This is a genomic window from Pseudomonas sp. MDT1-16, assembly GCF_054898115.1.
In genome coordinates, this window is record NZ_CM142717.1 from 56,929 (window position 1) to 287,614 (window position 230,686).

At 59.2% G+C, this 230,686-nt stretch carries 196 protein-coding genes and 6 pseudogenes (2 of these 202 running past the window's edge); 95 read left to right on the forward strand and 107 right to left on the reverse strand.

The window, feature by feature from the left end:
• From tssJ (ACYZT3_RS00270) to tssA (ACYZT3_RS00320), 11 genes are all read right to left on the reverse strand, one after another.
• A protein-coding gene (tssJ, locus tag ACYZT3_RS00270; protein WP_282376246.1) for a type VI secretion system lipoprotein TssJ crosses the window boundary here: on the reverse strand, window positions 1–227 show its 5' end (the start). Its footprint begins 274 nt before the window's first position; the window shows 227 of its 501 coding nt (coding positions 1–227); it begins with the start codon at window positions 225–227; its stop codon lies beyond the left edge, outside the window.
• 5 nt (window positions 228–232) lie between these two features.
• Entirely contained in the window at window positions 233–1,429 is a 1,197-nt protein-coding gene (tagH, locus tag ACYZT3_RS00275; protein WP_462031260.1) for a type VI secretion system-associated FHA domain protein TagH, read from the reverse strand.
• Between the two features lie 17 nt (window positions 1,430–1,446).
• A complete protein-coding gene (locus tag ACYZT3_RS00280) occupies window positions 1,447–1,587 on the reverse strand; it encodes a type VI secretion protein (protein ID WP_092276060.1) in 141 nt (46 codons plus the stop codon).
• 93 nt (window positions 1,588–1,680) lie between these two features.
• Complete coding sequence (locus ACYZT3_RS00285; protein WP_462031261.1) at window positions 1,681–3,201, reverse strand: sigma-54 interaction domain-containing protein; 1,521 nt, start codon at window positions 3,199–3,201, stop codon at window positions 1,681–1,683.
• 10 nt (window positions 3,202–3,211) lie between these two features.
• Window positions 3,212–5,866 carry a type VI secretion system ATPase TssH gene (tssH, locus tag ACYZT3_RS00290; protein ID WP_462031262.1) on the reverse strand — a complete coding sequence of 885 codons (2,655 nt, stop codon included), beginning with the start codon at window positions 5,864–5,866 and terminating at the stop codon, window positions 3,212–3,214.
• A gap of 13 nt (window positions 5,867–5,879) precedes the next feature.
• A complete protein-coding gene (gene tssG, locus ACYZT3_RS00295) occupies window positions 5,880–6,887 on the reverse strand; it encodes a type VI secretion system baseplate subunit TssG (RefSeq protein ID WP_462031263.1) in 1,008 nt (335 codons plus the stop codon).
• Window positions 6,851–8,638, reverse strand: a complete 1,788-nt coding sequence (tssF, locus tag ACYZT3_RS00300) for a type VI secretion system baseplate subunit TssF (protein ID WP_462031264.1) — start codon at window positions 8,636–8,638, stop codon at window positions 6,851–6,853. Before tssF (ACYZT3_RS00300) ends, tssG (ACYZT3_RS00295) begins: the two co-directional genes overlap by 37 nt.
• A 19-nt stretch (window positions 8,639–8,657) precedes the next feature.
• Window positions 8,658–9,065, reverse strand: a complete 408-nt coding sequence (tssE, locus tag ACYZT3_RS00305) for a type VI secretion system baseplate subunit TssE (protein WP_282376252.1) — start codon at window positions 9,063–9,065, stop codon at window positions 8,658–8,660.
• Window positions 9,066–9,077: 12 nt separating this feature from the next.
• Complete coding sequence (tssC, locus tag ACYZT3_RS00310) at window positions 9,078–10,553, reverse strand: type VI secretion system contractile sheath large subunit (RefSeq protein ID WP_462031265.1); 1,476 nt, start codon at window positions 10,551–10,553, stop codon at window positions 9,078–9,080.
• Window positions 10,554–10,581: 28 nt separating this feature from the next.
• Window positions 10,582–11,085, reverse strand: a complete 504-nt coding sequence (tssB, locus tag ACYZT3_RS00315; RefSeq protein ID WP_282376254.1) for a type VI secretion system contractile sheath small subunit — start codon at window positions 11,083–11,085, stop codon at window positions 10,582–10,584.
• Between the two features lie 32 nt (window positions 11,086–11,117).
• Window positions 11,118–12,674, reverse strand: coding sequence for a type VI secretion system protein TssA (tssA, locus tag ACYZT3_RS00320; RefSeq protein ID WP_282376255.1), 1,557 nt, complete (start codon window positions 12,672–12,674; stop codon window positions 11,118–11,120).
• Window positions 12,675–13,123: 449 nt separating this feature from the next.
• Here tssA (ACYZT3_RS00320) and ACYZT3_RS00325 point away from each other — a divergent pair, with 449 nt between their 5' ends.
• From ACYZT3_RS00325 to ACYZT3_RS00350, 6 genes are all read left to right on the forward strand, one after another.
• Window positions 13,124–15,151, forward strand: coding sequence for a type VI secretion system Vgr family protein (locus ACYZT3_RS00325; RefSeq protein WP_462031266.1), 2,028 nt, complete (start codon window positions 13,124–13,126; stop codon window positions 15,149–15,151).
• Window positions 15,148–15,996: a DUF4123 domain-containing protein gene (locus ACYZT3_RS00330; RefSeq protein WP_462031267.1), complete on the forward strand. Its 849-nt coding sequence runs from the start codon at window positions 15,148–15,150 to the stop codon at window positions 15,994–15,996. The genes ACYZT3_RS00325 and ACYZT3_RS00330 overlap by 4 nt, the downstream gene beginning before the upstream one ends.
• Window positions 15,993–16,784, forward strand: coding sequence for a hypothetical protein (locus tag ACYZT3_RS00335; protein WP_282376259.1), 792 nt, complete (start codon window positions 15,993–15,995; stop codon window positions 16,782–16,784). The genes ACYZT3_RS00330 and ACYZT3_RS00335 overlap by 4 nt, the downstream gene beginning before the upstream one ends.
• A gap of 41 nt (window positions 16,785–16,825) precedes the next feature.
• Complete coding sequence (locus tag ACYZT3_RS00340) at window positions 16,826–17,623, forward strand: hypothetical protein (protein ID WP_282376371.1); 798 nt, start codon at window positions 16,826–16,828, stop codon at window positions 17,621–17,623.
• Window positions 17,620–19,956, forward strand: coding sequence for a lipase family protein (locus ACYZT3_RS00345; protein ID WP_462031268.1), 2,337 nt, complete (start codon window positions 17,620–17,622; stop codon window positions 19,954–19,956). The genes ACYZT3_RS00340 and ACYZT3_RS00345 overlap by 4 nt, the downstream gene beginning before the upstream one ends.
• A gap of 400 nt (window positions 19,957–20,356) precedes the next feature.
• Window positions 20,357–20,752, forward strand: coding sequence for a DUF6124 family protein (locus tag ACYZT3_RS00350; protein WP_462031269.1), 396 nt, complete (start codon window positions 20,357–20,359; stop codon window positions 20,750–20,752).
• Window positions 20,753–20,866: 114 nt separating this feature from the next.
• Here ACYZT3_RS00350 and tagQ read toward each other — a convergent pair whose 3' ends face one another.
• The 12 genes from tagQ to tagH (ACYZT3_RS00410) all read right to left on the reverse strand — a co-directional run bounded on the left by tagQ (window position 20,867) and on the right by tagH (ACYZT3_RS00410) (window position 38,099).
• On the reverse strand, window positions 20,867–21,802 hold the full coding sequence (gene tagQ / locus ACYZT3_RS00355; RefSeq protein WP_282376263.1) for a type VI secretion system-associated lipoprotein TagQ: 936 nt from the start codon (window positions 21,800–21,802) through the stop codon (window positions 20,867–20,869).
• Window positions 21,803–21,886: 84 nt separating this feature from the next.
• On the reverse strand, window positions 21,887–23,614 hold the full coding sequence (locus ACYZT3_RS00360) for a formylglycine-generating enzyme family protein (protein ID WP_462031270.1): 1,728 nt from the start codon (window positions 23,612–23,614) through the stop codon (window positions 21,887–21,889).
• On the reverse strand, window positions 23,607–24,803 hold the full coding sequence (locus tag ACYZT3_RS00365; protein ID WP_462031271.1) for an ABC transporter permease: 1,197 nt from the start codon (window positions 24,801–24,803) through the stop codon (window positions 23,607–23,609). Before ACYZT3_RS00365 ends, ACYZT3_RS00360 begins: the two co-directional genes overlap by 8 nt.
• Window positions 24,803–25,519 (reverse strand): ABC transporter ATP-binding protein, encoded by a 717-nt coding sequence (locus ACYZT3_RS00370; RefSeq protein ID WP_282376266.1) that lies wholly within the window; start codon window positions 25,517–25,519, stop codon window positions 24,803–24,805. The genes ACYZT3_RS00365 and ACYZT3_RS00370 overlap by 1 nt, the downstream gene beginning before the upstream one ends.
• A complete protein-coding gene (locus ACYZT3_RS00375) occupies window positions 25,519–28,569 on the reverse strand; it encodes a serine/threonine-protein kinase (protein ID WP_462031272.1) in 3,051 nt (1,016 codons plus the stop codon). Before ACYZT3_RS00375 ends, ACYZT3_RS00370 begins: the two co-directional genes overlap by 1 nt.
• Window positions 28,566–29,297: a PP2C family protein-serine/threonine phosphatase gene (locus ACYZT3_RS00380; protein ID WP_282376268.1), complete on the reverse strand. Its 732-nt coding sequence runs from the start codon at window positions 29,295–29,297 to the stop codon at window positions 28,566–28,568. The genes ACYZT3_RS00375 and ACYZT3_RS00380 overlap by 4 nt, the downstream gene beginning before the upstream one ends.
• Window positions 29,298–29,951, reverse strand: a complete 654-nt coding sequence (tagF, locus tag ACYZT3_RS00385) for a type VI secretion system-associated protein TagF (RefSeq protein WP_282376270.1) — start codon at window positions 29,949–29,951, stop codon at window positions 29,298–29,300. It abuts the gene before it with no gap.
• Complete coding sequence (gene tssM / locus ACYZT3_RS00390) at window positions 29,948–33,448, reverse strand: type VI secretion system membrane subunit TssM (RefSeq protein ID WP_462031273.1); 3,501 nt, start codon at window positions 33,446–33,448, stop codon at window positions 29,948–29,950. Before tssM ends, tagF begins: the two co-directional genes overlap by 4 nt.
• Window positions 33,445–34,743 carry a DotU family type VI secretion system protein gene (locus ACYZT3_RS00395; protein WP_282376272.1) on the reverse strand — a complete coding sequence of 433 codons (1,299 nt, stop codon included), beginning with the start codon at window positions 34,741–34,743 and terminating at the stop codon, window positions 33,445–33,447. Before ACYZT3_RS00395 ends, tssM begins: the two co-directional genes overlap by 4 nt.
• 6 nt (window positions 34,744–34,749) lie before the next feature.
• On the reverse strand, window positions 34,750–36,084 hold the full coding sequence (gene tssK, locus ACYZT3_RS00400) for a type VI secretion system baseplate subunit TssK (protein ID WP_462031274.1): 1,335 nt from the start codon (window positions 36,082–36,084) through the stop codon (window positions 34,750–34,752).
• A 15-nt stretch (window positions 36,085–36,099) separates the two neighbouring features.
• Window positions 36,100–36,606 carry a type VI secretion system lipoprotein TssJ gene (gene tssJ / locus ACYZT3_RS00405; protein WP_462031275.1) on the reverse strand — a complete coding sequence of 169 codons (507 nt, stop codon included), beginning with the start codon at window positions 36,604–36,606 and terminating at the stop codon, window positions 36,100–36,102.
• A gap of 71 nt (window positions 36,607–36,677) precedes the next feature.
• A complete protein-coding gene (gene tagH, locus ACYZT3_RS00410; RefSeq protein ID WP_462031276.1) occupies window positions 36,678–38,099 on the reverse strand; it encodes a type VI secretion system-associated FHA domain protein TagH in 1,422 nt (473 codons plus the stop codon).
• Between the two features lie 405 nt (window positions 38,100–38,504).
• Here tagH (ACYZT3_RS00410) and tssA (ACYZT3_RS00415) point away from each other — a divergent pair, with 405 nt between their 5' ends.
• From tssA (ACYZT3_RS00415) to ACYZT3_RS00465, 11 genes are all read left to right on the forward strand, one after another.
• The gene (gene tssA, locus ACYZT3_RS00415; protein ID WP_282376277.1) at window positions 38,505–39,530 is read left to right on the forward strand and encodes a type VI secretion system protein TssA; all 1,026 of its coding nucleotides are present in this window, start codon (window positions 38,505–38,507) and stop codon (window positions 39,528–39,530) included.
• Window positions 39,531–39,610: 80 nt separating this feature from the next.
• The gene (gene tssB, locus ACYZT3_RS00420) at window positions 39,611–40,120 is read left to right on the forward strand and encodes a type VI secretion system contractile sheath small subunit (protein ID WP_007894500.1); all 510 of its coding nucleotides are present in this window, start codon (window positions 39,611–39,613) and stop codon (window positions 40,118–40,120) included.
• A gap of 15 nt (window positions 40,121–40,135) precedes the next feature.
• Window positions 40,136–41,629, forward strand: coding sequence for a type VI secretion system contractile sheath large subunit (gene tssC / locus ACYZT3_RS00425; protein ID WP_282376283.1), 1,494 nt, complete (start codon window positions 40,136–40,138; stop codon window positions 41,627–41,629).
• A 107-nt stretch (window positions 41,630–41,736) separates the two neighbouring features.
• A complete protein-coding gene (locus ACYZT3_RS00430; protein ID WP_282376284.1) occupies window positions 41,737–42,225 on the forward strand; it encodes an Hcp family type VI secretion system effector in 489 nt (162 codons plus the stop codon).
• Between the two features lie 65 nt (window positions 42,226–42,290).
• Window positions 42,291–42,749, forward strand: coding sequence for a T6SS effector amidase Tae4 family protein (locus tag ACYZT3_RS00435; RefSeq protein WP_282376285.1), 459 nt, complete (start codon window positions 42,291–42,293; stop codon window positions 42,747–42,749).
• Between the two features lie 439 nt (window positions 42,750–43,188).
• Window positions 43,189–43,701 (forward strand): type VI secretion system baseplate subunit TssE, encoded by a 513-nt coding sequence (tssE, locus tag ACYZT3_RS00440; RefSeq protein WP_282376286.1) that lies wholly within the window; start codon window positions 43,189–43,191, stop codon window positions 43,699–43,701.
• Window positions 43,698–45,557 carry a type VI secretion system baseplate subunit TssF gene (gene tssF, locus ACYZT3_RS00445; RefSeq protein WP_282376287.1) on the forward strand — a complete coding sequence of 620 codons (1,860 nt, stop codon included), beginning with the start codon at window positions 43,698–43,700 and terminating at the stop codon, window positions 45,555–45,557. Before tssE (ACYZT3_RS00440) ends, tssF (ACYZT3_RS00445) begins: the two co-directional genes overlap by 4 nt.
• Window positions 45,521–46,573, forward strand: a complete 1,053-nt coding sequence (tssG, locus tag ACYZT3_RS00450; protein WP_282376288.1) for a type VI secretion system baseplate subunit TssG — start codon at window positions 45,521–45,523, stop codon at window positions 46,571–46,573. Before tssF (ACYZT3_RS00445) ends, tssG (ACYZT3_RS00450) begins: the two co-directional genes overlap by 37 nt.
• Window positions 46,566–49,244, forward strand: coding sequence for a type VI secretion system ATPase TssH (tssH, locus tag ACYZT3_RS00455; RefSeq protein ID WP_462031277.1), 2,679 nt, complete (start codon window positions 46,566–46,568; stop codon window positions 49,242–49,244). Before tssG (ACYZT3_RS00450) ends, tssH (ACYZT3_RS00455) begins: the two co-directional genes overlap by 8 nt.
• A gap of 119 nt (window positions 49,245–49,363) precedes the next feature.
• Window positions 49,364–51,301, forward strand: a complete 1,938-nt coding sequence (locus ACYZT3_RS00460) for a type VI secretion system Vgr family protein (protein ID WP_282376292.1) — start codon at window positions 49,364–49,366, stop codon at window positions 51,299–51,301.
• 18 nt (window positions 51,302–51,319) lie between these two features.
• Window positions 51,320–51,754 carry a DcrB-related protein gene (locus ACYZT3_RS00465; protein WP_282376294.1) on the forward strand — a complete coding sequence of 145 codons (435 nt, stop codon included), beginning with the start codon at window positions 51,320–51,322 and terminating at the stop codon, window positions 51,752–51,754.
• A 97-nt stretch (window positions 51,755–51,851) separates the two neighbouring features.
• Here ACYZT3_RS00465 and ACYZT3_RS00470 read toward each other — a convergent pair whose 3' ends face one another.
• The 3 genes from ACYZT3_RS00470 to ACYZT3_RS00480 are packed head-to-tail and all read right to left on the reverse strand — an operon-like array spanning window position 51,852 to window position 54,139.
• Window positions 51,852–52,385 (reverse strand): hypothetical protein, encoded by a 534-nt coding sequence (locus tag ACYZT3_RS00470; protein WP_282376296.1) that lies wholly within the window; start codon window positions 52,383–52,385, stop codon window positions 51,852–51,854.
• The gene (locus ACYZT3_RS00475; protein ID WP_462031278.1) at window positions 52,382–53,677 is read right to left on the reverse strand and encodes a PAAR domain-containing protein; all 1,296 of its coding nucleotides are present in this window, start codon (window positions 53,675–53,677) and stop codon (window positions 52,382–52,384) included. The genes ACYZT3_RS00470 and ACYZT3_RS00475 overlap by 4 nt, the downstream gene beginning before the upstream one ends.
• 27 nt (window positions 53,678–53,704) lie before the next feature.
• On the reverse strand, window positions 53,705–54,139 hold the full coding sequence (locus ACYZT3_RS00480) for a DcrB-related protein (RefSeq protein ID WP_282376300.1): 435 nt from the start codon (window positions 54,137–54,139) through the stop codon (window positions 53,705–53,707).
• A 312-nt stretch (window positions 54,140–54,451) separates the two neighbouring features.
• Between ACYZT3_RS00480 and ACYZT3_RS00485 the strand changes: the two genes are divergently transcribed.
• From ACYZT3_RS00485 to ACYZT3_RS00495, 3 genes and pseudogenes are all read left to right on the forward strand, one after another.
• Window positions 54,452–58,792, forward strand: coding sequence for an RHS repeat-associated core domain-containing protein (locus ACYZT3_RS00485; protein WP_462031279.1), 4,341 nt, complete (start codon window positions 54,452–54,454; stop codon window positions 58,790–58,792).
• Between the two features lie 15 nt (window positions 58,793–58,807).
• Complete coding sequence (locus ACYZT3_RS00490) at window positions 58,808–59,122, forward strand: hypothetical protein (RefSeq protein ID WP_282376305.1); 315 nt, start codon at window positions 58,808–58,810, stop codon at window positions 59,120–59,122.
• 46 nt (window positions 59,123–59,168) lie between these two features.
• Window positions 59,169–59,349, forward strand: a pseudogene (locus tag ACYZT3_RS00495) (hypothetical protein); the annotation flags it as partial.
• A 123-nt stretch (window positions 59,350–59,472) separates the two neighbouring features.
• On the opposite strand, the gene ACYZT3_RS00500 reads toward ACYZT3_RS00495, so the two are convergent.
• From ACYZT3_RS00500 to ACYZT3_RS00510, 3 genes are all read right to left on the reverse strand, one after another.
• Window positions 59,473–59,748, reverse strand: a complete 276-nt coding sequence (locus ACYZT3_RS00500; protein WP_003213368.1) for an HU family DNA-binding protein — start codon at window positions 59,746–59,748, stop codon at window positions 59,473–59,475.
• Window positions 59,749–59,942: 194 nt separating this feature from the next.
• A complete protein-coding gene (locus ACYZT3_RS00505) occupies window positions 59,943–61,091 on the reverse strand; it encodes an NAD(P)/FAD-dependent oxidoreductase (RefSeq protein WP_462031280.1) in 1,149 nt (382 codons plus the stop codon).
• 20 nt (window positions 61,092–61,111) lie between these two features.
• Window positions 61,112–61,279 (reverse strand): rubredoxin, encoded by a 168-nt coding sequence (locus ACYZT3_RS00510; RefSeq protein ID WP_282376312.1) that lies wholly within the window; start codon window positions 61,277–61,279, stop codon window positions 61,112–61,114.
• Between the two features lie 225 nt (window positions 61,280–61,504).
• On the opposite strand from ACYZT3_RS00510, the gene ACYZT3_RS00515 reads away from it, so the two are divergent.
• Both ACYZT3_RS00515 and ubiA read left to right on the forward strand, forming a co-directional pair.
• Entirely contained in the window at window positions 61,505–62,044 is a 540-nt protein-coding gene (locus ACYZT3_RS00515; protein WP_462031281.1) for a chorismate--pyruvate lyase family protein, read from the forward strand.
• Complete coding sequence (gene ubiA / locus ACYZT3_RS00520; RefSeq protein ID WP_282376316.1) at window positions 62,044–62,934, forward strand: 4-hydroxybenzoate octaprenyltransferase; 891 nt, start codon at window positions 62,044–62,046, stop codon at window positions 62,932–62,934. The genes ACYZT3_RS00515 and ubiA overlap by 1 nt, the downstream gene beginning before the upstream one ends.
• 49 nt (window positions 62,935–62,983) lie before the next feature.
• Here the strand turns inward: ubiA and ACYZT3_RS00525 are convergent, their stop codons facing one another.
• Window positions 62,984–63,376: a COG4315 family predicted lipoprotein gene (locus ACYZT3_RS00525; protein ID WP_282376318.1), complete on the reverse strand. Its 393-nt coding sequence runs from the start codon at window positions 63,374–63,376 to the stop codon at window positions 62,984–62,986.
• A gap of 153 nt (window positions 63,377–63,529) precedes the next feature.
• Between ACYZT3_RS00525 and phoB the strand changes: the two genes are divergently transcribed.
• From phoB to ACYZT3_RS00540, 3 genes are all read left to right on the forward strand, one after another.
• Window positions 63,530–64,219, forward strand: a complete 690-nt coding sequence (phoB, locus tag ACYZT3_RS00530) for a phosphate regulon transcriptional regulator PhoB (protein ID WP_008150066.1) — start codon at window positions 63,530–63,532, stop codon at window positions 64,217–64,219.
• 75 nt (window positions 64,220–64,294) lie between these two features.
• The gene (gene phoR, locus ACYZT3_RS00535) at window positions 64,295–65,581 is read left to right on the forward strand and encodes a phosphate regulon sensor histidine kinase PhoR (protein WP_462032437.1); all 1,287 of its coding nucleotides are present in this window, start codon (window positions 64,295–64,297) and stop codon (window positions 65,579–65,581) included.
• Window positions 65,582–65,704: 123 nt separating this feature from the next.
• Window positions 65,705–67,045, forward strand: a complete 1,341-nt coding sequence (locus tag ACYZT3_RS00540) for a hemolysin family protein (RefSeq protein WP_462031282.1) — start codon at window positions 65,705–65,707, stop codon at window positions 67,043–67,045.
• Window positions 67,046–67,060: 15 nt separating this feature from the next.
• Here the strand turns inward: ACYZT3_RS00540 and ACYZT3_RS00545 are convergent, their stop codons facing one another.
• From ACYZT3_RS00545 to ACYZT3_RS00575, 7 genes are all read right to left on the reverse strand, one after another.
• Window positions 67,061–67,957: a peptidoglycan DD-metalloendopeptidase family protein gene (locus ACYZT3_RS00545; protein WP_282376322.1), complete on the reverse strand. Its 897-nt coding sequence runs from the start codon at window positions 67,955–67,957 to the stop codon at window positions 67,061–67,063.
• 122 nt (window positions 67,958–68,079) lie between these two features.
• On the reverse strand, window positions 68,080–69,030 hold the full coding sequence (locus tag ACYZT3_RS00550; protein ID WP_282376324.1) for a response regulator: 951 nt from the start codon (window positions 69,028–69,030) through the stop codon (window positions 68,080–68,082).
• Window positions 69,031–69,196: 166 nt separating this feature from the next.
• Window positions 69,197–69,958 carry a phosphate signaling complex protein PhoU gene (gene phoU / locus ACYZT3_RS00555; protein ID WP_008150055.1) on the reverse strand — a complete coding sequence of 254 codons (762 nt, stop codon included), beginning with the start codon at window positions 69,956–69,958 and terminating at the stop codon, window positions 69,197–69,199.
• Between the two features lie 71 nt (window positions 69,959–70,029).
• Window positions 70,030–70,863 carry a phosphate ABC transporter ATP-binding protein PstB gene (pstB, locus tag ACYZT3_RS00560; RefSeq protein WP_282376328.1) on the reverse strand — a complete coding sequence of 278 codons (834 nt, stop codon included), beginning with the start codon at window positions 70,861–70,863 and terminating at the stop codon, window positions 70,030–70,032.
• A 159-nt stretch (window positions 70,864–71,022) separates the two neighbouring features.
• Complete coding sequence (gene pstA / locus ACYZT3_RS00565; RefSeq protein ID WP_282376330.1) at window positions 71,023–72,693, reverse strand: phosphate ABC transporter permease PstA; 1,671 nt, start codon at window positions 72,691–72,693, stop codon at window positions 71,023–71,025.
• Between the two features lie 15 nt (window positions 72,694–72,708).
• A complete protein-coding gene (locus tag ACYZT3_RS00570; RefSeq protein WP_462032438.1) occupies window positions 72,709–74,742 on the reverse strand; it encodes an ABC transporter permease subunit in 2,034 nt (677 codons plus the stop codon).
• 408 nt (window positions 74,743–75,150) lie between these two features.
• Window positions 75,151–76,149 carry a phosphate ABC transporter substrate-binding protein PstS gene (locus ACYZT3_RS00575; RefSeq protein WP_131062509.1) on the reverse strand — a complete coding sequence of 333 codons (999 nt, stop codon included), beginning with the start codon at window positions 76,147–76,149 and terminating at the stop codon, window positions 75,151–75,153.
• A gap of 187 nt (window positions 76,150–76,336) precedes the next feature.
• Between ACYZT3_RS00575 and ACYZT3_RS00580 the strand changes: the two genes are divergently transcribed.
• Window positions 76,337–77,395, forward strand: a complete 1,059-nt coding sequence (locus ACYZT3_RS00580) for a helix-turn-helix domain-containing protein (protein ID WP_462031283.1) — start codon at window positions 76,337–76,339, stop codon at window positions 77,393–77,395.
• On the forward strand, window positions 77,392–77,607 hold the full coding sequence (locus ACYZT3_RS00585; RefSeq protein WP_282376334.1) for a PIN domain-containing protein: 216 nt from the start codon (window positions 77,392–77,394) through the stop codon (window positions 77,605–77,607). Before ACYZT3_RS00580 ends, ACYZT3_RS00585 begins: the two co-directional genes overlap by 4 nt.
• A gap of 292 nt (window positions 77,608–77,899) precedes the next feature.
• Here ACYZT3_RS00585 and ACYZT3_RS00590 read toward each other — a convergent pair whose 3' ends face one another.
• Window positions 77,900–79,198, reverse strand: a complete 1,299-nt coding sequence (locus ACYZT3_RS00590; RefSeq protein ID WP_462031284.1) for an MFS transporter — start codon at window positions 79,196–79,198, stop codon at window positions 77,900–77,902.
• A gap of 507 nt (window positions 79,199–79,705) precedes the next feature.
• Between ACYZT3_RS00590 and ACYZT3_RS00595 the strand changes: the two genes are divergently transcribed.
• Both ACYZT3_RS00595 and ACYZT3_RS00600 read left to right on the forward strand, forming a co-directional pair.
• Window positions 79,706–80,110 carry an acyl-CoA thioesterase gene (locus tag ACYZT3_RS00595; protein WP_010566936.1) on the forward strand — a complete coding sequence of 135 codons (405 nt, stop codon included), beginning with the start codon at window positions 79,706–79,708 and terminating at the stop codon, window positions 80,108–80,110.
• A 57-nt stretch (window positions 80,111–80,167) separates the two neighbouring features.
• Window positions 80,168–81,067 carry a D-hexose-6-phosphate mutarotase gene (locus tag ACYZT3_RS00600; RefSeq protein ID WP_462031285.1) on the forward strand — a complete coding sequence of 300 codons (900 nt, stop codon included), beginning with the start codon at window positions 80,168–80,170 and terminating at the stop codon, window positions 81,065–81,067.
• Window positions 81,068–81,119: 52 nt separating this feature from the next.
• Here the strand turns inward: ACYZT3_RS00600 and ACYZT3_RS00605 are convergent, their stop codons facing one another.
• The 4 genes from ACYZT3_RS00605 to purE form a co-directional block, all read right to left on the reverse strand.
• Window positions 81,120–81,656: a DUF3299 domain-containing protein gene (locus ACYZT3_RS00605; protein WP_282376337.1), complete on the reverse strand. Its 537-nt coding sequence runs from the start codon at window positions 81,654–81,656 to the stop codon at window positions 81,120–81,122.
• 89 nt (window positions 81,657–81,745) lie between these two features.
• A complete protein-coding gene (locus tag ACYZT3_RS00610) occupies window positions 81,746–81,991 on the reverse strand; it encodes a GlsB/YeaQ/YmgE family stress response membrane protein (protein WP_462031286.1) in 246 nt (81 codons plus the stop codon).
• 105 nt (window positions 81,992–82,096) lie between these two features.
• Window positions 82,097–83,179 carry a 5-(carboxyamino)imidazole ribonucleotide synthase gene (locus tag ACYZT3_RS00615; RefSeq protein WP_282376339.1) on the reverse strand — a complete coding sequence of 361 codons (1,083 nt, stop codon included), beginning with the start codon at window positions 83,177–83,179 and terminating at the stop codon, window positions 82,097–82,099.
• Between the two features lie 11 nt (window positions 83,180–83,190).
• Window positions 83,191–83,682: a 5-(carboxyamino)imidazole ribonucleotide mutase gene (gene purE / locus ACYZT3_RS00620; protein ID WP_282376340.1), complete on the reverse strand. Its 492-nt coding sequence runs from the start codon at window positions 83,680–83,682 to the stop codon at window positions 83,191–83,193.
• 396 nt (window positions 83,683–84,078) lie between these two features.
• Between purE and ACYZT3_RS00625 the strand changes: the two genes are divergently transcribed.
• Window positions 84,079–84,777 carry a hypothetical protein gene (locus tag ACYZT3_RS00625; RefSeq protein ID WP_282376341.1) on the forward strand — a complete coding sequence of 233 codons (699 nt, stop codon included), beginning with the start codon at window positions 84,079–84,081 and terminating at the stop codon, window positions 84,775–84,777.
• 20 nt (window positions 84,778–84,797) lie between these two features.
• On the opposite strand, the gene ACYZT3_RS00630 is transcribed toward ACYZT3_RS00625, so the two are convergent.
• Window positions 84,798–85,706 carry a LysR substrate-binding domain-containing protein gene (locus ACYZT3_RS00630; protein WP_282376342.1) on the reverse strand — a complete coding sequence of 303 codons (909 nt, stop codon included), beginning with the start codon at window positions 85,704–85,706 and terminating at the stop codon, window positions 84,798–84,800.
• Window positions 85,707–85,886: 180 nt separating this feature from the next.
• Here ACYZT3_RS00630 and aspA point away from each other — a divergent pair, with 180 nt between their 5' ends.
• The 8 genes from aspA (at window position 85,887) to ACYZT3_RS00670 (ending at window position 103,311) form a co-directional block, all read left to right on the forward strand.
• Window positions 85,887–87,311 (forward strand): aspartate ammonia-lyase, encoded by a 1,425-nt coding sequence (gene aspA, locus ACYZT3_RS00635; RefSeq protein WP_282376343.1) that lies wholly within the window; start codon window positions 85,887–85,889, stop codon window positions 87,309–87,311.
• Between the two features lie 468 nt (window positions 87,312–87,779).
• On the forward strand, window positions 87,780–89,231 hold the full coding sequence (locus ACYZT3_RS00640) for an alanine/glycine:cation symporter family protein (protein ID WP_462031287.1): 1,452 nt from the start codon (window positions 87,780–87,782) through the stop codon (window positions 89,229–89,231).
• 99 nt (window positions 89,232–89,330) lie between these two features.
• A complete protein-coding gene (locus tag ACYZT3_RS00645; RefSeq protein WP_462031288.1) occupies window positions 89,331–90,335 on the forward strand; it encodes an asparaginase in 1,005 nt (334 codons plus the stop codon).
• 164 nt (window positions 90,336–90,499) lie between these two features.
• A complete protein-coding gene (locus ACYZT3_RS00650; RefSeq protein ID WP_462031289.1) occupies window positions 90,500–91,492 on the forward strand; it encodes an AraC family transcriptional regulator in 993 nt (330 codons plus the stop codon).
• 193 nt (window positions 91,493–91,685) lie between these two features.
• Window positions 91,686–92,717, forward strand: coding sequence for a histone deacetylase family protein (locus ACYZT3_RS00655; protein WP_282376347.1), 1,032 nt, complete (start codon window positions 91,686–91,688; stop codon window positions 92,715–92,717).
• A gap of 12 nt (window positions 92,718–92,729) precedes the next feature.
• The gene (locus ACYZT3_RS00660) at window positions 92,730–93,845 is read left to right on the forward strand and encodes a polyamine ABC transporter substrate-binding protein (protein WP_462031290.1); all 1,116 of its coding nucleotides are present in this window, start codon (window positions 92,730–92,732) and stop codon (window positions 93,843–93,845) included.
• A gap of 151 nt (window positions 93,846–93,996) precedes the next feature.
• Window positions 93,997–98,565, forward strand: a complete 4,569-nt coding sequence (locus ACYZT3_RS00665) for a dermonecrotic toxin domain-containing protein (RefSeq protein WP_462031291.1) — start codon at window positions 93,997–93,999, stop codon at window positions 98,563–98,565.
• Window positions 98,566–98,709: 144 nt separating this feature from the next.
• The gene (locus ACYZT3_RS00670) at window positions 98,710–103,311 is read left to right on the forward strand and encodes a dermonecrotic toxin domain-containing protein (RefSeq protein ID WP_462031292.1); all 4,602 of its coding nucleotides are present in this window, start codon (window positions 98,710–98,712) and stop codon (window positions 103,309–103,311) included.
• A 161-nt stretch (window positions 103,312–103,472) separates the two neighbouring features.
• Here the strand turns inward: ACYZT3_RS00670 and ACYZT3_RS00675 are convergent, their stop codons facing one another.
• Both ACYZT3_RS00675 and ACYZT3_RS00680 read right to left on the reverse strand, forming a co-directional pair.
• Window positions 103,473–103,619, reverse strand: coding sequence for a transposase (locus tag ACYZT3_RS00675; protein WP_461966233.1), 147 nt, complete (start codon window positions 103,617–103,619; stop codon window positions 103,473–103,475).
• Window positions 103,620–103,855: 236 nt separating this feature from the next.
• Window positions 103,856–104,596, reverse strand: coding sequence for an NAD-dependent epimerase/dehydratase family protein (locus tag ACYZT3_RS00680; RefSeq protein ID WP_449644515.1), 741 nt, complete (start codon window positions 104,594–104,596; stop codon window positions 103,856–103,858).
• 106 nt (window positions 104,597–104,702) lie between these two features.
• On the opposite strand from ACYZT3_RS00680, the gene ACYZT3_RS00685 reads away from it, so the two are divergent.
• The gene (locus tag ACYZT3_RS00685; protein ID WP_462031293.1) at window positions 104,703–105,602 is read left to right on the forward strand and encodes an alpha/beta fold hydrolase; all 900 of its coding nucleotides are present in this window, start codon (window positions 104,703–104,705) and stop codon (window positions 105,600–105,602) included.
• A gap of 258 nt (window positions 105,603–105,860) precedes the next feature.
• Here ACYZT3_RS00685 and pdxR read toward each other — a convergent pair whose 3' ends face one another.
• Window positions 105,861–107,411, reverse strand: a complete 1,551-nt coding sequence (gene pdxR / locus ACYZT3_RS00690) for a MocR-like pyridoxine biosynthesis transcription factor PdxR (RefSeq protein WP_282376352.1) — start codon at window positions 107,409–107,411, stop codon at window positions 105,861–105,863.
• Between the two features lie 90 nt (window positions 107,412–107,501).
• On the opposite strand from pdxR, the gene ACYZT3_RS00695 reads away from it, so the two are divergent.
• The 5 genes and pseudogenes from ACYZT3_RS00695 to ACYZT3_RS00715 form a co-directional block, all read left to right on the forward strand.
• The gene (locus tag ACYZT3_RS00695) at window positions 107,502–108,125 is read left to right on the forward strand and encodes an FMN-binding negative transcriptional regulator (protein ID WP_282376353.1); all 624 of its coding nucleotides are present in this window, start codon (window positions 107,502–107,504) and stop codon (window positions 108,123–108,125) included.
• 9 nt (window positions 108,126–108,134) lie between these two features.
• Window positions 108,135–108,581 carry a GNAT family N-acetyltransferase gene (locus ACYZT3_RS00700; RefSeq protein WP_282376354.1) on the forward strand — a complete coding sequence of 149 codons (447 nt, stop codon included), beginning with the start codon at window positions 108,135–108,137 and terminating at the stop codon, window positions 108,579–108,581.
• Window positions 108,582–108,598: 17 nt separating this feature from the next.
• On the forward strand, window positions 108,599–109,270 hold the full coding sequence (locus ACYZT3_RS00705; RefSeq protein WP_462031294.1) for a GNAT family N-acetyltransferase: 672 nt from the start codon (window positions 108,599–108,601) through the stop codon (window positions 109,268–109,270).
• 52 nt (window positions 109,271–109,322) lie between these two features.
• Window positions 109,323–109,740 (forward strand): annotated as a pseudogene (locus tag ACYZT3_RS00710) (transporter substrate-binding domain-containing protein); the annotation flags it as partial.
• Window positions 109,691–110,200 (forward strand): annotated as a pseudogene (locus ACYZT3_RS00715) (amino acid ABC transporter permease); the annotation flags it as partial. The pseudogenes ACYZT3_RS00710 and ACYZT3_RS00715, both read left to right, overlap by 50 nt.
• A 58-nt stretch (window positions 110,201–110,258) precedes the next feature.
• Here the strand turns inward: ACYZT3_RS00715 and ACYZT3_RS00720 are convergent.
• Window positions 110,259–110,537 (reverse strand): helix-turn-helix domain-containing protein, encoded by a 279-nt coding sequence (locus ACYZT3_RS00720; protein ID WP_462031295.1) that lies wholly within the window; start codon window positions 110,535–110,537, stop codon window positions 110,259–110,261.
• Window positions 110,534–111,886 carry a HipA domain-containing protein gene (locus tag ACYZT3_RS00725; protein WP_462031296.1) on the reverse strand — a complete coding sequence of 451 codons (1,353 nt, stop codon included), beginning with the start codon at window positions 111,884–111,886 and terminating at the stop codon, window positions 110,534–110,536. Before ACYZT3_RS00725 ends, ACYZT3_RS00720 begins: the two co-directional genes overlap by 4 nt.
• Before the next feature lie 133 nt (window positions 111,887–112,019).
• Between ACYZT3_RS00725 and ACYZT3_RS00730 the strand changes: the two are divergent.
• Window positions 112,020–112,338: pseudogene (locus tag ACYZT3_RS00730) on the forward strand (autotransporter outer membrane beta-barrel domain-containing protein); the annotation flags it as partial.
• 200 nt (window positions 112,339–112,538) lie between these two features.
• Window positions 112,539–114,821 carry an autotransporter outer membrane beta-barrel domain-containing protein gene (locus ACYZT3_RS00735; protein ID WP_462031297.1) on the forward strand — a complete coding sequence of 761 codons (2,283 nt, stop codon included), beginning with the start codon at window positions 112,539–112,541 and terminating at the stop codon, window positions 114,819–114,821.
• Between the two features lie 135 nt (window positions 114,822–114,956).
• Here ACYZT3_RS00735 and oadA read toward each other — a convergent pair whose 3' ends face one another.
• Together oadA and ACYZT3_RS00745 are read right to left on the reverse strand one after the other, a co-directional pair.
• Window positions 114,957–116,780, reverse strand: a complete 1,824-nt coding sequence (gene oadA / locus ACYZT3_RS00740) for a sodium-extruding oxaloacetate decarboxylase subunit alpha (RefSeq protein ID WP_282376358.1) — start codon at window positions 116,778–116,780, stop codon at window positions 114,957–114,959.
• Between the two features lie 11 nt (window positions 116,781–116,791).
• Window positions 116,792–118,207, reverse strand: coding sequence for an acetyl-CoA carboxylase biotin carboxylase subunit (locus tag ACYZT3_RS00745; protein WP_282376359.1), 1,416 nt, complete (start codon window positions 118,205–118,207; stop codon window positions 116,792–116,794).
• Between the two features lie 189 nt (window positions 118,208–118,396).
• On the opposite strand from ACYZT3_RS00745, the gene ACYZT3_RS00750 reads away from it, so the two are divergent.
• Complete coding sequence (locus tag ACYZT3_RS00750) at window positions 118,397–119,359, forward strand: LysR family transcriptional regulator (protein WP_282376360.1); 963 nt, start codon at window positions 118,397–118,399, stop codon at window positions 119,357–119,359.
• Here the strand turns inward: ACYZT3_RS00750 and ACYZT3_RS00755 are convergent.
• The 3 genes from ACYZT3_RS00755 to ACYZT3_RS00765 all read right to left on the reverse strand — a co-directional run bounded on the left by ACYZT3_RS00755 (window position 119,301) and on the right by ACYZT3_RS00765 (window position 123,585).
• Window positions 119,301–119,513 (reverse strand): PA3496 family putative envelope integrity protein, encoded by a 213-nt coding sequence (locus tag ACYZT3_RS00755; RefSeq protein WP_282376361.1) that lies wholly within the window; start codon window positions 119,511–119,513, stop codon window positions 119,301–119,303. The two genes, ACYZT3_RS00750 and ACYZT3_RS00755, sit on opposite strands and share 59 nt — an antisense overlap.
• Window positions 119,514–119,709: 196 nt before the next feature.
• Entirely contained in the window at window positions 119,710–120,576 is an 867-nt protein-coding gene (gene hexR / locus ACYZT3_RS00760; RefSeq protein ID WP_008156648.1) for a transcriptional regulator HexR, read from the reverse strand.
• Window positions 120,577–120,711: 135 nt separating this feature from the next.
• A complete protein-coding gene (locus tag ACYZT3_RS00765) occupies window positions 120,712–123,585 on the reverse strand; it encodes an EAL domain-containing protein (RefSeq protein WP_462031298.1) in 2,874 nt (957 codons plus the stop codon).
• A gap of 258 nt (window positions 123,586–123,843) precedes the next feature.
• Between ACYZT3_RS00765 and uvrD the strand changes: the two genes are divergently transcribed.
• From uvrD to ACYZT3_RS00780, 3 genes are all read left to right on the forward strand, one after another.
• Entirely contained in the window at window positions 123,844–126,027 is a 2,184-nt protein-coding gene (gene uvrD / locus ACYZT3_RS00770; protein ID WP_462031299.1) for a DNA helicase II, read from the forward strand.
• A gap of 315 nt (window positions 126,028–126,342) precedes the next feature.
• A complete protein-coding gene (locus tag ACYZT3_RS00775) occupies window positions 126,343–127,215 on the forward strand; it encodes a Tim44 domain-containing protein (protein ID WP_462031300.1) in 873 nt (290 codons plus the stop codon).
• Between the two features lie 136 nt (window positions 127,216–127,351).
• On the forward strand, window positions 127,352–127,759 hold the full coding sequence (locus ACYZT3_RS00780) for an SMI1/KNR4 family protein (RefSeq protein WP_008156656.1): 408 nt from the start codon (window positions 127,352–127,354) through the stop codon (window positions 127,757–127,759).
• A gap of 155 nt (window positions 127,760–127,914) precedes the next feature.
• Here the strand turns inward: ACYZT3_RS00780 and ACYZT3_RS00785 are convergent, their stop codons facing one another.
• Window positions 127,915–129,678 carry a cation:proton antiporter gene (locus ACYZT3_RS00785; RefSeq protein WP_462031301.1) on the reverse strand — a complete coding sequence of 588 codons (1,764 nt, stop codon included), beginning with the start codon at window positions 129,676–129,678 and terminating at the stop codon, window positions 127,915–127,917.
• A 287-nt stretch (window positions 129,679–129,965) separates the two neighbouring features.
• Between ACYZT3_RS00785 and ACYZT3_RS00790 the strand changes: the two genes are divergently transcribed.
• Entirely contained in the window at window positions 129,966–130,448 is a 483-nt protein-coding gene (locus ACYZT3_RS00790) for an acyl-CoA thioesterase (protein WP_074872148.1), read from the forward strand.
• Window positions 130,449–130,504: 56 nt separating this feature from the next.
• Here the strand turns inward: ACYZT3_RS00790 and pdxY are convergent, their stop codons facing one another.
• Complete coding sequence (gene pdxY / locus ACYZT3_RS00795) at window positions 130,505–131,377, reverse strand: pyridoxal kinase PdxY (protein ID WP_282382853.1); 873 nt, start codon at window positions 131,375–131,377, stop codon at window positions 130,505–130,507.
• A 120-nt stretch (window positions 131,378–131,497) separates the two neighbouring features.
• On the opposite strand from pdxY, the gene ACYZT3_RS00800 reads away from it, so the two are divergent.
• Window positions 131,498–131,911: a DUF3301 domain-containing protein gene (locus ACYZT3_RS00800; protein WP_462031302.1), complete on the forward strand. Its 414-nt coding sequence runs from the start codon at window positions 131,498–131,500 to the stop codon at window positions 131,909–131,911.
• On the opposite strand, the gene ACYZT3_RS00805 is transcribed toward ACYZT3_RS00800, so the two are convergent.
• Window positions 131,895–132,884: a CobW family GTP-binding protein gene (locus ACYZT3_RS00805; RefSeq protein ID WP_462031303.1), complete on the reverse strand. Its 990-nt coding sequence runs from the start codon at window positions 132,882–132,884 to the stop codon at window positions 131,895–131,897. The two genes, ACYZT3_RS00800 and ACYZT3_RS00805, sit on opposite strands and share 17 nt — an antisense overlap.
• A gap of 27 nt (window positions 132,885–132,911) precedes the next feature.
• On the opposite strand from ACYZT3_RS00805, the gene ACYZT3_RS00810 reads away from it, so the two are divergent.
• A complete protein-coding gene (locus tag ACYZT3_RS00810; RefSeq protein ID WP_282382844.1) occupies window positions 132,912–133,268 on the forward strand; it encodes an NADH:ubiquinone oxidoreductase in 357 nt (118 codons plus the stop codon).
• A 4-nt stretch (window positions 133,269–133,272) separates the two neighbouring features.
• Here the strand turns inward: ACYZT3_RS00810 and ACYZT3_RS00815 are convergent, their stop codons facing one another.
• Both ACYZT3_RS00815 and zigA read right to left on the reverse strand, forming a co-directional pair.
• Entirely contained in the window at window positions 133,273–133,923 is a 651-nt protein-coding gene (locus tag ACYZT3_RS00815) for a DUF1826 domain-containing protein (RefSeq protein WP_282382842.1), read from the reverse strand.
• Complete coding sequence (gene zigA, locus ACYZT3_RS00820; RefSeq protein WP_282382840.1) at window positions 133,923–135,131, reverse strand: zinc metallochaperone GTPase ZigA; 1,209 nt, start codon at window positions 135,129–135,131, stop codon at window positions 133,923–133,925. The genes ACYZT3_RS00815 and zigA overlap by 1 nt, the downstream gene beginning before the upstream one ends.
• A gap of 143 nt (window positions 135,132–135,274) precedes the next feature.
• Here zigA and ACYZT3_RS00825 point away from each other — a divergent pair, with 143 nt between their 5' ends.
• A complete protein-coding gene (locus ACYZT3_RS00825; protein WP_282382837.1) occupies window positions 135,275–135,652 on the forward strand; it encodes a glutamine synthetase in 378 nt (125 codons plus the stop codon).
• Here ACYZT3_RS00825 and ACYZT3_RS00830 read toward each other — a convergent pair.
• Window positions 135,649–136,124, reverse strand: a pseudogene (locus ACYZT3_RS00830) (AMIN domain-containing protein); the annotation flags it as partial. The gene ACYZT3_RS00825 and the pseudogene ACYZT3_RS00830 sit on opposite strands and share 4 nt — an antisense overlap.
• Window positions 136,125–136,206: 82 nt before the next feature.
• Between ACYZT3_RS00830 and folE2 the strand changes: the two are divergent.
• From folE2 to ACYZT3_RS00865, 7 genes are read left to right on the forward strand one after another with little or no spacing between them, the layout of a single operon-like run.
• Window positions 136,207–137,103 (forward strand): GTP cyclohydrolase FolE2, encoded by an 897-nt coding sequence (gene folE2 / locus ACYZT3_RS00835; RefSeq protein ID WP_282382835.1) that lies wholly within the window; start codon window positions 136,207–136,209, stop codon window positions 137,101–137,103.
• Window positions 137,100–137,768: a metal ABC transporter ATP-binding protein gene (locus ACYZT3_RS00840; RefSeq protein WP_462031304.1), complete on the forward strand. Its 669-nt coding sequence runs from the start codon at window positions 137,100–137,102 to the stop codon at window positions 137,766–137,768. Before folE2 ends, ACYZT3_RS00840 begins: the two co-directional genes overlap by 4 nt.
• Window positions 137,768–138,634 (forward strand): metal ABC transporter permease, encoded by an 867-nt coding sequence (locus tag ACYZT3_RS00845; protein WP_462031305.1) that lies wholly within the window; start codon window positions 137,768–137,770, stop codon window positions 138,632–138,634. Before ACYZT3_RS00840 ends, ACYZT3_RS00845 begins: the two co-directional genes overlap by 1 nt.
• Window positions 138,635–138,645: 11 nt before the next feature.
• Complete coding sequence (locus ACYZT3_RS00850; RefSeq protein ID WP_462031306.1) at window positions 138,646–139,521, forward strand: metal ABC transporter substrate-binding protein; 876 nt, start codon at window positions 138,646–138,648, stop codon at window positions 139,519–139,521.
• Window positions 139,518–140,078, forward strand: coding sequence for a gamma carbonic anhydrase family protein (locus ACYZT3_RS00855; RefSeq protein ID WP_462031307.1), 561 nt, complete (start codon window positions 139,518–139,520; stop codon window positions 140,076–140,078). Before ACYZT3_RS00850 ends, ACYZT3_RS00855 begins: the two co-directional genes overlap by 4 nt.
• A gap of 2 nt (window positions 140,079–140,080) precedes the next feature.
• Window positions 140,081–141,418, forward strand: a complete 1,338-nt coding sequence (locus ACYZT3_RS00860) for a dihydroorotase (protein ID WP_462031308.1) — start codon at window positions 140,081–140,083, stop codon at window positions 141,416–141,418.
• A gap of 17 nt (window positions 141,419–141,435) precedes the next feature.
• Entirely contained in the window at window positions 141,436–142,317 is an 882-nt protein-coding gene (locus ACYZT3_RS00865; protein ID WP_462031309.1) for a His/Gly/Thr/Pro-type tRNA ligase C-terminal domain-containing protein, read from the forward strand.
• A 39-nt stretch (window positions 142,318–142,356) separates the two neighbouring features.
• Here the strand turns inward: ACYZT3_RS00865 and ACYZT3_RS00870 are convergent, their stop codons facing one another.
• Window positions 142,357–142,878 carry a DUF3617 domain-containing protein gene (locus ACYZT3_RS00870; protein ID WP_282382819.1) on the reverse strand — a complete coding sequence of 174 codons (522 nt, stop codon included), beginning with the start codon at window positions 142,876–142,878 and terminating at the stop codon, window positions 142,357–142,359.
• 132 nt (window positions 142,879–143,010) lie between these two features.
• On the opposite strand from ACYZT3_RS00870, the gene cls reads away from it, so the two are divergent.
• Window positions 143,011–144,450 (forward strand): cardiolipin synthase, encoded by a 1,440-nt coding sequence (gene cls / locus ACYZT3_RS00875; protein WP_282382817.1) that lies wholly within the window; start codon window positions 143,011–143,013, stop codon window positions 144,448–144,450.
• Here the strand turns inward: cls and cfaB are convergent.
• The 5 genes from cfaB to hflK (ACYZT3_RS00900) all read right to left on the reverse strand — a co-directional run bounded on the left by cfaB (window position 144,447) and on the right by hflK (ACYZT3_RS00900) (window position 151,808).
• Window positions 144,447–145,631 carry a C17 cyclopropane fatty acid synthase CfaB gene (gene cfaB / locus ACYZT3_RS00880; RefSeq protein WP_282382814.1) on the reverse strand — a complete coding sequence of 395 codons (1,185 nt, stop codon included), beginning with the start codon at window positions 145,629–145,631 and terminating at the stop codon, window positions 144,447–144,449. The genes cls and cfaB overlap by 4 nt on opposite strands.
• Window positions 145,632–145,853: 222 nt before the next feature.
• Window positions 145,854–147,764 carry a heavy metal translocating P-type ATPase gene (locus ACYZT3_RS00885; RefSeq protein WP_282382813.1) on the reverse strand — a complete coding sequence of 637 codons (1,911 nt, stop codon included), beginning with the start codon at window positions 147,762–147,764 and terminating at the stop codon, window positions 145,854–145,856.
• The gene (gene hflK, locus ACYZT3_RS00890; RefSeq protein ID WP_462031310.1) at window positions 147,761–148,819 is read right to left on the reverse strand and encodes a protease modulator HflK; all 1,059 of its coding nucleotides are present in this window, start codon (window positions 148,817–148,819) and stop codon (window positions 147,761–147,763) included. The genes ACYZT3_RS00885 and hflK (ACYZT3_RS00890) overlap by 4 nt, the downstream gene beginning before the upstream one ends.
• Entirely contained in the window at window positions 148,816–149,856 is a 1,041-nt protein-coding gene (hflC, locus tag ACYZT3_RS00895; RefSeq protein WP_462031311.1) for a protease modulator HflC, read from the reverse strand. Before hflC ends, hflK (ACYZT3_RS00890) begins: the two co-directional genes overlap by 4 nt.
• Window positions 149,853–151,808: a protease modulator HflK gene (gene hflK, locus ACYZT3_RS00900; RefSeq protein WP_462032439.1), complete on the reverse strand. Its 1,956-nt coding sequence runs from the start codon at window positions 151,806–151,808 to the stop codon at window positions 149,853–149,855. Before hflK (ACYZT3_RS00900) ends, hflC begins: the two co-directional genes overlap by 4 nt.
• Window positions 151,809–152,056: 248 nt before the next feature.
• On the opposite strand from hflK (ACYZT3_RS00900), the gene ACYZT3_RS00905 reads away from it, so the two are divergent.
• The gene (locus ACYZT3_RS00905) at window positions 152,057–152,557 is read left to right on the forward strand and encodes an Hcp family type VI secretion system effector (protein WP_461967408.1); all 501 of its coding nucleotides are present in this window, start codon (window positions 152,057–152,059) and stop codon (window positions 152,555–152,557) included.
• Window positions 152,550–153,236, forward strand: a complete 687-nt coding sequence (locus ACYZT3_RS00910) for a DUF4225 domain-containing protein (protein ID WP_462031312.1) — start codon at window positions 152,550–152,552, stop codon at window positions 153,234–153,236. The genes ACYZT3_RS00905 and ACYZT3_RS00910 overlap by 8 nt, the downstream gene beginning before the upstream one ends.
• A 350-nt stretch (window positions 153,237–153,586) precedes the next feature.
• On the opposite strand, the gene ACYZT3_RS00915 is transcribed toward ACYZT3_RS00910, so the two are convergent.
• A complete protein-coding gene (locus tag ACYZT3_RS00915) occupies window positions 153,587–154,060 on the reverse strand; it encodes an Lrp/AsnC family transcriptional regulator (RefSeq protein WP_462031313.1) in 474 nt (157 codons plus the stop codon).
• Window positions 154,061–154,205: 145 nt separating this feature from the next.
• On the opposite strand from ACYZT3_RS00915, the gene ACYZT3_RS00920 reads away from it, so the two are divergent.
• The gene (locus ACYZT3_RS00920) at window positions 154,206–154,835 is read left to right on the forward strand and encodes a LysE family translocator (protein ID WP_282382801.1); all 630 of its coding nucleotides are present in this window, start codon (window positions 154,206–154,208) and stop codon (window positions 154,833–154,835) included.
• A gap of 3 nt (window positions 154,836–154,838) precedes the next feature.
• Here ACYZT3_RS00920 and ACYZT3_RS00925 read toward each other — a convergent pair whose 3' ends face one another.
• The 5 genes from ACYZT3_RS00925 to ACYZT3_RS00945 all read right to left on the reverse strand — a co-directional run bounded on the left by ACYZT3_RS00925 (window position 154,839) and on the right by ACYZT3_RS00945 (window position 162,091).
• The gene (locus ACYZT3_RS00925; RefSeq protein WP_462031314.1) at window positions 154,839–156,956 is read right to left on the reverse strand and encodes a hypothetical protein; all 2,118 of its coding nucleotides are present in this window, start codon (window positions 156,954–156,956) and stop codon (window positions 154,839–154,841) included.
• A complete protein-coding gene (locus tag ACYZT3_RS00930) occupies window positions 156,943–158,136 on the reverse strand; it encodes a DUF3142 domain-containing protein (RefSeq protein ID WP_462031315.1) in 1,194 nt (397 codons plus the stop codon). The genes ACYZT3_RS00925 and ACYZT3_RS00930 overlap by 14 nt, the downstream gene beginning before the upstream one ends.
• 199 nt (window positions 158,137–158,335) lie before the next feature.
• A complete protein-coding gene (locus ACYZT3_RS00935) occupies window positions 158,336–160,366 on the reverse strand; it encodes a 2Fe-2S iron-sulfur cluster-binding protein (protein WP_462031316.1) in 2,031 nt (676 codons plus the stop codon).
• Window positions 160,367–160,429: 63 nt separating this feature from the next.
• Entirely contained in the window at window positions 160,430–161,056 is a 627-nt protein-coding gene (locus tag ACYZT3_RS00940) for a glutathione S-transferase family protein (protein WP_462031317.1), read from the reverse strand.
• A gap of 132 nt (window positions 161,057–161,188) precedes the next feature.
• Window positions 161,189–162,091: a LysR family transcriptional regulator gene (locus ACYZT3_RS00945; protein WP_462031318.1), complete on the reverse strand. Its 903-nt coding sequence runs from the start codon at window positions 162,089–162,091 to the stop codon at window positions 161,189–161,191.
• 741 nt (window positions 162,092–162,832) lie between these two features.
• On the opposite strand from ACYZT3_RS00945, the gene ACYZT3_RS00950 reads away from it, so the two are divergent.
• The 8 genes from ACYZT3_RS00950 (at window position 162,833) to ACYZT3_RS00985 (ending at window position 169,728) form a co-directional block, all read left to right on the forward strand.
• A complete protein-coding gene (locus ACYZT3_RS00950; protein ID WP_462031319.1) occupies window positions 162,833–163,009 on the forward strand; it encodes a hypothetical protein in 177 nt (58 codons plus the stop codon).
• Window positions 163,010–163,099: 90 nt separating this feature from the next.
• Complete coding sequence (locus tag ACYZT3_RS00955; protein WP_462031320.1) at window positions 163,100–164,317, forward strand: YcaO-like family protein; 1,218 nt, start codon at window positions 163,100–163,102, stop codon at window positions 164,315–164,317.
• Window positions 164,298–164,966: a TfuA-like protein gene (locus tag ACYZT3_RS00960; RefSeq protein WP_462031321.1), complete on the forward strand. Its 669-nt coding sequence runs from the start codon at window positions 164,298–164,300 to the stop codon at window positions 164,964–164,966. Before ACYZT3_RS00955 ends, ACYZT3_RS00960 begins: the two co-directional genes overlap by 20 nt.
• A gap of 6 nt (window positions 164,967–164,972) precedes the next feature.
• Window positions 164,973–165,743, forward strand: a complete 771-nt coding sequence (locus tag ACYZT3_RS00965) for a hypothetical protein (RefSeq protein ID WP_462031322.1) — start codon at window positions 164,973–164,975, stop codon at window positions 165,741–165,743.
• Between the two features lie 3 nt (window positions 165,744–165,746).
• Window positions 165,747–166,019: a MoaD/ThiS family protein gene (locus tag ACYZT3_RS00970; RefSeq protein ID WP_462031323.1), complete on the forward strand. Its 273-nt coding sequence runs from the start codon at window positions 165,747–165,749 to the stop codon at window positions 166,017–166,019.
• A gap of 1 nt (window position 166,020) precedes the next feature.
• A complete protein-coding gene (gene moeB / locus ACYZT3_RS00975; RefSeq protein WP_462031324.1) occupies window positions 166,021–167,148 on the forward strand; it encodes a molybdopterin-synthase adenylyltransferase MoeB in 1,128 nt (375 codons plus the stop codon).
• A gap of 132 nt (window positions 167,149–167,280) precedes the next feature.
• Window positions 167,281–168,501, forward strand: a complete 1,221-nt coding sequence (locus ACYZT3_RS00980; RefSeq protein ID WP_462032440.1) for an MFS transporter — start codon at window positions 167,281–167,283, stop codon at window positions 168,499–168,501.
• A gap of 48 nt (window positions 168,502–168,549) precedes the next feature.
• On the forward strand, window positions 168,550–169,728 hold the full coding sequence (locus ACYZT3_RS00985) for a spermidine synthase (RefSeq protein WP_462031325.1): 1,179 nt from the start codon (window positions 168,550–168,552) through the stop codon (window positions 169,726–169,728).
• A gap of 122 nt (window positions 169,729–169,850) precedes the next feature.
• Here ACYZT3_RS00985 and glmS read toward each other — a convergent pair whose 3' ends face one another.
• The 21 genes from glmS to rpmH all read right to left on the reverse strand — a co-directional run bounded on the left by glmS (window position 169,851) and on the right by rpmH (window position 190,017).
• A complete protein-coding gene (gene glmS / locus ACYZT3_RS00990) occupies window positions 169,851–171,683 on the reverse strand; it encodes a glutamine--fructose-6-phosphate transaminase (isomerizing) (RefSeq protein ID WP_282379790.1) in 1,833 nt (610 codons plus the stop codon).
• A gap of 1 nt (window position 171,684) precedes the next feature.
• A complete protein-coding gene (locus tag ACYZT3_RS00995; RefSeq protein ID WP_282379789.1) occupies window positions 171,685–172,461 on the reverse strand; it encodes a DeoR/GlpR family DNA-binding transcription regulator in 777 nt (258 codons plus the stop codon).
• A 97-nt stretch (window positions 172,462–172,558) separates the two neighbouring features.
• The gene (gene glmU / locus ACYZT3_RS01000; protein WP_462031326.1) at window positions 172,559–173,926 is read right to left on the reverse strand and encodes a bifunctional UDP-N-acetylglucosamine diphosphorylase/glucosamine-1-phosphate N-acetyltransferase GlmU; all 1,368 of its coding nucleotides are present in this window, start codon (window positions 173,924–173,926) and stop codon (window positions 172,559–172,561) included.
• A gap of 115 nt (window positions 173,927–174,041) precedes the next feature.
• Window positions 174,042–174,467 carry a F0F1 ATP synthase subunit epsilon gene (locus ACYZT3_RS01005; protein ID WP_008155716.1) on the reverse strand — a complete coding sequence of 142 codons (426 nt, stop codon included), beginning with the start codon at window positions 174,465–174,467 and terminating at the stop codon, window positions 174,042–174,044.
• A 45-nt stretch (window positions 174,468–174,512) separates the two neighbouring features.
• Window positions 174,513–175,892 (reverse strand): F0F1 ATP synthase subunit beta, encoded by a 1,380-nt coding sequence (gene atpD / locus ACYZT3_RS01010; RefSeq protein WP_282379787.1) that lies wholly within the window; start codon window positions 175,890–175,892, stop codon window positions 174,513–174,515.
• A 27-nt stretch (window positions 175,893–175,919) separates the two neighbouring features.
• Window positions 175,920–176,780 (reverse strand): F0F1 ATP synthase subunit gamma, encoded by an 861-nt coding sequence (gene atpG / locus ACYZT3_RS01015; protein WP_282379786.1) that lies wholly within the window; start codon window positions 176,778–176,780, stop codon window positions 175,920–175,922.
• Window positions 176,781–176,830: 50 nt separating this feature from the next.
• Entirely contained in the window at window positions 176,831–178,375 is a 1,545-nt protein-coding gene (gene atpA / locus ACYZT3_RS01020; protein ID WP_282379785.1) for a F0F1 ATP synthase subunit alpha, read from the reverse strand.
• A 21-nt stretch (window positions 178,376–178,396) separates the two neighbouring features.
• Entirely contained in the window at window positions 178,397–178,933 is a 537-nt protein-coding gene (locus ACYZT3_RS01025) for a F0F1 ATP synthase subunit delta (protein WP_282379784.1), read from the reverse strand.
• A 12-nt stretch (window positions 178,934–178,945) separates the two neighbouring features.
• Window positions 178,946–179,416, reverse strand: coding sequence for a F0F1 ATP synthase subunit B (locus ACYZT3_RS01030; protein WP_008027535.1), 471 nt, complete (start codon window positions 179,414–179,416; stop codon window positions 178,946–178,948).
• 56 nt (window positions 179,417–179,472) lie between these two features.
• Window positions 179,473–179,730, reverse strand: coding sequence for a F0F1 ATP synthase subunit C (gene atpE / locus ACYZT3_RS01035; protein ID WP_002555987.1), 258 nt, complete (start codon window positions 179,728–179,730; stop codon window positions 179,473–179,475).
• A gap of 134 nt (window positions 179,731–179,864) precedes the next feature.
• On the reverse strand, window positions 179,865–180,734 hold the full coding sequence (gene atpB, locus ACYZT3_RS01040) for a F0F1 ATP synthase subunit A (RefSeq protein ID WP_282379783.1): 870 nt from the start codon (window positions 180,732–180,734) through the stop codon (window positions 179,865–179,867).
• A gap of 16 nt (window positions 180,735–180,750) precedes the next feature.
• The gene (locus ACYZT3_RS01045; RefSeq protein ID WP_007948092.1) at window positions 180,751–181,158 is read right to left on the reverse strand and encodes a F0F1 ATP synthase subunit I; all 408 of its coding nucleotides are present in this window, start codon (window positions 181,156–181,158) and stop codon (window positions 180,751–180,753) included.
• Window positions 181,159–181,306: 148 nt separating this feature from the next.
• Complete coding sequence (locus ACYZT3_RS01050; RefSeq protein ID WP_077748853.1) at window positions 181,307–182,179, reverse strand: ParB/RepB/Spo0J family partition protein; 873 nt, start codon at window positions 182,177–182,179, stop codon at window positions 181,307–181,309.
• Between the two features lie 9 nt (window positions 182,180–182,188).
• Window positions 182,189–182,986, reverse strand: a complete 798-nt coding sequence (locus tag ACYZT3_RS01055; protein WP_282379780.1) for a ParA family protein — start codon at window positions 182,984–182,986, stop codon at window positions 182,189–182,191.
• 18 nt (window positions 182,987–183,004) lie between these two features.
• Window positions 183,005–183,649, reverse strand: coding sequence for a 16S rRNA (guanine(527)-N(7))-methyltransferase RsmG (rsmG, locus tag ACYZT3_RS01060; protein ID WP_282379779.1), 645 nt, complete (start codon window positions 183,647–183,649; stop codon window positions 183,005–183,007).
• Window positions 183,646–185,538 (reverse strand): tRNA uridine-5-carboxymethylaminomethyl(34) synthesis enzyme MnmG, encoded by a 1,893-nt coding sequence (gene mnmG, locus ACYZT3_RS01065; protein ID WP_462031327.1) that lies wholly within the window; start codon window positions 185,536–185,538, stop codon window positions 183,646–183,648. Before mnmG ends, rsmG begins: the two co-directional genes overlap by 4 nt.
• 550 nt (window positions 185,539–186,088) lie before the next feature.
• Window positions 186,089–187,459 carry a tRNA uridine-5-carboxymethylaminomethyl(34) synthesis GTPase MnmE gene (gene mnmE, locus ACYZT3_RS01070; protein ID WP_282379777.1) on the reverse strand — a complete coding sequence of 457 codons (1,371 nt, stop codon included), beginning with the start codon at window positions 187,457–187,459 and terminating at the stop codon, window positions 186,089–186,091.
• A 79-nt stretch (window positions 187,460–187,538) separates the two neighbouring features.
• On the reverse strand, window positions 187,539–189,224 hold the full coding sequence (gene yidC / locus ACYZT3_RS01075) for a membrane protein insertase YidC (RefSeq protein WP_462031328.1): 1,686 nt from the start codon (window positions 189,222–189,224) through the stop codon (window positions 187,539–187,541).
• A 2-nt stretch (window positions 189,225–189,226) separates the two neighbouring features.
• Window positions 189,227–189,472 carry a membrane protein insertion efficiency factor YidD gene (yidD, locus tag ACYZT3_RS01080; protein WP_074872215.1) on the reverse strand — a complete coding sequence of 82 codons (246 nt, stop codon included), beginning with the start codon at window positions 189,470–189,472 and terminating at the stop codon, window positions 189,227–189,229.
• The gene (gene rnpA, locus ACYZT3_RS01085; RefSeq protein ID WP_027926203.1) at window positions 189,465–189,866 is read right to left on the reverse strand and encodes a ribonuclease P protein component; all 402 of its coding nucleotides are present in this window, start codon (window positions 189,864–189,866) and stop codon (window positions 189,465–189,467) included. The genes yidD and rnpA overlap by 8 nt, the downstream gene beginning before the upstream one ends.
• A gap of 16 nt (window positions 189,867–189,882) precedes the next feature.
• Window positions 189,883–190,017: a 50S ribosomal protein L34 gene (rpmH, locus tag ACYZT3_RS01090; RefSeq protein ID WP_003213577.1), complete on the reverse strand. Its 135-nt coding sequence runs from the start codon at window positions 190,015–190,017 to the stop codon at window positions 189,883–189,885.
• Between the two features lie 567 nt (window positions 190,018–190,584).
• Here rpmH and dnaA point away from each other — a divergent pair.
• Genes dnaA through gyrB form a run of 4 tightly spaced genes read left to right on the forward strand, consistent with a single transcriptional unit; the run spans window position 190,585 to window position 196,795 of the window.
• A complete protein-coding gene (gene dnaA, locus ACYZT3_RS01095; RefSeq protein ID WP_282379766.1) occupies window positions 190,585–192,105 on the forward strand; it encodes a chromosomal replication initiator protein DnaA in 1,521 nt (506 codons plus the stop codon).
• Window positions 192,106–192,144: 39 nt separating this feature from the next.
• Window positions 192,145–193,248 carry a DNA polymerase III subunit beta gene (gene dnaN, locus ACYZT3_RS01100; protein ID WP_017341709.1) on the forward strand — a complete coding sequence of 368 codons (1,104 nt, stop codon included), beginning with the start codon at window positions 192,145–192,147 and terminating at the stop codon, window positions 193,246–193,248.
• A 20-nt stretch (window positions 193,249–193,268) separates the two neighbouring features.
• Entirely contained in the window at window positions 193,269–194,372 is a 1,104-nt protein-coding gene (recF, locus tag ACYZT3_RS01105) for a DNA replication/repair protein RecF (RefSeq protein ID WP_008007898.1), read from the forward strand.
• 5 nt (window positions 194,373–194,377) lie between these two features.
• Window positions 194,378–196,795, forward strand: a complete 2,418-nt coding sequence (gene gyrB, locus ACYZT3_RS01110; protein ID WP_282379763.1) for a DNA topoisomerase (ATP-hydrolyzing) subunit B — start codon at window positions 194,378–194,380, stop codon at window positions 196,793–196,795.
• 261 nt (window positions 196,796–197,056) lie between these two features.
• Here gyrB and ACYZT3_RS01115 read toward each other — a convergent pair whose 3' ends face one another.
• The 4 genes from ACYZT3_RS01115 to glyQ all read right to left on the reverse strand — a co-directional run bounded on the left by ACYZT3_RS01115 (window position 197,057) and on the right by glyQ (window position 201,464).
• Window positions 197,057–197,833 (reverse strand): lysophospholipid acyltransferase family protein, encoded by a 777-nt coding sequence (locus ACYZT3_RS01115; protein ID WP_462031329.1) that lies wholly within the window; start codon window positions 197,831–197,833, stop codon window positions 197,057–197,059.
• An 82-nt stretch (window positions 197,834–197,915) separates the two neighbouring features.
• The gene (gene gmhB, locus ACYZT3_RS01120) at window positions 197,916–198,449 is read right to left on the reverse strand and encodes a D-glycero-beta-D-manno-heptose 1,7-bisphosphate 7-phosphatase (RefSeq protein ID WP_462031330.1); all 534 of its coding nucleotides are present in this window, start codon (window positions 198,447–198,449) and stop codon (window positions 197,916–197,918) included.
• A gap of 10 nt (window positions 198,450–198,459) precedes the next feature.
• Window positions 198,460–200,514 (reverse strand): glycine--tRNA ligase subunit beta, encoded by a 2,055-nt coding sequence (glyS, locus tag ACYZT3_RS01125; RefSeq protein ID WP_282379715.1) that lies wholly within the window; start codon window positions 200,512–200,514, stop codon window positions 198,460–198,462.
• Entirely contained in the window at window positions 200,511–201,464 is a 954-nt protein-coding gene (gene glyQ / locus ACYZT3_RS01130) for a glycine--tRNA ligase subunit alpha (RefSeq protein ID WP_008155694.1), read from the reverse strand. The genes glyS and glyQ overlap by 4 nt, the downstream gene beginning before the upstream one ends.
• A gap of 81 nt (window positions 201,465–201,545) precedes the next feature.
• Between glyQ and tag the strand changes: the two genes are divergently transcribed.
• Entirely contained in the window at window positions 201,546–202,103 is a 558-nt protein-coding gene (gene tag / locus ACYZT3_RS01135) for a DNA-3-methyladenine glycosylase I (RefSeq protein WP_282379713.1), read from the forward strand.
• A 40-nt stretch (window positions 202,104–202,143) separates the two neighbouring features.
• A complete protein-coding gene (locus ACYZT3_RS01140; RefSeq protein WP_282379710.1) occupies window positions 202,144–203,031 on the forward strand; it encodes a lysophospholipid acyltransferase in 888 nt (295 codons plus the stop codon).
• A gap of 69 nt (window positions 203,032–203,100) precedes the next feature.
• Here ACYZT3_RS01140 and ACYZT3_RS01145 read toward each other — a convergent pair whose 3' ends face one another.
• Genes ACYZT3_RS01145 through def form a run of 5 tightly spaced genes read right to left on the reverse strand, consistent with a single transcriptional unit; the run spans window position 203,101 to window position 207,698 of the window.
• The gene (locus tag ACYZT3_RS01145) at window positions 203,101–203,415 is read right to left on the reverse strand and encodes a tetratricopeptide repeat protein (RefSeq protein WP_282379708.1); all 315 of its coding nucleotides are present in this window, start codon (window positions 203,413–203,415) and stop codon (window positions 203,101–203,103) included.
• A 56-nt stretch (window positions 203,416–203,471) separates the two neighbouring features.
• The gene (gene trkA, locus ACYZT3_RS01150; protein WP_282379706.1) at window positions 203,472–204,845 is read right to left on the reverse strand and encodes a Trk system potassium transporter TrkA; all 1,374 of its coding nucleotides are present in this window, start codon (window positions 204,843–204,845) and stop codon (window positions 203,472–203,474) included.
• 22 nt (window positions 204,846–204,867) lie between these two features.
• On the reverse strand, window positions 204,868–206,178 hold the full coding sequence (rsmB, locus tag ACYZT3_RS01155) for a 16S rRNA (cytosine(967)-C(5))-methyltransferase RsmB (protein ID WP_282379704.1): 1,311 nt from the start codon (window positions 206,176–206,178) through the stop codon (window positions 204,868–204,870).
• Complete coding sequence (gene fmt / locus ACYZT3_RS01160; protein ID WP_462031331.1) at window positions 206,175–207,134, reverse strand: methionyl-tRNA formyltransferase; 960 nt, start codon at window positions 207,132–207,134, stop codon at window positions 206,175–206,177. Before fmt ends, rsmB begins: the two co-directional genes overlap by 4 nt.
• A gap of 57 nt (window positions 207,135–207,191) precedes the next feature.
• The gene (gene def / locus ACYZT3_RS01165) at window positions 207,192–207,698 is read right to left on the reverse strand and encodes a peptide deformylase (protein WP_282379700.1); all 507 of its coding nucleotides are present in this window, start codon (window positions 207,696–207,698) and stop codon (window positions 207,192–207,194) included.
• Between the two features lie 169 nt (window positions 207,699–207,867).
• Between def and ACYZT3_RS01170 the strand changes: the two genes are divergently transcribed.
• The 3 genes from ACYZT3_RS01170 to ACYZT3_RS01180 all read left to right on the forward strand — a co-directional run bounded on the left by ACYZT3_RS01170 (window position 207,868) and on the right by ACYZT3_RS01180 (window position 210,695).
• Entirely contained in the window at window positions 207,868–208,893 is a 1,026-nt protein-coding gene (locus ACYZT3_RS01170; RefSeq protein ID WP_282379698.1) for a LysM peptidoglycan-binding domain-containing protein, read from the forward strand.
• Between the two features lie 81 nt (window positions 208,894–208,974).
• Window positions 208,975–210,081, forward strand: a complete 1,107-nt coding sequence (gene dprA, locus ACYZT3_RS01175; RefSeq protein ID WP_462031332.1) for a DNA-processing protein DprA — start codon at window positions 208,975–208,977, stop codon at window positions 210,079–210,081.
• Between the two features lie 56 nt (window positions 210,082–210,137).
• A complete protein-coding gene (locus ACYZT3_RS01180) occupies window positions 210,138–210,695 on the forward strand; it encodes an L-threonylcarbamoyladenylate synthase type 1 TsaC (protein ID WP_046056609.1) in 558 nt (185 codons plus the stop codon).
• A gap of 89 nt (window positions 210,696–210,784) precedes the next feature.
• On the opposite strand, the gene ACYZT3_RS01185 is transcribed toward ACYZT3_RS01180, so the two are convergent.
• Window positions 210,785–211,762, reverse strand: coding sequence for an NADPH:quinone reductase (locus ACYZT3_RS01185; RefSeq protein ID WP_462031333.1), 978 nt, complete (start codon window positions 211,760–211,762; stop codon window positions 210,785–210,787).
• A gap of 171 nt (window positions 211,763–211,933) precedes the next feature.
• Between ACYZT3_RS01185 and hemF the strand changes: the two genes are divergently transcribed.
• Together hemF and aroE are read left to right on the forward strand one after the other, a co-directional pair.
• Window positions 211,934–212,848 (forward strand): oxygen-dependent coproporphyrinogen oxidase, encoded by a 915-nt coding sequence (gene hemF, locus ACYZT3_RS01190; RefSeq protein WP_462031334.1) that lies wholly within the window; start codon window positions 211,934–211,936, stop codon window positions 212,846–212,848.
• A gap of 13 nt (window positions 212,849–212,861) precedes the next feature.
• Window positions 212,862–213,683, forward strand: a complete 822-nt coding sequence (aroE, locus tag ACYZT3_RS01195) for a shikimate dehydrogenase (protein WP_282379688.1) — start codon at window positions 212,862–212,864, stop codon at window positions 213,681–213,683.
• A gap of 90 nt (window positions 213,684–213,773) precedes the next feature.
• Here aroE and ACYZT3_RS01200 read toward each other — a convergent pair whose 3' ends face one another.
• From ACYZT3_RS01200 to betC, 3 genes are all read right to left on the reverse strand, one after another.
• Window positions 213,774–215,342: a SulP family inorganic anion transporter gene (locus ACYZT3_RS01200; protein ID WP_462031335.1), complete on the reverse strand. Its 1,569-nt coding sequence runs from the start codon at window positions 215,340–215,342 to the stop codon at window positions 213,774–213,776.
• A 176-nt stretch (window positions 215,343–215,518) separates the two neighbouring features.
• Window positions 215,519–216,439: a choline ABC transporter substrate-binding protein gene (gene choX / locus ACYZT3_RS01205; protein ID WP_462031336.1), complete on the reverse strand. Its 921-nt coding sequence runs from the start codon at window positions 216,437–216,439 to the stop codon at window positions 215,519–215,521.
• A 16-nt stretch (window positions 216,440–216,455) separates the two neighbouring features.
• Complete coding sequence (gene betC, locus ACYZT3_RS01210) at window positions 216,456–217,970, reverse strand: choline-sulfatase (protein ID WP_282379682.1); 1,515 nt, start codon at window positions 217,968–217,970, stop codon at window positions 216,456–216,458.
• Window positions 217,971–218,084: 114 nt separating this feature from the next.
• On the opposite strand from betC, the gene ACYZT3_RS01215 reads away from it, so the two are divergent.
• Window positions 218,085–219,035 (forward strand): choline sulfate utilization transcriptional regulator, encoded by a 951-nt coding sequence (locus ACYZT3_RS01215; protein ID WP_462031337.1) that lies wholly within the window; start codon window positions 218,085–218,087, stop codon window positions 219,033–219,035.
• Here ACYZT3_RS01215 and ACYZT3_RS01220 read toward each other — a convergent pair.
• Window positions 219,022–219,693, reverse strand: a complete 672-nt coding sequence (locus tag ACYZT3_RS01220; RefSeq protein ID WP_462031338.1) for an NAD(P)-dependent oxidoreductase — start codon at window positions 219,691–219,693, stop codon at window positions 219,022–219,024. The two genes, ACYZT3_RS01215 and ACYZT3_RS01220, sit on opposite strands and share 14 nt — an antisense overlap.
• An 83-nt stretch (window positions 219,694–219,776) precedes the next feature.
• On the opposite strand from ACYZT3_RS01220, the pseudogene ACYZT3_RS01225 reads away from it, so the two are divergent.
• Window positions 219,777–220,102 (forward strand): annotated as a pseudogene (locus tag ACYZT3_RS01225) (DOPA 4,5-dioxygenase family protein).
• Window positions 220,103–220,107: 5 nt separating this feature from the next.
• Here ACYZT3_RS01225 and ACYZT3_RS01230 read toward each other — a convergent pair.
• The gene (locus ACYZT3_RS01230; protein WP_462031339.1) at window positions 220,108–220,509 is read right to left on the reverse strand and encodes a GFA family protein; all 402 of its coding nucleotides are present in this window, start codon (window positions 220,507–220,509) and stop codon (window positions 220,108–220,110) included.
• Window positions 220,510–220,827: 318 nt separating this feature from the next.
• Here ACYZT3_RS01230 and ACYZT3_RS01235 point away from each other — a divergent pair, with 318 nt between their 5' ends.
• From ACYZT3_RS01235 to ACYZT3_RS01275, 9 genes are all read left to right on the forward strand, one after another.
• Window positions 220,828–222,135, forward strand: coding sequence for a CitMHS family transporter (locus ACYZT3_RS01235; RefSeq protein ID WP_282379672.1), 1,308 nt, complete (start codon window positions 220,828–220,830; stop codon window positions 222,133–222,135).
• An 85-nt stretch (window positions 222,136–222,220) separates the two neighbouring features.
• A complete protein-coding gene (locus ACYZT3_RS01240) occupies window positions 222,221–222,988 on the forward strand; it encodes a TerC family protein (protein WP_282379670.1) in 768 nt (255 codons plus the stop codon).
• Window positions 222,989–223,201: 213 nt separating this feature from the next.
• Complete coding sequence (locus tag ACYZT3_RS01245; RefSeq protein ID WP_282379668.1) at window positions 223,202–224,860, forward strand: Na/Pi cotransporter family protein; 1,659 nt, start codon at window positions 223,202–223,204, stop codon at window positions 224,858–224,860.
• A gap of 56 nt (window positions 224,861–224,916) precedes the next feature.
• Window positions 224,917–226,305: a M16 family metallopeptidase gene (locus ACYZT3_RS01250; protein ID WP_282379666.1), complete on the forward strand. Its 1,389-nt coding sequence runs from the start codon at window positions 224,917–224,919 to the stop codon at window positions 226,303–226,305.
• A 223-nt stretch (window positions 226,306–226,528) separates the two neighbouring features.
• A complete protein-coding gene (locus tag ACYZT3_RS01255; RefSeq protein WP_282379664.1) occupies window positions 226,529–227,560 on the forward strand; it encodes a DUF5924 family protein in 1,032 nt (343 codons plus the stop codon).
• Window positions 227,561–227,613: 53 nt separating this feature from the next.
• Window positions 227,614–228,762, forward strand: a complete 1,149-nt coding sequence (locus tag ACYZT3_RS01260; RefSeq protein ID WP_462031340.1) for an ABC transporter permease — start codon at window positions 227,614–227,616, stop codon at window positions 228,760–228,762.
• On the forward strand, window positions 228,759–229,562 hold the full coding sequence (locus ACYZT3_RS01265; protein ID WP_462031341.1) for an ABC transporter ATP-binding protein: 804 nt from the start codon (window positions 228,759–228,761) through the stop codon (window positions 229,560–229,562). The genes ACYZT3_RS01260 and ACYZT3_RS01265 overlap by 4 nt, the downstream gene beginning before the upstream one ends.
• Before the next feature lies 1 nt (window position 229,563).
• The gene (locus ACYZT3_RS01270; RefSeq protein ID WP_282379658.1) at window positions 229,564–230,502 is read left to right on the forward strand and encodes an MlaD family protein; all 939 of its coding nucleotides are present in this window, start codon (window positions 229,564–229,566) and stop codon (window positions 230,500–230,502) included.
• A protein-coding gene (locus ACYZT3_RS01275) for an ABC-type transport auxiliary lipoprotein family protein (RefSeq protein ID WP_282379656.1) crosses the window boundary here: on the forward strand, window positions 230,499–230,686 show its beginning. Its footprint extends 439 nt past the window's final position; only the first 188 of its 627 coding nucleotides appear in the window; its start codon is at window positions 230,499–230,501; its stop codon lies off the right edge, out of view. The genes ACYZT3_RS01270 and ACYZT3_RS01275 overlap by 4 nt, the downstream gene beginning before the upstream one ends.

Sequence of the window (230,686 nt, forward strand, 5' to 3'; positions counted from 1 at the left end):
AAGAAGTCAGCGTTCTCGAACGTCACCGGATGCTTAAGCTCGAACAGACGCACAACGATTGGCGACGGACGCCCGTTGAGGTCCGGGTTCAGCTGATCGCTGGCAGTCAGCTTCAGGTTGAGCTTGGTGACGTTGGAATACGGCGACAGTGACGAGCAACCGGCCAGCAGCACGAGGGCCGCGAACGCCGTCAGCGTCTTGAAAAAAGCGGTCGAGCAGCGAGACATGCGCATCATCCTTGGTGGTCGGTGTGAAGGGTGGAAATCAGGCGGATCTGTTCTTCGTAGGCCTGGGCGAAGTCGCGGGCCAGCAGGCGCTCGCTCCAGTCATCGTCCTGACGCAAGGCCTGGTGATAACGACCGTAAGCTCTCCAGCGGCTGCCGGACGTGGCGAGCAACGGCTTGTTGTCGCGCTCGAATCTCAGGGTCAATTGCTGTGGCGAGAAGTGCTCCAGCGTGCCGCGAACGGCAGCGCGGCTAGCGGTCAACAGGGCGACCTGATGCGCCTGCAAATCGCGGAACGCACGGGAGATCGCCTGCTCGGCCGGCAACTGACCCGGCTTGTTCGGCTGCAACAGAATGTCCAGTGCTTCACCGGCATCGACGGCAAATTTGAGCGGGTTTTTGTGGGTGCCTTGCACGGTAGTCTGGGCCAGACGCAGTTCGTTTTTCAGCTCGCTGCGGGTGCGCAGGCTCTGCTGCAAACCGCCGACGCTTTGCTTGAGCAGGCGTGCAGCGTTCAGCGCCAGGGCTTCACGGGCGTCGTGGTCGAGGTCTTTGAGGTCTACTCCCAGCGCCGCGCCGAAGTGTTCCCAGAAACCTTCACTCTGACGCTCGACCGCTTTTGGCGGCGGGGCCGGTGCTGGCTCTGCCGGGGCGTTGATCAGCTCCGGGACCATCAGGCTTTCCATGTCGATACGTGCGTAGTCGGCCCGCTGACGGGTGTCCTCGAGGGTGGTGCTCGGGGAGATCAGTTCGTCGATTTCCGAATACACGCGCTCTTGCTGATCGAGGGCATTCAGCGGATCAAGGTCCAGAAACGCATCGTCCGGAATGATGCTGCCTGCCGCTTGCGGACGGCCGACTTCTACGTCGAAGGCCGCCGGGTCGCGAACCAGCCGCGCACGGATCTCGAAGTCACCCAGCACGTAGACGCTGCCGTGCTCGATGCGCATCGCTTCGCCCTTGCGCAGGCGCGCGCCGCTTTCGCTGTCCTGGATACCGTTGCTGCTGGTGTCGGTCAGAAAAAACGTGCCTTCGCGGTAGCTGATCAACGCGTGGTGGTTGGACAGGTGACGCTTGCGGTCGGGAATGATCCAGTCGCAATCCTCGCCCCGGCCGATCAAGCCGCCGGCCTGTTTGAAGGTCTTCTGGCAAAAATCCGTGGGCACGAACTGCTTGGTGTTCAGCATTTCGAAAACCAGTTCCATGGTGATACTCCTTGCGGTCACTTGCCGCGATTGACCGCCTGCGGATCACCCAATGGGCGATAGGTGTTGTCGTTGAATTTGTAATTGCCGCTACAGCCGCCGAGGCCGCAGAGAACGACGAGGGTCAGCAGGACGGCTTGCCAGTGACGAACAGGCATCAGAGGGTCTCCAGGGGTAGACAAAGTACAAAGCACCGACCCGTTTGGGCGGTGCTATTAAAAGCGGATGCGGTGAAGTCGACGGTCTTTTGCCTAGCCATCGAAATCACCGAGGTTGATATTCAGGCGCCCGAGGCGGTACAGCAGCGTGCGGCGTGGCAGCCCGAGTTCGCGGGCCGCGAGGGTCTGGTTGCCGTCGTTTTTGCGCAGGCAATCGAGCAACAGACTGCGCTCGACCTGCTCCAGGCGTTCGCGCAGGTTCAGGCCGCTGCTGTCTTCCGGCATGGCGTCCATGCGCAGAGAGAAATGCTCGGCCAATAATTCGCCGCCCTCGCACAGCAATACCGCGCGTTCGACCAGGCCTTTGAGCTCACGCACGTTGCCGGGGAAGGCATAACCGGACAGGTGATCCAGCGCCGCATCGGACCAGCGCACCGCATCGCGCTGCAAGAACGAGCAAGCCTTGTCGGCGAAGTGCCGTGCGAGGTCGAGGATGTCGCCTTCGCGCTGGCGCAACGCCGGCAATTCGATCGGGAATTGCGCGAGGCGGTAGTACAAGTCCTCGCGGAATCTGCCTTCACTGACCAGCACCGACAAATCCCGGTGAGTCGCGGCGATGATGCGCACGTCGATCTTGTGGGTGTCGTTGGAACCCAGCGGGCGGATCTCGCCTTCCTGCAGAACCCGCAACAGCTTGGCTTGCAGGGACAGTGGCATGTCGCCGATTTCATCCAGCAGCAAGGTGCCGCCGTTGGCCGCGTCGAACAGGCCGGCGCGATCTCGGTCGGCGCCGGTGAACGCACCTTTACGGTAGCCGAACAGTTCGCTTTCCAACAGGTTCTCGGGGAACGCCGCGCAGTTTTGCACGATGAACGCCTGGGAGTGTCGCGGGCCGCAATCGTGTATCGCCCGCGCGACCACTTCCTTGCCGGTGCCGGTTTCACCGCGCAGCAGCACGGTATAAGGGCTGTGCAGGACTTTGCTGATCAGCGAACAGGTCTGGCGCATGGCTGAACTCTTGCCGATCAAGCCGTAACCGCTGGCGCTCGGGACGCTGACCTTCGCCGGTCGTGCATCACCGGTCGGTTGACGCAAACGTTGCAGCAAATGCAGTTGGCCAAGGACGAACGAGCCCAGTTGACCGAGGGAATCAGCGAAGCCTTGCAGGTCGATGTGCCGGCGACTGGCACACAGCAACAAGCCTTCGACGGCCTTCCGCTGATTGACCAGCGGCACGCACAACAGCGACTGCCAAGGCGTGGCCTGAGGCGGCAGAAAACTGGTTTCGTGCAGGCTGCCGCTCAGCTCGCTGAGGCACACCGCACGGTTCTGGCACAGGGCGAATTGCAACAGTTGCTCACCGTTGTAATCCGCCGGCAGGCTCGCCGCTTCCCGGGGCTGCAGGATGCCGTTCAGGCACTCGGCGTTCATTCCCAGGCACGTGTGGGTCGCGTCCAGCAGGTACAACTGCGTCAGCTCACAACCGCTGAGCGCGGCCAACCCGCGCACCAAGTCACCCAGCAGTGCCGCCCCGTCCGCCGCCCGCGACAAACTGGCGAACTGCGCCAGCAAGGCTTCGGCATAGACCAGCGGTTGCGGCACTTGAGTGAACATCACACCCACCTCAGGCGAACTCGCAGGTCACGCTGGCGTTGCCGTCGAGCGTCGCGTGGACACGCTTGAGGCTTTCGCCTGTGGCCATCGCATCGAGCAAGCGGTCGGCCACCAGCGGCAGCACGTGCAGGTCGAGTAAATGGTCGATCAGGCGCGCGCCGCTGTCGCTCTGGGTGCAGCGTTCGGCCAAGTGATCGACGAGGTCCTGCGAGTAGGTGAAATCCAGCTGACGGCGGTTCAGGCGCTCGCCCAAACGATCGAGTTTGATTTCGATCAGCTCGCGCAGCACCGGGCCGCCCACCGGGTAGTAAGGCACCACGCGCATACGCGCCAGCAGCGCCGGTTTGAAGTGCTTGCTGAGGACCGGACGAATGGTTTCTTCGAGGACTTCGGCCGATGGGCGTGCGCCGTTTTCGCAGAGTTCGCTGATGCGGTCGCTGCCCAGGTTCGAGGTCATCAGGATCAGCGTGTTGCGGAAGTCGATCTCGCGCCCTTCCCCGTCGTTGGCCACGCCTTTGTCGAAGATTTGGTAGAACAGGTTGAGCACGTCCGGGTCGGCTTTCTCGACTTCATCGAGCAGGATGACGGAGTAAGGCTTCTGGCGCACGGCTTCGGTGAGCATGCCGCCTTCGCCGTAACCAACGTAACCCGGCGGTGCACCGATCAGGCGCGAGACGGTGTGTTTTTCCTGGAACTCGGACATGTTGATGGTGGTGATGAAGCGATCACCGCCGTACAGCAAATCCGCCAGGGCCAATGCGGTTTCGGTCTTGCCGACGCCGCTCGGGCCGACCAGCAGGAACACGCCGACCGGTGCATCAGGTTTGTTCAGACCGGCAGCGGTGGCGCGCATCGAGCGATCCAGTGCGTGAACCGCTTGTTCCTGACCACGGATGCGCGTGCGCAAATCAGTCGCGAAGCTCGCGACCTTGGCATTGTGCTCGCGGGCCAGTTGCGCCAGCGGCACGCCGGTCCAGGCGCTGATCACTTCAGCCACCAGACGCGGGCAGACTTCGAAGCTCACCAGACGCTCTTTGACCTGAGCCTCGGTCAGGGCGTGGTGGGTTTCGTTCAACGCAGCCTCCAGGGACGCGACGCTTTGCGCTTCGTCCCCTGACACTTCGAGGGTTTCGATCACGGTGCCTTCGGCGTCTTCTTCAACCGTGACGGTTGGCTCGACGGAGGCGACTTCACGGGCCTTGGCCAGTTGCTGACGCAGGTCCAGCAGGCGCTCGGCCAGTTCTTTCTGTTCGCTCCAGAGGGTTTCCAGCGCGACCCTCTCATCTTCGGCTTCGGCCAGACGATCTTCCAAAGCGTCCAGTGCTTCGTTATCGATCAACAGACCGGCCTCGGCATCGCGACGCAGGGCCTGACGCTGACGGCCACCTTCAGCCAGTTCGCCACGCAGACGCTCCAGGCTTTCCGGTGCGGCGGCAAGGCTGATGCGTACGCGGGCGCAGGCAGTGTCGAGCACATCGACGGCTTTGTCCGGCAGCTGACGGCCCGCGAGGTAGCGAGCGGACAACTCGGCCGCCGCAACCACCGCGTCATCGCGCAGGTAGATGCCGTGGCTCTTCTCGTAAACCTGAGCCAGGCCACGGAGGATGGTCACCGCTTCGCTGACGGTCGGTTCGTGCAGTTGCACCGGCTGGAAACGACGGGCCAGGGCCGGGTCTTTTTCGAAGTATTTTTTGTACTCCGCCCAGGTGGTGGCGGCGATGGTGCGCAACTCCCCACGGGCCAGGGCTGGCTTGAGCAGGTTAGCCGCGTCGGAACCGCCGGCATTACCGCCCGCACCGATCAGCGTGTGGGCTTCGTCGATGAACAGGATGATCGGTTTCGGCGAGGCTTTGACTTCGTCGATCACGCCTTTGAGGCGACGTTCGAACTCACCTTTGACGCTGGCGCCCGCCTGCAACAGGCCCATGTCCAGCGACAGCAGCTCGACGCCTTTCAAGACTTGCGGCACTTCACCGGCCGCAATGCGCGAAGCCAGGCCTTCGACGATGGCGGTTTTACCGACGCCGGCTTCACCGACCACGATCGGGTTGTTTTTGCGGCGACGGGCAAGGATGTCGACCATCTGACGGATCGCGCCATCGCGGCACAACACCGGGTCAAGTTTGCCGTCGCGGGCCTGTTGGGTCAGGTTGTGGGTGAAGCGCTCCAGCAGCGATTCGCCGGGCACGGCCGTTTTACCCGTGGCCGGTTGCTCTTTTTGCGACAGGGTGAATTCTTTCAGGCGCTCGATATTTAGTTTGGCCAGCAACGGCTGGTAGCGGCTGCCGGCGTAGCGCATCGGATTGCGCAGCAACGCGAGGATCAACGCGGCTTGCTCGACTTGGCTTTGGCCCAGTTCAAGGTTGGCCACCAGCAACGCGTCTTGCAGCCACTGCACCAGTTCCGGGGCGAACACCGGGTTACGCGAGGCGCTGTGCTCGACCCGCGATTGCAGCGCGGCGCTCAGTTCACCGGCATCGACGTCGGCGTCTTGCAGCGCGCGTGCGAGCAGGCCTTGCGGGCGCTCCAGCAGGCCCAGCAGCAAGTCTTCGACGAGGATTTTGCTGCCGCCACGGGCGACGCAGCGCTCGGCCGAACTTTCCAGATCTCGGCGGGTTTCGGCGTCCAGCGCCTGGATAAGTTGTTGCAGGTCTACGTTGATCATAGGTCTCACGTCCTTAATGAATTTTGCTGCCCAGGGTCACCACGCCGTCCGCTTTTTCGCGGCCGAGCCAGCTGGTCCATCCCAGGCGACAAGCGTTCTGCTCACCGATGCGCAGTTCGCGGATTTCTTCCTGGCGCAGGACCAGGCGAATGTCGTAATCGAGCGGGTCACGCAGGGTGAACCGCACCAGCGCGCACAGCGGCTGGTAGCCGAAACCGATCGGCAGGAATTCGTGAAAGCGTTGCCAGTCGAGCTCACGGATGTGAATGCGGAATTTGCCGCTGCGGTCGCGCACGTGTTCGCCCAGCACCAGGTCTTCGCCAAGCACGCTGTTGGCGCGGCCCAGACGATTGCGCTGCTCATCGAGAATTTCGACGCGACGCTCGATGCACTGCTCGATGGTCAGTTCGGCGTGTTTGAAGTAGTAACGCAGCACCGCTTCGATCAGCGCCGCCGAGTGCGCCCGCAAGCTGAGCAAACCGAGGTACGGCAGCAGGCGTTTCCAGTTCAGCTCCTGGGCCTTGCGGATCTCTTCGCCACCGAGGCCGATCAACGCAAACAGTTGCGAAGAAAACGGGTCAAGGGCGCCGCTTTGGAAGCTCGCGCGGTAGCGGTACTTGCGCCAGATCGGCAGCATCAGCCGTTGCAGGCGATGGTGGAACAGGTCGAGAAAGTTGCGGGTCGGGTTGCCGTCTTCGCTATCGCCCAAGGCCTGTTCGCCGTAGAACGCCGGCAACGGCGAACCGGAACCGACCAGGCCGATCAGGTTGAAACGCAAACGCGCACGCATCTGCCCGTGCTCTTCGAAAAACTCCACGCGATCGACATCACTGCCGGGGAAACCCAGGCTCGGATTGGCCTGGAATTCCAGCTGGTCGTACAGATCGTCTTCGCTCAGGTACGGGTGCGCCTCGCGCAACCGGTCAACCACCAGCAGCACGGCCTGAAACAGCGAGTACTCGCGTATTACCCGGGTCAGCCCGCTTAAAGCAGGGGTTGCAGACCCATACGTGGTGTCCATTGGTACACCTCTCCCTGTGTGCTTTTTACCCGCAGCTCGTGGTACGAATTGAGACTGGCGTAAAGCGCGAAAAACTCGTTAAGAACCGAAGCGAACACGAACAGGTCGCCCTCTCCGATATACCCTTGCGGGTCGATGGTCAGCTCGGTGCGCAACCCGCGTACCGGCAACCCTCGGTGCAATCGGTCGACGTGTTGGTGCTTGATCGACTTGAGCCCGCCCAGCAGGCGTTTACTGACTTTTTCCGCGTGTTGGTCGTAGTAGCGCGGCAGGTCGTAGGTTTCGAGAATCACCTTCAACGCATTGACGTCGGCCAGCGACAGATAGTTAAGCGACATGTTGCTGATCAGCTTCCAGAGGAAGTCACGGTTCAGCGGCGGCGCATAACTGGGAGTGGCCGGGGTGATGTTGCGAAAACTGAGAAACTCCGGCGTCTCTTCGCACGCCTGGCTGATGTCGCCGAGCTTGAGCTTGCGCGGCAGGTTCTGGTTGGTGCACATCAGCTCGATCGACAGGGTTTCATAGGCTTCGGTGTGGCGAATGCCGAAGCTCAAGTAAGTGTCGAGGCCGTCGTGCAACGGGGACGAACGCTGGCGGATGCTGTAGTGCGGGCGGCTGTTGGGCACGTCGAAACTCGGGTCGTGCTCGAACGATTCGAACGGCACGTACTCTTGATAACCAAGGCCGCCGGGCTTCCAGCCGGTGACGGTTTCCACGGAAAACACGCCGCAGTTTTCCAGGCCAAATTCGGCCGGCAGCAGCAGGTATTCGTCCTGTTTGCCGTCGAGACGGATCGGCAACGCATCGTGTTTGAACAGATTGACGATCGGCGTGCAGTAGAGCTTCACGTTGTCCAGGGTCGGACGCAGACGCTGGATACCGCTCTTGCGAATGTCGAAGCGTAATTCCAGACCGCGCACCTGTTTGAGGGTGTCTTCCGGCAGTGCCTTGAGCAGGTCCAGACCGTTGATATCGACGAACAGGAATTTGTCTTGGAAGGCGAAGTATTCTTGGAGGTAGCGATAGCCGCGGAAGGTGTTCAGCGGATACGGGATCAATGCTTCTTCTTCGGCAAAACCCACCGGCTGCACGCGGTCGCCAGGCATCTTGAACGCCATTGGTGTGCCGTTGACGCCGTTGATCGGTTTACCGGCGCCGTCCAACGGAACCAGTTCGATGCCTTCCAGGTTGCGCAGCAGGCTCAGGTAAAGCATCTGACTGATGTAACGCTCACCGGCAAAGTGCAGACGCAGACGGCTCAGTTCCAGCTCACCAAGGTGACCGTCAGCGCTCATCTCCAGACGCAGGCTCAACAGCGAACCGTCGCCCTTCACCGAGTAATTCAGCGCAGCCAGATCCAGCGGCAAGACTTCGGTCGGGTAGCAGGTGCGGAACCGGCAACGTACGTCATCGATCGGCACACTCTCCACCGGCGTATCGCGCGCCACCATCAGCGCAGGACCCGATCGCTTCAACGGGTCGAACTGCAGAATGCTGAATGCCGGCAGCGGCCGCATGTAGTTGGGCCACAGCAGGTGCATCAGCGAGTGGCTGAGCTCCGGCAGTTCATCGTCGAGCTTCTGGCGCAGGCGCCCGGTCAGGAAGGCAAAACCTTCCAGCAACCGCTCCACATCCGGATCCCGCCCGGCCTGACCCAGAAAAGGCGCCAACGCCGGGCTACGCTCGGCGAATCGACGACCCAACTGGCGAAGTGCGGTGAGTTCGCTTTGGTAGTAGTGGTTAAAGGACACGGGGGTTACCTGTAAGTCGTTAGCTGACGCTGACCTGACCGCTACCATCCAGGCGTGCGGCGAAACTGACCTGGCGTTTGAAACCATCAACTTCCAGCAAGCCTTCGATGCTGAAGGACAGGCGAAGCTGATCGTGGTCACGCGGCAGGGAAATGACACGCACATTGCTCAGGCGTGGCTCGTAGGCTTCGATGAAATTTTCGATGGCCAAGCGGGCCTGACTCAGGGAGTCGTGCAGGCTCAGACGCATGTCATTGAGATCGGGTAGCCCGTAGTCGGACAGCGTTTGCACGCTGCCCGCACGGGTGCTGAGCATCTTGGCCAGATGGGCAGCCACGGACGCCATGGCGCAAACCTCGCGGCTCCAGCCGACGCGTTTGTCCGCGTCGCCACCCAGACGTTCGAAAAGGCTGCCGTATCCAGTCATGAGTCGCTCCGCTTACTCTTTGTCCAGCTTGCCAACCAGCGACAGGGTGAAATCGGCACCCATGTACTTGAAGTGCGGGCGCACGTTCAGGCTGACGCGGTACCAGCCAGGCTCGCCTTCAACATCGCTGACGATGATCTGGGCAGCGCGCAGTGGACGACGGCCACGCACTTCGGCACTCGGGTTTTCCTGGTCGGCCACGTACTGGCGGATCCACTTGTTGAGTTCCAGCTCGAGGTCGGTACGTTCTTTCCACGAACCGAGCTGCTCGCGCTGCAGCACTTTCAAGTAGTGAGCCAGGCGGTTGACGATCATCATGTACGGCAGTTGGGTGCCGAGCTTGTAGTTCAGCTCTGCCGCTTTACCTTCAGCGCTGATGCCGAAGAATTTCGCCTTCTGCACCGAGCTGGCGGAGAAGAACGCCGCGTTGTCGCTGCCTTTGCGCATGGTCAGGGAGATGAAGCCTTCCTCGGCCAGTTCGTATTCACGACGGTCGCTAACCAGTACTTCGGTCGGAATCTTGGTTTCGATTTCGCCCATGCTTTCGAAGTGGTGCAACGGCAGGTCTTCAACCGCGCCACCGCTCTGCGGGCCGATGATGTTCGGGCACCAGCGGAATTTGGCGAAACTGTCGGTCAGCTTGGTGCCGAACGCGTAGGCGGTGTTGCCCCACAGGTAATGCTCGTGGCTGTTGGCGACGGTTTCTTTGTACACGAACGATTTGACCGGGTTTTCTTCCGGGTCGTACGGGTTACGCAGCAGGAAACGCGGCACGGTCAGACCAACGTAACGAGAGTCTTCCGACTGGCGGAAGCTCTGCCATTTGGCGAATTGCGGGCCTTCGAAGTGATCTTTCAGATCCTTCAGGTCCGGCAGACCGGTGAAGCTTTCCAGGCCGAAGAATTTCGGGCCGGCCGCTGCGATGAACGGCGCGTGAGACATGCAGGCAACGCTGGAGACGTACTGCATCAGTTTCACGTCCGGCGAGCTTGGGGACATGAAGTAGTTGGCGATAATTGCGCCAACCGGCTGACCACCGAACTGGCCGTATTCAGCGGTGTAGATGTGCTTGTACAGGCCAGACTGCATCACTTCCGGTGAATCGTCGAAATCGTCCAGCAGGTCTTCTTTGGAGACGTTGAGGATTTCGATCTTGATGTTTTCACGGAAGTTGGTGCGATCAACCAGCAACTGCAGACCACGCCACGACGACTCCAGGGACTGGAAAGTCGGGTGGTGCAGGATTTCGTCCATCTGGCGGCTGAGCTTGGCATCGATCTCGGCGATCATGCGGTCAACCATGGCTTTTTTGACCGGCTCACCGTTGTTCTGCGGCTTGAGCAGCTCTTCGATGAACGCCGACACTCCGCGTTTGGCGACGTCATAGGCTTCGTCGTCCGGCGTCAGGCGGGTCTCGGCGATGATGCTGTCGAGAATGCTGTATTCGCCGTTCTCTTTGCTCTTTTGCAGTGCTGCGCTAATGCTCATTGTGTTGGCTTCCTTGGCTGATGGAGACTCAGGCGTCCTGGGCTGCGGCGTTCAGGCCCAGCTCACCCAGTACGCGACCGCGGGATTCGTCGTCGGCGAGAACGCCTTCGATGGCTTTGCGGAACGCAGGCGCGTTACCCAGCGGGCCTTTGAGGGCCACCAGCGCGTCGCGCAGTTCCATCAGTTTTTTCAACTCAGGCACTTGCTCGACCAGGCTGGCCGGGTTGAAGTCCTTCATCGAGTTGACGCGCAGTTGCACGCCCAGCTCTTCAGTGCTGCCTTCTTCCTGAAGACGGTTCGGCACGTTCAACGTCAGGCTCAGCTCTTGCTTGGCCAGCACTTCGTCGAACGTCATTTTGTCGATGCTGATCGGCTTGCGATCTTCGACTTTGCGTTCGTCCTTGCGGTGGGTGTAGTCACCGATTGCCAGTAGCTTCAACGGCAGTTCAATCTCTTCCTGTGCACCACCAGTGGCAGGTTTGAAAGTGACGTTGATGCGTTCCTTGGGGGCTACCGAGCCTTCTTTGGCCATGGCTTTTCTCCTTGCGGTTGTGGCCCTGGGGCCTATTCGAGTACCACTTCGAGATCGAGGTGGCACAGCCTGCGATAAATCTCTTCCTTGCGTTCACGTACGGCATGGTTCTGCGGTAACAACTCGCAACAGCTATGCAGTAAATGCAGCACTTCCAGCGCAAGATCGGGCTCCCAGGCGTGCAGGTCTGAGTCCTGTAATGTTTGGTCCAGGGTTTCGAGCTGGGTCTTGGCCAGTTCGTATTTCTTGGCCATGAAGCACAGCCGCGCGAGGGCGAACTGCCAGAAGAATCGGACGCGTCCGCCGTGGGCGCTTTGCAGGCCTTGCTTGAGGATCTGCACGGCGGCCTTGAGGCCGTCCTTGCGCAGGGTCGGCAGGACTTCTTCCAGAGCCACTTCCCAGGCCGGCTGGCTGTCAGCGACTTCGACCTTGCGCGGCGCACTGGCGCTTTGCAGGTGCGGCATGACGTGGGCGCTGACCCAGGCGCGGGTGGCGGGATCAGCAAACGGCGCACCGTCGTGGAAACGCAATTCGATGATGCCGGGCAGGCGCTGAATCAAAAGCGCGAAGTGGATTTCCACTTCGCGCATAGCCATCTCGGCGTTGAGCCCCTGAAGGCATTCCCAGACCATTCGCTGGCCATCGAACCAGAACGGCGCCTTCGCCAGGCTCGCCTCCAGCTCCACCAGCAGGTCAGCGTATTTGGCCTGGTCGTAACGGTCCTGGCAGGCCTTTAGCTTGTCGGCTGGCAAGCCGCGCAGAGCAGTGATTTGCTCGGCATTGCGCTCGGGCACCGCGTCGATGGGCAACCACAACAGTGTGCGATTAAGGCGCAAGGCGCGCAGGTCGGTGGCTTTCTGCTTGAGCCACCAGGCACACAGCGGACGGGCGTTTTCTTGCTGGGCGCGCAGGGCCTTTTGGGCTTCTTTCTCGTTGTCGATCGGCGCGCCGGGCGTGAACAGCTGCGTGGCGGCCTGCTTGACCTGGGCCACGGCGGCCCCTACCACACCGGGCTCTGGCTGGTTGTCAGCGGCGCGCTGGAGCATGTTTTTCAGGCGACGGGAGATCGGCAGCAGTAACGGCGCATCGTCGCCCAGGTGTTCGGTGCAGGCGCCATCGAGGCCCTCCAGATGTTCCATCAGACGGCGGAACAGCGGCAGCTGCTCTTTGATCGCAATGTTTTCGTTCAGCACCTGCTCAAGACGCGGCACCAACCAACTGATGGCCGCCGAGCGGGTGCGGGACTTGTTGGGATGAACCTCGGCCCAGTGGTTCTCGCACAGGTGGTGCAGAAGTCCGAGGCCGGCCAGCAGCCCCTGGAAGGATTCGCGCTGGTACAGCGCCCAGGTCAACCACGCGCCAACACGCAAATCCTTGGATTGAGTGCGGAGCAGGTTTTCGCTGTTTTCGCGGATTTTCAGCCAGTCGGTCTGACCGCTTTCGTGCATGGACTGGGCTTTGCCCAACTCGCTTTCCAGTGCTTCATATTCGCTCGAAAAGCGAACATCCTCGCCCGCGAAATTCTCTTTGGAAACAGAGGCTTTTGCGAGTTCAAGGTAATGGGCGGAAAGTTTGTTTGAGTAGGACATCCGTGTTCTTTAATTAGGTTTACTTTCATACAGTCATTGGGATTTCAACAGCATCAAAGATGCTGCGATGAGACTCATTTAATTGAGTTCGTTCTCTATAAAGAGCTCGCGGTTCGTAAAGCCGCGAATCATCACTGAGAATTCATACCCTGACGCTGGCGCCAAGCATGCCAAAAATAAAAAGTGATTAATGTAGGAACATTCCGAAACATTACCGGCATCGATAAATAAATCGTTGAGCGCAAACGGCCAAGTAAAAAAATGTATCGAACACTCTGAATGGGGAAATTTCAGACCTGGCTTCCGGACCCTTCCTACATCTTTCTCTAAATTGCCTTGTTAGCGTGCTCTGCAACTTACATTTGCCCAGGCCAAGTATGGTTTGAGCGTTGCAATTTGTTACTTCTTTCAGCTTAAGGACAAGCTGCTAATAGCAAAAGGATAAGCGTATGTTCGCACCGGCCAATGTTGCCCAGTTCACGCTTTTGATCCCAACGGTTCGCAATGATTTTAAGGTGCTGGCCTTTGAAGGCACTGAAGTCATCAGCACTTTGTATTCGATCCAGGTAGAACTGGTCAGCGAGTACCCCGATTTCAATCTGGAAAGTCTGCTCAACCAACCGGCCTTTCTCCAATTCGGCCTTTACGGCGAAGGGATTCATGGCTTTATCGCAGGGGTGTCCGCGGGTGATATCGGTAAGCGCCTGACCCGTTATCGCCTGACCCTGGTACCGGCGCTGCACTTCTTGCAGTTCAGCCACGATCAGCGGATTTTCCAGCGCCAGACGGTGCCGCAAATCATCGCTCAGGTACTCAAGGGGCATGGCATCCAGGCCGATGCTTTCAGCTTCAACGTCAGAACAAATCCCGAGCGCGAATACTGCACCCAATATCGGGAAAACGATTTCGAGTTCGTCCAGCGGTTGTGCGCCGAGGACGGCATCGCCTGGCATCACCAGCACTCCCGGAAAGGCCATGTGCTGGTGTTCACCGACGACCAAACCTTCTTCCCCACGCTGGGCGAAACCCCTTATCAGCAAAACTCCGGCAGGGTGGCGGAGTATTCGGTCGTCAGCCAGTTTTCCCTGGGTTTCAGCACCCGCCCCAGCAAGGTCATCCGCCGGCACTATGACCTGGAACGCCCGAATCTGTTGCTGGAAAGCCATTTCGCCGCCGAGTTCAGCCCTGAGCTAGAAGACTATCGCTACCCGCTGTTTTTCAAGAGCGAAAAACGCGGTAAACAGCTCGCCCGACAGGCGCTGGAACGGCACCGTACCGATTACCAGTTGGCGGAGGGCGACAGTGACCAGCCGACCCTGCGCAGCGGCCACTTTTTCAGCCTGACGGAACACCCACGCGAAACGTACAACGAGCTATGGCTGTTGCTCAGTGTCACCCACGCTGGAAAACAACCCCAGGTGCTGGAAGAGACAGTCACTAGCGCTGCTGAACCTGAGAATGGTTTTACCCAGGGCTACCGCAACCGCTTCAGCGCGATTCCATGGGACGTGTTTTACCGGCCACCGATGCCCACCCTAAGACCGGCCCTGGTCTGCCAGACCGCCCGTGTCACCGGCCCCGTCGGCGAAGAGATCTACTGCGATGAATATGGTCGCGTCAAAGTCGAGTTCCACTGGGACCGGGCTGAGCGCAATAGCGAACAAAGCAGTTGCTGGCTGAGGGTGTCCTCCGGCTGGGCGGGGGATCATTTCGGCGCGGTGACCATTCCGCGTATCGGTATGGAAGTCGTTGTCACCTACCTGGAAGGCAATCCCGATGATCCGTTGATAACCGGTTGCGTGCCGAACAAGGTCACGTCCGTACCTTATGCCTTGCCCGAAAACAAAACCAAAACCGTACTGCGCAGCCATAGCTCCCCCAGCACGGGCGGTTACAACGAACTGTCGATTGAAGATCGCGCAGGGCAGGAACTGATCTACCTGCGGGCACAACGCGACATCGAGCAACTGATCCTCAACGACAGCCACAGTCTGATCAACAACGACCGCTTCGAGCAGGTGGACAACCACAGCACCAGCCTGATCAAGGGCAAGGAGTTGCACACCACCCAAGGCATGCGAAGCACGGTGATCGGCGGTGATGAGTTGATCACTATCAGTGGCAACAGCAGCACGACGTCCGCTGGCTCGCTGGTGATTCACGCCGGTCAACAGGCGCATATCACCGCCACCAGCGTGGTGATCGATGCGGGTATGAGCCTGACGCTCCAGGCGGGTGGTCATCACATCGTCATCAATGCCGGCGGGATCTTCAGCAGCGTGCCCATCGTCGAGGGTGGCGCGCCACTGGCGGGCATTCAGCCGCTACAGGCGCTACAAGCTCCGACGCGCACTGCCAATGCCGTCATCGCCAACCCAATGTCCATCGTCGCCGGCGCCCGACAGCAGGCGGCGGACTACTGCCCGCTTTGTGAGGCCTGTCTTGCTGGCCAATGCAACATTGGAGACGTCGCATGAGTACGCTTGAACAATGGCTGTTCGATCAATCCCGGTCCGAGCGGGAGCTCTATCTGGTGCTCGACTCGGACGGTCATCTTGACGAGCGCAATGCGTTAACCAAGGAACTGGGCGCCGATCAGTACCGCAATTTGTATGTGGGCACGGCAGCTAATTCAATGGCGCAAGCAGGCCCTGTTCTTTTTCAACTCGGAACCGTCAACCATCCGGTCATCCAGTCGCTGCTCGCCACGCCCGAGCGTCATTGGGGCTGGCTGGCCAGCGCCGCCCTCACGGACCTTGATACCTTGGTCACACATTGGCGCGACCGGTTGGTAGTCGGCGAGCGCCCGAATCTGGCGCTGTATCGTTTCCACGATAATCGCGTACTGGGGCGCGCCCTGAGCCATCTGCAACCTGAGCAGCACGCCGATTATCTGGGGCCGATCGCCAGCGTTTGTTACTGGCACGCCGAGCAATGGACGGTCACGGACAACCCTGACCCCGGCAAACATTCGCTGCCGCTCGATCCTGCCTGGTTGAAAACCCCGACGCCGGAGATTGTCTACGCGAACGTGCTGTTCGATAACACCCGGCGCTACCTCATCCGTGAGCACACCGAAGCCCTGGCCGCCCTCGCCGCAGAGCGCGATGTCGATGACTGGTTGTGGGGCTTGATTCAATGGGTACGTTTGTGGGGCTGGCAGCAACCTGAGCAGGTGCATTTTTTGCTGACTCAATGCTTGAAGGCGCCGGGTTACCTGCCGCTTAAGACATGGCAACCGAAGCCGGAAGAGGACCCAGCGGCGCATTTTGAGCGGGTGTATGAGCAGGTGCTGTATTGGCAGCGGAATGCGCCTGTATGAAAAGGATCTTTCAACGTTTGATCCTCGGCAGTTGCCTTTCCTTGACCTTGGGTTGTTCCGCGCTGGTGAAGTCGGAGAGCTTCACCTTTGTTCCCGATTTTCCACCTGACTTCAAGTACGAACTGACGGCCGACTACGTGCCCGCCAAAGGGCAAACGTGCACCGTGCCGGGCGGGAAAGGTACTCAGCTTGGATTCAACAAGGTCTACATGGAATACGAAGCGACTTCCGAGATCCCGCTTTACAGAACCGTGAGCGGCTGTCCGCTGGCGTTGAACCGTGTGGAGGTCGAGGTGACGGGCATCTTTGGCCCGGAACGAAGTGATAGAAGCACTGACTATGCCGTAATTGCCGTGCGTCCAGAGTTGTTAGAGCGACAAATGGGCACTTTCAACACTGACGGCGTAGGTGAGTTCTTTGGTGAATGCCAGTGGGCATTTCGCACAGTCGGCCCCAAGCGCTACCTGATAAAACTGCTTACTTGCAAAAAAACGGATGAACAGGGAAATGTCGCCCGAGGTCGTCCTTTCACGGCCTACACACTGACTCAGCTACCGGGGAAAACTGTAAGGCTGAAAATCAAGTTGGCCAAAGAGGAAAAACCAGCCATTGGTGATACCTGGAGCAAAGTACCCGGCGGATGGAAACGCTGCAGGGGCGACAGCGTCGAAGACCAGTACGCGTTTTGCTACGGCAATCACGAGGATTTCAGCACCTTCAAGATGTTGGATGAGCGTACTTGCACCATTTACCCGGGCTGCACGGAAAGCAAGGACGAAACCCCATGATGCATCAGAAAGCTTGGTATTGGCGAGGAGCTGTCCCGCCTTTGAAACGAGTCATTCAAAGCCTGACTTTCGGCATTTGCCTTTCCCTGACCGTGGGTTGTTCCGCGCTCGGCAAGTCTGAGAGCTTCACCTTCATTCCAGACTTCCCGCCTGATTTCACGTATGAACTTAAGGCCGTTTACCTTCCCGCCAAAGGGCAAACATGCACCCTCGCGGGAGGGAGAAATGCTCAGCTCGGCTTCAACAAACTCGACATGAAATACGAAACGACTTCTGAGATCGAGCTGTACAGGACAGTTGAAAACTGCCCGGTTGCGTTGAACCTTTTAGAAGTCAAAATCATTGGAGTCATCGGCAGAGATAGCAAGCGCAGTTACACCACCTACGAATTTATCTCAATCGCAGTGCGCCATGAGTTGCTTGAGAAATACAAAGGCGACTTCAACTCTGAAGGCGAAGGCAGTTTTTCCGGACAGTGCCAATGGTTGTTCCGAACAGTTGGCCCCAATCGCTACATCACAAAAATCCTCGACTGCAGAAAAACCGATGCACAAGGCAATGTCGTAAGGGGTCGTCCTTTTACGGCTTACACGCTGGATCAGCTACCGGGAAAAACCGTGAAGCTAAAGATCACCTTGGCCCAAGAGGAGGAGCCTTATATGGGTGACACATGGGTGAAGGTGCCTGACGGCTGGAAGCGCTGCATGGGGAAGGGTTTCGATGACCAGCATGCGTTTTGCTACGGCAATCACAAGGATTTCAGCACCTTCAGAATGTTGGATGAGCGTACTTGCACCATTTACCCAAACTGCACGGAAAACAAAGAGGAAACCCCATGAACGTCGTAGCTTTGGCTGCAAGTGATATTCCATTTATGAAGGGCAATATCCACGCTTGCCCGTTGCGCGGGCATTCGACAAGTTTTCAGCTGGTAGACGAGTTCGGTGATGGCAAGCCTTTCGCCGGTTTGACGTACGAAGTGACGGACTACGAAGACTCCGTTTACACCGGAAAACTGGACTCCACCGGCTCTGCCAAAGTGGAAAACCACTTCTGCGGCCCGGTGTTACTCAAACTGAGCGAGAAGTATCAAGGAGTTAATGATGATTACAGCGAATTAGTTCGCAGGAAGCATTACCCGCTCCCTATTACCGAACTACAAGTACGCGCCGAAAAAACCCGCTTTTCTGACAAATCAGGTATGCGCACTCTGGCAAATCCTGCGAAAGGTCTCGCTGATCCCAATGCCTACTACCAAGTCGAAGTGAGCGAACTGGTAAAGCACATAGCGCATCTGCCGCCCCTGACCTCGCGTAGCAACCCACCCAATATGGCGGTGCACTCGCTGTTCCGTCAGCCTGGCAAAACCAGAGCGCTCACAAAACAAAATGCCAGTGCCCCAGAGGATGGCATGAACGCGGTCATCTCTCAGCTGGACATGGCGAGGGTCGAGTTGGGATTTGAACCGCCTTCATCCAAGTCAAAAGGCATTGCCTTATTGCCGAACAAGCATCATGTGCTGGAAGTACGGCCGATGAGGGCGCTGCGGCCGATGTTGTCGACCAGCAACGAGTTTTGCGCACTCAACCTCTATCAACTGGCACTGATGTCGACGCTGAGTTACACCGATTTTGGTCAAGAGCCGAACACCCAACCCGTAACCACCGACAGCGTGTCATTTCCATCACGGCCGAGCAGCGGCAACTGGTTCGGTCATGCCTTGCCGCAATTTGAAGAGCTGTGGCAAGTCGATGACTCACAGACTGCGAAGTTCTACCCCCTGTATGAAGAGGTGCCTTACTCCAAACGTCTGGAAGTGGTGCCGTTCGATCCGCAGTTGTATCCAGAGGTCAACGACCCTGAACTAGGCGATGCGCAGGAAAACCCGGCGAGGCTGCACTTCCTTGATGATCGCAACCAAGAAAACGAGACCGACACTCAGGCCTTCATCAGCCATCACGACGAGTTGATATTGGTCAGTGTCAGAGGAACCAGTGAAAAATTGCCCGACGCCTGGCTTGATGCGGATGCCCACCAAGTACCCTTCGAGGAAGGGGATGGCAAAGTGCACAACGGTTTTTATCGGGCCGCGAAAGTAGCCTACCCGTTTGTTGTGAAATACCTGGATAAGTTCTTTAGCGGACAAAAAGTGGTGGTTACCGGGCATAGTCTGGGCGGAGCGGTGGCGCTGATCTTGTCTGAGATGTTGCGACGCGACAAACGATTTACGCCAGACATCGTGCTTTACACCTACGGCGCCCCCCGCGCCGCCGACTCAACCTTTATCGAAGCTGCAGAACCGCTGCACCACCACCGCATCGTCTTCCACAACGACCCCGTACCGAGCGTTCCTTCCACCTGGATGAACACGCCGTCCAACCGCGTTCCGGTATATGCCACCCATGGAGCGGTACTTGCCCTCCAGCCGGTCGGTGGTTTGGCTTTCTTCATCGGCGGGATCATCAACTTCACGGGTGACCCCTATGGGCATCACGGCAAATTACGACACTTCATGCCGGTGGACTTCGACGATGGACGTAAATCCTCCATTCTCTGGGAACCGGGTTGTAGCACGATCAACGACCATGGCTGCGCCGAGGCGCTGCGACAGATCAATGGCTTGCCCAAGCGTGATTCGTTCCTGCGTCAGATAATAGACAGCGGCCATCACTCGATGGTCGGCAGTTACATTCCCGGCTGCTGGGCCAGCCTGCGCCGCTGGCAGGAAGCGCAGGAGAAAAGACGTTCGCGGGTGACGTTGACGGAATTCGACCGGGTCAGCGCCAACCTGAAAAACGTCAAAGGCCAATTAGAAGCACTGAGCACGAAAATCGAAAGGCAGTCTCGCGCTTATGCCAATCCTCAGAGAGATGCCCAAGACATCAGGGATCTTGAAAAAGAAGTCGAAAATCTCCGGATGACCCAGGCTCGCCTGGAAGCGCCGCACAAGCAGACAGTCACCGTGGCCGATGTTTATGGTAGCCATGCCGACCAGCCCGAGTGGGTGCAAGAAAGCCTGTTACGTTGGAGAGCCCACCCGAAAAATATTGCCCACGATCCACTGGCGATGATCCCGTCCCCCCCCGAAGACAATGACGCAGCTATTGCGGCAATTACGGGCGGTCATGCGGTGGGCAAACCGTTCCATTTGGATATTGATTCGATTGTATAGCGCTCGCCCGAATCAAAAAAAGTGGCAGTGTCGCTGCCACTTAAACACCGCTTGACGGAGCTTGTTTAAAAGCCTTGTAAGTTACTTCCTGAAAGCTACAACACCTTGCGTCGTTGCCTACGGCTACGCCAGAATCCGCCGGCTTGTGCGCCTTGGGGGCGGTCGGTAACTTGGTTTCTGTCACTGCCCATCAGTGATCGGGTTTAGCAGCCCGTGGTAGTTAGTGAGGTGCATAGCGTTTCCTCAGTCAGGTATTCAAATCCCTGCACTTGATGGTGGCTGTGCGTGGGGCGCCCTCGGGCGCGCCGGTTTGCTAACTCCCCGGTCTGCTAACCCGCGCACAGCCGCCACCCTTCGTTTAGCAGCGACGTGTGATCGGCTCCAGATTTGGAGTTAGTCAATGTTCAAAGTCACCCCAAACCCACCAGACACCGACCCAATCTCCCCATACGAAAGCCCCGACTCAAACAAACTCAACGAAGCCGCCGAACGCGCCCTCGACCATCACTTCCCGCCGGCCGAATCAAAACCACCAAAACCCAATGGCCAACTCTTCAGCGTTTGCCGAAACATCAACACCGAAACTCTGCTCGCTAATGCCTCGGAGGATTTGCTATCCATCAGCGCCATCGCCGCTGGCCTTGCCAACGATGTGGACGGCTCACGCCGCTCCGTAGCCCTGGCACTCAGCCGCATGGCCGACGGGGTGCAGTTGTTGGTAGAGCGCGCGCTGGATCATCTGGATGAGCCGGAGATGGCGGCGATTTTCGCCAAGCAAGAAAGCCAAGTGGGCTAACTCACTCCAGAATCTGACGGTGGCGCAAATCAAGGAGAGAAAATACGATGGCGGCGCATAGCGCCAATCACTCCCACGCAACGCGTGGGAGCGATCAAAGACCTACAAACTCAATCAAACATTCGGACAAGGCACCGGTGCCCAGTCGCCCAGGTCCGGGTTTTTGCACATGCTGTTGACCTGAGTGGTGCCGGCGCTGGCGACCTGCTTGCTTTCAGCCTGTTTGGCTTGTGCGGTCTGCAGGGTTTTCTCGGTGGTGACTGCTTCTTTCGGCACGGCTGGCAGCACTGGTTTTTTCGCCGGTTTCACCGCTTTTTTGCTCTTGGTCGGGGTCGGGGTCACGACCGGCGTGGTTTCGGCGGTCGCCACGGTGACCACGTCGGTGCGCTGCACGCCTACTTGCTGCAGGTCTTTTTCATAGGCCTGGGTGTAGTTGTTCAGGTCTTCGTTGGCTTTGCCGTTAACCGCGACGATCAGGTCGTTGGACTCTTTGAGGCCCGCGACGATTTCTACCAGGCGCTTGCGGCCCTCGGTGTCGTTGACGGTCTTGGCCTTGCGGTCGGCGACCAGTTTGGTGAACGCGGTCTGGTAGCACTGCTGCGAAGTCTTGGCGTACGCAGTGCTGCGATCGATGTCGGCGGCGCTTTTGTTGACGTCGGTGGCGTAGGACGCGATGCGCTGGTTGTCATCGGCAATCTGCTTCTGACGCTCGGTGTAGTAACCGGCCGCGCCGCCCGCCAGGGCACCGCCCGCTGCACCGATGGCAGCGTTGCGGCCACGGTTCTCGGAATCGGTCAGGGCGCCCAGCAGTGCACCGCCGACAGCGCCGACGGCCGCGCCGGTGACGACCGACTTGGTCATGTTCGAATCGGTGGCACGCAGGTGCTGCACCGGCTCGTAGCAGTTGGGGTAGTACTCGACCTTGGTGCTCGAGGCGACCTTGGAGGTCGGCGACGTGGCGCAACCGGTCAGTACGGTGCTGAAGCCGACGGCGATCAGCAGCAGGTGACGCTTGGAAAGCGAAGCAAAAGGTTTACGGGAGGAAAGCATAGTTGTGTTCTCTTTTAAGTTTGACCAGCTCAGCACGGCCCACCGCCGCCTGAGTCCCTTCCAAGCTCGCTGTACAACGAACAATCAAGACCGCTGAGCGTTCGATGCGAGCAATTCCTTCAATATCGCCGCCGGGTCGGCTCGTCGTTGCTGACGATAATCACCGACATGGCGAACGAATAACGTCGCGCGCGTGACCAGGCTCTTGCCCAGTACCGGCTTGCGATCCAACTCTTCCTTGATGCGTTGAAACTGCGCCTGGATCACGGCATCGGTGTAGCGCGTGCCGGTTGCCAGGTTGTCGATGTAGATCGCCACCGCGCCGTCCAGCGCGCTGCGGCCGTTGTCGATGGCCGTGGCGAACAGCTTGGCGCTGGCCTCGTCCTTGACGTCCACGGCCTGCTGGCGACTCTTCTGCAAATTGGTCAGGCGAATGTTGTAGTTGTTGATGGTCTCGGCCACCAGGGCCGCTGACTGGATCAGGTTGCCGGCCGCTTCCTCGCGCTGCTGGGCGATGAGCGAGACGTTGCGCTTGAGCTCTTCGTTGACCAGCCCCAACTCGGCTTGCAGGCGTGGGTCGACACTGGCGGCGATGATGCTGTCCAGGCGTTTGGTCGGGTCCTGGGCGTCGTCGATAGCATCGGTCAGCGAAGCCAGCCGACCTTCTTTCTGCCATTGGGCGAACAGTTCCTTGTAGCGCGAACGTGGCGCCGACAACGCGCCAATCGCGACCCGGAACCCGGTGGTTTCGTTGCTTTGTTCGGTGCCGTCGGCGGCGAACAGCGGGTACTCGCGGCGCATCCCGGTGAACAAGGTGCCCTCGCCTTCCAGGTAGTTGCCGCCCTTGACCACGAAGCCGCCGTAGGTGCCTTGGCGGCGTCCGGCGTGCACGAGTTGGAAGGACTCCTGGACCATCTCGGCGGCGTTGCCGATCACGTCGAACAGGCCAATGGGGTTTGGCAGTTTGGTACCGATCGGCATCAGCCGCGCGGCCTGGCCGGTGCCGCCGGCGACCTGGTTGAAGACCGCCCAGTCCGCCAATGGGCCGTCGCTTTCGCTGCCTTCCAGACGACGGGGAAACAGGCGCCCTTCCAGGTCCTGACGGCTAATGGCCTGCCCGCCACGGGCAGCAAATTCCCATTCAACCTCGGTCGGCAAGCGCACAAACCCCAGCCCGCCCTCTTCAGCCGAGGTGCCGCGACCGCTCACCGGTAGAAGGTCCTTGTGGTATTTCATCAGCCAGGCGCTGTACACCGCCGAGAAGCGTTCGGCCTCGAATCGCGATAATTTCACCTTGGGCAAACGCCCGGCCATGCCTTGCGGCGCTTCGGCTTGCAATGCCTCGCAGGCCGGCGCCGGCTCGCCGCTGGCCAACGATTGCGCCTGGGCCATGACCTGGGCGTATTGGCGGGCGGTGACTTCGTATTTGCCGATGAAATAGAGCATCGGTTTAAGCGGGGTCTTGGTGTCTGTCTTGGGCATCAACGGGGAGAGGGTCTTGCCCCAATCCTTGGGCAGATCCTTGAGGGTGAACTGGCCGTTGATAAAGTCCCGGCGGTAACCGGAGATGAACGACTGTTGATAACCGGCCTCGTCCTCACTGAATGGATAGCCGAGGCTGATCTCGCGGTCGTCCAGAGTGCCCTGGGCCAGGATGTAGACGTAACGGAACACCATCTGCCCTTCGCACGGCAGCGGCAGGCTGACGTCATCGGGCAACGGCTTGGGGTTGTCCAGTTTGTCTGTGCTTTCATCAGCCCAGACCATGCTGGCCAGGCTCAGCGCCACAGCGGCGCCCAGTAACTTATACATCTCGGATTCCTTCAAACGCCTGGATACGCGCCACTCGCCAGCCACCACAGGCCGCTGCCACGGCGCTGACGCCAAGCACGGCCATCAGGGCCAACGCGTAGTGACGCGCCAGCAGATGGCTGGCGTACTCGCCTGGCATCTGCACAAATAAATGGTTCAGGCCCGATTGCGCCAGGCCATACAGCCCGGCACTCAACAGGGCGGCAAGGCCGGCGCTGTACAGCGCCTGCAACACCACAAAAAAAAGCAACGCCGCCGTGGAAAACCCCAGCAGGCGCAACACCGACAACTCTCGGCGCTTGCGCTCGACCGCCGCCAACGCGCCGGAAAAAATCGCCGCGAACGCTCCCGCTAAAGCCAATCCGGCGATGATCCAGAACACGATCGACAGATTACGGCTCAGCGATTGCACCTGGGCGATGGTCTGGGCCTGGGTCGAGACCAGCAGGTTCTGCGCAGCGAAGTACTGGCGCAGCGGCTCGACATCCTTGAGGCTGCGGGCGTACAGGCGAAACGCCGGATACACCCGCTGCTCCGTTACGCCCACCGCATCACCTGGCCAACCTAACGCTGGCACAGCGCGGCCGTCCCGGTAATCTTCAGCCGCTTCCAGTAACGTCAATGGCGCGAATAATCCGTCCCGGGCGAAGGCTTCCAGCGGCAGTACGTGCAGCACCTGCACGCGAGTGCGCTGCGCCTCGCCACGACCGGACACCTGCCGGCCGAAACCGGCCTGCAGCCAATCACCGGCCTTGGCCCCGAGCTTTTCGGCGGCGGTCTGGCTGAGCAGTACCTGATCCAGCCCTTGGGGCACCGGAAGACTGCCGAGCAAGGGGTCGTTGACGGCGGTGGGGATCATTTCGACGGTCACCGTCGCAGCGTCAACGGTCAGGTCCGCCGTCGCGGCAATCTGCCGGGTGCGCGGCAAGGCGAAAGCCACGTCGCTGCGCTGGCTCAATTGTTCGATAAACGCGGCACTGAACCGGCCGCCGCCCAGGGGGATGACTTCCCGGGTGGCCGGGTCGTTTTCCAAGCGTTCGGTCAAACTGCTGACCAGGCCGAATTTCAAGCCGAACAGCACCAGCAGCGGCGCGACCACCGCCACCAGCGCCAGCACCGAACAGGCCGACAGCCACGCATCGTTGCGGTAATCCTGCCAGGCCAGGGAAGCCACCAACGCGTTGCGCATCAGCAGGCCTCCCCGAGGGTGGCGGTGACACCGCCATCGACGTCGCGACGACAACTGATGCGCCGCACCTGCAAACCGCTGGCGCGGGCCAGCGACTCGTCGTGGGTGGCGACAACGCAGCACACGCCGTGTTCGCGGGCCTGGGTCACCAGCAACTGCATCACTCGTTCCGCATTCAGCGGATCGAGGGCGGCGGTCGGTTCATCGGCCAGCAGCAGGCGCGGCCCATGGGCCAGGGCGCGGGCGCAACTCACCCGTTGCCGTTGGCCGACGGACAAGTCGCCCGGCTTTTTGCCCAGTTGATCGGCGATATCCAACGCCCCGGCCAGGCGATCCACGCTGCCGTCGTCTTTCAAGCCGAGCAGTTTGCGCGACAGGTCGATGTTGCCGCGCACGTCCAGAAAACCCAGCAGGCCGCCGGTTTGCAGCACGTAGCCCAAGTGCCGGCGACGCAGGTCCGCCAAGGCACTTTGAGCATCTGCGCGCCACAGCCCGGTAATGTCCGTCCTGGTTTGGTCGGGCGCAAAATCAAACTGCCCGGCCTGATCCGGAGCCAGCACCAGCGCCAGCAAATCCAGCAACGTGCTTTTGCCGCAACCACTGGGACCGACCACCGCCAGTTGTTCACCGGCACGCAGTTGCAGCCGTGGAATCACCAGGCTGTAGCGCTGGCTGCCGGCGCCCCGGCTTTTGTGCACCGCGCTCATGTTCAGCATCACGGCAGCGTCGACAACGGAACGCGGTACAAGGCATCACCCGGTTCGGCATCGCCGAAACGCACCCAGTTGGCCAAGTCGTTGTGGAAGGTTTCGTAGAGGCGGATTTTCGAATCCAGCTCGTCGATAAAGTCTTCCTGCTCCGCCACGCTCAGGGAAAGCCACAAGTCCTGAGTCATGTTCAACGACTTGCTGCGGTATGGCAGCCCTTCCAGGTACTCACCCAGAACCCCGCCATCGGCCAGGTTGCCACCCTTGCGCAAGGCCGAAGGATCGCGGCTCATGTAGGCACTGGCGCTGGCGATTTCCTGGAAGAAATTCTTCGGCGAGGTCTGGGTCTTGCGAGCGGCATCGACGATCAGTTTCAGCGATTGCTGCAAGTCGTTGAGCTGCAATTTGGTCAGCATCACGCACACCTGGAACGCCGGCAGTGCCGAGTTGGTCAGGTCGCGGTCGGCGGTCCAGGCGCTGACCAGTTGCGGTGCGTGGCTGGCGGCTTTACGCCCCAAAAAGTCCATGTGCATCGCATAGCCGACGGCCGCCGATTTGTCGGTCAGGCTCGGCGCTGCGCTCAGCAGTGGCACGGTTTGCGGCGTGTTGCTGCGCACCTGATGCACCAGGTCTGCAAACACCGAACCGATCTCGTCCACCCGCTGACCAAACTTGCGCACATCGGCGCCCGGTACCGGAATGTACAGGTCGCCGATCTGCGGGTTGGCGTCGGCGGTCAGGGTGCGGTATTGGCTTTGCGCACCGCCGTGGGTTTTCTTGCCGGCGTCGCTGAGCAGGTGCAAGGCGTAGATCTTGATCTGCTTGCCCAGCGCAGCTTGACGCACTTCAGCCTCGTTCATTTGCGTGGCGGCGTACGGGTCGTTCTTGCGCAGGGCGCCAGCATCGGTGACCAACAGAATCAAGCGCCCGCCATAACCGGACCAATCCATGCCCTCGACCGCTTCCATCACACCAGCAAACGCATCTTCGTTGAACGTATGGCTCGAGACCGTGGACGCCTTGACCTGCCGCGCCAGGTCCATGAAGCGCTGTGGGTCGCGTCCCTGTTCCAGGGTGATCAAGGTTTTGGCGACGTATTCCAGGCCAGGGGTTTTCTGGGTGCTGCTGCGAAACCCCACCAGGCCGAAGCTGACGCTATCCTGCTCGCCGCGCTCGGCGATGCGGGTTTGCAGCTCGTGTACGACGTCGCGCACCTGATCGATGTAGGGCTGCATGGACACGGTGGTATCGACCACCAGCACCACGGCGGTGCGGAACGCGTCGGCATTGGCGGTGCTGATTGGCGTGTTGTTGGCAGCGACCTTCGGAGTATTACCGGGGTCGATGGACGCCACGTTCAGCAACTGCACCGGCAGGCCGTTTTCATCGAAGCTCTCGCGCGAATCGAAGATCGGCAACAGGTAAAACTGGTTCTGCGGCACCGCGCTGGCGGCCGGTTCCAGGGCCAACACTTGTTGATTGTCTTCGTGGTTCTGCTGGGTCTTGAGCAGCAGGTTTTTTGCCGCCGACGGATCGGCCAGCAGCTTCTCCACGTCGCCGGGATGACGCAGAAACATCACCGGCGCGCGGCCGGAGCGTTCAGTGAACTTGAGCACCAGGCTTTGCTTCCAGTCGCTGACCTGCGCGGCCGGCAACCAGCCGTCACTGCGCCCGTCGGTGGCGGCGCCGACACGCAGCCACGGGCTGCCATTAACCTCTTTGCGCTGATAGACGTAAAGCACGGAAAACGCCGGCAAGACCTTGCCAGGCGCGGCCCCCGCTTCGCTGGCGAGCTTCGCACCCGGCTTGCTGAGCACCCGCTGGAACAAGGTTTTTTTGCCGGCCATCAGCAGCGGACGCTGACCGCCATCGACCTCCGTCGCCGCCACGGCGGGCAGCGTATTGACCGGGGGTGTAGGGGTCGGCGGTGCTGAAACCACCGGCAGCTTCACGTCGGCATCGACTTCAGCATCACTGCCCAGCCACCAGTAACCCAAGCCGCCCAAGGCCAGCGCCACGGCCACCGCGACGGCAGCGAGTGCGAACACGGGGCCCTTTCGCTGCTCCGAGATCGAGGACTGCGGCGTCGGCTTGACGGTCGGCGGAACTGGCGTGGATCGGGGTTGTGGCTGCACGGGGCCGCTGGGTATGTCGATAGACACTGGCGTCAATCCCGCCAGGTCATCGCCGGTCGATTTCGGCGACACCGGAATCGGCAACGGCTGGATCAAGGTCGCTTCAACTTCAGCCGATTCCTTGGGCAAATTATCCAACGCCTGCAACAACGCCGCTGCATCCGGAAAACGCTCCGCCGGATCCTTGGCCAATAGCTTGCGCAGCACGTCCTGATAACGACCGTGGTGCACCGGCAGCTCCGGCAACGGTTCGGTCAAATGCGCCAGGGCCGTGGAGAGCGCGTCGTTGCCGGTGTACGGCAGCTTGCCGACAAGGATTTCGTAAAGCACCACGCCCAGGGCATAAAGGTCGGCCCGGCCGTCAATGTCCTGGCCGCGCGCCTGCTCCGGGCTCATGTAGCTGGGCGTGCCGACGGCGAAACCGGCCTGGGTGAACTGGGTGCGGTCGTCCAGGGACTTGGCGATGCCGAAGTCCGAGAGCACCGCCGTGCCATCAGCACGGAACAGAATGTTCGCCGGTTTGACGTCGCGATGAACCAGCCCCAGCCCATGGGCATAGCCCAGAGCCGAGGCGATCTGGCGGATGTAGATCAGGCCCTGCTCCGGCGTCAGGCCGGCGGCGATGCGCTCCTTGAGCGTGCCATTGGGCAGGTATTCCATGGCCATGTAATACAGCTCACCGACATTGCCGATGTCATGGATGGTGACCGTATGCGGGTGAGACAGGCGCGCCAGGGTTTTGCCTTCGCGCAGGAAGCGCTCGCAGAAGCTCGGGTCGGCCGCCAGCGCGGCGGCCATGATCTTCAATGCCACCTTGCGCTCCAGCGAGCGCTGGGTCGCCAGGTAAACGCTGGCCATGGCGCCTTTGCCGATCTCACCGCCGATGTCGTAACCCGGGATCAGAATGTTCGCGGTGAGGTTCATGAAGGCACCTTCACGACGATGACGGTGATGTTGTCCGGAGCGCCGCGCATCAGGCCCAGGGACACCAGGCTGCTGGCGATTTCCCCGGGCTCGTCGTGGCCCAGTACCTCGGCGATTTCATGGTCCTCGACGGTCTTGTTCAGCCCGTCGCTGCACAACAGGTAACTGTCGCCGGGCATCAACAGCAGCTCGACCATCGTCAGCTCCAGTTGCGCCTCGACCCCGATGGCGCGGGTGACAATATTGGCCCGTGGATGCACCCGGGCTTCGGCTTCGCTGAGCAGGCCGTTGTCCTGCAAATCCTGAACGTAACTGTGGTCCCGGGAGATGCCTTCGAGCAGGCCGTCACGCAGGCGATACAAGCGACTGTCTCCCGCCCACAGGCACATCCCGCGCAGGTCACGCGTCGCCAGCACCACCACAGTGCTGCCCATCATGGTCACGCCACGGTTGGCGGTTTCTTCGCGCACGGCGGCGTTGACCCGCAGCAGATCGTTTTTCAGCGCCGCGGCGTATTCATCCAGCGAGCGGCCCACGGTAATGCTACGCAGACTGTCGACAATCAGACTGCTGACGTAGTCGCCCGCCGCGTGCCCGCCCATGCCATCGGCGACCACCCACAGGCCGTTTTCCGGCAGGTCCAGGCAAGCGTCTTCATTAACCTGGCGGACCATACCGACATGGCTCTTGCTTGCAGACTTGAACGTCTTTCCAGCGCTTGGACGCATCTACACAACACCTTCTTGGCCGAGCAAAAATTGCGCAAAATCGGCGGCGACAGGCAGGCCCTGACACCGCAATAAAGCGGGGGCGATACGCTCCGAACCCTGGCCCCACCACAGGCTTGCGCCTTCGCAGGCCAGTTCGGCAAGCGCGGTCATTCGCGCCTTCGGGTCGGTGGCATCAAAGCGATGCAGGCCGGCAAAACGGCTGCTTGGCGTGCGTGGCTGGCACGCCGGGCTGCCCAGTGTCTCCAGTCCTGCACCGAAGGCTTCAAAGTTCGCCTCCACGCTCAACGTGCTCAACAGCAATTGCTCAACCTGTTCAAACCAGACATCCGAACCGCCCACCACCGACGCCGGATCAGCGTCGTGATCCAGCAGCACCGCGACGGTCAGCGGAAAATACCGGCCAACTCGATCGATGCTCGGCATCACCACCCCAACGGCGGCCTGCGGCCCACATACACCGGGCCCGACCATAAAGCGCCACAGCGGACTGACCAGATAGGCGTCCAGCCAACGGTCCCCGAGGCTGGTCTGGCTGGCGAGCAGGCCGGCCGCCAGCCACGAATCCCAGGGGCCGATAAAACTCTGCGGCAAGTCACGGCTGACAAAGTCCCCGCGACTGGCCAACTTTCCATAGAAGCCCGGCGTGTTCATAACCGCTCCGGCAAGCTGAAACCGCCGAGCACACGGCCCTTGAACGGGTTGAAGGCGCTGTTGGCCCGCAGCTCATAAGAGGCGCTGGCGCCGTCGACCCGCAGCCGCAGGTTGAAGCGGTCCGGCGCATTGCCGGCCGTCAGATCCGATTGCTCCAGCAGGCGGAACCAGGCCCAGGGCCCGTCCAGGGTGATGCCGGAACGACCGCTGGCCGAAGGCGGCATGATCGAGATCCGCACCACGCCGATGCTGCCGGGGTTGGGCCATTGCATGGCGGTCGGGCGGCTCGGGCCGTGGTCATAGCTCAATTGCTGGCCATCGAGGTCGAGCAAAAACTGGGTGATGGTGGCGTCCATCGCCACTGGCTTGAGTTCGAAGCGCACCATCGGCTGGGTGCCGCCGGAACGGAAAAACGCATCCCGGATGGCCGCTGCCCGCTGGAAGGTTTGCAGCACGCCTGGGGCGATGCCGAGCTTCTGTGCGGCGCCCGGTTGCCAGCGCCAGGCCTGGGTCGAGGTATCCACGTACGGCTGCAGGTATTTACGGAAGTAGTTGTCCATCACCCCGCCCACGCCGAAGAACTGGCCGAAGTCGTCCAGGGTCGCGTCCCGCGCACTGCCCGGCGACATCGGATAACGCCCGGCCAGGGACTGGCGATAGATGTTCACCACTTCGCTGGTCCAGGCCGCGTTCAGTTGATTGCGTACCCCGCCCATCATGCTGTTGGTGGTGGAGTTGACCACCGACTTGACCAGGCCCTGCACCAACGCCGGTTGACGCTCGGCGTTGAGGCTGACCCGTGTCGCGGCCGCTGCGGCCTGGTTCTTGGCTTCGCCGAGCAAGGCGTCGCCGCTGGCACCGACCATGGCGCTGACCTGCACATACAGGGCATTCATGTCGGCCAGCAGGCCGTCGATGACCGCCGGTTCGCCTTCGTTTTTGCTGACGATGCTGTTGAGTTCAGCAAAATGCGCGGTGATTGGATCTTCACTCGCCTCAGGTGTGTTTTGCGTCGCCTGCTCCTGGCCGAGCAAGGTGCCCAGGCGCTCCTTGAGCTTGTCGACCCCACCTTCCACCGGCGCGCCCTTGGCGGCCAGCAGGCGTTCTTCCTGTTGCAGGTCGGTTTCCTTCGCCACCGCCACCAGCAGTTTTTTCAACGGCGAGGTCGGGCCGGAAATCACCCGCAACACATCGGCGGCCTGGGCCACGCTGGTGATCGGCACGAAGTCGATATCAGCCAGCAAGGCGTCCCACTGGCGCTGGTAATCCTGGAAATACAGGCGACGCACGTCGGCGGCCAGGCTGGCGACGTTCTGCTGTTCCGCCTGGTCGTGACCGAGCACCCACTGCTCCTCGGCCAGGGTGCCGGTCTGGTTCAGGCTGGTGAGCAAAAACCCTTGGCGATAACCCTTGGCGGTGAAGAAGCCGCTCAAGGGTTCGCCCAGCGGCTTGCCGCTCTTGCGGCTGAACACCAGCGCGGCGTCGCGCCCGGCCGCTTCGTTGATACGAAAGTCCGGAATGCCGTCCGGCAGTTTCTGCCGCTTGACCCGGTCATAGACACGCTGGGCCACCGGCAGTTGTTGCAACTGTCGGCGCAGGTCGTCGATCAGGCGTGGGTCCAGACGTGCAGTGGGCGGATGGCGCTCGAACAACGCCTGCAAGTGCTCCGCCAGGGCCATACGCTGCTCGGCCGGCAAGTCGCGCGGCAGGCTGCGGTCCCAGTCCAGGGCGATCCACGCCTTGATGAAGTCGGCATCGTAATGCTCGCTGTCGGCGAGCATCAGGTAGGCCTTCAAACCTTCATAAAGGAAGTCCGAATTGCCGCCGCCGTGCAGTTGCTCTTCGATGCGCGTGAGCAAGCGTGGCGCGAAGACCGCGATCAACAGCTTGCGATAGACGCTGCCGGACTCGGCCTCAAGCATGTCGCCCTGATACAGACCCAGGCCTTCGGCCCAGCTCGGCGCGTCGCCGGCCAGGTGCTTCACCGCGTTAAGCAGCGGCAATACAGCGAGCACGTCCCGCTGGGCCGGGCTGAGGTTTTGCACGGTCTGGCCCAGGGGCGCGACTTTCTGATCAACTTGCGCGATATACGCCTGGTTGGCGCGGTAGCTGACCCACCACAAGGTCCCGACCACCAGCACCAGAACCACAGTCGAGGCCAGCACACCCCGGGCGATCCACTTGCGCCGACGTTCGACTTTCGGGTTGACCCCCACCAGCCCACGCTCGGCAAAGGCCACGGCGCTGAAGAGTTTTTCGATGAAGTAACTGCGCCCGGTACCGTTCTGGCGCGCCAAGTGCTGGCGGTCCAGGTTCATGCTCTGGGCCATGGAGCCGATCAGCCGGTCAATCGGGCTGCCTTCCTGGGTGCCGCTGGTGAAATACACCCCGCGCAACAGCACCCGCTCTTCAAAGGCGTTGGGTTTGAATACGCCCTCAAGGAAGCTTTGCAGGCAATCCTTCAACGCGCCGAACTGCTGCGGGAAGCCGTAGATCAGATCGCGCCGCGCCGGGTCGCGTTCCTGCTGCAAACGCTCCACCAAACGATCGTTGAGGCGCTGTTCCAGGCCGGCGAACTCGCTTTGCAGATGGGCCAGCGGGCTGTCATTGCTTTTACCGTCATCCAGGGCAAAGGTCATGCCCCAGACCTGGGTCCGCTCTTCCTTGCTCAGGGTATCGAAATACTCCATGAACCCCGGCACCAGATCGAGCTTGGTCAGCATCAGGTAGATTGGAAAACGCACGCCCAGTTGGGTGTACAACTCCTGGATACGCAGGCGGATCGCGGCGGCATGGACGGCGCGCTCGGCGTCGCTGCCCAGCAGCAGGTCGGAGAGGCTGATGGCGATGAACGCACCGTCAATCGGGCGTCGGGCCCGCTGTTTTTTCAACAGGCCGAGAAAGCCCAGCCACGCGGCTTTATCCACCGTCGCATCGCTGTCCTGGGTGGTGTAGCGCCCGGCGGTGTCGAGCAGCACGGCCTGATCGGTAAACCACCAATCGCAATTGCGCGTGCCACCGACGCCGCGTACCGCCCCGGCGCCCAACTGCGCCGCCAACGGAAAATGCAGCCCGGAATTGACCAGCGCGGTGGTCTTGCCCGAACCCGGCGGGCCGATGATCACGTACCACGGGAGTTCGTAGAGATTGCGGCGCTCGTCACCGCCCAGCCTGGCTTTCTTCAACAGCGCCAAGGCTTCGTCCATGCGCTGGCGCAGGGTTTCGAGCTCTTCGGTCGTGGCGATGCTGGTCGGGTCCGGCGGGGTTTGCGCCGCCAGGCTGCGCATCACTTCGGCGGCCTGACGGCGGGCCTGGATGATGCGAAACACCCGGTAGGCAATCCACACCGCGAACACCAGAACGATCAGCGCCCAGCGCCGACCTTCGGGCACCAGGATTTCGAGCAGCGGCCCGACAAACCAGATGATCAGGCTCAGGGCGATCAGCCCCAGCAGCGGGATGACCCAGCGGATGATAAAACTGAAAAACGCCTTCACTCGACCCCCTCCGCCAATACTGTGATTTCGACCCGACGATTGCGTGCGCGGCCCTCTGTTGTAGCGTTCGAGGCCAGCGGCTCGGTGTCGCTGCGGCCTTCGGCGCTGAAGCGCTCAGACTGGCCGGTCTTGACCGAGAGGATTTGCAGCACCGAATTGGCCCGCGCCTCGGACAAGGCCCAGTTCGATGGAAACCGCAGGGTGGCAATCGGGCGATTGTCGCTGTGGCCGGTCACCCGGACCTGGCCCTTGACCTTGCGAATGGCATCGGCGATGCGCAGCATCAGCGGCTGGAAATTGTCGATGATGCTGGCGCTGCCCGAGGCGAACAGCTCATCGCCACGGATGGTCACCACTGAACGGTCAACGGCGTCTTCCACCGAGATTCGACCGGCCTTGATTTCATCGGCAAGGAAGCCCGCTAGGCGCGGGCGCTCGATCAGTTTCGGTTGCACCACCGGACGGTCGATGGCCTGCACCGGAATTTCGCCCAGGGCATGGATATTTTTGAACACCGGTTCGGCATCGGAAGCCAGTTTCAAGCGCAGGCCGAACAGCAGTGCCAACAGCAACGCCACGCCGATGGCCACGGCGATCCATGGCGGCATGAATTGCGCCAGCCGGTCGCGGGCCACGGTGACGCCGCGCCAATGGGGTGACAGTTCACGCTCATAATCGCCACGGGCGCTGCGGATGACCGCACTGGTGCGTTCACGCAAGGCTTCCAGTTGGCTGCGACCGTCGTTCATGACCCGATAGCGCCCTTCGAAACCCAGGCACATGCACAGGTACAACAGCTCCAGCAGATACAAACGTTCGCGGGGGCTTTGCAGGCAATGTTCCAAGAGCTGGAACACCTTTTCGCCGCCCCAGGCTTCGTTGTGCACGGTGATCAGCAGGCTCTGTTTACCCCAGTCGCTGGTGCCGCCCCACGGCGTACTCAACACCGCTTCATCCAGGGCGGTGCACAAGGCGTAACGGGCCAGCAACACATCGTTGCGCACCACGCCGGCGGCCTCGGCGCGCTCTTCGAACTGGCGCAGGTAGGCCAACAATTGCGCCCGCAGGCTCGCCGGCGCCGGGTGGGCAATGGTGTTGCGCAAGCGGGTCAGCAAAGCCAGCAGCGGGCCAGCGGCGCTCTCCAGGGGATTGAGACCTTCGGCTTTACCGGTCAAAACCGGCGCGGCCGGCATCGAAAGCGGCGCGGGCTGGCCGCGGCCAGCATCCGGGTGGGCCGGAGCGGCGCCACGGCCACCGGGGGTCGGCATGAACTGGGTACGATCGTCATTGCTCATCGCGGTTTATCCTCGGATCGCCCAGAAAGCCAGGTTCAACCCCGGGAACTGCCCCGCGATGTGGAACGCAAAACCGCCGGAGTTGGCCAGTTGCTGCCAATGCTCGCTGCCCCGGTCCAGTTCGTAATAGGTGCAGCCGGCGTGGTAAGGAAGCTGCCGTGGTGCCACCGGCAGCGGCAGGAGGCCGATGCCCGGCAATTGCAGGTTGACCAGGTTGCGGATGTGCTCCACCGAGCCGACCTTGCTCTGCTGGCCGAAGTGGCCGCGCAGGGTCTCGGCGGGCACGTCGGCGCGCACCACCAGGATGAAACTGGCGCTGTCGAGCAGGGTCCTGTCGGCCAGCATCGCTACATGGACGCCGTAGGCTTTTTCGACAATCGGAATCGGCGTGGCCTTGCTGTCGATCAGCATCGACAGCGCCTCGCGCAGGGCTTGCATCACCGGCGCAAAACTCAGCGCCAGGTTATCGTGCTGGTACTGCGGGTATTCCTGCGGTCGCCGCCCGGAAGCGGTAAAGGTCGAGAACTCACCGGCCAGGCTTACCAGCTCACTGTAGAACCGCTCGGGGTGCAACGGGCTCAACTGGCTCAAGTGCTGGATCAACGGCTGAGCGCGGTTGACCAGTTGCAGCAGCATGAAGTCGGCAATTTCCGAGGCACCGCCGGCACCGGAAGCGACCACCCGCCCGGCGAGGGCTTCGCCACGTTGGTGCAGGAGGCCCAGCAGTTCGCTGCGAAACGCGGCCAGCGGTTTGGAGGCGGACACATCCAGCAGCGGCGGGATGTAAGCGTCGTCGAGCACCAGGGCGCGGTCGGCGCGTTTCTCCTTGATTCGCACCAGGCCGATGGCGGCGTAGTCGCTGATGCCATCCTCGGCTATCAACAATCGCAGCGCCCTGGAACCCACGGCCACCGGCGCACGGTTTTCGAACGGCGCGTTGTCGTCCCGTACTTCGCGCACCTGGCTCACGTAGCGCGCAGCGCCCAGGGTTTCGCCGTCATCAACGGTGTCCCGCGCACCGGCGCGCTTGAGTGGCAAGGCCAGGTACACCAAACCATCGCGCAGGTTGTCATCGACATTCAGCGGGCTCGGCGCCAGGTCATCCTGGGGAATGTTGAATGGCGTGCCGTCCGGCAACAGGCCTCGCGCCGAGATGATTGCCAGTTTGCCCTGGGCCAACAGGCCCTGATCAATCAACAATTCGGAAAAACCCCAGGCGCCGGCCGACAACGGGCGGCTTCGGGCGTCGATGAGGTGTTCCAGGTAACGGTCATGCTGTTGGAAGTGCTGCGTTCCAATGAACATGCCTTCCGACCAGACCACGCGATTGTTCCAGGACATGGGGGCTCCGATTGCTTATTGGGCAGGGCTGGATGGGGGAACAACGACGGCGCTGCGCACGGCGCGCACATCGAGGCTGATCTGGTATTCGGTGTATTGGCGCGGCGCAACATTCATCACCGTGCGCCACTGCGCCTGATCCAGTTCGCGATACCCCACCAGCACACCGATGTGGCGGGTGGCCGGGTCGAGGTCGCGTTGCAAGCTCAATTGCTGGCCGGGCTGGACCAGCACTTCGTCCTGGTCGATCAGATCCGCGCCGAGCGTCGCCTGGGCCCGTTCGGCCAAGGCGAAATAATCCGAACGGCCGAAGGTGGCGGCATTTTTCAATTCGAAAATGCGCACCCGGACCGGGGCCGGCTGGGCGGTGGCGCCGGGGTTGAGGCCGGCGATGGCGTGGAAGTGCAACTCGACGGCGGCGGTGTCGGCCTCGGCCTCTTCGGGCTGGGGTTTGGCCGTATCCTTCGCACACGCGGTCAGCAGAAGCGCGGTGGCAACTGCGAGTAAAAACCTGGGAATCATCCTGCGTCCTCAATGACGTTCAGCTATCCGTTGTTCCGTTCGTTGCTATGAATGGCGTTATGAGGCGGCGCTCAGCCGCGGCACTGCCTTGTACTGTGCTCTTCGTAGGCGCGGCTGAACTCCCGACCGAACAGGTCCTGGAAATCCTCTTGGGCCTCACGGGAAATATTGCTGTAGAGCTCGGTGAACTGCTGCCAGTACTGGGCCTGTCGCGAGCCATTGAAAATGCTCGACAGGCCACCGGGCTTGCCCATGCGCTCTTCCAGTTGTGCCGGCTCGAAGCGCGCCAGCAGGTGCTTGATCGCCGCTTCCACACCGGCCATCACTGCCAATTGGTGGGCACGCAAGTCATCGAAGCTGTCGCGCACCGCCAGGTCCGGCGCCATGAACGCCTGATTGCTGTGGCGCAACAGCAACAGCAAGGCTTCATCGACGTTGGGAGCGAATTTCAGCGGGTTGTTTTCCACCGGTTGAATCATCGTCTGCTGAATGCGGAACTCGCCCTTGAGGCTGCTGCGGGCGCGCAAGACATCGATCAAGCCTTCGACCATCAGCCGATAACTGCGGCCGATGCTTTCCATTTGCGCTTCGGCCTGGGCCTTGTCCAGGCGCAACTGATCAAGCCCGGCGCCGCGCAGGAAGGCTTGCAACAGGTCGGGTTGAGCACTGTCGGCCGGGCTGACCGGATTGACCGGGCGTTCGACGATCGCCACGGGCGGCTCGCAAAGGGGTGCCGGCTCGATCGGTACGCTGATGTGAGGCACGGGTGGCTGCGTAACCTCTGCAACAGGCAAGGGGGCGACAGGCCGCGGGGCAACCGCCACCGGCGCAGGCTTGTCGCTGAACAGGTCCCAATCTTCCGGAATCACCGGGGCCGACGCTAACGGTACAGGCACAGCCATGGGCGTTGGGTCGGGGATCGGGGTCGGTGGGCGGAAGTCGTGCTGCTCGGCCGGGACATGGTCGGGCTGGGTGGCCGAAGGGACGCTGGCCGGTGCCAGAAAGTCGAACAGGTCCGGCAGAGTGTCCATGGCCGACACGCCCTGGAAATGTGCAGGGGGTGTCATGGGCAACGACGTCGGCGTACTCGCCACGGCGCCCTGGCGCCCCATCAGGGCCTCGAAGCTGTTGGACGAATCGGCGAAAGGGTTGCTGTCAGTCACCGGCAGACTGAAATCGATGCGCACCTGGATTTCATAATCACCGATGCGGATAACTTCGCCATCCTGCAACGGCTCGCTGTTTCCCTTGCGCAGACGAATGCCGGCCTTGACCAATTCCACACCATTAGTGCTGTTATCGGTTAAGTAGTAGCGGCCATCTTTGTATTGAATAACGCAATGTTTGCCGGAAATAAGGCGCTCAGGGTCGGGCAATACCCAGTCGTTATCAGAATTGCGGCCAATTGCCATCACGCCCTGATCCATGGATTTTTCAGAGCACTGACCTGGGGTAATCTTGTGATAACTAGTGATAGTCAAACACAGCGACATCTTGCCTCCTTGCTGAACACTTTGCGCGCGGGCGAGTGAGGGGGCCTACGCCCGAGCGACTCGCCAACAAACCTTGCAAACAACCTCTAAAACGGCTTTTTACTAGCATGATTGCTGATCTTAACCGGCTTTCGTGACAAAAAACCTGCACCAGTGCCTGCCTCGACCCACCGGTCGCGCGGGTTGTTAAGCACCTCACATCTGTCACACAGAGGAAATAGCTTACCTTGACAAGCCACAAGTACTACACCAAAAATGCACAACTTCTTGAATATGGGCGATGGCACTTCAAGATCACTGCGCCTCAAAAGAGCAATGACCGTCAAGGAAACATGTGAAGTTCCATCCGGAACTAGTGTGTGAAATGCCCGACTCTGTCAGCGGGCGATAGGGAGATCAAATTCAGTGGAAGTAACTTCGCTGCTCGCCGCCGTTTCCGAGACTTCGCCTTGCGGTGAAGATCTGGAATATGACCAGGCTTTTTTGCGCCTGGAACGCGATTCCCGCGGCCAGCCCGAGCGCAGCATGGGCGATTCGATATTGCCTGCCGAACCCCCTGAATGGCGCAGCATTCAGCAGCAAAGCCTGGATTTGTTGCAACGCAGCAAAGACCTGCGCATCACCCATTTCCTTTTGCAAAGTTCCCTTGCCCTTGAAGGCGTCACGGGCCTGGCCCGCGCCCTGACGCTGATCAGCGAATTGCTCAAGCAATACTGGACCGACCTGCATCCGCGCCTGGATGCCGATGACGACAACGATCCTACCGTGCGCATCAATGCCCTCGCCGGCCTGACGTCGGACACCACCGTTCGCCTGCTGCGCGAAAGCATCCTGGCCCGCTCGCGGACCTTTGGCCCTGTCAGCCTGCGCGCCGCCGCCAATGCCAGCGGCCTGCAAAGCTTCCCTGACGAAAACCTCGGCGCCGAGCAGCTCGCCGGGGCGTTCCTCGACAGCGATCCCGAGCAACTGGAAATCACCCGCGCAGCCTTGCACGAGGCCCGCAGCGCCGCCGAGGCCATCGAGCAACAGGTCAGCGAACACGTCGGCTCCGCCCAGGGCGTTGACCTTGGCCCGTTAAAGCAGCCGCTCAAAATGGCCCTGCAGATCCTCGGTCAGTTCGCCCCGCAGAGCGGCGACAGCCCCCTGCCCGATGCCATCAGCGACGACAGCGCCACGCCGGTTGAATACGCCACCGCACCGAGCGCACCGCGCAGTACCGGCACTGGCGAAATCAACAACCGCGACGACGTGCTACGCAGCCTGGACCGGATTCTTGCGTTCTACGCCCGTCAAGAGCCTTCCAGCCCGCTGCCGGTGCTGTTGAACCGGGCAAAGAATCTGGTGCACGCCGACTTTGCGGCCATCGTGCGCAACCTGATTCCCGATGGCATGAGCCAATTTGAAAACCTGCGCGGACCAGACAGCGAATAAAAGCGAACGGATCACGCAGTCACGTCACCGGTACCACCGATGACGCCAACACCGTCGCTTGAGCGACCAGGAGCAGCAACGTGGCGAAGCAAAGTTCTCAGAAATTCATCGCGCGCAACCGCGCGCCTCGAGTGCAGATCGAGTACGACGTCGAGCTCTACGGCGCCGAGAAAAAGGTCCAGTTGCCCTTCGTAATGGGGGTTATGGCTGACCTCGCCGGCAAGCCGGCCGAGCCTCTGGCCCCTGTGGCCGATCGCAAGTTCCTTGAAGTGGACGTCGACAACTTCGACTCGCGCCTCAAGGCCATGCAGCCACGCGTCGCGTTCCACGTGCCCAACGAGCTGACCGGCGAAGGCAACCTGAGCCTGGACATCACCTTTGAAAGCATGGACGACTTCAGCCCCGCCGCCGTGGCGCGCAAGGTCGACTCGCTGAACAAGCTGCTCGAAGCGCGCACCCAACTGGCCAACCTGCTGACCTACATGGACGGCAAGACCGGCGCCGAAGAAATCATCATGAAGGCCATCAAGGACCCGGCGCTGCTCCAGGCGCTTGCCAGTGCGCCGAAGCCAGCCGAGCCTCAGGCTTAATCAGGACGAATGATCATGACCGATTCAGTACGTGCAGACGCTCAGACACTGGGCACCACCGAAGAAGCCAGCGAGTTCGCCTCCCTGCTGCTACAGGAATTCAAACCCAAGACCGACCGCGCTCGCGAAGCCGTCGAGACCGCCGTGCGCACCCTGGCCGAACAGGCCCTGGCGCAGACCGACCTGGTGTCCAACGACGCGATCAAGTCGATCGAGTCGATCATTGCCGCCATCGACGCCAAACTCACCGCTCAGGTCAATCAGGTCATCCATCACCCGGACTTCCAACAACTGGAAAGCGCCTGGCGTGGCCTGCACTACTTGGTCAACAACACCGAGAGCGACGAGCAGCTCAAGATCCGCGTGCTCAACATCTCCAAGACCGACCTGCACAAGACCCTGAAGAAATTCAAGGGCACCGCGTGGGACCAGAGCCCGATCTTCAAGAAGATGTACGAGGAAGAATACGGCCAGTTCGGCGGCGAACCTTACGGTTGCCTCGTGGGCGATTACTACTTCGACCAGTCGCCGCCGGATGTTGAGTTGCTGGGCGAGTTGTCGAAAGTCTGCGCCGCCATGCACTCGCCGTTCATCGCCGCCGCCTCGCCGACCGTGATGGGCATGGGCTCGTGGCAGGAACTGTCGAACCCGCGCGACCTGACCAAGATCTTCACCACCCCGGAATACGCCGGCTGGCGCTCGCTGCGTGAATCGGAAGACTCGCGCTATATCGGCCTGACCATGCCGCGCTTCCTGGCGCGCCTGCCCTACGGCGCCAAGACCGACCCGGTGGAAGCCTTCGCCTTCGAAGAAAACACCGACGGCGCCGACAGCTCCAAGTACACCTGGGCCAACGCCGCTTACGCGATGGCGGTGAACATCAACCGCTCGTTCAAACACTTCGGCTGGTGCTCGCGCATTCGTGGCGTGGAATCTGGCGGCGAAGTGGAAAACCTGCCGGCTCACACCTTCCCGACCGATGACGGCGGCGTAGACATGAAGTGCCCTACCGAAATCGCCATTTCGGACCGCCGTGAAGCGGAACTGGCGAAGAACGGTTTCATGCCGCTGCTGCACAAGAAAAACACTGACTTCGCCGCCTTCATCGGTGCTCAATCGTTGCAGAAACCGGCCGAGTACGACGACCCGGATGCTACCGCCAACGCCAACCTGGCCGCGCGCCTGCCGTACCTGTTCGCCACTTGCCGTTTCGCCCATTACTTGAAGTGCATCGTGCGCGACAAGATCGGCTCTTTCAAAGAGAAGGACGAGATGCAGCGCTGGTTGCAGGACTGGATCCTCAACTACGTCGACGGTGACCCGGCGCACTCCACCGAAACCACCAAGGCCCAGCACCCATTGGCTGCGGCCGAAGTGATCGTCGAGGACGTGGAAGGCAACCCGGGGTACTACAACTCCAAGTTCTACCTGCGCCCGCACTATCAGCTCGAAGGTCTGACCGTGTCGCTGCGCCTGGTATCCAAGCTGCCTTCGGCCAAGGGCGCGTAAGACTGTCCTTGATCATTCCCATGCTCTGCGTGGGAACGATCAACGTAGAAATTTCGCAAGGTCGGCGTTAACAAAACAATGTGGTAGAGACCACACAGGGAGAAAACATGGCTGTTGATATTTTCATCAAGATCGGCGACATCAAGGGCGAGTCGATGGACAAGGCCCACAAGGATGAAATCGACGTCTTGAACTGGAGCTGGGGCATGTCCCAGTCCGGCAATATGCACGTTGGTGGTGGCGGTGGCGCGGGCAAGGTGAATGTCCAGGACCTGTCACTGACCAAGTATGTCGACAAGGCCTCGCCGAACCTGATGATGCACTGCGCCGCCGGCAAGCACGTCGACAAGGTCAAACTGACCGTGCGCAAGGCCGGCGGCGAAAGCCAGGTCGAGTACATGATCATCAACCTGGAAGAAGTTCTGATCACCTCCCTGAGCACCGGTGGCTCGGGTAGCGATGATCGCCTGACCGAAAACGTCACCCTGAACTTCGCCAAGGTGCTGGTGGACTACCAGCCGCAGAAAGCCGACGGCACCAAGGACGGCGGGCCGATCAAGTTTGGCTGGAACATCCGTCAGAACGTCAAGGCGTAATCGAAGATGCCCCCGGCGTTATGCGTCGGGGGGGTTTCCAATCCTTTCCCTTCGGTGTCTGAATCATGGCCAAGCCTTCGTTTATCAACTTGTGGAAAGCGTATTCCGATCTGCTGGTTACCCATCCTGACGCAAAGCCCTGTGGCGGCCCCTGGGCAAACCAGTGCGCTATCCGTATGAGCATCACGCTCAACGCAGAGCTGACCATCAAGGTCAACAAGTCCACCTACACCGAACCCAAGTGTGCTCATGAGCACGCGCGGGGTGCTGAATCACTGGCAAATTGGCTGTGGAAACATCACTTGGGCCGTCCAACTATTCTCGGGGGTGGCGCAGAAGAACGCCGCAAGCTGATGGACAAAAAAGGCCTTATCTTCTTCAAGGATTGCTTCCAACAACTGGGAGAGTCTTCAGACGGTCGCACCGGCGATCATATCGATCTTTGGAACCGTGGCCTTACCGCTAGCCGGTATGACGACCCTGCCTATCGATCAAGGGCGATCTGGTTCTGGGAGCTCTTATGATCAAGGCTCACTGCGCTGTATTTATTGGCTGCCTGTTATCAAGTCTGACTGCCTGTGCCGGGCAACGAGCCTCATCGGCAACACCCTCCGCAGCTGTGGATCAAGTGGTCTCAATGGGCGGGCAACAGCTAACGCTGGAGAACGACCAACAGCGCTGTGTGTTACGCAAACCAGACCAGACCCTATTGCCACTCGACTTGCCGTGGCCCTGCCAATTCACTGTCGACCGACAAGGCAAATCGTACGTCGAGACCTTCGGCAAGGTCCCCATTGTCATCGTTATTCATCTGGCAACAGACCCTGAGAATAGTCACGAATGTCGCTCCGAGTACCGCGCCATACGTCAGATCAATGGACTGCTCGAGCCTTCAATAATCGCTCGGAATGCCAGTTGCATGCGCGGCGCAGGTGACCAGAAGAATTACACGGGTCTATTTACTTGGTAACCGAAATCGCCACCCGCGATCGCCTGCAACCGTCCCTGCTGGATCGGTTGACCGACGACGACCCGGGCAACCTCAAGGAAAGCGCCGACAAGCGCGTGCTGTCCCTGACCCAATTGAAAGCCTCGGTGCTGCGTGACCTGGCGTGGCTGCTCAACACCACTTCATTGCTCAGCGCCGATGCGACGTTGCACACCCCGGCCGGTACTTCGGTGGTCAACTTCGGGCTGCCAGCCCTGGCTGGCAACAGCGCGTCGAACGTCGATATCGCGGCGCTTGAAGCACTGATCCACCAGGCCATCGCCACGTTCGAACCGCGGATTCTGCGCAATACCCTGCGCGTGCGAGCTCGGGCATCCGCCGAAATGAACCACAACGCCCTGAGTTTCGAGATTGAAGGCGATCTTTGGGCGCAGCCGGTGCCGCTGCGCCTGATGCTGCAAACCGACCTGGACCTGGAATCCGGCCATGTGCGGGTGATCAACGCCGACCAGCGGAGACGCTCATGAACCCGCGCCTGCTGGAGCTGTACAACCAGGAATTGCTCCACGTGCGCGAAAGCGCGGCGGAGTTCGCCCTGGAATACCCGAAAATCGCCAGTCGGCTGACGTTGTCCGGCATGGACTGCGCCGACCCGTACGTCGAGCGCTTGCTGGAAGGGTTCGCCTACCTGACGGCGCGGGTACAGCTCAAGCTCGACGCCGAATACCCGACCTTCACCCACAACTTGCTGGAAATCGCTTACCCCCATTACCTGGCGCCGACACCGTCGATGACCGTGGTGCAACTGCAGGCCGACCCCGATGAAGGCTCGCTGAGCAGCGGCTTCCCGCTGCCCCGGGACACGGTCCTGCGCGCTGCCCTGGGTCGCGAAACCCAAACCTGCTGCGAGTACCGCACCGCCCACGCGGTGACGTTGTGGCCGCTGCAGGTCAGCCAGGCCGAGTACTTCGGCAACCCGTCCGCCGTGCTCGGGCGCCTGGCCGCCAGTGAACCCAAGGCCAAGGCCGGCCTGCGCCTGACCCTGCGCACCGGTGCCGAACTGCCATTCAACAGCCTGACCCTGGACAACCTGCCGCTGTACCTCAGCGGCGCAGACGAGCAGCCCTTCCGCCTTTACGAACAACTGCTGGGCAACGCCTGCGCCGTGTTCGCTCGTCAACCCGGCAGCGATTGGGTGGAACGCCTGCCGCAGGACGCACTGCGTTCCCTGGGATTCGACGATACCGACGCCGCGCTGCCAGTGGTCTCGCGAGCCTTCCAGGGCTATCGCTTGTTGCAGGAATACTTCGCCCTGCCCCACCGTTTTCTGTTTGTCGACTTCACCCAGTTGAACCGTGCGGTCAAACGCTGCGACGGCCAGGAACTGGAATTGATCGTGCTGTTCGACCGTCACGATCCGAGCCTGGAAGGCAGTGTCGGTGCCGCGCAGTTCCTGCCGTTCTGCACCCCGGCAATCAACTTGTTTCCCAAGCGCCTGGATCGCATCCACTTGTCCGAACGGGTCCATGAACACCATGTGATCGCCGACCGCACCCGGCCGATGGATTTCGAGATTCATTCCCTGACCACCCTCACCGGCCATGGTACCGGGTCAGAGCAGCCTTTTTTGCCGTTCTATGCGGTTCGCGATCCGTCTCGCTACGGCCGCGATCAGGCCTGGTACACGGTGCGGCGCGAACCCCGTGTGCTGTCCAGCGGCCAGCGGCGCAACGGCCCGCGCTCGACTTACATCGGCAGCGAAACCTTCGTCAGCCTGGTGGACAGCCAGCAGGCACCCTATCGCCACGACCTGCGCCAACTGGGCGTAACGGCGTTGTGCACCAACCGCGACCTGCCGCTGTTCATGAGCGTGGGCAATAGCAAGACCGACTTCACCCTGGCCGACAGCGCCCCGGTAGCGGCGGTGCGTTGCGTGGCAGGCCCGAGCCGCCCACGCGCCAGCCATGCCCATGACGCCAAGGCCTGGCGGTTGATCAGCCAGCTTTCGCTGAACTACCTGTCCCTCAGCGAGCAAGGCCAGGGCGCCGCCGCCCTGCGCGAACTGCTGCGCCTGTACGGCGACAGCAACGATACGGCGCTGCAATTGCAGATCGAAGGCCTGCGCGAAGTCAGCAGCAAGGCCTGCACCCGACGTTTGCCAATGCCGGGCCCGATCGTGTTTGGTCGTGGCCTGGAGATCACTCTGGAATTCGATGAAAACGCGTTTCGCGGCACCGGGGTGTTCTTGCTCGGCGCAGTGTTCGAGCGCTTCCTGGCACGCTACGTGTCGATCAACAGTTTTACCGAGACGGTGATCCGTACCACCGAACGCGGCGAGATCATGCGATGGAAAGCCAAGCCCGGACGCCGTCCGACCCTGTGAGTACCCTGGACGCGATGCACCGGGAGCCTTGGGAATACGACTTCTTCCAGGCGTTGCGGCGCATTGAGTGCGAATCGCCTGAGCTGCCGCGCCTGGGCCATTCGTTGCGCCTGGCCGATGATCCCCTGCGCCTTGGGCAACAGGCCGATTGCACCTTCGCCCCGGCGACCCTGGCCTCGGTACAGCCAGGCATCGACGGTTCGCCGGCGCGCCTGGAGCAGTTCTTTTTCGGCCTCGGCGGCCCTAACGGCCCGTTACCGCTGCACATCACTGAGTATGTACGCGAACGCCAGCGCAACAACGCCGACAGCACCAGCAAACGCTTCCTGGATGTGTTCCACCATCGCCTGCTGAGCCTGTTTTACCGGGCCTGGGCCGAAGCGCGGCCGACGGTCAGCCATGATCGCCCGGACGATGACTACTGGTCGGCACGCCTGGCAGCACTGAGCGGCCGGGGCATGCCGAGCCTGCTCAAACAAGGGCTGATTCCCGACACGGCGAAGCTGCATTACAGCGGTCATCTGTCGGCACAAACCCGCTACCCGGACGGTTTGAAGGCCATTCTCAGCGAATACTTCGGCCTGCCGGTGGAGATCGAAGAGTACGTCGGCCAATGGCTGGAGCTGCCGGAACGCAGCCGCGTGGGCGTCAGCGCCCATCAATTGGGCATGGATTTTTGCCTGGGTCGTTACGTCTGGGATCGGCAGCACAAATTCCGCATTCGCCTGGGGCCACTCAAGCTGGATGACTACATGGGCATGCTGCCCGGCAGACAACCCTTCAATGAGCTGGTGGCCTGGGTGGCCGAATACCTGGGCCATGAACTGGACTGGGACTTGAACCTGATCCTGGAACAGCCCGAAGTACCGGCGCTGCAACTCAATGGCCGCTTCCGCCTGGGGTTCAATACCTGGCTGGGCCGGCCAGAAACAGATGCCAAGGATTTAATACTGGCCAGGCATTACGCCGAGCAGGCCAACACCTCACAGACCTCAAGGAGCCATGAGCATGGGTGAAATCAGTCGCGCCGCGTTGTTCGGCAAACTCAACAGCGTGGCCTACAAAGCCATCGAAGCCGCCACCGTGTTTTGCAAGTTGCGCGGTAACCCTTATGTGGAACTGGCCCACTGGTTTCATCAGTTGCTGCAATTGCAGGACTCGGACCTGCATCGCATCATCCGCCAGTTCAATATCGAACCGGCACGCCTGGCCCGGGACCTGACCGAAGCCCTGGACCGTTTGCCACGGGGCTCGACTTCAATCACTGACTTGTCCTCCCATGTGGAAGAAGCCGTGGAACGTGGCTGGGTCTACGGCAGCCTGATGTTCGGCGAAAGCCAGGTGCGAACCGGTTACCTGGTGCTGGGCATCCTCAAGACGCCGAGCCTGCGCCACGGGCTACTCGGGCTGTCGGCAGAGTTTGACAAGATCAAGGTCGAGGCCCTGAGCGAGCGGTTCGACGAATACGTCGGCGACTCGCCGGAAAATGCGCTCAGCGCCAGCGATGGTTTCAACGCAGGCAGCGTGCCCGGTGAAGCCAGCGGCGCCATGGCCCCAAGCGCCATGGGCAAGCAGGAAGCGCTCAAGCGTTTTACCGTCGACCTCACCGAGCAGGCCCGCAGCGGCAAGCTTGACCCGATTGTCGGCCGTGACGAAGAAATCCGCCAACTGGTGGACATCCTCATGCGTCGTCGGCAGAACAACCCGATTCTGACCGGTGAAGCCGGCGTCGGTAAAACCGCCGTGGTCGAAGGTTTTGCCCTGCGCATCGTCGCCGGTGACGTGCCGCCAGCGCTCAAGGATGTGGAACTGCGTAGCCTCGATGTCGGCCTGTTGCAGGCCGGCGCAAGCATGAAAGGTGAATTCGAACAGCGCCTGCGCCAGGTCATCGAAGACGTCCAGGCCTCGCCAAAACCGATCATCCTGTTTATCGACGAAGCCCACACGCTGGTAGGTGCCGGTGGCGCCGCCGGTACCGGGGACGCGGCCAACCTGCTCAAGCCGGCCCTGGCCCGGGGCACCCTGCGCACCGTGGCCGCCACCACTTGGGCCGAGTACAAGAAGCATATCGAAAAAGACCCGGCCCTGACCCGCCGCTTCCAGGTGGTGCAAGTGGCCGAGCCGTCGGAAGACAAGGCGTTGCTGATGATGCGCGGCGTGGCCTCGACGATGGAAAAACACCATCAGGTGCGGATCCTCGACGAAGCCCTGGAAGCGTCGGTCAAGCTGTCTCACCGCTACATCCCGGCGCGCCAGTTGCCGGACAAATCCGTGAGCCTGCTGGACACCGCCTGCGCCCGGGTCGCCATCAGCCTGCACGCCGTGCCGGCCGAAGTGGACGACAGCCGTCGCCGCATTGAGGCGTTGGAAACCGAGCTGCAAATCATCGCCCGCGAGCACGCCATCGGCATCGTCATCGGCGCCCGCCAGAGCAACAGCGAAAACCTGCTGGCCGCCGAGCGCGAACGCCTGGCCGAACTCGAAAGCCGCTGGGCCGAAGAGAAAACCCTGGTGGACGAACTGCTCGCCACCCGCGCCATCCTGCGTGAAAGCGTCGGTGTCGTGGACAGCGATGTCGGCAGCGAAGACAGCCACGCCCTGCGCGAGAAACTGGTGGACCTGCAACAGCGCCTCAGCGCCCTGCAAGGCGAAACCCCGTTGATCCTGCCGACCGTGGATTACCAGGCCGTGGCCTCGGTGGTCGCCGACTGGACCGGCATTCCGGTGGGCCGCATGGCCCGTAACGAACTGGAAACCGTGCTCAACCTCGACCAGCACCTGAAGAAACGCATCATCGGCCAGGACCACGCCTTGCAGATGATCGCCAAGCGCATCCAGACCTCCCGCGCCGGCCTCGACAACCCGAGCAAACCGATTGGCGTGTTCATGCTCGCCGGTACCTCCGGCGTGGGCAAGACCGAAACCGCCCTGGCGCTGGCCGAAGCCCTGTATGGCGGCGAGCAGAACGTCATCACCATCAACATGAGCGAATTCCAGGAAGCCCACACCGTGTCCACGCTCAAGGGCGCGCCACCGGGCTACATCGGCTATGGCGAAGGCGGCGTGCTGACCGAAGCCGTGCGGCGAAAACCCTACAGCGTGGTGCTGCTGGACGAGGTGGAAAAAGCCCACCCGGACGTGCACGAGATCTTCTTCCAGGTCTTCGACAAAGGCGTGATGGAGGACGGCGAAGGCCGGGTGATCGACTTCAAGAACACCTTGATTCTGCTGACCACCAACGCGGGCACCGAGCTGATTGCCCGGGTCTGCAAAGACCCGCAAAACGTGCCCGAGCCCGAAGAAATTGCCAAGGCCCTGCGCCAGCCGCTGCTGGAGATTTTCCCGCCGGCATTGCTGGGCCGCCTGGTGACCATTCCGTACTACCCGCTCAGCGACGAGATGCTCAAGGCCATTACCCGCCTGCAACTCAACCGCATCAAGAAGCGCGTGGAGAACACCCACAAAGTGGCGTTCGATTACGACGACGCGGTGATCGACCTGATCGTCTCCCGTTGCACCGAAACCGAAAGTGGTGGGCGGATGATCGACACCCTCCTGACCAACAGCCTGCTGCCGGACATGAGCCGCGAGTTCCTCACCCGCATGCTCGAAGGCAAAGCGCTGGCAGGTGTGCGGATCAGCGCCCGGGATAACGAATTGCACTACGACTTCAGCGACGCCGCCTAAGCGGCGAACCCCTCTGTAGGAACTGCCGAAGGCTGCGATCTCTTGATCTTTTAAAATCAAAAGATCGCAGCCTTCGGCAGCTCCTACGGAAGGAATCCAGCAGTAACAAGGGATACCTGATGCTATTCAAGCAACTCTCACGCCTGGCAAAAATCACCAGCCCCCTAGGGCCGGATGTGCTGTTGCTCCAGGACATGGGCGGCGGCGAAGAGCTGGGGCGGCTGTTCAACTATGAGTTGCAGCTGCACTCGCTGGACAACGCCATCGACCTCAACCAGTTGCTCGGCAAACCCATGTGCCTGAGCCTGCAGCTGGACGGTGGTGGCGAGCGTCATTTCCATGGCATCGTTGCCCGTTGCAGCCAGAACGTCGACCAGGGCCAGTTCGCCAGCTACCAGGCCACGCTACGGCCCTGGCTATGGCTGTTGACCCGCACCTCCGATTGCCGGATTTTCCAGAACCAGACCATCCCGCAGATCATCAAGCAGGTTTTTCGCGACCTGGGTTTTTCCGATTTCGAAGATGCCCTGAGCCGGCCCTATCGCGAGTGGGAATACTGCGTGCAGTATCGCGAAACCAGCTTCGATTTCGTCAGCCGCCTGATGGAGCAGGAAGGGATCTACTACTTCTTCCGCCATGAACAGGGGCGTCATGTGCTGGTGCTGGCCGATGCCTACGGCGCCCACACCAGCGCGCCCGGCTATACCTCGGTGCCCTACTACCCCAAGAATGAGCAGCAGCGCGAACGCGATCACATCCACGACTGGCACCTGGCCCAGCAAGTCCAGCCGGGCTCGCTGGAACTCAACGACTATGACTTCCAGCGCCCCAGCGCGCGCATCGACGTGCGCTCGGCCATGCCCCGTCCGCACACCGCCGGCGATTATCCGCTGTACGACTACCCCGGCACTTATGTGCAAAGCGAAGACGGCGAACACTATGCCCGCACCCGCATCGAAGCCTTGCAGACCCTGCACGAACAGGTCGAGTTCGCCGGCAACGCCCGGGGCCTGGGCTCGGGTCATTTGTTCAGCCTCACCGGCTTCAGCCGCCAGGACCAGAACCGCGAATACCTGATCGTCGGCGCCCGCTACCACATCGCCCAGGAAAGCCTGGAAACCAGCGGTGGCGCGCCTTCAGCGCAGTTCGAAAGCAGCCTGACCTGCATCGACGCCCAACAAAGCTACCGCCCGCTGCCCAACACCCACCGCCCCATCGTCAAAGGCCCGCAGACCGCACTGGTGGTTGGCCCCAAGGGCGAGGAAATCTGGACCGATCAGTTTGGCCGGGTGAAGGTGCATTTCTATTGGGACCGCCACGACCAGTCCAACGAAAACAGTTCGTGCTGGATTCGCGTGTCGCAATCCTGGGCCGGTAAAAACTGGGGCTCGATGCAGATCCCACGGATCGGCCAGGAAGTGATCGTCAGCTTCCTCGAAGGCGACCCGGACCGGCCGATCATCACCGGCCGCGTCTACAACGCCGAACAGACCGTGCCCTACGACTTGCCCGAAAACGCCACCCAGAGCGGCATGAAAAGCCGATCAAGCAAGGGCGGCACGCCGGCAAATTTCAATGAAATTCGCATGGAAGACAAAAAAGGCGTCGAGCAGCTGTACATCCATGCCGAGCGCAATCAGGACATCGTGGTCGAGGTGGATGAAAGCCACTCGGTGGGCCACGACCGCAACAAGAGCATCGGGCATGACGAGACGGTCACCATCGGCAACAACCGCCTGCGCATCGTCAAACAAGAAGACATTCTTTCGGTGGGCCAGCGCAAGACCGACAGCATCAGCCAGAGCTACGTCATTGAAGTGGGTGAGAACCTGCGGCTGGTCTGTGGTGAAAGCATCCTGGAGCTCAATGCCAGCGGCCAGATCAACCTGACCGGTGTGCAAATCAGCTTCTATGCCAGCGGTGATGCCGAGTTCAACACCGGCGGCGTGCTGCACCTGAACAACGGCGGCGGCGCTGGCGCCACGCCTGACGGCCAGGGCGTCAAGGCCAGCATCGACGCCAACATCAATGCCGCGTTTCCCAAGCCCAAGGGCTAATCACGAGGTCTGTGTTCCATGACTTACCGAATCAATGAATTCCAGTTCCAGCTGCCGGCAAGCGAGTTGCTGGACGCGACGATCAACATCCTCAAATTCCCCGAACTGGGCACTTCGCTGATTGTCAGCCGCAGCTTGCTGGCCGAGGGCGAAACCCTGCAAAGCAACTTCGACGACCAGCTCAAGCGCCTGGAAAAACAAGTGCAAGACTTGCGTTTTCAACCGGGCGTCGCCGTGCGCCTGGGCGCCAGTCAGGAAGTCGAAGGCATCGAGTTATGCAGCCAGTTCAACAAGGGCAACGACAAAGTCTTCCAATACCAGTTGGCACTGGTGTTGCCCGGCACCCGCAAAATGCTCGCCCTGAGCTACGTGAAGGCCGAAAAACTCGGCGATGCCGAAGCCGCGCATTGGGCGACCATCAAGCGTTCGCTGTTGTTCGACGTTCCGGCCTGACAGCCACCGCCAATCTCTGTGGGAGCGAGCTTGCTCCGGGCGGCGATCCGACGATGGCGGTGGGTCAGCTTTCTCGATGTCGAAGGAGTTCGCCCCATCAGATATTGGCAGGCACAAAATCCGGCCCACCCAATGTGTCCCGCACCATCACCGCCGAGCGCATCAACGGCGTCCACATACCATCCGGGCTGTTCCACGCCGCGCCTGCCCAACGGGTGTCGGCGACCAACTTGGCCTTGTGGCTTTCCAACTGGCGCTTGAGCGCCACGGCGACACTGCCCATATCCACGTCAAACAAATCGCCATAGGGTCCTTGCGGCTGCTTGCGCTGTTTGTCCTGGCAAAAGCGGTAATACCAAACCCAGTCGTGAGCGATGTAGATCGCTCGCGTGCGGTCTGGATAAGTCGCCAGCATCGTCAGCAAGGCCGACACGAAACGCATGGGGAAACTCGCGTCGTGGGTCTGGCGCCAATACGGCATGATCAACTGGTCGAACGCCGCCACTACGTTCTGTGGTTCGTCGTTTTCGTTCTTGGCTTCGAGAAAGTAGAACGGCTCACCCACCAGAAATTTGTCCAGTTCATCATTGGCCAGTGCCAACAGCAGCACGTTGTCTTGCGGGTTGCTCATTGGATTCTCACTACGTCTCGGGTCGTCATCAGCGCATTGATGTCGTTACCGTGGGAGATGGGTACGTTGTCCAGCACCGCTTCGCGCATGCCGCCGGGATGGGTCAGGCCGCCCGGTCGCCAGAGCGAGTTCACACCACCTTCGTTACCGGTAGGCATCAGCACCTTGGGGTTGTCCAGGTTCATCATGTAGATGTCCTTGCCAACCAGCGATCCCGGATCGTACCCCAAGGCCGACTCCAGTACCGAAACGTCGCCGGTTTTCTTGTACTCGCCGACCACAGTGTTCAGGTCGGATTTTGCCATGACGAACTTGTTCGGATTGAACGAGCCATACTTGGGGTTTGCGATGTCGTCGGAGGTGAAGAGGAAACTGCCGCCCTCGTCTTCGAAAGTCTTGAGGTGTTTGTCAACATACGGGCCTTCGAGATAGTCGCTCGGCGGCGGCCGACTGCCCTTGGGAATCGCCATGATATCGGCTTCGGTCATACCCGGTTTGTAGGCCGCCACACGGGGTTTCGGTGCTGCACCGAGACGAGCCATTTTCGGCCCCAGCCCCAACAGCGCCATACCGGCGATACCTTGAAGCAGGTCGCGATAGCCCGGTCCAAGACGGTCGCCCAACTCGCCCAACAGCGCCATGCCGCCCATCATCGCGCCGCCAATCACCACGAACCCGGCTAAAGCCGCCGCGCCTGCCATTGCGGCCAGTACGGCTGCGGCGCCCATGGCGACCAGCCCCAGTGCTTCGAGACCGGTGTGCAGCCAACCTTCGATATCGAGGACAAACGCAACGGAGATCGTTGGCCCGCCGATAAACGTATTGGGGCTGCCGCTCTTGATGTGCGCGCCGCAGACCATCTTGCTCTGCAACCGCGCCGCCGGTTTACCGTTGATGTAGACGCAGGCGCTGCCTTCGGCAATCAGCACCGGAAACGGCCAGACCGGATGATTCAGGGGCAGGCCCGAGCATTCGGCAGCGACGTCGATCCCTGCGCGCATCGCGTTGCGCCGATTAATGTGGACGTTAACGCTGCCCATGATCAACGCCCCCGTGGTCGGTTCGGGCAGGTTGAAAAGGGTGTTCAGGCCCTTGATGATCTGGAACATCGACAGGCCGCCCGCCGCAATCGAACCGGCCATGATCGCCAGCGCCACGCCGCCGGTCGCCACGGTGGCCGCAACCACCGCCGCCCCGATCAACGCACCGGCGACGGCGCCCGCCACCATCGCGGCGACACCAAAACCATGGGCTATTTCATCGCCAAGGCGCGCGGCGGCTAGCATATCCATTGCGTTTATTGTCTTCCTGGAAGGTAATCAGGCGATCTGAGGCAGGAGCTTGAGGGTATGCATGGCAACTTTCCATGCCGGCTCGTGATACACGAGATCGTTCGGCGTGGTAGTCAGCGTCGTAATCAACCCCACAGGCTGACGGTCGATGAAAACCTGGCGCAGCATCAGCTCACGCCCTTCGCGCTGCCAGCTGTAATCGAGCAGCACGGCAGCATGGTCGTGGAGAAGGAAGTTCCACCGTTGGATCAGGCTGAATCCGGGCAATTGCTGTTCGGCGCTTGCCAGTTGCCCGTCAACGTAGTCACTGAACAGCGTGTCACCCCGGCTCGGATCGCGACTGATGACGAAACTGGCTTCCTTGGCACCGCCGACGGCGGGCAGCTTGAAGATGTTGATGCTCTGGTCCTGCCAACTGTCAGGTATATCGAGATCAGCTTCTTGAAGGCGATAGAGCGTCATGATACGGATCGTTTTCCAGGCTAGAGGGATGGCTCAATGAGCGGCTGATCTTCAAGCAATAAATGGCAACAATCAAGGCACCTGGACACGCCGTTTTCGAGGCCATGACGCCAGTCTCACTTTTGATGCCCGTACCAGGCTCTGCGGTGTAGTACGCTAACAACCGGGCCGAAGCTGATCAAACGCTTGAGGACTGCGCTAACGCGCATGCTGTAACCGACAAGGAGAAAGGTGCAATGGAAGGCATCGAGTTACGCAACAAATGCAACGATTGCGCGGCGGCTAGACCCTTGTGTCAGATGAGCACCGCGCATGTCTGACGCACTCTGGGCCGCCCGGCTGGGCGATGCCCTCAACCACACCTCAATGATGGCCGACATCCTCGGCGGCGTGCTGGAGGTGGCGGCCAACATCGCGATTACCGCACTGGCCACCGCCGCCGTGGTGGCGGCCACCGGCATCACCGTCGTCACTGGCGGATTAGGTTGCTTCGTGCTCGGCTTGGTGGTGGGCACGATTGTCGGCCTTGCCATGAGCAAGACCGGGGCCGACAAGGGCCTGAGCAATTTATGCGAAAGCTTTAGTAACGCACTGTTTCCGCCCACGGTGCAGGCGACGATTCTCACCGGCTCCACTAATACCCTCACCAACAACATCCCTGCTGCCCGGGCCGCTGGGGCGATTCCGTCCCATGTCGCGCCGGCCGGTACCGAGCTGGAAATACCCGAGCCGGAAGCCGAAGCCAGCTACCTGGACATGGCCGAGAGCTTCTTCTCCCAGATGTGGCGACCCACCGTCGCCCCCCCCGCGCCGGGCGCCGTGCCCAAGCCGCTGGACCTGCTCATCTGCATGAAGCATCCGCCGATGCCGCCGCAGTTTCTGGCCGAAGGTTCGGACAAGGTCACCATCAACGGCCAGCCTGCCGTGCGCAGCGGCGATCGCAGCACCTGCGATGCCACGGTGGTGTCGTCCGGGCTGATCTCCCCCAACGTGACCATCGGTGGCGGTTCGGTGGTGGTACGCGAGATCCGCAGCGGCAAGACCCCGGGCGTGGGGCTGGCGGTCACGGCGTTGCTGATGCTCAAGGGCGGCAAGGGCAAATTCCTCAGTAACCTGCCGTGCATGCTGATCGGCGGCGCGACGTCGATGGCCGTCAGCAGCGCGATGGGTGCGATGGCCAACGCCGCCATGGGCTCGGCGAACCCGGTGCACGCCGCGACCGGGGCCAAGGTGCTGGGTGGCGGCGAAGAGCTGGATTTCGTACTGCCCGGCGTCTTGCCGATGGATTGGCAACGCTTCTACAACAGCCGTGACGAGCGCCACGACGGGTTGTTCGGCGCCGGTTGGAGTGTGTCCTACGAGGTGCAGGTCGAGATCCTGCCACATCCAGAAGGCGGCGAAACGCTGGTCTATACCGATGAACAGGGCCGGCGTATCGACATGGGCTCGATCCCTCTGGGCGGCGCCGTGTTCAGTGCCGGTGAAGGGCTCAGCGTTCGGCGTCATCGCAATGGGCAGTTGTTGATTGAAAGCGATGACGGGCGGTACCGGCTGTTCGACGTCGCACCCGTTAACCCGTCTTTGTTGCGTCTGAATCAGCTCGGTGATCGCAACGACAACCGCATTTACCTCGACTACGACGGCGCCGGACGGTTGGTGCGGCTGCGCGACACCTTCGATCTGGTGCAGGTGGAGCTGATTCAAGAGCGCGGTCGTGTGGCTCGGGTGGAACGCCTGTATCCCGACCAGCATCACGAAGTGCTCGTCAGTTATGGCTATGACGCGGTGGGCAACCTGACCGAAGTGCGCGACACAACCGGCCAGGTGCAACGGCGCTTCAGCTACGACGCCGGACAGCGGATGGTCGAGCATCAGTTACCCACGGGGCTGCGTTGTTTCTATGAATGGGCGTTGATTGAAGACCTTGAATGGCGCGTGGTCCGGCACTGGACCGACGAGGGCGACGCTTACCAGTTCGACTATGACCTCGTCGCCGGCGTCACGCGCATCACCGATGGCTTGCAGCGCGTCAGTACGCGGCGCTGGAACACCCAGCACCAGATCACCGAGTACACCGACAACCTCGGCCACACCTGGCAGTTCGAGTGGGACGATGAACGCCAACTGCTCAGCGCCACCGACCCACAGGGCGGACGCTACGAATACAGCTACGACGACGCCGGCAACCTGATTGGCGAAACCGACCCGCTGGGCCGCAGTGACTCGACCTTATGGCTGGAGCATTGGCCTTTGCCGCTGGTGGAAACCGACGACGCCGGCAACAGCTGGCAGTATCGCTACGATCAGCGCGGTAATTGCATCGCCGAGACCGATCCGCTGGGCCACATCACCCGCTACCGCTACGACGCCCACGGCCAGGTCGTGGAAATCATCGACGCCACCGGCAAAAGCAAAAAGCTGCGCTGGAACCCGTTCGGTCAACTGGTCGAGCACATCGATTGCTCGGGTTATCCGACGCGCTTCAGCTATGACAACCGGGGCTATCTGCAAGTCATCACCGACGCCCTCGGTGAACGCACCCAATTCAGCTACGACGCCCATGGCCGGCTGCTCAGCAGCCAATTGCCGGACGGGCGCACCGAGCACTATCAGCGCGACGTCAGCGGCCAGTTGACCGGCTATACCGACCCGGCCGGGCACACCACGCTCTATCAACACAACCGTCGCGGCCAGGTACGCCAGCGCACCGACGCCCAGGGTCGGCAGGTGCAATTCGCGTATGACGACTACGGGCGGCTGCAAGCGTTGACCAACGAAAATGGCGAAAGTTATCGGTTTGCCTGGGACGCCGCCGATCGACTGACCGAACAACAGGATCTGGATGGCAGCGCCAAGCGCTACGCCTATGACCTGTTGGATAACGTCGCGGCGGTCACGGCTGTTCCGGCGCCTTACGGCAACGGCCTGGCCGTGGTCCCCGAAGCGCCTTTGGCCCCCATCGTTCATCGGTTAGAACGCGACGCCGTCGGCCGGCTGATCGCCAAAATCACCGACGATGGCCGCACCGACTACACCTACGACCTGCTGGACCAGCTCACCGCTGTCACCTTCACCAACCACCAGGGCAACGCACACACCCTGAGCTTCGCCTACGACGCCCTCGGCCAGTTGCTCGAAGAACAAAGCGCGGCTGGCAGCCTGCACCACCACTACGACGAACTCGGCAACCTGATCCAGACCCAACTGCCCGACGACCGCTGGATCAATCGCCTGTACTACGGCAGCGGCCACCTGCACCAGATCAACCTCGACGGCCAGGTCATCAGCGACTTCGAACGTGATCGTCTGCATCGCGAAGTGCTGCGCACCCAAGGCCAGATCAGCACCCGCAGCGAATACGACCGCAGCGGCCGCTTGCGCGCACGCCAACGCCAACACACCCGCCAGCCATCGCTGATGCCGGCAGCCGTGCAGAAACATTTCGAGTACGACCCCGCCGACAACCTGATCGGCAAACTCGACCAGCAACCCAACGCGCAACACCGCCTACTGCTGCACTACGACGCCACCGGCCGCATCATCGCCAGCCAGGACAGCCTGCACGGTCAGCGCGAAACCTTCGCCTACGACGCCGCCGCCAACCTGCTGGATGGCCCGCAACCTGGCGCCGGGCTGGTGGTGCACAACAAACTGCTGACCTATCAGGACAAGCGTTACCGCTACGACGCGTTCGGCCGGATGATCGAAAAACGCAGCGCTAAACGGAGCCTGCAACGCTTCGGTTACGACGCCGAAAGCCGCTTGATTGAAGTGCGCAATGAAAACGGCAGCGTGGTCCGGATGACCTACGACCCGCTGGGCCGGCGCATCGAAAAAACCGAGCACGACACCCACGGCTACCCACTCGGCGAAACCCGCTTCACCTGGGACGGCCTGCGCCTGTTGCAGGAACATCGCCATCAGCAGACCAGCCTTTACCTCTACGAAGACGAAGGCTACGAACCCCTGGCTCGCGTCGACGGCACCGGCCCGCTGCAAAAAATCCGCTATTACCACAACGACCTCAACGGCCTGCCGGAACAGCTCACCGAAGCGGACGGCCACAACGTCTGGCAGGCAACTTATCGGGTGTGGGGCAACACGCTAGAAGAGGTGCGCGAGCCGTACTACATTGAAGAGCAGAACCTGCGGTTTCAGGGGCAGTACCTGGACCGGGAGACAGGGCTGCATTTCAATACGTTCAGGTTTTATGATCCGGATATGGGGCGGTTTACGACGCCGGATCCGATTGGGTTGGCCGGTGGAATCAATCTATATCAATATGTAATCAATCCATTTGGGTGGATAGATCCGCTTGGACTCAAGTCTTGTGGCAGCGGACCGAAATGGACAAAAAAAGGTTGGAAACATGTTTACGAGCGTCACTTTAGAACTCCGGGCTCACGCTGGTCGCATAAGAGCAAGTTTACTGTCGGCAACGAGCAGAAATTGAAAGTCATGGTGAACAAAACAGTTAAACGAGGCACCGCGACTTATCAGAAAGATAAGCAGGGCAATACAAAATACGAATATGAATTTGGACAGCCCGTTGGATCTCGGACCAACAAGCAAACCGGCATCGTTGAGCATCAAAATAAGATGACTGTTATCCTCAATAAACACGGCGAAGTGGTTACAGCCTTCCCGTCCTGAAAATTAGGTACCCCTATGCCGCTCGACTTTATGGCTTCAGAAAGTCAAAAAAATATCAATGAAAAAACCCCCATATTTTCTCTGAGTGAAAACGCACACGATATTCTGCTGAGCATCGCAAAACCCAAAAAAGACTTCCCCAAAATACATAAATTTTCCGATTACTACTCCGACACCTGCATTCTTTTTGGGGAAATAAAACCTCTAATAATTGAAATTGAAAAAGCAATGAAAACCGGCAAAACAAATTCAAGCGAACTGAATGACTTAATCAAATTCCTAAACAATACCTACGATGAAAATTTTAACTTATACATTTATTGCGATTAAACCAGCTGCACCTATGACGCGCAGATAACGTCGGTGACTGCTGTCCCATCGCCTGTATTACGGCAGTGGCCACCTCCACCAAATCAACCTCGACGGCCAGGTCATCAGCGACTTCGAACGTGATCGTCTGCACCGCGAAGTGCTGCGCACCCAAGGCCAGATCAGCACCCGCAGCGAATACGACAGCGACGGGCGCTTACGTTCACCCCAACGCCGATACACCAGCCATCCAGCCATTGCTGATGCCGGCAGCCGTGGAAAAAGGCAAAAAAAACGGGCACCCGATTCAATCGGCGTGCCCATTCTTTTCATTACCGTTTTCCCCTCAGTATTCGAGGTACTTGCAGCAATTATGGATTGACGCTGTCTTTCAACGACTTGCCTGGCTTGAAGGCGACGGTGTTGCTGGCCTTGATTTTGACCGGCTCACCGGTTTGCGGGTTTTTGCCGGTGCGGGCACCGCGATGGCGTTGCAGGAAGGTACCGAAGCCCACCAGCGTGACGCTGTCCTTGCGGTGCAGAGCGCCGGTGATTTCTTCGAGAACGGCGTTGAGAACGCGGTTGGCCTGCTCTTTGGTGAGGTCTGCTTTTTCAGCAATTGCAGCGGCGAGTTCTGGTTTACGCATGTTAGTGAAGCCCCTTTGACGGTTTTTTGTTGTTATGTCCGTGCTGTCCTCGTTGGAACAGCGCCCAAAGCGCCGCAGGTGCTCTACTCTGCGGCAGACGGGAGTGAGAATGGCATGCACGGAAGACCCGCGCCAGTCTCGGCGCGACCTTTGTAGTGGCAAAAGAGGGGTGATTCCGACAGAACGACCGGTATTTACGCCAGCAGTGCCGGAAGCTCTTTGTTCAGGGCCAGTTTTTCCATCACCGCCGCGCCTGTCAGGGCATATCCCAGCAGTTTGCCGCTGGCATCGCGGCACAATACCTTGATGTCCGCGCCCTGCCCTTCGACCGTCCAGACGCCTTCGAAACCCCGTGGCGGTGGTGAAACCACCAATGGGCAAACCGGGGTTTTCACGGTGATGGGCATCGGGCCATAACTCACCGCCGTCGGGTTTCCGGCGAGGGTCTGAGCCAGCGCTCTCGCACAGCTCATGAGGGGCATCACGTACAACAGATTCAGCCCATCGACCTCGGCGCAGTCGCCCAGAGCGTAGATGTTGGCGTGGGAGGTTTTCAGGTGACGATCGACCACCACCCCGCGATTGACCTGCACACCGGCAGCGGCCGCCAGGTCGATGCGCGGACGCAGACCAATGGCCGAAACAACCACGTCACAAGGAATCACCTGACCGTCAGAGAGATGCGCTTCCAGGCCGCCAGCCACGCGCTGCAAGCGATTGAGCACCGGCCCGAGGTGGAAGCGTGCGCCGAGGCTTTCCAGCCCGGCCTGGACCGCAGCGGCCGCCGCCGGGTGCAGCAAGGTCGGCATGACTTGCTCGCACGGTGCAACCAGTTGCACCTCGTAGCCGCCGAGGATCAGGTCGTTGGCGAACTCGCAGCCGATCAGACCGGCGCCGAGCAACAACACCCGACGTTTGCCGGCCGCCGCTGCGCGAAAGCGTGCGTAATCTTCCAGGTCGTTGATCGGGAAAACGGCGTCAGTCGCATCGCCTTCGATCGGCACCCGCACGGTTTCCGCGCCCCAAGCGAGGATCAGGTCACGGTAAATCACCGATTCCTCACCGATCCACAAGCGCTTGTGGCCCGGGTCAATGCCGCTGATGCGTGTGTGCGTGCGCACCTCGGCCTTCAATTGCTCGGCCATGGCGCCCGGTTCGGCCATGCTCAGGCCATCGGCGTCTTTGTTCTTGCCAAAACCAGTGGAAAGCATCGGCTTGGAGTAGGAGCGTCCGTCATCGGCAGTAATCAGCAGCAGCGGGGTTTCGCCATCGAGTTTGCGAAACTCCCGGGCCAGGTTGTAGCCAGCCAGCCCGGTGCCGACGATCACGACAGGTGCGTTCATTCCCTACTCCTCTAAATGTCTTAGTTGATTTCAATCATTTCGAAATCCATCTTGCCCACGCCGCAGTCCGGGCACAGCCAGTCTTCCGGCACGTCCTGCCACAGGGTGCCCGGCGAAATGCCGTCATCCGGCCAGCCGTCGGCTTCGTTATAAATCAGGCCGCAGACCACACATTGCCACTTTTTCATTCACATACATCCTCAGAATTCAGGCTTTTGCCGGCGCGAACGGTCAATGGTTGGAGCGCTGCCGTCCGGCTCAGGGGCGTTTTGTACTGATCGGGCCCGGCAGATGCAAGCCTGTTCGACGCGACGGCTGGCCGGATCAATCAAAATCGCCGGCTGACATGGTAAGCTCGCCACCTCATTTGCTGCCAATAATGACTCACTGTGCCGCACTCAAAATCCCCCACCATGACCCCGCTCTGGCTCCCTGAAAGCCAACTGACGCCCCTCCCCGACACGTCCACCCTCGACTGGCTGTTCGACGAAGGCTCTCTGACCCGACGGCTGATCCGTTTGTCGAATGACGGCTTCAGCGTCACGCCACTCTTCGAAGGCTGGCAGCCCCTGCGCGCCGACGAATGTGCCGCACTGGATCTGGCCGAAGGCAGCGAGGGCTGGGTTCGCGAGGTGTATCTGCGCGGCCACGGCGAGGCCTGGGTGTTTGCACGCAGTGTGGCGGCGCGCAGCGCGTTGCAGGGCGACGGTTTGCACATGGACGAATTGGGCAGCCGCTCTCTGGGCGAATTGCTGTTTTGTGATCAAGCGTTTCAGCGCCGTGCTATCGAGGTTTGTCACTATCCTCAACAGTGGCTGCCGATGGAGTCTCGGGCACCTGAACTCTGGGGCCGGCGCTCGCGTTTCGACCGCGGCGCCTTGAGCGTGCTGGTGTCCGAAATTTTCTTGCCGACCCTGTGGAACGCTACCCGCGCCCATCCGGAGAATTGCTGATGTACCAGAGCCTGCTCAAGTCCCTGAATCGCTTGAATCCACGGGCCTGGGATTTCGTTCAGCTGACCCGCATGGACAAGCCGATCGGCATTTATCTGCTGCTGTGGCCAACCCTGTGGGCATTGTGGATTGCCGGTAAAGGCTCGCCATCATTGGCCAACATCGTCATTTTCGTCCTTGGCGTGGTGCTGACCCGTGCCGGCGGCTGCGTAATCAATGACTGGGCGGACCGCAAAGTCGACGGCCACGTGAAGCGCACTGAACAGCGGCCATTAGTGAGCGGCAAGATCAGTTCCAAAGAAGCCCTGGTGTTCTTCGCGCTGCTGATGGGCGTGAGCTTTTTGCTGGTGCTGTGCACCAATGCCACGACGGTCTGGCTGTCGTTCGGTGGTTTGGCTCTGGCCTTCACTTACCCGTTCATGAAGCGCTACACCTATTACCCGCAAGTGGTGCTGGGCGCGGCGTTCTCTTGGGGCATGCCGATGGCATTCACCGCCGAGACTGGTGAACTGCCAGCGGCCGCCTGGCTGCTGTGGATCGCCAACCTGCTGTGGACGGTGGGCTACGACACCTATTACGCCATGACCGACCGCGACGACGATCTGAGAATCGGCGTTAAATCCACGGCGATTCTGTTTGGCGAAGCGGACCGGGTGATCATCCTGACGCTGCAAGGGTTGGCGTTGGGTTGCTTGCTGTTGGCCGGGTCGAAATTTGAGCTCGGCGGCTGGTTCCACTTGGGATTGCTGGCGGCAGCGGGCTGTTTTGCGTGGGAGTTCTGGTACACCCGCGGCAAGGACCGGATGCGTTGCTTCAAGGCTTTTTTGCACAACCACTGGGCCGGGTTGGCGATTTTTGTCGGGATTGTGCTGGATTACGGGTTGCGTTGAATCAAACCTGCTCCCGGCATGGGGGCAGGTTTGTGGTTTCTGGACTCGCTTACTTCTTCGGTCCGGTATTGGTGATGACGTGCCAGACGTCCTTCATTTTGTCGCCTACCATGTCACCGGGTTTTTTGTCACTCACGAACGTGTAAAGCGGTTTACCGTCGTAGGCATATTGACTCGTGCCGTCATCGCGCTTGATAACGCTCCACTTGCCTTCGGCCTTTGCACCCGCCGGAGCCATCATTGGCGGCCAGTTCTTGGCACAATCATCGTTACACATTGACTTGCCGCCAGCATCCTTGTCGAACGTGTACACCGTCATACCCTTATGATCGACCATCATTCCGTCTTTCATCATTGCTGGCTCAGCCGCGAAGGCCATCGATGGCAACGCCAGGGCCGCGGTCAGCATCAGAGCCTTGATGGATTGCGAGTATTGCTTCATGGAAACCTTCCTTTTGTGGTTGTCAGGATTCGGAATTAGAGCTTAGTTCAGGATCACAACAATCGCAGGGCGACTAAAATACTGTCACACGACTGCAATAATTCCGTTATCTAATGCGGCGCAAGACAGTTAAATGACAAGAGGATTAAAGGCATGGTTGGCAGGAGCATTCTGATCGTCGACGACGAAGCGCCCATTCGCGAGATGATCGCCGTTGCGTTGGAAATGGCCGGCTATGACTGCCTGGAGGCTGAGAACTCCCAGCAGGCCCACGCCATCATCGTTGACCGCAAGCCGGACCTGATCCTGCTCGACTGGATGCTGCCCGGCACGTCCGGCATCGAGCTGGCCCGGCGCCTCAAGCGCGATGAGCTGACCGGGGACATCCCGATCATCATGCTCACCGCCAAAGGCGAAGAGGACAACAAGATCCAGGGCCTGGAAGTCGGCGCCGATGACTACATCACCAAGCCTTTTTCCCCACGAGAGCTGGTGGCGCGCCTAAAGGCCGTGCTGCGCCGCGCCGGCCCTACCGATGGCGAGACGCCGATCGAAGTCGGTGGCCTGCTGCTGGACCCGATCAGCCACCGTGTGACCATCGACGGCAAACCCGCCGAGATGGGTCCGACCGAATACCGCCTGCTGCAGTTCTTCATGACCCACCAGGAGCGCGCCTACACCCGTGGCCAGTTGCTGGATCAGGTCTGGGGCGGCAACGTCTATGTCGAAGAGCGCACCGTCGACGTGCACATCCGTCGCCTGCGCAAAGCCCTCGGCGACGCCTACGAAAATCTGGTACAAACCGTGCGCGGCACCGGCTACCGGTTTTCCACCAAGGCCTGAGCTGACCGCCAGACTCGCTGACAAGGACGCATATTTTCCGTGAACCAAAACTGGCATGGCATCCTGATTCGCCACATGCTGTTGCTGGTCACCACCTGCCTGGTGATCGGCCTGATTTCCGGCTACTACGGCTGGAGCCTCGCCGCGGGCCTGGGCCTTTACCTGGCCTGGACGCTCAAGCAACTGCTGCGTCTGCACGAGTGGCTGCGCCTGCACAAATCCGATGAAGCACCGCCCGATGGCTATGGCCTGTGGGGCGAAGTGTTCGACAGCATCTACCACCTGCAACGCCGCGACCAACGGGTGCGCGGGCGACTGCAAGCGGTGATCGACCGGGTCCAGGAATCCACCGCCGCGCTGAAAGACGCGGTGATCATGCTCGACAGCGACGGCAACCTCGAATGGTGGAACCGCGCCGCCGAAACCCTGCTCGGCCTCAAGACGCCGCAAGACAGCGGCCAGCCGGTGACCAACCTCGTACGCCATCCGAGCTTCAAAGAATACTTCGAGCAGAACAGCTACGCCGAGCCGCTGGAAATCCCGTCGCCGACCAATGATCGCCTGCGCATTCAGCTGTACATCACCCGCTACGGCAACAACGAACATTTAATGCTGGTACGCGACGTGACGCGTATCCATCAGCTGGAACAGATGCGCAAGGACTTCATCGCCAACGTCTCCCATGAACTGCGCACGCCGTTGACAGTGATCTGCGGTTATCTGGAAACCCTGCTCGACAACGTCGAGGAAGTGAACCCGCGCTGGACCCGTGCCTTGCAGCAGATGCAACAGCAAGGCGGACGCATGCAAACCTTGCTCAACGATTTACTGCTGTTGGCCAAACTGGAAGCCACCGATTACCCGTCGGACAACCAGCCGGTGGCCATCGACGGTTTGCTGCAATCGATCAAGAGCGACGCTCAGCAGCTGTCCGGTCAGCGTAACCAGACGATCACGCTGGAAGCCGACCCGACGATTCTGCTCAAGGGCAGCGAAGCCGAATTGCGCAGCGCATTTTCCAATCTGGTGTTCAACGCGGTGAAATACACACCGGCCGAAGGCAACATCCGCATTCGCTGGTGGGGTGATGAGCAAGGTGCACACCTGAGCGTGCAGGACTCCGGCATCGGCATCGACAGCAAACACCTGCCGCGCCTGACCGAACGCTTCTACCGTGTCGATTCCAGCCGCAACTCCAACACCGGTGGCACGGGGCTCGGGCTGGCGATCGTCAAACACGTGCTGCTGCGCCACCGCGCGCGAATGGAAATCAGCAGTTTGCCGGGCCACGGCAGCACCTTCACCTGCCACTTTCCGCCAGCCCAAGTCACAAAATCCCGAGTCATCAGCGCCACCGACTGATACCGGCCAGCACTCACCACTAGGCAATCGCCCGGTCAGCCGCTACATTGGCTGACTTGTGCCTGCCCTTCAGGCGCACTTTTTTCTTTCCTTTCGAATACACGGAACCCGCAAAACTCCATCATGGACCCTTCCCCTGGCTTGACCCTCGCGACACTCTTCGCCGATTTCGGCATGATTCTTTTTGCTCTGATCCTGGTATTGCTCAACGGCTTTTTCGTTGCGGCGGAATTTGCCATGGTCAAATTGCGCTCGACCCGGGTCGAAGCCATCGCTGAAAAAAACGGCTGGCGCGGACACATCCTGCGCACCGTTCACAGTCAGCTCGATGCTTATCTGTCGGCGTGCCAATTGGGCATCACCCTCGCCTCCCTCGGCCTCGGCTGGGTCGGTGAGCCAGCATTCGCGCACATTCTCGAGCCGGTGCTGAGCGCCGTTGGCGTAGAGTCCGCCGAAGTGGTCAAAGGCGTGTCGTTCTTCACGGCGTTCTTCATCATTTCGTACCTGCACATTGTGATCGGCGAGTTGGCCCCGAAATCCTGGGCCATCCGCAAACCCGAGTTGCTGTCGCTCTGGACGGCCGTGCCGCTGTACCTGTTCTACTGGGCGATGTACCCGGCCATTTACCTGCTCAATGCCAGTGCCAACACGATTCTGCGGATCGCCGGCCAAGGTGAACCCGGCCCTCATCACGAACACCATTACAGCCGTGAAGAACTGAAACTGATCCTGCACTCCAGCCGTGGCCAGGACCCTAGCGACCAAGGCATGCGCGTATTGGCCTCGGCGGTGGAAATGGGCGAGTTGGAAGTGGTCGACTGGGCGAACTCCCGGGAAGACCTGGTGACGCTGGAGTTCAATGCGCCGCTGAAGGAAATCCTGGCGATGTTCCGTCGCCACAAATTTAGCCGTTATCCGGTGTACGACAGCGATAGTCAGGAGTTTGTCGGCCTGCTGCACATCAAGGATTTGCTGTTGGAACTGGCGGCCCTGGACCACATTCCCGAGTCGTTCAACCTCGCCGAACTGACCCGTCCGCTGGAGCGCGTCTCTCGTCACATGCCGCTGTCGCATCTGCTGGAACAGTTTCGCAAGGGCGGCTCGCACTTCGCCCTGGTTGAAGAAGCTGATGGCAACATCATCGGCTACCTGACCATGGAAGACGTGCTGGAAGTGCTGGTCGGCGATATTCAGGACGAACACCGCAAGGCTGAACGCGGGATCCTCGCGTACCAGCCGGGCAAGCTGCTGGTGCGTGGGGATACGCCGCTGTTCAAGGTCGAACGCCTGCTGGGCATCGACCTGGACCACATCGAAGCCGAAACCCTCGCCGGGCTGGTCTACGAAACCCTGAAACGGGTGCCGGAGGAGGAGGAAGTGCTGGAAGTCGAAGGCTTGCGGATCATCATCAAGAAGATGAAAGGGCCGAAAATTATTCTGGCCAAGGTGTTGATGCTCGATTGAGCATCAACCTTTGACTCACTGCTTGCCCAACGCAAAGTTGGGCAACGCGCCTACCGGTTGATTGAACTGGTACGGAATCGACACCAGCCCCAACCCGGTATTGCGCTGCACCACAAAATGCAGGTGCGGCCCACTGCTGTTGCCGGTGTTGCCCGACAGCGCCAACGCGGTGCCCACCGACACCCGTTGCCCCTCGCGAACGCTCACCGAACCTTGCTTGAGGTGCAGGTACACGCCCATGGTCCCGTCATTGTGCAGCACCCGCACGAAATTGCCCGACGGATCGGTGCCGCGTCCGGTCTGAGCATTTTCGGTTTTCACCACCACCCCGCCTCGCGCCGCGATGATCGGCGTGCCTTCGGGCATGGCGATGTCCATCGCGTAGCGGTTCTTTGGACCGAAGTGGCTGTACTGACCATTAACCCCCTGACTCAGCCGAAACGGTCCGCCGCGCCAGGGCAACGGGTATCGATAGGCCATGGCGGACCCTGAGGGATCGCCCAGGGAATACTCGAACTTTGGGGTATACGCGAGCGCTCTTTCGGGGTGCGTGGCCGTGAGCAGCGCCAGACGAATACTGCTGCGTGCCGGCATCACCCGACGAATCGGTCGGCTCGGCGCACCGCTGACGTTTTTCAGCCCGCCGAAGCTCAATTCGATCTCTACCGGTGCATACAGGTCATTGCGCACGTAAACGCTGTCCACGCCCTTCTTTTTCGTAATGACGACGTACACCTGACGCTCAAGATTCTCGACCATGCGATCACGAAAAACGAACACCTTGGAGCCTGTCGTGGGGCGGTCGCTGTAGGAGACCACGCCATTGGCGTCGGTGGACTTGTAGATCGTCATGGCCGTCGCTGAGGTGGATGCCATAAAAAGACCACAGAAAAACAGCAGGCGCGCGAGCATGGGCAAGATTCTGTCGAGTAAGGCCTGGGTAGGAGCCTAGCAGCTGCAATGGACCCGGGTAGTCGGCAGATGTTTCAAATGATCGTTCCCACGCAGCGCGTGGGAACGATCAGCGGTACAAATTACGCGCCGGGCACGAAATGCTTCTGCGCCGTGCCACGGGCAATCAGGCGGGAGATGTAGTCGAGCTTCTGCGCATCCTGATCGACGAAGCGGAAGGTCAGTTGCAGCCACTCGCTGTCGGGCTTCTGCTCGTGGGCGACGATGGCGTGCAGGTAGCCGTTCAAGCGGGCGGTTTCGGCGTTATCGCCCTGCTCCAGGTCGAGCACGGCGCTGTCGAGCACTTGCGGCAGCGTATCGGTGCGCTTCACCACCAGCAGTGCTTCCTTGAGACTCAAGGCCTTGATCACACATTGCTGAATGCCGTTCGGCAGGCGCAGTTGGCCCTGGCCACGACCGCCAGTGGGTGCTGCAGAGGACGCTGGAGGCTTGATCGGCGGGCTGTTGAGCAGACCGCGAGACGGAGCAGCCGCCGGGGCTGACGCGGCGGCCACAGGTTTGGCGAACGGGTTGACCGGCGCCGCTGCGGGTGCGATCACGGCAGCCTTGCCACCCGTCAAGGCGCTCAGGGAATCGTTGCCGAACGCCGAGTTCATTTTGGTCGGCGCGCTGTTCATCAAGGTGTCGAGCTTGCCGACCTTGTTCAGGGCCTGCTTGACCTTGGTCAGTAGTTGCTCGTTGGTGAACGGCTTGCTGACGTAGCCGGAAACCCCGGCCTGGATCGCCTGGACCACGTTCTCTTTATCGCCCCGGCTGGTCACCATCACGAACGGCATGGTCTTGAGGTTGTCCTGCTCGCGGCACCAGGTCAGCAGTTCCAGCCCGGACATTTCCGGCATTTCCCAGTCGCACAGCACCAGGTCGAACGCTTCACGCGCCAGAATCGCCTGAGCCTTCTTGCCGTTGACCGCGTCTTCGATCCGGATCCCCGGGAAGTAGTTGCGCAAACACTTCTTCACCAGGTCACGAATGAACGACGCGTCGTCCACGACCAACACACTGACCTTACTCATCCATCACCCCTTTAAAAAATCCCGGCAAGCATACCGCTTTGCTGATGGCACATTGCCAAAAACCTTCAGTCACGCCGGGACTTTTCGTTCGCGGGTGCTGCTTTCGAATTCATTACCAAAAACAAAAACGCCCGGCCAGAAGGCCGGGCGCTTTTCTCAGGCAATCTTACTTATCGTCAGCTTTACCCGGAACATTAGCGGTTTCGCCACTTGTGCCTTCAACTTCTTCTTTCATGCGCTTGAGACCCAAGTGACGCACGTCGGTGCCGCGCACCAGGTAAATCACCAACTCCGAGATATTGCGCGCGTGGTCGCCGATCCGTTCCAGCGAACGCAGCACCCAGATAATGCTCAAGACCCGCGAGATAGAGCGCGGGTCTTCCATCATGTAGGTGGCCAGTTCGCGCAGCGCGGTTTTGTATTCACGGTCGATGATCTTGTCGTACTGCGCCACCGACAACGCCAGGTCGGCGTCGAAGCGGGCAAAGGCGTCCAGCGCATCGCGAACCATGTTACGGACCTGGTCGCCAATATGGCGAACCTCGACGTAGCCGCGTGGGGCTTCGCCTTCTTCGCACAGCTGGATGGCGCGACGGGCGATTTTGGTCGCTTCATCGCCAATGCGTTCCAGGTCGATCACCGACTTGGAGATGCTGATGATCAGACGCAGGTCCGACGCCGCAGGCTGTCGACGGGCCAGAATGCGCAGGCACTCTTCGTCGATGTTGCGTTCCATCTGGTTGATCTGGTCGTCGATCTCGCGAACCTGCTGGGCCAGACCGGAGTCGGCCTCGATCAGCGCGGTCACCGCGTCGTTGACCTGCTTTTCCACCAGCCCGCCCATGGCCAGGAGGTGGCTGCGCACTTCCTCGAGCTCGGCGTTGAACTGCGCGGAAATGTGGTGAGTAAGGCCTTCTTTACTAATCATGTTGGCGTCCTTGGAGCGTCCGGTAAGGTGCGGTGGACCGCAGCGTCAGTTCAGTGAGCAACAACAGCTTCCTAGCCGTAGCGACCAGTGATGTAGTCTTCGGTCTGCTTCTTCGCCGGATTGGTGAACAGGGTATCGGTGTCGCCGAATTCCACCAGTTTGCCCATGTACATGAACGCCGTGTAGTCGGAAACCCGCGCGGCCTGTTGCATGTTGTGGGTCACGATGACGATGGTGAACTTCGATTTCAGTTCGTAGATCAGCTCTTCGACTTTCAGCGTGGAGATCGGGTCGAGTGCCGAGCACGGTTCGTCGAGCAGCAGCACTTCTGGCTCCACGGCGATGGTGCGAGCGATCACCAGACGTTGTTGCTGACCACCGGACAGACCGAGTGCCGATTCATGCAGACGGTCTTTGACTTCGTCCCACAGCGCAGCGCCTTTCAACGCCCACTCGACGGCTTCGTCGAGGATGCGCTTCTTGTTGATGCCTTGAATGCGCAGGCCGTAGACCACGTTCTCGTAGATGGTTTTCGGGAACGGATTTGGCTTCTGGAACACCATGCCAACGCGACGACGCAGCTCGGCCACGTCTTCGCCCTTACGGTAGATGTTGTTGCCGTAGAGGTTGATCGCGCCTTCGACACGGCAGTCATCCACCAGGTCGTTCATGCGGTTGAACGTACGCAGCAGCGTGGACTTACCGCAGCCGGACGGGCCGATGAAGGCGGTCACGCGCTGTTTCGGGATGTTCAGGCTGACGTCGTACAGCGCTTGTTTGTCGCCGTAGAACAGGTTCAGGCCTGGTACTTCGATGGCGACGGTTTCCTGCTCGAGGCTCAAGCTCTGTTTATCGCGGCCCAAGGCCGACATGTTGATGCCGTGGGTATGTGGTTCGTGCTGCATGGGAGGCTCCCTGTGCTAACAAATTCGGTTCGGTTGGCCGCTGGCCTCACAAAAATGGGCCAGCGGTGTTGCCACTCTGTAGGAGCGAGGCTTGCCCGCGAAGGCGTCCTTGAAATCGCCTTCGCCGGCAAGCCTGGCTCCTACAGGGAGCAGCGGTAATCAGCTGTCCAGCGCTTTGTACTTCTCGCGCAGGTGGTTCCGGATGTATACGGCTGACAGGTTGAGCGTAGCGATCACCAGCACCAGCAGCAGCGCCGTGGCGTACACCAGCGGCCGCGCGGCCTCGACGTTCGGGCTCTGGAAGCCGACGTCATAGATGTGGAAGCCCAAGTGCATGATCTTCTGATCCAGGTGAAGGTACGGGTAGTTACCGTCCAGTGGCAGCGACGGTGCCAGTTTCACCACACCCACCAGCATCAGCGGCGCCACTTCACCGGCGGCGCGAGCCACGGCGAGGATCATGCCGGTCATCATCGCCGGGCTGGCCATTGGCAGCACGATCTTCCACAAGGTTTCAGCCTTGGTCGCGCCGAGGGCCAACGAGCCTTCACGCACGGTGCGAGGAATCCGCGCCAGGCCTTCTTCGGTGGCCACGATCACCACCGGCACCGCCAGCAAAGCCAGGGTCAGGGACGCCCAGAGCAGACCCGGCGTACCGAAGGTCGGTGCCGGCAGCGCTTCCGGGAAGAACAACCGGTCGACCGAACCGCCGAGTACGTAGACGAAGAAGCCCAGACCGAACACGCCGTAGACGATAGCCGGAACGCCCGCCAGGTTGTTCACCGCGATGCGGATCAGACGAGTCATGGTGTTCTGTTTCGCATACTCACGCAGGTAGACCGCCGCCAGCACGCCGAACGGCGTCACGACCATCGCCATGATCAGGGTCATCATCACAGTGCCGAAAATCGCCGGGAAGATCCCGCCTTCGGTGTTCGCTTCACGCGGGTCGTCGCTGAGGAATTCCCACATCTTGCTGAAGTAGAAACCGATCTTGGTGAAGGTGCCCATCGCGTTCGGCTGATAAGCGTGAACCACCTTGCCGATGCCGATTTCAATCTCTTTGCCGTTTGCATCGCGGGCCGTCAGGCTGTCGCGATTGAACTGGGCGTGCAGGTCGTTCAGGCGGACTTCGATGTCTTGATAACGAGCGTTGAGTTCGGCGCGCTCGGATTCCATGTCCGCTTGTGCGGTGGCATCGAGTTGGCCAGCCAGTTCCAGTTTGCGGCCGTGCAGACGGACGCGTTCAAGACCCGCGTTGATCGCACCGATGTCGGTTTTTTCCAGGCTCTTGAGCTGTGCCGCGAGTTTGTTGACACGATCGACACGGGCCTGCAACTCAGGCCACGCAGCCTCGCCTTCAGCGATGACCTTGCCATCCTGTTTGACGTTGACCAGATACCCGTAGAAATTGCCCCACTCGCGACGCTCAATGGCCATCAACTCAGGCGGGGTCTTCTGGTTAGTCAGCCACTCGCCGACGATCCAGGTGAAGTCGTTGCCGTTCAAGTCACGGTTGCCGACCTTGATCAGCTCGCGGGTCATGAACTCCGGGCCCTGATCGGGCACCGGCAGGCCAGCGCTTTTCAGGCGCTCGCGCGGCACTTCTTCTTTCTGCACGATCTCGCCGATGACCAGGTGATTGGCCTGGCCCGGCACGTCGTAGCTGGCGTGAATCAAGTCCGCCGGCCAAAAGTGACCCAGACCGCGCACGGCAATCACCGCCAGCAAGCCAATGGTCATGATGACCGCGATGGACACCGCGCCGCCGCTGATCCAGACGCCGGGGGCGCCGCTCTTGAACCATCCGTTCAGGGAGTTCTGTTTCACAGACTTCTACCTTTCTTAAAGCGACGAGTATTTCTTGCGCAGACGCTGACGAATCAGCTCCGCGAGGGTGTTCATGACGAAGGTGAACAACAGCAGCACCAGCGCCGAGAGGAATAGCACGCGGTAGTGGCTGCCGCCGACTTCCGATTCGGGCATTTCCACCGCGACGTTGGCGGCCAGGGTGCGCAGGCCTTCGAACAGGTTCATTTCCATGACCGGGGTGTTACCGGTGGCCATCAGCACGATCATGGTTTCACCGACCGCACGGCCCATGCCGATCATCAACGCCGAGAAGATGCCTGGGCTGGCGGTGAGGATCACCACCCGCGTCATGGTCTGCCACGGCGTGGCACCGAGGGCCAGAGAACCGAGGGTCAATCCTCGAGGCACGCTGAACACGGCGTCTTCGGCGATGGAGTAGATGTTCGGGATCACCGCGAAGCCCATGGCCAGACCGACCACCAGTGCGTTGCGCTGGTCGTAGGTGATGCCCAGGTCGTGGGAGATCCACATGCGCATGTCGCCGCCGAAGAACCAGGTTTCCATGTACGGGCTCATGTACAGCGAGAGCCAGCCCACGAACAGAATCACCGGAATCAGAATCGCGCTTTCCCAGCCGTCCGGCACTTTCAGGCGGATGGACTCAGGCAGGCGGCTGAAGACGAAACCGGCCACCAGAATGCCGATCGGCAGGAGCATCAGCAGGCTGAAGATCCCCGGCAAATGCCCTTCCACATACGGCGCGAGAAACAGGCCGGCGAAGAAACCGAGGATCACCGTCGGCATCGCTTCCATCAATTCGATCACCGGTTTGACCTTGCGGCGCATGCCCGGGGCCATGAAGTATGCGGTGTAAATTGCAGCAGCGACGGCCAGCGGTGCGGCCAGCAGCATGGCGTAGAACGCGGCCTTCAGGGTGCCGAAGGTCAGTGGCGACAGGCTCAACTTCGGTTCGAAGTCGGTGTTGGCGGCGGTCGATTGCCAGACGTACTTAGGCTCGTCGTAGTTCTCGTACCAGACCTTGCTCCACAACGCGCTCCAGGAAACTTCCGGGTGCGGGTTGTCGAGAAGCAGCGGTTGCAGCTTGCCGCCCTGCTCCACAATGATGCGGTTGGCCCGTGGCGACATACCGAAAAGGCCTTGGCCATCGACCACCTGATCCACCAGCAAGGTGCGGTGAGCGGTGCTGTGGAACACGCCGAGCTTGCCTTCAGCGTCAAGGGCGATGAAGCCTTTGCGACGTTCTTCGGCGGTGATTTCAACGATCGGTGCGGTGCCCATCTGGAAGGTACGGATCTGCTTCAGGCGCTGTTCACCATCCGGGTCGCGGGCCATGAACCACTGGGCCAGACCACCCTTGGAATCGCCGAGGATAAGCGAGATACCGCCTACCAATTGAGTACTGGCGGTAATTTGCGTTTCGCCGTCTTCAAGCAGTTTGTAGCGACCGTTGAGGCTCTTGTCGCGCAGGCTGAACACATCGGCCTGGGCACGACCGTTAATCACGTATAGCCATTGCTGGCGCGGGTCGACGAAGATATTGTTCACCGGCTCGGTCATCTGCGGCAGTTCGATGCGCTTCTGCTCGTTGGTGACTTCGCCGGTCATCATGTTTTCTTCGCTGGTCAGCGACAGCACATTGAGTTGCGCACCGGTCGAGCCGACGAGCATCAGCGTGGTGTCGGTGGCGTTGAGGCTGACATGCTCCAGCGCACCGCCCGCCTCGTTCAGCGCTATCGGGGTTTCGCCGTACGGGTACTCGATGGCTGGCGTGATCGTCTTCTTGCCATCCGGGTAGCTGACTTTATAGGTGTGACGGAACACCAAAGCCTGACCGTTGGAGAAACCCACCGCGACCAATGGATGGCCGGGCTGGTCTTCGCCGATGGACGTGACGCTGGCACCCGCCGGAACCGGCAGATCGACGCGCTTGAGTTCGGCGCCACTGTCGATGTCGAAGAACAGCGCCTGCCCCTTGTCGGAAACGCGCATGGCGACCTGGTTCTGTTCTTCCAGTGAGATCATCAACGGCTTGCCGGCGTCTTGCATCCAGGCCGGCGTGATGGCGTCCTTGGTCGTCAGGTCGGCACCCTGGAACAGAGGGAAGACGATGTAGGCGAGGAAGAAGAAGATCAGCGTGATCGCGCCGAGAACGGCAAGGCCGCCCACGAGGACGTACCAGCGGGTCAGGCGATCTTTGAGCGCGCGGATGCGGCGCTTGCGTTGCAGCTCAGGCGTATTGAAATCAATTCGCTTGGGAGGATTAGTAGTCATGGTGGAATTGGCCAGATCATTCATGCGCACACCCTAGCGGTCCTGTATGACAGAAAGATGACAATGCAGTGACGCAACAAATCCGCCGCCAGTGGGAACTGGCAGTGGATCAAAAATTTGGGGGTGTAGGAGCGGGCGTACCCGCTCCCACTGGAGCCCGGAAATCATCCCGGACTCAAGGTTTTACTTCTTTACGACGTTGCCGCCTTCTTGCAGACCCAGGTCAGCCAGTGCTTTTGCAGCAACCTTGGCCGGCAGTGGGATGTAGCCGTCTTTCACTACAACTTCCTGACCCTGTTTGGACAGAATCAGCTTCACGAACTCGGCTTCCAGCGGGGCCAGAGGCTTGTTCGGGGCTTTGTTGACGTAAACGTAGAGGAAACGCGACAGCGGGTACTTACCGTTCAGGGCGTTTTCTTCGGTGTCTTCGACGAACTCGGTGCTGCCTTTCTTGGCCAGAGCTACCGTCTTCACGCTAGCGGTTTTGTAGCCGATGCCCGAGTAACCAACGCCGTTCAGCGAGGAGCTGATCGACTGCACGACCGAAGCCGAACCTGGTTGTTCGTTGACGTTTGGCTTGTAGTCGCCTTTGCACAAGGCTTCTTCTTTGAAGTAGCCATAGGTGCCCGATACCGAGTTACGACCGAACAGTTGAACCGGCTTGTTCGCCAGGTCGCCGGTCACACCCAGGTCGCCCCAGGTTTTCACGTCGGTTTTAGCGCCGCACAGACGAGTGGACGAGAAGATCGCGTCGACTTGTTCCATGGTCATGTGCTGGATCGGGTTGTCCTTGTGCACGAACACTGCCAGGGCATCCACGGCAACCGGAATAGCGGTTGGCTTGTAGCCATATTTGGTTTCGAAGGCCTGCAGCTCGTTGTCCTTCATCTTGCGGCTCATCGGGCCCAGGTTAGCGGTGCCTTCAGTCAGCGCAGGTGGCGCGGTCGACGAACCGGCAGCCTGAATCTGGATGTTTACGTTCGGGTATTCTTTTTTGTAGTTCTCAGCCCACAGGGTCATGAGGTTGGCCAGGGTATCGGAGCCGACGCTGGACAGGTTGCCCGACACACCAGTGGTCTTGGTGTAGCTCGGGATAGCAGGGTCAACAGCGGCAACCGCGTTGGCAGTCGCAACGCCAGCAGCGACAAAAGTCATTGCCGCCATCAAACGCTTCAGTTTCATGCCTTACTCCTAGCAGATAGGTGTGTTAAGTCGGGGCCAAGTATCAGCAGGCCGTGTGAACACTCTATGGCTGAAATATGACAATTAGATGAAAGGCCAGCATTCGAAATACAGAAGCGCCGAGACACTGAAGCAAGGTTGACAAATCAAAACAAAAAGATAGCCTTGTCAACCACGAGAGGAACCCATGATCAACGACCGAATTCGCCGCGCTCGCCTTCTGCGAGGCATGTCTCTGGAAGCCTTGGCGCTCCAGCTTGGCGACATCACCAAGCAAGGCCTGAGCAAATACGAGAAAGGGTTAAGTACCCCGAACTCGGCGCGCCTGCTGCAAATGGCCAAGGTGCTGCAGGTCAATCCTGAATACTTCTTCCGTGCGGATGCGATGCCGCTTGCGCCGCTGGAGTTTCGTAAACTTGCCAAGATGCCCAAGTATCGCCAGGTTCAAGTCGAAGAACAGATTCGTGAACACCTTGAGCGTTACATTGCTCTGGAAGAATGCTTTGACCCGGTAGACATCCAGACTCCGGCCACCCCTGCGCAAATGCTGCCGGTCTCCTCTATCGAGGAAGCTGAACACGCTGCCGAGGCGCTACGCGAATATTGGGGAATTGGTAGCGATCCAATTTCCAACCTGACCGAGCAACTGGAAGAGCACAGCATCAAGGTCGCGATGCTCATGGGGCCGGCTGACTTCGATGGGGCCTGCGCAGCTACCGGTGACGGTCGCCACGTCTTGATCGCCCTGAACGCAGAGCGCCCAGGCGAACGCATACGCTTTACCGCGGCCCATGAACTCGGCCATTGGGTCATGCAATTACCCGACGACATGCCCGAGCGTGATAAGGAAAACTGCTGCCATCGCTTCGCTGGTGCGTTCCTCTACCCGGCTAAAGGTGTCACCAGTGACTTCGGTAGCCACCCTCGCTCACGCGTCCATCCCCGCGAGTTGCTCATCGCCAAGCGCCAATACGGGATTTCGATGCATGCAGCATTGAGGCGCCTCAAGGATCTGAATCTCCTTAGCGATAGTGGATATAAATCCCTGACCATCCAATTCAGCGCGAACGGCTGGCGCAAGGCCGAACCTGAACCCTTGCCATGCAAACCACCGCAACGTTTTGAATCGTTGGTGTTCTGGGGGCTAGCGGAAGGGTTGATCACCAAATCCCGTGCAGCCGAACTTCTACGCAAACCAGTGAGCGCTCTTGACCCCAATTTTCTGGGCTCACTGGAGAGTGCATGAGCCTGATCTACATCAGCGATACGAATATCTGGATCGATTTCAGAAATGCAGGACTGCTGGAGCAGATGTTCAATCTGCCATTCACTCTTTGCTGCACAGATTTTGTGCTGCATGAGCTCGAAGATTTCCCCCATGACGAATTACTCGGTCGGGGATTGATTGTGAATCCTTCGACGAACCGGGGGTTACCAGGCTGTTCAATCTCAAAATAGAGCACAACAACAGCTCATTAGCCGATGTGTCGTGCTACCTGCTCGCACAAGAGACAGGCCGGCCGTTGCTCACCGGAGATGGCAAGTTAAGGCGTCAAGCGCAGAGGGATGGGTTACAAGTGCATGGCGCACTCTGGTTACTCGATTTGATGGTGGAGCATCAGGTTATTCAACCGAAGCACGCTGCGGATGCTCTGGACCATATGCTTGAGCATGGAGCACGTTTACCGGCGGGCGAGTGTGGAGTAAGGCTTTCGCACTGGCGAAAGCCTTAACTACTGGCGGTTTAGCGTTATCGACCCTTCTTCCAGAGATACCCACCCACCAAAATCCCGACACCGCAAATGATCGCCACGTAATAGGCCGGCCCCATCGGGCTTTCCTTGAGCAGCAAAGTGACGACCATCGGGGTCAGGCCGCCGAAGATGGCGTAAGCCAGGTTGTAGGAGAACGACAGACCGCTGAAGCGCACCACCGCCGGGAAGGCTTTGACCATCACGTAAGGCACCGCACCGATGGTGCCGACCAGGAAGCCGGTCAAGGCGTACATCGGGAACAGCCAGTCAGGGTGGTTGAACAGGCTGTGATAGAAGGTCCACGAGCTGATCAGCAGCAGCGCACTGCCGAATACAATGATGCGACCAGCACCAAAGCGGTCAGCCAGTGCACCGGAGGCGACGCAGCCCACGCTCAGAAACACGATCGCCAGGCTGTTTGCCTGCAACGCGGTGGTTGGCGAGAAGTGGTAGACGGTCTGCAGCACGGTCGGGGTCATCAGAATAACCACGATGATGCCGGCGGACAGCAGCCAGGTCAGCAGCATGGAAATCAGGATCGCCCCGCGATGGTCACGCAACACGGCGCGCAGCGGCACTTCTTCAGCCAGGGCCTTGCGCAGTTGCAGCTCGGCGAACACCGGCGTCTCGTGCAACCAGCGGCGCAGGTAAACCGAGAACAGGCCGAACACGCCGCCCAGCAGGAACGGAATCCGCCAGGCGTAATCCGCGACTTCCACCGGGGTGTAAATGCTGTTGATCGCGGTGGCGACCAGCGACCCCAGCAGGATGCCAGCCGTCAGACCGCTGGTCAGGGTGCCGCAGGCGTAGCCGATATGACGCTGCGGTACGTGTTCGGAAACGAATACCCACGCGCCCGGCACTTCACCGCCAATCGCCGCGCCCTGAATCACCCGCATCACCAGCAACAGGATCGGCGCCCACATGCCGATCTGCGCATAAGTCGGCAGCAACCCCATGATCAGGGTCGGCACCGCCATCATGAAAATGCTCAGGGTGAACATCTTCTTGCGTCCCAGCAGGTCGCCGAAGTGTGCCATGACGATGCCGCCCAGTGGCCGCGCCAGGTAGCCGGCGGCAAAGATCCCGAAAGTCTGCATCAACCGCAGCCACTCAGGCATGTCGGCCGGGAAGAACAGCTTGCCCACCACCGTGGCGAAGAACACGAAAATGATGAAGTCGTAAAACTCCAGCGCGCCGCCCAGGGCGGACAGCGATAAAGTCTTGTAGTCGTTGCGGGTCAGCGGACGTGCGGACTGAGTGGGCTGCGCAATGCTCGAGGGCGCGGTGGTCATGGCAAGGCTTCTCTTATAGTCGGATCTGCAACCCCAACAACGCTGGCGGAGGCTTGGGCAGGTCCGGCACGATAGCAAATTGTTCGAAAAAGCACATAGAGGCGCGTAATTGACGGTCTAAATGAGAACCGGACGGTCGTCTCGGAGTCTACCGATCGATATACTCGCAATCCTGCACCTGCTTGTAAGGGGTTGCTGTGCGAAAACGTCGTTGGCACCTGTCAGCCGATTTCGCAGAGTTTCCCTTTAGGCGCCTTACGAAAAACGTGACGAACGTAGTATGTTCGGGGCTGAATCGTTTTTCCAAGGCTCCAGTGCGCAAAGTAGCCGAGCGAAGGTCAGGCAAGGCAAAAACAGGCGAGGACGCGGAGTTTACTGCTGTAAATGAGCGTCCGAGCCTGTTTTTAACGCAGCATGACCGAGCGCAGGCACTTTGCGCGCGGAGCCGTAAGACGGCTATTCACCCGCTACACCTATGAAGAGTCACGGGTCAGAGGCACCCCCGGCATGATAGAGCTCGAACAAGAAGATCCAATCCCGCAAGGCGACCTTGCCCTGCAAATTACCGCGCTCCCCCGCGAAACCAACGGCTTTGGCGATATTTTCGGCGGTTGGCTGGTGTCGCAGATGGATTTGGCCGGCACCGCAATGGCCAGCAAAGTCGCGGGTGGTCGCGTGGCCACCGTTGCGATTGACCGCATGGCGTTTCTGGTTCCGGTAGCGGTGGGCGCCCAGCTCTCCTTCTATACCCAGGCGCTGGAAATCGGCCGCAGCTCGATTCAGATGATGGTCGAAGTCTGGAGTGACGATCCGCTGTCCAGCGAGTGGCGTAAAGTGACCGAAGCCGTGTTTGTGTTCGTCGCCATCGATGGCAGCGGCCGCACCCGTTCGGTTCCGTCACGAGCTCGTTAAACACTGCGACCTTTCAGCGGTCCATTGCAGTCATTGTTCCTGATCGAGAGTTGCCCCATGAGCACGCCCAACGTTGAAGCCGTGAAACTGGATGAACTGAACTGCTGGCGCATCCGTCACGGTCAGGCCGAATTGCTGGTCGCCCAGCAAGGCGCGCACATCCTCAGTTATCAATTGGCCGGTCAACCGCCGCTGATCTGGCTCAACGACGAGGCCGTGTTCAAGACTGGCAAGAGCATCCGCGCCGGGGTTCCGGTGTGCTGGCCGTGGTTCGGTAACTTGCCGCGCAACCCGCAAAGTGTTCAAGCGATGCGTGTCAGCAACGAACCGCCGACCGCCCACGGGCTGGTGCGGGCGATGGACTGGGAACTGGGCGGCATTGAAACCGAGGGCGAAAGCCTGAAGGTGGAGTTTGTTCTGCCCTACCCTGAGGGCGGTTTGCCAGGTTGGCCACATCAGGTGGATTTGAAGCTGAGCATTCGTCTGGATGAGCAACTGCACATCAGCCTGACCAGCCATAACCAGGGCACTGACAACGTCACCATCAGCCAGGCGCTGCACAGCTATTTCGCGGTCAGCGATGTACGCAATGTGCATGTCGAAGGGCTGGATGGCTTGAGTTATATCGAGACGCTGGACGACTGGAAGACCGTCACTCAGACCGGCGATCTGCGTTTTGCCGGCGAGACTGATCGCATCTACCTCAATACCCCGGCAAAGCTGAGCATTGTCGATCCGGCCTGGGAACGGCGCATCGAGCTGACCAGCAGCGGTTCACGCTCGGCGGTGATCTGGAACCCGTGGATTGATCGCGCTGCGGCGTTCAGTGACATGGCGGACGATGGCTGGCAGCGGATGCTGTGCATCGAAACGGCGAATGTGATGGACGATGTGGTGACGCTAGCGCCGGGTGCCAGCCATACGCTGGGCGTGAGCATTGGCAGCGCACCTTTATAAGCAACACCATAGAACATTGTGGGAGCAAGCTTGCTCCCACAGTTGAGATTTTCTACAAATCCGACTCCTGCACCACCCGCACCTTCGCCGCATCCAGCGCATACGCCGCGTCAGCCAGGTCGTTGTTGACCTTCTCGACTTTCAGCGTGCCGGTCACCCACAGCGGTGTATAGATGTCATTCAGCTTCAAGCCTTTCGGATAACGCACCAACACCAGTTGATTAGGCGGTGGCGGCGGCACGTGGATGCAGGCGCCCGGATACGGCACGAGGAAGAACAGCGTGCTGCGGCCCTTGGCGTCGGACTCCAGCGGCACCGGATAACCACCTATGCGGATGTTCTTGTCGTTCATCGACGGCACGGTTTTGGTCGAATACATCACCGCCGGTAAGCCCTTGCTCTGCTTCATGCCACCCTTTTGATTAAAGGTGCCATTGGCTTCGGGGGAGTTGTGGTCGATTTCGGGCATGGCTTCGAGGGCTTTCTGGTCCGACTTGGGCATCAATTCGAGCCAGTCGGTTTCCGGCAGTTCGCCGGCGTGGGCAAGGCCCGTACCCAGTAAAAGGAGCGTGAACAGAAGACGGCGCATGGAGGTGCTCGGCAAAGGAGAGGACAGTGCAACGCCGAGCATTCTAGCCCTCTCTGCGTGCGGAGCAGAGGGGGCTTTGTCGCTTTGAATCAGTTCTTTTTGATCAAGCCGTAGACCACCAGCAACACCACCGCGCCGACCAGCGCACCCAGGAAGCCTGCGCCTTGGCCGGCCTGATAGAAGCCCAGAGCCTGGCCGCCGTAAGTGGCCGCCAGCGAACCGCCGATACCGAGCAAGATGGTCATGATCCAGCCCATGTTGTCATCGCCCGGTTTCAGGAACCTAGCCAGCAGGCCGACGATCAAGCCGATAAAGATGGTTCCAATAATTCCCATGGCATTTCCCTCTGATTAAGTGCTACGTCCAAGCCTAGTCAGACTTTGGCATCCTGCCATGAGAGAGCGGCGGCACCTGAATGGTTCCGCCGCTGCCACATGAAACTATTCGGCGATGAGCGCTTCGACCTTGAGGATCTGCTGCTCCAGCGTGGCCCTGTCGGCGCAGCGCAGATTGGCGTGACCGACCTTGCGACCGACCTTGAACGCCTTGCCATAGTGATGCAGATGGCAATCGGCAATGGCCAGGACTTTCTCGGTGTCCGGCACTTTACCGATGAAGTTGAGCATTGCGCTTTCACCGACCTTGGCCGTCGAACCCAGTGGCAGACCGGCAACGGCCCGCAGGTGGTTTTCGAACTGGCTGCACTCGGCGCCTTCAGTGGTCCAGTGACCCGAGTTGTGGACCCGCGGGGCAATCTCGTTGGCCTTGAGGCCACCGTCGACTTCGAAGAACTCGAACGCCATCACGCCGACGTAATTCAGCTGCTTGAGCACGCGGCTGGAATAGTCCTGCGCCAAGGCTTGCAGCGGATGGTCGGTGCTGGCTACGGACAGCTTGAGGATGCCGCTGTCGTGGGTGTTGTGAACCAGCGGATAAAACTGGGTCTCACCATCGCGAGCGCGCACGGCGATCAACGAGACTTCACCGGTGAACGGCACGAAGCCTTCCAGCAGGCAGGCCACGCTGCCCAGTTCGGCGAACGTGCCGGCCACGTCTTCAGGCTTGCGCAGGACTTTCTGGCCCTTGCCGTCATAACCCAGGGTGCGGGTTTTCAGCACGGCCGGCAGACCGATGGAAGCAATCGCAGCGTCCAGATCGGCTTGCGATTGAATGTCGGCGAACGCCGGGGTGGGAATCCCCAGGTCCTTGAACATGCTTTTTTCGAACCAGCGATCACGGGCGATGCGCAGGGCTTCGGCGCTTGGGTAGACCGGAACGAATTGCGACAGGAAGGCCACGGTTTCGGCCGGAACGCTCTCGAACTCGAAGGTCACCAGATCGACTTCATCGGCCAGCTGACGCAGGTGGTCCTGATCGCCGTAATCGGCCCGCAGGTGCTCGCCCAACGCAGCTGCGCAAGCATCCGGCGCGGGGTCCAGAAAAGCGAAGTTCATGCCCAGCGGAGTGCCCGCCAGCGCCAACATGCGACCCAACTGGCCGCCACCGATTACACCGATTTTCATCGTCAACAACCTCAGGCGATGCGTGGGTCTGGATTGTCCAGGACGCTGTCTGTCTGCTCAGCACGGAAAGTTTTCAGCACAGTGTGGAACTGCGGGTGCTTGGCGCCGAGGATACTCGCCGAGAGCAGCGCTGCGTTGATCGCACCGGCCTTGCCGATGGCCAGGGTAGCAACCGGGATGCCTGCGGGCATCTGCACGATAGACAGCAGCGAATCGACACCCGACAGCATCGACGACTGCACCGGCACGCCCAGTACCGGCAGGTGGGTCTTGGCCGCACACATGCCTGGCAAGTGGGCTGCGCCGCCGGCACCGGCGATGATCACCTCGATGCCACGCGCCTCAGCCTCTTCGGCGTACTGGAAGAGCAGGTCCGGGGTGCGGTGGGCAGAGACCACTTTCACCTCATAAGGGATGCCGAGCTTTTCCAGCATATCGGCGGTGTGGCTAAGGGTGGACCAATCGGACTTGGAGCCCATGATCACGCCAACCAGTGCACTCATCGTCGTGCCTCTTCTCTCTGGGCGCCCGCAGGCGCGTCAAAAAACAACAAACCACGCAAAATGCGTGGCTTGATTGTACGAATTATGGCCGGACGAACCGGCCAAAGGCCGCGCAGTATACCTCAATGCCACAGATAAACAGCCCCTGCGGTGACCATCTGTCATACGACTGGTTTCTATCAACGGCGGGCACCTTTATTGACTTTATAGTCAAAGCATCTGAACACGATTTTTCACCGCCCCTTTCCAATAAAACATTTCCTGCAATAAAGCCACCCATTACAAATAACGCGCCAAGTATTATTAATAACAGTCGGCGCAGAAAAAACGGTTCCGTCAACTAATCACACTTAACACGCTGATGCGGTGATCCACGCATTAAGTTTGAGATTCTCGATGTCAACACTCACCAGATTCACGCTTTTCTTGATAATTTTTCTAACAACTCAGATGGGCCATGCAACAACAGTACTGAACGATACTCCCTGGCCTCCAACCCACTCAAAAGCTTCTGTAACATTCAAAGGCTTCAGTACTACCTCTATAGAAAAAAAGCCGATTTTTGTCTTTGCATTTATTCATGACGACATACCCGAGTCGGCCATTGACTCGATTTTCCAACGTTATCTGCTGGATTGGGTTAAGGAAATCACAGCCATTTCAGGTCGACGCGTGTCGATGGAGTTCATCAGGAACAGGCCGCCCTACACAAATTATTCATACCAGGCTGCCAGCGAAACTTCTTATCGCGGATGGGAAACGCTTGCCCGAAACTACCGCGACGATCAGAACCTCCCGCACAACAGGACCACAAAATTTTTACTGTTGACCAACAGTGCAATGATCAACAATGAGGTTCTGGGCGTCGCGAGCCCTGGCCAACAGTTCGGTATTGCGTCACTGATCGGAAAACAAATAGTCGGCCATGAACTGGGACATATGTTCACTGCCAATCATGAACTTTCCGACGTTCAATACAACGGATGGTGGTGTGAAACTTTCATGCGCGATGTCACTCCCGGGCTGTCCAATTGTTATCGCTATAGCGACGGTAATCGGGAACTTATCAAGTCGTTCCTCGGTGACGTTCCGTAACCACTCGCTGTTTGTCCATCTCAGGTATTGCCCGCCGCCCCGCCCTCAAGCTTGCGCCACAGTAATCGTACGTTGGCCTTGCGCACCAACGCGCAGCGGTACAAACGAATCTCCAGCGGCACATGCCATTGCGGGCCGCCGCAGACCACCAGCTCACCGCGCGCCAGTTCGGCGCGCACGCTGAGCTGCGGCACCCAGGCGATGCCCAGCCCTTCAAGCGCCATACTTTTAAGGCTGTCGGCCATGGCTGTTTCATAAATGGTAGTGAAGCGCAGCGCCCGTTGGCGCAGCAGCATGTTCACCGAACGCCCGAGAAACGCCCCGGCGCTATAAGCGAGCAGCGGCACACTGCCTTCGCCTTCCAGGTCGAACAGTGGCTTGCCCTCGGCGTCCGCCGCGCAGACAGGAAGCATTTCGGTGGCTCCAAGGTGCAGTGACGGGAAGATTTCCGGGTCCATCTGCAGTGCAGCATCCGGGTCGTAGAACGCCAGCATCAGATCGCAACCGCCTTCACGCAGCGCATGCACCGCGTCGCCGACGTTGGTCGCCACCAAGCGCGTTGCGATGTTCAGGCCTTCATTACGCAATTGCGCGATCCAGCGCGGGAAGAACCCCAGCGCCAGAGAGTGAGCGGCGGCGACCTGCATCACCTCGCCCTGCCCGCCTTCCAGATGATGCAGGTGACGCAACACTTCACCGAGTTGTTCGACCACGGTCCGCGCGGTAACCAGGAACAACTGCCCCGCCGCCGTCAGCTCCACCGGGGTGCGCGAGCGATTGACCAGGGTCAGTCCCAGCGCGGCTTCAAGGCTGCGGATCCGCCGACTGAATGCCGGCTGCGTCACGAAGCGTCTTTCGGCAGCCTGGGAGAAGCTGCGGGTGGCAGCCAGAGCACTAAAGTCCTCAAGCCATTTACTTTCAAGGTTCATCACGACCTCCCGGACACGCACCAATTTAGGTCACACGCTCGCCGCAGACACGGCGTCACACGGGCATTATGCCGAATGTGCATAGGCTAGTGTTTAACAGCATTGGCCCAAAATTCTCCACAAGCCTAGCATTTGCGGTGTTCCGGCACAGACCGGGTCCCTATCGAGATGATTTCTATCATGTCTTCCGCTGCATCTTTCCGCACAGAAAAAGACCTGCTTGGCGTACTCGAAGTACCTGCTCAAGCGTACTACGGCATCCAGACCCTGCGAGCGGTGAACAACTTCCGTCTCTCCGGCGTTCCGATTTCGCATTACCCGAAGCTGGTTGTCGGTCTGGCGATGGTCAAGCAGGCCGCCGCTGACGCCAACCGCGAGCTGGGTCACCTGAGCGAAGCCAAGCACGCTGCCATCAGCGAAGCCTGTGCACGTTTGATCCGCGGCGATTTCCACGAAGAGTTCGTGGTGGACATGATTCAAGGCGGCGCTGGCACTTCGACCAACATGAATGCCAACGAAGTCATCGCCAACATCGCACTGGAGGCCATGGGTCATCAGAAAGGCGAATACCAATACCTGCACCCGAACAACGACGTGAACATGGCGCAGTCGACCAACGACGCCTACCCGACCGCGATCCGTCTGGGTCTGCTGCTGGGTCACGATGCGTTGCTGGCCAGTCTCGACAGCCTGATCCAGTCGTTCGCGGCCAAAGGTGTAGAGTTCAGCCACGTATTGAAGATGGGTCGTACCCAGCTGCAAGACGCTGTGCCGATGACCCTGGGCCAGGAATTCCGCGCTTTCGCTACCACGCTGGGCGAAGACCTGGCGCGTCTGAAGACACTGGCTCCTGAGCTGCTGACCGAAGTGAACCTGGGCGGCACCGCGATTGGCACCGGCATCAACGCCGACCCACGCTACCAACTCCTGGCCGTTCAGCGTCTGGCACTGATCAGCGGTCAACCGCTGGTTCCAGCCGCCGACCTGATCGAAGCCACCTCCGACATGGGCGCCTTCGTGCTGTTCTCCGGCATGCTCAAGCGCACCGCGGTCAAGCTGTCGAAAATCTGCAACGACCTGCGCCTGCTGTCCAGCGGCCCACGCACCGGCATCAACGAAATCAACCTGCCGGCGCGTCAGCCAGGCAGCTCGATCATGCCCGGCAAGGTCAACCCGGTTATCCCGGAAGCGGTCAATCAGGTGGCGTTCCAGATCATCGGCAACGACTTGGCGCTGACCATCGCGGCCGAAGGCGGCCAATTGCAGCTGAACGTGATGGAGCCGCTGATCGCGTTCAAGATCTTCGACTCGATCCGCTTGCTGCAACGCGCCATGGACATGCTGCGCGAGCACTGCATCGTCGGCATCACCGCCAACGAAGAGCGTTGCCGCGAACTGGTCGAACACTCGATTGGCCTGGTCACCGCGCTGAACCCGTACATCGGCTACGAAAACGCCACTCGCATCGCCCGTATCGCGCTGGAAAGCGGCCGCGGCGTGCTGGAACTGGTGCGTGAAGAAGGCTTGCTCGACGACGAAATGCTCGCCGACATTCTGCGCCCGGAAAACATGATTGCTCCGCGTCTGGTGCCTCTGAAGGCTTAACCAAACGCAACGCCGGCGCTTGCTCTTTTAACGAAGAGCACGAAGCGCCACGCTCACCAGGTCGAGGGACTAGACACCTCTCACCTTTTGAGGGCTTGGGGATTTATTCCCCAAGCCCTTTTTTTTAACTCATTGGCAGGAAAAAGACTTCTGTGGAAATGGGGCTCTCGCCCTCCCACACGAGCCTGACTTCAAAAAAGTCAGGTGTTTCAAAGGCTTCGTTTCGTCGCTTGCACCACAACCGTGCAGACGGATGGCACGCTCATAGGTATAGTGCCGCCCCTCTTCGCGTGAGCGGTCGTCGGTAACGAGGCCCAAACCCATGCGAAACCCGAACTAATAACAAACCTGCGATATGGGCCCGGGACGAACACTCGCCTCACTGTTGTGCCACGCGCACGTCGGTGTAACGCGATGTTTCTACCTGCCCAGCATTTGCCTACACAAAAAAACAGCGAGGAATAATCCATGCTCGAAGTCATTAACGACTTCCTCTCAGGGAAAGTACTGATCGTGCTCATTGTCGGGCTCGGTAGCTACTTCACGATCCGCTCGCGTTTCGTACAATTGCGCCACTTCTTCCACATGTTCGCGGTGTTCCGCGACAGCCTCAAAAGCAGCGCCGGTCAACTCAGTTCGTTCCAGGCCTTGATGCTCAGCCTCGCCGGCCGTGTCGGTGCGGGTAACATCGCCGGTGTCGGTATCGCCGTGACCCTGGGTGGTCCGGGCGCGGTGTTCTGGATGTGGGTGACTGCGTTGGTCGGCATGTCCAGCAGCTTCTTCGAATGTTCCCTCGGCCAGCTCTACAAGCGCTGCGATTCCGACGGCACGTACCGTGGCGGTCCGTCCTATTACATCCAGCACGGCCTGCAGAAACGCTGGCTGGGCATGATCATGGCCTTCCTGCTGCTGATCACCTTCGGCTTCGCCTTCAACGGTCTGCAATCCCACGCCGTGACCCACTCGCTGAAAAACGCTTTCGACCTCGACCCCACTTACACGGGCCTGGCCCTGGCGGTGTTGCTGGGTCTGGTGTTCATCGGTGGCATCAAGCGGATCGCCAAGGTCGCTGACCTGTTGGTGCCGGTGAAAACCCTGGTGTACATCGGCGTGACCCTCTACGTGATCGTGCTGCAGTTCGATCACGTTCCAGCGATGCTGATGACCATCGTCAAAAGCGCCTTCGGTCTCGACCAGGCCTTCGGCGGCCTGATCGGCAGTGCCATCGTCATGGGCGTGAAACGCGGCGTGTTCGCCAACGAAGCCGGCCTGGGCAGTGCGCCGAACGTGGCCGCCGTGGCGTCGGTCGAGCACCCGGTGGCACAAGGCGTGGTTCAGGCGTTCAGCGTGTTCCTCGACACCTTTGTGATCTGCACCTGCACCGCGTTGCTGATCCTGCTCTCGGGCTTCTACACACCAGGCTTCGAAGGCGACGGCATTGCCCTGACCCAGAACTCGCTGGCCGCCGTCGTCGGTGACTGGGGCCGGAGTTTCATTTCCGTGGCCCTGTCGTTGTTCGTGTTCACCTCGATTCTCTACAACTACTACCTGGGCGAGAACAACCTGCGCTTCCTGATCGGTGAAAACCGCAAGGCGCTGATCGGCTACCGCGCATTGGTATTGGTGTTGATCTACTGGGGTGCGATCGAGAACCTGGGCACGGTGTTCGCGTTCGCCGACATCACCATGACCCTGCTGGCGTTCGTGAACCTGATCGCGCTGTTCCTGCTGTTCAAAGTCGGCATGCGCATCCTGCGTGACTACGATGATCAGCGCGCAGCCGGCATCAAGACGCCCGTGTTCGATTCGAGCAAATTCCCGGATCTGGACCTGGACTTGAAAGCCTGGCCAGCCAATCCACCAGCCGTTGCCCCTAAGGCTGAAGCTGAGCCGCAAGGCGTACCCGCAGCGCAACGCTGATCGGTAAAAACCCGGGCGCATCCCCTGCGCCCGACGTGACACAACGTGCGGTCAGCGTCATGCTCGACCGCATGCTGTCATCGTTCTCGGAGAACCCCCATGAATTCCTCGACCTATCCTGCCGCCCAGCACGTCATGGTGCTCTACACCGGTGGCACCATCGGTATGCAAGCCAGCGCTCACGGTCTGGCCCCGGCGTCCGGTTTCGAAGCGCGGATGCGCGAGTATCTGCACAGCCAGCCTGACCTTGTCGTGCCGCAGTGGCGCTTTCGCGAGATGTCGCCGCTGATCGACAGCGCCAACATGAGTCCGGCTTACTGGCAGCAACTGCGTGAAGCGGTGGTCGACGCCGTTGATGTCCAGGGCTGCGACAGCGTGCTGATCCTGCACGGCACCGACACCCTCGCCTACAGCGCCGCCGCCATGAGCTTTCAGTTGCTCGGCCTGCAGGCCCGCGTGGTGTTCACCGGTTCCATGCTGCCAGCCGGCGTAGCCGACAGCGATGCCTGGGAGAACCTCAGTGGCGCGCTGGTTGCTCTGGGGCAAGGCCTTGCGCCGGGCGTTCATCTGTACTTCCACGGCGAGCTGCTGGACCCGACTCGTTGCGCGAAGGTTCGCAGTTTCGGTCGTCATCCGTTCAAGCGACTGGAGCGTCAGGGCGGCGGTGTGAAAGCGTCCTCAATTCCCGCGCAACTGAATTACAACCAGCCGAAGCAACTGGCGAACGTCGCAGTATTGCCATTGTTTCCCGGCATAAGCGCTGAAATTCTTGATGGACTGCTCGACAGCGGCATTCAGGGACTGGTGCTGGAGTGCTATGGCAGCGGCACCGGACCGAGCGATAACCCCGAGTTTCTCGCCAGCCTGGAACGGGCACGGAACAAGGGGGTTGTGGTTGTGGCGGTTACGCAGTGCCATGAAGGCGGCGTTGAGCTGGATGTTTACGAGGCCGGTAGCCGATTGCGCGGTGCAGGCGTGCTTTCGGGCGGCGGCATGACCCGTGAAGCGGCTTTCGGCAAGTTGCATGGGTTGCTCGGTGCCGGGCTCGACACCGCTGAAGCGCGGCGCCTTGTAGAACTGGACCTGTGCGGCGAACTTATCTGACACCACACGGTGCCTGTAGGAGCGAGGCTTGCCCGCGAAGGCGTTTTCGATAACGCCAAAAGCTTCGCGGGCAAGTCGGATCGCCGCACCGCTCGCTCCTACAGATGACTTGGACGCGGCACACAACTTGCTTCTTTTCCAGCATCTCAAGGCTGGAACCCCCCATGCTCCACTCCCACCTCACCACCCTCAACGCCGTCTCTCTGGTGCTCAACGCCTTCAAGGCCGAAGGCCTGTCCAGTGAAGCGCTGCTCGTGGGAAGCGGCATCAGCGCGGCAGACCTGAGCCGAGCGGACACACGCATCACTACGAACCAAGAGATGCAGGTCTGCGCCAATGCCGTCGCCCTCAAACGCGATATCGGCCTGGAACTTGGCCGGCGGATGCACGTTTCGTCCTACGGTATGCTCGGTTATGCGCTGCTCACCAGTGCCACCTTCGGTGACGCTTTACATCTGGCGATGCGCTATCCGGCGCTGTTAGGAACACTTTTCGAACTGAGCCTTGAAGATGACGGCGAGCGCATCTGGTTTGTCGCCGCTGATTACCGGGAGAATCCGGCGCTGGCGGTATTCAATGCCGAGTTCTGTCTGGTGTCGTTGAAAGTCACCTGCGACGATCTGCTCGGCCATACGCTGCCGCTACTGGCTGCACGCTTCGAACACGCAGCGCCCGACTATCAGGCGACCTACGCCGAGCACTTCGACTGCCCGCTGCACTTCGATGCGCGGGACAACGCCTTCGCCTTCGATAAACGCTGGCTCGACCAACCGTTGCCACTGGCCGACGTCATCACCCATCAGGCCATGACTGAACGCTGTCGCAAACAGAACACCGAGTTCACTGGCCGCCAGGCCTGGCTGGGGCGGATTCGCCAACTGCTCAGTACGCAATTGAACGCAGCGCCTGGCCTCGAAGGGTTGGCTGAACAGATGAATTGTTCGGCGCGAACCCTGCGCCGGCACCTCAAGGATCTGGGTTGCAGCTATCAGGAATTGCTCGACGAATTGCGCTTCGAACAGGCCAAACTAATGCTCTGTGAAGATCAAATGCCGATTTATCGAATCGCCGAGGCTTTGGGTTTCAGCGAAACCGCGAGTTTCCGCCATGCGTTTGTGCGCTGGAGCGGCGTGGCACCGAGCCAGTTCCGCCCCTGACTGATCGTTCACTCTGCATGGGAATGATCGGCTTGGGTACGCCCTACGCCGGGGCACCGTCGCGCCGATAAGGGGCGAATTTCGGTCAGATCTTTTGGCCATATCGATCCCCTTTTGGCCTTTCCTGCCGTTCTCCGAAACACCTCCTGCCGCAAGACTGTGTTCAACCGAATCAGCCTGCGGAGAACAAGAAATGCTGACGATCTACTCGGACGATCACCACCTGCACCACGGCCGTTGTGAATTGATGGACGGGCAATTGATGCCCTGCTTCGAAATGCCCTCGCGTGCCGACCATGTGCTGCAACGCGTGCAATACCGCGACCTCGGCCCGGTCGAAGCACCACAGGATTTCGGCCTCGAGCCGATTGCGCGCATCCACAGCCGCGACTACCTCGACTTCTTCAAAGGCGCCTGGGCACGCTGGACCGAATTCAATACCGACGGCGACTTGTTGCCCTACACCTGGCCGGCTCGTACGCTGCGCCGAATCATGCCCACCAGCCTGCACGGCCAGCTCGGCTATTACAGCTTCGACGGCGGCGCACCGATTACCGCCGGCACCTGGCAAGCGGCGTACAGTGCGGCGCAAGTTGCGTTGACCGCTCAAGCCGTCATTCAACGCGGCGCCCGCAGTGCCTTCGCTTTATGCCGTCCACCGGGACACCACGCCGCCAGCGATTTGATGGGCGGTTATTGCTACCTCAACAACGCCGCCATCGCCGCTCAAGCCTTCCTCGACCAGGGCCACAAGAAGGTCGCGATCCTCGACGTCGACTATCACCACGGCAACGGTACTCAGTCGATTTTCTATGAGCGCAGCGACGTGCTGTTCACCTCGATCCACGGTCATCCGGAAGCCGAGTTCCCCTTCTTCCTCGGTTATGAAGATGAGCTCGGCGAGGGGGCCGGCGAAGGTTTCAACTTCAACTACCCTTTGCCGGCTGGCAGCGGCTGGGACAGTTGGAGCGCCGCGCTGGAACACGCCTGCAAAGAGATCGAAAAATACGGCGCCGATATCGTCGTCGTCTCCCTGGGCGTGGATACGTTCAAGGACGATCCCATCTCCCAATTCAAGCTCGACAGCCCGGATTACCTGGCAATGGGCGCGCGCATCGCGGGCCTCGGCAAGCCGACGCTGTTCGTGATGGAAGGCGGCTACGCGGTTGAAGAAATCGGCATCAATGCCGTGAACGTTCTCGAAGGTTTTGAAAGCGCCCAATGAGGAATTAGAACAATGAACAGACTCAAGCGTTTTATCGCGCCAGCGCTCTTCCCCACAGTGCTGTGCATCACCGTGCTCAGTGGTGCCGCTCACGCGGAGGAGCGAACGTTGCGCGTCTACAACTGGTTTGACTACATCACCCCCAAAGCGCTGGAAGACTTCAAAGCCCAGAACACCCAGATCAAACTGGTCTACGACATCTTCGACACCAACGAAGCGCTGGAGGCCAAGTTGTTGACCGGCAATTCCGGCTATGACGTAGTCGTGCCGTCCAACGTGTTCCTCGCCAAGCAGATCGAGGCCGGCGTGTTCCAGCCGCTTGATCGCAGCAAATTGCCGAACTGGAACCACCTTGATCCCAAGCTGATGAAGCTGATCGAAGCCAACGATCCGGGCAACAAATTTGCCGTGCCTTACATGTACGGGACCATCCTTATCGGCTTCAACCCCGACAAGATCAAGGCTGCATTGGGTGACAACGCACCGGTGGACAGCTGGGACCTGATCTTCAAGGAGGAGAACATCAGCAAGCTCAAACAGTGCGGCGTGGCCCTGCTCGACTCGCCTTCGGAGATTCTGCCACTGGCCCTGCAACACCTCGGCCTGGACCCCAACAGCAAGAAGCCTGCGGACTACGAAAAGGCTGAAGCGCTGTTGATGAAGATTCGTCCGTACGTCACCTACTTCCATTCTTCGAAGTACATGGCCGACATCGCCAACGGTGACATCTGCGTCGCCGTCGGTTACTCCGGCAGCTTCTCCCAGGCCGCCAACCGCGCCAAAGAAGCCAAGAACGGCGTGATCGTCGACATGCGCCTGCCGAAAGAAGGCGCGCCGATCTGGTTCGACATGCTCTCGATCCCCAAAGGCGCGAAGAATCCGGAAGACGCCTACACCTTCATCAACTACTTGCTGCAGCCGCAGGTGATCGCGCCGGTCAGCGACTTCGTCGGCTACCCGAACCCGAACAAGGACGCCACGGAAATGGTCGACCCGGCGATCCGCAACAACCCGAACCTGTACCCGACCGAAGCGGCAATGGGCACGCTGTACACCTTGCAAGCTTTGCCTCGCGATGCTGAACGCGCGCGGACCCGGGCCTGGACCAAGATCAAGTCCGGAACCTGACCCGCTGCCGAAAGCCAAGACCCGCGCTGATGCGGGTCTTTTTTTGCCTGCGATATTTATCTACCGCCAAGTGTTCGGTCGAGTTCGCCATCCTGCCCTGATCCGGCGCTGCTCACGACAGCGGCCGCCGCCGTCAGACAAGGAAATGGTCATGCCCGAAACTTCAACACCAAGTGCTGTGGATGTACTGACTCAACTGGTGACAGGCCCTTCGCTCACCGAAGTCGCCGCGAATGCCTTGCGTCCCGCGCTCGCTACGCTTTACCCGCACCTGAAAATCGACCCGGCGCGGGCCATGGTTGCGACACCGACCTGGTTGACCGACGCAGAAACGGTCAAGGCTGGTCCCTGCCGATTCGAATCCCTCACCGATGCACTGGTTCGCCTCGCGCTGTCCGGCACCGCCGCGACCTGCATCGATGGCGAACACTTCCTCACCGAACAACCCGGCGTCGAACCGGTCACCCAGCTTCCGGTAAAGATCGAAGCGATCGCAGCCCGGCTCAACGAACTCGCCCCGCTGCTGTTCATCGCCTATCAGGAACAGCAGCTCGACTACTGGAACGAAACCACCGCGCCCGACCAGCCGCGCTGGCATCAGCTTTCGCACACTTTGCAGCAGCTGTGGAACGTCAGCGCCACCAACGGCTGGGATGAGGATCAACGGGCCATGGCGCACGCCGTGTTCGGGCAACCCGATAAATCACTGCGGCTGGCCACCGACAAGTACAAGACCCGCGTCTGCCTGATCGACCTTGATGACACGGCACACAAGCATCTCAACGTTCTGGACGCCGCTGTACTGGTGGGCACGCTCGGCAAGCGCACATTGATTCTCATGCACTCGCTGACGGAAGGATTTCAACGCTTCGATACGTTCGAGGAGTTGGGACAAACGCTGCAATCACTGGTGAAAAACGCTGCAAGCAGTCTGAGCTGGCGATTGTTCGAACCCGAGGGCAACTTTTTCGACCACCAGGCTTGCACCCTGATTGCGCTAGAGGCCGAGGCAATAGGCTCAATCGATTTTTTCCAGCGCTCGGACGATCCGATTATAACGGCACGACGCGGTGCACCCGACAACCAGCAAGCCATGACGGAGCAGCGAACACCTCATTTCTCGCGGCTGCAACATTCACTTCCGCAGTGGCTTGAAGACGCCACCCCCGCCGACCAAAACCGTTACAGCCGACACCTGCTGGACCTGGCGGTCATGCAGCAGCAAAACGCTGGCAAAACCTTTCAAAGCGAGCTGCCCGGTATCAAAAAATTCACTCGGGATGAGCTGGAGAAACAAATAAAACAGACACCTGCCCAGACAGAACATGTCGATTTGAAAGACGTGGAGATCACCGTCACCCGCGTCGAAGTCTGGGGCACTTTTGTGCCGCCGGGGCAGATAGACACTCAGACGCTGTCGCTTGTCGACCTTGCACTTGAGAATCTGGGCGCCCTGGCACTGGGAAATAAATCGGTGCGCCACCGGGACGGCGCTGCGCTGCCGGAATGGATGACCATTGGTTACCTGGAAGAACTGACGACAACGGTCGACATCGGCGAAGCCTATCCGGCCTTGCTGCAAAACAGGCTAATCGACGACACCTCCCAGGCCTCCCGCTTGCAGCAGCTCTTCACCCAGCAGTTGCCGCTCGAGCTGCCGTTGCTGGCCCTGCAAGACAAAATCCGCGGCGAAGGAGGCCTGACTGAGCAAGGTTACCGCTACGTCGTCGCGGCGCTGGCAAGCGAGCGGGTGGAACAACAGGTCGACGGCCAACGGATCGTGGTTCGTCCATTGGCCTTCGCCACTGGCGACTCCCCCAACGGGAAGACCGACGAGGTGGTCAACATGTTTGTGATCGGCCCACAGGATCAAGATAAGGGTCCGTGCCTGCTTTACCGTCCGTTGCTTGAACCTGCGCTGTTGCAATACCCGTCGACGGCCAATTTGCTGTATGCCATCAAACACTCAAGGTCACTGCGCCAGTCCGTACTGGCGTGGCTACCCGACAGCGTACGTTTCAATTACTCGCAATACGTTTTTCCAGGGGCGCTGCCTTCGGTGTGGACGGTGCCGCAACTTCTGATCGACTCCACCCTGTCACTGAACCTGCCAGGGCCAGTGACGCTCGGTCATCGGGTGATTGAAAACGATGTGCTGTCGACCTTGTTCAAGGCCAATGCCGAGGCACTGATCGCTCAAGCGAACAGCCAATCGGTGTCCAATGCCGAGGCGCGATGGGCTTCTCTCAAGCGTGGCGGATGGGCGCTGTTCAGTGTGGCGCTGCCATTTCTGGGTCGTGGAGTGAACACGGCCGCATGGATCTGGCAGATCCTGGACGACTTGCAGGACATCGCAGATGCCGCTGAGCAGCAGCAAAAACCTCTGGCCTGGGCGGCCCTGGCGGATCTCTTTTTGACGCTGGGCATGGTGCTCGCCCACCGAGCGGCCACTCGTAAAAAACCTCAACGAGCGTCGTTGGCCATCGACACGGAAAAAGCGCCCGCGGCGACGGAAGAAGTGAAGATAGCCCGTATCAGCGCGACCCGGTTGGCAGACATCCCTGATCATGAGCTGCCGAGCAGCCATGAACTGTCGTTGCACGATCTTGGCGCAGTGGATCGATCCCGACCAGGCCTGGGTACCGTGCTCGACAGCCTGAAAATCACGAAGCCAGAAAGAAACGCCAAACCGGCAACCGAGGGCCCCTACAGGCACCTCACTGCCAGCGGTCAAAAATGGTACGCCCGAGTAGCCGAGCGCTGGTTCGAAGTCGAACTCAACGATAACGACGATGTGCAAATCATCGATTCTCGCCAGCAACCGCCGCGCAAGGGACCGTTACTGATCAGTAACCAGCGCGGCGAATGGTTTGTCGACCTGCGCTTGCGACTGCGCGGCGGCGGCCTGAGGAGCCGGCGCAAACAACTGCAACAACAGAATCAGGAGCAACTGCGCAAAAAGAAAGAAGACATCACCGCCTTTGACGCTGGCCTGACCGCCAAGCGATTGCAGCTGGTCGAAGTCCGTCGTGCCATGCTGGAGGCGACGCCTGAAACGGCCGACAGTGCGCGCCAGCACTTCCTCGACACGCTTGATACGCAGATCGATGAATACACCACCCACATTCAAGAACTGAAAGCACTGAACATTCTGGAAGCCGTCCCCAATTACCGGACTGCGATGCTGGACCGGATATCCCTGCAACTGTTCCTCATGCAGTCCTGGCTGAGCGAATGCGACACCACGTTCCACGATAGCCTGCGTATCACTATGGAACTGCTCGAAGAAACAAACAGCGAATCCACGAGCAGCCGTTCCGAGCCTTTTGAAACGATGACCGAGTTGACACAGGGGGTGATCGACAAAGTCGAATTCGCGCAGACCCGTTTCGCAGAACTCAGCCTGTTGGGCAAAGAGGCCGCCGAGGTCACGCGTCAATACAAAGCCAGACTTCCACCTTTTTCGCTGGATGATCTGAAGATGCTGCAGATCACGCTAGGGCAGAAACTCTGTCTCAAGGGTGCCTCGGGTGCCGCTCGGGAAGAAGCTCAAGTCGCACTGGAAAGCCTGGTCGAAGATGCCGCACTCAACATTCAAAGCGCTTTGGATCTGAGCACGAATGAAAGCCTGAACAATCTCAGTGAACGGACAGACGCGCTGAACAACCTGGTCGAACAGTTCGCAATCATCGACCAGCGTTTTCTCGATTTCGCCGCCGAGTTTCCGGAGCATCAGGTACCCGACCGTCTCGAAAAAGTGCAGAAACGCGTCGCGGAATTTGGCCAACGTACTGCGCAACACTTATCGGATCTATTGCGCGAACAACGACACCTTGAGCCGGTCGCCGGCCCATCGAAACCTGCTGCCTCGACGGCAAAAAAAATCATCATCAAGACCCGTTTCAAAGGCACGCTCGTGGGTCAGCGACGCCAAAGCGCAAAGGGTAAAGACAGCCATCTGGTCGATGTGCTGGCGCCGCTGACGGGAAAGGTGATTGCCACTTTTCATGAGAAAACGCCAGGCGTCTGGCTGGAACGCGTCTCGGAAAAGAACACCCCGTCACCCAAAGCAAAGCCCGATCTGGCCAAAAGCATGCTCGATGGCAAGGCATTGCTGGACCAATTACCGGCGTTTAAACAGCGCACGCAGGCACACCTCAATCGGGCGCAGCGCAATCCAACGGAAACCGAGGAGGTCTATTACCTGCATGCCAATCGTCTACGTAACGTCATGGACAGGATTGATCAGGCGCTCACGGCGGGTAATAGCTCCACTACTGAAACGGCCACCGCCACGTTGCGTCAGCAGCTCGATACCGAAGCGACAGCTCTCTACGCCATGGGTCGCGTCAACCGCATCGCGATGACCAAGCAACAGGCCCCCACGGCGGCGCGAGTTGAATGGCTGCACGAGAAGGGTGAATTGCGCATTGCCAAGACTGCCGAGCGACGCCGGCTGAAAGGCCCGCGCAGAGACTATTTGCAGGAGTACGAAATACTCGACAAGAAAACCAACAAGGTTCTGTGGTACGCGCACTTTCACTACGCCAATCCCACAGATCCTCTGCCTTCATTCACCGCCGCGCACCTGAAAACTGTCGATCAGCGACGTCTCGGCGGTGCTTACGATTGGCGCGAAAACCACAGCAACCACGAGCTGATTGCCATCCACCGCAGCGCCATCAGCCGCTCGCAGGCCGCCGCGCTGTTCTTCTCCTGAGCCATCATTTGACTCACAAGCCCGTCGAGCGCGGGCTTCTTTTCAACCCATATATATCTACCACCTGACCCGGTGGATGCGCGGGTACTTTCGATTGCAGACGGCAGTCTGCCGTCACGCCCATCCCCAACCGGTCACGATGTCATGAGCAAAACAACCCGAACGAACACCGCCCCACTGCTGTTGAACAAAAGCCGTCTGGTGGAGCAATCCAGCGGTGGTCCGACCCTGCATGGCGCCGCTGCGCATTTACTGCGCAAGGCCTTGTTAAAAAGCTTTCCCGAGCAACAGATCGATCCCGACAAAGCCGTGTTGATGACCCCGTTATGGCATGAGCAGGGCGAGGAAATCGTCACCCGCAGCAGCCGTTTCGAATCATTGACGCACGCACTGGCGCGTATGGCCTTTACCCCAGCAACAGCCAACTACATCGAAAGTGAACACTTTCTGACCTTCACACCTTATGCCGCCGAACCCATCCATCTGCCGGTCAGCATGGACGCCATCACTACCTTGTTAAACGAGTACGCACCGTTGCTGTTCATTGGCTTCGAACAAAGCCAGCTGGACTATTGGAATGAAATCACCGAAAACTTGCCGCGCTGGCAGGTGTTGTCCGACACCCTGAAAGAGGCGCCCGATGTTCAGTCGGTCACTGGATGGGACTCGGATGAGTGCAGCCTCGGGCGACTCGTCTCGCAATACCCCGACAAGCTATTGCGCCCGGCTTCCGACAACGGGCTGTCGAACGTGCGCGCCGGCTTACTTGATCTCGATCTCGATCTCGCCGTTGAATCGGCAGAGGACGCTACCCGGCATCTGATGATCGGCGGCGCCTTGGTGCTGACCGCCACTTTGGGCAGCCGTAAGCTGATCACGATGTACACCATCGCCGGCGGCTACGAATCGTTCAGCTCAATGGAGCAACTGGGCACCAGCCTTCCCGCACGGATCGGCATCGATCTGAGCGGCCAGAGCCTGAAGTGGCGACTCTACGAACCTGAAGGCAATATTTTTGATGCCATGGTTTGGGCATTGGTGGGGTGTCAGATCGACTCCATTGATGCTCTCGATCCAGACAGTCGCTCGCCCTTGGCCGGGTTTACCTCCCGACGGGACGAAAGCAGCACGATCAGCACCGGGGACAAGGCGCGTATCGAACAGCTGGAAAGCTCAATTCCCTCGTGGCTCTCAACGGGCTCACTTGACGATATCCAAGCCTACGGCGGGTACTTGACCGAGCTTGGAAACCTCAGAGGCGAGACCGGCAATGACGCTTTTGACGCCAACGATATTCCGCTGATTCAAACCTATGCCCAGCAGCGCATGCGTGACGCCATCGTTGCCGACAAAACTGCAGATGCCGTGAGCCTGCGCCTTGATGACGTTCGGATCACCGTCACCCATAGCTTCGAAGCTGGCGGTTTCACCCTGCCCGACCCGCGCAAGGTCAGCGTCGAAACCCTGGGCGAATTCGCCCTGCAAAACACCCGCCCCTATAGCGCGACGGTGGCCTATGCCGATGGCACAGCCGTGCCAGGGTGGATGACGGTTACGTTCCTATTGCGCCTGGCCAACGCGATCAACCTCGGCGAAACCTATCCGCAGCTGATCAAACGCACACTCATCGATGACCCGGTGCAGGCTCGCCGTCACAAGGTCCGCTACTGCCGTCAGCTGCCGTTACTCCTGCCCATGTTGGCGCTGGAGTGCAAACTCAAGCACCAAGGTGAAGTCGATGAGGTGGGTTACCGTCAGGTCTGCCAACTGATGGAGTCGATCAAAAACGACTCACCCTCCGCCGAGTGGCCGGTGCAAATCCGCCCGCTGGCGTTCATGCCCCGCTACCGTCTTGGCAACACACCCGACACCGTCGCGAACATGTACATCATCGAGCCGCGCAAAGGCTCGAGCGGCCCATGCCTGCTTTATCGACCCTTGCTGGATCAACCGCTGCACCAGTTTCCTTCCGAGCAAAACATGCTGTACGCGTTTTATCAGTCGGGCGAAATGCGCGACTCGATACTGGCCTGGCTGCCTACCCGCGCGTTGAGTTTCGAGTACGCCCAGTATGTGTTTTCCAGCGGCATTCCCTCGCCCTGGACCATTACCGAACTGGCCTTCGAGCCATTTATTCACCTGGACCTGACCGCCTCGGTTGAACTGGCACACACACCTCTGAACGGCGACGTTCTCATGACCCTCTATACCCAAAATAGCCAAGCCATGGCCGAGCTCGCCGACCGCCAATCGACTTCCAATGGCGAGCGTCGCTGGGCGCTGCTGGCGGACAGTGGCTGGGCGACTTTCTCGGTGGCGGCCAACTTTCTCAGCGGCCCGGCGGGTACTGCGGTCTGGGTCTGGCAAAGCATCAGTCAGATCCAGCAGGCTCTGGATGCCAGAGAACGCGGCGACACACTCGTGGAATGGTCCTCGATCGGCGACCTGCTACTGACCCTGGGCATTCTTCTCTCGCAACGCGTCGCGACACGGCGAATTCAGCTATCAAGTCCCCTTGATGAGGTCTCTGCGCCGAAACGCGTGCCCATGGACGAACCTCAACTCATTACCTCCTCCGCTGAGGCTGTGATGGTTACGCATGACGCGACCCCGCTAAGCGCTGAACTGCCCGAGGCTCATCTGTGCGCCCTGGCGCCCGCCGGGCCGACCCGTAGCAGTGCAGAAGCCCAATTTTTACAAAAGATCGATCAACTGAAAGTATCGGCTCCGCACCTGCCAGATGGAACACTATCCAATGCCGACCATCTTTATGAGCACGAGGGAAAGCTGTACGCCCAGGTGGGTGTGCGATGGTTTCAGGTCAGCGCCGACGCGGACGAACCGGTGCTCGTTCTCGATCCGAATAATCCCGCTTACCCAGGATTTTGCGTGAAGTACGACGAAAAGGCAGGTAGCTGGCACTGGGATCTCAAGCTTCGGTTACGCGGCGGCGGCCCAACCCGCCGGATCGAAGCGATGCGGCGAGAAAAAATCAAAAAAAAGGACGATGCGTGGGCCGCACTGCATCGGTTCATCGAACAGGAAGCCATTCGAAAGGCCAGTGTGGATGAAGTCTTGAACCCTTTGGAAAGCAGCGACGAATCAGCCCCGATGTCCGACGAAACGATAGCCAGTTACATCTCCAGGTCCGATGAGGTGGCGAACGGATATGGCCAGGCGCTGGAAGCCCTCGAAACGTGGCGTGAAGCGGGTGGCGCTGGCGTGTTTTATCAGTCTCAGCTAATGCGTTTCACCATTGAACAACATCGCTACCTGAACGGCTGGATGCGAATGAAGTTGCGTGAATACGTGAAAATCATCGCGCCCCAGTTCAGTCAGACGGAACCTTCAACGACGAGATCCCGTGCCGCGCAAATGGAGGCGGCACAAAAGGCCATCGCCGTGAGCGATGAATTGATCGACCGTCTCGGCCGCATGCACGCCTCACTGGACCGGTTGATGGACCACACCGGTATCACGCGCAAGGTGGCTGGCGATCTGCGAAAGCTACTGCCTGCAATGTCCCAATACGACCTGAAGGCCAATGAAATCGGCATGTCCACGGAGCTTTGTCTGCATGAGGCGTCGGACAGTGAGATGAGTCAGGCACGTCAATCGGTCGTCGATATTTTTGAAAATGCGGCCGACGCGGGCCACAGCCTGGTCGAGCGGCGCAGTACCGCACAGCCTTCGCACATCCAGACACTCGATGTCGAGCAACTCACCGTGCTGGTAGACCGTCTGGCAGAAGCCGAGCGGCGTCTGGAGGAGTTGTCTGCCAGCTTGCTCGATCAGCTGGAACCCGTCCGCTTTGAGCGCGTTCAGACGTTGGTTGCCGAATTCCATCAACTGGCGCGCAGCCGTCTGCTCACTTTGCTTCCGGAAGCGGAAGAAATACCGGTGGCCCAGATGGCGAGACTTGAACCGGTGCCCTCTACTTCACGCGCCATCGGCAAAGTGAGCAAATCACGGCCACGAGTCGTCGAGGCGCAAAAAAAACCGTCTATCGAGACACCGCAGACTAGCGATGAGGTTCCCATTATCAAGACGGCTAACAGACGCCCGGTGCAACCGGCGGCGCTGAACGATCAAGACATCATCGGCAACGGGCTGTCTCTGAGTGTCGAACTCGATGCGTTCATTGAACGAATCCGCGCCGATGCGCAACGCCCCTACCGCGTTCCGGCAGACATGAAAGACCTGCTCGACCAGCAGGCGACCCGACTCGATCAATCGGCTGATGACGTTGCACTAATACTGGCTCGCAGAGCCGCCGACTTCCCCGTGGGGAGCCTGAATGCAGAACTGCGTACGGGGGCCGCAAAAGCCCGGCGCGAAGGGGTGAGCGTCTACCGCGCGATGCTCATCAAGCGCAGGCCCCGCGAAACTTACCTGAAATGGCTCATGGAGCACGATCAGGTATCAATCATCAAAGACGCACGCGGTCGTATCAAGACCCAACAGCGCAAAGACTACTTTCAGGAGTACGGCATTTTCGACAAGACACGCCAAAACAAAGCGTTGTGGGTCGCGCATTTCCATTACAACGAACTGACCGATCCGGATGAACGATTCACCGCCGCACATCTCAAGTTCGCCGAAGGCTATTTGAAAGAACTCCCGGCCAAGACCCGTCAGGAACTCGATGTCTTCGATGCACTGGACAATGCGTTGCGCCGAATCGTCGATCCGGCCATTCGGGATCTGTTCCTGAAACCCCAACCGAACGTAGCGCCTGAGGCATAAAAAACCACGTTCGGCATCAATTGCGTAATTGCATGGACGTGACCACCCATTTGCATTGCCGTTGACCAGTCAATTGCATTCGTACTGACCAACCGTTTGCATTCGACTTGACCAGCACACGTGGTAGTGACGACCGGCAAAGAACGGCCAATAGCGGTCGCTTATGACAGACCGCTGACGCCCCAGACGGCCGCTTTGGCGTTGATGCCATGGCGCAGGGCTACGCTGGCCATCGACACGCCGGGTTGCAGGCATTCCTGGACGATCTGGGCTTTAAAAGGTTTGGGATAAGAGGTTCGTTGGCGCATGGCAATCCTGACGGTAAGGGCGATGGTGTCCACGTATTTTTAAGTGGAGAACATTGCCCTTATTGCGGGGATCGGGTAGGTGACTTCGCCGGACGCTTACCCTCATCAAGCACGGAAAGCGGGAGGAAATCAAATTCGCTACCATTGAGCGCAACGGCAAGATATCCATCATTGCCCGGGAAGACTGATTCGCTGTCTTTTTGAAGAGCGCGAAGTGAGCTGGAAAACTTTCATACTCAATCAGGCTGAGCGTGCCCTTCTAGAATTTTAAATGCATCGTCTAGGGGCGCGTACCCAACGACCTCTCTAGTCTTATCAATAGCAAGGCGTTTGTATCTGTTGTCTGAGACACCATGGATAACGTGGAATCCGTTCAGCTCGGCTTCAACGCAATTTCGCAGTAACGCGACGACGTCCCTCACACTAATAAACGCAGCGACGTCCCTGGGACTGTGAATTTCCCCCGGTTGAAATTGGGCGACGTTGGCAATGCGCACGGCGATGGTCGTCATCTCACCTTCGTTTGCATACAACGACGCCAGTGCTTCCCCGAACGCTTTGCCGACCCCGTAAAGATTGCCGGGTCTGGGCGCCATGCATTCGTGGACTTGCACATCCTTTGGATAACCTTCGATGGCTTGGGCGCTACTGGCAAAGATGAAGCGCTTGCAGCCTTGCGCGTTCGCGGCGAACAGCATGTTGTAGGTGCCAACAATATTCACCGGCAGGACAGAGGTCATGAAGTCAGCATCTGGATTAGGATCAGCCGCTAAATGAATAACGGTGTCAATTCCTTCGCAGGCCGCAAGGCAGCTGGCCTGATCCCGGATGTCGAGAGCGAAGCATTCTACTGAGTCCGGAAAACTATTTACGTCGATATCGGCTAAACGCAAACTCAGTTTATCGCCATACGCAGTCCAAAAAGCGCTGCCGATCTTGCCAGCAGCACCTGTGATCAAAATTTTTCGCGCACTCATGTCCGTGTGTCCTCAGGGCGAGATTCCATTCTGGCCTCTCGGCAGTTTCGATGAGTATCATCATTGGTCGCCGCACATCAAGGTGTTTGCCAGAGCCCGCTGAGGCATGCCAATAAAAATCGCACCCTTTTTTGCGAAGCAAACGCAAGACGCTGTCTTAACAGCAGTTAGGCCAAGGGTAAATCCCATGACAACGCACCGACTAACCATCAAAGAGTTGGAATTGAATATTTCAATCTGCGGTCAAGGCTCACCGCTTCTCTTGCTCAACGGCTTGGGTGGTTTGATCCGTGCGTTCGATCCCCTGCGCAAAGAATTGGTGGACTACACGACCATAACGTTTGACGTGCCCGGTGTCGGCAAATCGCAAATGCCCCGCTGGCCGATGCGTCTGCCGCGCCATGCCGACCTGATTGCCGAGATGCTCAAGCAATTGGGAATCGACAAAGCCGATGTGTTCGGCGTGAGTTGGGGCGGTGCACTGGCGCAAGAATTTGCCCTGCGTTACCCGAGCATGGTGCGCCGGCTGATCCTCGCGGCGACTTCGGCAGGCCCGGTGGTGCTGGTGAAGCCCGCCGACATCGTGGATTTTTTTGGCAGGAGCAAAAGCGCCACACTGCGCAAGCAAGAAGGCCCCCGCAATTCGATACAGACGCTGCTTCACTTCGGTGTGAGAAACGGCATGCTCACCGTCAACCCGCGAACCTATTACCACCAGCTCGCCGCCTTGGTCGGCTGGACAAGCCTGCTGCGGCTGTTCCGTCTGCGCCAACGCACGCTGATCCTCACCGGTGACCGCGACACCCTGGTGCAGATGTACAACGCGCATATCCTGCGCCGCACCATCCGCCGTTCCGAAGTGCACGTCCTAAAGGGCGAAGGGCATTTTTTCGTGGTGACGAGTGCCAGGCGCACTGCCGAAGCGATACGTGAATTCCTTTGCCAGCAGCACAGCGATGAAGAGCCTGCGCCGATGGGGGAAATCCAGAGAATTGGGAAACGGTGAAAGAGACAGTGGGAGTAGTTGTGGCGGGCTGGATCAACTTTGGTGCATTTTGTTCAAAAGCCCATTAACCGAATGACTGCTTAGGGTCGATTGCAGTCCTTCAGTGCTTGGCTGACGCACTCCCCCTGAGTAGCACCCGCTGACACCCATCAACTGCAAACAACTGGTCAGCGCGAATGCAAATGACTGGTCTAGTCGGATGCAAGCAACTGGTCAGTGGCGATGCAATTAGGCGGTCAAGTGAGATGCAATTACGCGTCAATCGTCCCAAACTGTTTGCAACCGCTCCAGAGCCGCTTCGATAGCCGATTCTGGTACAGCGGCGAAACCCAGCACCAGCCCGGCTCGCTGATCCAGCGGTGTCTGCGAATCGGGCAACCAGTAACGACTCAAACCATTGACCTCAACGCCCACGCTTTCGGCTTGTTCAATCAATTCGCGTTCGCGCGCCACGCTGCTCACCGGGACTGTCAAGTGCAACCCGGCCACCACATTGGGCAGATCGCCAACGCCCTCGATGTTTATTGGCCAACGGGCCAACAGACAATTGCGTCGACTCAACGCGGCACGGCGCATGCGTCGGATATGCCGCTGGAAATGCCCCGCGGCCATGAACTCCGCCATGACCGCTTGGGTGCTGACTTCGGAATGTCGGACATCGACCGCGCGCCGCTGAGAGAAAGCGCTCACAAGCGCCGGCGGCAGGACCAGGTAACCCAGTCTTAGCGCTGGAAATGCAATCTTGCCAAACGTTCCGACATACAGCACCCGCCCCTGACGATCCAGCGCAGCCAACGGCGCCAGCGGAGCGCCGCTGTAACGGTATTCGCCATCGTAATCATCCTCGACGATCCAGCCCTGGGTGCGTTCGGCCCAGGCCAGCAACTCCAGGCGTCGCGCCAGACTCATCACCACCCCGGTCGGGTATTGATGCGACGGTGTGACATACGCCAATCGGCAATCGTTAAGCCCGTTCAATTCGGTGCAGTCGATACCCTCGCTGTCCACCGCCACCCCGTGCAATCGCGCACCGGCCACGGCGAACGCATGACCGGCCGCGCGGTATCCCGGATTTTCAATGGCCACCCCATCGCCTGGCTCGACCAGCAGCTGTGCACAAAGGCTAATCCCCTGCTGTGCGCCACTGGTGATCACTATTTGCTCAGCCGTGCATTGCATCCCCCGGGAACTGCGCAAGTACGCGGCAATTAGTCCGCGCAGACGCTCATCGCCCGCCGGATCGCCGTAACACAACTGCTGGAGATCCGGTTTACGCCAGAAAGCCGCATTCAGCTTGGCCCAGACCTCGAACGGGAACAGATCAAAAGCCGGAACACCCACCCGAAATGCGCGGGGTGGGCCGACGGGAGGCAGGGCCAAATGGTTCCTTTCAACGCGCCCCAATGCGCCGCTGTGGATAACTTTGCTGGATGAAACCACAGGTAAATCCAGCCAGTTTGTGGATAAGGCTGTGGGTAACCCTGTTGACAACCCTGTGGATACTTTTGTGGATAGTTTTTTTGCCGGGAGCGCGGTTTGCGGTAACTGTGCGACATAAGTCCCATCACCGACACGCCCATCAATAAAGCCCTCGGCGTAGAGCTGATCGTAGGCACGGACCACACTGTTTCGGGAAATTGACAACGCCGCCGCCAGATCGCGACTCGCGGGTAATCGCGTACCGCCGGCCAGCCTTCCGTCGAGCACTCGTACGCGAAGCGCTTGATAGAGCTGGCGACTCAAACCCAGGCGGCGATCGAGTTCGATACCCGCTGGGTTGAATGACAAGGACTGTGGCTCGCGGGTCATGGCAATGGACCTATGAAATTTGTCGTTAATGGCTCTTACAACAGACCAATAGCCTGCCTAGGATGCAAGCATTCGCCAAGGAAAATCTCCATGTACAACCCAAGCAGCTTTGCCATAGAGGATTTGCATGAACTGCACCAACAGATACTCGGCACCCGCCTCGCTGTGTTGGTCACACACGGGGAACAAGGTCTGCAAGCCAGCCATTTGCCGGTGCTGTTGAGTTCAGACCAGGGTCCGAATGGCACCCTTTACGGACACTTCGCCAAGGCCAATCCGCAATGGAAGGCATTGCAGAGCGGCGCCGAAGCCCTGGTGATTTTTGCCGGCGCCGATGCTTACGTCAGCCCAGGGTTTTACCCGAGCAAAGCCGAGCACGGCAAAGTCGTGCCGACCTGGAACTACGTCGCCGTACATGCGTACGGCACGGCCGAAGTGTTCACCGACGCCGATCGCCTGCGCACTCTGGTCAGCGCCCTGACTGATCGTCATGAAGCGGGTCGCGCCAGTCCATGGAAAGTCGTCGATGCCCCCGCCGACTACATTGATGGGATGCTCAAGGCCATCGTTGGTTTTGCCATGCCGATCCAGCGTCTGAAAGGCAAGCGCAAGCTCAGCCAGAACCGCAACGTTGCAGACATTGCCGGTGTGCGCGAGGGGCTTGCCGCCAGCCCTGATGTGCACGACCAGGCCCTCGCCCACTTGATGCGTTAAGGAACGACCATGAGTCAGATCGACATCCGCCAGGTCACCGCCGACGACCACACCACCTGGTTGCCTTTGTGGCAAGCATACCTGCGCTTCTACAACACCGAACTGCCTGAGGCCGTCACCCAAAGCACCTGGCAGCGCCTGCTCGACCCAAGCGAGCCGACCCATGCCGCGCTGGCCTGGGCCGACGGCAAAGCGGTGGGCATGGTGCACTTCATCTACCATCGTTCGAACTGGAGCATCGAAAACGCCTGCTACCTGCAAGATTTGCTGGTAGTGCCGGAAACGCGCGGCACCGGCGTCGGCCGACAGCTGATCGAATTCGTCTACGCCATCGCCAAAGAGGACGGTTGCTGCAAGGTCCACTGGCTGACTCACGAAACCAATGCCACCGCGATTCAGCTTTATGAGCGCATCGCCGAACGCCCCGGTTTCATCCAGTTTCGCAAAACCCTTTAAGGTTCGAGGAGAACAACATGTCGACTTCACTCACCGACTGGAAAGGCGTTCCGGCACCGTCGGTTCAAACCCTCGAAGGGCGCTTCATCCGCCTGGAGAAACTTGACCCGGCGCGTCATGGCGACGGTTTGTGGAAGGCCCTGCAAGGCCCGGGTTCCGACCCGAAACTCTGGGACTATTTGCCTTACGGTCCTTTTCCGGAGCGCAGCGCGTTCAACGATTGGCTGAACAATCATGCAGCCAATAACGACCCGTACTTCTTCAGCGTGATCGACCGTGCCAGCGGCGATGTGCAGGGCATCCTCAGTTTGATGTCGATTGTCCCTTCACAAGGTCGGATCGAGATTGGCCATGTCACGTTTGGTGCGCCGATGCAGCGCTCACCGAAAAGCACCGAGGCGGTTTATCTGCTCGCCAAAGAGTCGTTTGCCTTGGGTTACCGGCGCCTGGAGTGGAAGTGCAACAACGGCAATGCCCGCTCCAAGTACGCAGCCGAACGACTGGGGTTCAGTTTTGAAGGCGTGTTCCGCCAGCACATGGTGGTGAAGGGGCAGAACCGGGATACCGCGTGGTATTCGATTCTGGATTCGGAATGGCCGGCGAATGGGGCGGGGTTTGAGCGCTGGCTGTCCGATGAGAACCAGACGGATTCGGGGCAGGTGAAAACGTTAGCGGAGTGCCGCACCTGACGATCGTTCCCACGCGGAGTGGGAGCGATCTTTTAGGCGAGTTTCTGGGCGATTCGACGTCGACGTGGCCAAGGCCGTGGCGGACAAACTGGGCGTCAAACTGCGCCTCGAAACCCCGTCCTGGGACGTGATCGCCGCCGGTCGCTGGAGTGGTCGCTACGACATCTGCATCTGCTCCATGACCCCGAGCAAGGCCCGCGCCGTATGACACCGACAATGTCGCCTTCCAGGACCTCGGCCTGGGTGCTGGCGTTCGACTGGACGCGATCCTCACCAACCTTGTCAATGCACAACCGCGCCTGACCGAAGACAAACGCTTCAAGCTCGCCGGCGAGCCGCTGTACTCGGAGCCGAACTCGGTGGCCATTGAAAAAGGCGACGCCCAGTGGGACGCCAACGTGCGTGACGTCTTCGCTCAGCTGCGCCGTGGCCTTTGGGATCGCGAGCTTCTATGCCTCGCTCTTTCGTGGCACACCGCTGCTTATCCAAATCCTGCTGATCTACCTCGGCCTGCCACAACTCGGCATCGCCCCGGGCGCCATCCCCGCCGGCATCATTGCCCTGTCGCTAAACTACGGCGGCTACCTGAGCGAAATATTCCGCGCCGGCATCCTCGGCGTCCCCCACGGCCAACGTGAAGCGTCCCTGGCCCTGGGCATGCGTGAAACCGTGATCTTCTGGCGGGTCACCCTGCCCCAGGCCATGCGCACCATCCTCCCGCCGACCACCAACCAATTCATCTCGATGCTCAAAGACTCATCGCTGATCTCGGTGATGGGGGTTTGGGAGGTTATGTTTCTGGCGCAATCATATGGACGTTCGAGCTATCGCTACATCGAGATGCTGACGACGCCGGCGGTGATTTATTGGGTGATGTCGATTGGTTCGGAGCTGATTCAGGCGCGGGGGGAAGGCGTATCTGGGGCGTAATTGACTGCACTGCCGTCATATCGCGAGCAAGCCAGCTCCCATAGCGGTTGGTACAGTATCAGTTCAAGTCGCGCCGAATCCGCACCACGCCCATCTTCAGTCCGAACGGTCTGAACACTGCATTCAGCGATCTCAGTGTCTGATTGCCCTCTCCATGCTCGATATGCACCAGCGTGCGCACCGATATTTTGCACATCCTTGCAAATTGGGTCTGGTGCAGGCCGGTGACTTCCACTCGCAAGCGGCGCACGGCTTCACCTATTTCAGTTGTTCCCTGGGCAAGCCCTTCTTGAATGCTTTCGATGAGTACAGTTCGCTCGGCAACGGTCATGGTCATTTCAGGTCCCACTCTTTCAAACGCTGCTCCAGATTGTTCAAGGCTATTCGTGGGTGATTCATTGTTGCGGCGGGCAAACCGCTGGCCGTCAGAATGTCGGGGAGAGCCGCAAGGTGTTTGGCATCCTCGCGCAAGCGTTCAAAAGAGTCCGGCGCCCCGCTCAACGCGGCCAATGGGTCCTTTGGATCGGTAATATCGGCCAATGCCTGACAGACACCACGCCAATCCACGTCGCCCGCTCTCTCCAGCTCTTTTGGCCACTTGGTGGTGCGTGTCACGCCTTCGTCGTCCATCACCATCGGCGCCAGGTCATAAATCGGCGCAAGACGAAACGAGGCTGCGTCGCGGATAATTGCGGTGTTGCGGCCATGGTTATCCGAGTTGCCGAGGATTTTATTGATCAAGTCCCGACGCAGATAGTCAGCAACCAGATCCGGGATTTGGTCCGCCTGGCCCGCATCACGCCAAAGTCCCGCCAACAGCCGGATAACCTCCATATGGTTCATGGCGCCTCCGGGAATCGTGATGTTCGCCAAGGAGTAGATCGACTCCACGGCGAATCGCTCGACACCCTGAGGGGTCACTTGCCGATCGAATCGCTGCATCCACAGGCTGGGTTTGGTCGCCTCTTCCAAAGCCAGGCCCTGTTCGGCCACCGTTTCGATACTCAGTTTTTGCAGCGCTTTGTAGTAGTGGTACTCGCTTCTGAGGATGTCCTGATCGGCCCTGGTTCCTTTATTGCGAGCGAACTTCACGAACCAATGCTGAACGACGTCTGCGTCTTCGAGTACCGCATCGGGGTACAAAAGTCCGGTCTTGTCTTCGGCCAACAACAACTTGGGTGCCTCGCCACCGGCGCCGGTTGCGCCGCCAATCGCAGCACCCTGTTCATAGGCGTACTCGAGAAATCGATTATCGCGACTGACGACCTCCTGGCGTTCAAACCCCATCAGCTCACGCGGGTCCAGGGCCTCGACAGATTCTTTTATCCGCATGTTGCCAATGGGCGCTGGCGTGCTTCGGGCCAGCAGGTAAAGGTCAGCACTGATCTCTGCTGGTTTGTCCCGACCTACGTGAGCCAGCAGGAATTTCCTGGCGGCACCGGCAGGTGCAATGTCATGCACAAATGCCGGCGCGTTGGATCGCTGGCCGTCCCATTCCAAGGGAAACCTGGCACTGACTGCCTTGGCGAAGGGACTGCCAATGCACTCGATGTTTTCGACGAGATAGGGCGTCAAGTAACCAAAGTTGCATCGGCTTTCGAAACCTTTCCCAGGGTCGTCGAAATCTAAGACCATGGCGTCGTGCCATTTCCCGGTCGCAAAGATTTGTAAGGTCAGATTGAACATGCCGACATCACCTGCATTTAAATGCATATCTGAAAGATTTTTAACGCTGTGAATGCAATATAGTGCATTTAGCAACCCGCAGGGGCTCCTTGGACTGCATTAAAATGCATATCTGGAATCATTAACCGATTAAAACTTCAGCAACACCTTCGGCCTGCGTCTGGCGCACCTGAATACTCTGGACAACGGCATGAGCCTGACGCCACGCCTGACCGCAGGCTGGAAGCACACGTACGGCGACGTCAAGCAGCTCGACGCGTCAGGTCTCCGTAGTCGGGGGAACTGCATTCAGTGTTGATGGCAGTTCGCTGGATCGAGACAGCCTGGTGCTGGAAGCCGGGCTGGATCTGGGCATTTCGGCGCGGCATTCGGTGGTGGTCGGTTACAGCGGGGAGATTGGGAGCAACAGCCGCAACCATGGGCTGATTGGGCAGTGGCAGATGAGTTTCTGAGTTTTCGCCAACGGACGCGTCCGGGATCGCTGTAAGGAAAGACGTCTGATGGTCGGGTGAATCCGGCCTCTGCCGAAACCCGGCCATTTTTCGGCTACAGGCGACGTCTCCAAGCCTGTCAAAGCGCCCGGAAACGCCCGGCATCTTCAACCCGGATCAACTTTTAGAGTTTGGCCTCACTTCAAACGAGGCTGAACTCTATGATCGCTCAACATCAGTGCCGACCCCACCACCTCGCCTTGGCGATTGCGCTTGCCCTTGGCTGTACTGACTTTTCGTTCGCCCAAGAGATTTCGACGCAGGCCGGTGCGTTGGTGGTCGAAACGGCGGATCCGCCCGTCGATGCGCTTGAAGCATTCATGAACAACCCCGACACCCGCAAGGCACCGATCACCAAGGCAGCGGAAGGAATTGATCGGACATTCGGTGACGAAAACGACCTGGTCATCGTGTCCGGGCGTGGAAGCATCGCCGGGGTCATCGACGGAGGCGCAGGTACCAATTTTCTGCAACTGGATACCGCCAGTGGTGGCAAGTTAGACGATAGTCGTCGCTTCAACGGTTTGGAGATCAAACGCAGCACGTGGACCTCGAACGGTCCCGGCAATTTCGACACCGGCGTATGGGTGCGTCCCAAAGCAACGCTCATAAACGACGGACTGATCAACGGCGAGGCGTTCACCCAGGGAACGCTCGTCAACACCGGCACAATTGGCGCCGGAGTGACGGTGCAATCCGGCGGCACCCTGAATAACTCGGGGATCGTCCTGGGTAACGTCTCTATTGATGAAAAAGGCTTTTTTACCGGCAACGGTACCGTCGGTGCGCTGCAGGTCAGAGGAAAGCTAGCCGTCGATAAAATGCACGGCGCCCCGACGGTCAAGGGTGACTTGACCCTTTCCAACACGGCCGAATTAACCTACGAGGTTGATCCCGACCGTAACAGCGGGACGATAACCGTCGGTGGTACCGCGAGCCTGGGAGGTGCCACGCTCAAGATCGTCACCACAGCAAGCGACTACGCGACACTCAGCGACCAGCGCATTCTTGTCGCCAAGCGGGTCGAAGGAGAATTTGGAAAAATCGTCAGCAACCTGGCCTTTCTAACGCCCAAATTCGATCACCAGAAAGAGCATGTCGATCTGATCTTTACTCGGAATGCCACGCCGTTCGAAAGCGCTGCGAACTCCAGCAGCGGAAAGGAATTAGGCAAAAGCATCATCGATCCGAACGATTTACCCCAGGCACATGCGCCTGCTGACGATACTTTTACCCACACCGAAACCCTGCATCCAGCGGTCGATACTGACCCGTCCGCTACGTCAACAACGATCGCAGAAATACCCCCGACAGTGACGCCACCCTCCACCGTCGCGGGTACGCCTGTGTCAACTCGCGCAACAATGGCCAATGCCGCGCGCACGGTTCCGAAGCTTCGCATACCCATCAACGCCGCTGTCGCCGCCCTGCTGACGGCCGACAAACAAACGGCATCGCGCGCCATCGAGCAAATGGCCGCCAGCAACCACGCCAACCTCGCGAAAGCAACCCTCAACAGCGACAGCCCGATCAGCGCGACCATGCTCTCGGCCATGGGTCAGCTGGACAGCGCCGGCGGCGACAAAAGACCCGGCAATGCCCCACGCCTCGCCGCCGGCAGTGAAGCCAGCGGCAGGGTCTGGCTGCAGGCGCTAGGCCACGGAGGGACACTGGATCGCGATAACGACGCCCTGAAACATTCGACCCAAGGCCTGGTGCTGGGCGCGGATTGGGGCGGGGATCAGGCATGGCGCATCGGCGTGCTGGGCGGTAAATCCGAAACGCGCCTGGACAGTCGGGGTCTGGATGCCAATCTCGACAGCTGGCACCTGGGCGCCTATGCCCTGCGCCAGAACGGCCCCCTGTCCCTGCGACTCGGGGCGACCTACAGCAATCACGACGGCAACACCAAACGCCGGGTAGCGTTCAACGGTTTCAGCGACCGTCCGGAAGGCCGTTTCGACGCCAACACCCAACAAGCCTTCGCGCAAGTGGGTTACAACCTGGGCCGTGCCGACGTCAGCATCGAACCGTTCGCCAGCCTTGGCTACCAACGCTATCAGCGCGACGGCTACACCGAAAAAGGAGGCGCCGCAACGTTGAAGGTCCACGGCCAAACCCGGCGCAACGTCAACAGCGCACTCGGCCTGCGACTGGCGATGCTCAATACCCTGGACAACGGCATGCAACTAACGCCGCGATTCAGTGCCGGCTGGAAACATACCTATGGCGAGGTGGAAAGCGACACCCGCCAGCGATTAGTGACGGGCGGGAGGGACTTCACCGTTTCCGGCGCAGCGCTGGACCGTGACAGCCTGCAGGTCGATGCCGGCCTGGACCTTGGGCTGTCGGCCACACACAGCGTAGGGGTCGGCCTCAGCGGCGAGGTCGGCAGTGATAGCCGCAACCACGGCGTTATGGGCCAGTGGCGGATGGCGTTCTGATCACTGACCGAACGCCGCATTCCCTGCTCGCGATAGCGGAATATCAGCCAACAAACTGGCTGAACAAACGACAGGCGAAAAAAAGGGGAGCACATGCCCCCCCGAGGTTTAAAGCGGTATATCGAGGCTGTTAACTCAGCCTTCGATCTCGATCAGGATTTCGCCCGGGTTCACCCGGTCGCCCTTGGCCACGTGGATGGCGGTGACTTTGCCGGCGATGGCCGATTGGACTTCGGTTTCCATCTTCATCGCTTCGGTGATCAGCACGGCCTGACCGGCTTTCACGGTGTCGCCTTCCTTGACCAGCACGTCGACGATGTTGCCCGGCATGGCGGTGCTGACGTGGCCCGGTGCAGTGGCTTGCTTGCGCTTGCTGCTGCCGCCGCTGACGAATTCGTTGAGCGGTTCGAACACCACTTCTTCCGGCATGCCGTCGATAGACAGGTAGAAGTGACGCTTGCCTTCAGCCTTGACGCCGACACCCGTGATGTCGACGCGGTAGGTTTCGCCGTGGACGTCGATGACGAACTCGGTCGGCACGCCTTCGCCACCGGCCGAGGTCACGCCGCCGGCTTCAGGAATCGGTAGCAGCACTTCTGGAGCCAAGGTGCCGGCGGCGCGTTCTTCGAGGAACTTGCGACCGATGTCCGGGAACATGGCGTAGGTCAGCACGTCTTCTTCAGACTTGGCCACCGTGCCGATTTCGGCACGCAGTTTGGTCATTTCCGGCTTGAGCAGGTCGGCCGGACGCACGTCGATCACTTCTTCGCTGCCGATGGCCTGGCGACGCAGTTTTTCGTTCACGATGCCTGGCGCCTTGCCGTAGCCACCCTGCAGGTAAAGCTTCACTTCGTTGGTGATGGTCTTGTAGCGCTCGCCGGCCAGCACGTTGAAGAACGCCTGGGTGCCGACGATCTGCGAGGTCGGGGTCACCAGCGGAGGGAAGCCGAGGTCTTCACGAACGCGCGGGATTTCGGCCAGCACTTCGGCCATGCGGTTCAGAGCGCCCTGCTCTTTCAACTGGTTGGCCAGGTTGGAAATCATCCCGCCCGGCACCTGGTTGACTTGCACGCGGGTATCGACGGCGGTGAACTCGCTTTCGAACTGGTGGTATTTCTTGCGCACGGCGTAGAAGTACAAGCCAATCTCTTGCAGCAGCTCCAGGTTCAGGCCGGTGTCGTACTCACTGCCTTTAAGGGCGGCAACCATCGACTCAGTACCTGGGTGGCTGGTGCCCGAGGCGAAGCTGGAGATCGCGGTGTCGATGTGATCGGCGCCGTTCTCGATGGCCTTCAGTTGGCACATCGTTGCCATGCCAGCGGTATCGTGCGAGTGAATGAACACGGGCAGCGATTGCTCGGATTTCAACGCCCTGACCAGTTCGCCGGTGGCGTACGGCGTCAGCAGGCCAGCCATGTCCTTGATGGCCACCGAGTCGCAACCCATGGCCTCCATTTGCCGGGCTTGCGCCACGAAGGCTTCGATGGTGTGCACCGGGCTGGTGGTGTACGCGATGGTGCCTTGGGCGTGTTTACCGGCAGCTTTTACTGCTTCGATAGCGACGCGCAGGTTACGCACGTCGTTCATGGCGTCGAAGATGCGGAACACATCGATGCCGTTGACCGCGGCCTTGGCAACAAAGGCTTTGACCACGTCATCGCTGTAGTGGCGATAGCCCAGCAGGTTCTGGCCACGCAGGAGCATTTGCAGACGCGTGTTAGGCAATGCCGCGCGCAGTTGGCGCAGGCGCTCCCAAGGGTCTTCTTTGAGGAAGCGTACGCAGGCGTCGAATGTCGCGCCGCCCCAGCATTCCAGCGACCAGTAGCCGACTTTGTCGAGCTTGTCGCAGATCGGCAGCATGTCTTCGGTGCGCATGCGGGTGGCGAGCAGCGATTGGTGGGCGTCGCGCAGGATTGTGTCGGTAACGTGTATCTTTTTAGAAACAGGGGTCTTAGTCATTGGAATATTCCTCACAGGCCTGCGTGGGCGGCAATGGCGGCGGCGATGGCCAGGGCCAGCTCTTCGGGTTTGCGCTTGATCGAGTAGTTGGTCAGTTCAGGATGGCTTTCAACGAAGCTGGTATTGAACTGGCCGCTACGGAATTCCGGATTACGCAGGATTTCCTGGTAGTACGCGGCGGTGGTCTTGACCCCTTGCAGGCGCATGTCGTCCAGAGCGCGCAAGCCACGATCCATCGCCTCTTCCCAAGTCAGCGCCCATACCACCAGTTTCAGACACATGGAGTCGTAGTACGGCGGAATGGTGTAGCCGGTGTAGATCGCCGTGTCGGTGCGCACGCCGGGGCCGCCGGGCGCGTAGTAACGGGTGATCTTGCCAAAGCTTGGCAGGAAGTTGTTTTTCGGGTCTTCGGCGTTGATCCGGAATTGCAGCGCGAAACCGCGGTGCTGGATGTCTTCCTGTTTCACCGAAAGCGGCAGGCCGGACGCGATGCGAATCTGCTCACGCACAATGTCGATGCCGGTGATTTCTTCGGTGATGGTGTGTTCCACCTGCACCCGGGTGTTCATCTCCATGAAGTACACCTCGCCCTCGGCGAGCAGGAACTCCACGGTGCCGGCGTTCTCGTAACCCACGGCCTTGGCCGCACGCACCGACAGGTCGCCGATGTAGGCACGCTGTTCCGGGGTCAGTTGCGGGCTCGGGGCGATTTCGATGAGCTTCTGGTTACGGCGCTGGATCGAGCAGTCACGCTCGAACAGGTGCACCACGTTGCCGAAGCTGTCGCCGAGGATCTGCGCTTCGATGTGTTTCGGATTGACGATGCATTTTTCCAGGAACACTTCCGCCGAACCGAAGGCCTTGGTGGCTTCGGAAATGACTCGCGGGAAGGCTTGTTCGAGTTCTTCTCGGCTGTCGCAGCGACGGATACCCCGGCCACCACCACCGGAAGTCGCCTTGAGCATCACCGGATAACCGATGCGGTCGCCTTCAATCAAGGCTTCGGCGATGTCCGCGACGTTGCCTTCGGTCCCCGGGGTGACGGGTACGCCGGCCTTGATCATGCTGCGACGGGCTTCAGTCTTGTCGCCCATACGGCGAATCACTTCAGCCGATGGACCGATGAACTTGATGCCGCGTTCTGCGCAGATATCTGCCAGTTCAGCGTTTTCCGAAAGAAAGCCGTAGCCGGGATGCAACGCATCACAACCGGTTTCCACCGCCAGATTCACCAGTTTACGCGCGTTCAGGTAACCAGCCAGTGGCTCGGCACCGATGCTGTGGGCCTCATCCGCACGCTTCACATGCAAGGCATGGCGGTCGGCGTCGGAATAGATCGCGACCGAGCGAATGCCCATCTCGGCGCAGGCACGCACGATTCGTACGGCAATCTCACCACGGTTGGCGATCAGGATCTTTTTTATCACTTGGAGGTTCCCTTGAGCCGGTGGTACCCACGACCTGGTAGCCCAGGTCGACGCGTGACCAAATGTTTCGATTCAGTCGCAGCCCCACACTAGCCCTCACAAGGGATTAACAAAAATGAATAATAATTGGGTCAGCCATAAGTAAAGACTTATAGTTGACGCATCAGTCTGCAGCGAGAGCGCAAAAAAATGCGTAAGTCATTGATGCGTATGACATTGCGTCAATTACAGATCTTCAATGAAGTCTGTGATTTGAGGTCCTACAGCCGCGCAGCTGAAGAAATGTCTCTCACACAACCTGCCGTGAGCCTACAGATTCGTCAACTTGAGGAGCTGATTGGTCAACCGTTGTTCGATTACGTCGGCAAAAAGCTTTACATGACCGAGGCAGCCGAAGCCCTTCAGCGCGCCAGCCGGGATATTTTCGGACGCCTGGAAAACCTCGACATGCAGCTTTCAGACATGCAGGGATCGCTGCAAGGTCAGCTGAAACTGGCGGTCGAATCCAGCGCCAAGTATTTCGTGCCGCATCTGTTTGCCGCGTTCAAACGCCAGCATCCGGAAGTGAACCTGCACCTGACAGTGGTCAACCGCGGCCAAGTGATTCGACGCCTGTCGGACAACCGCGATGATCTGGTGATCATGTCGATGGTGCCGCAAGACATGGGGCTGGAGTTTCTGCCGTTTCTCAACAATCCAATTGTCGCCGTGGCGCCGCCGGATCACCCGCTGTCCCATATGGGACCGCTGCGCTTGCAGGATCTTGAGCCCTACACCCTGCTACTGCGCGAACCGGGCTCAGGTACGCGGCTGGCTTGCGAGGAGTATTTCAAGGAAAAGCGCGTGCACTTCACGCAGACCCAGGAAGTGGCGTCGGCTGAAGCCCAGCGTGAATGCGTACTGGCGGGTCTGGGCCTGGCACTATTGACGCGCCACGCCCTGAACCTTGAGTTGGCGACCGGCGCACTCATAGAGCTGCCGATCGAAGAGCTGCCGCTGTACCGCAGCTGGTGCCTGGTGCAGGCCAAGGCGAAACGGCTGTCGCCGGTGGCGCACGCGTTCCTTGCGTTTATTCGCAGCGAGCGGGTGCAGATCAGCGCGCTGGTTGAGCGCTTCGACGGGAAGTTGCCGGTGCGGCCTGCCAGTAGTTGAGCTCCAGATCGCCAGGAAAATCGCCGATCTCGGCCAGAAGCTGGCGGCGTTCGCAGCGATCTTCGATAGCGCGGCGAAATTCCATGCGGCGCTGGTCTTCCTGCTGACGACGGGTTCTGACGGCGCTGTTGCGTTCTTCGTAGGGCTGGGCCATTTCGAGTCTCCCAAGGCGATTACGGGAGTTACAGGATGGGCACCAGGGATGACGGTTTGGCGGCTTGCACGTTACAGGCAGATGAAAGTTGTCGTATTTGAGGACGCCTTCGCGGGCAAGCCTCGCTCCTACGGGCACCGCTTAACCTGTAGAAGCGAGGCTTGCCCGCGAAGACTTTCTCAAGCCAAACGACGAATCAATCGTCCAGCGCTTTTACCGATTTAGGCGACAGCCGCAAGCTGCGAAGGCTGCGCTTGACGCTCTTGAGGTGATTGACCAGGCTCGGCCCGCGCGCCATGGCCACGCCCATCGCCAACACGTCGATCACCACCAGGTGAGCGATCCGCGAGGTCAGCGGCGTATAGATCTCGGTGTCTTCGTGCACATCGATCGCCAGGTTGACGGTCGATAGCTCAGCCAACGGCGTCTGGCTCGGGCACAAGGTGATCAGCGAAGCGCCGCTTTCACGCACCAGATTGGCGGTGATCAACAGGTCCTTGGAACGCCCGGACTGGGAAATACAGATCGCCACATCGGTCGGTTTCAATGTGACCGCCGACATCGCCTGCATGTGCGGGTCGGAATACGCCGCCGCCGTCAGCAACAAACGGAAGAACTTGTGCTGGGCGTCTGCCGCCACTGCACCCGAAGCACCAAAGCCATAAAACTCGACCCGCTGGGCCTGCGACATGAGCGACACAGCGCGCTGCAACTCCACCGGATCGAGCTTCTCGCGAACCTCCATCAGGGTGTGCAGGGTGGTGTCGAAGATTTTCAGGCTGTAGTCAGCGACTGAATCGTCTTCATGAATCGCGAACTGCCCGAAGCTCGCGCCGGCAGCAAGACTCTGCGCCAGCTTCAGCTTCAAATCCTGGAAACCGGAACAACCGATGGCGCGGCAAAAGCGCACGATGGTCGGTTCGCTGATGCCCACGTTGTGGGCCAGGTCGGCCATGGAGCTGTGCATCACCGCCGCAGGATCAAGCAGCACGTGGTCGGCGACCTTGAGCTCCGACTTGCGTAAGAGGTGGCGTGACTGGGCGATGTGTTGCAGCAGATTCAAAGGGCTGGACTCTTTGTTATTGGCAGGTGCCGGGGATGTAGCGCGCTTGTAGTTATACTACAAGAATCGGCTTTTTGCCTGCTCAATGCGTAACTCGATGTCCCCATTTCACGCCACATGCGCTCCATGTAGCCCCTACAAGGGTTTCGCGTCCGCACGCAACAGCTCGGCCAGGCCATCGGCCTCGACCGGGCGGCTGATCAAATACCCCTGCACTTCATCGCAGTGCTCGGTTTTCAAAAACTCAAGCTGCTCCGGCCGCTCCACCCCTTCAGCCACTACTTTCAACGACAACCCGTGCGCCATGGCAATGATTGCCCGGGTGATCGCCGCATCCTCGCTGCCCTCCCCCAGACCGCGGATAAATGCCTGATCGATCTTCACGTAATCCACGGGGATGCGCTTGAGGTAGCTCAAGGACGAATAACCCGTGCCGAAATCGTCGATCGCCAACTTAACCCCCAAATCACGCAATTGCTGGAAGGTCGCGATGATGTGCTCGACGCTGTCCAGCAACTGACTTTCGGTAAGTTCCAGCTCGAGGTAGTACGGCGCCAGACCGGTTTCTTCCAGCACCTGACGCACCAGGCTGACCAGTTTGCCCTGACGCAATTGATGCACCGACAGATTGACCGACACCCGAATCGGTTCAAGCCCCTGACGCTGCCACTCACAGGCTTGCCAACAAGCCTGACGCAACACGAACTCGCCGATCGGACCGATCAACCCCGTTTCCTCGGCCAGGCCGATGAAGTCCCCCGGCGGCACCCGCCCCATGGTCGGGTGATCCCAGCGCACCAGCGCCTCGGCGGCATTCAGTCGACCCGTGGCGAGGCACAGTTTCGGTTGGTAAAACACCTTCAACTGCTTCTCTTCGATGGCTTTACGCAGCTGATTTTCCAGCTGCAAGCGCTCCAACGTACTGGCTTGCAGGCTGTCGGTGTAGAACTGGAAGTTATTTCCGCCCAGGTGCTTGGCGTGCTGCATGGCCATATTCGACTGACTGACCAGCGCGGAAATTTCTCGCGCGTTGTCTGGCAACAGGCTGATGCCCATGGATGCGCTGACCACCAGTTCATGGCCATCGACAGTGATCGGCAAACGCAGCTTGGTCGACAGTCGGGTCGCTACCCGCGCCAGACTCGACAGGTTGCCGTAGGCATTGAACAACACGGCAAATTCATCGCCGGATAAGCGAGCGATGGTGTCCGCCTCAGGTAACGCATTGACCAGCCGCCGGGCCATTTTCTGCAAGAGTTGGTCGGCGATTTCATGGCCAAGGCTGTCGTTGAGCAGCTTGAAACGATCCAGATTGATATGCAGCAACGCCAGATTGCGGTGGCCGCCCTGGCGCACCCGCTGATGGGCCTCGCTTAGCCGTTCGCGGAACAGTGAACGGTTAGCCAGACCCGTCAATTCGTCGTAATGAATCAGGTAACGCATGCGTTCTTCGGATTCGCGGCGAGCCGATAGATCGGCGAAGAAGCCCACGATATGGCTCACATTTCCCCGAGCATCGCGCACAGCATTAAGTTGCAACCATTGCGGATACACCTCGCCATTCTTGCGGGTTTCTACCAGCTCGCCCTGCCAACTGCCGTGCTGCTCCAGCGCCTGATGAATCGCCGCGTAGTGCCGGCGGGCATCGCGACTGCATGGCAACTCAATCACGTTGCGTCCGATCATGTCTTCAATGTCGTAGCCGGTGACTCGACTGAAGGCCTGATTGATCGCGATCAGCGCGTAATTCGGATCGAAAATCACAATGCCTTCGCTGGCGGCCTCGAACACCGTCGCGGCCAATTGCCGCTGCTCTTCCAGACCTTTGCTGACACTGATGTCGCGACGGGTGCCGACCATGCGGATCACTCGGCCATTTTCGCCGCGCTCAACGGCTCGTCCTCGGTCCTCAATCCAGACCCAATGGCCATCGCCGTGGCGCACGCGGTACTCGATTTGGTAATCCTCGCTGCGCCCCTTCAAATGCTCGACCAGCGCGCGCTTGAGCGACGGCAAGTCATCAGGGTGCAAGCGCGGCTTGAGGTGGCGGAGCATCGCCGTTACGAGTTCCGGTTCCAGGCCGAACAGCTCCTGAAGGTGGGTGTGATGGACTTCGTCGGTTTGCAGGTTCCAGTCCCACAAGCCCAACTCACTGGCCTTCAACGCCAGCGCCAGACGCGCTTCACTCTTGCTCAGGGCCTGGTTGGCGGCGTCCAGCTCCAGGCTGCGCTGGGCGACGCGGCTTTCCAGCTCGATCTGAATTTGCCGCAGTTCGTCTTCGGCACGACGGCGCTGGTCGATTTCCTTGGCCAGCTTGTGATTGAGCTGGTCACTGCAACGTTGGGCCTGCTGCAAGTGCTCGATCAATGCCTGATTCTGGAAGCGCCGCAACAGCCCGCTATCGATGAGCCGATTGACCTGCCAGGCGACCACACTTAGCGCGCCCAGTAAAATCAACCCGAACCAGCCCCATCCCTGACCTTGTTCATCGCCGCCCCAGAACAGATAGCCGATGGCCGGCAACAAACAGGGCAAGGTAAAGGACAGAAACGCCGGCAGGTTGACCGCGTAGGCAACGCTGGCCGAAAGCGCCGCTGCGCCGATCAGGCCGAACACCCAGGCTTGCTGCATGAAATTGTCGGCGGGTACCAGGGCAATGCCGGCGCCGGCCAGGGTCAGGCCGGTCATGGCCGACCCCAGCAAAAACATGCGGCGCCAGATCGGCTGGGCTTGGCGGTTGGGTATCGCCGAATCAAAGGCTGCGACTTGAATCACCCGCAATGCCACCAGCGACAACAGCCACACCAGCCAGACGCTGACCAGGAAATAGCGCTGCGGACTCCAAAGCAAGCCAGCGCAGACCAGACCATTGATCAACATGAATAACGTGGGCAGCAACGAGCCCTGATAAAGCAGACGCGTGCGTTCGACCGCCATTTCCATCGCGTACTGTTTGCGGATAACCCGGGGCTCCACAACGGGGCCCGACAGGTCGGTGCTGAGGGTCATAGGCAATGTTCTTGTTCTTATAATGATGAGCATGAGCCCGAAACGTCGACGGAGCATACACAAGCAAATGCTCGGACCAAACTGCCCGAGATCATAAAAACGACAAAAACTGCCCCCCTCCTTAGCCGCTGAAAAGGCTTGGAGCGAGCCCCGCCAACGCCTGCAGCCAGTGACCGACCGGTCGTCATCCGTGCTTCTTTCATCGGCTAATGCAAAGCTCGGTTTGCCCGGTGTGACGGCGCACCCTAGAATGCCCCGATGCGCGATGATCTCTCCCTTCTGCTGAACTCCCTCAACGATGCCCAACGCCAGGCCGTAGCTGCCTCCGTGGGTCGTCAGTTGGTCCTGGCCGGTGCTGGTTCCGGTAAAACCCGAGTGCTGGTGCACCGTATCGCCTGGTTGATCCAGGTCGAAAACGCCTCGCCCCACTCGATCCTGTCGGTGACCTTCACCAATAAGGCCGCTGCCGAGATGCGTCATCGCATCGAGCAGCTGATGGGTATCAACCCGGCCGGCATGTGGGTCGGTACCTTCCACGGCCTGGCGCACCGCTTGTTGCGGGCGCACTGGCAGGAAGCCGGCCTGAGCCAGACTTTCCAGATTCTCGACAGCGACGACCAGCAACGGCTGGTCAAGCGGGTGATCCGCGAGCTGGGTCTGGATGAACAACGCTGGCCGGCCCGTCAGGCCCAGTGGTTCATCAACGGGCAGAAAGACGAAGGTCTGCGTCCGCAGCACATTCAAGCCAGCGGCGACCTGTTTTTGGCGACCATGCGCAGCATTTATGAAGCCTATGAGGCCGCGTGCCTGCGCGCCGGCGTGATTGACTTCTCCGAACTGCTGCTGCGCGCCCTCGATCTGTGGCGCGATCATCCGGGTCTGCTGGCGCACTATCAAAAGCGCTTCCGGCACATTCTTGTGGACGAGTTCCAGGACACCAACGCCGTGCAGTACGCCTGGTTGCGTTTGCTGGCCAAGGGCGGCGACAGCTTGATGGTGGTCGGCGACGACGACCAGTCGATTTACGGCTGGCGTGGCGCGAAAATCGAGAACATCTATCAGTACTCCGACGACTTCCCGGACGCCGAAACCATTCGTCTGGAGCAGAACTACCGCTCCACCGCCGGGATTCTCAAGGCCGCCAACGCCCTGATCGCCAACAACACCGGACGCATGGGCAAAGAGCTGTGGACCGACGGCGGCGAAGGCGAAGCGATCAACCTGTACGCCGCATTCAACGAGCACGATGAAGCACGCTACGTGGTGGAAACCATCGAAAGTGCGCTGAAAACCGGCTTGGCCCGCAGCGATATTGCGATTTTGTACCGCTCCAACGCCCAATCGCGCGTTTTGGAAGAAGCCTTGCTACGCGAGCGCATTCCGTACCGAATCTATGGCGGCCAGCGCTTCTTCGAGCGGGCAGAAATCAAGAACGCCATGGCTTACCTGCGTTTGCTCGAAGGTCGTGGCAACGATGCAGCGCTGGAGCGGGTGATCAACGTTCCGGCCCGTGGTATCGGTGAGAAAACCGTCGAAGCGATTCGCGACCATGCCCGTCACAGCGATGTGTCGATGTGGGAAGCCATGCGCCTGCTGGTCGCCAATAAAGGCCTGACCGGTCGCGCCGCTGGCGCACTCGGGGCATTTATCGAGCTGATCGAGAACCTCGCCGCCAAGTGCATGGAAATGCCGCTGCACCTGATGACCCAGACCGTCATCGAGCAATCCGGGCTGATTGCCTATCACGAAGCGGAAAAAGGCGAGAAAGGCCAGGCCCGGGTAGAAAACCTTGAGGAACTGGTCAGCGCTGCGCGCAATTTCGAAAATGCTGAAGAAGACGAAGATCTGACGCCATTGGCGGCGTTCCTCGGTCACGCGTCGCTGGAGGCCGGGGATACTCAGGCCGACGAGCACGAAGACAGCATTCAGTTAATGACCCTGCACAGTGCCAAGGGCCTGGAATTCCCTTACGTGTTCCTGGTGGGCATGGAAGAAGGCCTGTTCCCGCACAAGATGAGCCTGGAAGAACCTGGCCGCCTTGAAGAGGAACGCCGTCTGGCCTACGTCGGCATCACCCGGGCCATGCAGAACCTGGTGATGACCTATGCTGAAACCCGACGCCTGTACGGCAGCGAGACCTACAACAAGGTGTCGCGTTTCGTACGTGAAGTGCCGAAAGGCCTGATCCAGGAAGTGCGGCTGTCCAACAGCGTCAGCCGTCCGTTCGGCGGCGGCCAGCAGCAGAGCTCCAGCAGCCTGTTTGGCGGTAGCGAGATCCCGGATACCGGATTCAGCCTCGGCCAAGCGGTACGGCATTCGGTGTTCGGCGATGGCGTGATCCTGAACTTCGAAGGTGCCGGTGCACAGGCCCGGGTCCAAGTGAACTTCGGTGAAGGCAGCAAGTGGCTGATGCTGGGATACGCGAAGCTGGAAGCGATCTAAAGCCCGCCAGAGGGCTTATGTGGGAGCGGGCTTGCTCGCGAAGAACGATAACGCGGTGTTTCTGACAAACCGCGGTGCGGCCTTCGTCGGAACGCCGCCCGGAGCCGGCTCGCTCCCACAAGGTTTATCCGACCGGACACCCTTCCTACAGAACTTATCCACTCGTCCTACAGACCAAAGTTAACAGGCCTTATTGCGCTGACTGAAGCTGAACGCAACCTGTCAGGCAAAAGCCCGAAACACTCTGCCGCTAGCCAGTAACACTTCAGCTGTGCAACATGGCGCGCGTGCCTTCCACAAATGGGAATTCCCTTTATGAAACGTTTTCTTAGCATCGCCATGGCGTTGTGCATTGGCCTGACGATGAGCCTCGACGCCAATGCCGCCAAGCGCTTTGGTGGCGGCAAGAGCTCCGGCGCTGCGCCGACTCACCAGACCAGCCAAATGGCGCCTTCTTCTGCCGCCGGTGGCGCTGCTGCTACTGCCGGCGCGGCCGGTGCCGCTGGCGCTGCCGCCAAGGCCGGCGGTGCTTCGCGCTGGCTCGGCCCTCTGGCCGGTATCGCTGCCGGTGGCCTGCTGGCCTCCATGTTCATGGGCGGCGGCTTCCAGGGCATGCAAATCTTTGACATCCTGATCATGGCGGTCATCGCCTTCCTGGTCTTCCGCTTCATTGCCGCTCGTCGCCGCAAGCAGCAAGAGCACCTGGCTCCAGCTGGCGCACCAATGCAGCGTGAAGTATTGGAACAGAAGCCTGCAGGCGGTTCGATCTTCGGCGGCTCGGCAGCACCGGCTGCCGCTCGTCCGGTGATCAATGCTCCGGCCTGGTTCAATGAAAAGAGTTTCATTGAAGCGGCCCGCAACCACTTCCAGTCCCTGCAACAGCACTGGGACGCCAACGAAATGGACAAGATCGCCGAGTTCGTGACCCCACAGCTGCTGGAGTTCCTCAAGCGCGAACGTGCCGACCTGGGTGAAGGTTTCCAGTCCACCTACATTGATAACCTCAATGTACAACTGGACGGCGTGGATGATCGCGCCGACAAGACCATCGCCACCCTGACCTTCAGCGGTGTGTCGAAGACCTCGCGCTTTGACCAGGGCGAAGTGTTCAGCGAAAGCTGGAACATGGAACGTCCGCAGGGCGAGAACCAGCCTTGGCTGGTCGCCGGTATCCGCCAGAACGGCTGATCCCTCCTGCGTTAAGCATGCTGTAATGAAAACCCCGGCCTTTGCCGGGGTTTTCTATTTCGCGGTTGCATCTATAGCGAGCTACTGTATAAACCGCCCCAACTAAACCGCGCCATCAAGCAAGAGGATCCCGGACGTGGAAGAAATCATCGAACAACTGCGTGAAGCCAACGAACCGGTACCGGTCCCCTTGGAGTTGCCCGACGAAGATCAATTGGTGGAAATCGAAGAACAGCTGTTCATCGATATTCCGTTTGTCTTCAGAGAGTTTTTGCTGACCGTCAGCGACGTCGTCTACGGCAGCCTGGAACCGGTGACCGTTACCGACCCGCAATCCCACACTTACCTGCCGGACGTTGCCGCCAACGCCTGGGATGCGGGCGTTGATCGCAGCATGATTCCGATCTGCCAGGACGGTGACAACTACTACCTGGTCGAAGAAGACGGCACCGTGGTGTTGTGGTTGGCCGAAGAAGAGCTGATCGCCGAAGAAACCTGGGAATCGGTTTGGCACTGGGCGCGGGACGTCTGGCTGGAAAGCTGAACAAGGGCGACTTTGTAGCAGCTGGCGTAGCCTGCGTCCGGCTGCGCAGCAGTCGCAAAATAAAGCAATGAAGTGTTTCAGGCTAACTGAGTCGTCAGGGTTTACGACTGCTGCGCAGCCGGACGCAGGCTGCGCCAGCTGCTACAGGTCAAATTTCAATGCCCGGACGAATCCTTGTGGTTGTCCAGGGTTTCCAGCAAGGCCACCTGCATGCGCGTATGAACGCGGATGAACCAGCGCCAGAGCAGCGCCGCTACAGCGGCCGCGACTACGACGATCAGCATCAGCAACTTGTTGGTCGGCAGAATACTGGCCGACAAGGCTGCCAGCAGCAGGAAAATCAACAGCAGCGAGAGGATCGGGATCACTTCGGCGATCACCCGGCGCACTCGCTGCGTGTGGCGGCCGGCCATCTCCGGCTTCACGCCCATCTCCGCCAACAGCATCGAAAGCGCCTTGAGCTTGCGATAGGCGGCAATCAGGAACGGTAGCGACAACAGCAACGCCCCACCCCAGATCAACGCTTTCTGCCAGCTCGGGTCACTGATCCAGGCTTGCAGGTACGCCGACATGCGCTCGGCAAAAAACGCGCCCGAGAAGAAGATCGCAATCACCAGTGCCAGATTGACCCCCACTTGCAACAGAATCCGCCGAATCATCGATGCCAGCAGCGCGCCCTCGCCCTGAGGCTGGATGCTGCGCAGCCATTCACCGTACATCCCCAATACCCTGCCCAGTCGTTGCGGCATCACCGAGGCAAGCTTGATCGACAGCGGATCAGCCGCGCGGATCAGGTAAGGCGTCAGCAACGTGGTGATCACCGAGACAGCAACGGCGACCGGGTAGAGGAAGTTGCTGGTGACCTGCAGCGTCATGCCCAGCGCGGCGATGATGAAAGAAAATTCGCCAATCTGCGAAAGACCCATCCCGACTCGAAGTGAGGTGCGTCCATCATTGCCAGCGATAAAGGCGCCCAGGCCGCAAGACAACATCTTGCCCAGCACCACGGCCACGGTGATCACCGCAATCGGCCACGCATATTGCAGCAGGATCATCGGTTCGAGCATCAACCCGATGGCGACAAAAAAGATCGCACTGAACAGGTCGCGAACCGGTTCGATCAAGCGCTCGATTTTCAGCAATTGCCGGGATTCAGCCATGATCGCGCCAATCAGGAAGGCGCCGAGTACCATGCTGTACTCAAGTTTGACCACCAGCAAACAGAAGCCGAAACACAGGCCCAACACAGTGATCAGCAGCATTTCATTGCTGTCGAACTTCGCCACGTAGGCCAGCAATCGCGGTACCAACAGGATGCCGATGACCAGTGCGACGATCATGAAGAGCGAGAGCTTGCCGACCGTGGAAAACACGTCGCCGGAACTGACCGTGCCGCTGACTGCGATGCTCGATAGCAAAGCGATGATGCCGATGCCAAGGATATCCTCGACGATCAGCACGCCGAAGATCAGCTGCGCAAAACGTTCGTTCTTCATCTTCAGGTCGTTGAGCGCCTTGACGATGATAGTGGTCGAGGAAATCGCCAGGATCGCGCCGAGGAACAATGAGTCCATGGTGTTCCAGTCGAACCAGCGGCCGATCTCGTAGCCGATCCAGATCATCAACACGATTTCCAGGAACGCCGCGATGAACGCCGTGGCGCCGACCTTGAACAGCTTGCGCAGGCTGAACTCCAGACCCAGGCAGAACATCAGGAAAATCACCCCGAGTTCGGCGAGGGTCTTGATGGTTTCTTCATCGTGAATCAGGCTGAACGGCGGGGTGTGCGGACCGATGATGAAGCCGGCGACGATGTAGCCGAGCACCACCGGTTGTTTGAAGCGATGAAACAGTACGGTCACCACACCCGCGATCAACATGATCACTGCCAAATCTTGAATAAAACTGATGGCGTGCATGGTGTGGGGCTCCTTGGGTACATTGCTCAATCGACAGACGTGGGAAAGGTCTGTTCGAGCAAGGAAAAAATCCACTTTCCGAGTAGGAATTGCCCTTGAGGCGGGCTTTTGAAGGGTAACACCGCGACTTCTGGCAGAAAGACGGTGCAATATATGGAAACAGATCGATCCGAGCGTGACGGCAGCCACCCGCTCGGCGTCCCGATAACTGTTGGTTTGGAAAAGCTGACGAGGCGCCCGCAGAGGTGCCGCCCTCCCGAAATTCTGCCTTGAACCGTGAGAACGCTATGGAACCCGGAAACGCACAACTGTCGATGACGGTATTGATGACCCCCGACATGGCCAACTTCTCTGGCAATGTCCACGGCGGTACCTTGCTCAAATACCTCGACGAAGTGGCCTACGCCTGCGCCAGCCGTTATGCCGGCCGCTACGTGGTGACCCTGTCGGTGGACCAAGTGATTTTCCGCGAGCCGATTCATGTCGGCGAACTGGTGACCTTTCTGGCCTCGGTCAATTACACCGGCAACACCTCCATGGAGGTGGGCATCAAGGTGGTTACCGAGAACATTCGTGAGCGCTCGGTGCGCCACACCAACAGCTGCTTCTTCACCATGGTCGCCGTGGATGACGACCGCAAACCGGCTGCTGTCCCACCACTGCAACCGCAGAACAGCGAAGACAAACGCCGCTTCATGCAGGCCCAGCAACGTCGGCAGATTCGTCAGGAACTGGAAAAGCGTTATCAGGACATCAAGGGCGACGCCTGATAGGGCAAAGGCCGCAGCCTCTGCAGAGGCTGCGGTTTTTTCTGCCCGCGACGCCGTTACAAGCTGATCGCCGTCGCCTCGAACCGCACCCGTGGATGGGCAATCCGGTCCTGAGCCCGCACCAATTCCAGCTCATAGCTGGCGCAGGCCTGGGTTTCCAGCAGCACTTCATGCACCGCCGACGCTGCAAACTCGAAAGCCGCCACCAGGCTATCGCCCAACAGCACGCGAGCCAGAAACAGCCCGGATGTCAGATCGCCAACGCCCACTGGCTGACGCGGAAATGCCAGCATGGGACGACGCAAATGCCAGCTGCCTTCGGCCGTCACCAGCAGCATCTCGAAAACATCCGCCGGCTTACCGGGATAGTCCAGATGCTTGACCAGCACAGCCTTTGGACCGCGCGCCAGCAACGCTCGCGCCATGGCCAGGCAATCGAACAACGATTGCGGTCTGCGCCCCGAAAAGCTGTCCAGTTCCAGCTGGTTCGGGCACATGAAGTCCGCCACCGCAGCCGCCTCCTCCAGCAGGAAATCGCTGACTTCCGCCGGCACGCTGCAACCCTTCTCCGGGTGGCCCATCACCGGGTCACACAGATACAGCGCCTTGGGATTCATCGACTTGATCCGCGCCACACCCGTCAGAATCGCCCGGCCCTGGGCGGCACTGCCGAGATACCCGGACAACACGGCGTCGCAGTTGCCCAGCTCGCCAATCGCCGCGATGCCTTCGACCAGCTCGGGAATCTGATGCGGCGCCAGCACTTCACCGGCCCACTGGCCGTACTGGGTGTGGTTGGAGAACTGCACGGTATTGAGCGGCCAGACATTCACCCCGACCCGCTGCATCGGGAAAACCGCGGCGCTGTTGCCAGCGTGACCGAACACCACGTGGGACTGGATGGCGAGCAGATGGGGCGTACGTTTCATGCGGTGAGTTTTCCGTAAAACGATTAAAATTCAAGCCGCGCAGTATGCGACTAAACGCAGCCTGTACGACAGGCCGGCGACGCAGTTAAGCTGACACTATCTAGTTGGAGCAACTTGTTCATGCTGACCCTTGGAAATATCTTCGTCCTGATGCTGCTTGCCACCGGTGGCGCGTGGTTGTGGCACAACCATGGCTTGCGCGAGCGTGCGTTGGAACGGGTCAAGCAGCATTGCGCAAAGCTTGGAATCGAGCTGCTGGACGGCAACGTGGCCTTGAAAAAGATCGCGTTCATCAAAGATGCCAACGACCGGCGGCGTCTCGCCCGTGTGTACAACTTCGAATTCACAGTGACCGGTGAAACCCGTCACAACGGCACCATCACCCAGTTCGGCGCCCACAGTGCGCAGATTGAGCTGGCGCCCTACCCGATGCCGTTCGACGACACGCCTGCGGTGGGCGATGTCGTGAAGCCGCGCGCTGAAGTGATCGAGCTGAGCCAGTGGCGGCAAGAACACACTAAATGGCGTCCATGATTTGAGTCGGGCTCAATCGGCAGTTGGCTAGATCTCTCTGCAATGAATCAATATCCTGCGGTTCACTGAAAATCAGCTCGATACGCGAATCACGCCGCCATTCGCTGGGCTGCCAGTTCAGCACCGAGTTTTCCAGTGCATTCGCCGAAACCCAACCGTCGACGCTGTGGATAACCAGCTTCGCCCGCCGCCAGACAAGGCTTTCAAGCCACTGGCCAACGCGCGCCGCATCGAATGTCTGACTCGGATGCCAACGCCAGCCGACGCTCCAGCCGCCCTCCTGTTCCTGACTCAAGCAAATTGGCAGCGCGGGATCCGTCCAGATGGCCGGCATCTGCGCCAAACCTTTGGGCGCGATGAAGTTATCCACACCCGCCACAGCCTGAACCCCGAACCCCGGTAATTTGCTCAACGGCAAGAGGGCTTGCTGCGTCCAATACAGAGGTTGAGAAGGCAGCTGCGCGGCGATTCGCTGGCGATCATTGGCGTCGAGACCTTCCGCCTTGTTCAGCAACAACAAACCGGCACTGCTCAACGCGTCCTGTTGCGCCTCGGGCAGTGGTTTGCCAGCGGCGAGTGCCTGGGCATCCAATACCAGCACACAAGGCTGAATTGCCAGCACGCCATGCCACGGCGCCTCACTCAACTGCCTGAGCAACTGCGCCGGATGACCCAGCCCGGAAGGTTCGATGAATAACCGATCCGGGCGCGCCTTGCGCAGCAAACGCCCGAGACCGATCTGAAACGGCGCACCGTTGACGCAACACAAGCAACCCCCGGCCACTTCACCCAGTGCGATACCATCGGCGTCCTGGGTCAGCAACGCAGCGTCGAGGCCGATCTGGCCGAACTCGTTGATCAGCACTGCCCAGCGCTCACCGACCGGCCGCTGCATCAGCAGATTCTTGATCAAGCTGGTCTTGCCGGCACCCAACGGGCCAGCAATGACGTGAGTGGGAATATTCTGCAACATGGTCGATGTTTTCTGAGGAGGTGGTGGATGCGGTTGATGGGATTGTCGTTGCTCCTGGCGCTCACTTCGGGTGAGGTGCTGGCCCAGGCCTGCGTGGTACATAGCACGGCTACGCGACTCGACGTGAAAGTCTGCCAGCAGAACCGCAACCTCCCGGAAAAACTGTTCGCCGATGGTTTCTGCCAGCCGAACCTTCCGGGACAGAAAGTCGAGGTGCAGTACGTTGATCAATGCCCCACCGGCGCATTCGGCGTGTGCAGCAACGCCCAAGTCGCCAATATGCCTTACCGTCAGGATATTCACTATTACGGCGTCGCCACGGATGCGGCGTATTTAAAGCCGTTTTGCGAAGCCCAGAGCCAGGGAACCTGGCTCAAGCCTTGAAGCGTTAGCCTAGCCAGTCGAGCGTCAGTATCAACCGCCGCTCACCGGACGCAAGCTGTGGCGAACGGTGAATAAGGCCAAAGCCTTCGTTGCCGTGCCATTTCTCGCCTTTGAGCAGCGCGACGTCACCGCTGGCGATCTGCTCGATCAGCGGACCGTCCTGAGGCTCGGCCTCGGGCTTGCTCAATTGACGGCGATCCATCACGCCTTCTTTCAACCACTGGCTGCCAATCCCGGCGTAGGTGGTAATCAACCGTACCGGCACATGATCGACGTGGAAACGCGGGCACATGGCCTTGTCCAGGACCCGAAGGCGCAGGCCGATACGCTTGGCGCCCAGCAAACAGGCGAAAGCACTGACCAGCCAGGAGACGTCGGCGACGAAACCCTCGTAACCTTCGAGATCGCTGAAACCTGAGGCCAATCCGTGAAGATTGGGTTCGGTGTCATCACTGGGCAGGTCCAGAACCAGCGACTCGGCCAACGGTTCGTTCAGGGACAGCAGCAAACTCCCGAAATCAGCGATGTGCGCCGGCAGTTGGCGCTGCCAAATGGCAAGATTTACGCCGTCATCCAGTATTCGGGTCAGTGCTTGCGGCGTCTCACCTTGAACCTGATGAATGATCGGTCGCGGCTTCAGACGGGGTGCCAACATCAGGCTGCCGCCTCTTCATGCCACGGACCGAATGGATCTGGCAGTAATCGCCAGCCCTCGACACCCAACGCCATTTCATCGTCGGTCAGCAGGCAATTGTCGAGTTCGGTGGTGAGTTGCGCGAAGTCGATGTTCTGGCCGATGAACACCAGTTCCTGACGGCAATCGCCGGTGGCTGCGGTCCAGTTTTCCATGATTCCGGCCGTGCTTTCTTCGTCCTGCGGCCACTGCTGTTTCGGTACGAAACGCCACCAGCGTCCGGCGAAACCATGGCGCATCAAACCGCCGGCCTGGGACCAGCTAGCGGCGTCCATGTGCTTACTCGCCAGCCAGAAAAACCCTTTGGAGCGCAGCAGTTTTCCATTCACCCATGGGCGATCGATAAAACTGAAAAAGCGCTGAGGATGAAACGGTCGGCGTGCTCGGTAGGCCGTCGAAGCGATGCCGTATTCGTCGGTTTCGGGCACATGCTCGCCACGTAACTCCTGTAACCAGCCCGGCGCCTGAGCGGCCTTGTCGAAATCGAAACGACCGGTATTCAGGATCTTCTCCAAGGGAATTTCGCCCATGACCATGGGGATGATTTCTGCCTGGGCATTGAGCCGCTCAAGGATCGCGATCAGCTCCTGGCGTTCACTGCTGCTGATCAAGTCGATTTTGCTGATCAGAATCACGTCGGCGAACTCGATCTGCTCGATCAACAGGTCGGTGATCGAGCGTTCGTCCTCCTCGTCCAATGTTTCACCACGGGAAGCGAGACTTTCGGCGGCCTGATAGTCGAGCAGGAAATTCATGCCATCAACTACCGTGACCATGGTGTCGAGCCGGGCGATGTCAGCCAGGCTCTGCCCTTCTTCATCCCGGAAGGTGAAGGTTTCCGCCACGGGCAGCGGCTCGGAAATGCCGGTGGATTCGATCAACAAATAATCAAAGCGACCCTCCTTGGCGAGTTTGCTCACCTCTTCCAGCAAGTCTTCGCGCAAGGTGCAGCAGATGCAGCCATTGCTCATCTCCACCAGTTTTTCTTGCGCACGATTCAGGGTGACATCGCGCTGGACTTCCCCGCCATCGATGTTGATTTCGCTCATATCATTGACGATCACGGCAACGCGCAGGGTGTCGCGATTGCGCAACACGTAGTTGAGCAGCGTGCTTTTGCCCGCGCCGAGAAAGCCCGACAGGACGGTCACGGGGAGACGATTGGGCATCAGGTATTCCTCATAGAGATGCCCGGTCGCAGTGTCGGGCTTAACTTGATGTTATAGTATAACAACACGATCAAGCCACTCTCCTCTTGCCCACGATGATAAAGAGCACGATGCTCAATCCCATTCGGTCCGTGAGAAATCCTATGCGTGTAGCCCTGAAAATAACGCTGATGAGCGTTTCGCTGCTGATCGCTGTCGACGCCTGGGCGCAAATCCCGAGCCTGGCCAAATGCACCCGAAGCGCCCATCTGCTGGCCTGCGTGGATGGCGACGGCAACGCCTATAGCGTCAACACCGTCGGTAGTACGATCTATTTGCGGGGCTTCGAAGCGGCCGGAAAACGCCACTGGGCGCAGACCAACAGTCGCTATGGACAACTCACGTTTTTCACTGGGCTCGCTTCCGATGGCGAAGCCTGGGTGGGCTATAACCGCCGCGTCGGCTGGACCACCATCAATCGGTTTTCCAGCTCTGGCGGCAGCAGCGGCAAGTTCACTTGTAGCCGAATTGCAGGGTGTTAGGCCTGGGACTTTTTCTGCTCCTGCAGCCACGCGATGTAAGTGTTTACCGGCGGGTTTTTCTGGAAGTAGCGCTGTAATCCTTCGAATAAACCATCGGCTACGGCCTGCTGGTGGCGCGATGGTCGCGTTCATCGACATGTCGAGAATCACCCCGGCGAGTATCGGGTCCTTGTCTTTGAGATTGAGCAGGCCCGTTGCGCCATGAAGCGCGCCGTGGCGGAGGTCGCTCCACCTTCAGATCAAGTACCAGTCGATGGCCCTGGCCGTCCTGCGGTGGCAGCAAAAAACTGGCGAGCTGCACCGGACCGCTGAAGTCGAGGACGATCCCCGTATCACCCTGACCAAATTGCCGGGAACGGATCGAGCGAATCACAGTGTTGCTGAGCGCCAACTGACTGAGGTTGCCATTCAGGTTGGCGCCACTCACATCGATGATCAGCCGTTCGGGAGCGCTCAGGGAAAACGCATGATGAAAGCCCGTTCATAAAAAAGGCATGGTTGATTTTAATGTAATAACATAACATATTGAATCGACTCCCACGATGGACCTGCTCATGAATGCGCTGACTCTGCCGGATATTGCCGCGCAGGCCTCACGCCAAGCCCTGCCACTTGACTGGGTGGGCATGTGCGGCATTGCTCTTCCTGTTTTATTCGATGGCCAACGACTGAGTGCAAAGGCCGACGCGGGCGTCAGCCTTGATGATGGAGAGGCGCGCGGGATTCATATGTCGCGGCTGTATTTGACGCTGGAAATGCTTGAGCAAGAAAACCTGACGCCCGTCTTGTTGCGGCGAGTTTTGCAAAGCTTTCTCAACACTCATGAAGGACTGTCCACTAGCGCGTACTTAAAAATTCACACCGATTTACTGCTCAAAAGACCGGCGCTAATCAGTCCATTGGCCGGCTGGAAAACGTATCCAGTGAGCATCGAAGCACGTTTGAAAAACGCGATGTTCCACGTGGAACTAAAAATCGACGTGCCTTATTCCTCGACCTGCCCGTGTTCAGCGGCGCTTTCCCGGCAGTTGATTCAGCAGCAATTCGTCGATGACTTCGCCAACCAGCCGCTGAAACACGCCGATGTATTGACCTGGCTCGGCTCCACAAAAGGCATCATCGCAACGCCTCACAGCCAACGGAGCAATGCGAAATTACGGCTTCGACTGAGTGACTATCTGGATGACTTGCCGCTGATCGCAATCATCAACGACGCCGAAGCGGCCCTCGGCACCGCCGTACAAACCGCTGTAAAACGCGCCGATGAACAAGCCTTCGCCCTGGCAAACGGTCAGAACCTGATGTTCTGCGAAGACGCCGCACGACGTTTGAACCTGGCCCTGAAACGCTCCCCCGGCATCAACGCCTTCCACATACGAGTCATCCACGCCGAAAGCCTCCACGCACACGACGCGGTCGCCGAAAGCCGCTGGAACTGGGAGGCCGCATGATTCATTGCGAAGCCTTGCGATGGGGCGCACCCGGTCAACCGCTCACGCCACCCGTAGATTTCCAATTGCCCAAGGGCAGCCTGACCGCTGTGATCGGCGCCAATGGCTCGGGTAAAAGCAGCCTGCTGAAAGTGATCGCGGGTTTACAAAAACCGCTCATCGGCAAAATCGAACTGGATGTTCCACGCAAGGGCGGCCTCTCGTTCCTTCCACAGCAACAACACCTGGACCGCCAATTCCCCATCAGCTTGCAAGAGCTAGTGGCCGCCGGTTTCTGGGGCAGCACGCGGTCTGCAGAAATACGCAGCCAACGCCTCAAAGCCGTGCTGGAAGACTGGTGTCTGACCGGTCTGGAGCAGCGCCCATTGATGGCCTTGTCCGGCGGCGAATTACAGCGTGCCCTGCTCGCCCGTTTGAGCCTCGCGCAAGCGCCATTGCTGTTGCTCGACGAACCCCACGCCGCCCTCGACGAACTCGGTCAGGTGCTGCTCTGGAAACACATCCACGCCTGGCATGCCGAAGGCCGAACCTTGGTTGTCGTGTGCCATGACCTGGCTGCCGTTCGCCAACACATTCCTCAAACGTTGCTGATCAAAAGCACCGGCTGCGTCCTCGGGTCGAGCATTGATCTGATCCATCAACAACCGCAAGCGCGGGTGGCCTGATGCTCGCTGCCGTTCATCTTTGGCAGCCATTCCACGAGTTCGTGTTCATGCGTCGAGCGCTTCTTGGTGGATTGGTCCTGGCGTGCAGCACGGCACCGCTCGGTGTGTTTCTGATCCTGCGACGCATGAGCCTGATCGGTGACGCGGTGGCGCACGGTATCTTGCCCGGCGCTGCATTGGGCTTCTGGTTCGCAGGTTTGAGTCTGCCCGCGCTGACCATCGGCGGGCTCGGCGCAGGCCTCAGCATGGCCGGACTCGCCGCCTGGATCACCCGGCGAACCGGCCTGCGGGAAGACACGAGCCTCGCCGCGATCTACCCGATTTCACTGGCCAGCGGCGTGCTGATCCTCGGCATCGCCGGCAAACGCCTGGACCTGATGCACCTGTTGTTTGGCTCGGCGCTGGCGGTCGATGGCCCGACGTTGACAGGCATGCTCTGGGTCTCCGGCTTCAGCCTGATCGCCATGGCATTCATCTACAAACCCCTATTGCTGGACACCCTAGACCCACTCTTTCTACAAACCGTCAGCCGCCTCGGACCACTGGCCCACGGTGTGTTTCTGATGTTGGTGGTGCTGAACCTGGTGATCGGTTTCCAGGCCATTGGCGCGCTGATGGTGGTCGGCTTGATGATGTTGCCCGCCGCCGCGTCTCGCTTCTGGAGTCGTCGCTTGCCGATGTTAATGGCCATCGCCGCCCTGCTCGGCTGCCTCTCGGTGTGGCTCGGCTTATTGCTGTCGTTCTACTACTCACTGCCCAGCGGCCCGGCGATCGTGCTGGTGGCCGGCGGTTTGTATCTGCTGTCCGTGGTGTTCGGACCGGTGCACGGTTTACTGCACCGCCCGCCTTTGCTCACATCCCAATGAGGTGTTACCCGATGCGCGCTTTACTCGTGCTGTTCAGCTTGACGCTGTCGATGTCGCTGTCTGCTGCGGAAAAACTTCAGGTAGTCACCAGTTTCAGTATCCTCGCCGACATGACCCATCAAGTCGGCGGCGACCATATCCAGATCACCAACATGGTCGGCGCGGATGCCGATGCTCACACTTACGAGCCGACGCCTGACGACGCCAAGGCGTTGCTCAAAGCCAAGTTGATCATCAAAAACGGCCTGGGTTTCGAGCCATGGCTGGATCGTCTGGTAACCAGCACCGAGACCAAAGCGCCAGTGATCAGCGCAAGCCACGGCGTCATCCCGCGCTCCCTGGATGAGGACGGCGAGGCGGTTCCTGACCCACACGCCTGGCACAACCTGGCGAACACTGAGCTGTACATCAGCAACATCACCAACGCACTGATCGCCGCCGACCCGACCAACAAAGCCGACTACGAACACAACAGTCAGGCCTACCTGAAACAGATCTACGCGCTGCTTGCCGAAGCCAAGGCAAAACTCGGCTCAGTACCACCGGGTAATCGCAAAATCGTGACGTCCCATGACGCCTTCGGTTATCTCGGTCAGGCTTACGGCATCGACTTCATGGCGCCTCAAGGCCTGTCCACTGAACGCGAACCGTCAGCCGCCGAAGTCGCTGCTCTAATCACCCAGATACGCCAGGCCAAGGTCAAAGCGGTGTTCATGGAAAACATCAAAGATGCACGCCTGCTCAAGCAGATTGCCGATGAAAGCAGCGCGCACATCGGTGGCACGTTGTACTCCGATGCCCTCGCGGCTACCGGTCCGGCCAGCACCTTTATCGGGTTGTTCGAGTACAACCTCAACACCCTGTACGACGCGTTGAGCAAACCATGATCCGCAAGAACCCTTCGGGTGATTTGCCAGTGATAGCGGAGTCCGCCTACGTGGATAAAACCGCAATCATCTGCGGCAAAGTGATGATCGGCGAAAACGTCTTCGTCGGCCCCTACGCGGTGATTCGGGCCGACGAGGTGGATGCCTCGGGCGAAATGGAGCCGATCACCATCGGCGCCAACTCGAACATCCAGGATGGCGTGGTGATCCATTCCAAGTCCGGAGCGGCAGTGACCATCGGCGAGTTCAGTTCGATCGCCCACCGCTCAATCGTTCATGGGCCGTGCAAGGTTGGCGACCGGGTGTTTATCGGGTTCAACAGCGTGCTGTTCAACTGCGCAGTCGGTGACGGCTGCGTGGTGCGGCACAACTCGGTGGTCGACGGTCGCGATTTGCCTGAAGACTTCTATGTGCCCTCCACCACCCGTATCGGCCCGAAGACAGATCTATCGCAGTTCCCACCGGTGAGCGTCAGCGCCTCGGAGTTTTCCGAGGACGTGGCGCGTACCAACGTCGACCTGGTGCGCGGCTACAAAGCCCTGCAGAACGAGTTTTGACCATGAGCAGCGTGCTGATTCGCAATGCCCGGCTGGTGAATGAAGGTCGCGAGTTTGACGGTGACCTGTTGGTGAGCAACGGTCGAATCGTGAAGATCGCCAGCAGCATCCACGGTGAAAATGCCGACGTGGAAATCGATGCACAAGGGCAATGGCTGCTGCCCGGCATGATCGACGACCAAGTGCACTTCCGCGACCCAGGCTCGCCGGACAAGGGCAGCCTCTACACCGAATCCCGGGCCGCGGTCGCCGGCGGCATCACCAGCTTCATGGACATGCCCAACACCCATCCTGCGACCCTGACCCTCAGCGCACTGGCTGACAAAAAGCGGAAAGCGGCGATCAACTCGGTCGCCAATTACGCCTTTCATTTCGGCGTGAGCAACGACAATCTCGACACCGTCGCCAGGCTAAATCCCTGTGAAGTCGCTGGCGTCAAAGTGTTCATGGGCGCTTCGACCGGCAACATGCTGGTCGATGACCCAAAGATTCTGGAGCGGTTATTCGCCGAGGTGCCCACCATTTTGTTGGCCCACTGCGAACACACGCCCAGCATCGACGCCAACGCCGCGAACCTGCGTGACTTGTTCGGTGAACACATTTCAGCTGCGGCCCACCCGCTGATCCGCAACGCCGAGGCCTGCTTTCGCTCCTCCTCAATGGCCGTGGACCTGGCCAGGCGTCACGGCACCCGACTGCATGTTCTGCACCTGACCACCGCCCGCGAACTGGCGTTGTTCGAAGACAAGCCGCTCGCCCAGAAACGCATCACCGCCGAAGTCTGCCTGCACCACTTGCTGTTCGATGATCGGGATTACCCGAGTCTCGGTAACCTGATCAAGTGCAACCCGGCGATCAAAACCCAGGCCGACCGCGATGCCCTGCGCGTAGCATTGCTGAGCAATCGACTCGACGTGATCGGCAGTGATCACGCGCCACACACCTGGGCCGAAAAACAGCGGCTATACAGCCAGGCGCCTGCCGGCTTACCGTTGGTGCAACATGCCCTGCCCGCGCTGCTGGAATTGGTCGCGGATGAAGTTCTGCCGATCACCACGCTCGTGGCCAAGACCAGTCATCGCGTCGCCGATCTGTTCGCCATTCCCGACCGCGGTTATCTGCGCGAAGGCTATTGGGCCGACCTCGTTCTGATCAGACCCGAACCCGGCGGCGTCGCCGTTTCCCAGCAGCCGATCCTGTCTCAATGCGGCTGGACACCTTTTGCCCGACAGCGTTTTCGCCACAGCATCGGCACCACGATCGTGTCGGGACAAATTGCCTGGCACGACAAACGTCTTAATGACAACTGTCAGGGATTACCTCTACGGTTTATGCGCTAGCACTGGAGAGCACCGACATGATTCACATCACCCTTAGCGACGGTTCATTGCGTGAATACGACCAGCCACTGTCGGTGTACGAGTTCGCCGCGAGTATCGGATCCGGACTGGCAAAAGCGGCGGTGGCCGGCCGAGTGGACGGCGTCCTGGTGGACTGTGAGTTCATGATCGAGGCCGATGCCCGGGTCAACATCGTCACGCCTCAAGAGCCCGATGGGCTGGAGATCCTGCGACGCTCCTGTGCACTGATGCTGGCCATGGCCCTCAAGCAACTCCATCCACAGGTGCAACTGCACGCAGGAATGGCGCTGGGCGACGGGTTCTTTTATGAGTTTTCTGCCGAGCGATCCTTAACGCAGACAGACCTGCCCCTGATCGAAGCGCGCATGCAGGCTCTGGCGGCGACCAATCACTCGATTCGCCGTCAAGGGAAGACGCAGCTGTACCGCTTGGGGAACTTCGAGTCTACGACAGTTGGCCCGCATGTCCCCGCGACCAGAGTGCTGCAAGCGTTCACCCTCGACCACATCAGCGGGACGTTGCAGCAGCGGATTTATGGTACGTGTTGGCCCTGCCAACAGGAGCTGGAAAACTGGCGGACGCCGCCACACGTCATCATCGTCAGCATGGACGAACGTCAGGCGGATTACGCGCAATCGGTGACCGAGGCATTGCGCCGAAGTGGCGTGCGCGCCCGCGCGGATCTGCGTCACGAGAAAGTCCGTCAAAAAATTCGCGAGCACAGTCAGCATGTACCGTATCTGGTGGTGATCGGGGAGAAAGAAAAGGAAGGCGGGTTTGTCAGCGTGCGGAGTCGTACCGGAGAGGATTTCGGCAGGATGGAGATCGAAGCCATGTGTGAATGGTTGAATCAAACCCGCTCCGACACAATTCTGTAGGAGCGAGCGGTGCGGCGATCCGACTTGCCCGCGGAGCTTTTAGGGTCTCGGCTTAACGGTCCCGCAATCTTGACCCAACCATACGGCGCGGCTTTCGAGGCTGCCCTTCTGCTGGATACCGGTGGCATTGAAAGTGCCGTTAACCTTGGTGGTGAACTCACGATCACTGAGGAAAGTGGCGACACCGGTGCCCTGCGCTTTCGGACAACTGAAGCGGAATTTCCACTGGTTGCCGGTGCGATCAGTGACTTCCTGCTTGCAGCCCGATTGTGGATCCGTCAGCGGAATGTCGTCGGTCTTCACCTGTTCCGGTGTCAAACAAGCCCGAATCCCTTTGCCGCCCATGGTGATGCCCTGTTTCTCCAGCTGCGCGCGCTGTTCAGGGGTGATCTGGCTCTGTATCTGGCCGAGGATCAGCTGCAAGTCCGGGAGGTTCTGGTCATCGACTTTCATGTTGCTGGTGGTCAATTCCCACAAACCGGGCTGCAACATCTGCGCCTGAGCGGCCACAGGAAGTGACAAACCAACAGCCATGGCCAAACCCAGCAGACGAACGTTCATTGAGTAACTCCTGATCAGTAGTGGCCTTTAGACGTCAGCCAGTGGCTTCGGTTCAGAGGCCAATTAAATAGCGACATTCTGCACGGAACATGGTCTGTTAAGCATTGAATCTTCAGGAGCAAGGCTGCCCCCATGGATTACTTTGGACCGCATATTTTCGGCTACATGATTGCATTGCTTCACACGCTGGGCCTGATCGCTGCCATCCACGCCGTGCTCACCGTCCGGACCGCCCAGGGATCGATCGCCTGGGCCCTGTCGTTGCTGTTTATTCCCTACCTCACGCTCATCCCGTATCTGGTCTTCGGCCGCAGTACCTTCGATGGCTACATCAAGGCTCGGCGGCAGGCCAACGAAGAAATGCGCAAGGCTATCTCCGAGCTGAACTGGCGCCCTTGGGTAGAAGAGGCGTTGACCGCTCGCGCCTCGAATGCTTACGCATCCTTGAGGGCGATGCCGAAACTTGGGCGCATGCCCTGTTTGGCGAACAATGAAGTGCGCTTGCTGATTAACGGCCAGGCCACCTTCGACGCCATTTTTGAAGCCATCAGCAATGCGAGGGAAGCGGTGCTGATTCAGTTTTTCATCATCCACGACGATCGTCTCGGCCAGCGCCTGCAAACCTTGCTGCTGAAGAAAGCCGCCGAAGGCGTGGCGGTTTATTTATTGTACGATCGCATCGGCAGCCACTCCCTGCCTCACAGTTACGTGCAGCCGTTGCGCGATGCCGGCGTCGAGGTCAAAGCCTTTGCCTCCCGTAGCGGCTGGCTCAACCGCTTCCAGGTCAACTTCCGCAACCACCGCAAGATTGTGGTGGTCGATGGAGTATTGGGTTTCGTCGGTGGGCACAACGTCGGCGATGAATACATGGGCGAGAAGCCACCCTTGGCGCCGTGGCGCGATACCCATGTGCAAGTACGCGGGCCGGTGGTGGCCTGCATGCAAGAGTCTTTCGCCGAAGACTGGTTCTGGGCAGCGCGGTCGTTACCCCCGCTGATCCTGCCGGACGTTTATCCGGACGACGGTGTGCTCTGCCAATTGCTGGCGAGCGGCCCGGCAGATTCCTACGAAACCTGTTCGTTATTCTTCGTCGAAGCCATCCATGCCGCGACCGAACGGGTGTGGATCACCAGCCCTTACTTCATCCCCGACGAGGCCGTCTTCGCTGCGTTAAGGCTGGCGGCTCTGCGTGGCATAGATGTGCGGCTGCTGCTGCCCTCACGACCGGACCACCGGATCGTCTACGCCGCCTCCAGCCTTTATGCCTTCGAAGCCGTGCGCGCCGGCGTGCGGGTGTTCCGCTACGAGCCTGGATTCCTCCATCAGAAAGTGGTGTTGATCGACAGCGAAATCAGCGCCATTGGCAGTGCCAATCTGGACAACCGCTCGTTCCGGCTGAATTTTGAAGTGATGTTGTTGACGGTCGACAGCGCATTTGCCGCCGAAGTAGAACAGATGCTCAATGATGACTTCGCCCAAGCCCACGAGATCACCAAAGAAGAAAGCCGGGAGACCCACCGCCTGCAACAGGTCGGCATGCGGATCGCCCGGCTTATTTCACCAATTCTCTAAGGGTTGTAGATATCGTCGCGAGTCCATGGCAGTTCATGGCTACCATCGGGGTGGGCTTTCACCGCGAGAATCTGGTGCAGATTGATCCAGCCCTTGGCGAACGCGTAAGCGCATCCCGCCAGGTACAGGCGCCAGATCCGTAAGGCCTGCTCTGGCACCAGCCGGGAAGCAGCTTCCAGATTGTCTTCCAGGCGTTCGCTCCAGTGGTCCAGGGTACGCGCGTAATGCAAGCGCAGACTCTCGACGTCGACGATCTCCAGCCCTGCTTCGCTGATCTCGGCAGATATCATCGACAGATGCGGCAGCTCGCCATTGGGGAACACATACTTCTCGATGAATTCACCGGCACCGCGCCCCACCGGACGACCATCGATGTGCTTGGCGGTGATCCCGTGGTTCATCACCAGGCCACCCTCTTTCACCGCACCGAACAAGGTTTTGCAGTACTCAGCCAGATTAGCGTGGCCAACGTGTTCGAACATGCCGACACTGACCACTTTGTCGAAGCGACCGTCCTGAGGCAGGTCGCGGTAGTCGAGCAGTTGCAGTTCGACCAAATCGTCCAGGCCTTCGGCCGTCACGCGTTCACCGGCAAGTTCCAATTGCTCTTTACTGAGTGTGATCCCGAACACCTTCGCGCCAAACTCCCGGGCGGCATACCGTGCCAGTCCGCCCCAACCGCAACCGACATCCAGCAGGTATTCGCCTGGTTGCAGCCGCAGTTTGCGGCACAGGTGGCGGAATTTGGCTTGTTGCGCTTGCTCCAGCGTTTCGCTGCCGGTCTCGAAATAGGCGCAGGAATACGCCATGTCGCTGTCGAGCCACAGCTGATAAAACGCGTTGGAAAGGTCGTAGTGGTAGGAAATCGCCTTGGCGTCGGTCTCCTTGTCGTGCACGGTGCGCACTGGCTGACTATCTCGGTCTCCAAGCAACGCCTGGCTCCATTCATCACAGACGCGAATCACCTCGCTGATGGAGCCTTCCAGCTCAAGTTTGCCTTCGACAAACGCCGCTCCGAGCACGTCCAGGCTTGGATGAGTGAACTGGGTAACCATTTGTGGGTCCTTGACCACAATTGTGACGCTGGGCGTCGGCCCCAGGTTGAACTCATGGCCGTCCCAGAGTCGCAGGCGTAACGGTAACTGCAGATTCTGTAAGGCCGGTGGAAGATGCGCGAGCATGGAGAGTCCCCTTGTTTCAGACGTCTGATGTGAGGGTAGACCATCCTGGAAAATAGCTGGCTATCGATTTAATAGCCGTTTTCTATGATGCGTAGCGTTCGAACCAAACGCCGAGAATTCACAGAAGTGATTGCCCTCACCTAGATGACTACGAATTCGGCCTACAGTTCTGAAAATTAGCAATCGCCCGTGATCGCTGTTTAGAGCATTCACCAGGCGTACTCAATCCCCATCCTTCAGTTTGAGCAATGGCTCCTGAAACCGCAGTAGTCGGCCGGCATTACCGAGTACCAACAATGTGCTGAGGTTGTGCAGCAATGCAGCAATCATCGCCCCCGCAGCGCCGAGCCAGCCAAAGGCGGCGAAGGCTACAATCGCCAGCGTCCAACCCAAACCGATGATCACGTTAACCTGCAACGTCTGCCGACATTGGCGACTCAACCGAACACATGTGCCGAGCCGTCGCAGATCGCTGCCGATCAACACAATGTCGGCCGAGGCCAGCGCGATGTCCGCTCCGCCCGCCCCCATCGCCACGCCGACCACACCCGCTTTGAGCGCCAATGAATCGTTTATGCCATCACCCACCACCATCGGCCGGAAACCACTGCCGATTTCCTTCAGCACGCGATTGAGTTTGTCCTCGGGCAAGGCCTGAGCTTCGACATCGCTGATCCCGACATCGCGGGCCAGCGTGTGCGCAACGCTTTGCCGATCACCCGTGAGCAGCAACTGCCTCCCCAACCCCAGTTCACGCAGCTCGCTCAACGCAAATCGAGCCTCGGGTTTGACGCTGTCGGCCAGCAACAGCCAGGCGAGGAATTCACCGTTGAGCGCCAGCCCGGCAATCGGGCCATCGTGGTCGGGGACACTCGAAGTGGCGATACCCAATTGCGCGAACAGCTCCGGACGACCGAGCGCCGCCTCGCCCTGCTCCGTCATCGCCACCACGCCGAGCCCCTGGCGCTCGTGGATGTCAGAGAGCAGCAGAAAATGCTCCTGAGTGACCAGCCCTGCGAGCGCGCGGCTGACCGGGTGACTGCTGGCGGAGCCGAGGCTGGCGGCAAGTTTGAGAACGTGACTGCGATCCTCGAGAGGACTGTCGATGGACTGTAGGCGCAAGGTGCCGAAGGTCAGGGTCCCGGTCTTGTCGACCACCAGCGAAGTCAGGTCTGCCAACTCTTCGAGGAACGCGGAGCTGCGAATCAGAATCCCGTGACGAGCGGCCACCGCCACGCCGGCAATCGCCGTGGCCGGCGCGGACAACACCAATGCACAAGGACAGGCCGCCACCAACACCGCGAGCATGGCCTGAGCATCGTTAGTGACGAACCAGGTCACGGCGGCCAGCAGCAACACCAGCACCATGTAGCTGCCAGCGTAGCGTTCCAGCAGACGCGTGATCGGTGGTTTGGAACGCTCTGCACTTTGCATCAGCGCGATGACTTTGCCGAGGGTCGACTCATTGCCGGTGCGGGTCACTTCGATGCGCAGCAGGCCGTCGAGGTTGATCGCGCCGCCGAAGACTTGCATACCGACGTCCGCCTCCATTGGCACCGATTCGCCGGTAATCGAAGCAGTGTCCAGGCTCGCTTGACCGGACAACACCCGACCATCCGCCGGCACTCGATCACCGGCGCGCACCTCGACGATGTCGCCGGCCTTGAGTGTGCCGTTATCGACTTCGACGATGGAGCCATCGGCCTGAGCCTTGCGCGCGTGGCTGCGAGTCAGTTTGCCGAGGGCGCGAATCGCCTCTTGGGAGCCGATCACGCTGCGCTCTTCCAGCACGTGGCCGAAGATCATGATGATCGGCAGCAACGCCGCGGTCAGCAGATCACCCGTGGCCCACGCCCCCAGCATGGCCAGGGCGATCAATTGATCAGTGATCCCGTGCAGGCTCGGATAACGCAGGCTGTACCAGGCTGAACGCATCACTGGCACGGCCACCAGTAAAGAAGCAAAGCCCAGCAGCAATTGACTCACGCCAGTCTGCTCCGGCGACATCCAGCGCCAGGTCAAGCCGAGCGCGAGCAGGCCAAGTGCGAGCATGGCCAGGGTCAATTGCCGCGCGGCGCTGCGTTGTTCAGCCGAGGACAACAGGCTCGGTGCGGCGGCGGTTTGGGCAGTCATTGTGCAGCTCCCTGAATGATCAGGTGGGAATCGTCCTTCGGGTTGACCGTGGTCACCGAGCCCGCCTGACCGAGAATCTTCGGCACCCGCTCGCGGTAGATACGCAGCAGCATTTGCGGGTCGGTGCCCTGTTGCTGGGCCTTGGCCAGACTCAACACGGTGGCCGTGTCCGTCGAGGCTTTGGCCAGCCGTTCACTCGCTTGGGCATGAGCGACTTGCAGCGTGCGATCGGCTTGTTCGTTAGCGGTCTGAGTCAGTTTCTCGGCTTCAGTGCGAGCGTTGGCCACGACTTTGTCGGCTTGCTGACTGGCGGTCAGAACCGCGTTGAAGGCGTTGACCGCTGGGCCGGGCAGACTCGATTGCACGTCGACCCGCGCCACTTCTATGCCTATCCCCTGCCCGGTCGCGGTCAGTTCCGCCAGGCGCTGATTGATGCCTTGCACCAGATCACCGCGCAACCGTTCGCGGTGTTCGGCAGCCTGGCTATCGGCGCCCATCAGCTCCGGCCGAGCAACCAGAATGGTGTCCAGATCGCGTGCGGCGGTGAGGGCCACCGCGCTGCGAGTGACCAATCGATCCAACGCCGGCAACACATGTTCGCCTTGAACGACGAAGGCATACGGCTCGGTAACTTTGTAGAAAACCCGCACATCCAGTTGCACCACGCCCGCGTCACCGGTGAGCAAGTAACCGGAGCCGGCGAGTGCATCACTGATCGGTGTGGCGAAACTCGCCACGCGGTCTGCCTGCAACGCGGCATCGGTGCGCAGCAGGTTTTCCACCCGACGCTCAATCACCCGATCTGCTGCGGGCAACAAAATCACCTGCTCAAACGGACGGGGCCAAGCCAATAAAAGGCCAGCATTCTGAATTCGGTCCAGCGCGCCGAAGTGCAAAACCACAGCGCGATTTTGCGGATCGATCTGCCGCACATTGGAAAACGCCCACGCCAAAGCGGCGAGCACGGTAACGGCGTAAAGCGCCAAAAAAGCCAATCGCCCCGCCTGAATCCAGGGACTGCTTAACTCATTTGTTCCACGTGGAACTAATTTCATGGCTGCGACCCGGACTTGTTATCGAGGGTCGGCGGACCGTCAACCAACACCCGGAACGGCGCAGCGTCGGTGCGCAGAATCAGTTTTGTGCCGGGCGTGACGATCGTGCCCAACGTGTCGAGGGAGCGCAGCAAGTTGTAGAGCTGCGGCGAACCGGCGTAGGCGCGGCCGTAAATTTGCGCGGCTTCAACGCGCGATTGTGCTTCGATATCCGCCGCTTTCACCGTGGCGTCGGCCTGCACGATTCGCGCGTCACGCTCGGCAGCAGAACGGATTTGCGCCGCTTCTCGCTTACCGATGGCCGTGCGTTCGGTGGCGATTGTTTCACGCTCGGCGCGCATGCGATCGACCGTAGCGGTGAGGGTTACCGACGGCAAGGTCAGACGCTCAATGCCAACTTGCAGCACCCGTACACCATAAGTCGTGAGCAACTGCTGATCGATTTGCTGACGCAGTTGCGCTTCAAAATCAGCGATGTGAACTTGATTGGCGTCGGTGTTCACCAAGTTAGCCAATTCAAAGCTGCTGGCCGTGGTTTCCAGAGCGGAGCCAACAAACGTGCGAATCTGCCGCGCCGCTTCGTCCGGTTGATTCTGTACGGCACGCATGAAGCGTTGCACGTTGTCCGGATCGCCCTGAACCTGCCAGGCCACGTAAGCCTGAACGATGATGCGCAAACCATCCCGCGTACCCACGTCCTGCAAACCGCTGGACGTGGTGCGCAGCCGCAGATCCACTGGAATCGCCGCTTCAAAAGGAGCAGGCCAACGCCAGCCTAGACCCGGTTCCAGCAATACCCGCGAAGGATTACCGAAACGCGTGATCACCGTGGCCTCCCCCGAACGCACTTGCACCAGGCTCGCTGCCGCGATGGCGAACGCCACCAGCAACGCCGCCCAGCCCATTCGCCGCCACGGGAACGGGCCCGCTTCTTGCGGATCACCGTGGTGGTGATGGTGATGTCCATGGTGATGCCCACCATGGCCGTGATCGTGGCCAGTGTGGTCATCGTGATCGTGAGTGTGCAACTGGCTCAATTGGCAGCTCCTGGCTGAGCGGTCTTACGCGGCGCAGGGTCAGCCGGCAGCGTGAATGTACGGAGGTCGATGGTCGGCGCGTTACTGCTGCCGCCCAGACGATGATCGAGCACCAGCAACCTGGCATTGGCCAAGCCCTGGGACAGTTGGCTGAAGTACTGCTCCAGCACGAAGGCCTGGCCGGCGCTGGCGTAAGCCTTTTGCTCGGCGCCGAATCTCAGGTCCGCCGCTTGGGCGGTGGCGTTGATTTCACGAGCGCTGGCCGTCGCTTGATCGCGAGCGATGCTGGCCTGCAGTTGCGCCTGATTGGTGGCCTCCGCCGCCGCACCGCGCTCGCGGGAAATCAATGCCTGGGCGCCAATCTGCGCAGCCTGCACACCGTGATAGGCATTGGCGGCACCGGCCGGCGGATGAATTGCCTCGACCACCGTGGCGAGAATTTCCACGCCGCTGTCGAGTTTCTGCAAGTCAGCCTGCACCGCCCGGCCAATCTCTTCGGCGAGCCCTACCCTGTCCTCGCCAAGCAACCCGTCGAGGGTTCGCGAAGCGAAGTCATGAACCAGAATCCGGCTGGCCGTGCTGCGGATCAGCGTCGGGACATCAGCGTTGTTGTAGGTCGCGGCCAACGCAGCTTGATCGTTCAGACCGATGCGATAGACGAAACGCACGTCCATGTTGACGATCTGGAAGCTCTGCTTGTCGGCTCGGCTGCTGGCAATGACCTGGGATTTGTCGTTCACATGGCTGGCGTCCCACAAACGATTGGCAATGGCGGGCGCCGGACCTTCGGCGGGTTCGGCCACGTCCGGCGCCGGTGTTTCACCAACACTGGTGGCCAACTCGTGGACCACACCGTTCTCGACGCTTAACACTCGGCCCAGAGGCCAGGGCAAACCCGCGTGTAAACCGGGACCGAACACGTCCACCGGTTTACCGAAACGCTCATAGATGCCCCGCCCTTGCAGCGGTATTTCGTGAATGCCGGTCAGCGACCAACCCACAATCGAGACCACGGCCAGCACCGGAAAAAATGCCCGACGCATGTAGGTGAAGGCCCAGATCTGCCGCAGGTCGATGCCGAAGCGATTGTGCAATTCGTGCTGCAACGCCAGCAAAGGTTGCGGCGGCCAGCGCAGCATGTCGGCGACGAAGCTTCGCGCCAGCAAGGCAGGTTCGAGTTGTTCGCGCTGCGGACTGAACAACGACAGCATGGCGCGCAACAGTAGTTCGGCGGCGACGAGCCCCGGCAGCAGGCCGATCAGTACCGCAAGACGCGCTGGCCAGACCGAGGTTTCGCTACCCAACAACAGGCACAAAGCGCCAAACACCAGGCAAATGATCGCCACCCGTGTCAGCTGCGCCAACGACCCCGCTTCGGGCCATTGGGCGATGTTTTCCTGGGCCAGTTGACGTTCCAGCACCAGCAAACCGAAGGCCAGCAACAACGATAACGCCGCACCGACACTGGCCGACAATCCCAGTGCGGTCGGCGGCAGTGCCAGGTTCCAGACCTGTCCGATGGTGAATAGCGTCAACAGCGACCAGCCGCCAAGCCACAGTGTCGGCGGGCCAATCTGCACCAGCATTCGCAACCATCGTTGACTGATCCGATCGAGCAGACGTTCGTACCAGCCCACCGAAGCGACGACTTCATCTGCAACGAGCACCTGCACCACGGGGTTCATCGCCCGCGCACGCCATTGCGTCACCCACCAGGCCGATTGCAAACCAGCGACCAGCACCAGCAAACCGGCGCTCTGATTAACCAGCAACGACGGCCAGAGCGAGTGCGGCGCAAACAGCCCGACAAAAAACGCCAGTAGCCAACCTGTCGACACAAGCGCGCCCAGACCGATTGCGAACTGACGCAATCGTCGCCCTTGAAAAACCGCCTGCTGAAAACGCGGCAGTCCGGCTACTTGCGTCCCATCGACATCGAGATCGACTTGCATACCACCCCAGTGTTTATCGTTGCTCATATCGCAGTTCGTTACGGTATAACGAAAGCCGTGAAATTTCCGTTCTTAAATCCCCTATCTAAAGGCGCTCAACCTGTCGCTTGGCTGAAGCCTTTACCGAAATGCTGTTGAACGCGAATATTACGTTCGTAAGAAATACACGCATTTTCAGAAACGGCCTACATAAGCAGCTACCTCCTCTGCCTTAAACTCCCCCCATTCTGACCACAAGGAGTGAGCGCATGGCGAGTCATAGCTACATGACTATTACCGGTAAAAAGCAGGGTCTGATTTCTTCCGGCTGCTCCAGCCAAGACTCTATCGGTAACAAATGCCAGTTTGGGCATGAAGACGAAATCATGGTGTTGGCTTACGCCCATAGCATGTTAACGGGCAGTGATGGCAGTACGTCAGGCGGGCGAGGCAAACATATGCCAATTGCCATTACCAAAAATATTGATAAATCTTCGCCACTGCTAGCCAGCGCTCTGGCTGAGGGTGAAGAAGTTGAATGCAAGATTGATTTTTATCGCACGTCTCCAGCCGGCGGCCAGGATAAATATTATTCAGTGAAAATAACGGGCGGTCGTATTGCGAATGTAAGTCTTCAGATCCCGCACGCTATCCATATGTCCGACACGGAGCCGCAAGAGCTGGTGTCCATTCGTTATCGAGATATTAGTTGGACGCACATCCAAGCGGGTACAAGTGCCTATAGCACGTGGGGAAACGAAGATGAATGAGACGTCATGTGATATTCATGACGTCACCAAAGCCGCTGCGGACCTGGTTGCATTAGGCTGCACAGTAGGCGCTACACATTTTCATGACGGTATTACGCAGCTTCAATTCAATTCGATGGTTTCTTCTTATGCCAACGAAGTAATCAAGGCCGTTGATGAAGGGCTCCTCACTGCGTGGGAGGGAGTGCAATCGATAACAAAAGAATATGCGGAGCTAACTTCCAAGGCGATTTTTTATGCTCAAAATGGCATTGGTGTTGTCGCTGGCGCTATGCAAGTTGAGGTAGGTGTAGCAGTTACCGGGGCCACAGGGGGATGGGGGACGCCATTTGGTGGAATGTTTATCGCGCATGGCGTTAATAATATCTATGAAGGCTTTGGCAATATTTATAATGGCCCTGAAGCACCTCGCGTGCAGGGACCTGTGCGGCGCGTTTATCAAGACGCTTTAGGAGGCGAATACCACGGAGATATGCTCTATGGTTCTATGGACTTACTATTGTCTGGCATTGGCATTATTAGACTAGTACGCAAGCCTGACTCTGTGCAGCTATTTAGGCATGACCCGATGAACTATGAAAGGGCGTACCTACAAACAGGGAAGGTAGCTCTATTTTTCGAGGCTTTGGTTGACTACATCACATTAAATTCAATGCTTACTAAAGAAAAACCCGAGTAAACACACAGCGCTATGGCGCCATTAAAATCAAATTACGCCACGTAACCTTTTTACTAAAAAACGAAACGCAAAAAAACAGAGAAGGATATACGTAACTATATAGGCTACGCGCAGAATCATGCCCTCCATGGGTATGAAGTATGTTATTACCCGCACAATAACTGCCGCGTAAAGACCATTACTCCCAAGAGTTAAAAGAAGAACTGCAAAATAGTAACGGATATTTTCAAAGTTCATGATTAGAGAGTTTCACACCTATAAAGCACTAGGCTAGTTTATCCACTAGGATTAATCAATTCCCTTTTAAGTTTTGACCGCTTTGTATTATTTGGTTAACCCGTCTTCGCGATCTACAGTGGTAAATGCCCCAACGGCAACGCCCCCGGGGTTTTAACCGTATGAATCGCAAAGTTGCTGCGGATGTCACTTACGCCTGGCAACTTCAGCAAACGCCCCGTGAGAAAACGGTCATAGGCGCGCAAGTCCGGCACCACCACTTGCAGCAGAAAATCCGATTCCCCTGACACCAGAAACGCTGAAATCACCTCGGGTAGCGCCGTCACGGCCAGGCGAAAGGCTTCGGCCTGCTCATCGTTGTGCCGTTCAACCTTGACCCCGACAAACACCGTCAGCCCAAGCCCTACTTCGTCGCGATCCAGATTGGCCTGGTAACCGCGTATCACCCCGGCTTCTTCAAGCAGCCGTACCCGGCGCAAACACGGCGAAGCGGACAGGCCGATCTCGTCAGCCAGTTGCACATTGCTCAGGCGACCGTCCCGCTGCAGGGCGGCGAGAATCTTGCGGTCGTAGGCGTCCAGTTTCATGGTTTGGCAAATCCTGATGGTTTAAATGCGATTCAGTGGCAGGTTATGCCAACCCGAAGCAGTTTAGAAGCGAACTACGCAACCACCTGCCCTGCCCTTCAGCCCTAGACTGGCCGTACCGAATCGACAACGAATGGGGTGCGACGTGGCAGGACTCTGGCTGTTTTTCATGGCGCTGGCGGTGGTCTATCTGTTGCCGGGCCCGGACATGATCCTGCTGTTGCAAACCGGTGCCCGTCAGGGCAAAGGCGCGGCGTTGGCCACCGCTGTGGGTCTGGGCATTGCCCGAGGCTGCCATGTAGCGTTGGCGGCGCTGGGGCTAGCGGCACTGTTCAAGGCAGCGCCCTGGACGTTCGACGTGGTGCGCCTGGCCGGGGCCGCGTACTTGCTATGGATCGGCCTTCAATGCCTGCGAACCACGATGCTGCCGAACCTTAACGGCGCAGACACAACGTTCGATAAACCTCGCTGGAGTGCAGCAATCCGGCGCGGTGTGCTGACCAACCTGCTCAACCCCAAGGCGCTGCTGTTCTGCTCAGTGCTGCTGCCGCAGTTCATTGATCCACACGCCGGGCCGGTGCTCGCTCAATTTGCGACACTGGGTGTGGTGTTGGTCGGTGTCGGTTTGTTGTTCGACAGCGCTTACGCACTGACCGGCGCAGCGTTGGGCCGTTGGCTGCAACGCAGTCCTTCAGCCCAGCGCCTGCAGCAGTGGCTGTTTGGCAGCCTGTTGATCGGCTTCGCCGTGCGGCTGACCTTTGTGCAACAGGCTTGAGCCTTACCGCGCCTTACGCCGGCGGCGGTTGATCAGCAACAGCGCCGCTGCCGTGACCGCTATCACACCGCCAATCTGCAACGGTTTTTTGTAGGGATGCAGCTGCGAGCGCGCGGCATCGGTGACCTGAGTCACATAGCGTTTGTCGGCGCTCTGAAAGTCCGGATCCTGGCATTGATGACCAAAATCGCCAGCCCAAGCCACATACGGGCCGTCCTCGACATAACGACGGTAGAACGCGCTTTGCTCCTGCAGGCTGGTGCCCCACGACGAAGCCTTGCACAGCACCGAAGCAAACGCCTGGCTGCTGTGGGGCAGATGATCAGCAGCCTTGCTCGCCAGCGCCGTGGCGACAAAACGGTAATGGAAACGCTCATCGGGTTGCGCCAACGTGGCTTGCTGGCGCTGCACTTCACCCTCGGCCATCAGCAATCCGACCTTGAGTTCGGGCGCTTCCAGACTGTAATTGCCACCGAAGGTAGCGTAATCCGGGGACATCTCGTAGCCCAACAGCTCTATTCCGTCGAAACGGGCCACTGTCGCGGCATGGTAGTAAGCGAATGCCCGTTTGGTCGGCCACCATTTTGATTCGGCTTCGTTGCGCAACTGCCCGTACCACTTGGCCCTGGCCTGCAAGTCGGCGTTATCGAAGTAGGCTGGCGCTTCGTCGTATCGTTCTTCGCGCAGCAAGCGCCGCCCAAGCACATTGCGCAATTTCGCCGCCACCGGCAGCTGCACATAGTTATCGCGATCCTCCTGAGTCAGAGGTGGCGGCGCCGGCACTTGAGTGTCGACGTAATGCTTGAGCTCATCGACAGTCAACACGCGCTCGGCGACCGTCGCGGCGTCGGGCCAGTAAATGCCGTTACTGCGATAAAGCTGATCGAACGCTTGCAGGTAGTCCCCGCGTTGCAACGCCAGAATCGCGCTTTCACCCTCGACCCGGCACTTGGGCTGAAGTGTTTCGAAGTCCCAGTCCGGCGTGCGCCGCTCTCCCCAGGATTCATTCTGAGGAAAGGCTTGGGCAGCCTTGGCATACGCCGCGGAAGCCGCGTTTTTATCACCCTCGCGCACTGCCAATTTGGCCCGCAGCCACCACGCCAGTCCGCCATCACCGGCGTGTTCGAGGAAGGCCTTGGCGCTTGCGTAGTCGCCCTGTTGATAATTCACCGCCGCCAGGCGATCAGCGTTATCGAGGCTACCGCGGGTGCTGTTTTGCAGCAGCTTGATCAGTTTCAATTCGTTCGGCGGTTGATCACCGAATGACCAGCCCAGTCGGCTGATCAAGGACGCCGTGACCAGTTGCTGCACCGGTTTGCCGTTGAGCCAACCGGCCAGTTGATCCTCCGGCAGCGCCGCCAGATCGGCCATCAACAGCTTCAGCGAGGTGTAACCCACCGCCGACCCCTGAAGGTTTTGCGTGGCGTAGAGTTCGATGGCGCTATTCCAGTCGCCGGCCGTGCGGGCGACGCGGGCCTCTTCGCCAAGACTGGCGACACCCAGCTCCAGTGGGTCACTGAAGCCGTCAATGCTTAGTTGACGGGTCTGCTCGAAGGCCTTTCGGGATTGAGCCAACAGCTCAGAGCCAGCGTCCGCTTCGGAACTCATGGCAAACAGCGATCGACCTAACGAGTAAGCCGCCCAGGTACTGCGCAACGCCCGTTGATCCGCCGGCAATGCCAGCACCTTCTGGAAGTACTCGGCTGCCAGCCCAAATTCACCGGCATCGAATGCCACAGCGCCGGCCAGATAAAGCGTGAGCTCATCCGGCAGGCTCGCGCCCTGAATCTCGACCTGATGTACATCGGTCAGACTGCGTAGCTGTTTGACCAGCACCTGCTGTTCCGCCGTCAAACCGGCCTGCTCAGCCTTATCCCGCTGTTCTGCGTAGTCGGGCGCATCCATGCCATAGGCGGTTTCGGTGACGTTCTTCAGCCCGGCGACCGCATGCCCGAGGCGACTGATTTCAAATCTGAAGTTACCTTCCGGCAGCTCCGCCAGCGACTGGCCGCGATTATCCAGCAGACGCATCGGGAAGTCCGGCCCACAGGCCAGCGCCGAACCCAGCGGCAGACTGAGGCTCAGACAAAGCAGATGACGCGGCCAGTTACGGGTAAACATTCGAACCTCCTTGATCAATGTGTGCGCAACGAGCCCAACCCATGGCGCGCCGCTCGCCGGCCGGTAGTCGACCGTCGCGCAGGCGGGTGAAGGTAAGCAGATCCGGACGCTGTTGCAACGCATAACCGGCCAACGCATCAGCGCCATCACAACCCTGCACTGCAAGTGTCAGGCGTTCGGGCCAGGCGCTGTCGAGGTTGCCCTGATTGCTGAGGGTGATGTCATACAGGCCTTCTTGCTCAGAGAGTTTCAGCGCCAGGTGACTGTCGAGGGCATCGCCACGCGCCACGGCGCCCAGGGTCGTCAGGCTCCAGGCCCGGCGATCGTTGGCCAGCGGCAGACGAAACCAGATCAGGCCCGCCAGATGAGCCGGTGGATCATTGCGCAACTCGGTCCCGAGCCGGCTCAGTTGCTGCGGATCGGCGAGCAATTCCCGGCGTTTGCCGCCCCGTTCGATGGGCACTTCGCTTTCCACTACCGGCGCACCGCCGCCCGGCAACAACGCCACACCATAGGCTGGCAGCGCCAGATAGAACGGTTTCGAAGTGATGCGGCTCCAGGCCTTGGTCCATTGACGAGCCTGATCCGGGCCGAACAAGCCAAGACGCGGATCGCTCACCGCGTGCACCTGCAATACGCTGCTGTCGACTGTGGATAACAGCGCCGGCAACTCGGGACTGTCGAGCCAGGCCGGCAACGCGGTGATGCTCAACGGCATAGAGGCCGGCAGAATCTTGCGCAAATGCGCGAGAAATTCTCGATAGGCAGCAAGCCGGGCATTACCGGCATCGTGGTCGATTTCCACGCCGGAGAGAGTCAGCCCCTGCCTTTGCCAATCGCCGAGCACCTGCTGGATCTGCGCGGTGACTTCGTCCCGATCCAGCGACTTGAGTTGGCCATCAAGACGAATCACCGCGATCAGCGGCCGACCATCCCGTTTGAGCAGCGCCGGGTCAATCCGCGCCCGACTCCAACCCGCCCCAGGGAATGCCTGCAAGGCCAGCACCCGCAGGGTGGAAAAGTCAGCGCGGCTGTCCCTCAGCGCCGCTTCGTGGGCCGGCGTCCATTGTCGTTGCCAGACGTAAAGTTGCTGATCGAGCGGTGGCGCGTCCTGTCGTTCGCAACCGTTGAGCAACGCCACCGCGACAATCAGTGCCGACAGACGAGCGAAAGAATACATAAAGCCCCTTGAGCCGAATCAGATCCTTTGTAGCAGCTGCCGAGCCTGCGAGGCTGCGTTCGGCTCGGTCCGCGCTCGGGCGTAGCAGTCGCCTATACTACGTGCACGGGTGTATCTGAAGAACCGCTGTGTCGGATTTTACGACTGCTTCGCCCGAGCGCGGACCGAGCCGAACGCAGCCTCGCAGGCTCGGCAGCTGCTACAAGTCGAGGACCAAAGGCTGCGACCCCTGCGCCGGAATCGCACAACAAATCAGCACGTGTCCGTCGTCCGGCACTTCTGCCGGCGGCTGTGGATAATTCACCTGGCCGCTGATCAGGCGCGTCTTGCAGGTCCCGCAGGAACCGCCGCGGCAGCTGAATTCCGGGCGCAACCCACGGTTTTCCGCCAACTCCAGCAAACTGCCACCGTCGGGTTGCCAGCGGGCCTCTTTCGCCGAGCGCTGAAACACCACCGGCACGGAGGTCGTAGCTGCGGGCGGTTGCTCGATGACCAGCGCGTCGGGGTCCGGCACCCGGCGTAAAGTCGAGGGGCCGAAGGTTTCGGCGTGAATCCTTGCATCGCGGATGTCCATTTCCCGCAGGCTGTCATACAGCCCTTGGGTAAAACTGCTTGGACCACAGAGGACGAAATCCAGCTGATCGTAGTCCTCAACTGCAAGGAGGGTCTTGAGCAACGCGGTGTCGATCCTCCCGGTCAGATCGAAGTCTTCACCCTCTCGGGCCTCTGCCTCCGGCTGACTTAGCAGGCGCAACACCCTGACCGCATCACCCGCCTCATCGAGCAAGCGATCCAGCTCAGGCCGAAACACTTGATCGGCCAGCGTGCGCGAACTTTGGAAGAACCAGGTCGGCCGGATGCGGCGGGTGCGCAGGCCTTGATAAACCACCTCGCGCAGCATCGACAGCAGCGGCGTGATGCCTACCCCGGCAGCCAGAAGCACCAGCGGCCGACGTTCATTAGGTGCCACGGTGAAATGCCCCTGAGGCGCGCGAGCCTCCAACAGATCACCGACGCGCACCTGTTCATGCAGGTGCGAAGACACCAAACCGTCACGCTTCACGCTGATGCGGAAAAAATCATCGGACGGCGCGCTCGACAGGCTGTACGTACGGATATGCACATCACCGCCAATGTTGAAGCGCAGGGGTAAATGCTGCCCGGCCTGAAACACTGGCAACGCCGCGTCATCGGCAGGCTCCAGATAGATTGAGCGGATGTTGTGGCTTTGCGCTTCGATGCGCACCACTCGCAGCGGCCGCCAGCGATCCCCCAAGGCCTGAGCTTGCAGACGGGCGTTGGCTTGCTCCCAAGTGCCGGTCAGCAAACTGGTGGGTGACACGCCGTCGAAGCGCCACCGCAGAGCAAGCGCGGCGGGACGACGCACCACGCTTTCCACTTCAAATGTCCACAAGCGCTCGGCCCCTTGAAACGCCTCGACCTGTGGGCCTTCAAGAATGACTTCGGTGCGACCGCTGAGGTGCAGCAGGTCTCCCGAATTGAAATCGATAAACAACAAACCGGCCCGAGGATTGAGCAGCAGGTTGCCCAAGGTGTTGAAAAACAGGTTGCCGGCGAAATCCGGAATGGTCAGGCGATTACCTTCTACCCGTACGAAACCGGCCTGGCCGCCGCGGTGAGAAACGTCCACCGAACGTTGGCCATCGACGTCCACGTAACTGGCGACAAAGAACGTATCGGCTCCCGCGATCAGGGTTTTGGCCGCATCATCCAGCTCGTTCAGGTGTTGCGCGACGCGAGTCGACGGATCCGCCAGTGGCACCGAACGAAACTGCCGCAATTGAATGTATTGCGGGCAATTGCCGAAGGACTGCTCCACCGCCACATTGAAGCCGCTTGCCGTCATCGCGCCGACTCGACTGTTGAGGCGGTTGCGGCGACGGGTGTGCAGTTCGATCCCCAGCAGGCCGATCGCCGCGCCCTCCGTCAGTTGCGCAGGATCATCCTCGCCCGGCAGGCTGCGAAATTGCAGCGCACCCGGCTCGAGCGAGTGAGCAAAGCCCGGTTGCCCTTCAAGAATACTGGCCCAAGGATTACCGTCGGCATCCACCGCGCCGTACAGCATGAACGGCAGTTGCTCATAGAACTTGCGGTGCTGGTCCGGCATCTCGCTACGAATCACCTTACGACCGAGTACCTCCATTCGCTCGGCAATGCCCACATGAGCCTGCAATTGTTTCTCGCCGGCGTGCCAGGGTGAACGGTCCATAACGGCTTCTCCCCTGCGCCATCGGCGCAGTGTGAACGACCCGACAGTGTCGGGCCGCAGGCATCAGGCAGTTTTTTGCAGACCGGCAACGGTGCGCGGCATGCCGACAAACCCTGGCACGGCTTCGACCCGCGCCAGCCAGGCCCGGATGTTGGCGTAGTCTTCCAGCGACACATTGCCTTCTGGCGCATGGGCGATGTAGCTGTAGGCCGAAACGTCGGCAATGGTTGGCTCGGCGCCGGCCAGATACGGCGTTGCCGCCAGTTCCTGATCGATCACTTTGAGCACGGTGTGGGAATAAGCGATCACCTCTTCAGCGTTGTAAGGCGCACCAAACACCGTGATCAGCCTGGCTCGGGCGGGACCAAAGGCAATCGGCCCAGCGGCAATCGACAACCAACGCTGAACCTTGGCCGCGCCGGCCGGATCGGCTGGCAACCAACGGCCGTTACCGTACTTTTGCGCCAGATAAACCAGGATCGCGTTGGAATCGGCCAGTATCACGCCTTGATCATTAATGACCGGCACTTGACCAATCGCGTTGAGCGCCAGGAAATCCGGCTGTTTGTGCGCGCCCTTGGCCAGGTCGACAAAGATCAGCTCGGTCGGCAGTTGCAGCAGGGACAGCATCAGTTCTACACGGTGAGCGTGGCCGGAACGTGGGAAGTTGTAGAGCTTGATGGCTTGCATGGTTGACTCCGCTGGATAGTGGCGCTGTTAAAGAGAGATCAGCACCGAAGGGGGGTCATCTTCCACCCGCAACCCAAACTACAGAATAACCAGCAAACGCAATCCATTATTTCATCCAGCGAAATAACCCTCTCACGCCTGCAAGGACGGGTGTTCACGTAGCGCGCTCACCGCGAAGTCCACAAAACTGCGGATCCGTACAGGAGCCTTGCGCCCGCCCTGATAGACCACATGGATAGGTAATGGCGGCAGTTCGAAGTCAGCCAGAACGATTTCCAGATCACCGGCGGCGACTTTGCTTGCCACTTGATAGGACAGAACCCGGGTCAGCCCCAAACCCAGGCATGCCGCCGAAATGGCCGCCTGATTCGCCGTCACCACCAGGCGCGGCTCCGGTCGAACACTCAGTGGTTCTCCCCCTTCAAGGAATGGCCAGGTTCTCAACTGACCGATAGAGGACGTCGCAATAACCGGTGCTTGAGCCAGATCATGAGGATGTCGAGGTCGACCGTGGGCCGTCAGGAAGTCCGGCGAGCCGCAAATCACCCGTCGAACCTCACCCACGCGAATCGCATGCTGATTACTGTCGGGTAGCTCACCGATCCGTACGGCGACATCGATCCCCTCCTCGACCATGCTGACCACTCGGTCGACCAGCACCCCATTGATGCAGACTTCAGGAAATTGCGTCAGATAATCCACCATCACCGGCGTGACAAACAATTCACCGAACAACACCGGCGCTGTGATTGTCAGCTGCCCACGCGGTTGAGCGTGACTGCCCGCCGCCGAATCCTCGGCTTCCTGCACCTCGGCGAGAATCCTCCGACAGTCTTCCAGGTAACGCTGACCCGCCTCGCTCAAATGCACACTGCGGGTGGTGCGCGTCAGCAGCAACGTACCGATGCGTTTCTCCAACGCCGCCACTGCGCGAGTGACACTGGCTGCCGACAAGCCCAAACGCCGCGCCGCCGCCGAGAAGCCTTGGTCTTGGGCGACGGCGGCGAAGACTTGCATTTCCTGGAATCGGTCCATGGGCGTGTCCTCATTGAAAATCAAAAAATCGCAGTCACGGCAGCTTGTTGTAGGTGACCCTGATCCAGAGGAAGAGATTATGCTTAGGTTATGGTCCTACATGCTTTCTGGCGACAATTTACATCAGCCAAGCTTTATCGGAACTATCTGGCATCAGCCCGAGCGGTGATCAGAATATCCAAGGGGCTCTGCACATACGATGGTTAATTCAGGTCGCTAGACAACCCCATCTTTCACTTACCGCCTGGTCCTGCTACGTAATCGCATTTCGGTCGCAATCTAGGACGTTCTTAAATAATGAGATGACGAGACTGTAGGTAAATTCTGCGAAATTGAAAAAAATCGACGATGTCGCCGGAGCCATTGCGAAAAATAAATCGTTTAGCTTGTTCCTACCGAAGCTCCTTCAAGGGAGAAAAAGTAAGAAAACTGAAATCTGTGGATAAACCACATTAAGACCATTCAAGAATATCAATTACCAGTTATTAATCATGCGTCTATGCAACAAACCTATTTTTCGGCTCACAAAAAAACACAATTAAAACTTCCTTCGATTACCCGCACCCCTGTAAGAATATTCTCTTGTTCGTGCAGGCACCGTCCGAAATACAATTACAGTTAAACCAGACCCGATTGAGGATATAAATTAATTCTTTGACATTCCCGCCCTCATCTGCAAAAACTCTAGGTGTTGCGCAACAGACCTTCTCAAACGCAATACTAAGGATGGAGTAACAGTTAATGGATTATAAAGTTAATGATGTAACCTTCGAGCTTCAACTGGACCCGGAAACTGCGGAGAAATTTTCCGTCATTCTGAACGATGAAAGCCTCATGCACGCCGGCTTTGTGGCACATCAGTCGAACAACAACGTATTGACACTGGCTCTGGCTGAAGACGTAAAAATCGCAGCCTGAAAAAACGGGGGGGAAGTAATTCCCTCCCGTTTTCTATTGTGTCGAACATGATGCTTGCTGATACCTTTAATCACTAAAAGGTGACCAATTATGCAAAGGCTTAGTTCGAGCCTTCGTCGCCGCAGTGCCGAAGAAACATTAAAAATTATCGTCAACAATATAGCCCCACGCGTGGGTATTACCCGAGTGACCGACACAACTTGGCTAGACCGCATTGGCATTCCGGTGTTTGCCAGTATACGACCCGGTGCATTGAAGGGTTCGCTGTGCGTAAATGCGGGTAAAGGCCTCAGACCAGCAGAGGCCAAGATAGGCGCATACATGGAAGCCATCGAGTTCAGCCTTGCGCAATACAATACGGCGCAACTGAAACTGTTAAAGACCACGCCAAGGCAACTCATTGAAAGCCACGAAGGACGAATAGAGTTCAATCAGTTCTGCATGTTGTATGGCGTCTCTGCCGACGCCGACTCGCTCATCATGGCCATCGAAGTTGAAGATGTATTACGCAAGCAAAAGGTGCTTGCACCCGCCGAACTGGTGTTCATTCCCTACCCCAAAAACCCCGGGCAACAACTCTTCGGGGAAAGCTCCAGTGGCCTGGCTTCAGGCAATGACTTGGTGGAAGCCTCGGTACACGCTGTTTGCGAACTCATGGAGCGCGATGTTCAAGCCTTTAATCACCTGCATGACCGCTCCCGCCTCATCAATCTGGACCGCTACAGTTTAGAAACCGACGCCCTACTCAATAAAATCAATGACGCGGGGTTGAGCCTGTCGGTCCGTTACACCGAGAACTGTTTTGGCCTGGCCTACTTTCAGGCTTTTATTATGGAAGAGTCCACCCAAGCGCCCATCTCTGTGGCCACCGGCTCAGGGTTACATCCCATCAAGGAAATCGCCTTGATCCGGGCCATCTGTGAGGCGGCCCAAAGCCGTTTAAGCCACATCCACGGAGGCCGGGACGACATCATAGAGCGCGTCAAATACTTCGAGAAGAAGGGCCGTTCGGTCGAACTTCAGGCCATCTCACGCTTGCGTAGCGTGGCCACCTCCCGGGACCAGTTGATCGATTACTCCTCCATTGACTGCCAGGAATCCGCGATCCCCACGCTTGAATCGGCCTGGGAGTTGCTCTTCGAGCGGTTGCAGCGCGTCGGGCTCAGTACCGTGTTAAGGGTCTTACTCAGCAAAGCGACGGACGACATCACTGTGGTCAGAATTATTATTCCGGGGCTTGAAGCCTTTGAACCCGGCCTGAAAAGGGTCGGTCCGAGGTTAATGACGTATGTCAAACAAAACGCTTGAGTTATGCACACTGTTTGCTGGCCCCACGCTACAAGGAATAGACAGTCAATTGCTGGGCAGTAGCGGCTTGGTGGTACGCCCGCCCGTCAAACGCGGCGATATCGAACGCCTGGTGGCGCAATCGCCCCCCTCGAATCTGGCCATTGTCGATGGCGTGTTCCATGCACATCCTGCTGTCGGCCATGCCGAGATACTCGACGCCCTGGGCGCGGGTTGGCGCATTTGGGGATTGTCGTCGATGGGGGCCATTCGCGCCTGTGAAATGGATACGCTGGGAATGACAGGTTTTGGTGAAGTGTATCGACAATTCGCCAGCGACCCGGACATGTCCGACGACGAAGTGACCCTGATACATCAAGCACAAAAGCCTTTTCTTTCACTCAGCGAACCACTTATTCATATCAGGAAGTTTTTAAGACAGTGGGCGACTGAACAAATCATTACGCTAGAACAAGAACAACACCTACTTTACTACCTGAAAAACATGTGGTACGGACATCGAACTCTAAATTGTTTGAAAGAAGCCTTGCTGGCACTGCATGTCGCGGCGAAACAAATAGACAGCGCCCTTGCTAACTTTTCTGCCTACAGAATAAAGAGCTTAGACTTGATCGATTTTCTCAAACTGCAACCATGGACGAGACGGTAAAACAGAATGTCGCCATCAGAGATACTGTGTGAAATAAACGGTTTGCCCTTTGTGCACCCCAAGTTCAACAGCATAAAGCTTTTAACGCTTGTCGCTGTTGTACGTAAAAATATCGAGGGAAGCGAGTTACCTTTAACCGCCTATTTGCAACCAGACTTCGCCACCAGTCTGTATAACCGGCACGTCGAAGGTGCACCCGAGTTTCCACCCCATCAAACGCTCGGTAACGCCGAGCAGGTCATGTTGGCCGAAGCGAAGAGCAACCTTAAAGCCTTGCTTCCGGAATGGACCGGGCTATTGGACCTGCCGGTTAAAATACATAAGTTGCTGACTCAACAAGTCAGCCTGACCAATCCCGTGTTGCCGCAACAAATGTTTTTGGGCGAAGCCGCGTTTACCAGCATTACGGACCTTGAAGAGTTACTGGTGCATGAACTGTCCCATATCTGGTCCAGTTTGATCGCCGAGATTTACGACTTCCAGCTCAAGGACAGTTCGAACAACTACATACTGCCATCAGGAACCGGTGGTAAGAATCCTAGGGGTGTTTTGCTGGCGTGTCTATTTGCGGTCAGCGCCGTGAACTACCACCAGCGGTTACTGGCCAGCGGTTCCGTGCGAGCTCGTCCCGAACGACTCGACTACTTGCACCAGTATTTCCTAAAAAGTCTGGCCACTCTCCAGGCTTCGGCCGAACTGTCCGAAATCGGAAACCTGATCACCTCCAGGCTGGATGCGTTTTCCAGCGACCTGACAACTGACACCGTTCGAGGATGACCCATGGCAGTCGTACACTTTCCCCGGCAATTCATGTCGTACACCGATCAGCATAAAACACACGCCACTGAGGGCCTGTGTGTCAGCGATGTACTGAGCAACCTGACCGCACGGTTTCCCGACCTGATTGGCCCGGTCTTCTCTGAGGACCTGTACCCGCTGCCGTTTGTGGGGTTGTTCGTCGACGGCATGCCCGTGACCAGTGAGCATGACCGCCGTTGTCCCCTGGACAGTAACGCGCAATTGATTCTGATCAACGCCGTGGCAGGTGGCTGACATGCAATGCAACCTGAAGATGGACACCTCCCGTTACGCCCGCCAGATAATCCTCAGTGAGGTCGGTCCAGAGGGGCAGCAGCGCCTCAAAGACAGCAAGGTGCTGGTGGTCGGCGCCGGGGGGCTGGGGTGTCCGGTACTCCTGTACCTGGCCGGTGCTGGCGTAGGGACGATCGGCATCATTGATAACGACATCGTTGACGTGAGCAATCTGCACCGACAAATTCTCTATTCGACTGCCGATGTAGGCGACCTGAAAGTGTTGGCAGCCAAGCGCCGCATCAACCAGTTGAACCCCGACATCGTTGTCCACAGCGTAGCCACGACGCTGAACCCCGACAATGTCCTGTCGCTGCTGGCGGAATACGACATCATCGTCGACGCCACTGATAACTTCGACGCCAAATACCTCATCAGTGACGCCTGTATCGAGTGCGAAAAACCGATGGTCTATGCCTCGATCAGTCAGTTCGAGGGGCAGGTGTCGGTATTTAATTATTACAACCAACACACCCAACAACGGGGGCCGTGCTTTCGGGATCTGTTCGAAACACCGCCGCCACCGCACTTGACACAAAACTGCTCGGAAGCGGGAGTTCTTGGAGTCATACCTGGTTTGCTCGGTTGCTTTCAGGCCAATGAAGTACTCAAACTCATCCTCCGTGCGGGGGAAACATTGAGCGGGCAATTGTTGTCTATCGACGGCCTGGACAACATTTTCCACCTGTTGAGCATCAACAAGAAAACACGGAACCGGCCCCCTGCTGGAACGCTTGGCGCCGCGACCACACCTGCGTGGCGCGACAGCGACTGGCTGTCGCCCAACACACTGCATGACTGGATAGCGACACAATCACCATTTCAATTGGTCGATGTACGCGACGTCAGCGAGCATCAGCAAGGTTCGCTGGGCGGCGGATTGATCCCACTCAAAGACATAATCAAACGCCAGGAAGAACTCGATCCCACCCGCCGTATCGTTTTCTATTGCAAATCCGGCGTCAGGAGCAACGCAGCCCTACTGGCGTTTCGCAGCATCAACCAAGACGCGGAACTCTATAGCCTTGAGGGTGGGATCGAGCGATATCTGGCTATCTACTCCGATGACCGTCACTCCGTCGTTTCTTGAACGCCCCCCTGCTTGCGCAGTAGCCCTATCTGGATCAAAGGTACGTCAATGAGTGCAAATTTTTCAGGCATTAAGTGGGGCTTTCCCGGCATCGACCGGCGTCTGCTGAAAGTGCAATTCAGCTTTTTGCTGATGGTTCTGGGGGGACGGTGCAATCAACTGGCGGTGGCCTGGTGGGCCTTGCAGGAAACAGGCTCTGCGCTCTACTTCGCCAACATGATTGCCTGTTCCATTGCGGCGGAGGTGTTAGCTAAACCCCTGTTGGGATGGCTGGGGGACAAGTACAACAAAATCCTGATCATCAAGCTGGCCTCATGGATCAGCCTGCTGGCAGCGCTGTTGATGGTGGCGCTGTCCGCCACGGGGTCGTTCAACCCCTGGACGGTGGGCGCGCTGATGATGATCAGCAGTGCGATCGTCGGCGTGCGCGACCCTCTCCAGGCGACGGTCATTCCTTTGTTCGCAGACGACGATAAAGTCTCCCTGGCCTTTCGGACCAAAAGCGTGATGTCGTCCTTTTCGATTCTGCTGGGGCCGGTACTGGCCAGCGGGCTGATTTACGGGTTCGGTATCACGTTCGCCTTTGCTGCCGATTTTTTTGCGATTCTCATCGCCGGGGCGTTGATCGAGACCATCCCGAGCCACATCGGTGCCACTGGCCAAGACGAAAAAGCGCAGGGAGCCAGCGGCTTCAGCATGATTTATTCCGGCTTCAAAGTGGTTTACGGAGTGAAAGTCGAGTTTTACCTGGCCATCATTGCAATGCTGATCAACTTTGCACTGTTTCCGTTCTTCACCATTCTGATTCCACTGTACGTAAAGGACGTCATCCAGTACCCGGTCACTTATATCGGTCTTCTGGATTCGTGCTTCGGGCTGGGCATTCTTGCGGGCAGTTACAAGATCATCGGCTGGTTATCCGACCGGGTCCCCCGTGACATGTGTGTGTCCGCAGGTTTTGCATTACTGGGGTGCAACCTAGTGGTGGTCGGCACCGTTTCATCGTCGTTCATCGTACCCGCAGCCTTTTTCTGCGGCGGCGTAGGCTTGATGTTGATCAACATCCCCACCTCCGCAGTGAGGTTGCTGGCGACGCCCAAGCTCCATCGCAACCGGATTTTTGCCACGGTTTCATTTCTGTCTGCGGCGGCCAGCCCGTTGGGTAGTTTTGCGATGAACACCCTGATCGCCTATCTGGGGGTCACACTGACAATCACTTTGCTGGGCGTCATGGTGCTGCTCCTGTCTCTGATGGTCTTTCTGGTACCCGATTTCAAAACTTTCATGCGTTGTCCGGATACGCAGCTCAACGATGCCTACCTGGACAAATACCCTGAAGCGTTTGTGCACTGACGTGCCTCGCCGTACCCCCGCCTCTAACAAACGGAGTTGCCTTTCACCATGCCGGACCTCAAGGATCGATCTAAATCTGCTCGACATGAACAGATCTTCTGCGGCCAATATTATGACGACATGGGCTGTACCGGTTTCCTGGGGGATCCGTCCAAAGATCGAATCTCGGTTCTGATGCTGGGGCTTTCGGACGGTGCAGCGCTGGCGCCGATCGCAGCCAGCACCAGAGTGGCCAGTCTATTGGCCGTTGATCTGGACGAGGCCGCGATCATGCGCAGTCTCGACAATCGGAACCGACTTGCAGCGCATATCGACTTTGACAGCGTGGTCGCCGATGCCGCGCACTTCCTGATCGTCACTCCCGACCGGTACGACGTCATTATTGTCGACCTCTACACCCAGAGCGGTTACGCCCCGATTGTGTTTGATCACGGGTTCCACCAACTATTGAAGAGCCGCCTCAATCCCCTCGGTCACGTGGTGTTCAACGGTTTTGGCGTCCCCATGAACCTGGACCCGTTCAATGGCCCTGCGCCCCAAGCTTGGCTCGCCCACTGCCTGAACAACAGCTGGGGCGACATTCATTATCTGCCCCACCGACGCAATGCGACGTTCATTATCGGCCCACCGCCATTAACCATAATGGGCACCGCACCTGCCGAGGCGTTTTTATGCGCAAGTGACCGGCTCTTTATGGACATCATGAGCCTTCGCCTGCGCTACCTGACCCCTACGGTTATCCGTCACGCACCGCTTGTGCCTCCGGCGCTGGATTTCGTCGGGATTGATCTGGAGGTGCAAAAACGCTGGGTGGACTCGTTACCGGCCTTGTCTGCGCTGCTTCCAGCCGGGCTGAAGCTGAGCAAGCCGAACGACCTTCGCGTGTTACTGGATGACCCAGACGCATGCCGAGCGCTCCAAGAACGATTATTGAAGGACAAGTCTTCGCTGCGCACGACACTGGCGTTGCTGATTGCAGGCGAAGTCAACTTCTCGGACCGCGATGTGTCGTGGCTGCCCGACTGGGTCGTGTCGACATTGGAGAACAGTGTAGAAATCCACCCACGAGATTGGCTGGAAGGTTTACTCCCTTATGCCTATGGCGTCATTACCCACAGAACTCGAGGAGATACAGCCAAAGTGGAAGGTTTTCGGCGGGCGCTAGAGCGACTATCACCAAATGCTCCCCTCACGCTTCCGCGACAAATGAAACCTATATCAGGATAGTTCAGCTATCAGACGCCAAGATACCGAGCCGCTCGTTCCAGAGTTTCAGCGGAAACGATGGCATGACCTGCATTTGTAAAACAAAGAAGCAGGAGCACTCCCGTGCTCCTGCTTCTTTCGATTTACTCCACCGTCACCGATTTCGCCAGGTTACGCGGCTGATCAACGTCGGTGCCCTTCAGGACGGCCACGTAATACGAAAGCAACTGCAGCGGAATGGTGTAGAGGATCGGCGACAAGGTGTTGTGTATGTGTGGCATTTGTACAACGTGAGTGCCTTCACCATTGGTCATGCCGGCCTGCTCGTCTGCAAAGACGATCAGCTGACCACCACGAGCGCGGACTTCCTGAAGGTTGGATTTCAACTTCTCCAGCAGCTCGTTGTTCGGTGCCACGGTGACCACTGGCATGTCGTTATCCACAAGCGCCAACGGGCCGTGTTTCAGCTCGCCAGCCGGATAGGCTTCGGCGTGGATGTAGGAGATTTCCTTGAGCTTGAGAGCCCCTTCCATCGCTACCGGGAATTGCGCACCACGACCGAGGAACAGGGTGTGGTTTTTCTCGGCGAACAGCTCGGCGATTTTCTCCACGGTGCTGTCCATGGCCAAGGCTTCGCCGAGGCGGGCCGGCAGGCGACGCAGCTCTTCAACCAATGTGGCTTCGACGCCTTTGGCCAACGTGCCGCGAACCTGGCCCAGGGACAGAGTCAACAACATCAGGCCGACCAATTGAGTGGTGAAGGCTTTGGTCGAGGCCACGCCAATTTCACGACCCGCCTGGGTCAGCAGTGTCAGGTCGGACTCACGCACCAGTGAGCTGATGCCAACGTTGCAGATCGCCAGGCTGGCGAGGAAACCCAGTTCCTTGGCGTTGCGCAGGGCAGCCAGGGTGTCCGCGGTTTCGCCGGACTGGGAGATGGTCACGAACAGCGTGTCGGGTTGCACCACCACCTTGCGGTAGCGGAATTCGCTGGCGACTTCGACCTGGCACGGGATCCCAGCCAGTTCTTCGAGCCAGTAACGGGCAACCATGCCGGCGTGGTAACTGGTGCCACACGCGACGATCTGCACGTTACGCACTTTGGCGAACAGCTCGGCCGCCTGTGGACCGAACGCTTGCACCAGCACGCCGTTCGGACTCAGGCGACCTTCCAGGGTGCGCTGCACCACAGCCGGTTGCTCGTGAATTTCCTTGAGCATGAAGTGGCGGAACTCGCCTTTGTCGGCGGCTTCGGCACCATCGCGGTACTGCACGGATTCGCGTTTGACAACTTGGCCGCTCACGTCCCAGATCTGCACGCTGTCGCGGCGAATTTCGGCGATATCGCCTTCTTCCAGGTACATGAAGCGGTCAGTGACCTGGCGCAGGGCCAACTGATCGGACGCCAGGAAGTTTTCACCCAGGCCCAGACCGATGACCAGCGGGCTGCCGCTGCGGGCGGCGACCAGACGATCCGGTTGCTGAGCACTGATGACCGCCAAACCGTAAGCACCGTGCAGCTCTTTGACAGTCGCCTTCAGGGCCACGGTCAGATCACGCAGATCCTTGAGTTTGTGGTTCAACAGGTGCGCAATGACTTCAGTGTCGGTGTCCGAGGTGAACACGTAACCCAAGGCTTTGAGTTGCTCGCGCAGGGCTTCGTGGTTCTCGATGATGCCGTTGTGCACCACCGCCAGATCACCGGAGAAATGCGGGTGAGCGTTGCGCTCGCACGGCGCACCGTGAGTGGCCCAGCGGGTGTGGGCGATACCCAGGCGGCCGACCAGCGGTGCTTCGGCCAGCGCCAGTTCCAATTCACTCACCTTTCCCGGGCGACGCAGGCGCTCAAGCTTTTCGTCATTGGTGTAGACCGCCACACCGGCACTGTCATAGCCACGGTATTCCAGGCGTTTCAGGCCTTCGAGCAGGATGGCTGTGATGTTACGTTCTGCAACTGCGCCAACAATTCCACACATGTTATTTCTCCTGACTGACAGCCGCGAGGATCAAGTTGATTCCGCGGGCCTGAATCTGATCCCGTGCCGCAAGCGGCAGGCGATCATCGGTAATGAGGGTATGGACGCTGCTCCAGGGCAGCTCCAGGTTGGGAATCTTGCGGCCGATCTTGTCGGCCTCGACCATGACAACCACTTCGCGGGCGACTTCAGCCATGACACGGCTCAGTCCCAGCAATTCGTTGAAAGTGGTGGTACCACGAACCAGGTCGATGCCATCGGCACCGATGAACAACTGATCAAAGTCGTAAGAGCGTAGTACCTGCTCGGCCACCTGCCCCTGAAAGGACTCGGAATGCGGGTCCCAGGTGCCGCCGGTCATTAACAGCACCGGCTCATGCTCGAGCTCGCTCAAGGCATTGGCGACATGCAGGGAATTGGTCATCACCACCAGACCCGGTTGTTGGCCGAGTTCCGGAATCATCGCCGCCGTGGTGCTGCCGCTATCGACGATGATCCGCGCGTGCTCGCGAATCCGCGTAACGGCGGCGCGGGCGATAGCCTGCTTGTATTTGGACACCGGCTGACCAATGTCGGCCACCAGTTCTTGAGGCAGGGTGATCGCTCCGCCATAACGGCGCAGCAGCAAGCCGTTGCTTTCAAGCGCCGCGAGGTCCTTGCGGATCGTAACTTCCGAAGTTTCGAAGCGCTTGGCCAGCTCATCCACACTGACTTCGCCCTGCTCATTGAGCAAGGCGAGGATATTGCGACGGCGTTGAGGTGTATTGCGTTTCGACATGGCTTGGTAAGTTTCGATTCGAAAGATAACGGAAGCAATCAAAACCTATCGGCGAAACTTCGTCAAGCGTAAGGCGATAAAAAGAGCTGTGGATAACTCAGCTCTTTTTGATCTTCACCGGCCGCTTCCAGCCGTCGATGTTCTTCTGACGTGCGCGACTTACCGCCAACTGCCCGTTATCCACATTCTGGGTAATGGTCGAACCCGCAGCAGTCGTTGCACCTGCAGAGATATCCACAGGCGCGACCAACGAATTGTTGGAGCCGATGAATACATCTTCGCCCAACACGGTTGTCCATTTGTTGGCGCCGTCGTAATTGCAGGTGATGGTGCCGGCCCCGATGTTGGTCCGCGCACCAATCTCCGCATCCCCCAGGTAAGTCAGATGACCGGCCTTGGCGTCCTCGCCCAAATGAGCGTTTTTCAACTCAACGAAGTTACCCACATGGGCTCGTGCTTCCAGCACTGTACCTGGGCGCAAACGAGCGAACGGACCGGCATCGCTGCCTTCACCGAGAATCGCGCCTTCGATGTGGCTGTTAGCCTTGATCACCACCCCTTTGCGCAAGGTGCTGTCCTTGATCACGCAGTTCGGGCCGATCACCACGTCGTCCTCAATAACGACCTTGCCTTCGAGGATCACGTTGATGTCGATCAGCACGTCGCGGCCGACGGTAACTTCACCGCGCACATCAAAACGAGCCGGGTCACGCAGGGTCACGCCCTGAGCCATCAAACGACGACCGGCGCGCAGCTGATAGTGACGCTCAAGCTCGGAAAGCTGGTTGCGGTCGTTAGCACCCTGCACTTCCATGGCATCGTGAGGTTGCTCGGTGGCCACCACCAGCCCGTCGCTGACCGCCATGGCGATTACGTCGGTCAGGTAGTACTCGCCCTGGGAATTGTTATTGGAGAGGCGGTTCATCCAGTCGCCAAGACGTTCGAAAGGCAGCGCCAGAATGCCGGTGTTGCCCTCGGTAATTGCGCGTTCAGCTTCGTTGGCGTCTTTCTGCTCGACGATAGCGGTGACCTTTCCAGCCGCGTCACGGACGATGCGGCCGTAGCCGGTTGGGTCGTCCAGTTCAACGGTGAGCAAACCCAGTTGTTGCGGCGCCACTTTCTTCAGCAAACGTTGCAGGGTGTCGACTTCAATCAGCGGCACGTCACCGTAGAGAATCAGCACCGTGTCGGACTTGATGAACGGCACAGCCTGCGCCACCGCATGACCGGTCCCCAGCTGTTTGTCCTGCAGGACAAAATTCAAATCATCCGCCGCCAGACGCTCACGCACGGCATCGGCGCCATGGCCGATCACGACGTGGATGCGCTGTGGATCAAGTTGCCGGGCGCTGTGGATAACATGGCCAAGCATCGAGTTGCCGGCAATCGGGTGCAGAACTTTCGGCAGCGCCGAACGCATGCGAGTGCCTTGGCCGGCAGCGAGGATAACGATTTCTAAAGACATGACTGGCTACCAATCCTGGGTGGTCAGCGGCTGCGACCAGGTTATGAATGTCGGAAAAGAAAAAAGGGTAGCCGAGGCTACCCTTTTTAATCAATCGCACAACAAGTGGGGCCTATTAGTGGCCGAACTTCTTGCGGATCTGCTGGACGGTGCGCAGCTGAGCTGCAGCCTCGGCCAGACGTGCGGCAGCAGAACCGTAATCGAATTCTGCACCACGGTCATGCAAGGCCTTCTCGGCAGCCTTAACGGCTTCCTGAGCGGAGGCTTCGTCTAGGTCGGCAGCGCGTTGCACAGTGTCGGCAAGCACCTTGACCATGTTCGGCTGAACCTCGAGGAAACCACCGGAGATGTAATACACCTCCTCTTCCCCGCCCTGCTTGATCAGGCGGATCGGGCCCGGCTTGAGATTAGTGATCAGCGGCGCGTGACCCAGGGCGATACCAAGATCACCCAGTGCACCGTGCGCAACCACCATCTCGACCAGGCCGGAAAAGATTTCCCCTTCCGCGCTGACGATATCGCAATGGACTGTCATAGCCATCTGATTGCCTCAAACTAAATTAGCGCCCGTTACCGGGCGCCGGGATTACAGTTTCTTGGCTTTCTCGATCGCTTCTTCGATGCCGCCGACCATGTAGAACGCTTGTTCTGGCAGGTGGTCGTAGTCACCGTTGAGGATGCCTTTGAAGCCAGCAATGGTGTCTTTCAGGGAAACGTATTTACCCGAAGCACCGGTGAAGACTTCAGCCACGAAGAACGGTTGCGACAAGAAACGCTGGATCTTACGAGCACGGTTTACCAACTGCTTGTCGGTTTCCGACAGCTCGTCCATACCCAGGATCGCAATGATGTCCTTCAGTTCTTTGTAACGTTGCAGAACATACTGTACGCCGCGAGCGGTGTCGTAGTGGTCCTGACCGATCACGTTCGGGTCCAGCTGACGCGAAGTCGAGTCCAGTGGATCGACCGCTGGGTAGATACCCAGGGAAGCGATGTCACGGGACAGAACGACGGTGGCGTCCAAGTGGGCGAAGGTGGTCGCTGGCGACGGGTCAGTCAAGTCATCCGCCGGTACGTATACCGCCTGGATCGAGGTGATCGAACCGTTTTTGGTCGAAGTGATACGCTCTTGCAGAGTACCCATCTCTTCGGCCAGGGTCGGCTGGTAACCTACTGCGGAAGGCATACGGCCCAGCAGTGCGGATACTTCAGTACCGGCCAGGGTGTAACGATAGATGTTGTCGACGAACAGCAGTACGTCGTTACCTTCGTCACGGAACTTCTCGGCCATGGTCAGGCCGGTCAATGCTACGCGCAGACGGTTACCCGGCGGCTCGTTCATCTGACCGTAAACCAGTGCCACTTTGTCCAGAACGTTGGAATCCTTCATCTCGTGGTAGAAGTCGTTACCCTCACGAGTACGCTCACCCACACCGGCGAACACGGAATAACCGGCGTGCTCGATGGCGATGTTACGGATCAGTTCCATCATGTTTACGGTTTTGCCTACACCGGCACCACCGAACAGACCGACTTTACCACCCTTGGCGAACGGGCAAACCAGGTCGATAACCTTGATGCCGGTTTCCAGCAGGTCGTTGCCGCCTGCTTGTTCAGCGAAGGTTGGCGCAGGACGGTGAATGCCCCAGCGCTCTTCGGTGTCGATCGGGCCAGCTTCGTCGATCGGGTTGCCCAGAACGTCCATGATCCGGCCCAGGGTCGCTTTACCGACCGGTACGGAGATGGCAGCGCCAGAGTCCGTGACTTCCAGACCGCGCTTCAAGCCTTCGGTGGAACCCATCGCAATGGTACGAACCACGCCGTCGCCCAGCTGCTGCTGAACTTCCAGGGTGGTTTCAGCCGCGCTCACTACTTTCAGCGCGTTGTAGATGCTCGGTACGCTGTCGCGTGGAAATTCCACGTCGATAACGGCGCCGATGATTTGAACGATACGTCCGCTACTCATAGCTGGATCCTCTGAATATTTGAACCGTTAAACCGCGGCAGCGCCGCCGACGATTTCCGAGATCTCTTGGGTGATCGCAGCCTGACGCGCCTTGTTGTAGACCAGCTGCAAATCGCTGATCAAATCACCGGCGTTGTCGGTAGCGTTCTTCATCGCGATCATCCGCGCAGCTTGTTCAGCCGCGTTGTTCTCGACCACCGCCTGGTAGACCTGCGACTCAACGTAGCGGACCATCAAGCCGTCAAGCAGCTCTTTGGCATCCGGTTCGTAGAGATAGTCCCAGTGGTGCTTGAGTGATTGATCCGCGGTTGCCTCCAGTGGAATCAACTGCTCCACAGTAGGCTGTTGCGTCATGGTGTTGATGAACTTGTTGGACACCACGGACAGGCGATCAATACGGCCGTCCAGGTAGGCATCCAGCATCACCTTGACGCTGCCGATCAGATCATTGATCGACGGCTCTTCACCCAGGTGGCTGATAGCTGCAACGACGTTACCGCCGAAGTTGCGGAAGAAAGCCGCACCCTTGCTACCAACAACACACAGATCGATCTCGACGCCGTTTTCACGGTTTTTCGCCATGTCCTTGACCAAGGCCTTGAACAGGTTGGTGTTCAAGCCACCACACAGACCACGGTCACTGCTCACTACGACATAACCGACGCGCTTGATTTCACGCTCGATCATGAAGGGGTGGCGATATTCCGGGTTGGCGTTGGCCAAATGACCAATAACCTGGCGGATGCGCTCCGCGTAAGGACGGCTAGCAGCCATGCGCATTTGTGCTTTGCGCATTTTACTGACCGCCACTTTTTCCATGGCGCTGGTAATCTTTTGCGTGCTTTTGATGCTCGCAATCTTACTGCGAATCTCTTTTGCGCCTGCCATGTAACACCTATCAGGTTAGCAAGCGGGAGCCTTGCGGCTCCCGCTGCGGCTTACCAGGTTTGGGTGGCCTTGAACTTCTCGATACCGGCTTTCAGGCCAGCATCGATTTCGTCATTGAAGTCACCCTTCACGTTGATCTTCGCCATCAAATCGGCGTGATCGCGGTTGAAGAAAGCAATCAGCGCTTGTTCGAAGCTGCCGATCTTGGCGATTTCAACGTCAGTCAGGAACCCACGCTCAGCGGCATACAGCGACAGCGCCATGTCAGCGATCGACATTGGTGCGTATTGCTTCTGCTTCATCAGCTCGGTAACGCGCTGACCATGCTCAAGTTGCTTACGGGTCGCTTCGTCCAGGTCAGAAGCGAACTGGGCGAATGCCGCCAGTTCACGGTACTGAGCCAGAGCGGTACGGATACCACCGGAGAGCTTCTTGATGATCTTGGTCTGAGCGGCACCACCCACACGGGATACCGAAACACCGGCGTTCACAGCAGGACGGATCCCGGAGTTGAACATGGCCGATTCCAGGAAGATCTGACCGTCGGTGATGGAAATCACGTTGGTCGGAACGAACGCGGAAACGTCGCCAGCCTGGGTTTCGATGATCGGCAGTGCGGTCAGGGAACCGGTTTTGCCGGTCACTGCGCCGTTGGTGAACTTCTCTACGTACTCTTCCGAAACGCGGGATGCGCGCTCCAGCAGACGGGAGTGGAGATAGAACACGTCGCCTGGGTAAGCTTCACGGCCTGGTGGACGGCGCAGCAGCAGGGAAATCTGGCGGTAAGCCACTGCTTGCTTGGACAGATCGTCATAAACGATCAGCGCGTCTTCACCGCGGTCGCGGAAGAATTCACCCATGGTGCAACCGGAGTACGGTGCCAGGAATTGCAGTGCTGCAGATTCCGAAGCGCTCGCAGCCACGACGATGGTGTTAGCCAGTGCGCCGTTTTCTTCCAGCTTGCGAACAACGTTAGCGATGGTCGATTGTTTCTGACCGATAGCTACGTAGACGCAGAAGATGCCACTGTCTTTCTGGTTGATGATCGCGTCGATCGCCAGAGCGGTTTTACCGATCTGACGGTCACCGATGATCAGCTCACGCTGGCCACGGCCGACAGGGATCATGGCATCGACAGCCTTGTAGCCAGTCTGTACAGGCTGGTCTACCGACTTACGCCAGATCACGCCTGGAGCAACTTTCTCGACCGCATCGGTCTCGGTGTTGTTCAGCGGACCTTTGCCGTCAACAGGGTTACCCAGTGCGTCGACTACGCGACCCAGCAGTTCCTTACCAACCGGAACTTCGAGGATGCGGCCAGTGCACTTGGCGCTCATGCCTTCAGCCAGAGACTGGTAAGAGCCCAATACAACGGCACCTACAGAGTCTTGCTCCAGGTTGAGAGCCATACCGAAGACGCCGCCCGGAAACTCGATCATCTCGCCGTACATGACGTCGGCCAGACCGTGAATCCGCACGATACCGTCAGATACGCTGACGACAGTGCCTTCGTTACGGGCTTGGGAGGTCACATCGAGCTTGTCGATGCGGCCCTTGATAATTTCACTTATTTCGGAAGGATTGAGTTGCTGCATTGCTCTGCTGCCCCTTCAAACTCAAGATTTCAATGCTTCGGCAAGGTTCGCGAGTTTGCCGCGAACCGAGCCATCGATTACCAGGTCGCCGGCGCGGATGACAATGCCCCCAATAAGGGATTTGTCTTCCTCGACTTGCAGGCGCACTTCCCGGTTGAGTCGTGCACTGAGAACCTTGGCGAGTTTGTCTTGCTGTTCTTGGTTCAATGCAAAAGCACTGGTGACTTCAACGTCTACCGATTTCTCTTGTTCGGCCTTGTACAGGTCAAACAGAGCGGCAATCTCCGGCAACAGCGGGAGACGGTCGTTTTCGGCAACGACGTGAATGAAGTTCTGTGCCTTCACATCAAACTTGTCGCCGCACACGTCAATAAACGTGGCGGCCTTGTCTGCGCTCGTCAGTCGCGGGGCCTTGAGCACGCGCTGCATGGTGTCGTCTTGCGACACTGCTGCAGCCAGGCCGAGCATGGCTGACCAAGAGGCCAGTTGCTGGTGGGCCTGGGCGTGCTCGAAGGCTGCCTTAGCGTAAGGTCGGGCCAACGTGGTCAATTCTGCCATGATCGCCCTCGCTTAAATTTCAGCAGCCAGTTTGTTTACCAGCTCCGCGTGCGCGTTCTGATCGATTGTGGCACCCAGGATCTTCTCGGCGCCGCCAACGGCCAGAGCACCCAATTGGGCACGCAGCGCGTCTTTGACACTGTTCAGTTCCTGCTCGATCTCGGCCTGAGCCTGAACCTTCACACGGTCAGCGTCGATACGGGCTTTTTCAACAGCCTCTTCGACGATCTGATTACCGCGTTTCTTGGCTTGCTCAATGATTTCGGCTGCCTGAGCTTTAGCTTCGCGCAGTTGTTGACCCGCTTTATCTTGGGCCAACTCCAGGTCGCGAGCTGCTCGGGCGGCAGCGTCCAGTCCATCCGCGATCTTCTTCTGACGTTCGTGCAAAGCCGCGATGACCGGAGGCCACACGAACTTCATGCAAAACAGTACAAAAATGAAGAACGCAACGGACTGGCCAATCAGGGTTGCATTAATGTTCACGCCAACACCTCGCTCGTTCGTTGCACATCACACCCATTACTCGAAGGTTCGAGTAATTAGCCAGCGAGTTGACCAACGAATGGGTTCGCGAAGGTGAAGAACAGAGCGATACCAACGCCGATCATGGTGACGGCGTCGAGCAGACCGGCAACGATGAACATTTTAACTTGCAGCATTGGAACCATCTCTGGCTGACGCGCTGCGCCTTCCAGGAACTTGCCACCCAACAGGCCGAAACCAATTGCGGTACCCAGTGCGCCCAGGCCGATCAACAGTGCAACAGCGATAGCGGTTAGACCAACTACAGTTTCCATCTTTCCTCCCGACTTTTACGTCGTATGGTTTAGGTTTTTTAGATTTTAAAGCGGTAAAACAAATCGTTTCATAGCCCTGTTCGGGCACCCACTCGTTTGACCGAGTGGGACATCAGACTAGTCTGAGACTGGTCTTAATGGTTTTCTTCGTGCGCCATCGACAGGTAAACGATGGTCAGCATCATGAAGATAAACGCCTGCAGGGTGATGATCAGGATGTGGAACACAGCCCACGCCCACTGCAGAACTATACCCAGGCCGCTAAGCCAGAGCAGACCGCTGCCGAACATCACAGCGATCAGAATGAAGACCAGTTCGCCGGCGTACATGTTGCCGAACAGACGCAGTGCCAGCGAAATTGGCTTGGCGATCAGCGTCACGAACTCCAGCAGGAAGTTCACCGGAATCAGCAGGGCTTGAAGGAAAATATTCTTGCTGCCAAACGGGTGCAGGGTCAGTTCGCCGATGAAGCCGCCGATGCCCTTGACCTTGATGCTGTAGAAAATGATCAACGCGAACACCGACAGGGCCATGCCCAGGGTAGCGTTCGGGTCAGTGGTCGATACGGCACGGAACGGAATGTGCGCATCACCCGTGATCAGGATGGCCAGCTGAGGAATCCAGTCGACCGGGATCAGGTCGACGGCGTTCATCAGGAAGACCCAGACGAAGATGGTCAGTGCCAGTGGTGCAATCACCGGACTACGGCCATGGAAGCTGTCTTTCACGCTGCCATCGACGAATTCGACCAATACTTCAACGAAGTTCTGCAAAGCACCAGGCTGACCGGAAGTCGCCTTCTTCGCCGCCATGCGGAAAAGAAGAACGAAGATCAGACCCAACGCGACCGACCAGCCAAGCGTATCGACGTGGAAAGCCCAGAAGCCCATTTCCTTGGCTTCTGCTGCGGTGTGCGCAAAGCCCCAGCCGCCGTTAGGTAGCTGCCCGAAGGTCAGGTTCTGCAAGTGGTGCTGGATATAGCCCGAAGCGGTTGTCTCTGCCATGGTTGCCTCAAACGCCCTAAGGTCTCGAAAGTCTTGTTCTCATCAGCAGGGGCGCGAACCAGCTGACCAGTTGGGTCAACACGAAGACGCCGAATACAGCTAGCGGCGCCAATGGCTTCACACCTGCAAACGTCAATGCAAAGAGCACTGCCGTCAAAATCAGTTTGCCCGCCTCGCCGGCATAAAATGACCGGACGATGGCTTGAGCTGCTCGGGCGCCGGAAAACCGAAATGCCCTGTGAGCGAAATAAACATTGGGCAGCAAGGCTATCAGGCCTCCGCAAAGTCCTGAGTACCCGGCTACGACTCCATGCCAGTACCAAAGCGCCAAAGCGGCCAGTACCAAAACGACAAATTGAGCCAGTAATACCGGAAAAACTGCCAGGCGATGGAACGGCAAGCGGTTTGGCGTGCGGCTCTCCATCGTTTCTACTCCCCAATGATCGGCTGCCAGAATTCAATAACTTGGCATAATTTGTGCCGACAAAATGCGCGCAGAGTATAGGGGCGGTTCTGCCCCTATTCAACTGTCAGGTAGTGATTTCCCACTGCACGCTACATGAGGAAATGTTTCAGCGGATGTGTGCAAGCACACCTTGAAGCTCATCGAGGGAGTTGTAACCGATCACCAACTGCCCCTTCCCCTTTTTCCCGTGGCGGATCTGCACCGCAGAGCCTAGGCGCTCAGCCAGACGCTGTTCGAGTCGAGCAATATCCGGGTCCTGCTTTACCGGTTCAGCAGGTTCCTGTTTGCCACTCAACCACTGGCGAACCAGTGCTTCAGTCTGGCGCACCGTCAGCCCCCGTGCGACAACGTGTCGCGCCCCTTCAACCTGTTGATTCTCCGGCAAACCGAGCAAAGCACGGGCATGACCCATTTCCAGGTCGCCGTGGGACAGCATGGTTTTGATGACTTCCGGCAACGCGATCAAGCGTAGCAGGTTAGCCACAGTCACGCGGGATTTGCCCACCGCTTCGGCCACTTGCTGCTGAGTCAGCTGGAACTCCTGCTGCAAACGCTGCAAGGCGACCGCTTCTTCGATCGGATTGAGGTCTTCGCGTTGGATGTTCTCGATCAGCGCCATGGCGATCGCGGTTTCATCCGGCACATCGCGAACCATTGCCGGGATGGTTTCCTGGCCAGCCTGCTGGCTGGCGCGCCAACGACGTTCGCCGGCGATGATTTCGAAGCGACCGCTGCCGATCGGACGAACCACGATCGGCTGCATCACGCCCTGAGCCTTGATCGACTGTGCCAGCTCTTCCAGGGCTTGTGGGTCCATGTCCCGACGCGGCTGGTACTTGCCGCGCTGGATCAGGTCCAGGGGCAGGTGCTGCAGCTCACGCTGATCTGCCTGCACCGCTTGTTCTTCCAGCGAGCTGACAGTCGGACCACTCAGCAGTGCATCCAGTCCACGTCCGAGACCTCGTTTCTTGACGGCCATGGGGATTCCTTAAGTTGCCTGAGCAGCGGCGGTGCGTGAGTTTTTGCGTTGACGGCGAACCATCTCGCCGGCCAATGCCAGATAGGCAATGGCGCCCCGCGATGATTTGTCGTACGCCAGTGCCGGCATGCCATAGCTTGGCGCTTCGGCCAGGCGGATGTTGCGCGGAATCACCGTGTCGTAGAGCTGCTCGCCGAAGTGTTCCTTGAGCTGCGCCGAAACATCGTTCATCAGGCTCAGGCGCGGGTCATACATGGTCCGCAACAGCCCTTCGACTTTCAGGTTCGGATTCAGCAGTTCTGCGATGCGCTTGATGTTATCCACAAGGTCGCTCAAGCCTTCGAGCGCGAAGTACTCGCACTGCATGGGGATAATGACCCCGTCAGCCGCAACCAGCGCGTTAAGCGTGAGCATCGACAGCGACGGCGGGCAGTCGATCAAAATGTAATCGTAGTTTTCACGGATCGGCGCCAACGCACTGCGCAGGCGGCTTTCCTTCATCTGCATTTCCAGCAGAACCACTTCGGCCGCGGTCAAGTCACGGTTGGCCGGCAGCAGTTGGTAACCACCGTGCTCGGAGTAGTGCATGGCCTGGGCCAGATCGCATTCGCCGATCAGCAGGTCGTAGACCGAGTTTTCCAGGCTGTGTTTATCCACACCGCTACCCATGGTGGCGTTGCCCTGTGGATCGAGATCAATCAACAGCACCCGACGCTTGGTAGCGACCAGGGAAGCTGCGAGGTTGATGCAGGTGGTGGTCTTGCCCACACCACCCTTTTGGTTCGCTATCGCGAATACCTTAGCCATTCTTGCTTGTGTTCCCAATCATGCCGTGCGGCGCAGTATCAGCAGATGGCGTTGGCCTTGGCAACCGGGTACGGCCAGGGCGTGTTCGCTATCGAGGTGGAAGTCTGCCGGCAATGCTACCAGCTCATCGGCCGGATGAACGCCCTTCATTGCCAGCCAACGTGTATCGGCGTCGCCGAGGTGACGAGTCCAGTTGCTGAAGTTCTCCATGCTGCTGAATGCCCGGGAAATGATCCCGTTGAATGGCAGTGCAGGCTGAAAGGCTTCGACGCGACTGTGGATAACTTGCAGGTTATCCAGTTTGAGTTCGAGTTTGACCTGAGTCAGGAAGCGGGTTTTCTTGCCGTTGCTGTCCAGGCAGGTCACTTGGGACTCTGGAAACAGGATGGCCAACGGAATGCCCGGCATGCCGCCACCGCTGCCAACGTCAAGCCAGCGACCGTTTTCGACGAACGACATCACGCTCAAACTATCGAGCAAGTGACGGGAAACCATTTCATCCGGATCGCGTACGGCGGTCAGGTTGTACGCCTTGTTCCATTTGATCAACAGGGCCAGATAACCCAGCAGCTGAGCATGCTGGGTTTCTGTCAGTGTGACACCGAGCTGGCGAGCACCTGTGGATAACTCTTCTGCTTGTTGCGAGGTGAACAACGAACTCAAGCGCTTTGCTCCAACTGACGGCCCGCGCCGCGTTTTTTCAAATGAATCATCAACAGCGAAATCGCTGCCGGCGTCACGCCCGGGATACGCGACGCCTGGCCCAGGGTCTCTGGACGGGTCGCACCGAGCTTGCTCTGGATCTCTTTGGAGAGACCGGAAATATTCGTGTAATCGATATCCACAGGCAGTTTTGTGTCTTCGCTGGCCCGCAGCCGTGCGATTTCATCCTGTTGGCGATCGATGTAACCGGCGTATTTGGTCTTGATTTCGACCTGCTCGGCGACTTGCGGGTCTTCTGCACCCCCACCGGTCACGGCGATCAGACCAGCGTAGTCGATTTCCGGACGGCTCAGCAGATTGAGCAAGTTGTATTCGTGGGTCAGCGGCGTGCCGAATTTCTCGGAAATCGCATCGCCCTGCTCGGTACCTGGGCGAACCCAAGTACTTTTCAGGCGTTGCTCTTCCAGCGTGATGCTTTCGCGTTTGGTGCAGAACGCAGCCCAACGCGCGTCGTCCACCAGACCCAGTTCGCGACCTTTTTCGGTCAAGCGCAGGTCGGCGTTGTCTTCGCGCAGGATCAGGCGGTATTCGGCGCGGGACGTAAACATCCGATACGGTTCCTGGGTACCCAAGGTAATCAGGTCGTCGACCAACACTCCGATGTACGCCTCGTCGCGACGCGGGCACCAGGCATCTTTGCCCTGAGAACGCAGTGCGGCGTTGGCCCCGGCCAGCAAACCTTGGGCGCCGGCTTCTTCGTAACCGGTGGTGCCGTTGATTTGCCCGGCAAAAAACAGACCGCCGATGACTTTGGTTTCCAGGTTGTACTTCAGGTCACGCGGGTCGAAGTAGTCGTACTCGATGGCGTAACCCGGACGAACGATGTGCGCGTTTTCCATGCCGCGGATCGATTGCACGATCTGCAGTTGCACGTCGAACGGCAGGGATGTGGATATCCCGTTCGGGTACAGCTCGTTGGTCGTCAGGCCTTCCGGTTCGATGAAGACCTGATGGCTTTCCTTGTCGGCAAAGCGATGGATCTTGTCTTCGATCGACGGGCAGTAACGCGGGCCGATACCTTCGATCACACCGGAATACATCGGCGAGCGATCAAGGTTGGCGGCAATTATTTCGTGGGTGCGGGCGTTGGTGTGGGTAATCCAGCAGCTGACCTGTTTCGGATGTTGCTCTTTGAAACCCATGAACGACATCACCGGGATCGGCGTATCGCCGGCTTGCTCGGTCATCACCGAGAAATCCACAGAACGACCGTCGATACGCGGCGGTGTGCCTGTTTTCAGTCGACCAACCCGCAGTGGCATTTCACGCAATCGGTGAGCCAGGGCGATCGACGGCGGATCACCGGCACGGCCACCGGAAAAATTCTGCATGCCGATGTGGATAAGTCCACCGAGGAAGGTGCCAGTGGTCAACACCACGGAGTCCGCCAAGAAACGCAGGCCCATTTGGGTGACAACACCGCGTACTTGTTCCTGCTCGACGATCAGGTCGTCGGCAGCCTGTTGAAATATCCACAGGTTCGGCTGGTTTTCCAGGGCTTCGCGGACAGCGGCCTTGTACAGAACCCGATCAGCCTGAGCGCGAGTCGCTCGCACGGCCGGGCCTTTACGGCTGTTCAACACGCGAAACTGAATACCACCTTTGTCGGTAGCCATGGCCATCGCGCCGCCGAGGGCATCGATTTCCTTGACCAGGTGGCTTTTGCCAATGCCGCCGATGGCGGGGTTGCAACTCATGGCGCCGAGGGTTTCCACGTTATGCGTCAGCAACAGGGTTTTTGCACCCATACGTGCTGAGGCCAGTGCTGCCTCGGTACCGGCATGACCGCCGCCGATGACGATCACTTCAAAACGGGAAGGGAAATCCACCACGCACCTCGTGCCTGCTTCAGTTAGGTAATCAGGAATAGTTTGAGCTCAGGTTTTTGGACCTGGGCGGCAAGTATAGGGACTTCGCCCTTCCTAAAGAACCCTTTGCACAAAATTTAACCAGCTGTGGAAAAGTCGCGGTTATAGAAATTAAAAAGAGAGAGATTTATTAAATCTTTGTTTTTATGTTTATTTCTACTGAGGCACATTTCTGTGGATAGATCTCTACAGGCCTTTATATTCAATATGTACAGAGATTCAAAAGCCTGTGGTCATGTGCCAAGGAGGCACTTGGATAACCGGTTTAAGCCTGTGGATTAAAGAAGCTGTTATCCACAGGGGCGGTTATCTTCAGTTTTGAGGCCCTGTTATCAACTGCCCTTACTGGCAGTTATTCACAGGGCTTAATCCACAGAAAAACGCAGAATAGGCAAATCCAGGGCACGGAAAATCCACACAAGCAGAAAGAATCTGCCTGGCACTGGAGGAGAATTCAGGAAAAGGAAGGAACAGACAGGCACGAATGTCCTGTCTGTGGACAACGGAAGGATTATTTACCGATACAGAAGCTGGAAAAAATTCGTCCCAGAAGGTCATCGGAGCTGAATGCACCGGTGATTTCACCCAAAGAGTGCTGAGCCTGGCGCAAATCTTCGGCCAGCAGTTCACCGGCACCGGCCAGGGTCAGCTGCGCACGGCCGTGCTCGAGGGAAGCACTGGCATGACGCAACGCGTCAAGGTGACGTCTGCGAGCGCTGAAGCTGCTCTCCGAGGTCTGTTCGTAGCCCATGCAGGCCTTGAGGTGGTCGCGCAGCAATTCCAGCCCTTCACCTGCAGACTTGGCGCTCAGGCTGATGGTGACGTGGCCATCCTCGCTGATTTCCAGGGCAATGGCTTCGCCAGTCAGGTCAGCCTTGTTGCGGATCAGCGTGACTTTCGCCGGATCCGGACGGACTTCCAGGAATTCCGGCCATAACGCGAACGGATCAAGTGCCTCAGGAGCGGTAGCATCGACCACCAACAGCACACGATCAGCCTCGCCGATCGCTTTCAACGCCCGTTCGACGCCGATTTTTTCCACCTGGTCTTCGGTATTTCGCAGACCTGCAGTGTCGACCACGTGCAGCGGCATGCCATCGATGTGGATATGTTCACGAAGAATGTCCCGGGTGGTGCCGGCAATCTCGGTCACGATCGCTGCTTCTCGTCCGGCCAGGGCATTCAGCAAGCTAGACTTACCGGCATTCGGCCGGCCCGCAATCACCACGGTCATCCCGTCACGCAGCAAGGCACCCTGCCCAGCTTCTCGCAGGACGGTGGATAACTCGTCACGCACGTTGTCGAGCATGCTCAGTACGTGGCCATCGGCAAGGAAGTCGATTTCTTCTTCAGGGAAGTCGATAGCCGCTTCGACATAGATGCGCAGGCCTATCAGTTGCTCGGTGAGGTTATGTACACGCTCGGAAAATGCGCCCTGCAAGGAACGCAGGGCATTTCGTGCAGCCTGTGCAGAACTCGCCTCGATCAAGTCGGCAATGGCTTCGGCCTGAGCCAGGTCTAGTTTGTCGTTGAGGAACGCGCGCTCGCTAAATTCACCTGGCCGTGCCAATCGGCAGCCGAGTTCCAGGCAACGCTGAAGCAGCATATCCAGAACTACCGGACCGCCATGGCCCTGGAGTTCCAGCACATCTTCACCGGTGAACGAGTTCGGACCTGGAAAATACAGTGCGATGCCTTGATCCAGAACCTCATCGTTTTCACTGAGAAATGGGCCGTAGTGGGCGAATCGCGGCTTGAGTTCACGACCGCTAAAGGCTTTGGCCGCAACGCTCGCCAGCGGCCCGGAAATACGGACGATGCCTACACCGCCACGACCTTGAGCGGTGGCGACGGCTGCAATGGTTTCACGAGGAACGCTCATAAACCGTTATCCAGACAAAAGTGACAGATAGCAAAACGCCCCACTAGGGGGCGTTTTGAGTGGTTATCCACAGTGTAAATCAGGCAGCTGCTTTGGTAGCCGCTTCGATCTTACGAGTGATGTACCACTGTTGGGCGATCGATAGGCAGTTGTTCACTACCCAGTACAGCACCAGACCCGCCGGGAACCACAGGAAGAAGAAGGTGAAGATGATTGGCATCATCTTCATCACCTTGGCCTGCATCGGATCCGGAGGAGTCGGGTTCAACTGCTGCTGGATAAACATGGTTACACCCATGATGATCGGCAGAATGAAGAACGGATCCTTGATCGACAGGTCAGTAATCCACAGCATGAACGGCGCTTGGCGCATTTCAACGCTTTCCAGCAGAACCCAGTACAGCGAAAGGAAAACCGGCATCTGCACGAGGATTGGCAAGCAGCCACCCAGCGGATTGATCTTCTCTTTCTTGTACAGCTCCATCATGGATTGCGACATTTTCTGCCGGTCGTCGCCATGTTGCTCTTTCAGCGCGGCCAGTTTTGGTGCCACTGCACGCATGCGCGCCATGGATTTGTAGCTGGCAGCCGACAGCGGGAAGAAGATCCCTTTGATCAGCATGGTCAGGAAGATAATCGACCAGCCCCAGTTACCGACCAGCGCGTGGATGTGCTGCAGCAGCCAGAAAATTGGCTGGGCAATGAACCACAGAATGCCGTAGTCGACGGTCAGTTCCAGACCTGGGGACAACTCTTTCAACACAGCCTGGCTTTTCGGACCGGCGTACAGAACGGCGCTGGTCTCGGCTTTTGCACCTGGCGCGACAGTCATCGCCGGGGCGGTGTAGCCGATGATGTAGTTGCCTTTGCTGTCTTTACGGGTCTGGACGACGTTATTTTCGCCCTTGGCCGGAATCCATGCGGTCACGAAGTAGTGCTGCAACCAGGCAACCCAACCACCGGTTACGGTTTCTTTCAGCTGAGCCTTGTCCATGTCGCTCATCGACACTTTCTTGTACGGCTCGTTACTTGTCCACAGGGCGGCGCCCAGGTAAGTCGCGGTGCCGGTGGCCGTGCTGGAAGAAGGATCGGAGCTGGCGTCACGCTTCAACTGCGCGAACATTGCACCGGACCAGGGCTGAGCGCTCTGGTTATCGATCAGGTAGGAAACGGTTACGTCATACAGGCCACGTTTCACGGTGAAACGCTTGATGTAGTTGACGCCGTCCTTGCTGAACTTCAGGTCTACGACCAATTGGTCCTGACCGTCAGCCAGTTGGTAAACCTTCTTCTCCGAGGAGTAAACCGGACGACCTGCAGGATTTGCGTCTGGACCGTTGGTGCCGATCAAACCGCTCTGGGCCAGATAAGTCCGTTCGTTGCCGTTATCGAACAGCTGGAATGGAATGTCCGGATGGTCCTGGCGACGTGGATACAGCGGCAAGGTCAACTGGGCAACATCGCCACCTTGTGGATCGATTGCCAGGTTGAGTACATCCGTTTTGATCTGGATGAGGTCTTTGCTTGCAGCCACTGGCATTTCAGCAGGTGCAGTGGCACTGGTTTCGCTTGCGGCGCGTGGAATGTCGTCACTGACAGAAGCATTATTGCCAGTCGCCGTATCCGGTAAACCCGGTGCGGTAGTACTGGAAGCAACATTCTGAGTCGGCAGGGCAGCCTGGCCATAGTCCTGGTTCCATTTAAGAACCATAACGTAGGTCACGATTGCCAGGGCGACGATCAGGATCGTGCGTTTGATATCCATGATTACTCGGCCATCGAAGAAGAACGGGAGGTAGGGATAGATGGAACCGGGTCATAACCACCGGGATTCCACGGATGACAGCGACCTAAACGACGAAAGGCCAGCCAGCCACCGCGCAGAAGGCCATGATTTTCTATGGCTTCATACGCGTAGCAGGAACAACTGGGGTAGAAGCGACAGTGACTGGCCATCAGAGGACTAATGGCATAGCGATAAAACTGGATCGGAACGAGTGCCAGTTTACGCATCGGGACTGTCTACCCCTACAGTTTCGGTTTTGACTGCTGGTACTGGCGTGCTGCGTGCCAGACGCTTCCAGAGTTTGCCGAAATGCTGAATCAATTCGGGGTTTTCTACGTCCCCCAAACCTTTGCGCGCGACGATAACAATGTCCCAGCCGACCAGTGAATCCTGGTGCAGACGGAACGATTCGCGCATCAGACGTTTGAGGCGATTGCGCTCGACGGAGAGCTTTACGCTCTTTTTCCCGATAACCAGCCCGAGACGGGGGTGATCAAGATCGTTGTTGCGCGCAAGGAGCAGGAGATTTTTCCCCGGAACCTTGCCGGTAGGGGAGTCAAAGACTGCCTTGAAATGCCGGGGAGTAAGCAGGCGCTTTTCCCGACTGAAGTCCTGACTCACCTCCAGTGCCGGATTATCAAACTGCCAGACGCGCACGACCTTTGGCGCGACGACGCGACAGGACGGCACGACCGTTTTTGGTGGCCATGCGAGCACGGAAACCGTGGGTACGAGCGCGTTTGATAGTGCTTGGTTGGAAAGTACGTTTCATTGTCGTGTTACCTGGTTCGTCCACAACGGGCCGGAATGGCCCCCGTTTTAAGAGACCGGGGATTCTAGAGAAAGCAAGCCTCTAGGTCAATTTCCAACCAGCGTTTCCTTATAAATAGATCTCCAGCCGTTTTTCGAGCCGGGGGTCTCCGCTAGATATAGAAATAAAGAAGGAAAGTATTTAAAGCTTTTTTGTAAAGCTTATAAAAGCTAGGGACACGATCTTCTGTGGATAACTGCCATTGGCCCTTTAAAGACGTGATGTACAGAGAATGACAACTACGGTGGAAAACGGTGTTCAGCCTGTGCTGCGCTATCGGATAAGCTGTGTGTGAAAGGGGTACTTATCCACAGGACGGTTATCCACCGTGTTTAGCCCCCACTTGTGCAACGACCTTAGACCCGGTTATCCACAGAGCTTATGCACAGACCATTGGTCGCCTTTTTTCCGTATAAGGCACTGATTCTTCTTGGGCAGTGAACAACCTTCATGTGGATAAGTCGGCGTCTGGTCGGCTACAATGGCCGCTTGTTTTTGCCTCACCGGCTTTCAACTTAGGGGATATCCGTGTCAGTGGAACTTTGGCAGCAGTGCGTGGAGCTTTTGCGCGATGAGCTGCCTGCCCAACAATTCAACACTTGGATCCGTCCACTACAGGTCGAAGCCGAAGGCGACGAGTTGCGTGTTTACGCACCGAATCGTTTTGTTCTCGACTGGGTCAACGAGAAGTACCTGGGCCGCGTCCTTGAACTGCTGGATGAGCAGGGCAATGGCACAGCGCCGGCGCTTTCCTTATTAATAGGCAGCAAACGCAGTTCGGCACCGCGTGCCGCCCCGAATGCTCCGTTGGCCGCCGCTGCCTCACAGGCTCAGGCTGCACAAGCACCTGTCAGCGCTCCGGCGCCATCCTCGGTAGCCGCCTCGGCCAAGCGTTCGACGCAAAAAATTGCCGAGGTTAATGAAGAGCCTTCACGTGACAGCTTCGACCCGATGGCCGGTGCCAGTTCGCAACAGGCACCGATTCGCGCCGAACAGCGCACGGTGCAGGTCGAAGGCGCGCTCAAGCACACCAGCTACCTGAACCGCACCTTCACCTTCGAAAACTTCGTCGAGGGCAAGTCCAACCAACTGGCACGGGCTGCGGCCTGGCAAGTGGCGGACAACCCGAAGCACGGTTACAACCCGCTCTTCCTTTATGGTGGCGTCGGCTTGGGTAAAACCCATTTGATGCACGCTGTGGGTAACCACCTATTAAAGAAGAATCCGAATGCCAAGGTCGTGTACCTGCATTCCGAGCGGTTTGTGGCGGACATGGTCAAGGCCTTGCAGCTGAACGCGATCAACGAGTTCAAGCGCTTCTACCGTTCGGTGGATGCGTTGTTGATCGATGACATTCAGTTCTTCGCCCGCAAAGAGCGTTCCCAGGAAGAGTTTTTCCACACCTTTAACGCCCTGCTTGAAGGTGGCCAGCAGGTCATTCTTACCAGTGACCGCTACCCGAAAGAAATCGAAGGCCTCGAAGAGCGACTCAAATCCCGTTTCGGTTGGGGCCTGACGGTCGCCGTCGAGCCACCGGAGCTGGAAACCCGCGTGGCGATCCTGATGAAAAAGGCCGATCAGGCCAAAGTCGATCTGCCCCATGACGCGGCGTTCTTCATCGCCCAGCGTATCCGTTCCAATGTCCGTGAGCTGGAAGGCGCGCTCAAACGCGTGATCGCCCACTCGCACTTCATGGGCCGCGATATCACCATCGAGCTGATTCGCGAATCCCTGAAAGATCTGTTGGCACTGCAAGACAAACTGGTGTCTGTGGATAACATTCAGCGCACTGTCGCTGAGTACTACAAGATCAAGATCTCCGACTTGCTGTCTAAACGTCGTTCGCGCTCGGTAGCTCGTCCGCGTCAGGTCGCCATGGCTTTGTCCAAAGAACTGACCAACCACAGCTTGCCGGAAATCGGCGACGTGTTTGGCGGCCGAGACCACACGACTGTTTTGCACGCCTGCCGCAAGATCAACGAACTCAAGGAATCCGACGCGGACATCCGCGAGGACTACAAGAACCTGCTGCGTACACTGACCACTTGATGAACACCAGCGCAGCTTATTAAGGCAAGGGACGAGACCATGCATTTCACCATTCAACGCGAAGCCCTGTTGAAACCCCTGCAACTGGTCGCAGGCGTCGTCGAGCGCCGACAGACCTTGCCGGTGCTCTCCAACGTGCTGCTGGTTGTCGAAGGCCAGCAACTGTCGCTGACCGGTACCGACCTGGAAGTCGAGCTGGTCGGTCGTGTGCAACTCGAAGAGCCTGCGGATCCAGGTTCCATCACTGTGCCTGCGCGCAAGCTGATGGACATCTGCAAGAGCTTGCCGAACGATGCGCTGATCGACATCAAGGTCGACGAGCAGAAGCTCGTGGTGAAGGCCGGCCGTAGCCGCTTCACCCTGTCGACACTGCCGGCCAATGACTTCCCGACTGTGGAAGAAGGCCCAGGCTCGCTGACCTGCAGCCTTGAGCAAAGCAAACTGCGGCGTCTGATCGAACGCACCAGTTTCGCGATGGCCCAGCAGGACGTGCGTTACTACCTCAACGGTATGTTGCTGGAAGTTTCGGCTGGCATCATCCGCGCCGTGGCCACTGACGGTCACCGCCTGGCCATGTGCTCAATGCAGGCCGATATCGGTCAGCCGGATCGTCATCAGGTCATCGTTCCGCGCAAAGGTATTCTCGAGCTGGCGCGCCTGCTGACCGAACCGGACGGCATCGTCAGCATCGTGCTGGGTCAACACCACATCCGCGCCACCACCGGCGAATTCACCTTCACCTCGAAACTGGTCGACGGCAAATTCCCTGACTACGAGCGCGTCCTGCCTAAGGGCGGTGACAAACTGGTACTCGGCGATCGCCAGGCCCTGCGAGAAGCCTTCAGCCGCACCGCGATTTTGTCCAACGAGAAGTACCGCGGCATCCGTCTGCAACTGGCTAACGGCCAGCTGAAAATTCAGGCGAACAACCCGGAGCAGGAAGAAGCGGAAGAAGAAGTGGGCGTTGAATACAACGGCGGCAATCTGGAAATCGGCTTCAACGTGAGTTATCTGCTCGACGTGCTGGGCGTGATGACCACCGAGCAGGTTCGTCTGATCCTGTCCGACTCCAACAGCAGTGCGCTGGTGCAAGAGTCCGACAACGACGACTCGGCTTACGTTGTCATGCCGATGCGTCTGTAATCATGCTCAGCAGAAGCTAGATGTCCTTAAGTCGCGTCTCGGTCACCGCGGTGCGCAATCTGCACCCGGTGACCTTCTCCCCCTCCCCCCGAATCAACATCCTTTACGGCGCCAACGGCAGCGGCAAAACCAGTGTTCTGGAAGCCATTCACCTGCTGGGGCTTGCCCGTTCGTTTCGTAGCAGCCGTCTTCTTCCGGTCATTCAGTACGAGCAATTGGCGTGCACGGTGTTTGGCCAGGTTGAATTGGCCGAGGGCGGGCACAGCGCCTTGGGGATCTCCCGCGACCGCCAAGGGGAGTTTCAGATCCGCATCGACGGGCAGAACGCCCGCAGCGCGGCGCAACTGGCGGAAATCCTGCCGCTGCAATTGATCAACCCTGACAGTTTCCGATTGCTGGAAGGCGCGCCGAAGATTCGTCGGCAGTTTCTCGACTGGGGCGTGTTCCACGTGGAACCACGATTCATGTCCACCTGGCAGCGCTTGCAGAAGGCCCTGCGCCAGAGAAACTCTTGGCTGCGGCATGGTACACTTGACGCCGTTTCGCAAGCAGTTTGGGACAGGGAACTGTGCCAGGCCAGCGCAGAAATCGATGAATACCGCCGCGCTTATATCAAAGCCTTGAAACCAGTCTTTGAACAGACCTTGAGCGAACTGGTTGAGCTCGAGGGCTTAACGCTCAGCTATTACCGAGGTTGGGACAAAGACCGCGAACTGAGTGCAGTGCTCGCCGGGTCCCTTCAGCGCGATCAGCAAATGGGTCATACCCAGGCAGGACCACAGCGTGCTGATTTGCGTCTTAGATTGGGCGCACACAATGCCGCGGACATCTTGTCCCGCGGTCAGCAGAAGCTGGTGGTCTGTGCTTTGCGGATTGCCCAAGGGCACTTGGTCAGCCAGGCCCGACGCGGCCAGTGTATTTATCTGGTGGATGACCTGCCGTCCGAACTGGACGAGCACCACCGTCGCGCGCTTTGCCGCTTGCTGGAAGACTTACGCTGCCAGGTGTTTATCACCTGTGTAGATCACGAATTATTGAGGGAAGGCTGGCAGACGGAAACGCCAGTCGCTCTGTTCCACGTGGAACAGGGCCGTATCACCCAGACCCACGACCATCGGGAGTGAAGGCATTGAGCGAAGAAAATACGTACGACTCAACGAGCATTAAAGTGCTGAAAGGCCTGGATGCCGTACGCAAACGTCCCGGTATGTACATTGGTGACACCGACGATGGCAGCGGTCTGCACCACATGGTGTTCGAAGTGGTCGATAACTCGATCGACGAAGCTCTCGCCGGCCACTGCGACGACATCAGCATCATCATCCACCCGGACGAATCCATCACCGTTCGAGACAACGGTCGTGGCATTCCGGTAGATGTGCACAAAGAGGAAGGGGTTTCGGCAGCCGAGGTCATCATGACCGTGCTGCACGCCGGCGGTAAGTTCGATGACAACTCCTACAAAGTATCCGGCGGTCTGCACGGTGTAGGTGTGTCGGTGGTGAACGCGCTGTCCGAAGAGCTTGTTCTTACGGTGCGCCGCAGCGGCAAGATCTGGGAACAGACCTACATTCACGGTGTTCCACAAGAACCGATGAAAATCGTCGGTGAAAGCGAAACCACCGGCACCCAGATTCACTTCAAACCGTCCGATCTGACCTTCAAGAACATCCACTTTAGCTGGGACATCCTGGCCAAACGGATTCGTGAACTGTCCTTCCTCAACTCCGGTGTCGGTATCGTCCTCAAGGATGAACGCAGCGGCAAGGAAGAGCTGTTCAAGTACGAAGGCGGTCTGCGTGCGTTCGTTGAATACCTGAACACCAACAAGACGCCGGTCAACCAGGTGTTCCACTTCAACGTCCAGCGTGAAGACGGCATCGGCGTGGAAATCGCCCTGCAGTGGAACGACAGCTTCAACGAGAACCTGTTGTGCTTCACCAACAACATTCCGCAGCGCGATGGCGGTACTCACCTGGTGGGTTTCCGTTCCGCACTGACGCGTAACCTGAACACCTACATCGAAGCTGAAGGTCTGGCGAAGAAACACAAAGTCGCGACCACCGGTGACGATGCCCGTGAAGGCCTGACCGCGATCATCTCGGTAAAAGTGCCGGATCCGAAGTTCAGCTCCCAGACTAAAGACAAGCTGGTTTCTTCCGAAGTGAAGACCGCGGTCGAACAGGAAATGGGCAAGTATTTCTCCGACTTCCTGTTGGAAAACCCGAACGAAGCCAAGCTGGTCGTCGGCAAGATGATCGATGCGGCTCGCGCTCGCGAAGCGGCGCGTAAAGCCCGTGAGATGACTCGTCGCAAAGGCGCGCTGGATATCGCTGGTCTGCCGGGCAAACTGGCTGACTGCCAGGAAAAAGACCCTGCCCTTTCCGAACTGTACCTCGTGGAAGGTGACTCTGCTGGCGGCTCCGCCAAGCAGGGACGTAATCGTAAAACCCAGGCCATCCTGCCGCTGAAAGGCAAGATCCTGAACGTCGAGAAGGCGCGGTTCGACAAAATGATCTCTTCGCAAGAAGTGGGTACCTTGATCACCGCGCTGGGCTGCGGCATTGGCCGCGACGAGTACAACATCGCGAAGCTGCGTTACCACAACATCATCATCATGACCGATGCTGACGTCGACGGTTCGCACATCCGCACCCTGCTGCTGACCTTCTTCTTCCGTCAGTTGCCGGAGCTGATCGAGCGCGGCTACATCTACATCGCTCAGCCACCGCTGTACAAGGTCAAGAAGGGCAAGCAAGAGCAATACATCAAAGACGACGACGCCATGGAAGAGTACATGACGCAGTCGGCCCTGGAAGACGCGAGCCTGCACTTGAACGAGGAAGCACCGGGTATTTCCGGACCAGCCCTTGAGCGTTTGGTGAATGACTTCCGTCTGGTGATGAAGACCCTCAAGCGTCTGTCGCGCCTGTACCCACAGGAACTGACCGAGCACTTCATCTACTTGCCGGCAGTGAGTATGGAGCAACTGTCCGATCACGCAGCGATGCAGGATTGGCTGGCCCAGTACGAAGTTCGTCTGCGCACCGTCGAGAAGTCTGGCCTGGTTTACAAAGCCAGCCTGCGTGAAGACCGTGAACGTAACGTCTGGCTGCCTGAGGTCGAACTGATCTCCCACGGCTTGTCGAACTACGTCACTTTCAACCGCGATTTCTTCGGCAGCAACGATTACAAGACTGTGGTTTCTCTGGGCGCTCAACTGAGCACCTTGCTGGACGACGGCGCGTACATCCAGCGTGGCGAGCGCAAGAAGCCGGTCACCGAGTTCAAGGAAGCCCTTGAATGGCTGATGACCGAAAGCACCAAGCGTCACACCATCCAGCGATACAAAGGTCTGGGTGAAATGAACCCGGATCAGCTGTGGGAAACCACCATGGACCCAAGCCAGCGCCGGATGCTCAAAGTGACCATCGAAGACGCCATTGGCGCAGACCAGATCTTCAACACCCTGATGGGTGATGCGGTCGAGCCTCGTCGTGACTTCATCGAAAGCAACGCCCTGGCGGTTTCCAACCTGGACTTCTGATCCAGCGGACCTACCAGACGAAAAAGGCCAACACCTAGTGTTGGCCTTTTTTATCTCTTCAAAAAATGGTCGCAGAAGCGAAAACATCGCAAATCGCGCGCATAAAAAACCGGCTATATCAGCCGGTTTTTTTGCGCCCGAAAAAACTTATGCACCATTTAGCGAGTTTTATGAGCTTAAGAAATATGTATATAAATCATAAAGATATGATTAAAAAACGTTAGTTTTCGGTAAAACGGTACACAGGTTATCCACAGAATCTCAGACAGCCACTTGATCGGTAGCGGCCGGTGCTGGGGCGGGCGGCAGCGAACCCATTTCACGCTGCATTTGCTCGTTCCAGGCCTGGACCCGATCATTCAGCGCCGCAATGGCTCGCGGCCCGCTACCCTCGGCATACATCGGTACGCCGATGATTACGGTGATGACGCCCTGCTTCTTCGCCCAACCAGTTTTCGGCCAGAACTTGCCAGCATTGTGCGCAATCGGCAGCACCGGAAGCGCGGCGTTGACCGCCAAAGCGGTACCACCCCGAGAGAATTTTCCGATCGTCCCGTAAGGAATACGTGTCCCCTCTGGAAAGATCAGGACCCAGACACCGTCTTTCAGCAGTTCATCGCCCTTCTTCGCCACATGCTTGAGCGCCGCTTTCGGGTTGTCCCGGTCGATGGCGATCGGTCGCAGCATGGCCATCGCCCAGCCGAAGAACGGCACGAACAGCAGTGAACGCTTGAGCACTTGGCTCAACGGCTCGAAGTAAGCCGATAGAAAGAACGTCTCCCACGTGCTCTGGTGGTTCGACTGAATCACACAGGGCTGGTCTGGAACGTTCTCGGCGCCCTTCACTTCGTAGCTGATACCGAGAAAGACTTTACTCAGCCACAGGGCGCAGCGGCACCAGTACACATTAATGAAGCGATATCGGGCCTTGAACGGCAGAAAAGGCGCGATAAAAAAGCTCAGGCTGCACCAAAGCAAAGAGCTGGTGCCCAGCAGCAGGTAAAAGAGGAAGGATCTGAAGGCCTGCAATATCGACATGGCGACGTTTACCGTGCGGGCTCTGCCCGTCTATATAAAGCGCACTCCCGATCAATCCTTGGTCAGGAATCTCGAAAACGCTCTAATTGTGGATAAGTTCTGCGGCAATCGCCGCTAGATCGTCAAAAATCAAGGTGCCTACCGGCAGGGTCTTGCCCTGAGTCTTTTTGCCTTTCCCGGTCTTAACCAAAACTGGCTGAGAATCGACGGCTTTGGCGGCCTCCAGGTCACCGAGACTGTCGCCGACGAACCATAGATTATTCAGCGATACGTTGTAATGAGCGGCGATGGTTTTCAACATCCCGGGTTTTGGCTTGCGGCAATCGCAGCCTTCATCCGGCCCGTGCGGGCAATAGACGATCAGCCCGACCTCACCGCCCTGCTCCGCCACCAACGAGCGCAAGCGCTCGTGCATGGCGTCCAGGGTGGCGATGTCGTAATAGCCGCGAGCGATGCCCGACTGGTTGGTAGCCACCGCTACCGTCCAGCCGGCCTTGCTCAACTGCGCGATGGCTTCAATCGCACCGGGGAGCGGAATCCACTCGTCCACCGACTTGATGTAAGCGTCGGAGTCGTAATTGATCACCCCGTCCCGATCGAGAATCAGCAGTTTCAACAGTAGCCCCTCAGCCCAGCAGCGAGATGTCAGCAACGCCGAGGAACAGCCCACGCAGACGTGCCAGCAACGCATAACGGTTGGCGCGGACCTTGGCGTCTTCAGCGTTGACCATCACCGCTTCGAAGAACGCATCCACCGGCTCGCGCAAGGCAGCCAGGCGCGCCAGCGATTCGCTGTATTGACGCGCAGCGGCCATCGGCTGGACAGCCTGGTCAGCCTGCTGGATCGCCGAATACAGGGAGAACTCGTTGGCGTTGTCGAAGTACTTGGCTTCCACGACCGAAGGAACAGAGCCTTCTACCTTGCTCAGCAAGTTGGAAACGCGCTTGTTCACCGCGGCCAGGGCAGCGGCTTCCGGCAACTTGCGGAATGCCTCCACCGCTTGTACGCGCTGATCGAAGTCCAGCGCCGAACCCGGCTTCAAGGCACGCACCGACAGGTACGTCCCGACATCAACGCCTTCGTCTTCGTAACGGGCGCGCAGACGGTCGAAGATGAACTCCAGCACCGAGTCGTTCAGGCCAGCAACCTTGACCTTGGTACCGAACGCATTCACGGCGAACGCCACGGCGTCGTTCAGGTCGAGGTCGAGTTTCTTGTCGATCAGGATTCGCAATACACCCAGCGCTGCACGGCGCAGGGCATACGGGTCTTTGCTACCGGTTGGCAGCATGCCGATGCCGAAAATGCCGACCAGCGTGTCGAGTTTGTCCGCGATAGCCACGGCCGCACCCGTCAGGGTGGTCGGCAGTTCAGCGCCGGCACCGCGCGGCATGTACTGCTCGTTCAGGGCCAGTGCAACATCTTGCGGCTCGCCGTCGTTGAGGGCGTAGTAGTAACCGGCGACACCTTGCATCTCCGGAAACTCACCGACCATCTCGGTCGCCAGGTCGCACTTGGACAGCAGGCCGGCGCGGGAAGCCCACGCGGCGTTGCCGCCAATGCGCTGAGCGATGAACGCGGCGAGTTTGGAAACGCGCTCTGCCTTGTCGTAGACGCTGCCGAGTTTTTCCTGGAACACCACATTCTGCAGGCGCAGGTTGAAGTCTTCGAGTTTCTGCTTCTTGTCTTGCTTGAAGAAGAACTCGGCGTCGGTCAGGCGTGGGCGAACCACTTTCTCGTTACCGGCGATGATTTGCTGCGGGTCTTTGCTTTCGATGTTGGCCACGGTAATGAAACGTGGCAGCAACTTGCCGTCGGCATCCAGCAGGCAGAAGTACTTCTGGTTGTCCTGCATGGTGGTGATCAGCGCTTCTTGCGGCACATCGAGGAAACGTTCCTCGAACGAGCACACCAGCGGCACTGGCCATTCAACCAGCGCGGTCACTTCGTCGAGCAGGGCTGGCGGAACGATCGCAGTACCTTCCTGCATCGTTGCCAACTCCTCGACGCGCTTGCTGATCAGCTCGCGACGCTCGTTGGCATCGGCCAGTACGTAGGCGGCACGCAGGTCGCTCAAGTAATTGGCCGGCGAGGTGATGCGCACGCTTTGCGGGTGATGGAAGCGGTGACCACGGGAATCGCGGCCCGATTTTTGGGCGAGAAGGGTGCAGTCGATGACCTGGTCACCGAGCAGCATCACCAGCCACTGAGTCGGGCGCACGAACTCTTCCTTGCGAGCACCCCAGCGCATGCGCTTGGGGATCGGCAGGTCGTTCAGGGAATCTTCGACGATGGTCGGCAGCAGGCTCGCAGTCGGTTTGCCGGCGATGCTTTGGCTGTAGCGCAGTTTCGCGCCGCTCTGATCGATTTCGCTCAGGTCGACGCCGCACTTCTTGGCGAAGCCCAGTGCCGCTTGAGTCGGATTGCCTTCGGCATCGAACGCGGCCTGACGTGGCGGGCCATCGAGGTTGATGCTGCGATCCGGCTGCTGAGTCGCCAGCGAAGTGATCAGCACAGCCAGACGACGTGGCGCGGCGTAGACGGTTTTGGTCTCGTAGTTCAGGCCAGCGGCTTGCAGGCCCTTGTCGATACCGGCCAGGAACGCGTCAGCCAAGGTGTTCAGGGCTTTGGGTGGCAGTTCTTCAGTGCCCAGTTCAACCAGAAAATCTTGAGCACTCATTGTGCAGCCTCCAGCTTAGCCAACACTTCATCACGCAGGTCCGGGGTCGCCATCGGGAAGCCCAGCTTGGCGCGAGCCAGCAGGTAGGCTTGCGCAACGGAACGCGCCAGGGTGCGCACTCGCAGAATGTATTGCTGACGTGCGGTCACCGAAATCGCCCGACGAGCATCCAGCAGGTTGAAGGTATGGGAGGCCTTCAACACCATTTCGTAGCTCGGCAACGGCAGCGGCTGGTCGAGTTCGATCAGGCGCTTGGCTTCGCTTTCATAGAAATCGAACAGTTCGAACAGCTTCTCGACGTTGGCGTGTTCGAAGTTGTAGGTCGACTGCTCCACTTCGTTCTGGTGGAACACGTCGCCGTAGGTGACCTTGCCCATCGGGCCGTCAGCCCAGACCAGGTCGTAGACCGAGTCCACGCCTTGCAGGTACATGGCCAGACGCTCCAGACCGTAAGTGATCTCGCCGGTCACCGGGTAGCACTCGATGCCGCCCGCTTGCTGGAAGTAGGTGAACTGCGTCACTTCCATGCCGTTAAGCCAGACTTCCCAGCCCAGACCCCAGGCGCCGAGGGTCGGCGATTCCCAGTTGTCTTCGACGAAGCGAATGTCATGGACCAACGGGTCCAGGCCAACGTGCTTGAGGGAGCCCAGGTACAGTTCCTGGAAATTGTCCGGGTTCGGCTTCAGCACTACCTGGAATTGGTAGTAGTGCTGCAGACGGTTCGGGTTTTCGCCGTAGCGGCCGTCAGTCGGGCGACGACTGGGCTGCACATAAGCGGCGTTCCAGGTTTCCGGGCCAATGGCGCGCAGAAACGTGGCCGTGTGGAAAGTCCCGGCGCCTACTTCCATATCGTAGGGCTGAAGTACCACACAACCTTGCTCGGCCCAGTATTGCTGGAGGGCGAGGATCAAGTCTTGGAAGGTACGCACGGCTGGCGTAGGCTGGCTCACGAAATTCACCTGTTTCTTGGGCTGCGATTTAAAGAGCGGGAGTATACCCGATTCGGTCCTGCGCACGCCCCCTGGAGCCTTATGCCACGCTGCTTTTGGTGTTCCGAAGATCCGCTGTACATGGCTTATCACGATCAGGAGTGGGGTACGCCGCTACGCGATGCGCAGGGATTGTTCGAGTTACTTTTGCTCGAAGGGTTCCAGGCCGGCCTTTCCTGGATCACCGTGCTGCGTAAACGTGAGCGTTATCGCGAGGTATTGTTCGGGTTCGACGTACAGCGCGTGGCGCAAATGAGCGACGCTGAAATCGATGAATTGATGCTCGATCCGGGCATCATTCGCAATCGCCTCAAACTCAACGCGGCCCGGCGCAATGCCCAGGCCTGGCTGGCGCTGGAAGATCCGGTGGCATTTCTCTGGTCCTTCGTCGACGGCAAGCCTGTGATCAATCATTTCAAGGATCGCAGCGAAGTGCCGGCCGTGACGCCGACCGCCGTGGAGATGAGCAAACGCCTGAAAAAGGCCGGCTTCACCTTCGTCGGCCCGACTATTTGCTACGCGCTGATGCAGGCCTCGGGGATGGTCATGGACCACACCCAGGATTGCGATCGCTACGCGACGCTGGCGAACGGCGGTTAGAATAGCCGCCTCGCGCACAGCACAAGATCAGGAGTGACCTGTGGATAAGTTTAAAGGCGCCTTGCTGGTAGGCGCTCTGCGGCTGTTTGCCCTGCTCCCGTGGCGGGCAGTGCAGGCGGTGGGCTCGGCCATTGGCTGGGTGATGTGGAAAACCCCCAACCGTTCCCGCGATGTGGTGCGGATCAATCTCGCCAAGTGCTTTCCGCAGATGGACCCTGCTGAACGGGAGCGTCTGGTCGGCCAGAGTCTGAAAGACATCGGCAAATCCCTGACCGAAAGCGCCTGCGCCTGGATCTGGCCGGCCCAGCGCTCCATCGACCTGGTGCGTGAAGTCGAAGGTCTCGACGTATTGAAGGACGCCCTCGCCTCCGGCAAAGGTGTGGTCGGTATCACCAGCCACCTGGGCAACTGGGAGGTGCTGAACCACTTCTATTGCAACCAGTGCAAACCGATCATTTTCTATCGCCCGCCGAAATTGAAGGCTGTGGATGATTTGCTGCGCAAGCAGCGGGTGCAATTGGGCAACCGGGTGGCCGCTTCCACCAGGGAAGGCATCCTCAGTGTCATCAAGGAAGTGCGCAAAGGGGGTGCAGTGGGCATTCCCGCTGACCCGGAACCGGCCGAGTCCGCCGGGATCTTCGTACCGTTCTTCGCCACACAGGCCCTGACCAGCAAGTTCGTACCGAACATGCTCGCTGGCGGCAAAGCGGTCGGCGTGTTCCTGCATGCGCTACGTCTGCCGGACGGTTCGGGTTACAAAGTGATCATCGAAGCCGCGCCAGAAGCCATGTACAGCACCGATACCGAGACGTCCTGCGCGGCCATGAGCCAGGTGGTCGAGCGCTATGTGCGGGCCTATCCGAGCCAGTACATGTGGAGCATGAAGCGCTTCAAGAAGCGTCCACCGGGTGAAGAACGCTGGTATTGATGCTGCTGTGGATAACTTTGAGCTACCGCAGGCTGCGATCTTTTGATCTATTGGCCTGCGTTACCCTGATCAGTGAGCCTGACGCTCAAGCTTCTTCAGAAACACCGTCATTTCCTTTTCTGCCTGCTTGTCGCCATGGACGCGAGCGGCTTCCAGGCCCTTTTCCCACGCCTGACGTGCGGACGCGAAATCCTCCAGCCCCAGATGGGCCTTGCCCAAAAGCTTCCAGGCCGCCGAATACTTCGGATCAAATTCGACGCAATGCTGGAAATGCTCGGCCGCCTTGGCGTGTTCCCCAAGATCCAGGTAACCCTTGCCCAGCCCAAAGCGCAGCAATGCGTTATCCACACCCTTGGCGAGCATTTTTTCCAGGGATTCGATCATGCCGGCACCTTCGATTTATGGAAGAAGTTCGGAGTCGCCTTCGCGGGCAAGTTGGATTAGAAGAAGCTCAACCCCACATGGAACAGCTTTTCCACATCCCGAATATGCTTTTTATCCACAAGGAACAGAATCACATGGTCACCCGCCGCGATTACCGTGTCGTCGTGGGCAATGATCACTTCTTCGGCGCGGATGATTGCGCCAATGGTGGTGCCCGGCGGCAAACCAATGTTCTCAATGGCCTTGCCGATGACCTTACTCGACTTCTCATCACCGTGGGCAATCGCCTCGATGGCTTCCGCCGCGCCCCGGCGCAATGAGTGCACGCTGACGATATCGCCTCGGCGCACGTGGGCCAGCAAGGTGCCGATGGTCGCCAATTGCGGGCTGATGGCGATGTCGATGTCGCCACCCTGGATCAGGTCAACGTAGGCCGGGTTGTTGATGATGGTCATCACCTTCTTCGCACCCAGCCGCTTGGCCAGCAGCGAGGACATGATGTTGGCTTCGTCGTCGTTGGTCAGGGCCAGGAAAAGGTCAGCGTCGGCGATGTTCTCTTCCATCAGCAAGTTCCGATCCGAAGCGCTGCCCTGCAGCACCACGGTGCTGTCGAGGGTGTCCGAGAGATGACGGCAGCGCGCCGGGTTCATCTCGATGATCTTCACTTGGTAACGACTTTCGATGGCCTCGGCCAGACGCTCACCGATCTGTCCGCCACCGGCGATAACGATGCGCTTGTAGCTCTCATCGAGGCGGCGCATTTCGCTCATCACCGCGCGAATATTCGCCTTGGCCGCGATGAAAAAGACTTCGTCGTCCGCCTCGATCACCGTATCGCCCTGAGGCAGGATCGGCCGATCGCGACGGAAAATCGCCGCCACGCGGGTTTCGACATTCGGCATGTGTTCACGCAGCTGGCGCAGTTGCTGACCCACCAGTGGGCCGCCGTAGTAAGCCTTGACCGCCACCAATTGCGCCTTGCCTTCGGCGAAGTCGATCACCTGCAAGGCGCCCGGGTGCTGGATCAGGCGCTTGATGTAGTTGGTGACCACTTGCTCCGGGCTGATCAGCACGTCCACCGGAATCGCTTCGTTGTCGAACAGCTCGGAGCGAGTCAGGTACGCGGCTTCGCGAACCCGGGCGATCTTTGTCGGGGTGTGAAACAGGGTGTGGGCAACCTGGCAGGCAACCATGTTGGTTTCGTCGCTGTTGGTCACCGCTACCAGCATGTCGGCGTCGTCCGCGCCAGCCTGACGTAGCACCGTCGGCAGTGAGCCGCGGCCTTGCACGGTGCGGATGTCCAGCCGATCACCGAGATCGCGCAGGCGTTCGCTGTCGGTGTCGACCACCGTGATGTCGTTGGCCTCGCTGGCCAAATGTTCTGCCAGCGAACCGCCGACTTGCCCCGCACCGAGGATGATGATTTTCATCCGGTCACTCCATTGAGTCCATTTAACCGCGCGCGGCGGCGATCTTGATCAGCTTGGCGTAGTAGAACCCGTCGTGGCCGCCTTCCTGGGCCAGCAACTGGCGACCATGAGGCTGCTTGATCCCAGCCGCAGTGGCGAGGTCCAGTTCACGGGCGCCCGGGGTACGAGCGAGGAACGCTTCGATGACTTCAGTGTTCTCGGTCGGCAGCGTGGAACATGTTGCGTAAAGCAGAATGCCGCCGACTTCCAGCGTTAACCACAGGGCGTCGAGCAGCTCGCCCTGAAGCACCGCCAGCGCGGCGATGTCATCAGGTTGACGAGTCAGCTTGATGTCGGGATGACGACGGATGACGCCGGTGGCCGAACACGGCGCGTCCAGCAAAATGCGTTGAAACGGTTTGCCGTCCCACCAAGTGGCGGTGTCGCGGCCATCGGCGGCGATCAGTTCGGCGCTGAGGCCCAAGCGTGCAAGGTTCTCCCGCACTCGCACCAGACGTTTGGCTTCCAGGTCTACCGCTACGACACCGGCGAGTGCCGGCTCGGCTTCAAGAATGTGACAGGTTTTGCCGCCCGGCGCGCAGCAAGCGTCCAGCACCCGTTGGCCCGGCGCCAGGTCGAGCAGGTCGGCGGCCAGTTGCGCCGCTTCGTCCTGCACGCTGATCCAGCCTTCGGCGAAACCCGGCAGGCTGCGCACGTCGGCGGCGGCGTTGAGGATGATGCCGTCCTGACTGTAAACGCACGGCGTGGCGGCGATGCCGGCTTCGCTCAGCAACGCGAGATAAGCATCGCGGGTGTGATGGCGACGGTTGACCCGCAGAATCATCGGCGGATGCGCGTTGTTCGCCACACAAATGGCTTCCCACTGTTCAGGCCAGAAAGCCTTGAGGGATTTTTGCAGCCAGCGCGGATGGGCGGTGCGCACCACCGGGTCATGTTCCAGCTCGGCCAGCAGCGCTTCGCTTTCCCGCTGGGCGCGACGCAGCACGGCGTTGAGCAAAGCCTTGGCCCACGGCTTTTTCAGCTTGTCGGCGCAACCCACGGTTTCACCGATGGCGGCGTGGGCCGGGACCCGGGTGTAGAGCAGTTGATAGAGACCGACCAGCAACAGCGCTTCGACATCGGCGTCGGCTGCCTTGAACGGCTTCTGCAGCAATTTGGCCGCCAGCGCTGACAAACGCGGCTGCCAGCGAGCGGTGCCAAACGCCAGGTCCTGGGTGAAGCCGCGGTCGCGGTCGTCGACCTTGTCCATCTGTGTCGGCAGGGAACTATTGAGTGAGGCTTTTCCGTTAAGAACAGCAGCCAGTGCCTTGGCGGCGGCCAGACGTGGATTCATTGAGCGTCCACCGCTTGACCGAGAACGGTGCCAACAGCGAATTTCTCACGACGGCTGTTGAACAAGTCGCTGAAGTTCAGCGCCTTGCCGCCGGGCAATTGCAGACGGGTCAGACACAGTGCCTGCTCACCGCAGGCGATGATCAAACCGTCCTTGCTGGCGCTGAGGATTTCACCCGGTGCGCCCTGCCCTTCAGCCAGGTTGGCGGCCAGCACTTTCAATGCTTCGCCGTTCAGCGTGCTGTGGCAGATCGGCCAAGGATTGAAGGCACGAATGAGGCGTTCCAGCTCAACCGCCGGGCGACTCCAGTCGATGCGCGCTTCATCCTTGTTCAATTTGTGCGCGTAGGTGGCGAGGCTGTCGTCCTGCACGTCACCTTCCAGAGTGCCCGCAGCGAGGCCGGCAATCGCCTGGATCACGGCTGGCGGACCCATTTGCGCCAGACGGTCGTGGAGACTGCCCCCCGTGTCTTCACCGGTGATCGGCGTGGTGACTTTCAGCAGCATCGGCCCGGTGTCGAGGCCCAGTTCCATGCGCATCACAGTCACGCCGCTTTCGCCGTCGCCCGCTTCCACGGCGCGCTGGATCGGCGCCGCACCGCGCCAGCGTGGCAGCAAGGATGCGTGGCTGTTGATGCAGCCCAGGCGCGGAATATCCAACACCACTTGCGGCAGGATCAGGCCGTAGGCGACCACCACCAGCAAGTCCGGCTTGAGCGTGGCCAGTTCAGCCTGAGCGTCTTCGTTGCGCAGCGTCGGCGGTTGCAGCACCGGGATGTTGTTTTCCAGCGCCAGCTGCTTGACCGGGCTCGGCATCAGCTTTTGCCCACGTCCCGCCGGACGGTCCGGTTGGGTGTAGACCGCGACGATCTCATAAGGGCTGTCGAGCAGGGCCTTGAGGTGATCGGCGGCGAATTCCGGGGTGCCGGCAAAGACGATGCGCAGTGGCTCAGTCATGGAAGCAATCTCTGAAAAGAAAAAGGCTTGCCGCAGCAAGCCTTTGAAAGGAGGGCATCAAGCGTTCTGGCGATGGAGCTTTTCCAGTTTCTTCTTGATTCGGTCGCGTTTGAGACTGGACAGGTAGTCAACGAACAATTTGCCGTTCAGGTGGTCGCATTCATGCTGGATGCACACCGCGAGCAGGCCTTCGGCGATCAGTTCGTAAGGCTGGCCGTTGCGGTCCAGGGCCTTGATTTTGACCTTCTGCGGGCGATCGACGTTTTCGTAGAAGCCCGGCACCGAGAGGCAGCCTTCCTGATATTGCTCCATCTCGTCGGTCAGGGTTTCGAACTCGGGGTTGATGAACACCCGTGGTTCGCTGCGGTCTTCGGAGAGGTCCATCACGACGATACGTTTGTGCACGTTGACCTGGGTCGCGGCGAGACCGATGCCTGGCGCTTCATACATTGTTTCAAACATGTCATCGACCAACTGACGCACTTCGTCGTCCACTACGGCCACAGGTTTGGCGATAGTACGCAGGCGCGAGTCGGGGAATTCGAGGATGTCTAAAATGGCCATAAGCTTAATTGCTGCACGTGTGAGGTAATGTCGGGTCGATGGCCTGGCGGGTCCGAAGATGCAGGCTACCGTTGTAAAACGTAGCTCCCTTCTTTTCGAGAAGAGTCAGGAGCGAGCCACGGGGGCTCTGGCGTTTCACGCGAACGCACATAATAAAGGGATTCACCGCATGAGGAAATCACTACTCGCCTTGCTCCTTCTGGTCTCGGCCGGTTTGGCGCACGGGCAAGTGCAACTCAAGGAAGGTTTTCCACAGCAATACACCGTGGTATCGGGTGACACACTCTGGGCCATATCGGGGAAATTCCTCCGTGAGCCGTGGAAATGGCCGGAGCTCTGGCAGGCCAATCCACAGATCGAAAACCCCAATCTCATCTACCCCGGCGACTCGCTTTCGCTGGTCTACGTCAACGGGCAGCCACGCCTGACCCTTAACCGCGGCGCTTCCAGGGGCACCATCAAGCTTTCGCCACGCATCCGCAGCAGCCCGGTAGCCGACGCCATCCCGAGCATTCCGCTGCAATCGATCAACAGCTTTCTGCTGAGCAACCGCATCGTCGACACGGTCAAGGACTTCGACAAGGCGCCTTATATCGTCGCCGGCGATGCCGAGCGCGTGCTCAGTGGCTCCGGTGACCGAATCTTTGCTCGCGGCCACTTCGACCCAGACCAGCCGGTTTACGGCATCTTCCGTCAGGGCAAGATCTACACCGATCCTGGCAGTAAAGAGTTTTTGGGGATCAATGCCGACGACATCGGCAGCGGCGAGATTGTGGCCACCGAAGGCGACGTCGCCACCCTGGCGCTGCAACGCACGACTCAAGAGGTCCGCCTCGGCGACCGCTTGTTCAGCGGTGAAGAGCGATCGATCAACTCGACCTTCATGCCCAGTGCGCCAACAACCGAGATCAACGGGTTGATCATCGACGTGCCGCGCGGTGTCACGCAGATTGGCGCACTGGATGTGGTCACGCTGAATAAGGGCCGACGCGATGGTCTCGCCGAAGGCAATGTGCTGGTGGTGATGAAAACCGGCGAGACCGTGCGTGACCGAATCACCGGTCAGCCACTGAAAATCCCGGATGAGCGCGCCGGTTTGCTGATGGTTTTCCGCACTTACGACAAGCTCAGCTACGGGCTGGTGCTCAACGCATCACGCTCCCTGGCAGTCCTGGACAAGGTGCGAAATCCGTAAGCAGGCTCCACAAGTTACCAACAGAGTTATCCACAGCTTATTCCCGTTTGAACGGGAGTTCATAACGATCAAGGATGATCCATGTCACTGCCTGATTTTGCACCGGTTTCCCCTGCGGAACTGGAAGCTCGTTTACGTTTGCATCGACTACCGGAGCTCGGCCCAGCGCGTTTCAAGAAATTGCTTGAGGCTTTCGGCTCGGCCTCCAAGGCTATCAGCGCGCCTGCCAGTGCCTGGTGTTCGCTGGGTTTGCCCCTCGCTTGCGCGGAGGCCAGGCGCTCCACTGAAATCCGTGATGGTGCGGGTCACGCATTGGCCTGGTTAGAGCGCCCGGGCCAGCATTTACTGATGTGGGACCAACCTGACTACCCGGCGCTGCTGGCGGAAATCAGTGATGCGCCGCCACTGTTATTCGTTGCCGGCGATCCGGGCATTCTGGAAGAACCGCAGCTGGCGATGGTCGGTAGTCGTCGCGCCTCGCGGCCGGGCATGGATACTGCCGCCGCTTTTTCCCGTAGTTTGGCTGGCGCCGGTTTTGTCATTACCAGCGGTTTGGCGCTGGGCATCGATGCCGTCGCGCATCAAGCCGCTTTGGACGTGGGCGGGCGAACGGTCGGTGTACTTGGCACGGGACTTGAAAAGTTTTATCCACAGCGCAATCGACGGCTGGCGGACGCCATGATCGACTCGGGCAGCGCGGTGATTTCGGAGTTCCCGCTGGACGCCGGTCCCAGCGCCAGCAACTTCCCCCGGCGCAATCGAATTATCAGCGGTTTATCCCTCGGCGTGCTGGTGGTCGAGGCGAGTGTCGCCAGCGGTTCGTTGATCACCGCGAGGCTGGCGGCGGAACAAGGGCGTGAGGTGTATGCGATTCCGGGGTCGATCCACCACCCTGGTGCCAAGGGGTGTCATCAGCTGATTCGCGACGGCGCGGTGCTGGTGGAAACCATCGAGCATATCCTCGAAGCCTTGCGTGGCTGGCAACGGTTGCCGTTATCCACAGAGATGCCTTCGGCGGCGGCGACTCATCCCTTGCTTGTGCTGCTTCACGCGGCGCCCCATACCAGTGAAGCGCTGTCCGTCACCAGCGGCTGGGCCTTGCCCAAAGTGCTGGCAGCGCTGACGGAGCTGGAAATGGACGGCCGTGCGGTCTGCGAAAACGGACGCTGGTTTGCGCGGGTGAGCTAGGTTTTATAAGGAAGATCGGTAAACTGCGCAGAGCCTTATTCCGGAGAGTTTTTTTCATGGTCAACAGTTGGCGTGTGCAACAAGCCGCACGAGCAATTCGCGCAGGGGCGGTGATTGCCTACCCAACCGAAGCTGTCTGGGGCCTGGGTTGCGACCCGTGGGACGAAGAAGCGGTCTATCGTCTGCTGGCGATCAAGGGTCGGTCGGTGGAAAAAGGGTTGATTCTGGTGGCCGACAACATTCGCCAGTTCGACTTCCTCTTCGAAGACTTCCCTGAACTGTGGATGGATCGCATGGCCAGCACCTGGCCAGGGCCGAACACCTGGCTGGTGCCGCATCAGAATATGTTGCCGCAGTGGATTACCGGCGTGCATGAAACGGTGGCGCTGCGGGTCAGCGATCACCCGTTGGTGCGGGATTTGTGCGCGGTGGTCGGGCCGTTGGTTTCGACGTCGGCCAACCCGCAGGGCCAACCGGCGGCGCGGACGCGGATTCGCGTCGAGCAGTATTTCCGTGGGCAGGTGGATTACGTGTTGGGTGGGAATCTGGGTGGGCGCAAGAACCCGAGCGTGATCCGCGATCTGGCGACCGGCAAGGTTGTGCGCCCGGATTAGGACCGGTCATCGTTCTTCGCGGGCAAGCCTCGTTCCTACAGGTAGTACGCGATCCCCTGAAGGAGCGAGGCTTGCTCGCGAAGAGGCCCTCAAGGCAACAAAACAGTCGAGCCCGTCGTACGCCGCGCCGACAGCTCGGTCTGCGCCTTCGCCGCTTCAGCCAATGGATACTTCTGGCTGATGTCCACCTTCAACTTCCCGCTGATGATCATCTCGAACAGTTCATCCGCCATACGTTGCAGGTTTTCAGCGTTGTTGGCGTAGGTCGCCAGGGTCGGGCGGGTCACGTACAGTGAACCCTTCGCCGAGAGAATCCCCAGGTTCACCCCGTCTACCGCACCGGACGCATTGCCAAAGCTCACCACCAGACCGCGAGGCGCCGTGCTATCAAGCGAAGTCAGCCAAGTGTCCTTGCCGACGCCGTCGTACACCACCGGGACTTTTTTGCCGTCAGTCAATTCCAGTACGCGTTGTGAGACGTTTTCATGGCTGTAGTCGATGGTTGCCCAAGCGCCGTTGGCTTTGGCCAAAGCGGCTTTTTCCGGCGAGCTGACCGTGCCGATCAACTTCACACCCAAGGCCTTCGCCCATTGGCAGGCCAGCGAGCCGACACCACCGGCCGCGGCGTGGAACAGAATGGTTTCGCCACCCTTGAGTTCATACGTCTGACGCAGCAGGTACTGCACGGTAAGGCCCTTGAGCATTACCCCGGCAGCCTGTTCGAAGCTGATCGCGTCCGGCAGGTGCACCAGATTGGCCTCCGGCAAGACGTGAACGTCGCTGTAGGCGCCCAGTGGGCCGCTGCCGTAAGCCACGCGATCACCGACCTTGAACCGGGTGACTTCACTGCCCACCGCCTCGACCACGCCCGCACCTTCCGCGCCCACGCCCGACGGCAAGGCTGGCGGTGCATAGAGGCCACTGCGGTAATAGGTGTCGATGAAATTCAGGCCGATGGCCTTGTTAGTCACGCGAACCTGCTGCGGGCCGGGCTCGGCGGGTTGGTAATCGACATACTCGAGCACTTCAGGGCCGCCATGGGCACGGAACTGGATACGCTTAGCCATCTGCCTACTCCTTGGGTCTTAGCTACTAGAGTTGTAGCGCGAAGCGCCCTATCGAACTCCCATGCTTGATCTTCGTCAACTGCGACGGGGCAAGGTGCAGTGTTATCCTACGCAGCAATTTGCCGCCGGCCGTTAAGCGCCGCGTAGCTTTGCCCGATTCAAGGTGATGACATGACGACCCGCACCGAGGCCGTAAAAGCCTACCTGCTCGACCTGCAAGACCGCATTTGCGCGGCCCTCGAAGCTGAAGACGGCGGCACACGCTTCGTTGAAGACACCTGGAGCCGGCCTGCCGGCGGTGGCGGTCGCACCCGGGTGATCGAAAACGGCGCGGTCATCGAAAAGGGCGGCGTCAACTTTTCCCACGTCTTCGGCAGCGGTCTTCCACCGTCTGCCAGTGCTCATCGGCCGGAACTGGCCGGGCGCGGCTTTGAAGCGTTGGGCGTGTCGCTGGTGATTCACCCGCACAACCCGCATGTGCCGACATCCCACGCCAACGTGCGCTTTTTCATCGCGGAAAAAGAAGGCGAGGAACCGGTCTGGTGGTTCGGCGGTGGCTTTGACCTGACGCCTTATTACGGCAACGAAGAAGATTGTGTGCACTGGCACCGTGTCGCCGAGCAGGCCTGCGCGCCGTTCGGTGCGGATGTTTACCCGCGCTACAAGGCCTGGTGCGACAGCTACTTCCACATCAAGCATCGCCACGAGCCGCGCGGCATCGGCGGGCTGTTTTTCGATGACTTGAACGAGTGGGACTTCGACACCAGCTTCGCCTTCATGCGCGCCATCGGTGATGCGTTCATCGACGCCTACCTGCCGATCGTGCAGCGCCGCAAAAATGATGCGTTTACCGAGAAACAGCGTGAATTCCAGGAATTCCGCCGTGGGCGCTACGTCGAGTTCAATCTGGTCTACGACCGCGGCACGCTGTTCGGCCTGCAATCGGGCGGTCGTACCGAGTCGATCCTGATGTCCCTGCCACCGCAAGTACGCTGGGGCTACGACTGGAAAGTCGAGCCGGGCAGCGAAGAGGCACGCCTGACCGAATACTTCCTGCAAGACCGCGATTGGTTGGCCAAGGCCTGAACGAGGAATTCTGATGGACCGTTACGTCGTATTCGGTAACCCGATTGGCCACAGCAAGTCGCCGCTGATCCACCGTCTGTTCGCCGAGCAGACGGCTCAAAAACTCGACTACAGCACGTTGCTGGCGCCCCTCGACGATTTTTCCACGTGCGCCCGGACGTTTTTCCTCGAAGGGCGCGGGGCGAATGTCACGGTACCGTTCAAGGAAGAGGCCTATCGTCTGGCGAACAGTCTGACGGCGCGGGCGCAACGCGCCGGTGCGGTGAACACCCTGAGCAAACTGGCTGATGGCAGCCTGTTGGGCGACAACACCGATGGCGCCGGACTGGTGCGGGATCTGACGGTTAACGCCGGTTTCAGCCTCAAGGGCAAACGCATCCTGCTGCTCGGTGCTGGTGGCGCGGTGCGCGGTGCGCTGGAGCCTTTGCTGGCCGAGCAACCGGCGTCAGTGGTCATCGCCAACCGCACGGTGGAAAAAGCCGAACTGTTGGCGGAATTGTTCGCGGACCTGGGGCCGGTGTCGGCCAGTAGTTTCGATTGGTTGAAGGAGTCGGTGGACCTGATCATCAACGCGACGTCCGCCAGTCTGTCAGGCGAAGTACCGCCGATTGCCAGCAGTTTGATCGAGCCGGGCAAAACGGTGTGCTACGACATGATGTACGGCAAGGAGCCGACCTCGTTCTGCCGTTGGGCCAGTGAACATGGCGCGGCGGTGTCGATGGATGGCTTGGGGATGCTCGCCGAACAAGCGGCAGAAGCTTTCTTCCTGTGGCGCGGCGTGCGCCCGGACACGGCAACGGTGCTGGCAGAACTCCGCCGGCAGCTAGCCGCGTAACCCTTGTAGGAGCGAGGCTTGCCCGCGAAGGCGTCCTCGAGTATGCCAAAAGCTTCGCGGGCAAGCCTCGCTCCTACAGGAGACGGTATTTCAATCTTCGAAACGGATCGGGCATTTCTCTGCCCCTTCCAGCTTTCTCAATTCTTCTACTACCTGCGGCCTTGCCCGTCGCAGGGTCAGGCTGCGATCCTGGCGCAGTAGTCGCCGCGCTTCCTGGTGCAGCATTTCCACGCCCGAGTAGTCGATGAAGTTGATCTGTTGCGCCTCGATCACCACGCGCGCGCCGTGCATCCGTTGCAGGCGTACTTGCAGGTAATGGCTGGCGCCGAAAAAGATCGAGCCGCCGACCCGCAGAATGTCTTCATCCCCATCGCGCCAATGTTGGACCCGCGGTTGCGAGGTGCGCTTGAGGTAGAAAAACAACGAGGCCAGCACGCCGGCGTAGATCGCCGTCTGCAACTCCAGCAACAGCGTGGCGACACAGGTCAGCACCATGACCAGGAACTCGGCGCGGCTGACCCGCAGCAATGCGCGAATGCCGCGATGATCCACCAGTCCCCAGGCGATCAACAGAATGCTGCCGGCCATGGCCGGGATTGGAATGTGCGCGATCAGCGCCGCGCCGAAGAGGGCGAACAGTGCGACCCATAACGCTGAGAACACGCCGGCCATCGGCGAACAGGCACCTGCTTCATAACTCAAGCCCGAGCGGGTGAAGGAACCGGCTGACAGCGACCCGGAAAAAAACGCACCGACAATGTTCGATAAACCTTGGGCGCGGACTTCCTGATTGGCGTCGAGCAACTGCTGTGAGCGGGCCGACAAGGAACGGGCAATCGACAGACTGGTGACCAGCCCAAGCATGCCCACCGCCACCGCGCTGGGTAGCAAGCGCAGAATCAGGTCCAGATCCAGCGGCAGTGGGCTGAAGGGCGGCAACCGCCCGACAAATGCGCTGACCAACTTCACATGGCCGAACATCGATGGCCAGAACCAGACCAGCAATCCGCTCAGCGCCAGGGTGATCAACAGCGTCGGCCAGCGTGGCAAGAGCAGTTTCAACACCACGCCCACCACGACGGTCGCCAAGCCCAGCATTAGCGAAGGTTTATCCACTTCGCCGAGGTGACTGAACAGCATCATCAAGCTGTTCAGCGCTGTTGCCTGGTTGGGCAAGTCCAGCCCCAACAGATTCGGCAGTTGGCCGATGGCAATCACCACCGCCGCACCGAGGGTGAAACCCAGGACCACCGAGTGCGAGACGAAATTCACCAGGGCGCCGAAGCGCAGCAAGCCGAGCAGCCACTGGAAAATACCGGCGAGAAGCGTCAGCAACAGGATCAGGGTGACGTAGTCCTCTGACGCAGGAACGGCTAGAGGACTGACGCTGGCGTACAAGACGATAGAAATCGCCGCCGTAGGACCGCAGATCAAGTGCCACGAAGAACCCCAGAGACACGCGATCAGCACCGGGATGATGGCGGCGTATAGACCGTATTCCGGTGGGAGGCCGGCGATCAGCGCGTAGGCAATGGATTGCGGCAGCGCGAGAATGGCGCCGCTGAGACCGACGATCAGGTCACGACCGACGCTGGCGCGGGTTTGCCGGGGCATCCAGCTGAGGAAGGGGAAGAGCGAATGGCGGCTTGGGAAGGCCATGGGTCCTCTCGGGTGGGTTTTGCGCAAGGGTATCAGGACGAGTCACCGATCGCTGATCGTTCCCACGCTCCGCGTGGGAATGCATCCCGTGACGCTCCGCGTCACATCTTGAAGCGGACGCGGAGCGTCCATGGCGGCATTCCCACGCGGAGCGTGGGAACGATCGGCGGAGAGAGTTAAAGCTTTGCCTTCACCGCCGGCAACGCATCCTTCCCATCCACCGTCTTTACACCCTCCAGCCATTTGTCCAGCACCGCCGGATTAGCCTTGATCCACGCCTTCGCCGCATCAGCATTGCTGACCTTCTTGTTCACCACGTCGGCCATGATGCTGTTCTCCATCTCCTGCGTGAAACTCAGGTTGGTGAGCAGCTTGCCGACGTTCGGGCAGGCCTGTGCATAACCCTTGCGGGTGAGCGTATGAACGCTGCCGGTGTCGCCGAAATACTTCTCGCCGCCCTTGAGGTAATGCATTTTCAGCTGCACGTTCATCGGGTGCGGGGTCCAGCCGAGGAAGGCCACGAACTTCTGCTTTTTCACCGCACGAGACACTTCCGCCAGCATCGCCTGCTCGCTGGACTCGACCAGTTTCCACTGGCCCATGTCGAAGTCGTTCTTCTTGATGATTTCTTGCAAGGAGATGTTGGCGGGAGCGCCGGAGCCGATGCCGTAGATCTTCTTGTCGAACTTGTCGGCATATTTGTTCAGGTCGGCAAAGTTATGCACACCCGCGTCCCAGACGTAGTCCGGGACGGCGAGCGTGAATTCGGTGCCATCGAGATTTTTCGCCAGTTGCGTGACGTCACCGGTGGCCACGAATTTGTCATAGAAACCCTGTTGCGCCGGCATCCAGTTACCCAGAAACACATCGACCTGGCCGTCCTTGAGCCCGCCAAAGGTAATCGGCACGGCAAGCGTGTCGACTTTGGCCTTGTAGCCCATGCCGTCCAGCAGAAACCCGGTGATGGCGTTGGTCGCGGCAATATCGCTCCAGCCAGGGTCGGCCATTTTTACCGTCTCGCAACTCTGATCGGCATACGCCGATGCACTGCCCAGAGCCAGAAGCCCGACCGTCACTGCTGTGGATAACTTACGCATGGCATTTCCCTTAACATTATTGGTTTTGGCAGGGTTGTGGATAACGTGCTTTACGCTCCAGATCGTCGAGGTCGATGTGGTTGCGCATGTACTGCTGACTGGCGTCCACCAGCGGCTGGTGATCCCAGCTCTTCAGCTTGCCGATGGTTAATGCTTCGGCGACAAAACGTCGGCGCCGTTGGCTGGCGAGCACTTGTTGGTGGATCGCCGGGATATCCCATTTGGCCCGGGCTTCGGCGAGAAATTCATCGAAAAGCGACCGATGTTGCGGCGATTGACTGAGTTCTTGCTGTTCACGCGGGTCGTTGTGTACGTCGAACAGCAGGCAAGGGTCGTCTTCGCTGTAAATGAATTTGTAGTTGCCACGGCGAATCATCATCATCGGGCTGATGGTGCCTTCAGCCATGTACTCGCCGAAGACCTCGTCATGACCGCCCTGCCCTTGCAGGTGCGAGACCAGTGAGCGGCCATCCAGCGGCAGGCCTGGTTCCAGCGAACCGCCCGCCAGTTCCACGAAGGTTGGCAACAAATCGGCGGTGGACACCGCCGCGCTGACCCGGCCAGCCCCGAACTGCCCCGGCGCACTGATCAACAGCGGCACGCGGGCGGCCATTTCGTACCAGTGCATTTTGTACCAGAGCCCACGCTCGCCAAGCATGTCGCCGTGGTCACCGGAGAACACAATGATGGTGTCGTCGATCAAGCCGGTTTCCTCGAGTGTTTGCAGGAGTTTGCCGACGTTGCTGTCGATATAGCTGCACGCACCGAAGTACGCACGGCGTGCATCGCGAATCTTATCCACAGGCAGTGGTTTGTCCCACAGGTCGTAAACTTTCAGCAAACGCTGGGAGTGTGGATCAAGTTCGGTCTGCGCCGGGGTTTCGGGCAACGGAATGTCGGCGTCGTCATACATATCCCAGAAGGCCTTGGGAATGGTGTACGGGTCGTGTGGGTGAGTCATCGAAACGGTCAGGCAGAACGGCTGATCGCCCTCTTCACGAATGTGATCGAACAAATACTGTTGGGCCTTGAACACCACCTCTTCGTCGAAATCCAGCTGATTGGTGCGTACGCACGGCCCGGCTTGCAGCACCGATGACATGTTGTGGAACCAGGTCGGACGCACGTCTGGCTCGTCCCAGTTCACAGACCAGCCGTAATCGGCCGGATAGATGTCGCTGGTCAGGCGTTCTTCATAGCCGTGCAGCTGATCCGGGCCACAGAAATGCATCTTGCCCGACAGCGCGGTGCGGTAGCCGAGTCGACGCAGGTAGTGGGCATAAGTCGGTACATCGGCGGGGAAATCGGCCGCGTTGTCGTAGGCGCCGATCTTGCTCGGCAACTGACCGCTGACCAAGGTAAAACGCGACGGCGCGCACAATGGGCTGTTGCAATAAGCCGCGTCGAACACCACGCCTTCGGCGGCGAGGCGGCTGAGATTGGGCAGTTTGATGGGCGAAGGGCCGTAGAATGGCAACATTGGCGCGGCCATCTGATCGGCCATGATGAAAAGAATATTCTTGCGCTTCATGTGATCGCGGCATTCCATAGTGAATATTTATGCGAGAGTGCTGCGATCGAGCATGGAGCCCATGCATTTTGTGGTAAAGCCCCTGCGCGGCAATGACTAGGATAAGCACAGCTTATGTATGACGCCCTTGGTGATTTGTCTCTGGATTTGCTTCGCGCCTTTGAAGCGGCGGCCCGTCAGCGCAGCTTCACCGCAGCTGCGGTGGAACTTGGCACCACGCAACCGGCCATCAGCCAGCAGATCAAACGGTTGGAAGAACAGTTGGGGACGCGGCTGTTTGATCGCATCTATCGCGGCATTGAACTGACCGAGCCCGGGACGATTCTGTTCGAGCAGGTTCAGCTTGGATTGCAGAATATCGACGCAGGATTGAGCGCGATCAGTGCACAGAACCAACATGAAGTGTTGCAAGTGGCCACCGATTTCGCCTTCGCCGCGTATTGGCTCATGCCGCGCCTGCACCGCTTTCATGCCGCCAATCCTCAAGTGGACGTCAGCCTGGTCACCAGCGAACGCAGCCTCAACATGCTGCGCACCGATATCGATGTGGCGGTGTTGTTTGGTGATGGTCGATTCAAGCAGGGTGAAAGCCATTGGTTGTTCAGCGAAGAAGTATTTCCGGTGTGCAGCCCACTGTTGCTGAAGGACCGCGCCCTGCCCTTGCCGGTCCAGTCACTTCTGGAATTCCCGCTGCTGCACCTTCGAGGTGAGAACAGCAGCAACTGGTTCGACTGGAGCGGCGTGTTTCGGGAGTTGGGGATTGCTTCGGCACCCGCGCCCGGGCAATTGCGCTTCGACAATTACACGCTGCTGATTCAAGCGGCGATTGGCGGCCAAGGCGTGGCGATTGGCTGGCGACACCTTGTGGATAACTTACTGGCGCAGGGATTGTTGTGCCGACCGATTGCGCAAACGGTTATCTCCAGGCTCGGCTATTACGTGGTCCTGCCCCAGCGAAAACGGCGTGGTGCGCTGATTCAACAGTTTGTGGACTGGCTGATGGCTGAGCAGGCCGGCAGTGCGCAATCGTTGAATGGCCTTCCGCTGCCGTCTATCGCTGTATAGCCTCGGTCGCGACAAAGGTCACGTGTTCGCCGACATGCAGGTTCAACTGCATCTCGTCGGCAATTCCCACTGCGACCCGGTTCAACCGCTCAAGTGGTTCAGCGAGGCCCGGTTCCAGGCTGCTGCTGACCTGGCTGAAATGTTCGATGGTCAGCCCGGCCACGCCGCGCGGCGCATTCACCAGCGTCCAGTGCAAGGTGCTGCTTTGCAGGGCTTCGCGAATTTCTTCGGCGGCGTGGCGTTGCAGTCGATCTTCTATTTCCGGATCGTCCAATACCTCGAAATCGCCCACCAGAAACAATCGGACAATCCCCGAGGCCTGCAGGCCATCGATCAGAGCATCCACCGCCAGCACTTGCTCGACCGGGCCGGGCACGATGGACTTTTCCACGTGCTCGCTGTTCATCGGCAACCCTGGTGCATCCAGCAGGCAGATCACCGCCGAACAACCGGCGACACTCTGCTTGACCCGCTCGGCGTCGAACACATCGCCGGTCTTGGTCCGCAATCCCGGGCGCGGCGCGAGCGCCGTCAGATCATCGAGAATCGCGATCACTTCATGTTGGCGCCGCAGCATTTCAGCCATTAGCGCACTGCCCAGGCTACTCATGGCACCATAAAGCACCACTTTCACCACCGGGGTTTCGGCATTTTTCATGGCCGTGCTCCGTTTTTCCTATCTATATGGCGTGTGACCTGTGGGAAACAACGCCAGTTCGACTCGGTTTCAGAGGGTTTTAAATGCAGCGGATCAAGGGCTACCACGCCCATGTCTACTTCGACGCCAGCACCCTTCCTCAGGCGCGAGCCTTGTGTGAGCAGGCGGCGCAATTGTTTCCAGTGAAAATGGGCCGCGTCCATGAACGCCCGGTGGGCCCGCACCCTGACTGGAGCTGCCAGTTGGCTTTCGAGCCGCAATACATCGGCGATGTGCTGCCCTGGCTTGCGCTCAACCGCAAGGGTTTGGTGGTGTTCTGCACCCGGACACCGGCGACGATCTGCTCGATCACACTGAGCATGCCATCTGGATGGGCGCGATTCGGTCGCTGGATCTGTCTATATTTTGATCAGTTTACAACGGTTCCTCAGCTTCGCCGGGCAAATGTTCGTCCAGATGCAGCCAGGGCAGACGGTTGTCCGTCCAGATATGTCTTTCGGCGGGTGCCTGCTCTGGATGATCGAGGGTGGCGATGGTCACGTCGATGCTGTCCGGGCTCAGGTGCGTGACCAGCGCCAGCTGCGCACCACAGTTGCCGCAGAAATACCGTACGCAGGTTGTCGACGAGTCGTACTGCGCGGGTGTTCCTTTCACCCATTCAAAAGCGGATGCCGGCACGGTGATCCAGGTGGTCACGATGCCGCCACTGACCCGTCGGCAAATCGAACAATGACAGTGGGCGATGTCGTGCAAAGGCCCGCTGAATTGATAGCGCAGATGTCCGCAGTGGCAGCCGCCCGTATGAATGTCGGCCATGTTTTTCCTCCTGCCCCGTATTCAGGGACTTTAAACCCGTCCGACGACCGGTTGCACATCTGGTCAATGCTTTCATCCGCGAAAGCTCGGTGAAAGCTTCCCCGATTAGGATCGCCCCCACTACCGGCAACAGACCGGTCGGCCAATGCCAGTGTTTTATCGCTCGCACAGCCCATTTAACAACAACAATGGTGATCCTGATGTCCTTTGCTACCCGCCACTTCGCTGTCACTCCGCCCATACGTCTCGTGCTTCCCGTTCTGCGCTGACCCACCCGGTTCGCCCATTCCCTAGCCGCGCTATGCCTGGAGTATTCCCATGCTGACTTTCCTTGGCTTTGCCATGGTCATCACGTTCATGTTCCTGATCATGACCAAGCGCCTGTCCGCGCTGATCGCTCTGATTATCATCCCGATCCTGTTCGCGCTGTTTGGTGGTTTTGCGCCGAAGATCGGCCCGATGATGCTCGAAGGCATTACCAAGCTCGCGCCGACCGGTGTGATGCTGATGTTCGCCATTCTGTACTTCGCCCTGATGATCGACTCCGGCCTGTTCGACCCGGCCGTGCGCAAGATCCTCAAACTGGTCAAGGGCGACCCGCTGAAAGTTTCGGTCGGCACCGCCGTATTGGCGCTCGTCGTCTCCCTCGATGGTGACGGCGCGACCACTTATATGATCTGCGTGGCCGCCATGCTGCCGCTCTACAGCCGTATCGGCATGAGCCCGCGGATCATGGCCGGTCTGATCATCCTCGCCGGTGGCGTGATGAACATGACCCCTTGGGGCGGCCCGACCGCCCGTGCAGCCAGTGCGCTGCATGTGGACCCGTCCGACATCTTCGTACCGATGATTCCGGCGATGGCTGCCGGGGTGCTGGCAATTCTCGTGATTGCCTACTTCTACGGCAAGCGTGAGCGTGCGCGTCTGGGTGAACTGCACCTGGTGGGAGATGAAATCGACCACAGTGAAATCAGCGTTTCGCAATTCCCGGATGCCCGTCGTCCGAAGTTGATCTGGTTCAACGGCGCCCTGACCCTGGGCCTGATGTGCACCCTGATTGCCGGCCTGTTACCGCTGCCGGTGCTGTTCATGGTGGCGTTCAGCATCGCGATGATCGTCAACTACCCGTGCCTGCAACAACAGAAGGACCGCGTCGCGGCCCACGCCGGTAGCGTGCTGGCGGTGGTCGGGTTGATCTTTGCCGCGGGCATCTTCACCGGTATCCTGACGGGCACTGGTATGGTCGACGCGATGTCGAAAAGCCTGCTGGCGGTCATCCCGGATTTTCTTGGCCCGTATCTGGCCGTGATCACTGCGCTGGTAAGCATGCCGTTCACGTTCTTCATGTCGAACGATGCATTTTATTACGGCGTGTTACCGGTACTTGCGGAAGCCGCCAGTCATTACGGTATAACCGCGGTTGAAATGGCACGTGCCTCGATCGTCGGTCAGCCCGTCCACTTGTTGAGCCCGCTGGTACCATCGACCTACTTGTTGGTGGCCCTGGCCGGTATCGACTTCGGTGACCATCAGCGCTTCACCCTGAAATGGGCAGTGCTGGTGTGCATGTGCATACTGGTTGCCGCGTTGCTGATGGGGATTTTTCCGCTGTTCAGCACTCTATAAGCCCAAGACTCACCATGACGGGTCCAGGCTTTGCTGTTTGAAGCCCGGGCCCTTCGTGGTTTAACACATCCTCAAAGGAATACACATGGAATGGCTGACCAACCCTGAAATCTGGGTTGCCTTCTTTACCCTGACCGCCCTGGAAATCGTCCTGGGTATCGATAACATCATCATGATTTCGATCCTGGTCAGCCGCATGCCCAAGCACATGCAGCAGCGCACCCGGATTTTCGGCCTGGCGCTGGCCATGGTCACGCGGATCCTGTTGTTGCTGTCGATTACTTGGGTCATGCGTCTTACCGCCGACCTGTTCGAAATGTTCGGCCAGGGTATTTCCGGGCGTGACCTGATCCTGTTCTTCGGTGGTTTGTTCCTGTTGTGGAAGAGCTCGCAAGAGATGTACCACGCGCTGGAAGGCGAAGACGAAACCCACGAGGAACCGACCGCCAAGGGCGGCAGCTTCCTGTACACCATCATCCAGATTGCGATTATCGACATCGTGTTCTCCCTGGACTCGGTGATTACCGCCGTGGGTATGGTTTCCCATGTGCCGGTCATGGTCGCTGCGATCATCGTTGCGGTTCTGGTGATGATGCTGGCGGCTGGCACCATCAGCGAATTCATCGACAAGCACCCGTCGCTGAAAATGCTGGCCCTGTCGTTCCTGTTGCTGGTCGGTACCGTGTTGATTGCCGAGTCCTTCGAAGTGCACTTGCCAAAAGGCTACGTCTACTTCGCCATGGCGTTCTCGCTGGCGGTGGAAGCGATCAACATCAAGATGCGCACCGCGATGATGAAAAAGAAGAAGCAGCAGGACCCGGTGAAACTGCGCAAGGACATTCCGGGTCAATAACCCGAATGTTGCGCTATGACAAAGGGGCCTTCGGGCCCCTTTGTCGCGTCTGCATCAAGCTGTTTTCATGACAGTTCTGTTTCAATCGCTTCTTTAGCTGTGCGATGCTGGCGCACAGCCCGTTAGCCAACTACAGCTTAAGTACAGAACGTAGAAGAACGCGCGGCACCGTCAACTTGCCCCTTTGGGGCGCTACCACCACAGGGGGCCTGCATGCTCACCCTGCTCAATTTGTTATCTGCCGTGGCCTTGCTGATTTGGGGCACGCACATCGTCCGAACCGGCATCCTGCGGGTCTACGGCTCCAACCTGCGCCATGTGATTGGCCGGAACATGTCCAAGCGCTGGCTGGCGTTCGTCTCGGGGATCGTCGTGACGGCGATGGTCCAGAGCAGCAACGCCACCGCCATGCTCGTCACTTCCTTTGTCGGTCAGGGCCTGATGGCGCTGACTCCGGCCCTGGCAACCATGCTCGGGGCCGATGTCGGTACCGCGCTGATGGCGCGAGTGCTGACCCTCGACCTGTCATGGCTATCGCCGCTGCTGATCTTTCTTGGGGTGATTTTCTTCCTGTCGCGCAAACAGACCCGGGTCGGACAGATGGGCCGGGTCGGCATCGGCCTGGGGCTGATCATCCTGGCCCTGCAACTGATCGTCGAATCCGCCGCGCCGATTACGCAGGCACAAGGTGTGAAGGTGATTTTCGCCTCGCTGACCGGCGACATCCTGCTGGATGCCTTGGTCGGCGCGCTGTTTGCGATGGTTTCTTACTCCAGCCTGGCCGCCGTCCTGCTGACGGCGACCCTGGCCGGTGCCGCGGTGATCAGCTTGCCCGTTGCCATCGGCCTGGTGATCGGCGCCAACATCGGCAGCGGCATCCTTGCCTTCCTCAGCACCAGCATGCAGAACGCCGCCGGCCGCCAAGTGGCTTTGGGCAGCCTGCTCTATAAACTGATCGGCCTGCTGCTGATCATTCCGGTGCTTGACCCATTGGTGCACTGGATTGACAGTCTGGACTTCAGCCCTCAGGAAATGGTCATTGGCTTTCACCTGCTCTACAACACCGCGCGCTGCCTGATCTTGTTGCCAAGTGTCGGGCTGATGGCCAGGCTTTGCGCGTGGCTGCTGCCGGAGCGGCCGGAAATCAACGGCACCGCCAAACCGCGGCATCTTGATCCAACGGCACTCGTCACGCCCAGCCTGGCGCTGGCCAATGCCGCCCGGGAAACCCTGCGCATCGGCGACCTGATCGACAACATGCTTGAGGCCATGCTCGACGTGCTGCGCGGCAACCAAACCGCCGTGACCCAGGAGATGCGGCGCCTGACCGATGATGTGGAATCGCTCTACGGTGCGATCAAGCTCTATCTGGCGCAAATGCCCCGCGAAGACCTCAGCGAGCAGGACAGCCGACGCTGGGCGGAAATCATCGAGTTGGCGATCAACCTTAAACTCGCCAGCGACCTCATCGAACGCATGCTGCGCAAGGTTCAGCAGCAGAAAACCTCGCAGCGCCGGTCTTTTTCCGAGGTCGGCCTGGAAGAGTTGGCGGGGCTGCACAGTCAGTTGATAGCCAACCTGCGTCTCGGCTTGTCGGTGTTCCTCAGTGCCGACAAGGAAAGTGCCCGCCAGTTACTGCGTGAGAAACGTCGCTTTCGCGCACAGGAACGCCGCCTGGCCCATGCTCACGTCAGCCGATTGCAACGTAAGATCGTGCAGAGCATCGAGACCAGCTCGTTGCACCTGGAGTTGATTGCCGACATGAAGCGTCTGAGTTCGCTGTTCTGCAGCAGCGCCTATGTGGTGCTGGAAACTTCCGACACCGGCGCACTCATTGCCGATGATTTTGCTGACATCACGCATTCACCCTGAACGTCCACAGTTGCCTGCAGTCTGTTGAACTTACGCAAGCCGTATGGAAACTCGTTATGCGTTGTCTGCTATTCGCCTGTCTGTTGCTTGGCTCACTCCCTGCGTTTGCCCTGGATCGCTTTCAGGTCGAGGGCTATACGCTGCCCAACGGTCTGCAATTGCTGCTAAAACCCGGCACGGAGCGCGGGCATGTGGCGATTCGTCTAGTGGTCGGCGTCGGCATTGATGATTTCAGCTGCGCCGACAAAGAGCTGCCGCACCTGCTTGAGCACTTGCTGTTCAGCGGCATTGATGCCACTGGCGAAGGCGGGCTGGAAGAGCGCATGCAGGCGCTGGGCGGCGAGTGGAACGCCTACACCAGCAACGCCGACACGACGTTCGTCCTCGAAGCCCCGGCGAAAAACCAGCGCAAGGTCCTCGACCTGCTGCTGGCACTGCTGACCCAAACCCGAATCGACGACAACGCGATCAACGCCGCCAAACAAGTGGTCGAGCGCGAAGACGGCGGCCATTACTCGCACCTGCAACGCTGGCTGGATCGCCAGGATCTTGGCCACACGGCGAGTAATCAGCTGGCGGTGGAACTGGGCCTCAAATGCCCCGAGCGGGCTGAGGTCGATTACCTGACCCGCGAACAGCTGGAAAAGGTACGCAAGGCCTGGTACGCGCCGAACAACATGACCCTGATCGTGGTCGGCGACCTCGATCGATTGCTGCCGGCCTATCTGGAACGGTCTTATGGTGCGCTTGAAGCGGTCGACCCGACCGATCACCCGCCCCTGCCGGCCATCCAGGCCAGTGCCGCCCACGAGCGCACCCTGAGTCACGGTTTTGTCGGCGGCAATGCCAAGTTGCATTGGCTGGTGCCGGAGCCGGTGCTGGAAGATCAGCACGACGAAACCTTCGACTTGCTCAAGGACTATCTGGACTGGGCGCTTTACCGCCAAATGCGCCTGGCCCATGGCTTGTCCTACGGGCCTTCGGCGGAGCGCGAGGTGTTTGGTGGCGTGGGTTTCATGAGCCTGAACGCCGACGTTGAGCGCGATGACGTGTCCGAGGCCGAACAGGTGCTGGATGATTTGAAGGCCGGGTTGCTCAGGGACGGTCTCAATGCCGACACCTTCAACCGCCTCAAACAGGCCGCCATCGCCCGCCAGGCCTGGGCCGTGCAAGGCAATAGCGCGTTGGCCGATTATTACTGGAGTGCTCTTGGGGATTACGAGGACGGCCGTTTCGCCAACCCGGCCAAGGAACTGCAAGGGGTGACGCTGGCGGAAGCGAACAAGGCCATGCGTGAATTGCTCATGCAGCCGGGCTACCTGCGGATCGAAAAGCCGTTGATGAGTGATGACCAGGTGATGTGGGCGATTGCCGGGGTGTTCGGCGTGATTGTGCTCGGGCTATTGGCATTGCGCTTTCATCGCAGGGCGCCACCGACCGTGTAGCAGCTGCCGAAGGCTGCGTTCGGCTGCGAAGCAGTCGTTAAAACCATTCATCTCGGTGTATCAGTCACATGTGACATAACGGATTTGCGGCTGCTTCGCAGCCGAACGCAGCCTTCGGCAGCTGCTACACAGGTTTTGTGATCGGACCGCAGCCCCTCGCCACACCGCCCTCTCGGCGGTTACCCTGTCGAGGATTTTTCCCACGACTATTGCGAACCGCCGAATGCCGACTCTGACCCTATTCGTACAGCGCATCCTGGAATTGATGAAGCGCTACCCAGGGGTCATTGCGCTCGGTGGTTTCATTTCCGGGGTCGGCAGCTTCATGCTGGTGGATCGTCAGCAAGGTCTGGCGACCTGGATCACCACCATCATGCTGGTCAGCTGGATCTGGCTGATGCTGGAAAACAGCCTCACCAAGTTGTTCGCCAGGATCTTCAAGCGCGAAATACCCCAGCCGTTGCTGCGTTACGCGACGCAGATGATCCACCAGGAAAGCCTGTTTTTTGTCCTGCCGTTCTTCTTCATCACTACCACTTGGAACAGCGGTCAGTTGGTTTTCACCGGGCTGCTGAGTATCGCCGCGCTGATTTCCATCATCGATCCGCTCTACTACAAATGGCTGGCGCCTCGACGCTGGGCGTTCCTGGCGCTGCACACGCTGACGTTGTTCGCTGCACTGCTGACCGCCCTGCCCGTCATCCTGCACCTGACCACCTCCCAGAGTTTCAAGCTGGCCCTGGGCACCGCTGTCGTGCTGTCGTTCCCGAGCCTGGCGTCGATCTTCCCGATTCGTACTGTGCGCAACGCGCTGGCGATTCTGAGCATCACCGTAGGCATCGGCGGGGTTGGCTGGGTGCTGCGTTCGTGGGTTCCGCCGGCGACGCTGTGGATGACTGATGTCGCGATCAGTACGCAAATGCAGGGCCGTATCCCCGGCGACAGCCTCGATGAGGTCACCGCCGACCAGATCCGTGGTACCGGCCTGTACGCTTACACCGCGATCAATGCCCCGCGTGGTCTGGAGGAGCGGATCTATCATGTGTGGCAGTTCAACGGCAAAGAGGTCGACCGCATCCCCCTGGACATCCATGGCGGGCGCAAGGAAGGCTACCGCGCCTGGACCCACAAGCAGAATTTCCCCGGCAACCCTGCGGGTAAGTGGCAGGTTCGGGTGCTGACCGAAGATGGCCAGGTCATCGGTGTGTTGCGCTTCGAGGTAAAGGACAAAAAGCCTGCGACTGCCGCAAAGTAACCCGTTCGTGCTATTACGTAGAGCTGCGTAATAGCCGATAAAGCACGGAGCTTATGACCAGCAGCACAATGCCCGGCAGTGCCCGACTGGACACCTCTCACTCCCCTGCTCAGTTGCGGGTCACGGGTGACTGGACGCTTGCCCATTACGCCGATCTCAAGCACCTGATCGAAAAGCTCCACGGCCAATACGACGACAACACTCACATCGACCTCAACGGCCTCGGCGCGCTCGACACCGCTGGCGCGTCGTTGCTGGTGGAGTTGCTGGGGTCCGAGCGCCTCGGCCGATCGGCTGAACACCCCGAGTGCACCCTCTCCTCCGCCGATCGCGCTTTGCTACAAACCGTCTACTGCTCGCTGACCGACTTCTGCGTGCCGATCAAGGAACCGGAAATCAGCGTCGGCATTCAACTGCTGACCCGCATCGGCCGCGCGGTCGACGCGGTCTGGCAGGACACCCTGCAACTGCTGGGTTTCGTCGGCCTGATTCTGGAAACCATCGCCCGCAGTCTGTTTCGCCCCAAGCGCTGGCGCATCACGCCGATGGTGGCGCACATCGAACAGAGCGGCCTCGACGCCGCGCCCATCGTCGTCCTGCTGACCTTTTTGGTGGGCGCCGTGGTGGCGTTTCTCGGCGCGACGGTGCTGGCGAGTTTCGGCGCGAGTATTTTCACCGTGGACCTGGTGGCGTTCTCCTTCCTGCGCGAATTCGGTGTGTTGCTGACCGCGATCCTGATGGCTGGCCGCACCGCCAGTGCGTTCACCGCGCAGATCGGCTCGATGAAAGCCAACGAAGAAATCGACGCTATTCGCACCTTGGGCCTCGACCCGATGGAGTTGCTGGTGGTGCCGCGAGTGTTGGCCCTGCTGGTCGCGCTGCCGATGCTGACCTTTTTGGCGATGCTCTCGGGGATTGTCGGCGGCGGTGTGGTTTGCGCGGTGTCTCTCGATATTTCGCCCGCGATGTTCCTGTCGCTGCTGCAATCGGACATCGGCGTTCAGCACTTCCTGGTCGGGATCGTCAAAGCGCCCATCTTCGCGTTTTTGATCGCCGCCATCGGCTGTCTTGAAGGCTTCAAAGTCAGCGGCAGCGCCGAGTCCGTCGGCGCACACACCACGTCGAGCGTGGTCCAGTCGATTTTCGTGGTGATCGTGCTCGACGCCGTGGCCGCGCTGTTTTTCATGGAGATGGGCTGGTGAGTCGTCTACCCCGAGCACCTTCCGAGGCGGTGATCGAAGTCCGCGGCTTGTGCAATCGCTTCGGCCGCCAGAGCGTGCATGAGAACCTCGACCTGGATGTGTTCAAGGGCGAAATCCTCGCCGTGGTCGGCGGTTCCGGCAGCGGCAAATCGGTGCTGCTGCGCAGCATCGTCGGGTTACGCCAGCCCAGCGAAGGGGTGGTGAAGGTCTTCGGTAAAAACCTGCCGACGCTGTCCGAACACGAGCGCTCTAAGGTCGAGCGGCGCTTCGGCGTGCTGTTCCAGAAAGGCGCCCTGTTCTCTTCGCTGACGGTTACCGAAAACGTCGCCCTGCCCCTGATCGAGCATGCCGGTTTGAGCCGCGAGGATGCCGAACACTTGGCGGCAGTGAAAATGGCCTTGGCCGGGTTGCCGCTGTCGGCGGCCGACAAGTACCCCGCTTCGCTGTCCGGCGGCATGATCAAGCGTGCGGCACTGGCCCGGGCTCTGGCGCTGGACCCGGACATCCTATTTCTCGACGAACCCACCGCCGGCCTCGATCCGATTGGCGCAGCCGCGTTCGATCAATTAATTCTGACCCTGCGCGATGCGTTGGGCCTGAGTGTGTTTCTGGTCACCCACGACCTCGACACGCTCTACACCATCACCGACCGGGTGGCGGTGCTGGCGCAAAAGAAAGTGCTGGTGGCGGACGCCATCGACAAGGTGTCGGAAACTGACGACGCGTGGATTCACGAATACTTCCATGGCCCTCGCGGCCGCGCGGCGCTGACGGCCGCTCAACAGCTTAAGGAGGTCTGACATGGAAACCCGAGCCCATCATGTATTGATCGGCCTGTTCACCGTGATTGTGGTGGCGGGCGCCCTGCTCTTCGGCTTGTGGCTGGCTAAATCCAGCGTCGACACCGAGTTCAAGGATTACGAAATTGTCTTCAACGAGGCCGTCAGCGGCCTGTCCAAGGGCAGCGCCGTGCAGTACAGCGGGATCAAGGTCGGCGACGTGGTGACCCTGCGTCTGGACCCGAAAGACCCGCGCCGGGTGTTGGCGCGAATTCGCCTGGGCGGCGAGACACCGATCAAGGAAGACACCCACGCGATACTGGCGCTGACCGGCATCACCGGCACCTCAATCATTCAGCTCAGCGGCGGTACTCCGCAGAGTCCGACGCTCAAGGGCAAGGACGGTGATTTACCGACGATCATTGCATCGCCCTCACCCATCGCCCGTCTGTTGAACGACAGCAATGACCTGATGGCTGGCGTGAACATGCTGATGCATAACGCCAACCAGATGTTTTCCGCGGAAAACGTCGCCCGTATCAGCAGCACCCTTGAACACTTGGAGCAAACCACCGGAACCATCGCCGACCAGCGCGGCGATATCCGTCAGGCGATGCAGCAACTGGGGGCTATCGGCAAGCAGGCCACCGCCACGCTGGAACAAACTGCCGCGCTGATGCGCAACGCCAACGGCTTGCTCAGCGATCAGGGCAAGCAGATGTTCGGCAGCGCCGAGCAGGCGATGAAGTCGCTGGAACAGAGCAGCGCGACCATCAACACGTTGCTCACGACCCATCAGGATTCTCTGAACAGCGGCATGCAAGGCCTCAACGGCCTGGCCCCGGCGGTGCGTGAGCTGCGCGATACCCTGACGTCGTTGCGGGCTATTTCCCAGCGCCTGGAAGCCAACCCCAGCGGTTACTTGCTGGGCAATGACAAGAACAAGGAGTTCACGCCATGAAGCTGACTCACCTCGCCCTCCTCGTCAGCTTCACGTTGGTCAGCTCCTGCTCGATCCTGCCCAAGTCCGAGCCGTCCGATGTCTATCGGTTGCCTTCAGCCCAGAGCAGCGCATCGGGCAGTCACGGGACGCCGCAGCGCTGGTCGCTGCGCCTGGCCAAGCCGCAGGCCAGCGAGGCCTTGAA

Excerpts from the sequence above, each read along its gene's own strand:
- tagH (WP_462031260.1), bottom strand. The coding sequence starts at position 1,429 with ATGGAACTGGTTTTCGAAATGCTGAACACCAAGCAGTTCGTGCCCACG.
- ACYZT3_RS00280 (WP_092276060.1), bottom strand. The coding sequence starts at position 1,587 with ATGCCTGTTCGTCACTGGCAAGCCGTCCTGCTGACCCTCGTCGTTCTC.
- ACYZT3_RS00285 (WP_462031261.1), bottom strand. The coding sequence starts at position 3,201 with ATGTTCACTCAAGTGCCGCAACCGCTGGTCTATGCCGAAGCCTTGCTG.
- tssH (WP_462031262.1), bottom strand. The coding sequence starts at position 5,866 with ATGATCAACGTAGACCTGCAACAACTTATCCAGGCGCTGGACGCCGAA.
- tssG (WP_462031263.1), bottom strand. The coding sequence starts at position 6,887 with ATGGACACCACGTATGGGTCTGCAACCCCTGCTTTAAGCGGGCTGACC.
- tssE (WP_282376252.1), bottom strand. The coding sequence starts at position 9,065 with ATGACTGGATACGGCAGCCTTTTCGAACGTCTGGGTGGCGACGCGGAC.
- tssC (WP_462031265.1), bottom strand. The coding sequence starts at position 10,553 with ATGAGCATTAGCGCAGCACTGCAAAAGAGCAAAGAGAACGGCGAATAC.
- tssB (WP_282376254.1), bottom strand. The coding sequence starts at position 11,085 with ATGGCCAAAGAAGGCTCGGTAGCCCCCAAGGAACGCATCAACGTCACT.
- tssA (WP_282376255.1), bottom strand. The coding sequence starts at position 12,674 with ATGTCCTACTCAAACAAACTTTCCGCCCATTACCTTGAACTCGCAAAA.
- ACYZT3_RS00325 (WP_462031266.1), top strand. The coding sequence starts at position 13,124 with ATGTTCGCACCGGCCAATGTTGCCCAGTTCACGCTTTTGATCCCAACG.
- ACYZT3_RS00330 (WP_462031267.1), top strand. The coding sequence starts at position 15,148 with ATGAGTACGCTTGAACAATGGCTGTTCGATCAATCCCGGTCCGAGCGG.
- ACYZT3_RS00335 (WP_282376259.1), top strand. The coding sequence starts at position 15,993 with ATGAAAAGGATCTTTCAACGTTTGATCCTCGGCAGTTGCCTTTCCTTG.
- ACYZT3_RS00345 (WP_462031268.1), top strand. The coding sequence starts at position 17,620 with ATGAACGTCGTAGCTTTGGCTGCAAGTGATATTCCATTTATGAAGGGC.
- ACYZT3_RS00350 (WP_462031269.1), top strand. The coding sequence starts at position 20,357 with ATGTTCAAAGTCACCCCAAACCCACCAGACACCGACCCAATCTCCCCA.
- tagQ (WP_282376263.1), bottom strand. The coding sequence starts at position 21,802 with ATGCTTTCCTCCCGTAAACCTTTTGCTTCGCTTTCCAAGCGTCACCTG.
- ACYZT3_RS00360 (WP_462031270.1), bottom strand. The coding sequence starts at position 23,614 with ATGTATAAGTTACTGGGCGCCGCTGTGGCGCTGAGCCTGGCCAGCATG.
- ACYZT3_RS00365 (WP_462031271.1), bottom strand. The coding sequence starts at position 24,803 with ATGCGCAACGCGTTGGTGGCTTCCCTGGCCTGGCAGGATTACCGCAAC.
- ACYZT3_RS00370 (WP_282376266.1), bottom strand. The coding sequence starts at position 25,519 with ATGCTGAACATGAGCGCGGTGCACAAAAGCCGGGGCGCCGGCAGCCAG.
- ACYZT3_RS00375 (WP_462031272.1), bottom strand. The coding sequence starts at position 28,569 with ATGAACCTCACCGCGAACATTCTGATCCCGGGTTACGACATCGGCGGT.
- ACYZT3_RS00380 (WP_282376268.1), bottom strand. The coding sequence starts at position 29,297 with ATGCGTCCAAGCGCTGGAAAGACGTTCAAGTCTGCAAGCAAGAGCCAT.
- tagF (WP_282376270.1), bottom strand. The coding sequence starts at position 29,951 with ATGAACACGCCGGGCTTCTATGGAAAGTTGGCCAGTCGCGGGGACTTT.
- ACYZT3_RS00395 (WP_282376272.1), bottom strand. The coding sequence starts at position 34,743 with ATGAGCAATGACGATCGTACCCAGTTCATGCCGACCCCCGGTGGCCGT.
- tssK (WP_462031274.1), bottom strand. The coding sequence starts at position 36,084 with ATGTCCTGGAACAATCGCGTGGTCTGGTCGGAAGGCATGTTCATTGGA.
- tssJ (WP_462031275.1), bottom strand. The coding sequence starts at position 36,606 with ATGATTCCCAGGTTTTTACTCGCAGTTGCCACCGCGCTTCTGCTGACC.
- tagH (WP_462031276.1), bottom strand. The coding sequence starts at position 38,099 with ATGTCGCTGTGTTTGACTATCACTAGTTATCACAAGATTACCCCAGGT.
- tssC (WP_282376283.1), top strand. The coding sequence starts at position 40,136 with ATGACCGATTCAGTACGTGCAGACGCTCAGACACTGGGCACCACCGAA.
- ACYZT3_RS00430 (WP_282376284.1), top strand. The coding sequence starts at position 41,737 with ATGGCTGTTGATATTTTCATCAAGATCGGCGACATCAAGGGCGAGTCG.
- ACYZT3_RS00435 (WP_282376285.1), top strand. The coding sequence starts at position 42,291 with ATGGCCAAGCCTTCGTTTATCAACTTGTGGAAAGCGTATTCCGATCTG.
- tssF (WP_282376287.1), top strand. The coding sequence starts at position 43,698 with ATGAACCCGCGCCTGCTGGAGCTGTACAACCAGGAATTGCTCCACGTG.
- tssG (WP_282376288.1), top strand. The coding sequence starts at position 45,521 with ATGGAAAGCCAAGCCCGGACGCCGTCCGACCCTGTGAGTACCCTGGAC.
- tssH (WP_462031277.1), top strand. The coding sequence starts at position 46,566 with ATGGGTGAAATCAGTCGCGCCGCGTTGTTCGGCAAACTCAACAGCGTG.
- ACYZT3_RS00460 (WP_282376292.1), top strand. The coding sequence starts at position 49,364 with ATGCTATTCAAGCAACTCTCACGCCTGGCAAAAATCACCAGCCCCCTA.
- ACYZT3_RS00465 (WP_282376294.1), top strand. The coding sequence starts at position 51,320 with ATGACTTACCGAATCAATGAATTCCAGTTCCAGCTGCCGGCAAGCGAG.
- ACYZT3_RS00470 (WP_282376296.1), bottom strand. The coding sequence starts at position 52,385 with ATGAGCAACCCGCAAGACAACGTGCTGCTGTTGGCACTGGCCAATGAT.
- ACYZT3_RS00475 (WP_462031278.1), bottom strand. The coding sequence starts at position 53,677 with ATGGATATGCTAGCCGCCGCGCGCCTTGGCGATGAAATAGCCCATGGT.
- ACYZT3_RS00480 (WP_282376300.1), bottom strand. The coding sequence starts at position 54,139 with ATGACGCTCTATCGCCTTCAAGAAGCTGATCTCGATATACCTGACAGT.
- ACYZT3_RS00485 (WP_462031279.1), top strand. The coding sequence starts at position 54,452 with ATGTCTGACGCACTCTGGGCCGCCCGGCTGGGCGATGCCCTCAACCAC.
- ACYZT3_RS00490 (WP_282376305.1), top strand. The coding sequence starts at position 58,808 with ATGCCGCTCGACTTTATGGCTTCAGAAAGTCAAAAAAATATCAATGAA.
- ACYZT3_RS00500 (WP_003213368.1), bottom strand. The coding sequence starts at position 59,748 with ATGCGTAAACCAGAACTCGCCGCTGCAATTGCTGAAAAAGCAGACCTC.
- ACYZT3_RS00505 (WP_462031280.1), bottom strand. The coding sequence starts at position 61,091 with ATGAACGCACCTGTCGTGATCGTCGGCACCGGGCTGGCTGGCTACAAC.
- ACYZT3_RS00510 (WP_282376312.1), bottom strand. The coding sequence starts at position 61,279 with ATGAAAAAGTGGCAATGTGTGGTCTGCGGCCTGATTTATAACGAAGCC.
- ACYZT3_RS00515 (WP_462031281.1), top strand. The coding sequence starts at position 61,505 with ATGACCCCGCTCTGGCTCCCTGAAAGCCAACTGACGCCCCTCCCCGAC.
- ubiA (WP_282376316.1), top strand. The coding sequence starts at position 62,044 with ATGTACCAGAGCCTGCTCAAGTCCCTGAATCGCTTGAATCCACGGGCC.
- ACYZT3_RS00525 (WP_282376318.1), bottom strand. The coding sequence starts at position 63,376 with ATGAAGCAATACTCGCAATCCATCAAGGCTCTGATGCTGACCGCGGCC.
- phoB (WP_008150066.1), top strand. The coding sequence starts at position 63,530 with ATGGTTGGCAGGAGCATTCTGATCGTCGACGACGAAGCGCCCATTCGC.
- phoR (WP_462032437.1), top strand. The coding sequence starts at position 64,295 with ATGCTGTTGCTGGTCACCACCTGCCTGGTGATCGGCCTGATTTCCGGC.
- ACYZT3_RS00540 (WP_462031282.1), top strand. The coding sequence starts at position 65,705 with ATGGACCCTTCCCCTGGCTTGACCCTCGCGACACTCTTCGCCGATTTC.
- ACYZT3_RS00545 (WP_282376322.1), bottom strand. The coding sequence starts at position 67,957 with ATGCTCGCGCGCCTGCTGTTTTTCTGTGGTCTTTTTATGGCATCCACC.
- ACYZT3_RS00550 (WP_282376324.1), bottom strand. The coding sequence starts at position 69,030 with ATGAGTAAGGTCAGTGTGTTGGTCGTGGACGACGCGTCGTTCATTCGT.
- phoU (WP_008150055.1), bottom strand. The coding sequence starts at position 69,958 with ATGATTAGTAAAGAAGGCCTTACTCACCACATTTCCGCGCAGTTCAAC.
- pstB (WP_282376328.1), bottom strand. The coding sequence starts at position 70,863 with ATGCAGCACGAACCACATACCCACGGCATCAACATGTCGGCCTTGGGC.
- ACYZT3_RS00570 (WP_462032438.1), bottom strand. The coding sequence starts at position 74,742 with ATGCAAGACGCCGGCAAGCCGTTGATGATCTCACTGGAAGAACAGAAC.
- ACYZT3_RS00575 (WP_131062509.1), bottom strand. The coding sequence starts at position 76,149 with ATGAAACTGAAGCGTTTGATGGCGGCAATGACTTTTGTCGCTGCTGGC.
- ACYZT3_RS00580 (WP_462031283.1), top strand. The coding sequence starts at position 76,337 with ATGATCAACGACCGAATTCGCCGCGCTCGCCTTCTGCGAGGCATGTCT.
- ACYZT3_RS00585 (WP_282376334.1), top strand. The coding sequence starts at position 77,392 with ATGAGCCTGATCTACATCAGCGATACGAATATCTGGATCGATTTCAGA.
- ACYZT3_RS00590 (WP_462031284.1), bottom strand. The coding sequence starts at position 79,198 with ATGACCACCGCGCCCTCGAGCATTGCGCAGCCCACTCAGTCCGCACGT.
- ACYZT3_RS00595 (WP_010566936.1), top strand. The coding sequence starts at position 79,706 with ATGATAGAGCTCGAACAAGAAGATCCAATCCCGCAAGGCGACCTTGCC.
- ACYZT3_RS00600 (WP_462031285.1), top strand. The coding sequence starts at position 80,168 with ATGAGCACGCCCAACGTTGAAGCCGTGAAACTGGATGAACTGAACTGC.
- ACYZT3_RS00605 (WP_282376337.1), bottom strand. The coding sequence starts at position 81,656 with ATGCGCCGTCTTCTGTTCACGCTCCTTTTACTGGGTACGGGCCTTGCC.
- ACYZT3_RS00610 (WP_462031286.1), bottom strand. The coding sequence starts at position 81,991 with ATGGGAATTATTGGAACCATCTTTATCGGCTTGATCGTCGGCCTGCTG.
- ACYZT3_RS00615 (WP_282376339.1), bottom strand. The coding sequence starts at position 83,179 with ATGAAAATCGGTGTAATCGGTGGCGGCCAGTTGGGTCGCATGTTGGCG.
- purE (WP_282376340.1), bottom strand. The coding sequence starts at position 83,682 with ATGAGTGCACTGGTTGGCGTGATCATGGGCTCCAAGTCCGATTGGTCC.
- ACYZT3_RS00625 (WP_282376341.1), top strand. The coding sequence starts at position 84,079 with ATGTCAACACTCACCAGATTCACGCTTTTCTTGATAATTTTTCTAACA.
- ACYZT3_RS00630 (WP_282376342.1), bottom strand. The coding sequence starts at position 85,706 with ATGAACCTTGAAAGTAAATGGCTTGAGGACTTTAGTGCTCTGGCTGCC.
- aspA (WP_282376343.1), top strand. The coding sequence starts at position 85,887 with ATGTCTTCCGCTGCATCTTTCCGCACAGAAAAAGACCTGCTTGGCGTA.
- ACYZT3_RS00640 (WP_462031287.1), top strand. The coding sequence starts at position 87,780 with ATGCTCGAAGTCATTAACGACTTCCTCTCAGGGAAAGTACTGATCGTG.
- ACYZT3_RS00645 (WP_462031288.1), top strand. The coding sequence starts at position 89,331 with ATGAATTCCTCGACCTATCCTGCCGCCCAGCACGTCATGGTGCTCTAC.
- ACYZT3_RS00650 (WP_462031289.1), top strand. The coding sequence starts at position 90,500 with ATGCTCCACTCCCACCTCACCACCCTCAACGCCGTCTCTCTGGTGCTC.
- ACYZT3_RS00655 (WP_282376347.1), top strand. The coding sequence starts at position 91,686 with ATGCTGACGATCTACTCGGACGATCACCACCTGCACCACGGCCGTTGT.
- ACYZT3_RS00660 (WP_462031290.1), top strand. The coding sequence starts at position 92,730 with ATGAACAGACTCAAGCGTTTTATCGCGCCAGCGCTCTTCCCCACAGTG.
- ACYZT3_RS00665 (WP_462031291.1), top strand. The coding sequence starts at position 93,997 with ATGCCCGAAACTTCAACACCAAGTGCTGTGGATGTACTGACTCAACTG.
- ACYZT3_RS00670 (WP_462031292.1), top strand. The coding sequence starts at position 98,710 with ATGAGCAAAACAACCCGAACGAACACCGCCCCACTGCTGTTGAACAAA.
- ACYZT3_RS00675 (WP_461966233.1), bottom strand. The coding sequence starts at position 103,619 with ATGCGCCAACGAACCTCTTATCCCAAACCTTTTAAAGCCCAGATCGTC.
- ACYZT3_RS00680 (WP_449644515.1), bottom strand. The coding sequence starts at position 104,596 with ATGAGTGCGCGAAAAATTTTGATCACAGGTGCTGCTGGCAAGATCGGC.
- ACYZT3_RS00685 (WP_462031293.1), top strand. The coding sequence starts at position 104,703 with ATGCCAATAAAAATCGCACCCTTTTTTGCGAAGCAAACGCAAGACGCT.
- pdxR (WP_282376352.1), bottom strand. The coding sequence starts at position 107,411 with ATGACCCGCGAGCCACAGTCCTTGTCATTCAACCCAGCGGGTATCGAA.
- ACYZT3_RS00695 (WP_282376353.1), top strand. The coding sequence starts at position 107,502 with ATGTACAACCCAAGCAGCTTTGCCATAGAGGATTTGCATGAACTGCAC.
- ACYZT3_RS00700 (WP_282376354.1), top strand. The coding sequence starts at position 108,135 with ATGAGTCAGATCGACATCCGCCAGGTCACCGCCGACGACCACACCACC.
- ACYZT3_RS00705 (WP_462031294.1), top strand. The coding sequence starts at position 108,599 with ATGTCGACTTCACTCACCGACTGGAAAGGCGTTCCGGCACCGTCGGTT.
- ACYZT3_RS00720 (WP_462031295.1), bottom strand. The coding sequence starts at position 110,537 with ATGACCATGACCGTTGCCGAGCGAACTGTACTCATCGAAAGCATTCAA.
- ACYZT3_RS00725 (WP_462031296.1), bottom strand. The coding sequence starts at position 111,886 with ATGTTCAATCTGACCTTACAAATCTTTGCGACCGGGAAATGGCACGAC.
- ACYZT3_RS00735 (WP_462031297.1), top strand. The coding sequence starts at position 112,539 with ATGATCGCTCAACATCAGTGCCGACCCCACCACCTCGCCTTGGCGATT.
- oadA (WP_282376358.1), bottom strand. The coding sequence starts at position 116,780 with ATGACTAAGACCCCTGTTTCTAAAAAGATACACGTTACCGACACAATC.
- ACYZT3_RS00750 (WP_282376360.1), top strand. The coding sequence starts at position 118,397 with ATGCGTAAGTCATTGATGCGTATGACATTGCGTCAATTACAGATCTTC.
- ACYZT3_RS00755 (WP_282376361.1), bottom strand. The coding sequence starts at position 119,513 with ATGGCCCAGCCCTACGAAGAACGCAACAGCGCCGTCAGAACCCGTCGT.
- ACYZT3_RS00765 (WP_462031298.1), bottom strand. The coding sequence starts at position 123,585 with ATGACCCTCAGCACCGACCTGTCGGGCCCCGTTGTGGAGCCCCGGGTT.
- uvrD (WP_462031299.1), top strand. The coding sequence starts at position 123,844 with ATGCGCGATGATCTCTCCCTTCTGCTGAACTCCCTCAACGATGCCCAA.
- ACYZT3_RS00775 (WP_462031300.1), top strand. The coding sequence starts at position 126,343 with ATGAAACGTTTTCTTAGCATCGCCATGGCGTTGTGCATTGGCCTGACG.
- ACYZT3_RS00785 (WP_462031301.1), bottom strand. The coding sequence starts at position 129,678 with ATGCACGCCATCAGTTTTATTCAAGATTTGGCAGTGATCATGTTGATC.
- ACYZT3_RS00790 (WP_074872148.1), top strand. The coding sequence starts at position 129,966 with ATGGAACCCGGAAACGCACAACTGTCGATGACGGTATTGATGACCCCC.
- pdxY (WP_282382853.1), bottom strand. The coding sequence starts at position 131,377 with ATGAAACGTACGCCCCATCTGCTCGCCATCCAGTCCCACGTGGTGTTC.
- ACYZT3_RS00800 (WP_462031302.1), top strand. The coding sequence starts at position 131,498 with ATGCTGACCCTTGGAAATATCTTCGTCCTGATGCTGCTTGCCACCGGT.
- ACYZT3_RS00805 (WP_462031303.1), bottom strand. The coding sequence starts at position 132,884 with ATGTTGCAGAATATTCCCACTCACGTCATTGCTGGCCCGTTGGGTGCC.
- ACYZT3_RS00810 (WP_282382844.1), top strand. The coding sequence starts at position 132,912 with ATGCGGTTGATGGGATTGTCGTTGCTCCTGGCGCTCACTTCGGGTGAG.
- ACYZT3_RS00815 (WP_282382842.1), bottom strand. The coding sequence starts at position 133,923 with ATGTTGGCACCCCGTCTGAAGCCGCGACCGATCATTCATCAGGTTCAA.
- zigA (WP_282382840.1), bottom strand. The coding sequence starts at position 135,131 with ATGCCCAATCGTCTCCCCGTGACCGTCCTGTCGGGCTTTCTCGGCGCG.
- ACYZT3_RS00825 (WP_282382837.1), top strand. The coding sequence starts at position 135,275 with ATGCGTGTAGCCCTGAAAATAACGCTGATGAGCGTTTCGCTGCTGATC.
- folE2 (WP_282382835.1), top strand. The coding sequence starts at position 136,207 with ATGAATGCGCTGACTCTGCCGGATATTGCCGCGCAGGCCTCACGCCAA.
- ACYZT3_RS00840 (WP_462031304.1), top strand. The coding sequence starts at position 137,100 with ATGATTCATTGCGAAGCCTTGCGATGGGGCGCACCCGGTCAACCGCTC.
- ACYZT3_RS00845 (WP_462031305.1), top strand. The coding sequence starts at position 137,768 with ATGCTCGCTGCCGTTCATCTTTGGCAGCCATTCCACGAGTTCGTGTTC.
- ACYZT3_RS00850 (WP_462031306.1), top strand. The coding sequence starts at position 138,646 with ATGCGCGCTTTACTCGTGCTGTTCAGCTTGACGCTGTCGATGTCGCTG.
- ACYZT3_RS00855 (WP_462031307.1), top strand. The coding sequence starts at position 139,518 with ATGATCCGCAAGAACCCTTCGGGTGATTTGCCAGTGATAGCGGAGTCC.
- ACYZT3_RS00860 (WP_462031308.1), top strand. The coding sequence starts at position 140,081 with ATGAGCAGCGTGCTGATTCGCAATGCCCGGCTGGTGAATGAAGGTCGC.
- ACYZT3_RS00865 (WP_462031309.1), top strand. The coding sequence starts at position 141,436 with ATGATTCACATCACCCTTAGCGACGGTTCATTGCGTGAATACGACCAG.
- ACYZT3_RS00870 (WP_282382819.1), bottom strand. The coding sequence starts at position 142,878 with ATGAACGTTCGTCTGCTGGGTTTGGCCATGGCTGTTGGTTTGTCACTT.
- cls (WP_282382817.1), top strand. The coding sequence starts at position 143,011 with ATGGATTACTTTGGACCGCATATTTTCGGCTACATGATTGCATTGCTT.
- cfaB (WP_282382814.1), bottom strand. The coding sequence starts at position 145,631 with ATGCTCGCGCATCTTCCACCGGCCTTACAGAATCTGCAGTTACCGTTA.
- ACYZT3_RS00885 (WP_282382813.1), bottom strand. The coding sequence starts at position 147,764 with ATGACTGCCCAAACCGCCGCCGCACCGAGCCTGTTGTCCTCGGCTGAA.
- hflK (WP_462031310.1), bottom strand. The coding sequence starts at position 148,819 with ATGAAATTAGTTCCACGTGGAACAAATGAGTTAAGCAGTCCCTGGATT.
- hflK (WP_462032439.1), bottom strand. The coding sequence starts at position 151,808 with ATGCAAGTCGATCTCGATGTCGATGGGACGCAAGTAGCCGGACTGCCG.
- ACYZT3_RS00905 (WP_461967408.1), top strand. The coding sequence starts at position 152,057 with ATGGCGAGTCATAGCTACATGACTATTACCGGTAAAAAGCAGGGTCTG.
- ACYZT3_RS00910 (WP_462031312.1), top strand. The coding sequence starts at position 152,550 with ATGAATGAGACGTCATGTGATATTCATGACGTCACCAAAGCCGCTGCG.
- ACYZT3_RS00915 (WP_462031313.1), bottom strand. The coding sequence starts at position 154,060 with ATGAAACTGGACGCCTACGACCGCAAGATTCTCGCCGCCCTGCAGCGG.
- ACYZT3_RS00925 (WP_462031314.1), bottom strand. The coding sequence starts at position 156,956 with ATGTTTACCCGTAACTGGCCGCGTCATCTGCTTTGTCTGAGCCTCAGT.
- ACYZT3_RS00930 (WP_462031315.1), bottom strand. The coding sequence starts at position 158,136 with ATGTATTCTTTCGCTCGTCTGTCGGCACTGATTGTCGCGGTGGCGTTG.
- ACYZT3_RS00935 (WP_462031316.1), bottom strand. The coding sequence starts at position 160,366 with ATGGACCGTTCACCCTGGCACGCCGGCGAGAAACAATTGCAGGCTCAT.
- ACYZT3_RS00940 (WP_462031317.1), bottom strand. The coding sequence starts at position 161,056 with ATGCAAGCCATCAAGCTCTACAACTTCCCACGTTCCGGCCACGCTCAC.
- ACYZT3_RS00945 (WP_462031318.1), bottom strand. The coding sequence starts at position 162,091 with ATGGACCGATTCCAGGAAATGCAAGTCTTCGCCGCCGTCGCCCAAGAC.
- ACYZT3_RS00950 (WP_462031319.1), top strand. The coding sequence starts at position 162,833 with ATGGATTATAAAGTTAATGATGTAACCTTCGAGCTTCAACTGGACCCG.
- ACYZT3_RS00955 (WP_462031320.1), top strand. The coding sequence starts at position 163,100 with ATGCAAAGGCTTAGTTCGAGCCTTCGTCGCCGCAGTGCCGAAGAAACA.
- ACYZT3_RS00960 (WP_462031321.1), top strand. The coding sequence starts at position 164,298 with ATGTCAAACAAAACGCTTGAGTTATGCACACTGTTTGCTGGCCCCACG.
- ACYZT3_RS00965 (WP_462031322.1), top strand. The coding sequence starts at position 164,973 with ATGTCGCCATCAGAGATACTGTGTGAAATAAACGGTTTGCCCTTTGTG.
- ACYZT3_RS00970 (WP_462031323.1), top strand. The coding sequence starts at position 165,747 with ATGGCAGTCGTACACTTTCCCCGGCAATTCATGTCGTACACCGATCAG.
- moeB (WP_462031324.1), top strand. The coding sequence starts at position 166,021 with ATGCAATGCAACCTGAAGATGGACACCTCCCGTTACGCCCGCCAGATA.
- ACYZT3_RS00980 (WP_462032440.1), top strand. The coding sequence starts at position 167,281 with ATGGTTCTGGGGGGACGGTGCAATCAACTGGCGGTGGCCTGGTGGGCC.
- ACYZT3_RS00985 (WP_462031325.1), top strand. The coding sequence starts at position 168,550 with ATGCCGGACCTCAAGGATCGATCTAAATCTGCTCGACATGAACAGATC.
- glmS (WP_282379790.1), bottom strand. The coding sequence starts at position 171,683 with ATGTGTGGAATTGTTGGCGCAGTTGCAGAACGTAACATCACAGCCATC.
- ACYZT3_RS00995 (WP_282379789.1), bottom strand. The coding sequence starts at position 172,461 with ATGTCGAAACGCAATACACCTCAACGCCGTCGCAATATCCTCGCCTTG.
- glmU (WP_462031326.1), bottom strand. The coding sequence starts at position 173,926 with ATGTCTTTAGAAATCGTTATCCTCGCTGCCGGCCAAGGCACTCGCATG.
- ACYZT3_RS01005 (WP_008155716.1), bottom strand. The coding sequence starts at position 174,467 with ATGGCTATGACAGTCCATTGCGATATCGTCAGCGCGGAAGGGGAAATC.
- atpD (WP_282379787.1), bottom strand. The coding sequence starts at position 175,892 with ATGAGTAGCGGACGTATCGTTCAAATCATCGGCGCCGTTATCGACGTG.
- atpG (WP_282379786.1), bottom strand. The coding sequence starts at position 176,780 with ATGGCAGGCGCAAAAGAGATTCGCAGTAAGATTGCGAGCATCAAAAGC.
- atpA (WP_282379785.1), bottom strand. The coding sequence starts at position 178,375 with ATGCAGCAACTCAATCCTTCCGAAATAAGTGAAATTATCAAGGGCCGC.
- ACYZT3_RS01025 (WP_282379784.1), bottom strand. The coding sequence starts at position 178,933 with ATGGCAGAATTGACCACGTTGGCCCGACCTTACGCTAAGGCAGCCTTC.
- atpE (WP_002555987.1), bottom strand. The coding sequence starts at position 179,730 with ATGGAAACTGTAGTTGGTCTAACCGCTATCGCTGTTGCACTGTTGATC.
- atpB (WP_282379783.1), bottom strand. The coding sequence starts at position 180,734 with ATGGCAGAGACAACCGCTTCGGGCTATATCCAGCACCACTTGCAGAAC.
- ACYZT3_RS01045 (WP_007948092.1), bottom strand. The coding sequence starts at position 181,158 with ATGGAGAGCCGCACGCCAAACCGCTTGCCGTTCCATCGCCTGGCAGTT.
- ACYZT3_RS01050 (WP_077748853.1), bottom strand. The coding sequence starts at position 182,179 with ATGGCCGTCAAGAAACGAGGTCTCGGACGTGGACTGGATGCACTGCTG.
- ACYZT3_RS01055 (WP_282379780.1), bottom strand. The coding sequence starts at position 182,986 with ATGGCTAAGGTATTCGCGATAGCGAACCAAAAGGGTGGTGTGGGCAAG.
- mnmE (WP_282379777.1), bottom strand. The coding sequence starts at position 187,459 with ATGAGCGTTCCTCGTGAAACCATTGCAGCCGTCGCCACCGCTCAAGGT.
- yidC (WP_462031328.1), bottom strand. The coding sequence starts at position 189,224 with ATGGATATCAAACGCACGATCCTGATCGTCGCCCTGGCAATCGTGACC.
- yidD (WP_074872215.1), bottom strand. The coding sequence starts at position 189,472 with ATGCGTAAACTGGCACTCGTTCCGATCCAGTTTTATCGCTATGCCATT.
- rpmH (WP_003213577.1), bottom strand. The coding sequence starts at position 190,017 with ATGAAACGTACTTTCCAACCAAGCACTATCAAACGCGCTCGTACCCAC.
- dnaN (WP_017341709.1), top strand. The coding sequence starts at position 192,145 with ATGCATTTCACCATTCAACGCGAAGCCCTGTTGAAACCCCTGCAACTG.
- recF (WP_008007898.1), top strand. The coding sequence starts at position 193,269 with ATGTCCTTAAGTCGCGTCTCGGTCACCGCGGTGCGCAATCTGCACCCG.
- ACYZT3_RS01115 (WP_462031329.1), bottom strand. The coding sequence starts at position 197,833 with ATGTCGATATTGCAGGCCTTCAGATCCTTCCTCTTTTACCTGCTGCTG.
- glyS (WP_282379715.1), bottom strand. The coding sequence starts at position 200,514 with ATGAGTGCTCAAGATTTTCTGGTTGAACTGGGCACTGAAGAACTGCCA.
- tag (WP_282379713.1), top strand. The coding sequence starts at position 201,546 with ATGCCACGCTGCTTTTGGTGTTCCGAAGATCCGCTGTACATGGCTTAT.
- ACYZT3_RS01145 (WP_282379708.1), bottom strand. The coding sequence starts at position 203,415 with ATGATCGAATCCCTGGAAAAAATGCTCGCCAAGGGTGTGGATAACGCA.
- trkA (WP_282379706.1), bottom strand. The coding sequence starts at position 204,845 with ATGAAAATCATCATCCTCGGTGCGGGGCAAGTCGGCGGTTCGCTGGCA.
- rsmB (WP_282379704.1), bottom strand. The coding sequence starts at position 206,178 with ATGAATCCACGTCTGGCCGCCGCCAAGGCACTGGCTGCTGTTCTTAAC.
- fmt (WP_462031331.1), bottom strand. The coding sequence starts at position 207,134 with ATGACTGAGCCACTGCGCATCGTCTTTGCCGGCACCCCGGAATTCGCC.
- def (WP_282379700.1), bottom strand. The coding sequence starts at position 207,698 with ATGGCCATTTTAGACATCCTCGAATTCCCCGACTCGCGCCTGCGTACT.
- ACYZT3_RS01170 (WP_282379698.1), top strand. The coding sequence starts at position 207,868 with ATGAGGAAATCACTACTCGCCTTGCTCCTTCTGGTCTCGGCCGGTTTG.
- dprA (WP_462031332.1), top strand. The coding sequence starts at position 208,975 with ATGTCACTGCCTGATTTTGCACCGGTTTCCCCTGCGGAACTGGAAGCT.
- ACYZT3_RS01180 (WP_046056609.1), top strand. The coding sequence starts at position 210,138 with ATGGTCAACAGTTGGCGTGTGCAACAAGCCGCACGAGCAATTCGCGCA.
- ACYZT3_RS01185 (WP_462031333.1), bottom strand. The coding sequence starts at position 211,762 with ATGGCTAAGCGTATCCAGTTCCGTGCCCATGGCGGCCCTGAAGTGCTC.
- hemF (WP_462031334.1), top strand. The coding sequence starts at position 211,934 with ATGACGACCCGCACCGAGGCCGTAAAAGCCTACCTGCTCGACCTGCAA.
- aroE (WP_282379688.1), top strand. The coding sequence starts at position 212,862 with ATGGACCGTTACGTCGTATTCGGTAACCCGATTGGCCACAGCAAGTCG.
- ACYZT3_RS01200 (WP_462031335.1), bottom strand. The coding sequence starts at position 215,342 with ATGGCCTTCCCAAGCCGCCATTCGCTCTTCCCCTTCCTCAGCTGGATG.
- choX (WP_462031336.1), bottom strand. The coding sequence starts at position 216,439 with ATGCGTAAGTTATCCACAGCAGTGACGGTCGGGCTTCTGGCTCTGGGC.
- betC (WP_282379682.1), bottom strand. The coding sequence starts at position 217,970 with ATGAAGCGCAAGAATATTCTTTTCATCATGGCCGATCAGATGGCCGCG.
- ACYZT3_RS01215 (WP_462031337.1), top strand. The coding sequence starts at position 218,085 with ATGTATGACGCCCTTGGTGATTTGTCTCTGGATTTGCTTCGCGCCTTT.
- ACYZT3_RS01220 (WP_462031338.1), bottom strand. The coding sequence starts at position 219,693 with ATGAAAAATGCCGAAACCCCGGTGGTGAAAGTGGTGCTTTATGGTGCC.
- ACYZT3_RS01230 (WP_462031339.1), bottom strand. The coding sequence starts at position 220,509 with ATGGCCGACATTCATACGGGCGGCTGCCACTGCGGACATCTGCGCTAT.
- ACYZT3_RS01235 (WP_282379672.1), top strand. The coding sequence starts at position 220,828 with ATGCTGACTTTCCTTGGCTTTGCCATGGTCATCACGTTCATGTTCCTG.
- ACYZT3_RS01240 (WP_282379670.1), top strand. The coding sequence starts at position 222,221 with ATGGAATGGCTGACCAACCCTGAAATCTGGGTTGCCTTCTTTACCCTG.
- ACYZT3_RS01245 (WP_282379668.1), top strand. The coding sequence starts at position 223,202 with ATGCTCACCCTGCTCAATTTGTTATCTGCCGTGGCCTTGCTGATTTGG.
- ACYZT3_RS01250 (WP_282379666.1), top strand. The coding sequence starts at position 224,917 with ATGCGTTGTCTGCTATTCGCCTGTCTGTTGCTTGGCTCACTCCCTGCG.
- ACYZT3_RS01255 (WP_282379664.1), top strand. The coding sequence starts at position 226,529 with ATGCCGACTCTGACCCTATTCGTACAGCGCATCCTGGAATTGATGAAG.
- ACYZT3_RS01260 (WP_462031340.1), top strand. The coding sequence starts at position 227,614 with ATGACCAGCAGCACAATGCCCGGCAGTGCCCGACTGGACACCTCTCAC.
- ACYZT3_RS01270 (WP_282379658.1), top strand. The coding sequence starts at position 229,564 with ATGGAAACCCGAGCCCATCATGTATTGATCGGCCTGTTCACCGTGATT.